The sequence below is a fragment of the Zhongshania borealis genome (genome assembly GCF_039539625.1).
In the GTDB taxonomy this organism is placed as follows: Bacteria; Pseudomonadota; Gammaproteobacteria; order Pseudomonadales; family Spongiibacteraceae; genus Spongiibacter; species Spongiibacter borealis.
The window spans coordinates 1-229675 of record NZ_BAABDM010000004.1; the positions used below are offsets into that span (position 1 = coordinate 1).

212 protein-coding genes, 1 tRNA gene, 1 rRNA gene and 1 riboswitch (1 of these 215 cut by a window edge) are annotated in these 229675 nt (G+C 50.6%); of the genes, 133 read left to right on the forward strand and 81 right to left on the reverse strand.

Annotated features, from left to right (window positions below):
* Positions 1 to 9 precede the first annotated feature (9 nt).
* Positions 10 to 125 (forward strand): 5S ribosomal RNA (gene rrf / locus ABD836_RS11390).
* A gap of 333 nt (positions 126 to 458) precedes the next feature.
* Here the strand turns inward: rrf and ABD836_RS11395 are convergent.
* Entirely contained in the window at positions 459 to 1922 is a 1464-nt protein-coding gene (locus ABD836_RS11395; protein WP_344935931.1) for an NAD-dependent succinate-semialdehyde dehydrogenase, read from the reverse strand.
* A gap of 282 nt (positions 1923 to 2204) precedes the next feature.
* On the opposite strand from ABD836_RS11395, the gene ABD836_RS11400 reads away from it, so the two are divergent.
* Positions 2205 to 3881: a serine/threonine protein kinase gene (locus ABD836_RS11400; RefSeq protein WP_344935933.1), complete on the forward strand. Its 1677-nt coding sequence runs from the start codon at positions 2205 to 2207 to the stop codon at positions 3879 to 3881.
* Between the two features lie 98 nt (positions 3882 to 3979).
* Positions 3980 to 6694, forward strand: a complete 2715-nt coding sequence (locus ABD836_RS11405) for a TonB-dependent receptor domain-containing protein (protein WP_344935935.1) — start codon at positions 3980 to 3982, stop codon at positions 6692 to 6694.
* A gap of 49 nt (positions 6695 to 6743) precedes the next feature.
* Here the strand turns inward: ABD836_RS11405 and ABD836_RS11410 are convergent, their stop codons facing one another.
* Positions 6744 to 7883: a tetratricopeptide repeat protein gene (locus ABD836_RS11410; RefSeq protein ID WP_344935936.1), complete on the reverse strand. Its 1140-nt coding sequence runs from the start codon at positions 7881 to 7883 to the stop codon at positions 6744 to 6746.
* An 83-nt stretch (positions 7884 to 7966) separates the two neighbouring features.
* Here ABD836_RS11410 and ABD836_RS11415 point away from each other — a divergent pair, with 83 nt between their 5' ends.
* A complete protein-coding gene (locus ABD836_RS11415) occupies positions 7967 to 8401 on the forward strand; it encodes an OsmC family protein (RefSeq protein ID WP_344935938.1) in 435 nt (144 codons plus the stop codon).
* A 20-nt stretch (positions 8402 to 8421) separates the two neighbouring features.
* Positions 8422 to 8811: a hypothetical protein gene (locus tag ABD836_RS11420; protein WP_344935941.1), complete on the forward strand. Its 390-nt coding sequence runs from the start codon at positions 8422 to 8424 to the stop codon at positions 8809 to 8811.
* Between the two features lie 177 nt (positions 8812 to 8988).
* On the opposite strand, the gene ABD836_RS11425 is transcribed toward ABD836_RS11420, so the two are convergent.
* On the reverse strand, positions 8989 to 9411 hold the full coding sequence (locus ABD836_RS11425) for a cupredoxin domain-containing protein (protein ID WP_344935943.1): 423 nt from the start codon (positions 9409 to 9411) through the stop codon (positions 8989 to 8991).
* 209 nt (positions 9412 to 9620) lie between these two features.
* A complete protein-coding gene (locus ABD836_RS11430) occupies positions 9621 to 9758 on the reverse strand; it encodes a hypothetical protein (RefSeq protein ID WP_344935946.1) in 138 nt (45 codons plus the stop codon).
* Positions 9759 to 9828: 70 nt separating this feature from the next.
* Here ABD836_RS11430 and ABD836_RS11435 point away from each other — a divergent pair, with 70 nt between their 5' ends.
* The 9 genes from ABD836_RS11435 to ABD836_RS11475 all read left to right on the forward strand — a co-directional run bounded on the left by ABD836_RS11435 (position 9829) and on the right by ABD836_RS11475 (position 27410).
* On the forward strand, positions 9829 to 10665 hold the full coding sequence (locus ABD836_RS11435) for a helix-turn-helix domain-containing protein (protein WP_344935949.1): 837 nt from the start codon (positions 9829 to 9831) through the stop codon (positions 10663 to 10665).
* 131 nt (positions 10666 to 10796) lie between these two features.
* The gene (locus ABD836_RS11440) at positions 10797 to 13331 is read left to right on the forward strand and encodes a TonB-dependent receptor (protein WP_344935951.1); all 2535 of its coding nucleotides are present in this window, start codon (positions 10797 to 10799) and stop codon (positions 13329 to 13331) included.
* An 11-nt stretch (positions 13332 to 13342) separates the two neighbouring features.
* Positions 13343 to 14800 carry a M20 family peptidase gene (locus ABD836_RS11445; RefSeq protein ID WP_344935952.1) on the forward strand — a complete coding sequence of 486 codons (1458 nt, stop codon included), beginning with the start codon at positions 13343 to 13345 and terminating at the stop codon, positions 14798 to 14800.
* A gap of 277 nt (positions 14801 to 15077) precedes the next feature.
* Positions 15078 to 16205, forward strand: coding sequence for a thiolase family protein (locus tag ABD836_RS11450; RefSeq protein WP_344935954.1), 1128 nt, complete (start codon positions 15078 to 15080; stop codon positions 16203 to 16205).
* 544 nt (positions 16206 to 16749) lie between these two features.
* Positions 16750 to 19194: a penicillin acylase family protein gene (locus ABD836_RS11455; protein ID WP_344935957.1), complete on the forward strand. Its 2445-nt coding sequence runs from the start codon at positions 16750 to 16752 to the stop codon at positions 19192 to 19194.
* Positions 19195 to 19272: 78 nt separating this feature from the next.
* Entirely contained in the window at positions 19273 to 21219 is a 1947-nt protein-coding gene (locus ABD836_RS11460; protein WP_344935960.1) for an outer membrane protein assembly factor BamB family protein, read from the forward strand.
* A 39-nt stretch (positions 21220 to 21258) separates the two neighbouring features.
* Positions 21259 to 23616 (forward strand): TonB-dependent receptor, encoded by a 2358-nt coding sequence (locus tag ABD836_RS11465; RefSeq protein ID WP_344935962.1) that lies wholly within the window; start codon positions 21259 to 21261, stop codon positions 23614 to 23616.
* Positions 23617 to 23748: 132 nt separating this feature from the next.
* On the forward strand, positions 23749 to 25461 hold the full coding sequence (locus ABD836_RS11470) for a lyase (RefSeq protein WP_344935964.1): 1713 nt from the start codon (positions 23749 to 23751) through the stop codon (positions 25459 to 25461).
* The gene (locus ABD836_RS11475) at positions 25458 to 27410 is read left to right on the forward strand and encodes a pyrroloquinoline quinone-dependent dehydrogenase (RefSeq protein ID WP_344935966.1); all 1953 of its coding nucleotides are present in this window, start codon (positions 25458 to 25460) and stop codon (positions 27408 to 27410) included. Before ABD836_RS11470 ends, ABD836_RS11475 begins: the two co-directional genes overlap by 4 nt.
* A 77-nt stretch (positions 27411 to 27487) precedes the next feature.
* On the opposite strand, the gene ABD836_RS11480 is transcribed toward ABD836_RS11475, so the two are convergent.
* Entirely contained in the window at positions 27488 to 28399 is a 912-nt protein-coding gene (locus ABD836_RS11480) for a pirin family protein (RefSeq protein ID WP_344935969.1), read from the reverse strand.
* 412 nt (positions 28400 to 28811) lie between these two features.
* Here ABD836_RS11480 and ABD836_RS11485 point away from each other — a divergent pair, with 412 nt between their 5' ends.
* Complete coding sequence (locus tag ABD836_RS11485; protein ID WP_344935971.1) at positions 28812 to 30614, forward strand: arylsulfatase; 1803 nt, start codon at positions 28812 to 28814, stop codon at positions 30612 to 30614.
* A gap of 1 nt (position 30615) precedes the next feature.
* A complete protein-coding gene (locus ABD836_RS11490) occupies positions 30616 to 31935 on the forward strand; it encodes a hypothetical protein (RefSeq protein ID WP_344935973.1) in 1320 nt (439 codons plus the stop codon).
* A 271-nt stretch (positions 31936 to 32206) separates the two neighbouring features.
* Here ABD836_RS11490 and ABD836_RS19500 read toward each other — a convergent pair whose 3' ends face one another.
* Both ABD836_RS19500 and ABD836_RS11495 read right to left on the reverse strand, forming a co-directional pair.
* A complete protein-coding gene (locus tag ABD836_RS19500; RefSeq protein ID WP_425583037.1) occupies positions 32207 to 32383 on the reverse strand; it encodes a hypothetical protein in 177 nt (58 codons plus the stop codon).
* A 150-nt stretch (positions 32384 to 32533) separates the two neighbouring features.
* Positions 32534 to 32620: transfer RNA gene (locus tag ABD836_RS11495), tRNA-Leu, on the reverse strand.
* Between the two features lie 122 nt (positions 32621 to 32742).
* Here ABD836_RS11495 and rnr point away from each other — a divergent pair.
* The 7 genes from rnr to dnaB all read left to right on the forward strand — a co-directional run bounded on the left by rnr (position 32743) and on the right by dnaB (position 39992).
* Entirely contained in the window at positions 32743 to 35439 is a 2697-nt protein-coding gene (gene rnr, locus ABD836_RS11500; RefSeq protein WP_344935975.1) for a ribonuclease R, read from the forward strand.
* Positions 35440 to 35451: 12 nt separating this feature from the next.
* Positions 35452 to 36189: a 23S rRNA (guanosine(2251)-2'-O)-methyltransferase RlmB gene (rlmB, locus tag ABD836_RS11505; RefSeq protein ID WP_344935977.1), complete on the forward strand. Its 738-nt coding sequence runs from the start codon at positions 35452 to 35454 to the stop codon at positions 36187 to 36189.
* A gap of 151 nt (positions 36190 to 36340) precedes the next feature.
* On the forward strand, positions 36341 to 36784 hold the full coding sequence (gene rpsF, locus ABD836_RS11510) for a 30S ribosomal protein S6 (RefSeq protein ID WP_344935979.1): 444 nt from the start codon (positions 36341 to 36343) through the stop codon (positions 36782 to 36784).
* Positions 36785 to 36810: 26 nt separating this feature from the next.
* A complete protein-coding gene (rpsR, locus tag ABD836_RS11515; protein WP_008246166.1) occupies positions 36811 to 37038 on the forward strand; it encodes a 30S ribosomal protein S18 in 228 nt (75 codons plus the stop codon).
* Between the two features lie 17 nt (positions 37039 to 37055).
* The gene (locus ABD836_RS11520; protein ID WP_344935984.1) at positions 37056 to 37904 is read left to right on the forward strand and encodes a YybS family protein; all 849 of its coding nucleotides are present in this window, start codon (positions 37056 to 37058) and stop codon (positions 37902 to 37904) included.
* A gap of 39 nt (positions 37905 to 37943) precedes the next feature.
* The gene (rplI, locus tag ABD836_RS11525; protein ID WP_344935986.1) at positions 37944 to 38390 is read left to right on the forward strand and encodes a 50S ribosomal protein L9; all 447 of its coding nucleotides are present in this window, start codon (positions 37944 to 37946) and stop codon (positions 38388 to 38390) included.
* A 192-nt stretch (positions 38391 to 38582) separates the two neighbouring features.
* A complete protein-coding gene (dnaB, locus tag ABD836_RS11530; protein WP_344935988.1) occupies positions 38583 to 39992 on the forward strand; it encodes a replicative DNA helicase in 1410 nt (469 codons plus the stop codon).
* A gap of 117 nt (positions 39993 to 40109) precedes the next feature.
* Here dnaB and tatC read toward each other — a convergent pair whose 3' ends face one another.
* The 10 genes from tatC to ABD836_RS11580 all read right to left on the reverse strand — a co-directional run bounded on the left by tatC (position 40110) and on the right by ABD836_RS11580 (position 47257).
* Complete coding sequence (gene tatC, locus ABD836_RS11535) at positions 40110 to 40856, reverse strand: twin-arginine translocase subunit TatC (protein WP_344935990.1); 747 nt, start codon at positions 40854 to 40856, stop codon at positions 40110 to 40112.
* Positions 40853 to 41248, reverse strand: coding sequence for a Sec-independent protein translocase protein TatB (gene tatB / locus ABD836_RS11540; RefSeq protein ID WP_344935992.1), 396 nt, complete (start codon positions 41246 to 41248; stop codon positions 40853 to 40855). The genes tatC and tatB overlap by 4 nt, the downstream gene beginning before the upstream one ends.
* A complete protein-coding gene (gene tatA, locus ABD836_RS11545; protein ID WP_344935994.1) occupies positions 41249 to 41482 on the reverse strand; it encodes a Sec-independent protein translocase subunit TatA in 234 nt (77 codons plus the stop codon).
* Between the two features lie 32 nt (positions 41483 to 41514).
* Positions 41515 to 41847, reverse strand: a complete 333-nt coding sequence (locus tag ABD836_RS11550) for a phosphoribosyl-ATP diphosphatase (protein ID WP_344935996.1) — start codon at positions 41845 to 41847, stop codon at positions 41515 to 41517.
* A 1-nt stretch (position 41848) separates the two neighbouring features.
* Positions 41849 to 42262, reverse strand: coding sequence for a phosphoribosyl-AMP cyclohydrolase (hisI, locus tag ABD836_RS11555; RefSeq protein WP_344935998.1), 414 nt, complete (start codon positions 42260 to 42262; stop codon positions 41849 to 41851).
* Positions 42263 to 42326: 64 nt separating this feature from the next.
* Complete coding sequence (ubiB, locus tag ABD836_RS11560; protein ID WP_344936000.1) at positions 42327 to 43967, reverse strand: ubiquinone biosynthesis regulatory protein kinase UbiB; 1641 nt, start codon at positions 43965 to 43967, stop codon at positions 42327 to 42329.
* Between the two features lie 9 nt (positions 43968 to 43976).
* Positions 43977 to 44615, reverse strand: coding sequence for a ubiquinone biosynthesis accessory factor UbiJ (locus ABD836_RS11565; RefSeq protein ID WP_344936002.1), 639 nt, complete (start codon positions 44613 to 44615; stop codon positions 43977 to 43979).
* Positions 44612 to 45361, reverse strand: a complete 750-nt coding sequence (gene ubiE / locus ABD836_RS11570) for a bifunctional demethylmenaquinone methyltransferase/2-methoxy-6-polyprenyl-1,4-benzoquinol methylase UbiE (RefSeq protein WP_344936005.1) — start codon at positions 45359 to 45361, stop codon at positions 44612 to 44614. The genes ABD836_RS11565 and ubiE overlap by 4 nt, the downstream gene beginning before the upstream one ends.
* A 104-nt stretch (positions 45362 to 45465) precedes the next feature.
* Entirely contained in the window at positions 45466 to 46134 is a 669-nt protein-coding gene (locus ABD836_RS11575) for a replication protein P (protein ID WP_344936007.1), read from the reverse strand.
* A complete protein-coding gene (locus ABD836_RS11580) occupies positions 46043 to 47257 on the reverse strand; it encodes a DnaT-like ssDNA-binding domain-containing protein (RefSeq protein ID WP_344936009.1) in 1215 nt (404 codons plus the stop codon). Before ABD836_RS11580 ends, ABD836_RS11575 begins: the two co-directional genes overlap by 92 nt.
* Before the next feature lie 132 nt (positions 47258 to 47389).
* Here ABD836_RS11580 and radA point away from each other — a divergent pair, with 132 nt between their 5' ends.
* Positions 47390 to 48757 carry a DNA repair protein RadA gene (radA, locus tag ABD836_RS11585; protein ID WP_344936011.1) on the forward strand — a complete coding sequence of 456 codons (1368 nt, stop codon included), beginning with the start codon at positions 47390 to 47392 and terminating at the stop codon, positions 48755 to 48757.
* Positions 48758 to 48777: 20 nt separating this feature from the next.
* On the opposite strand, the gene ABD836_RS11590 is transcribed toward radA, so the two are convergent.
* Positions 48778 to 51246: a penicillin-binding protein 1A gene (locus ABD836_RS11590; RefSeq protein ID WP_344936013.1), complete on the reverse strand. Its 2469-nt coding sequence runs from the start codon at positions 51244 to 51246 to the stop codon at positions 48778 to 48780.
* Positions 51247 to 51415: 169 nt separating this feature from the next.
* Here ABD836_RS11590 and ABD836_RS11595 point away from each other — a divergent pair, with 169 nt between their 5' ends.
* The 10 genes from ABD836_RS11595 (at position 51416) to hemE (ending at position 65335) form a co-directional block, all read left to right on the forward strand.
* Positions 51416 to 52483 carry a pilus assembly protein PilM gene (locus ABD836_RS11595; RefSeq protein WP_344936015.1) on the forward strand — a complete coding sequence of 356 codons (1068 nt, stop codon included), beginning with the start codon at positions 51416 to 51418 and terminating at the stop codon, positions 52481 to 52483.
* Complete coding sequence (locus tag ABD836_RS11600; protein WP_344936018.1) at positions 52483 to 53043, forward strand: PilN domain-containing protein; 561 nt, start codon at positions 52483 to 52485, stop codon at positions 53041 to 53043. Before ABD836_RS11595 ends, ABD836_RS11600 begins: the two co-directional genes overlap by 1 nt.
* Before the next feature lie 12 nt (positions 53044 to 53055).
* Positions 53056 to 53676 carry a type IV pilus inner membrane component PilO gene (locus ABD836_RS11605; protein ID WP_344936020.1) on the forward strand — a complete coding sequence of 207 codons (621 nt, stop codon included), beginning with the start codon at positions 53056 to 53058 and terminating at the stop codon, positions 53674 to 53676.
* Entirely contained in the window at positions 53673 to 54206 is a 534-nt protein-coding gene (locus tag ABD836_RS11610; protein ID WP_344936022.1) for a pilus assembly protein PilP, read from the forward strand. The genes ABD836_RS11605 and ABD836_RS11610 overlap by 4 nt, the downstream gene beginning before the upstream one ends.
* Positions 54207 to 54229: 23 nt before the next feature.
* Positions 54230 to 56419, forward strand: coding sequence for a type IV pilus secretin PilQ (locus ABD836_RS11615; protein WP_344936024.1), 2190 nt, complete (start codon positions 54230 to 54232; stop codon positions 56417 to 56419).
* Between the two features lie 6 nt (positions 56420 to 56425).
* A complete protein-coding gene (gene aroK, locus ABD836_RS11620) occupies positions 56426 to 56962 on the forward strand; it encodes a shikimate kinase AroK (protein ID WP_344936026.1) in 537 nt (178 codons plus the stop codon).
* A gap of 54 nt (positions 56963 to 57016) precedes the next feature.
* Entirely contained in the window at positions 57017 to 58102 is a 1086-nt protein-coding gene (gene aroB, locus ABD836_RS11625) for a 3-dehydroquinate synthase (RefSeq protein ID WP_344936027.1), read from the forward strand.
* A 175-nt stretch (positions 58103 to 58277) separates the two neighbouring features.
* Positions 58278 to 62723, forward strand: coding sequence for a glutamate synthase large subunit (gene gltB / locus ABD836_RS11630; protein ID WP_344936029.1), 4446 nt, complete (start codon positions 58278 to 58280; stop codon positions 62721 to 62723).
* 31 nt (positions 62724 to 62754) lie between these two features.
* Positions 62755 to 64173: an FAD-dependent oxidoreductase gene (locus tag ABD836_RS11635; protein WP_344936032.1), complete on the forward strand. Its 1419-nt coding sequence runs from the start codon at positions 62755 to 62757 to the stop codon at positions 64171 to 64173.
* Positions 64174 to 64267: 94 nt separating this feature from the next.
* Positions 64268 to 65335: a uroporphyrinogen decarboxylase gene (gene hemE, locus ABD836_RS11640; protein WP_344936035.1), complete on the forward strand. Its 1068-nt coding sequence runs from the start codon at positions 64268 to 64270 to the stop codon at positions 65333 to 65335.
* Between the two features lie 56 nt (positions 65336 to 65391).
* On the opposite strand, the gene ABD836_RS11645 is transcribed toward hemE, so the two are convergent.
* Positions 65392 to 65949: an NAD/FAD-utilizing enzyme gene (locus ABD836_RS11645; RefSeq protein ID WP_344936038.1), complete on the reverse strand. Its 558-nt coding sequence runs from the start codon at positions 65947 to 65949 to the stop codon at positions 65392 to 65394.
* 206 nt (positions 65950 to 66155) lie between these two features.
* On the opposite strand from ABD836_RS11645, the gene ABD836_RS11650 reads away from it, so the two are divergent.
* Complete coding sequence (locus ABD836_RS11650; protein ID WP_344936041.1) at positions 66156 to 66731, forward strand: DUF1415 domain-containing protein; 576 nt, start codon at positions 66156 to 66158, stop codon at positions 66729 to 66731.
* Between the two features lie 3 nt (positions 66732 to 66734).
* Here ABD836_RS11650 and ABD836_RS11655 read toward each other — a convergent pair whose 3' ends face one another.
* On the reverse strand, positions 66735 to 67289 hold the full coding sequence (locus ABD836_RS11655) for a DUF4136 domain-containing protein (RefSeq protein WP_344936044.1): 555 nt from the start codon (positions 67287 to 67289) through the stop codon (positions 66735 to 66737).
* Complete coding sequence (locus ABD836_RS11660; protein WP_344936047.1) at positions 67289 to 67900, reverse strand: DNA-3-methyladenine glycosylase I; 612 nt, start codon at positions 67898 to 67900, stop codon at positions 67289 to 67291. Before ABD836_RS11660 ends, ABD836_RS11655 begins: the two co-directional genes overlap by 1 nt.
* A 110-nt stretch (positions 67901 to 68010) precedes the next feature.
* Between ABD836_RS11660 and ABD836_RS11665 the strand changes: the two genes are divergently transcribed.
* Positions 68011 to 68805, forward strand: a complete 795-nt coding sequence (locus ABD836_RS11665; protein WP_344936049.1) for a M48 family metallopeptidase — start codon at positions 68011 to 68013, stop codon at positions 68803 to 68805.
* A 62-nt stretch (positions 68806 to 68867) separates the two neighbouring features.
* Here the strand turns inward: ABD836_RS11665 and cysE are convergent, their stop codons facing one another.
* Positions 68868 to 69680 carry a serine O-acetyltransferase gene (cysE, locus tag ABD836_RS11670; RefSeq protein WP_344936052.1) on the reverse strand — a complete coding sequence of 271 codons (813 nt, stop codon included), beginning with the start codon at positions 69678 to 69680 and terminating at the stop codon, positions 68868 to 68870.
* A gap of 172 nt (positions 69681 to 69852) precedes the next feature.
* Here cysE and ABD836_RS11675 point away from each other — a divergent pair, with 172 nt between their 5' ends.
* A complete protein-coding gene (locus ABD836_RS11675) occupies positions 69853 to 70575 on the forward strand; it encodes an acyltransferase (RefSeq protein WP_344936055.1) in 723 nt (240 codons plus the stop codon).
* A 32-nt stretch (positions 70576 to 70607) separates the two neighbouring features.
* Here ABD836_RS11675 and ABD836_RS11680 read toward each other — a convergent pair whose 3' ends face one another.
* Positions 70608 to 71531 (reverse strand): hypothetical protein, encoded by a 924-nt coding sequence (locus ABD836_RS11680; RefSeq protein ID WP_344936058.1) that lies wholly within the window; start codon positions 71529 to 71531, stop codon positions 70608 to 70610.
* A 208-nt stretch (positions 71532 to 71739) separates the two neighbouring features.
* On the opposite strand from ABD836_RS11680, the gene ABD836_RS11685 reads away from it, so the two are divergent.
* The 4 genes from ABD836_RS11685 (at position 71740) to ABD836_RS11700 (ending at position 74970) form a co-directional block, all read left to right on the forward strand.
* A complete protein-coding gene (locus ABD836_RS11685) occupies positions 71740 to 72408 on the forward strand; it encodes a TetR/AcrR family transcriptional regulator (RefSeq protein ID WP_344936060.1) in 669 nt (222 codons plus the stop codon).
* A gap of 90 nt (positions 72409 to 72498) precedes the next feature.
* Positions 72499 to 73461 (forward strand): ABC transporter ATP-binding protein, encoded by a 963-nt coding sequence (locus tag ABD836_RS11690; RefSeq protein WP_344936062.1) that lies wholly within the window; start codon positions 72499 to 72501, stop codon positions 73459 to 73461.
* Positions 73458 to 74219 carry an ABC transporter permease gene (locus ABD836_RS11695; RefSeq protein ID WP_344936064.1) on the forward strand — a complete coding sequence of 254 codons (762 nt, stop codon included), beginning with the start codon at positions 73458 to 73460 and terminating at the stop codon, positions 74217 to 74219. The genes ABD836_RS11690 and ABD836_RS11695 overlap by 4 nt, the downstream gene beginning before the upstream one ends.
* Before the next feature lie 340 nt (positions 74220 to 74559).
* The gene (locus ABD836_RS11700; protein WP_344936066.1) at positions 74560 to 74970 is read left to right on the forward strand and encodes a GreA/GreB family elongation factor; all 411 of its coding nucleotides are present in this window, start codon (positions 74560 to 74562) and stop codon (positions 74968 to 74970) included.
* 29 nt (positions 74971 to 74999) lie between these two features.
* Here the strand turns inward: ABD836_RS11700 and ABD836_RS11705 are convergent, their stop codons facing one another.
* The 7 genes from ABD836_RS11705 to ABD836_RS11735 all read right to left on the reverse strand — a co-directional run bounded on the left by ABD836_RS11705 (position 75000) and on the right by ABD836_RS11735 (position 82036).
* Positions 75000 to 75551 (reverse strand): hypothetical protein, encoded by a 552-nt coding sequence (locus tag ABD836_RS11705; protein WP_344936068.1) that lies wholly within the window; start codon positions 75549 to 75551, stop codon positions 75000 to 75002.
* Positions 75552 to 75565: 14 nt separating this feature from the next.
* Complete coding sequence (locus ABD836_RS11710; protein WP_344936070.1) at positions 75566 to 77770, reverse strand: xanthine dehydrogenase family protein molybdopterin-binding subunit; 2205 nt, start codon at positions 77768 to 77770, stop codon at positions 75566 to 75568.
* A 9-nt stretch (positions 77771 to 77779) separates the two neighbouring features.
* Complete coding sequence (locus ABD836_RS11715; RefSeq protein ID WP_344936072.1) at positions 77780 to 78238, reverse strand: (2Fe-2S)-binding protein; 459 nt, start codon at positions 78236 to 78238, stop codon at positions 77780 to 77782.
* Between the two features lie 222 nt (positions 78239 to 78460).
* On the reverse strand, positions 78461 to 79450 hold the full coding sequence (locus ABD836_RS11720; RefSeq protein ID WP_344936075.1) for a serine/threonine protein kinase: 990 nt from the start codon (positions 79448 to 79450) through the stop codon (positions 78461 to 78463).
* Positions 79447 to 80550: a molybdenum ABC transporter ATP-binding protein gene (modC, locus tag ABD836_RS11725; RefSeq protein WP_344936077.1), complete on the reverse strand. Its 1104-nt coding sequence runs from the start codon at positions 80548 to 80550 to the stop codon at positions 79447 to 79449. Before modC ends, ABD836_RS11720 begins: the two co-directional genes overlap by 4 nt.
* Positions 80547 to 81251, reverse strand: coding sequence for a molybdate ABC transporter permease subunit (modB, locus tag ABD836_RS11730; RefSeq protein WP_344936079.1), 705 nt, complete (start codon positions 81249 to 81251; stop codon positions 80547 to 80549). The genes modC and modB overlap by 4 nt, the downstream gene beginning before the upstream one ends.
* Positions 81252 to 81328: 77 nt before the next feature.
* Entirely contained in the window at positions 81329 to 82036 is a 708-nt protein-coding gene (locus tag ABD836_RS11735; protein ID WP_344936081.1) for a double zinc ribbon domain-containing protein, read from the reverse strand.
* 80 nt (positions 82037 to 82116) lie between these two features.
* Between ABD836_RS11735 and bioB the strand changes: the two genes are divergently transcribed.
* The 9 genes from bioB to ABD836_RS11780 all read left to right on the forward strand — a co-directional run bounded on the left by bioB (position 82117) and on the right by ABD836_RS11780 (position 94671).
* Complete coding sequence (gene bioB, locus ABD836_RS11740; protein WP_344936083.1) at positions 82117 to 83175, forward strand: biotin synthase BioB; 1059 nt, start codon at positions 82117 to 82119, stop codon at positions 83173 to 83175.
* 24 nt (positions 83176 to 83199) lie between these two features.
* Positions 83200 to 84360 carry an 8-amino-7-oxononanoate synthase gene (gene bioF, locus ABD836_RS11745; RefSeq protein ID WP_344936085.1) on the forward strand — a complete coding sequence of 387 codons (1161 nt, stop codon included), beginning with the start codon at positions 83200 to 83202 and terminating at the stop codon, positions 84358 to 84360.
* Positions 84321 to 85937 carry a malonyl-ACP O-methyltransferase BioC gene (bioC, locus tag ABD836_RS11750; RefSeq protein ID WP_344936087.1) on the forward strand — a complete coding sequence of 539 codons (1617 nt, stop codon included), beginning with the start codon at positions 84321 to 84323 and terminating at the stop codon, positions 85935 to 85937. Before bioF ends, bioC begins: the two co-directional genes overlap by 40 nt.
* 542 nt (positions 85938 to 86479) lie before the next feature.
* The gene (locus ABD836_RS11755; RefSeq protein WP_344936089.1) at positions 86480 to 87400 is read left to right on the forward strand and encodes a hypothetical protein; all 921 of its coding nucleotides are present in this window, start codon (positions 86480 to 86482) and stop codon (positions 87398 to 87400) included.
* A gap of 167 nt (positions 87401 to 87567) precedes the next feature.
* Positions 87568 to 89616: a YjbH domain-containing protein gene (locus ABD836_RS11760; protein WP_344936091.1), complete on the forward strand. Its 2049-nt coding sequence runs from the start codon at positions 87568 to 87570 to the stop codon at positions 89614 to 89616.
* A gap of 33 nt (positions 89617 to 89649) precedes the next feature.
* Complete coding sequence (gene bioD, locus ABD836_RS11765; RefSeq protein ID WP_344936093.1) at positions 89650 to 90333, forward strand: dethiobiotin synthase; 684 nt, start codon at positions 89650 to 89652, stop codon at positions 90331 to 90333.
* A gap of 289 nt (positions 90334 to 90622) precedes the next feature.
* A complete protein-coding gene (locus ABD836_RS11770) occupies positions 90623 to 92410 on the forward strand; it encodes an acyl-CoA dehydrogenase C-terminal domain-containing protein (RefSeq protein WP_344936095.1) in 1788 nt (595 codons plus the stop codon).
* 68 nt (positions 92411 to 92478) lie between these two features.
* Complete coding sequence (locus ABD836_RS11775; protein WP_344936097.1) at positions 92479 to 94269, forward strand: acyl-CoA dehydrogenase C-terminal domain-containing protein; 1791 nt, start codon at positions 92479 to 92481, stop codon at positions 94267 to 94269.
* Positions 94270 to 94482: 213 nt separating this feature from the next.
* Complete coding sequence (locus tag ABD836_RS11780; protein ID WP_344936099.1) at positions 94483 to 94671, forward strand: DUF3094 family protein; 189 nt, start codon at positions 94483 to 94485, stop codon at positions 94669 to 94671.
* Between the two features lie 49 nt (positions 94672 to 94720).
* On the opposite strand, the gene ABD836_RS11785 is transcribed toward ABD836_RS11780, so the two are convergent.
* Entirely contained in the window at positions 94721 to 95584 is an 864-nt protein-coding gene (locus tag ABD836_RS11785; protein ID WP_344936101.1) for a sterol desaturase family protein, read from the reverse strand.
* A 114-nt stretch (positions 95585 to 95698) separates the two neighbouring features.
* Here ABD836_RS11785 and ABD836_RS11790 point away from each other — a divergent pair, with 114 nt between their 5' ends.
* From ABD836_RS11790 to cobB, 4 genes are all read left to right on the forward strand, one after another.
* Positions 95699 to 96631, forward strand: coding sequence for a LysR substrate-binding domain-containing protein (locus tag ABD836_RS11790; protein WP_344936103.1), 933 nt, complete (start codon positions 95699 to 95701; stop codon positions 96629 to 96631).
* Positions 96632 to 96664: 33 nt separating this feature from the next.
* A complete protein-coding gene (locus tag ABD836_RS11795; RefSeq protein WP_344936105.1) occupies positions 96665 to 97162 on the forward strand; it encodes a GNAT family N-acetyltransferase in 498 nt (165 codons plus the stop codon).
* 101 nt (positions 97163 to 97263) lie between these two features.
* Positions 97264 to 97707, forward strand: coding sequence for a TM2 domain-containing protein (locus ABD836_RS11800; protein ID WP_344936107.1), 444 nt, complete (start codon positions 97264 to 97266; stop codon positions 97705 to 97707).
* Positions 97708 to 97715: 8 nt separating this feature from the next.
* Positions 97716 to 98423: a Sir2 family NAD+-dependent deacetylase gene (cobB, locus tag ABD836_RS11805; RefSeq protein WP_344936108.1), complete on the forward strand. Its 708-nt coding sequence runs from the start codon at positions 97716 to 97718 to the stop codon at positions 98421 to 98423.
* A 5-nt stretch (positions 98424 to 98428) separates the two neighbouring features.
* Here the strand turns inward: cobB and ABD836_RS11810 are convergent, their stop codons facing one another.
* On the reverse strand, positions 98429 to 99850 hold the full coding sequence (locus tag ABD836_RS11810) for an aminotransferase-like domain-containing protein (protein WP_344936110.1): 1422 nt from the start codon (positions 99848 to 99850) through the stop codon (positions 98429 to 98431).
* A gap of 168 nt (positions 99851 to 100018) precedes the next feature.
* On the opposite strand from ABD836_RS11810, the gene ABD836_RS11815 reads away from it, so the two are divergent.
* Together ABD836_RS11815 and ABD836_RS11820 are read left to right on the forward strand one after the other, a co-directional pair.
* The gene (locus ABD836_RS11815; protein WP_344936112.1) at positions 100019 to 100183 is read left to right on the forward strand and encodes a hypothetical protein; all 165 of its coding nucleotides are present in this window, start codon (positions 100019 to 100021) and stop codon (positions 100181 to 100183) included.
* Between the two features lie 20 nt (positions 100184 to 100203).
* On the forward strand, positions 100204 to 100992 hold the full coding sequence (locus tag ABD836_RS11820; protein WP_344936114.1) for a PhzF family phenazine biosynthesis protein: 789 nt from the start codon (positions 100204 to 100206) through the stop codon (positions 100990 to 100992).
* Between the two features lie 4 nt (positions 100993 to 100996).
* On the opposite strand, the gene ABD836_RS11825 is transcribed toward ABD836_RS11820, so the two are convergent.
* Positions 100997 to 101872 carry an AraC family transcriptional regulator gene (locus tag ABD836_RS11825; protein ID WP_344936117.1) on the reverse strand — a complete coding sequence of 292 codons (876 nt, stop codon included), beginning with the start codon at positions 101870 to 101872 and terminating at the stop codon, positions 100997 to 100999.
* 205 nt (positions 101873 to 102077) lie between these two features.
* Between ABD836_RS11825 and ABD836_RS11830 the strand changes: the two genes are divergently transcribed.
* The 11 genes from ABD836_RS11830 to ABD836_RS11880 all read left to right on the forward strand — a co-directional run bounded on the left by ABD836_RS11830 (position 102078) and on the right by ABD836_RS11880 (position 114913).
* The gene (locus ABD836_RS11830; RefSeq protein WP_344936120.1) at positions 102078 to 103496 is read left to right on the forward strand and encodes an aldehyde dehydrogenase family protein; all 1419 of its coding nucleotides are present in this window, start codon (positions 102078 to 102080) and stop codon (positions 103494 to 103496) included.
* A gap of 64 nt (positions 103497 to 103560) precedes the next feature.
* Positions 103561 to 104721 carry an acyl-CoA dehydrogenase family protein gene (locus tag ABD836_RS11835; RefSeq protein ID WP_344936122.1) on the forward strand — a complete coding sequence of 387 codons (1161 nt, stop codon included), beginning with the start codon at positions 103561 to 103563 and terminating at the stop codon, positions 104719 to 104721.
* Positions 104718 to 105509, forward strand: coding sequence for an enoyl-CoA hydratase (locus tag ABD836_RS11840; RefSeq protein ID WP_344936125.1), 792 nt, complete (start codon positions 104718 to 104720; stop codon positions 105507 to 105509). Before ABD836_RS11835 ends, ABD836_RS11840 begins: the two co-directional genes overlap by 4 nt.
* Positions 105494 to 106630, forward strand: a complete 1137-nt coding sequence (locus ABD836_RS11845) for an enoyl-CoA hydratase/isomerase family protein (RefSeq protein ID WP_344936127.1) — start codon at positions 105494 to 105496, stop codon at positions 106628 to 106630. The genes ABD836_RS11840 and ABD836_RS11845 overlap by 16 nt, the downstream gene beginning before the upstream one ends.
* A 101-nt stretch (positions 106631 to 106731) precedes the next feature.
* Positions 106732 to 107616, forward strand: coding sequence for a 3-hydroxyisobutyrate dehydrogenase (gene mmsB / locus ABD836_RS11850; RefSeq protein ID WP_344936130.1), 885 nt, complete (start codon positions 106732 to 106734; stop codon positions 107614 to 107616).
* 136 nt (positions 107617 to 107752) lie between these two features.
* Complete coding sequence (locus ABD836_RS11855) at positions 107753 to 108268, forward strand: shikimate kinase (RefSeq protein ID WP_344936132.1); 516 nt, start codon at positions 107753 to 107755, stop codon at positions 108266 to 108268.
* Positions 108269 to 108357: 89 nt separating this feature from the next.
* A complete protein-coding gene (locus ABD836_RS11860; protein ID WP_344936133.1) occupies positions 108358 to 108855 on the forward strand; it encodes a 6-pyruvoyl trahydropterin synthase family protein in 498 nt (165 codons plus the stop codon).
* Between the two features lie 83 nt (positions 108856 to 108938).
* Complete coding sequence (locus tag ABD836_RS11865; protein ID WP_344936135.1) at positions 108939 to 109643, forward strand: SDR family NAD(P)-dependent oxidoreductase; 705 nt, start codon at positions 108939 to 108941, stop codon at positions 109641 to 109643.
* 590 nt (positions 109644 to 110233) lie between these two features.
* Positions 110234 to 112156: a PrkA family serine protein kinase gene (locus ABD836_RS11870; RefSeq protein ID WP_344936138.1), complete on the forward strand. Its 1923-nt coding sequence runs from the start codon at positions 110234 to 110236 to the stop codon at positions 112154 to 112156.
* 25 nt (positions 112157 to 112181) lie between these two features.
* Positions 112182 to 113405: a YeaH/YhbH family protein gene (locus tag ABD836_RS11875; RefSeq protein ID WP_344936140.1), complete on the forward strand. Its 1224-nt coding sequence runs from the start codon at positions 112182 to 112184 to the stop codon at positions 113403 to 113405.
* Positions 113402 to 114913, forward strand: a complete 1512-nt coding sequence (locus tag ABD836_RS11880; RefSeq protein WP_344936143.1) for a SpoVR family protein — start codon at positions 113402 to 113404, stop codon at positions 114911 to 114913. Before ABD836_RS11875 ends, ABD836_RS11880 begins: the two co-directional genes overlap by 4 nt.
* A gap of 34 nt (positions 114914 to 114947) precedes the next feature.
* Here the strand turns inward: ABD836_RS11880 and ABD836_RS11885 are convergent, their stop codons facing one another.
* Entirely contained in the window at positions 114948 to 115763 is an 816-nt protein-coding gene (locus ABD836_RS11885; RefSeq protein WP_344936146.1) for an enoyl-CoA hydratase-related protein, read from the reverse strand.
* A 282-nt stretch (positions 115764 to 116045) separates the two neighbouring features.
* Between ABD836_RS11885 and ABD836_RS11890 the strand changes: the two genes are divergently transcribed.
* From ABD836_RS11890 to ABD836_RS11900, 3 genes are all read left to right on the forward strand, one after another.
* Positions 116046 to 116333, forward strand: a complete 288-nt coding sequence (locus tag ABD836_RS11890; RefSeq protein WP_344936149.1) for a hypothetical protein — start codon at positions 116046 to 116048, stop codon at positions 116331 to 116333.
* Positions 116334 to 116837: 504 nt separating this feature from the next.
* Positions 116838 to 120995: a response regulator gene (locus ABD836_RS11895; protein ID WP_344936151.1), complete on the forward strand. Its 4158-nt coding sequence runs from the start codon at positions 116838 to 116840 to the stop codon at positions 120993 to 120995.
* A 57-nt stretch (positions 120996 to 121052) separates the two neighbouring features.
* Entirely contained in the window at positions 121053 to 122009 is a 957-nt protein-coding gene (locus tag ABD836_RS11900) for a diguanylate cyclase (RefSeq protein WP_344936154.1), read from the forward strand.
* A gap of 23 nt (positions 122010 to 122032) precedes the next feature.
* Here ABD836_RS11900 and ABD836_RS11905 read toward each other — a convergent pair whose 3' ends face one another.
* On the reverse strand, positions 122033 to 123118 hold the full coding sequence (locus ABD836_RS11905; RefSeq protein WP_344936158.1) for an EAL domain-containing protein: 1086 nt from the start codon (positions 123116 to 123118) through the stop codon (positions 122033 to 122035).
* A 118-nt stretch (positions 123119 to 123236) separates the two neighbouring features.
* Complete coding sequence (locus ABD836_RS11910; protein WP_344936160.1) at positions 123237 to 123920, reverse strand: RluA family pseudouridine synthase; 684 nt, start codon at positions 123918 to 123920, stop codon at positions 123237 to 123239.
* Positions 123921 to 124214: 294 nt separating this feature from the next.
* Here ABD836_RS11910 and ABD836_RS11915 point away from each other — a divergent pair, with 294 nt between their 5' ends.
* Positions 124215 to 124748, forward strand: coding sequence for an outer membrane beta-barrel protein (locus ABD836_RS11915; RefSeq protein ID WP_344936162.1), 534 nt, complete (start codon positions 124215 to 124217; stop codon positions 124746 to 124748).
* A 58-nt stretch (positions 124749 to 124806) separates the two neighbouring features.
* Here the strand turns inward: ABD836_RS11915 and ABD836_RS11920 are convergent, their stop codons facing one another.
* A complete protein-coding gene (locus ABD836_RS11920; protein ID WP_344936165.1) occupies positions 124807 to 126051 on the reverse strand; it encodes a cytochrome P450 in 1245 nt (414 codons plus the stop codon).
* A 323-nt stretch (positions 126052 to 126374) separates the two neighbouring features.
* Between ABD836_RS11920 and ABD836_RS11925 the strand changes: the two genes are divergently transcribed.
* The 7 genes from ABD836_RS11925 to ABD836_RS11955 all read left to right on the forward strand — a co-directional run bounded on the left by ABD836_RS11925 (position 126375) and on the right by ABD836_RS11955 (position 131962).
* Complete coding sequence (locus ABD836_RS11925; RefSeq protein WP_344936167.1) at positions 126375 to 127901, forward strand: PAS domain-containing sensor histidine kinase; 1527 nt, start codon at positions 126375 to 126377, stop codon at positions 127899 to 127901.
* Complete coding sequence (locus ABD836_RS11930; protein WP_344936169.1) at positions 127898 to 128293, forward strand: response regulator; 396 nt, start codon at positions 127898 to 127900, stop codon at positions 128291 to 128293. The genes ABD836_RS11925 and ABD836_RS11930 overlap by 4 nt, the downstream gene beginning before the upstream one ends.
* On the forward strand, positions 128286 to 128666 hold the full coding sequence (locus ABD836_RS11935; RefSeq protein ID WP_344936171.1) for a hypothetical protein: 381 nt from the start codon (positions 128286 to 128288) through the stop codon (positions 128664 to 128666). Before ABD836_RS11930 ends, ABD836_RS11935 begins: the two co-directional genes overlap by 8 nt.
* Before the next feature lie 113 nt (positions 128667 to 128779).
* Entirely contained in the window at positions 128780 to 129121 is a 342-nt protein-coding gene (locus ABD836_RS11940) for a BON domain-containing protein (RefSeq protein WP_344936173.1), read from the forward strand.
* A 147-nt stretch (positions 129122 to 129268) separates the two neighbouring features.
* Entirely contained in the window at positions 129269 to 129865 is a 597-nt protein-coding gene (locus ABD836_RS11945) for a TetR/AcrR family transcriptional regulator (RefSeq protein ID WP_344936175.1), read from the forward strand.
* Between the two features lie 302 nt (positions 129866 to 130167).
* On the forward strand, positions 130168 to 131142 hold the full coding sequence (locus tag ABD836_RS11950) for a Rieske 2Fe-2S domain-containing protein (protein ID WP_344936177.1): 975 nt from the start codon (positions 130168 to 130170) through the stop codon (positions 131140 to 131142).
* A gap of 49 nt (positions 131143 to 131191) precedes the next feature.
* Positions 131192 to 131962, forward strand: coding sequence for an acetoacetate decarboxylase family protein (locus ABD836_RS11955; RefSeq protein WP_344936180.1), 771 nt, complete (start codon positions 131192 to 131194; stop codon positions 131960 to 131962).
* A 78-nt stretch (positions 131963 to 132040) separates the two neighbouring features.
* On the opposite strand, the gene ABD836_RS11960 is transcribed toward ABD836_RS11955, so the two are convergent.
* The 4 genes from ABD836_RS11960 to ABD836_RS11975 all read right to left on the reverse strand — a co-directional run bounded on the left by ABD836_RS11960 (position 132041) and on the right by ABD836_RS11975 (position 135323).
* Positions 132041 to 132361: a 2Fe-2S iron-sulfur cluster-binding family protein gene (locus ABD836_RS11960; protein WP_344936183.1), complete on the reverse strand. Its 321-nt coding sequence runs from the start codon at positions 132359 to 132361 to the stop codon at positions 132041 to 132043.
* Between the two features lie 18 nt (positions 132362 to 132379).
* On the reverse strand, positions 132380 to 133606 hold the full coding sequence (locus tag ABD836_RS11965; RefSeq protein ID WP_344936186.1) for an NAD(P)/FAD-dependent oxidoreductase: 1227 nt from the start codon (positions 133604 to 133606) through the stop codon (positions 132380 to 132382).
* A gap of 74 nt (positions 133607 to 133680) precedes the next feature.
* Complete coding sequence (locus ABD836_RS11970) at positions 133681 to 134478, reverse strand: enoyl-CoA hydratase-related protein (RefSeq protein ID WP_344936188.1); 798 nt, start codon at positions 134476 to 134478, stop codon at positions 133681 to 133683.
* A gap of 251 nt (positions 134479 to 134729) precedes the next feature.
* Complete coding sequence (locus ABD836_RS11975; protein WP_344936190.1) at positions 134730 to 135323, reverse strand: TetR/AcrR family transcriptional regulator; 594 nt, start codon at positions 135321 to 135323, stop codon at positions 134730 to 134732.
* Positions 135324 to 135543: 220 nt separating this feature from the next.
* Between ABD836_RS11975 and ABD836_RS11980 the strand changes: the two genes are divergently transcribed.
* Positions 135544 to 137955 carry an ATP-dependent helicase gene (locus ABD836_RS11980; protein WP_344936192.1) on the forward strand — a complete coding sequence of 804 codons (2412 nt, stop codon included), beginning with the start codon at positions 135544 to 135546 and terminating at the stop codon, positions 137953 to 137955.
* A 108-nt stretch (positions 137956 to 138063) separates the two neighbouring features.
* Positions 138064 to 138450, forward strand: a complete 387-nt coding sequence (locus tag ABD836_RS11985) for a DUF6491 family protein (RefSeq protein ID WP_344936194.1) — start codon at positions 138064 to 138066, stop codon at positions 138448 to 138450.
* On the opposite strand, the gene mtnC is transcribed toward ABD836_RS11985, so the two are convergent.
* Genes mtnC through mtnA form a run of 4 tightly spaced genes read right to left on the reverse strand, consistent with a single transcriptional unit; the run spans position 138428 to position 141396 of the window.
* Positions 138428 to 139126: an acireductone synthase gene (mtnC, locus tag ABD836_RS11990; protein WP_344936195.1), complete on the reverse strand. Its 699-nt coding sequence runs from the start codon at positions 139124 to 139126 to the stop codon at positions 138428 to 138430. The genes ABD836_RS11985 and mtnC overlap by 23 nt on opposite strands.
* Before the next feature lie 17 nt (positions 139127 to 139143).
* Positions 139144 to 139698 (reverse strand): 1,2-dihydroxy-3-keto-5-methylthiopentene dioxygenase, encoded by a 555-nt coding sequence (locus ABD836_RS11995; RefSeq protein WP_344936198.1) that lies wholly within the window; start codon positions 139696 to 139698, stop codon positions 139144 to 139146.
* Between the two features lie 8 nt (positions 139699 to 139706).
* Entirely contained in the window at positions 139707 to 140330 is a 624-nt protein-coding gene (locus tag ABD836_RS12000; protein WP_344936201.1) for a methylthioribulose 1-phosphate dehydratase, read from the reverse strand.
* 13 nt (positions 140331 to 140343) lie between these two features.
* Positions 140344 to 141396 (reverse strand): S-methyl-5-thioribose-1-phosphate isomerase, encoded by a 1053-nt coding sequence (gene mtnA, locus ABD836_RS12005; RefSeq protein WP_344936204.1) that lies wholly within the window; start codon positions 141394 to 141396, stop codon positions 140344 to 140346.
* Between the two features lie 106 nt (positions 141397 to 141502).
* Between mtnA and ABD836_RS12010 the strand changes: the two genes are divergently transcribed.
* The gene (locus ABD836_RS12010) at positions 141503 to 141961 is read left to right on the forward strand and encodes a DUF2489 domain-containing protein (protein ID WP_344936206.1); all 459 of its coding nucleotides are present in this window, start codon (positions 141503 to 141505) and stop codon (positions 141959 to 141961) included.
* A gap of 23 nt (positions 141962 to 141984) precedes the next feature.
* Here the strand turns inward: ABD836_RS12010 and ABD836_RS12015 are convergent, their stop codons facing one another.
* The 5 genes from ABD836_RS12015 to ABD836_RS12035 all read right to left on the reverse strand — a co-directional run bounded on the left by ABD836_RS12015 (position 141985) and on the right by ABD836_RS12035 (position 146429).
* Positions 141985 to 142587: a TetR/AcrR family transcriptional regulator gene (locus ABD836_RS12015; protein WP_344936207.1), complete on the reverse strand. Its 603-nt coding sequence runs from the start codon at positions 142585 to 142587 to the stop codon at positions 141985 to 141987.
* A 39-nt stretch (positions 142588 to 142626) separates the two neighbouring features.
* Positions 142627 to 143493, reverse strand: coding sequence for a GIDE domain-containing protein (locus tag ABD836_RS12020; protein ID WP_344936209.1), 867 nt, complete (start codon positions 143491 to 143493; stop codon positions 142627 to 142629).
* Positions 143493 to 144065: a LemA family protein gene (locus ABD836_RS12025; protein ID WP_344936211.1), complete on the reverse strand. Its 573-nt coding sequence runs from the start codon at positions 144063 to 144065 to the stop codon at positions 143493 to 143495. Before ABD836_RS12025 ends, ABD836_RS12020 begins: the two co-directional genes overlap by 1 nt.
* 40 nt (positions 144066 to 144105) lie before the next feature.
* Positions 144106 to 145344 (reverse strand): cytochrome P450, encoded by a 1239-nt coding sequence (locus ABD836_RS12030; protein ID WP_344936213.1) that lies wholly within the window; start codon positions 145342 to 145344, stop codon positions 144106 to 144108.
* A gap of 74 nt (positions 145345 to 145418) precedes the next feature.
* Positions 145419 to 146429: a cysteine synthase A gene (locus ABD836_RS12035; protein ID WP_344936215.1), complete on the reverse strand. Its 1011-nt coding sequence runs from the start codon at positions 146427 to 146429 to the stop codon at positions 145419 to 145421.
* Between the two features lie 130 nt (positions 146430 to 146559).
* On the opposite strand from ABD836_RS12035, the gene ABD836_RS12040 reads away from it, so the two are divergent.
* The 3 genes from ABD836_RS12040 to ABD836_RS12050 are packed head-to-tail and all read left to right on the forward strand — an operon-like array spanning position 146560 to position 148239.
* Positions 146560 to 146964, forward strand: a complete 405-nt coding sequence (locus tag ABD836_RS12040; protein WP_344936217.1) for a DoxX family protein — start codon at positions 146560 to 146562, stop codon at positions 146962 to 146964.
* Between the two features lie 22 nt (positions 146965 to 146986).
* A complete protein-coding gene (locus ABD836_RS12045; protein ID WP_344936219.1) occupies positions 146987 to 147550 on the forward strand; it encodes a sigma-70 family RNA polymerase sigma factor in 564 nt (187 codons plus the stop codon).
* Entirely contained in the window at positions 147547 to 148239 is a 693-nt protein-coding gene (locus tag ABD836_RS12050; RefSeq protein ID WP_344936221.1) for a ChrR family anti-sigma-E factor, read from the forward strand. The genes ABD836_RS12045 and ABD836_RS12050 overlap by 4 nt, the downstream gene beginning before the upstream one ends.
* A 66-nt stretch (positions 148240 to 148305) precedes the next feature.
* On the opposite strand, the gene ABD836_RS12055 is transcribed toward ABD836_RS12050, so the two are convergent.
* The 5 genes from ABD836_RS12055 to ABD836_RS12075 all read right to left on the reverse strand — a co-directional run bounded on the left by ABD836_RS12055 (position 148306) and on the right by ABD836_RS12075 (position 153628).
* Entirely contained in the window at positions 148306 to 150840 is a 2535-nt protein-coding gene (locus tag ABD836_RS12055) for a TonB-dependent receptor (protein ID WP_344936223.1), read from the reverse strand.
* 347 nt (positions 150841 to 151187) lie between these two features.
* A complete protein-coding gene (locus tag ABD836_RS12060; protein ID WP_344936225.1) occupies positions 151188 to 151997 on the reverse strand; it encodes an esterase/lipase family protein in 810 nt (269 codons plus the stop codon).
* Positions 151998 to 152045: 48 nt separating this feature from the next.
* Positions 152046 to 152936 (reverse strand): diguanylate cyclase, encoded by an 891-nt coding sequence (locus ABD836_RS12065; protein WP_344936227.1) that lies wholly within the window; start codon positions 152934 to 152936, stop codon positions 152046 to 152048.
* 6 nt (positions 152937 to 152942) lie between these two features.
* Entirely contained in the window at positions 152943 to 153278 is a 336-nt protein-coding gene (locus tag ABD836_RS12070; protein WP_344936229.1) for an Hpt domain-containing protein, read from the reverse strand.
* 200 nt (positions 153279 to 153478) lie between these two features.
* Complete coding sequence (locus tag ABD836_RS12075; protein ID WP_344936231.1) at positions 153479 to 153628, reverse strand: hypothetical protein; 150 nt, start codon at positions 153626 to 153628, stop codon at positions 153479 to 153481.
* Between the two features lie 197 nt (positions 153629 to 153825).
* On the opposite strand from ABD836_RS12075, the gene ABD836_RS12080 reads away from it, so the two are divergent.
* Positions 153826 to 154605: a sulfite exporter TauE/SafE family protein gene (locus tag ABD836_RS12080; RefSeq protein WP_344936233.1), complete on the forward strand. Its 780-nt coding sequence runs from the start codon at positions 153826 to 153828 to the stop codon at positions 154603 to 154605.
* Here the strand turns inward: ABD836_RS12080 and arfB are convergent.
* Positions 154602 to 155015 (reverse strand): alternative ribosome rescue aminoacyl-tRNA hydrolase ArfB, encoded by a 414-nt coding sequence (gene arfB / locus ABD836_RS12085; RefSeq protein ID WP_344936235.1) that lies wholly within the window; start codon positions 155013 to 155015, stop codon positions 154602 to 154604. The two genes, ABD836_RS12080 and arfB, sit on opposite strands and share 4 nt — an antisense overlap.
* A 270-nt stretch (positions 155016 to 155285) precedes the next feature.
* Between arfB and trpE the strand changes: the two genes are divergently transcribed.
* Genes trpE through trpC form a run of 4 tightly spaced genes read left to right on the forward strand, consistent with a single transcriptional unit; the run spans position 155286 to position 159221 of the window.
* The gene (trpE, locus tag ABD836_RS12090; protein WP_344936237.1) at positions 155286 to 156782 is read left to right on the forward strand and encodes an anthranilate synthase component I; all 1497 of its coding nucleotides are present in this window, start codon (positions 155286 to 155288) and stop codon (positions 156780 to 156782) included.
* Positions 156782 to 157366 (forward strand): aminodeoxychorismate/anthranilate synthase component II, encoded by a 585-nt coding sequence (locus ABD836_RS12095; protein WP_344936239.1) that lies wholly within the window; start codon positions 156782 to 156784, stop codon positions 157364 to 157366. Before trpE ends, ABD836_RS12095 begins: the two co-directional genes overlap by 1 nt.
* 2 nt (positions 157367 to 157368) lie before the next feature.
* Positions 157369 to 158418, forward strand: a complete 1050-nt coding sequence (gene trpD / locus ABD836_RS12100; RefSeq protein WP_344936650.1) for an anthranilate phosphoribosyltransferase — start codon at positions 157369 to 157371, stop codon at positions 158416 to 158418.
* Complete coding sequence (trpC, locus tag ABD836_RS12105) at positions 158415 to 159221, forward strand: indole-3-glycerol phosphate synthase TrpC (protein ID WP_344936240.1); 807 nt, start codon at positions 158415 to 158417, stop codon at positions 159219 to 159221. The genes trpD and trpC overlap by 4 nt, the downstream gene beginning before the upstream one ends.
* Positions 159222 to 159294: 73 nt before the next feature.
* Here trpC and crp read toward each other — a convergent pair whose 3' ends face one another.
* Positions 159295 to 159933 (reverse strand): cAMP-activated global transcriptional regulator CRP, encoded by a 639-nt coding sequence (gene crp / locus ABD836_RS12110; RefSeq protein ID WP_344936243.1) that lies wholly within the window; start codon positions 159931 to 159933, stop codon positions 159295 to 159297.
* A gap of 145 nt (positions 159934 to 160078) precedes the next feature.
* Between crp and ABD836_RS12115 the strand changes: the two genes are divergently transcribed.
* Both ABD836_RS12115 and ABD836_RS12120 read left to right on the forward strand, forming a co-directional pair.
* Positions 160079 to 160501 (forward strand): OsmC family protein, encoded by a 423-nt coding sequence (locus ABD836_RS12115; RefSeq protein WP_344936245.1) that lies wholly within the window; start codon positions 160079 to 160081, stop codon positions 160499 to 160501.
* Positions 160502 to 160504: 3 nt separating this feature from the next.
* Complete coding sequence (locus ABD836_RS12120; protein WP_344936247.1) at positions 160505 to 160909, forward strand: VOC family protein; 405 nt, start codon at positions 160505 to 160507, stop codon at positions 160907 to 160909.
* A 63-nt stretch (positions 160910 to 160972) separates the two neighbouring features.
* On the opposite strand, the gene ABD836_RS12125 is transcribed toward ABD836_RS12120, so the two are convergent.
* The 6 genes from ABD836_RS12125 to ABD836_RS12150 are packed head-to-tail and all read right to left on the reverse strand — an operon-like array spanning position 160973 to position 167653.
* The gene (locus ABD836_RS12125; RefSeq protein WP_344936248.1) at positions 160973 to 161779 is read right to left on the reverse strand and encodes a symmetrical bis(5'-nucleosyl)-tetraphosphatase; all 807 of its coding nucleotides are present in this window, start codon (positions 161777 to 161779) and stop codon (positions 160973 to 160975) included.
* A gap of 40 nt (positions 161780 to 161819) precedes the next feature.
* Complete coding sequence (gene apaG / locus ABD836_RS12130) at positions 161820 to 162197, reverse strand: Co2+/Mg2+ efflux protein ApaG (RefSeq protein WP_344936250.1); 378 nt, start codon at positions 162195 to 162197, stop codon at positions 161820 to 161822.
* 3 nt (positions 162198 to 162200) lie between these two features.
* Positions 162201 to 163013, reverse strand: a complete 813-nt coding sequence (rsmA, locus tag ABD836_RS12135) for a 16S rRNA (adenine(1518)-N(6)/adenine(1519)-N(6))-dimethyltransferase RsmA (protein WP_344936251.1) — start codon at positions 163011 to 163013, stop codon at positions 162201 to 162203.
* Positions 163013 to 164005 carry a 4-hydroxythreonine-4-phosphate dehydrogenase PdxA gene (gene pdxA, locus ABD836_RS12140; RefSeq protein WP_344936253.1) on the reverse strand — a complete coding sequence of 331 codons (993 nt, stop codon included), beginning with the start codon at positions 164003 to 164005 and terminating at the stop codon, positions 163013 to 163015. Before pdxA ends, rsmA begins: the two co-directional genes overlap by 1 nt.
* Positions 164005 to 165285 (reverse strand): peptidylprolyl isomerase, encoded by a 1281-nt coding sequence (locus ABD836_RS12145; protein WP_344936254.1) that lies wholly within the window; start codon positions 165283 to 165285, stop codon positions 164005 to 164007. The genes pdxA and ABD836_RS12145 overlap by 1 nt, the downstream gene beginning before the upstream one ends.
* On the reverse strand, positions 165263 to 167653 hold the full coding sequence (locus ABD836_RS12150) for an LPS-assembly protein LptD (RefSeq protein WP_344936256.1): 2391 nt from the start codon (positions 167651 to 167653) through the stop codon (positions 165263 to 165265). Before ABD836_RS12150 ends, ABD836_RS12145 begins: the two co-directional genes overlap by 23 nt.
* 125 nt (positions 167654 to 167778) lie before the next feature.
* On the opposite strand from ABD836_RS12150, the gene ABD836_RS12155 reads away from it, so the two are divergent.
* The 5 genes from ABD836_RS12155 (at position 167779) to ABD836_RS12175 (ending at position 171622) form a co-directional block, all read left to right on the forward strand.
* On the forward strand, positions 167779 to 168810 hold the full coding sequence (locus tag ABD836_RS12155) for an aminoglycoside phosphotransferase family protein (RefSeq protein WP_344936258.1): 1032 nt from the start codon (positions 167779 to 167781) through the stop codon (positions 168808 to 168810).
* Positions 168811 to 168815: 5 nt separating this feature from the next.
* A complete protein-coding gene (gene murU, locus ABD836_RS12160; protein WP_344936652.1) occupies positions 168816 to 169493 on the forward strand; it encodes an N-acetylmuramate alpha-1-phosphate uridylyltransferase MurU in 678 nt (225 codons plus the stop codon).
* A 95-nt stretch (positions 169494 to 169588) separates the two neighbouring features.
* On the forward strand, positions 169589 to 170257 hold the full coding sequence (rpe, locus tag ABD836_RS12165) for a ribulose-phosphate 3-epimerase (RefSeq protein ID WP_344936260.1): 669 nt from the start codon (positions 169589 to 169591) through the stop codon (positions 170255 to 170257).
* A complete protein-coding gene (locus ABD836_RS12170) occupies positions 170254 to 170943 on the forward strand; it encodes a phosphoglycolate phosphatase (RefSeq protein ID WP_344936262.1) in 690 nt (229 codons plus the stop codon). The genes rpe and ABD836_RS12170 overlap by 4 nt, the downstream gene beginning before the upstream one ends.
* A gap of 361 nt (positions 170944 to 171304) precedes the next feature.
* Positions 171305 to 171622, forward strand: coding sequence for a hypothetical protein (locus tag ABD836_RS12175; protein WP_344936264.1), 318 nt, complete (start codon positions 171305 to 171307; stop codon positions 171620 to 171622).
* Between the two features lie 80 nt (positions 171623 to 171702).
* Here the strand turns inward: ABD836_RS12175 and ABD836_RS12180 are convergent, their stop codons facing one another.
* The 4 genes from ABD836_RS12180 to ABD836_RS12195 all read right to left on the reverse strand — a co-directional run bounded on the left by ABD836_RS12180 (position 171703) and on the right by ABD836_RS12195 (position 177554).
* Complete coding sequence (locus tag ABD836_RS12180; protein ID WP_344936266.1) at positions 171703 to 172122, reverse strand: BLUF domain-containing protein; 420 nt, start codon at positions 172120 to 172122, stop codon at positions 171703 to 171705.
* 66 nt (positions 172123 to 172188) lie between these two features.
* Entirely contained in the window at positions 172189 to 173856 is a 1668-nt protein-coding gene (locus ABD836_RS12185; RefSeq protein WP_344936268.1) for an alkaline phosphatase family protein, read from the reverse strand.
* A gap of 73 nt (positions 173857 to 173929) precedes the next feature.
* Positions 173930 to 175636: a hypothetical protein gene (locus tag ABD836_RS12190; protein WP_344936269.1), complete on the reverse strand. Its 1707-nt coding sequence runs from the start codon at positions 175634 to 175636 to the stop codon at positions 173930 to 173932.
* Positions 175637 to 175703: 67 nt separating this feature from the next.
* The gene (locus tag ABD836_RS12195) at positions 175704 to 177554 is read right to left on the reverse strand and encodes an alkaline phosphatase PhoX (protein WP_344936272.1); all 1851 of its coding nucleotides are present in this window, start codon (positions 177552 to 177554) and stop codon (positions 175704 to 175706) included.
* 305 nt (positions 177555 to 177859) lie between these two features.
* Positions 177860 to 177996, forward strand: a riboswitch (guanidine-I (ykkC/yxkD leader).
* Between the two features lie 61 nt (positions 177997 to 178057).
* Here ABD836_RS12195 and ABD836_RS12200 point away from each other — a divergent pair.
* From ABD836_RS12200 to ABD836_RS12235, 8 genes are all read left to right on the forward strand, one after another.
* Positions 178058 to 179101: a putative urea ABC transporter substrate-binding protein gene (locus ABD836_RS12200; RefSeq protein ID WP_344936274.1), complete on the forward strand. Its 1044-nt coding sequence runs from the start codon at positions 178058 to 178060 to the stop codon at positions 179099 to 179101.
* 153 nt (positions 179102 to 179254) lie between these two features.
* Entirely contained in the window at positions 179255 to 180079 is an 825-nt protein-coding gene (locus ABD836_RS12205; protein WP_344936277.1) for an ABC transporter permease, read from the forward strand.
* Positions 180076 to 180852 carry an ATP-binding cassette domain-containing protein gene (locus ABD836_RS12210; RefSeq protein ID WP_344936280.1) on the forward strand — a complete coding sequence of 259 codons (777 nt, stop codon included), beginning with the start codon at positions 180076 to 180078 and terminating at the stop codon, positions 180850 to 180852. The genes ABD836_RS12205 and ABD836_RS12210 overlap by 4 nt, the downstream gene beginning before the upstream one ends.
* A 1-nt stretch (position 180853) precedes the next feature.
* Positions 180854 to 181564, forward strand: a complete 711-nt coding sequence (locus ABD836_RS12215; protein WP_344936282.1) for an urea amidolyase associated protein UAAP1 — start codon at positions 180854 to 180856, stop codon at positions 181562 to 181564.
* Between the two features lie 15 nt (positions 181565 to 181579).
* Positions 181580 to 182221, forward strand: a complete 642-nt coding sequence (locus tag ABD836_RS12220) for an urea amidolyase associated protein UAAP2 (protein ID WP_344936285.1) — start codon at positions 181580 to 181582, stop codon at positions 182219 to 182221.
* A 106-nt stretch (positions 182222 to 182327) separates the two neighbouring features.
* Complete coding sequence (uca, locus tag ABD836_RS12225) at positions 182328 to 185993, forward strand: urea carboxylase (protein ID WP_344936287.1); 3666 nt, start codon at positions 182328 to 182330, stop codon at positions 185991 to 185993.
* Positions 185990 to 187801, forward strand: coding sequence for an allophanate hydrolase (gene atzF, locus ABD836_RS12230; protein WP_344936290.1), 1812 nt, complete (start codon positions 185990 to 185992; stop codon positions 187799 to 187801). Before uca ends, atzF begins: the two co-directional genes overlap by 4 nt.
* Before the next feature lie 107 nt (positions 187802 to 187908).
* Complete coding sequence (locus ABD836_RS12235) at positions 187909 to 188106, forward strand: CPXCG motif-containing cysteine-rich protein (RefSeq protein ID WP_344936293.1); 198 nt, start codon at positions 187909 to 187911, stop codon at positions 188104 to 188106.
* 83 nt (positions 188107 to 188189) lie between these two features.
* On the opposite strand, the gene ABD836_RS12240 is transcribed toward ABD836_RS12235, so the two are convergent.
* Positions 188190 to 189182, reverse strand: coding sequence for an LLM class flavin-dependent oxidoreductase (locus ABD836_RS12240; protein WP_344936296.1), 993 nt, complete (start codon positions 189180 to 189182; stop codon positions 188190 to 188192).
* Between the two features lie 218 nt (positions 189183 to 189400).
* Between ABD836_RS12240 and ABD836_RS12245 the strand changes: the two genes are divergently transcribed.
* Positions 189401 to 190357, forward strand: a complete 957-nt coding sequence (locus ABD836_RS12245) for a hypothetical protein (protein ID WP_344936298.1) — start codon at positions 189401 to 189403, stop codon at positions 190355 to 190357.
* Positions 190358 to 190368: 11 nt separating this feature from the next.
* Here the strand turns inward: ABD836_RS12245 and ABD836_RS12250 are convergent, their stop codons facing one another.
* The gene (locus ABD836_RS12250; protein WP_344936301.1) at positions 190369 to 191367 is read right to left on the reverse strand and encodes a metal-dependent hydrolase; all 999 of its coding nucleotides are present in this window, start codon (positions 191365 to 191367) and stop codon (positions 190369 to 190371) included.
* A 401-nt stretch (positions 191368 to 191768) separates the two neighbouring features.
* Between ABD836_RS12250 and ABD836_RS12255 the strand changes: the two genes are divergently transcribed.
* Together ABD836_RS12255 and ABD836_RS12260 are read left to right on the forward strand one after the other, a co-directional pair.
* Positions 191769 to 192884 (forward strand): esterase/lipase family protein, encoded by a 1116-nt coding sequence (locus ABD836_RS12255; RefSeq protein WP_344936303.1) that lies wholly within the window; start codon positions 191769 to 191771, stop codon positions 192882 to 192884.
* 21 nt (positions 192885 to 192905) lie between these two features.
* Positions 192906 to 193961, forward strand: coding sequence for a hypothetical protein (locus ABD836_RS12260; protein ID WP_344936305.1), 1056 nt, complete (start codon positions 192906 to 192908; stop codon positions 193959 to 193961).
* Between the two features lie 61 nt (positions 193962 to 194022).
* Here the strand turns inward: ABD836_RS12260 and ABD836_RS12265 are convergent, their stop codons facing one another.
* Positions 194023 to 194274: a TIGR02647 family protein gene (locus tag ABD836_RS12265; protein ID WP_344936307.1), complete on the reverse strand. Its 252-nt coding sequence runs from the start codon at positions 194272 to 194274 to the stop codon at positions 194023 to 194025.
* 183 nt (positions 194275 to 194457) lie between these two features.
* Here ABD836_RS12265 and ABD836_RS12270 point away from each other — a divergent pair, with 183 nt between their 5' ends.
* Positions 194458 to 195927: an amidase gene (locus tag ABD836_RS12270; protein WP_344936311.1), complete on the forward strand. Its 1470-nt coding sequence runs from the start codon at positions 194458 to 194460 to the stop codon at positions 195925 to 195927.
* A 215-nt stretch (positions 195928 to 196142) separates the two neighbouring features.
* Here the strand turns inward: ABD836_RS12270 and ABD836_RS12275 are convergent, their stop codons facing one another.
* Both ABD836_RS12275 and ABD836_RS12280 read right to left on the reverse strand, forming a co-directional pair.
* Entirely contained in the window at positions 196143 to 196415 is a 273-nt protein-coding gene (locus ABD836_RS12275) for a Txe/YoeB family addiction module toxin (protein ID WP_344936314.1), read from the reverse strand.
* A complete protein-coding gene (locus ABD836_RS12280) occupies positions 196396 to 196668 on the reverse strand; it encodes a type II toxin-antitoxin system Phd/YefM family antitoxin (protein ID WP_344936317.1) in 273 nt (90 codons plus the stop codon). Before ABD836_RS12280 ends, ABD836_RS12275 begins: the two co-directional genes overlap by 20 nt.
* A gap of 157 nt (positions 196669 to 196825) precedes the next feature.
* On the opposite strand from ABD836_RS12280, the gene ABD836_RS12285 reads away from it, so the two are divergent.
* Positions 196826 to 197185, forward strand: coding sequence for a YybH family protein (locus ABD836_RS12285; RefSeq protein ID WP_344936320.1), 360 nt, complete (start codon positions 196826 to 196828; stop codon positions 197183 to 197185).
* Between the two features lie 111 nt (positions 197186 to 197296).
* Entirely contained in the window at positions 197297 to 197515 is a 219-nt protein-coding gene (locus ABD836_RS12290) for a DUF6500 family protein (protein ID WP_344936323.1), read from the forward strand.
* A 160-nt stretch (positions 197516 to 197675) separates the two neighbouring features.
* Here the strand turns inward: ABD836_RS12290 and ABD836_RS12295 are convergent, their stop codons facing one another.
* On the reverse strand, positions 197676 to 199121 hold the full coding sequence (locus ABD836_RS12295) for a succinylglutamate desuccinylase/aspartoacylase family protein (protein ID WP_344936326.1): 1446 nt from the start codon (positions 199119 to 199121) through the stop codon (positions 197676 to 197678).
* 392 nt (positions 199122 to 199513) lie between these two features.
* Here ABD836_RS12295 and ABD836_RS12300 point away from each other — a divergent pair, with 392 nt between their 5' ends.
* The 6 genes from ABD836_RS12300 to ABD836_RS12325 all read left to right on the forward strand — a co-directional run bounded on the left by ABD836_RS12300 (position 199514) and on the right by ABD836_RS12325 (position 204374).
* Positions 199514 to 201061, forward strand: coding sequence for a 2-isopropylmalate synthase (locus ABD836_RS12300; protein WP_344936328.1), 1548 nt, complete (start codon positions 199514 to 199516; stop codon positions 201059 to 201061).
* Between the two features lie 19 nt (positions 201062 to 201080).
* Positions 201081 to 201854, forward strand: coding sequence for a hypothetical protein (locus tag ABD836_RS12305; RefSeq protein WP_344936330.1), 774 nt, complete (start codon positions 201081 to 201083; stop codon positions 201852 to 201854).
* Positions 201851 to 202300: a GNAT family N-acetyltransferase gene (locus ABD836_RS12310; protein WP_344936333.1), complete on the forward strand. Its 450-nt coding sequence runs from the start codon at positions 201851 to 201853 to the stop codon at positions 202298 to 202300. The genes ABD836_RS12305 and ABD836_RS12310 overlap by 4 nt, the downstream gene beginning before the upstream one ends.
* A 40-nt stretch (positions 202301 to 202340) precedes the next feature.
* Entirely contained in the window at positions 202341 to 202763 is a 423-nt protein-coding gene (locus ABD836_RS12315) for a hypothetical protein (RefSeq protein ID WP_344936336.1), read from the forward strand.
* Positions 202764 to 202887: 124 nt separating this feature from the next.
* Positions 202888 to 203802, forward strand: a complete 915-nt coding sequence (pbpG, locus tag ABD836_RS12320; RefSeq protein ID WP_344936339.1) for a D-alanyl-D-alanine endopeptidase — start codon at positions 202888 to 202890, stop codon at positions 203800 to 203802.
* An 89-nt stretch (positions 203803 to 203891) separates the two neighbouring features.
* Entirely contained in the window at positions 203892 to 204374 is a 483-nt protein-coding gene (locus ABD836_RS12325) for a hypothetical protein (protein ID WP_344936342.1), read from the forward strand.
* A 108-nt stretch (positions 204375 to 204482) separates the two neighbouring features.
* Here ABD836_RS12325 and ABD836_RS12330 read toward each other — a convergent pair whose 3' ends face one another.
* The 4 genes from ABD836_RS12330 to ABD836_RS12345 form a co-directional block, all read right to left on the reverse strand.
* The gene (locus tag ABD836_RS12330) at positions 204483 to 206042 is read right to left on the reverse strand and encodes an FG-GAP repeat domain-containing protein (RefSeq protein WP_344936344.1); all 1560 of its coding nucleotides are present in this window, start codon (positions 206040 to 206042) and stop codon (positions 204483 to 204485) included.
* A 99-nt stretch (positions 206043 to 206141) separates the two neighbouring features.
* A complete protein-coding gene (locus ABD836_RS12335; protein ID WP_344936347.1) occupies positions 206142 to 207032 on the reverse strand; it encodes a DUF4437 domain-containing protein in 891 nt (296 codons plus the stop codon).
* Positions 207033 to 207143: 111 nt separating this feature from the next.
* Positions 207144 to 207794, reverse strand: coding sequence for a 3-isopropylmalate dehydratase small subunit (leuD, locus tag ABD836_RS12340; RefSeq protein ID WP_344936349.1), 651 nt, complete (start codon positions 207792 to 207794; stop codon positions 207144 to 207146).
* Entirely contained in the window at positions 207794 to 209209 is a 1416-nt protein-coding gene (locus ABD836_RS12345) for a 3-isopropylmalate dehydratase large subunit (protein WP_344936351.1), read from the reverse strand. Before ABD836_RS12345 ends, leuD begins: the two co-directional genes overlap by 1 nt.
* A 169-nt stretch (positions 209210 to 209378) precedes the next feature.
* On the opposite strand from ABD836_RS12345, the gene ABD836_RS12350 reads away from it, so the two are divergent.
* From ABD836_RS12350 to ABD836_RS12385, 8 genes are all read left to right on the forward strand, one after another.
* Positions 209379 to 210578, forward strand: a complete 1200-nt coding sequence (locus ABD836_RS12350; protein ID WP_344936352.1) for a CaiB/BaiF CoA transferase family protein — start codon at positions 209379 to 209381, stop codon at positions 210576 to 210578.
* Positions 210578 to 211486 carry a hydroxymethylglutaryl-CoA lyase gene (locus ABD836_RS12355; RefSeq protein ID WP_344936354.1) on the forward strand — a complete coding sequence of 303 codons (909 nt, stop codon included), beginning with the start codon at positions 210578 to 210580 and terminating at the stop codon, positions 211484 to 211486. The genes ABD836_RS12350 and ABD836_RS12355 overlap by 1 nt, the downstream gene beginning before the upstream one ends.
* 66 nt (positions 211487 to 211552) lie before the next feature.
* Positions 211553 to 212224, forward strand: coding sequence for an isochorismatase family protein (locus tag ABD836_RS12360; RefSeq protein ID WP_344936356.1), 672 nt, complete (start codon positions 211553 to 211555; stop codon positions 212222 to 212224).
* 29 nt (positions 212225 to 212253) lie between these two features.
* Complete coding sequence (locus ABD836_RS12365; protein WP_344936358.1) at positions 212254 to 213195, forward strand: polysaccharide deacetylase family protein; 942 nt, start codon at positions 212254 to 212256, stop codon at positions 213193 to 213195.
* A 2-nt stretch (positions 213196 to 213197) separates the two neighbouring features.
* Entirely contained in the window at positions 213198 to 214121 is a 924-nt protein-coding gene (locus ABD836_RS12370) for a polysaccharide deacetylase family protein (RefSeq protein WP_344936360.1), read from the forward strand.
* Positions 214122 to 214652: 531 nt separating this feature from the next.
* Entirely contained in the window at positions 214653 to 215327 is a 675-nt protein-coding gene (locus ABD836_RS12375) for a DUF6998 domain-containing protein (protein WP_344936362.1), read from the forward strand.
* A gap of 100 nt (positions 215328 to 215427) precedes the next feature.
* On the forward strand, positions 215428 to 215814 hold the full coding sequence (locus tag ABD836_RS12380; protein ID WP_344936364.1) for a hypothetical protein: 387 nt from the start codon (positions 215428 to 215430) through the stop codon (positions 215812 to 215814).
* A gap of 369 nt (positions 215815 to 216183) precedes the next feature.
* Positions 216184 to 217434, forward strand: a complete 1251-nt coding sequence (locus ABD836_RS12385) for a virginiamycin B lyase family protein (protein ID WP_344936365.1) — start codon at positions 216184 to 216186, stop codon at positions 217432 to 217434.
* A 108-nt stretch (positions 217435 to 217542) separates the two neighbouring features.
* On the opposite strand, the gene ABD836_RS12390 is transcribed toward ABD836_RS12385, so the two are convergent.
* Entirely contained in the window at positions 217543 to 220665 is a 3123-nt protein-coding gene (locus ABD836_RS12390) for an efflux RND transporter permease subunit (RefSeq protein ID WP_344936367.1), read from the reverse strand.
* A gap of 1 nt (position 220666) precedes the next feature.
* The gene (locus ABD836_RS12395; protein ID WP_344936369.1) at positions 220667 to 221932 is read right to left on the reverse strand and encodes an efflux RND transporter periplasmic adaptor subunit; all 1266 of its coding nucleotides are present in this window, start codon (positions 221930 to 221932) and stop codon (positions 220667 to 220669) included.
* Positions 221933 to 222108: 176 nt separating this feature from the next.
* Here ABD836_RS12395 and ABD836_RS12400 point away from each other — a divergent pair, with 176 nt between their 5' ends.
* The 5 genes from ABD836_RS12400 to ABD836_RS12420 all read left to right on the forward strand — a co-directional run bounded on the left by ABD836_RS12400 (position 222109) and on the right by ABD836_RS12420 (position 225896).
* Entirely contained in the window at positions 222109 to 222768 is a 660-nt protein-coding gene (locus ABD836_RS12400) for a hypothetical protein (RefSeq protein ID WP_344936371.1), read from the forward strand.
* A 79-nt stretch (positions 222769 to 222847) separates the two neighbouring features.
* Complete coding sequence (locus ABD836_RS12405; protein ID WP_344936374.1) at positions 222848 to 223495, forward strand: glutathione S-transferase family protein; 648 nt, start codon at positions 222848 to 222850, stop codon at positions 223493 to 223495.
* Positions 223496 to 223504: 9 nt separating this feature from the next.
* The gene (locus ABD836_RS12410; protein ID WP_344936376.1) at positions 223505 to 224458 is read left to right on the forward strand and encodes an alpha/beta fold hydrolase; all 954 of its coding nucleotides are present in this window, start codon (positions 223505 to 223507) and stop codon (positions 224456 to 224458) included.
* On the forward strand, positions 224455 to 225480 hold the full coding sequence (locus tag ABD836_RS12415; protein ID WP_344936378.1) for an alpha/beta hydrolase family protein: 1026 nt from the start codon (positions 224455 to 224457) through the stop codon (positions 225478 to 225480). The genes ABD836_RS12410 and ABD836_RS12415 overlap by 4 nt, the downstream gene beginning before the upstream one ends.
* A 101-nt stretch (positions 225481 to 225581) precedes the next feature.
* The gene (locus ABD836_RS12420) at positions 225582 to 225896 is read left to right on the forward strand and encodes a hypothetical protein (RefSeq protein WP_344936380.1); all 315 of its coding nucleotides are present in this window, start codon (positions 225582 to 225584) and stop codon (positions 225894 to 225896) included.
* Between the two features lie 49 nt (positions 225897 to 225945).
* On the opposite strand, the gene ABD836_RS12425 is transcribed toward ABD836_RS12420, so the two are convergent.
* Positions 225946 to 226704, reverse strand: a complete 759-nt coding sequence (locus tag ABD836_RS12425; protein WP_344936383.1) for a maleate cis-trans isomerase family protein — start codon at positions 226702 to 226704, stop codon at positions 225946 to 225948.
* Between the two features lie 90 nt (positions 226705 to 226794).
* Here ABD836_RS12425 and ABD836_RS12430 point away from each other — a divergent pair, with 90 nt between their 5' ends.
* Positions 226795 to 227502: an SDR family NAD(P)-dependent oxidoreductase gene (locus tag ABD836_RS12430; protein WP_344936385.1), complete on the forward strand. Its 708-nt coding sequence runs from the start codon at positions 226795 to 226797 to the stop codon at positions 227500 to 227502.
* A gap of 3 nt (positions 227503 to 227505) precedes the next feature.
* On the opposite strand, the gene ABD836_RS12435 is transcribed toward ABD836_RS12430, so the two are convergent.
* Positions 227506 to 227910: a carboxymuconolactone decarboxylase family protein gene (locus tag ABD836_RS12435; RefSeq protein ID WP_344936387.1), complete on the reverse strand. Its 405-nt coding sequence runs from the start codon at positions 227908 to 227910 to the stop codon at positions 227506 to 227508.
* Between the two features lie 127 nt (positions 227911 to 228037).
* Between ABD836_RS12435 and ABD836_RS12440 the strand changes: the two genes are divergently transcribed.
* The 3 genes from ABD836_RS12440 to ABD836_RS12450 all read left to right on the forward strand — a co-directional run.
* A complete protein-coding gene (locus tag ABD836_RS12440; protein WP_344936390.1) occupies positions 228038 to 228817 on the forward strand; it encodes a hypothetical protein in 780 nt (259 codons plus the stop codon).
* Positions 228818 to 228864: 47 nt separating this feature from the next.
* Complete coding sequence (locus tag ABD836_RS12445) at positions 228865 to 229140, forward strand: TehB family protein (protein ID WP_344936392.1); 276 nt, start codon at positions 228865 to 228867, stop codon at positions 229138 to 229140.
* A gap of 100 nt (positions 229141 to 229240) precedes the next feature.
* Positions 229241 to 229675 carry the 5' portion of a YceI family protein gene (locus tag ABD836_RS12450; protein ID WP_344936395.1) on the forward strand. 246 nt of this gene lie beyond the right edge of the window, so the window shows 435 of its 681 coding nt (coding positions 1–435); it begins with the start codon at positions 229241 to 229243; its stop codon lies off the right edge, out of view.

Below are 229675 nucleotides of genomic sequence, written 5' to 3' on the forward strand. Positions count from 1 at the left end.
GCCAGTTTGCCTGGCGACCATAGAGACATGGTACCACCTGATCCCATCCCGAACTCAGAAGTGAAACGTGTCATCGCCGATGGTAGTTTGGGGTTTCCCCATGCGAGAGTAGGTCATCGCCAGGCTTTAATTTAAAACCCGAGATTCAATAGAGTCTCGGGTTTTTTTATGGGTTACTGGAAGTGGGCTCCACCAGGCGATGGCCTGCGTAGGTCACAGCCAGAGCACTCGCCACGCACAATAAAGAATTGCAGGCTGTTTTGTTTTAGTTTTTAGATAGCCCGCGCTACCCCCAGCAGCCCTACGCTAGACGGGAGATGGAAGACGCAAAAAATAGAATCAACACCAAGTCTCCGATTCCCCGTCTCACGCAATATCCACTAAAAAGCCCCAGCAGGAGGACCTGCTGGGGCTTTTTAGCGTTTTCCGTCCCCCCGGCAAACGTCTCCCGGTAAAGATCAAATCCCACCAAGACACATGTATTTAATTTCCATATAGTCTTCTATGCCGTATTTAGAACCTTCGCGACCAAAACCTGACTCTTTTATACCGCCGAAAGGTGCCATCTCATTTGAAATTAGGCCTTCGTTAATACCGACGATGCCGTATTCGAGCGCTTCTCCAAACCGCCATACTCGACTGATGTCATTGGTATAGAAATAGGACGCGAGTCCAAATTCAGTGTTGTTAGCTGCAGCGAGTACTTCTTCCTCGGTATCAAAAATCGATACGGCAGCGACAGGGCCGAATATCTCGTCTTTGCTTATTTGCATATGCTTGTTAACACCGCTTATCAACGTCGGCGGGTAAAAACGGGTGTTATCACCAGCTGTAATGTCCATCTTGGCTAGGTATTCTAACTTTGCACCGTGTTCTAGGGCGTCATTTACTAATTCGGTGACTTTGGCGGCGGCTTTATTCGTTATCAACGGGCCGATGTTCACGCCGTCATCGCGGCCATTACCGGTATTAAGTGTTTCCATCGCGGAGACCAATTTCTCAATAAAAACATCATGGATATCGCGTTGTACATAGATTCGATTTGTACAAACACAGGTTTGTCCCGCATTACGGAATTTCGAACTCATTACACCTTTAATGGCCAATTCTAGATTGGCATCGTTAAATACAATAAAGGGTGCATTGCCGCCTAGCTCCATTGAAGTTTTTTTTACGCTTGTTGCGCATTGCGCTAATAGGACCTTACCTACTTGGGTCGAGCCTGTGAAACTCAGCTTGCTGACGAGTGGGCTACTTGTCAGCACGTGGCCTATCGCCGGCGCGTCGCTGCTGCAGACAACATTAAACACGCCGGCGGGAATGCCTGCTTCCTCGGCGAGTACCGCTAAGGCCAATGCGGATAAGGGGGTCTCTTGGGCGGGTTTGGCGACAAAAGTGCAGCCTGCTGCAAGCGCGGGCGCTGCCTTTCGGGCCAACATAGCATTGGGGAAGTTCCAAGGGGTAATCGATGCGACGACACCTATGGCTTGTTTTATTACGAATAGGCGCTGGGTGTTGTTGGGTGGCGCAATGATATCGCCGTAAACCCGTTTGGCCTCTTCGGCAAACCATTCTATGTAATTTGCGCCATAGGCAATTTCGCCTTTTGCTTCAGCGAGCGGCTTACCTTGCTCGGTGGTTAAGATTGTGGCGAGATCATCTTGATTTGCCATAATAAGGTCGAACCATCGGCGGAGGTATGCTGATCGTTCTTTAACCGTCAGTGCGGCCCAATCAGCTTGAGCAAGGTGAGCGGCCTTAATCGCTTCGGCAGCATTGATACTATTCAAGTCGGCTACGTCAATAATAGCCTCGCCTGTGGCGGGGTTGCCAACGCTGAAGGTGCGACCATCCGCAGCCGAATGCCATTCTCCACCAAAATAGGATTCACTTCTAAGTAGTTTGGGATTGCGAAGCTGCATAGCTTTTACCTTTGGTGTCGATTTACAAACAGTGCCACATCGTACTGCCCGCCAGTCACATATTCAATGTTGACGCTGAATGCCTCTTTCTCGTGGCATTGCTTATCATTATTATGAGGAAACTGAAAGCGCGAAATTCTTTAACTCACTGCAAATACCGAACTTCCTAATTTGTCACATAACTGAAATACATCTTTCATATATCTGTCACGGTATCTCCCTAACATACGCCTCATTACTAAAATCCTAGAAAACCTTAGAGTCTGTACCGGAGATAGTTTTATGAAAAAGATATTTGCATTAAGCACGATAGCTGCTGCCATGGTCCTGGCGGGCTGCGGTGGTGGTGATATTAATATCAACGCTCAAAATAACAGCACTACTACTGGTAGCGGTGGTGATACAGGTACTTCAAATAACTGCGCAAGTTACAGCAAATCTGGTACCACCTATCAGGGGACAGCTAGTGGTGTAAATTGCGTATATGGCACTGAATTTGTGAGCTTGGTTAACCCAATTGATATTGGCCCATCCAGCACAGTGGTTTTTGTTGATTTAGCCAACGACGGTGTGCATATATTCAACGACAGTTTGGTAGTTGGCCGTAACTACAGCAACGATACAGATCTTGCTGATGCGGGTATTACAGAAGGTGGTGATGGTTCAAAAATTCAAATTGAAGCCGGTGCGATTCTGGCCTTCAAATCTCAAGATGACTACATGGTAATCAACCGCGGTTCACAGGTTTTTGCTGAAGGTACCGCTTCCGCTCCGATTACAATTACTTCCGTGTCTGACGCTGTTGACAATACTGTTGGTGCTGAAGAAGTTCAGGCTTGGGGCGGCATGATCATCAATGGTTTTGGTCTGACTAATAAGTGCGAATATACCGGTAGTCCAGCGACTAATGATTTGGCGACAACAGCCTCAGGATGTCATGTTGCAGCGGAAGGCAAGGCTGGTGCCGGTCAGAGCCATTACGGCGGTGCTAACAACGCGGATAACTCCGGTAGCCTGAAGTACTTCATCGTTAAGCACACTGGTGCCCAAGTTGAAGAAGGTAATGAACTTAATGGTATTTCTTTTGATGCCGTAGGTTCCGGAACATCTGTTGATTTCCTGCAAGCCTATTCAACTTATGATGATGGAATTGAAATGTTTGGTGGTGCGGTAAATATTAGCCACTATATTGCAATGTATGTTCGTGATGATTCTATCGATATTGATGAAGGCTACAGCGGCACAGTTGACTACGCTTTGGTCATCCAATCTGAAACTGACGGTAACCACTGTGTGGAATCAGACGGTATTGGTAGTTATAGCAGTAAAGATCAAGCGACGATTGATGATTTTGTTGCTCGAGGCTTGAACTCGCGTGCGACAATCAAAAACCTGACTTGCATTATTTCATCTAACGATGGTCCAGCCGAAGCGATGGGTTTAGGTACTCATGATCCAGGCGCTGGCATGCGTATTCGTGAGGCACACTTCCCTATTATTCAAAATGCACTGATTACTACTGCATATCAGGGTGATGTGAAGTTAAACGATACCGATCACAACTACTGTGTACGTATTGAAAGTGACGAAGGTTTGCAAGCCGCTGTTGACGGTGATCTCGTTATTGAGAGCTCAATTATCGCCTGTTCAGATTTAACTAAAGGTGCTGATCTGCCAAACGGAAAAACTGAATTAGAGTTCTTAAATGAATCTAACCAGACGCTTGCTACTTTGGAAGCGGGTGAAGATCCTACTGCTGCGAGCAATGCGAATTTAGATATCCTTGATAGCTTTTACTCTTTACCAGTCTCGGAAATGAAAATTGGTGGTGCGGCACCAACAGTAGCGCCTATCGGTCGCGCGTTCTTCGGTGCTGTAGTGAAAGATGATGATTGGACTGCTGGCTGGGCGTACGGATTTGACCCCGCAAATCGCGGCCAGGCACTTTGGTTCGATTAAACGACACTACAGTTTCAGCTTAAGCCGTAAAACAGAGGGCGCCTTACGGCGCCCTTTCTGTTCAAACTCGATCAATTTATGCACGTGGGTCTTTTCTCATGAAAAAGAATGTAATTAAAAAAGGTGTGCTGCCCGCATTCACAGTTAGTGCACTTAGCCTTGCAATAAGTGCGGTGGCTCAAGAAGCGGGGTCTGATGGCTTTGCTCTGAGTAAGCCGATAGAAGAGGTTGTCGTTGTCGGACGCCTTAAAAGTAGCGCCGAAAATATTGTAATTGAACGACTAGAGCAAGAAGTTGCAATTGATTTTTTGAGTTCGGAAGCTATTGGCCGAGTTGGGGACTCAACCGTTGCTGCAGCACTGAGACGTGTGCCCGGTGTCACCTTGGTGGATGATAAATATGTGTTTGTTCGCGGTCTTGGCGAGCGTTATTCAAGCACACTGCTAAATGGTGCAGTGGTGCCATCGCCAGATCTATCGCGCAGTGTCATTCCTCTAGATATTTTTCCAACTTCAATTGTGGAATCTCTCGCAGTTCAGAAAGTACATTCAGCAAACATGCCTGCCGCTTTTGGTGGTGGTAGTGTTGATATTCGAACCAAAGGTATTCCAACCGACTTAGTGTTTAATATTGAAGTCGGAACAGGATTAAACACTGAATCCGACGGTGATTTTTTGAGTTACCAAGGCGGCGGTGATGATGCCTGGGGTACGGATGACGGAACCCGTAGCATGTCATCTGCTCTTGCCAAAGCGCTAAGCACTTACGGTGGTAGTTTAGACCGCAATGATATCTTGACCGAAATGCGCAAAACTAATGCTAATGCAACGATTGCTGATGCCGAAGCGGTAAACCGTCAGCTTGCAACTGAGCTTTATCGTAATATTGATATATATGAAGAGAGTGGTGATCCTGATGCTTCAGTAGAAGCGAATTTAGGGAATCGTTTTTATCTTGGTGATAACGAAGAGACTGAATTTGGATTTCTTGCCGGTGTAGCGTACGACTCTCAATGGCGTAGTAAGAAGAGTACTAGCCGCTCAGTTACTGAGTCGGAGGAGGTAGAAGTAAAAAATGAGACCACGCAAAATGTCTCATTAACCGCAAACCTTGGCTTTGGCCTGCGTTTAAACGAAGATCATTATATTGAAACCACGAGCTTATTTTTACGCAACACTGACGACAAAATATCAATAACAGATCAATACGATTTGGATAAACCTTTTTCTGTTGGTTCTGATTCGGATCGTGTATTTAAAATTCGCTATGAGCAGCGAGAGCTTGAAATCCATCAAATCCGTGGCGAACATAAATTAGGCGAAGCGAGCCGTGATTTATTTGGTGGTGAGTCATTAGAGTTTCTGGATGGGCTGGCATTCAACTGGTTTTATTCTGACAGTGAGTCGAGCACAGACATCCCCAACGAAATCTCTGTGCAAACAAACTATAGAGTTGGACCACCTGCGGTAACTACAGTGGTTCGAGATAGCTCCGCTGCAGATTATCGGTTTACGGAGCTGGACGATAAAGTAGATAGCTATGGCTGGGAATTAAAAATGCCTGTCACAACACGTGATTGGGCCTTTGAGGTATCCGGTGGTGGTGAATATTGGCAAAAAGCGCGCACATACCGGCAAATACAGTTCGGCCTTGGCAGTGTTGATGCGTCCAATGATGCTTTAACTGGCTCCTTGGGTACCGTATACAGCGATCAAAATATTTTAGATGACAGCTTAGGTTATCAAATAGCGCTAGCGGGTAGTAACTCAGAGAGCTATATCGCGGCTAACAAGGTTGATGCTTACTACGGTAAATTTGATGTTACTTGGCAGGACACTTGGCGCGTTGTGGCTGGCTTGCGTTATGAAGATTATCAACAAGTAGGCCTGACTTGGGATCCCCTCGATTTCACGGGTATCCCAGTTGTGACCTCGGAATCTGGTGGTCAAGAGGCTATTGCTCAAGAGTTACAAGACGCGGTGTTCACCAATGATGATACCTTTAAATCATTGGCGGCAACATATATGCGGCCGGGTTTCTTTGCAGAGGATTTCCAGCTTAGATTCGGTTATAGCGAGACAACCGTTAGGCCCGATTTGCGTGAGATATCCAAAGCCAGTTACTTTGACCCGATTACAGGTGCCCTGGTTTTTGGTAACCCTGATGTAACTCCTGCACAGTTTAAAAACTACGATCTTCGTGCGGAATGGTTTTTCAGCAATGGTGATAATTTAACTGCTTCGTTGTTCTATAAAGATATTACCGATCCCATTGAACAATTTCAGGCGGCTGCAGGCGACACTAATACTGCTGTTGAAATTATCAATGCAGAAAGCGCAACGATCACCGGTGTTGAATTTGAGTTTATGAAAGATCTTGGCGATCTCTCTACTCAACTAATGCCGTTCTTCTTGCAGGGTAACGTAACCATGCTGGATACAGAGCTGGTTGCCGGCTCAAAGGCCGACGCTCCAACGAATCCGACACGTGATTTAGTAGGTGCTTCAAAGTATTCTGCAAACCTGATCCTAGGCTACGATGCGCCAAATGAGCAACACTCTGCGACCTTGTCGTATAACGTGTTTGGCGAGCGTCTTTACTTCGCTGGTCGTAACGGTGAACCTGACGCTTACGAACAGCCATTTAACTCACTTGACGCGACCTATTCTTATTACCCAACTGAAGCGATTATCGTTAAATTGAAATTGAAAAATATTCTTGATGAAAGTCTGGAAATAGAACGCGATAACGTTGTGACGTATTCCGAAGAGGTTGGTCAGTCATTTAGTGCTAGTGTTCAATATCAATTTTAAGTTTAGCTTAGCTACTTCTAGGCGCCTTCGGGCGCCTTTTTTTTGCGCTTTAATCCGCATTGAGTTTTAATCTAGCTGCCTTTATCGCTTGTTTTCTCGCTCGGTTATCGTCGCCAAGGCGATGTAAAACCAGCGCAGAGAATTGATAAAAGCGATATTCATTCCGATCGAGTGAGATTGCTTGATTTATCGATTTTAAGGAATTTGAAAAATCACCTTGTTCAAATTCTGCCTTAGCTTTACTGTAATGCCAGAAGGGGTTTTTCTTCCTAAAACTATCGGCAGCTTTTTTGAGTAGGCGGGCTTGCTCAGAGTTCCCCATCTCGCTATATAAACGGCTTAAATTACTAATAGCAACCTGGTCATTTTTGTTCAGGTGTAAAGCTTGGCGGTAGGCAAGTTCAGCGTTTTCTTGTTGTCCTAAGCGACGAAAAAGCGTCCCTAAATTCCCCCAAATATGGCCAGCTTGTGGGTCCAGGTAGAGTGCCCTGCGGAAATAACGCATGGCTTGATCGGTTTTTCCTTGATTGAGGAATTCAGCGCCACGATTATTGTAGTGTTGGGCAGCTGCCTCCTGTTCACTAAGGCGATGCTGTTGATGGTGATACTCGTAGTTATCAACACTGAGGTCGACAACTTCTTGGCCATCGTTACCAAAGTCGACCACAATGTTTATGTGTTTATAAAACACCATGCTATTGTCGCTGATCATATCCCAGCTAGGTGGAATACTTACTTCATTGTAGTAAGCGTCTAAATTGGCTTCTCGCGCCAGTGCAATAAATAGCGAACTGAGTGACAGGCAATTGCCTTTGCGGGCATAAAACGTCTCAGTTGCGTTAAGGGTAATACCGGGATCGTATGTTAAGCCTAGTTGAGATGGTCTTATTAGGCTGTCTAATAAGTAGCTCAGTCGCGCTCTAGGACTCAGGGCCGCGGGTACGTTCTCTTGAACGAAATAGCGCATATCAGGATCTATAGCGAGTATATTTTCTTCTGGTGAGAATTCGAATCTCGCTTCCGCACCGCCGCTATCTAACAGAGCCTTAACAGCTTGAGCTGAAGGCGGAATTATTTGCACGCTGTTTGTTGCCTGGGTGTTTGCACAGCCGGTGCTCAGGATTAATAGGCCGCTGCTTATAATGGCAAATGCAATGGCAGGTTTAGGGTGTTTTATTCGCATGAACATATTTCACATCTGTTTATTATTCCGCGCTACAAGAGTAATTTAACACGGTGTTCAGTTAAATACCGCGATAATGAGGAAAAGCCATGAATCAATTACCACATCTTTATTCAGTCAGTGTAGCAGCAAGTCCTGAAGGCTCACTTCGTGCATTCGCCGATCATTTGCCAGAAATTAAAGTGAATGCCCCTGTGCAGTTTGATGGCCCTGGCGATCAATGGTCTCCAGAAGAGCTCTTGATGGCTGCAGCCGCAAATTGCTTTGTGCTGTCTTTTCGTACGGTCGCGGGTATCGCTAAGTTGGACTGGGTATCAATTGAGTGTAGTAGTAGCGGTGAGTTGGATAAAGTCGAGCGGAGTATGGTGTTTACCAAAATGACTAATAAGGTCAGATTGGTTGTTGCAGATCCAGTCAGCAAGTCAAAGGCTGAAACGTTGCTGCGTAAGGCGGAGGCAATATGTATTGTGAGTAATTCGCTTTCTGCAGATAAATTCCTCGAACTAGAAGTGCTTAGCAAGTAAGCAGCCGACGGGCCTATGGTATGAGAGCAATAGCACAATATTTAGCCACAATGCAGAGCGGTAAAATAGTATTGTGGTGTTATTTGATTTGGTATTTAACTACGGTGTATTTCCATTTTGATCCGGCACCGCAAATCTGGATAAATGCTTTGGGCATTAGCGCCATTATTGGCTTTGCACTCATGCTTAGCGTGAGCGCTGGTGGTGGATTCTGGCAGAATTTCCGTTTGTTTATGATGCCATTCGGCGTTTCAAGTTTTTCGGCTTTAATCAAGGGGAAAAGCTTCGTGTTTATCTTTTCGCCTGTGCTGAATGAGTTGTTTGTGTCGGCTTCCTTATGTGTAGGCTTTGTGGCGATAGTGTTGCTATTTCGACACAAGTACCGCGCTGTTAACGTAGGAATGAAATAAGCTCTGGTGTTATGCGAAATTTCCTAGAATCTCGTTCGCAAAGCAAGCAATCTACGGTCTGTTTTCGGCGTGGCGGTGATTGTTGCCTTCGATGAAAGCATGAGTGCCGGAGCACCGATGATTATAGCCTCGATTTGTTCGAGGCCGGCTTGGTTCGTGACATCGCTTGGTCAAGGCCTAGGGTCGTGGGCTAACTTCCAGTACTGCCAGCTCGCCATGGGCATGGTGTAGCTCTAAGCCAAAGCGGCCTGAGTGGCTTGCGGTAAAGAGCAATTTAGCGGGTTCGCCGGGAATAAGCTGTAATGTGTGGTCGTAGCCGTGAAGATGGAGTTCATCGCGTTGGTCGGAGGTTACGGTGATTATGATTTCGCTGCCTTGGCTAAGTTGAATACGCTTGGGCCCAGAGGTCAGTACGCCGCTCTCAATAATTAGCTCAATGGCTATTGGCTTATTTGCGGGGAGTGATTCTGTGTTTGCTGCATCGTTCTCTGCCGAAATGCCCTGAACGATCGACGGTTGTGGGGTAGGCTTCAGTACGATGAAAAGCAGTGCTAGCGCGCCGGCGGAAATAAGGATAAAAAGGATTGCCCGAAAATTCATGCATAGCTCCGTAGTATGGGGTTGCGGCAATTATTGATTTTTGAAATCGCGATTGTGATTATACGACGTTCACTAACGCCGCAATCGTAATATTGACTAATTTCGGGCATTTTGGCTATGGTCACGGGCTAGTCATTATGGGGCGGCGGCGCTGAGGTGTTATTGTAGACTCGTAGCTCCTATATCGTTTCCCTGCTGATTGGCGCCTATTAATCCTGTGGACTCGGCAGTGCGCCGCCCGTTTTTTCGGTGGCTTCGTAACGCGGGGGTGCAATGGTGGTTAAACTGCGGCGCTGCGCAGAGGTTGGGGTATCAAGGTAAGCGGTTCCAACTGCTAAAATACTCAACTGGAACTATCTCTATTCTTGGTCATTTTAATACACGAATTTATGGGTCAAAACGCGGGCATGATTTTAAATGCAGAGTAAGAGTACAAAATCAGTCTTTGGCCGATTCTTAAAATTTTGGCGCGGCGTACACAGTGTCAGTCAAGAAGAGTTGGCAGGGCGCTTAGGCAGTTCGCCGCGCCATATCAGTAGATTGGAAAACGGCAGTAGTCGGGCGAGCGAAAACTTGGTGCTGGATATTGCTCGGGTACTAAACTTGGGTAAACGCGATTTAAATCACCTGCTAATCGCGGCGGGCTTTGCGCCCAACGAGCAGCGTGTTGACTTTAACGCGCCTGAAATGAAGTGGTTGCGCAAAGCAATGACAATGCACCTACGTACACTTGACCCCTATCCGGCGGCGGTGGTAGACGGCTCTGTTAATATTCTTATGGTTAATCGTGGCTGGGTAAAGTTTTATGGAGACCTTGTCGACTCTAGGGAATTAGCATCGGCGAGCAATTTTTACGACTTTATCTTTGCGCAAGGTGGCGGCGAGAGCGCCGTTGGTAATTGGGCGGATACGCTCTCGGCTATTTTAATGTCGATTCAGCAGTCTGCGTTGCTTACTGGTGATGAAGGCGCTGATAGGGCTTTAACACGCTTGCAATCCTATCCTTGTGTGCCAGCAGATTGGCGTCAGCGCGCCGCGCATACCGAACCGATGGCCAGTTTTAGAGTGCAAATTAATATTGCAGGAGAGTTAAAACGATTCTTCAGTGTTGGCACCATGGCCGGCGCATTGGGGCCTAGCGCGTTTGCCTCCCAGCCGCAGCTTAGCATTATCACCCTCTACCCTGAGGACGAAGAACATGATTTTGCGTTGCAAACCGACGAGCCCCTGAGCCACCCGCTGCTGTTTTCTTAATCGAGCGATGTACTTCCGAATTGGGCGCAGTTGCCTTTAGAGTTCGAATGTAATCCATGAGAACATTGGTTAATTCTTCGTAACACGCTAGGATAAGCCCTGCTAATAATAATTCCGTAGAGGGACTTTCCATGTCACTGTCTATACAGCGTTGCTTGCTGGGTTTATCGGCGTTATCGCCATTGCTGCTTGGATCCCCGGTACTGCACGCCGAGCCTCAGGGGGCGCCCCGCGTAAAAGGCGTGCTCGAAGAAGTCGTTGTCACGGCCCGGCGCCGCGAAGAGAGCCTGCAAGAAACGCCATTGGCAGTCACTGCCCTAGGCTCAGATTATTTGGACGCCATGGGTGTTAACTCCATTGCCGATGTCGAAACACTAAGCCCTAGCTTGCAGTTTTCACAAACTAATTATAAAGCGCCCGCTATCTTTATTCGGGGCATTGGTCAGCGCTCGGGGAACCCGGTGTTGGATCCCGGCGTGGGTATTTATTTAAATGGCGTTTATGTACCGCGCTCTGATGCCCAGCTTCTCGATGCCGTGGATGTCGCCAATATCCAAGTGCTGCGCGGGCCACAGGGAACGCTGTTCGGCAAGAATAATATTGGCGGCGCGCTGCTGGTGGATTCTAAACGACCGCATATCGACGCGCTGGAATTATCGGGGCGGTTTTCCCTTGGTAGCTATGGCCGTAAAGACGCTAAATTGAACGCCAATGTGCCATGGGCGGGCGATGCGATAAGCACGCGCTTGGCCCTGAGCTCTAAGCGCAGCGACGGCTATATTGATAATGTAAGCTCGAGCCACAACTTATTTGACGAAGACCGGCTTGCATTTTCACAGCGCACTATTTGGGATGTTAACGATAGTCTTGAGGTCGACTTTTTTAGTTTTTTTAGCCGTATAGACGAGCGGGGCACGCCCTATAACTGTCAGTTCCAGAACAGCGGCGCTATATTGACTCAGGGTGTATACCGGGGCGACGGTGGCGAGAATTTACAGTCTGCATGTGATGCGAGTACCGCGCTGGCAGATCAGTTTGCGGTAAGTCAGAACGACGATGATGCGGTCTACGCCATCGACAATCAAATGCATGCGCTAACTCTACGCTTACCGGTTTTTGGCTTTGATCTTGAAAGCATCAGTAGTTTTGCTTTCCAAGATAATATTCGCATCAGTGGCGACTCCGACGGCACCGCGGTGCGCAGTGTAGGTGTTGGTGCTAACGCTGGAATCATCGTGTTTGAGGGCGGTGGAATGACCGCGCCGGAAGCTGAACGTAATCAATTTACTCAAGAATTGAAGTTCAATGGCAGCTTGTTTGACGACGCTTTAAATCTTACCTTTGGGGTGTTTTACGCGCGGGAAGAATTGACGAACACATTGGATGGCACCGACGTTGGCGATAATGGCTTGGTGGGTATTCCTGGCAGTGCGGTCGCTGATTTACCGGTACCAGTGCCCTCGGATTTATTGCTACCCGTGCAGGCAAATACCGCCTCGGTAGCTGATTATGAAAATGAAACTAAGGCCGTTTTTGCCCAGGCGACGTGGGACGCCAACGACTGGCTACAGCTTACCTTGGGGTTGCGCTATACCGAGGAAGAGCGCAGTAGTGTGCACACCATGGTCGTGCCAGATTACGATGAATACGCGAATCGCCTCAATGCACAGATTGGTAGTGATCTGGCCATTCTTGCGCCGGTTGTTCACCTTATGGACGGCATTTATAGCCCGGTCAGCCGTGCACAGTATTTGGCTTATCAAGCGCCCGAAGTGCCTTTAGTCTTCTTACCATCGATTTCTGGCAGCACGACATTCTCGGAATTTACGCCGTTATTCACCGTTAATATGATCGCACCGGATGAGTTTGCCAATCGTTTAAACCTGGACAGTCTAATTGCCTATGTTACGGTGAGTGACGGTTTTAAATCGGGTGGTCTCGATGTGCGTTCGACCCAAACTGGCTCAAATATCCAGCAATTTGAACCAGAGCAAGTGCGTAATACTGAACTTGGGGTGAAAATTGATGCCCTTGATCAACGTCTGCGATTCAATATGGCGGTCTACCAGCTGGACTATACCGATCTGCAAGTAGCACTCTACGAGCGCGGTAATACCAATACCGAGGTGGTGCAGTTTACCGGCAATGCGGGTAAAGCCGTGGTCGACGGTTTTGAAGTTGAGTTAACGGCATTGTTGGGTAACTGGACGGTGAATGCCAATGCCGGCTACACCGACGGTGATTTTATTGAATACGATTTGGGAACCAATACGGCCGATGGTTTCGCGATCGTTGACCGCAGCGATGAAGCTTTCCCTCAAGTTCCGCAGAATGTTCGCGGCATGGTCGTGCAGTATGACTGGCCGACCGAGTTCGGTTTATTGGTGCCAAGCCTGCAGTACTACTATTCCGACGAAATATTTATTGGCACAGACTATCTTAGCGGAAATTACGAAAGTTCGTTTATTGATCAGTACGAAACCTACAATGCCCGCTTGATGTGGGATGTTAGTGAACAGCTTAATATCAGTGCTTATATCAATAACCTAAAAGACACGCCGTATTTTGTTGGTGGTATTGCGGTGACGAGTGTCATTGGCGTGGCCAATCGTGTGCCGGGCGCACCGCGTCACCTTGGTGTTGAAGTGAGCTATCAATTTAAGTAAGGGAATACGGTATGAAAAAGCTATTGGGCTGGATGCTGCTGCTAGTATTGCTATTGTGCGCGGTATTAGTCGTGCGGGGCATACAATTTGGGGGCGATTTGCCGCAGGCTGAATCGGTGGCCAGTATCGACTGGGATGAGGCGCGCGCGCTTGAAAGTATAAGTGCCGCGCTGCAAATACCGACTATTTCGCGAGGAAAGCATATCGCCGTCGACACTGAGGCATTTGCTGCTTTTCATGCCTTTTTAAGGCAGCGTTATCCCCTTGTTTTTTCGCAGTTAGAGGTCGAGGTCCTTGCTGGTCAGTCGTTGCTGCTGCATTGGCAGGGCAGTGGTAAGCAGTTGCCGGTGATGTTTCTAGCGCATCAAGATGTGGTGCCGGTATTAGCCGGAAGTGAAAGTGAATGGAGCCACCCACCTTTTGCTGGGGTTGTTGCCGACGGTTATATTTGGGGTCGCGGCGCGCTTGACGACAAGGGCAGTTTAATCAGTTTGTTAGAAGCCGCTGAGCGCTTATTGGCCGAAGGCTTTGTGCCGGAGCGCTCAATTTATTTTGGTTTTGGTCACGACGAAGAAGACGGCGGTGACGGCGCTAAGGCAATGGCTAAGGCGCTGGCTGATCGCGGTGTGCGCTTGGATTTTTTATTGGACGAAGGCGGCTTTGTTACCAAGGGCTTGGTACCGGGCGTGGACGGTCGGGTAGCGCTTATTGGACCGGCAGAAAAAGGTTATACCAGTTTAAAAATTAGCGCCCAGGGCATAGGCGGGCACGCTTCGATGCCACCTAGGCATACGGCCTTGGGCTTGGTCGCACGGGCGATTAATCGCCTAGAAAATAACCCCTTTCCGGCAGACCTCAGTTTTACAAAAGACACCATTATGGGCTTAGGTTCAGCCGCGCCCTTTGTACAAAGAGTGGTCTTTGCAAATTTGTGGTTATTCGGTCCCTTAGCAGAGAAGATGTTGGCGGCGATGCCAACGACGGATGCGGCAATTCGCACCACTACGGCGGCGACCATGATGAGTGCCGGAGAGAAAGACAATGTGCTGCCACAGAGCGCCGAGGCCGTGGTTAATTTCAGAATATTACCCGGCGACACGGTGGAGTCTGTGCTCCAGCGCGTACGTGATGTTATCGATGACCCTCTGGTCTCGGTATCCTTATACAGTGATTTTTCAAATAACCCCTCTAAAGTTGCGTCGCTTGATTCGCCGGGGTTTAGTGTACTTAGTCAGATTATTCGGCAGCTGCGTCCAGATACACTCGTTGCCCCACGCTTAGTGGTTGGTGCAACCGACGCCCGCCATTATGAGGCGATTAGCAATGCCAGTTATCGCTTTCTTGGCCTAGAAGTGGGACCTGATGAGCTGGCGGGTATGCACGGAACAAATGAGCGCGTGTCCATCGAAAGCTTTATCGATTCGGCGCACATGTATTATTTGTTATTGCGGCGCTCTGCAGACTTATAGCTGTATTGATCCTGTGTCGGCGGCGGCAGGCGCGATCCTGCAGGCCACCGGCTTATTCTTGCTGGGTCATGGTTCGTAATGAACCTGCCCCGGGCTATTTCGGCGCCATGGCCACCACTCTCTTCCTCTGTCGGTCCTATGGTATTATTGCCTCCTACAGTAACTATATTCCTCCGCTTGGGCGAGACTCGAGAGATGATGGGAATAAGATTACTCGATATTGACCACTAAATTATCGCTAGCCAAATTTATTAAATCCAAGAGACAGGACGTAGTCATGACATTTATCTATTCAGCTAAACGGACAGCGCTGGGCGGCTTAAACGGCCAGTTTGTGAAATCGAGCGCGCCAGAATTGGGTGCCACGGCCATTAAAGCGGCCTGCGAAGGCTTTGATGTCGCGGAGCGAATTGATGAAGTGCTCATGGGCAACGTTATATCGGCAGGAATTGGTCAAGCCCCGGCCCGTCAAGCTGCGCTAAAAGCCGGTTTGAGTGAAGCGACTCCCAGTGTCACGGTAAGCAAGGTTTGTGGTTCCGGCATGCAGGCCATTATGAGCGGTATGGATCAAATCAAGGCGGGTAGTAGCAAGCTGGTGATCGCCGGCGGTATGGAGAGTATGAGTTTGGCGCCTTACCTTATGGATCGCGCTCGGCAAGGTTATCGCCTAGGTCACGGCCAGCTTCGCGACGCCATGTTTGTCGACGGTCTTGAAGACGCCTACTCTGGCAAGCTTATGGGGTTGGTTGCTGAACAGGTAGCCGCTGAACACAGTTTTAGTCGAGAAGAGCTAGATGACTATGCGTTGTTGTCTTTAGAGCGCGCGCTCGCAGCGCAAAAGTCGGGTGCTTTTGTCAACGAAATAGCGGCGCACGACGGTCAGGCCGATGACGAACAACCCGGTAATGCTCGCCCAGATAAAATTCGCCAGCTGCGTCCGGCTTTCTCTAAAGAAGGCGTGATCACTGCCGCTAATGCGAGCTCAATTTCTGACGGTGCCGCGGCGCTGCTCATTGGCACTGGCTTAGACGCCGAGCCAATGGCAAAAATTGTTGCCTATTCACGTCACGCCGGCGCCCCGGAGCAATTCCCCATTGCACCGGTGTATGCCGTTGAAAAATTGATGAAGAGCATCGGTTGGAGTGTCGCGGATGTCGACTTGTTTGAGTTGAACGAGGCCTTTGCCATGGTTGCCCTGTTGCCCCATAAATTATTGGGCGTGCCCTTAGATAAAATTAATGTAAATGGCGGCGCCTGCGCCTTAGGCCACCCGCTGGGCTGCTCCGGCGCGCGTATTGTTGTTACCTTAATTCATGCACTACGTAATCGCGGTTTGAAACGAGGCATTGCCAGCCTGTGTATTGGTGGCGGTGAAGCCACTGCGCTTGCCATCGAATTGGTCTAATCTTCAGGGCGGTGCCGCTCGGTGCCGCTCGGTGCCGCCGGTTTTATGTCTGCTTTCGGCATGTGTTAATACCAACACCCCAGTCAATCCTGACAATTTTACGCTAGGGGTTACTCTGCGCCTACATAGATGCATCGTGCGCAGAGAGCTTCTAATTGAGCGCTTGTGAAACTGTTGTAAGTCGCGGCTAAGCGTATGGGGTAGATTAATGGGGCTTAACTCATGAACTTGAAAGTGAATACATTGATTTTTCCTATCGGCCAACGGAAAGTCTCAGGCTGAATGTCGATTCGATTCGATTCTTGGTATTAGGTTACTTTATCGTTATCATGTGCAATTGCGGGCCTCATCTTGCCGGTACACTAACGCATGTGTATTGAGCTGATGAGCGTAAATCATTTTTAATAATAGATTCCGCGACTGATTTTAGCGCTCATACTGTGGCGACGACGTGACTCTTGAGTGTTGTAGCAAACTCAAGGGCGGCCAAGTCGAACAAATAATGTATCCGTCGCAGCCTTAAAAAAATTAGATGGATGTTCAAATGATAAATCGCAGTGTATACATTGTTGCCGCGGGCCTATTCTTGTCGGCGTGTGGCGGAAGCAGTTCAACGTCGTCTGCCGCGCCGGATACAATCTCTGATGGTAGTGTTTACCAGGCAACAATACGGCGCGGCGAGCTCGGTATGGTGCACGTTACCGCCAGCGACTATACCGGTATTGGCTACGGCTATAGCTATGCCTTTGCTGAGGACAATATCTGCACAATTGCCGATGTCTATGTAACGGTATCGGGCGAACGCTCTAAATATTTCGGCCCCGATGCCAGCTGGGATATGGTCGGCAATGGCACTACCAATAACAATTTAAATTCAGATTTCTTTTTTAAGCTAATTAATGCCGAACAGCGGGTCGAGAAGCTAATGGCGCAGGCGCCGCCACTGGGGCCACTGCCCGAGGCGAGGGACTTGGTAAAGGGCTATGTTGCCGGTTATAACCGTTATCTGCGAGATGTTGGTGTAGCAAATTTACCAGATCCGGCGTGCCGTGGCGCAGAGTGGGTAAGGCCGATTACCGAACTAGACGTTTATCGTCGCTTCTATCAGCTCGCGCTACTAGGCAGCTCAGCGGTGGCCATAGACGGTATTGGCAGCGCGCAACCGCCGGGGCCAGACTCATTGACTGCAAGTATGGCTAGCCCAGCCTTGATTGCCGAGCAGCTGGGTCAAGCGTGGGAGGGCATTCAGATTGGCAGTAACGCCATTGCGCTCGGCTCTGAGGCGACTGCAAATGGTAAGGGTATGCTGCTGGGTAATCCCCATTTCCCGTGGGATGGTGCAGAGCGTTTCCACCAGGCTCATATGACCATTCCGGGCACTTTGGATACCACTGGCTCGGCCTTGTTTGGGGTGCCGATGATACTCATTGGCCATACCGAGAATATGGCGTGGAGCCACACGGTCTCGTCGGCATGGCGCTTCACGCCCTATCAGTTGACTCTAGTGCCGGGTGATCCGACCTCGTATTTGGTGGATGGCCAGCCCGAGGCGATGGTCGCTCAACCCTTAAATGTTGAATTGCCTGACGGCTCCTTGGCATCCCGCACACTTTATTCAACACGCTGGGGCCCAATGTTAAACGAGATATTGGGTTTGCCCGTATTCCCGTGGACACCCGCAGTGGCGTTTGCGCTGGGCGACGCCAATGCACTTAATTTTCGCTACTTAAACCATTTTGTTGAAACCAATCGCGCCCAAAGTGTTCGGGAATTGTTGGCGATTATGGAGCGCAATCAAGGCATTCCTTGGGTCAATACGATTGCTGCTGACAGCAGTGGTGAAGCCTTGTATGCCGATATTTCAGTGACGCCAAATGTGTCCAATGAAAAAGCGCTGGAGTGCGCTTCACCGCTAGGTTTGGTGACGGCGAATACCTTGGGCCTGCCGGTGCTTGACGGCTCCCGCGCGGCCTGTGCCTGGGACGATGACGCAGATGCGGTGCAGCCCGGTATTATTGGCCCCGACAATATGCCGTCGCTAATTCGCCGTGATTATGTCACAAACTCAAATGACAGCTATTGGTTGGCGAACCCAGATGAGCCACTAGAAGGTTTCTTTCGCATCATTGGTGACGAACGCACTGAGCGCCGGATGCGAACTCGGATTGGTTTATTGATGACAAAACAGCGGATCGACGGCAGTGACGGCTTGTCGGGAGCGAAGTTCAGCCGCCAGCAGTTGCAAGAACTGCTTTTTAATAATCGTCATATGGCGGCGGAATTGTGGCTGGATGATTTACTGCAGTTGTGTGCGGTGACGCCCGGTATGATTGGTGCTGGAGGCCCGGTACAAACTACTGAAGCCTGTGCTGTCCTGGCGAATTGGACGCGTCGTGACGATCTCGATGCGCCCGGCGCGCTATTATTTAGGCGCTTTGTTGCCAATCTGTTTATTAGCGATGTGCCTACGGGTACTGCTGCGAGTAGCTTCGGGTTTGCAGACGTTTGGACAACGCCTTTTGACGTTAACGATCCAGTAAACACGCCTAGCGGATTGAATATCGCAAACCCGCATGTGCAGTACGCACTGGCGTCGGCGATCAGTGATTTACAAGGTAATAATATCCCCTTGGATGCAAGCTTGCGCCAATATGTTACGGAGTCGCGCGGTGAGGTGAAAATCCCAATTCATGGCGGTCCGGGCAGCTACGGCTTATTCAATGCTATGAGCAGTACCTGGAGTAATTCAGAGGAAGGCTATAACGACGTGGTTCACGGCGCGAGCTTTGTGCAGGTAGTCTCTTTTGATAACGATGACTGCCCAGACACGCAAACTATTTTGACTTACTCTCAGTCGGCCAATAGCGAATCACCGTATTTTGCCGATCAAACTCAAATGTACTCGCGCAAGGAGTGGGTGGCGGGGCGCTTCTGCGAAGCAGCTGTTGTTGCCGATGCGTCATTGTCGACGATTGAAATTAGTGAGTAAGCGCTAAAACGACGCTGTGGTTTAATCGCTGCAGCGTCGCGTACAAGCGCGCTCACATACAATAATAACGAGGCGACTATGAGTCGGCGCATTTTTTTATTTCTCATCGTTATCATCGGCATTGCTGTTGGTGCAACGCGTCCCAGTGTGCAGGCGTGGCTTATGCAGAGCGGTGAGGCATGGGTATTGCGCAATGCCGATCACTTGCCCTTGGCGCGGGCGGGTGAATACCTCTTTGATCAAAACTGTGCCAGCTGCCATGACGACCCCGCAATGCATGCCCCGACGCGCGAGTCGCTGGCGATGCTAGCCAAAGAAGATCTCATGATTGCCATGGAATTTGGCAAAATGCAGCCGATGGCCGCGCATTTAAGCAAACAAAAGCGGGGTTTGATCGCCCACTATCTGGCAGGCAGTGCAACTAATCAGTACGACTGGATTGCCGCTGCGATGTGTGAATCCAATCAGACTTATGGCGACAGGCCCGCAGTGTCAAACTGGGGCTTGGGATTAGAAAATCGCCGTTATGTGTCGCCTCAGCAAAGCAATATTGACGCGAGCAGTGTTGCTAGCCTTGATCTGGAGTGGAGCTTTGGCTTTCCGCGGGTCAGTGATATGCGTTCGCAAATTGCTGTTATTGGCGACCGCCTATTTGTTGGCGATAAGGCGGGAAAACTTTTTGTTTTAAATCGCCACAGTGGCTGCGTTATTGCTCACACTAAAATGATCAGCGGTATTCGTTCGGCAATCACCGTGGCAACCTTGAGTGATTCGCGAAAATTGCTGATTTTTGCTGATTCACTGGCGACGGTTTACGCCCTTGATCCCGATACGTTGGCGATCGTCTGGCAGCGTTCTGCGCGCCTAAATGATTACTCGGTGATTTCGGGATCGATTAGTTTTTATGACGACCGTGTGTTTGTGCCGATCTCCTTATTTGAAGTTGCCGCCGCCGGCAGTCCCGCGCATATTTGTTGTACTTCGCACGGCGGTGTTATGGCGCTGGCGGCAGACAGCGGTAAAAAGCTGTGGACGTGGCATGCCACCCCAGAGGCAATTTTGCAGGGGGTAAATAGGGCAGGGCAAGATCGCTTCGGGCCTTCGGGTGCTGCAGTTTGGTCAACGCCCACCATTGATGTACAGCGTAATCGCTTATATGTAGGTACCGGTGAGAACCTCAGTGCACCGGCAACCGATACCAGTGACGCGGTTGTTGCGCTGGATTTAGACAGTGGCGATTTGCTGTGGAAGTTTCAGGCTACCGCCGGTGATATTTGGAATGCCGCGTGTTTGAACGGTGGTGCTAACTGCCCAGATAATCCGGGGCAAGACTTCGATTTTGGTGCCTCTATCATTCTCGCGGATGTCGGTAGCAAGCAACTGCTGTTGGCAGGTCAAAAATCAGGCGAAGTGTTTGCGCTAGATCCCGATGGCACTGATCAGGAACGGGTGGTGTGGCGTAAGCGCCTTAGCCAAGGTACGAGTAATGGCGGCATTCACTGGGGTATGGCGCTGGCCGGTGAAGCACTTTATGTGCCCATTGCTGATCCAGAGCGTGAGTTAGCGGCTTATACACCCAAGCCGGGCCTGCATGCACTGGATGTGAAAAATGGTGAGACACTTTGGCAATATTCGGCGAAGCGCAATTGCGAATTTGATTACAGTAAACGTCCCTTGGTTGGTTTAGAAAATAATCGTTCCGCGACAAAAACAGATCCTGCCGAGCTCTATAAATGCAGTTTTTACTATGGCCTGTCAGCGGCTGTAACGGCTACTGAAGAGCTGGTGTTTAGCGGCGGTTTGGATGGCACCATTCGCGCGTTTGATCGCGCCACTGGTGAAATATTGTGGTCAGACAACACTGCGGTGCCGATTGATAGCTCAAACGGCCTTGCCGCGCACGGCGGCGCCATCGATGTGGCCGGACAGGTGGTGGCGGGCGAATGGCTTTACGTGCTTTCAGGCTACAGTATGTTTGGACAGCTGCCAGGCAATGTCTTGTTGGCCTATAAAATTAAAAAATAATAATTATTGCGGTCACCGCAAACAACGTAGGAGCACACAATGAAAATAAGATCTGCTATCAATGGCTTACGCCTAAGTCCGATGATCATGGCAATGGGCTTAGCCAATTCCGCTATTGCCGCACCGGTGCTCGAAGAGGTGGTGGTGACCGCCCAGAAGCGAACAGAAAGCTTGCAAGATGTGCCTGTTGCGGTATCGGCGTTGTCGGCTGATGATCTGCAGGAATCAGGTTTCCGCGATATTAGCGATGTCTCTGCGATGGTGCCGTCGCTGTATATTTTGACCACTGAGCAGCCAATGAGTACTGCTGTGCGTATTCGCGGTATTGGTAATGCTGCCAATGTGCCGACCTTTGAGCCAGCGGTGGCGCTGTATATTGATGGCGCGTTTCGGTCGCGCTCGGGGGTGGGCTTAGGGGATATTGTCGATGTGCAAGCCATCGAAGTCTTAAAAGGACCCCAAAGTACCTTGTACGGTAAAAATGCGTCGGCGGGCTTAATCGCGGTGTCGTCTGCGCCGCCGGGGCGAGAGCTCGAAACCATGGCAGAGTTCACATACGCCAGCGATAACTTACATCAACTCAAGGCTTATATCAGCGGCCCATTGACTGACAAGCTCGCGGGGCGCTTAAGTGCCAGTACCACGCGGCGTGGCAACTTGACTGAAAACCTCAGTGGCCCAGATAGCGGTAATCTGAATGACATTGCACTGCGCGGCCAGCTGCAATATGACTTCTCTGAACGCTGGTCTGCGCGCCTGATCGCGGGGTGGTTGGAGCGGGATATGAACGCCATGGCTGCCGATGTTTACTACAGTGCCAAGACGCGGGAGATGATCAGTGAAGCTGGTTACGATATTCGCAATAATGATCCCTTAGATCATATTGTTGAACACAATGAAAAGCCGCTTATTAAGCAGGATTCCAGCGACATTATTCTCAATGTGCAATACGGTGGCGAGGGTTACAGTTTTACCTCGATATCCAGTTTCGACACTTACGATTCTGAAAAATACATGTATAACGTCGAACTTATGCCGATCAATATCGCCAGTAATTTTGACAAACACGCTGGCGACTCCCTCTCACAAGAGTTTCGTATTGCCTCTGAGGGTAGCGACAGTCTGCGTTGGATGACTGGCGTTTATTACTATTACAATGATTTTCAGCGTGGCGACTGGGACGGGCCCTTTCTGCGAATGGAAGATCAGGTCGAAGAATACGGCACGATAGTGGCCAAATATTTTGCCGTGGCGCCGCTGCCGGTGCCCCTGCCAATTCCCGTCGGTGGACTGGGCTTGGTGCCGATTCTGGGCGTGGAGGGCGATGAAGCTTTTTATCGTGCCGAGCAACAAACCACAAGCTATGGCGCGTTTGCCCAAGCCGATTTTGATCTCAGCGAAAAGTGGAATCTGAGTCTCGGTCTACGTTATTCCGATGAAGAAAAAGACGGTTATATTGCGACCTCTAATACCGCGGCAAATGGCTGTTCTGCGCCCTTTGATACCAACCCGGTGTGTTCAGTTGCCCCCAATGTTGACCCCTATGGTGCATCGCTAAGTTGGTCTGCGACGACCGGTAAGGCGAGTCTTAGTTATTTTGCCACGCCGGATGTGATGCTATATCTAAGTTATTCAACTGGCTTTAAGGCGGGTGGTTTTAACTTGGAGTCGGGAACCGTGCCGCCAGAGTTACGCGATTTTGATTCAGAAGAAGTCGAGAATTTTGAGTTTGGTTGGAAGGCTGAATTCTGGGATCAACGCGCGCGGGTGAATGGCGCGGTCTTTCATACCATATACGATGGCCAGCAAAATGCGTCGTTTGTAGGATTAAGCTTTGTGGTGAATAGCGCTGATCAAGTTGTTATGGACGGTGCCGAAGTAGAGGGCTTATTGCTGTTGTCGGACCGTTTTACCCTGAGCGTGAGTGCTACAGCACTCGACGTTATTTACAAGCGCTACGATGGCGGTCAGTGCTATTACGGCCGTGAGCCAGATAATGAATACGCGCAGTGCGATCTCAGCGGCGATAACTTGCCCTTTACGCCAAGCCTGGCGGCGAACGCGGCGCTGCGCTATACCCAGCCACTATTTAATGGTGATCTCTATAGTCGTTTAGCCTACCGCTATCAAGGTTCAAGCTACTATATTCCCGATCTTGATCCCCGCCATGAAGAGCCTGCTTACGGTGTTGTTGATGCCCGGCTTGGCTGGCGCAGCGCCAACGTTGATATCGCCTTTTGGGTTAAAAATTTGCTGGATGAACAGTACGCATCGGCCATAGGTCCCGCGACGTTTCACGCCGTGCTCGACGCGAGTGTTGGCTCGCCTGAGGGTTCTTATCAGACGTTTCTGGGTGATCCCCGTAGCGTGGGTATGACCCTGCGTTTAAATTATTAGCGGGTAATATAAGGTTTTTATATTTTGTGTTAGCTGAACAGGCTAAGAGAACAATAATAGGACAAGAAAATGGCTTCGGTGATAAATAAACTTATATTGACGTGCGTCGGTATGGCTCTGGCGGGGCACGCAATGGCTGCGCAATTTTCGCTTACTGACAGCGCTGGACAGCCTTTGAGCACCGTAATGGTTACTCGGGTATTAGCGCAAAAGCCCGTGCTGAGCTTGAGCGATGACGGATATCCTGCACATGGCGTGAGTAATCAGGCCGCGGTTGAAAATACCCGATTCAGCGACGCTAGCGGCAAGCTTGCTTTCCCTGAAACAGACGCAGTTTATGATTATCGCTTTCGTAAGCCCGGCTTTAAGGACCAGCACTTAAGAAGCGTGGATTTGACTGACAATACCGAAGTGACGATGGTGCGCGAGTTGGACCCGCGCATGCTCGCCGAACAAAAACCATCGAACGTCTGGTTGTCGCAGCTGGATATTGGCGGTGGTAAAAAACTGCGTGAGCATTTCGCCTTAAATTGTGCGTTTTGTCATCAGCAGGCCTCGCCATTTATGCGGGTTGAGCGCAGCGCCGATGAGTGGTTGACGGTCATTGATCGTATGGGCGGCTATGGTGCGCGCATTGCGGGCGACCTAGGTGAGCCTCTGGCTGAGGGTTTGGCTGCGGGCTACCAGCGCTTAAATGCAAACTTTACAACGTTGCCGGAGCCGCGCTCCTGGGACGCGGAGCTGTCTGGCGCGCAGTATACCGAGTGGCCGATCGGTGATGGATTCTCGCAGATGCACGATTTTATTTTGCATCCCAATGGCATGGTCTATGTGGGCGATAATCTGCAGGACCGGATTTATGAAGTGAACCCAGATACTGGCGTCTATACAGTGTACAAAGTCCCTCATGAGGCCGAGGATAAGTTGGGTGGATTCTTGGGGAATCGCTTTAAGGCTTACGGAAAAATAAATAATTATCTCGGCGTACATTCATTTGCAGTATCGCCGAAGGACGGTCATATTTTTTCAACGCCGTCGATGCAGCGCGCTTTGCTGGAATTTGATCCAGTGACTAAAACCTTTACGCGCCATGAAATGAAGCGAGGCTTTTATCCCCACACTATTCGTACGGACGACCAGGACCGCGTGTGGTTTACCCTCGCCCTGTCGTCGCAAGTGGCAATGTGGGATCGTCAAAAAAAGGTCTTCACGTATTTCGATATTCCCGCGCGCAATGTTAAAGAGTGGCTTACGATCAAACTTTTGCCACTGATCTTTTGGCTTGATCCGGAAACTCGGCCTATGCCCTCGGTCGATCGCGAATCCAGCGGCTTACCCATGCCCTATGGTATTGATGTGGCACCCGACGGTCGGGTTTGGTTTGCACGCCTTTACGCTAATGATTTTGGTTATATTGATCCCGAGACAGGTGATGTGACGGTAGTCGATGCCGAGGTAACCGGTCCGCGTCGTTTGCGCGTCGATGCGAACAACAGAGTGTGGATGGTGTCATTTCAAACCGGCTTATTGGTGATGTATGACCCCGCAAGTAAGGAATTAACGGAATATGCATTGCCAGTTCTGAGCGAATTTCCCTATGCTTTAAATGTTGATCGGGCACGCGGTGCCGTGTGGGTTAATGGCAATCAGTCCGATACAATCATGCGCTTTGATATGGCCGCTGAGACCTGGCAGGTATACCCCATGCCGCGCCGCCGCACGTTTACACGCGACATAGAAATTGCGGAAGACGGTTCGGTCTATACCACTAACTCTCATTTCCCAAGCTGGCAAATAGAAGATGCGCAGCCGACCTTGATTCATATTCAGCCCTACTCGCAATGATGATTCAGCGCGTTATTCTGCTGCTGACGGGCTGCGCGCTATTGCTGCCCGCGGCAGCGCAAGATTGGAATTACTATCGCGGCGATCAGGGCGGCTCTGGTTTTTCGCCACACCAGCAAATCACCAGTGATAATGTCAGTACTCTGCAAGTGGCCTGGCAGTATCGCAGTGGTGAGGCCCAGCAATTTGCCGAAGAGCTACCCCGCAGCGCGCTAGAGACTACGCCGATATTATTGCCCGAGGCCGCTGGCGGCCATTTGGTGTTTTGCACTGCTTTTAATCAGGTAATTGCGCTTGATCCGGAAACTGGTGCGGAGCGCTGGCGATATGACCCGGAAATTTCCCTTGCCGGCGATCGGCCCTTTAAATGCCGAGGGGTGAGCTGGTGGACAGACCCTGATGGACTTGCTGGTCAGCAGTGTCGGCAGCGCATATTCACCGCAACGCATGATCGCCGTTTGATTGCCCTCGATGCCCGCAATGGAAAACTGTGCGAGGGTTTTGGAAATAAAGGTACTGTAAAACTGTATAGCGACGCCGAGGGTTTTATTCCCGGTGACATTGGCAGTGTGTCTCCGCCGGTCGTGGTGAACGGTACGATCGTCATCGGTTCGGCGGTGGTGGACTTTGTTCGCGCTCACACTCCGCGCGGCACGGTTAAAGCCTTTGACGCTCGCAGTGGCGCAGCGCGTTGGCAGTTTGAGCCGATACCGCTAGATGCCAAAGCTCCAAATGCTAAACAATGGCCAGTGGATGCGGTGGCGGTGTCAGGCGGCGCCAATGCTTGGGCGCCGCTGTCGGTTGACGAAGTGCGGGATCTGGTTTTTATTCCCACCGGCGCGCCTTCACCAGATTATTATGGCGCTCTGCGTCCTGGCGATAATCGCTACGCGAATTCACTGGTGGTTTTGCGCGGCAGTACTGGCGAAGTGGTTTGGAGTTTTCAGTTTGTTCATCACGACGTGTGGGATTACGACACACCTGCGCAACCGATGCTGGTTGAGTTGCAGCGCGATGGCAAAGCTATTCCTGCCGTTGTGCAATTGACCAAGCAAGGTTTTGTGTTTGTATTTCATCGCGAAACCGGCGAGCCATTATTTCCTATTATTGAAAAGGCGGTGCCGCAGTCAGCGGTGGCGGGGGAGCTGTTATCGCCTACCCAGCCCACATCTCCTGAACTGCCCTTATTATTGAGTCACGATTTAAATGCCGAAAACGCTTGGGGATTAACGGCCTGGGATCGTGGCGCCTGCGCCAAAAAAATTACCAGTTTGAACAATCAGGGGTTGTTCACTGCCTTAGCCGAAACCCCAACCTTGATGTTGCCGGGTAGCCTTGGCGGTGCAAATTGGGGTGGTGGTGTATTTTGGCCGGCGCGCCAACAATTAGTCGTTAATGTTAATACCGCACCCTTTGTCGGGCATTTAAAGCCAATAAGCGTTACTGAAGCGGGCGAACACCTGCCGCCAGCCGGTAAAACCATGCGTATTACCATGGCGGGTACGCCGTATACGGTGGTGGTCGAGAGTCTGCTGTCGCCATTGGGCATCCCCTGCAGTGAACCGCCTTGGGGAAAATTAATGGCCATTGATTTGGCCAAGGGCGAGGTCCTGTGGCAAACGCCATTGGGCTCGGTGCACGAAATGGCGCCCTTTCCGCTGCCCTTTGATATTAATTGGGGAACACCTAATTTAGGTGGCGCGCTAATGACTGCCGGCAATCTAGTGTTTATTGGCGCGACCATGGACAGGCGTTTTCGCGCTTTTTCTGCCGATAGTGGCGAGATGCTTTGGCAGCACACCTTGCCGGTCGATGCGCCGGCATCGCCAATGACTTACCAGCGCGGTGGGCGGCAGTTCGTCGTTATTGCCGCCGGTGGGCATCATATGTACCAACGCAAGATGGGGGACTATATCGTTGCGTTTGCATTGCCTAAATCGCGAAAGTAAGGCGTCACCGTCGTGACGACGATGAAAAGCGTCGGGTGAACGCGCTATTACGGAGCCAAGATCAAGTACTTGCCACGTTATTTAGGTAGGGGAATGAACTCATCTTCGTCACCGCAGACCAAGGGAAAATTGCCGTTTTCCCAATCGACTTTGGCTTGCTCAACGCGCGTCTTTCGGCTGGAGATGAAGTTCCATTCCATATAGCGTTTGCCAAGGGGTTTACCGCCGATTAGCGACAACAGGCAATCCTCCTCAGCAGTCACTTTAATGCCGGTTTCTGCAGTAAATACTGCCATTGTGTATTGGCTTAGCAGCGTGCCGCGGGCATTGAGACTGCCTTCAATAACATACAGCGCGCGCTCATCGGCATCGGGAAGCATTAGCGATTGACCGGCCTTGAGGCGCGCTTCGATATAGATTGTTTCGGAATGGGTTTTGACTGGGGAGCGAGCGCCGTAGGCGTGGCCCATGATCACCCGTACCGGAACACCATCTACTTCAACCATTGGAATTTCTGCTGAGGGATAGTGGTGAAAGGACGGGGCAATTTCCTCGTCGGTAGTCGGCAGCGCCAACCACAGCTGTAGACCATGTAGGCGATGATGGCTCGCGGTGACTTCTGGCCGCTCTCGCTCTGAATGCACAATGCCTTTGCCCGCCACCATGAGATTAACGTCGCCGGGCCGAATCGCCTGGAGACTGCCGAGGGAATCTCGATGCAGTATTTCGCCCTCAAAAAGGTAAGTGACAGTGGCTAAATTGATGTGAGGGTGGGGGCGAACATTAATGCCGCTGCCAGGCGCAAACTCCGCGGGGCCCATATGATCAAAGAATACCCAGGGGCCCACCATTTTCAACTGGCGGGTGGGCAGGGTGCGGCGCACGGTGAACTCACCAAGATCTTTGTCGCGTGGCTTAATGAGCAAACGAATTGCACCACAACCCTCATTAACATCGCATTCTTGTTCAATTTCATGCTCGTTACTCATGCTCTCTCTCCTTTGTTTTTCGATTAACATTCCATGGCACAATAGATGGTGGCGAAAATGAATATAGCGGTGCGCCGCCAGCGCCTTATTTTGTGAACTAATAATCTACCGAATAGACAATGTCTGTCTACCTCTGACCTTCTCGCACGACAGCAGCTAGTTTTATATTTATTGAAGTCCAGCTTGGATTTATACAAACAGCTAGGCGAGCCATTTGTGCGCAATTTAATTTAATGCGCCGGCTGAGAGCGGCCGGGTGAGAAGATATTCGTGACTGACTGATGTCTATTCGGTGAACAGAAGGGCGAGCTGGAGTCAGTTCGCCCTTTTTCTTTAATGGCCGGGCTATCAATCAGCTAAGGGATTGAATATATTGGCATACGCTAGGACAATTCTTTTGGTGAGAGTCGCAATGAGTATCCACGCTAAAAATAATAAGATAAATAACAGGCTGTATTTTCCGGTATTTGCCATCACGCTGCTTGGCCTGTTGCTAGCGACTACCCCGGTACTAGCGCAGCCCTCACCAAATATTGTTGTGATTCTTGTTGATGATGCCGGTTTAATGGACTTTGAGCCCTACGGCGGTGAGGCGCGTATGCCTAGCATTCAACGCCTAGCAGACCAGGGGGTTCGTTTCAGTAATTACCGCACATCGCCGCTTTGCGCACCTTCGCGCGCCATGTTGCTAACGGGTGTTGATAATCATCTCACCGGTGTGGCGACAATCCCTGAAGTAATACCCGCAGAACATGAAGGTAAACCCGGTTACTCGCTAGCCCTTGAACCGGGTGTGAAAACCATTGCGGATCATTTGCGAACGGCGGGTTACCGAACGTATATGACGGGTAAATGGCATTTGGGACGGCGAGTTCAAGACTTGCCGGTCAGTCACGGCTTTGACCGCTCCTTTATTTTAGATGCCTCAGGTGCAGATAACTGGGAACAAAAGCCGTATATGCCTTATTACACCACGGCGCCCTGGTATGAAGATGATCAGCCGGCCACCTTGCCCGAAGATTTTTATTCCTCTGCTTTTATAGTCGATAAAATGATCGACTATATTGATGCCGATAACAAAACTGCAGATAAAAGCGCGCAACCTTTTTTTGCCTATTTAGCCTTCCAGGCCATTCATATTCCTATTCAAGCGCCAAGAGAATTCACCGAGCACTACGACGGTGTTTACGATCGAGGCTGGCATGTATTGCGCGAGCAGCGTTGGCAAAAAGCTAAACAGCTTGGCCTCATTCCCCCAAATGCCGCCTTGGCCGCGATGCCAGAAGGGCTGCGCGATTGGCAAAAGCTAAGTGATGAAGAGCGGCGTTTTTATGCCAAAGCTATGGAAGTTAATGCCGGTATGCTAGAGGCCATGGATCATCATATCGGACGCCTTATCAGCTGGCTTGAACAGAGCGGCCAATTGGAAAATACCCTGTTCGTGATAACGTCCGATAACGGCCCCGAATTTAACGATATTGTTAATACCGCCGGTATTGGATTGTGGAAAGCAGTCAGTGGTTACAATAGTGATATTGATACCCTGGGTGAAAAGGGCAGCTTAGTTTCGATAGGCCCAGAGTGGGCATCTGCGGCGGCATCGCCTAATAAAATGTTTAAGTTTTATAGCAGTGATGGTGGTATTCGTGTTCCGCTGATTATTGCCGGGCCGATGATACCCCAAGGTACGATGCAATCGTCGCTGGCTATGGTCACCGATATCACTCCGACCATACTAGACTATCTCGGTGTGTCTGCATCGCTAAGCAAAAACGATATCGGCATCACCGGTCGCAGCTTAAAGGCGGTGCTAAACGGTAGTCGCGAGCAGACCTATGGCCCCAGTGAATCAGTCGGTCTGGAGGTGGCGGGTAATGCCGCGCTCTTGAAAGGCCAGTATAAATTGGCGCGTAATTTACCTCCCTACGGAGACGGTATTTGGCGCTTGTATAATCTGCACAAAGACCCTGGTGAGACGAGTGATCTAGCCGAAGGCGAACCTGTCGTATTCAGCACCTTGCTCGCCGACTACCAGCAGTACGCAGCGACGCACGGCGTGCAGACCATGCCCGAAGGCTACGACGCCGTTGAACAAATTAAGCGCAACACCTATAAAAAACTCTTTAGCGTGTATTACTTCTATTTAATCGCGCCATCGCTCCTATTGCTGGCAGTGTTGGTTTGGTTTGTCAGGCGTCGGTGGGGAGGACAATAACGTGAGTGCATATATCTCCAATCGCAATGCGGTTGCCAGCGGATACTACAATAGTCCCTGGTCTTGTGAAGATGGAGGCCCTGAGCGATTGCAAATGCCAACCTCTATTAGCGGCTTAAATATTCTGGCGACTGATCGGGTGAAACTAGTGAGCCGGCGGCTGCTCATAGGTAATATGGTGCTGTTACGGGACCCTGGTGAAGTGTATCTCATGCACCACGATACTCTGCGAAGAGGCCTGGGGTTTGACTGCCACTCTTACATTGAAAAAATTGACCCACAAACATTAGCACCTCTTAAAAAGTCGCCCAAGCTTGTTGGCGGTCCATTTTGGCCAGGTGGCTTTGCCATTCATCGCAACGGTGATCTTTATGTGACATTTGGTCGTTACTTGCATCGCTTGAACCCAGACTGCGAATGTATCAACAGCTTGAAACTGCCGCAAAACTTACCTTATAACTCCCACGTGATTTTGGATAGCGGCTATCTCGTTACCAAACCGATTGCTGAGGATGGCCAAACACAATTACTGCTCATTGATCCCGATACCCTGACCATAAGTCACGCAATTGAGATGCCAGAGCCGTCAATCTCGAGGTTAAGCGCGGTGGGGAACACCGTGTATGTCACGGGTGTTACCGCCATTCACCGTTATCACTTTGATACTGCCGGCAAAACATTAGAGCGCGATTGCGACTGGGCGCTTAACTATATCGACAACGCCCTTCAAAATCCGGGACAAAGCTACGGCTGGGACCCCGTCATTGATCAGCACAATATTTGGTTTATGGATAACGGCAAGCATACCGCCAATAAAGCACTATCGATGCTCAATGAGGGGGTGGCGTTAAGCCCCAATAATATTATTCGTGTCAGTGTTAGTGACAGTCGTGATTTTAGTATTACGCCAATTAGCGGCATAAGTGGTGGAAGCATTAGCAATCCGCCACTGTACTGTAGTCAGCGGCGTATTTTAGTGGCCTACGATTCAGCTAATGCATTTATAAAGGCGTGGCGGCATGATCTAGAAACTAATCAGCTGACTGCCTTGTGGCAACGTGACGACTTCGGTATGGCAGGTCATGGGCTCTATTTTGCAGATACTGGTGAATTGGTAACAGAAGACTACCGCAGTCTGAAAACCTGGCGAGGTCTGAAAAATGGCGAAGAGAACGTCATTCTCGATATTGAAACTGGTGAGGAGAAAGCCCGTTTTGCGATGAATAACTATGTGCAGTCTTATTGTTTCCCTGCGCCTGGTTTTGCTCGTGACTATTACTGGCTTGGTTTAGACAAGCTGACGCATGTGACTTTTGAGTAAGTTCTAGTGTCGTCGATAATAACAAAAACCTAAACATTCCCTGTTGACTGTCGTTGCTTTGCCACACAGTAGTGGTTTTCAAACCGTTTGCAGGCAGGGTCCTTCAATTGGCACGTGACGATAAGGTGATTTGGCTATTGGCGCTGTGTTTGGGGTCGGCTGCCGCCGAGATCGGTGTCTCAGGGTGTTGATTTGCATCCCCTGTGTTCGATGGCGCTCACTATGGCGTCAAAGACGGACTGTGATGCCTCTTTGGTTGCGGCCAATTCCTTTATTTGATCGTTGCTTTCCGTGATTGCAAACGTAATCTGGTCAAGTTTTCGAATATTTCATCCGTGGCCATAGCATACCGCCTTGCTCGCACGATCGCGGTCGGTCGATGGAATGTCTGAAGTGACCGGCGAAGCTCGCGCGTATTACTGAAGAATAGTCTGTGTTTTATGGGTATAACGCGGCTAAAATTTAGCCGCCGTGTCTATCCTTGCAAATATATGATGAACTCATGTGGAGGCCCAACGCCCCGTCGGAGTGTCATGTCTAGATTGGAGTCCGCCGATAAGGCGCTAGAATGGTTGCGTGAGAGGCTTTTGGGATATAATGGTGCCCAGGAGAGGACTTGAACCTCCACCCCCTTGCGAGGACTAGCACCTGAAGCTAGCGTGTCTACCAATTTCACCACCTGGGCGGGGGATGATCAGCATTAATACTGAGCCGCGCAATTTACTGATAGAAAGTATTTTTGTCAACGGTTGCGTTACACTACACCTATATTTTTAAATTTTCATTGTATAAAGGAAGTCTGACTGAATGGCTAAACGCCGAAATATCCCCGATCCCCACGCTGAACGTGAGGCGTCGAACTACGAAAACCCGGTTCCCAGCCGTGAATATATTCTAGAACAATTAAAAGAAAGCGAAAAAGGCATTAGCCAAGCGCAGCTGCGCCGTCAGCTCGAAATTGAGGGCGAAGAGCAGGAAGAGGGGCTGCGCCGTCGAATTAAGGCAATGTTACGCGATGGTCAAATAATTGAAGGTCGTCGTGGCCAGTTGCGCGCGATTAGTGGCGGCGACAGCATGGTCGGCAAGGTGATTGGCCATCGTGACGGTTTTGGTTTTGTCAGTATTGAAGGTGAGTCTGAAGACGTGTATCTGGCCAATCGCCAGATGCAGCAGGTTTTTGATGGTGACACGGTTAAAGTTGAAGTTACTGGTGTTGATCAGCGCGGTCGCCGTGAAGGTGTGATCGTTGAGGTGGTTGAGCACAATACCCAGCAATTAGTTGGCAAGCTGATGATGCACCGTGGTCTGCCTCAGGTAGTTCCCGAGAATACTCGCATCCAAAATTGGCTGGCCCTAGAAGATAACGACGTTGCGACCGCCAAAGAAGGCGATTACGTGATGGTTGAGCTTACCCAGCAGCCTGGGCAGCGTCAGCAGGCACGAGGTCGTATTACCGAGGTATTGGGTGATCGGCGTACGGTTGGTGTTGCTACCGAATTGGCGATTCGCAGTCACGATATTCCTTTTGAATGGCCCGAGGCTGTTGAAGAAGAGGCGCGGCGTTTTGGTTCAGAGCCAGCAGAAAAGGATAAGGCGCATCGCGTAGATTTGCGGCAGTTGCCACTCGTTACGATTGATGGTGAAGACGCTCGTGATTTTGATGACGCAGTGTACTGTGAGCCTAAAAAATCGGGCGGGTATCGTTTGTGGGTGGCCATTGCTGATGTTTCGCACTATGTACAGGTTGGTTCGGCGCTAGATCAGGAGGCGCACAAGCGCGCGACTTCGGTGTATTTCCCTGATCGCGTTGTGCCGATGCTGCCCGAGGCCCTTTCTAATGGCTTGTGTTCATTAAAACCCGATGTTGATCGTTTGACGATGGTCTGTGAAATGACCATTAGTGCTAGCGGTAAGCTGAGTGGTTATGTTTTTTATGAAGGCTTAATTCGCTCGCATGCTCGCTTGACCTATAACGAAGTAGGTGCACTATTAGAGCTTGAGGGCGTAGACCCTAAGTACAACACGGGCCGTAATGCCCATTTACTGCCGCAGCTGCGTTATTTGCAAGACCTCTATAAAGTGTTGCGTAAGGCGCGCTCTGAGCGTGGCGCCATCGACTTTGAAACCGTGGAAACGCGGATTGTGTTTGATGATGAAAAACGCATAGAAGCGATTGTGCCGATTCGTCGTCACGACGCCCACAAACTAATAGAAGAGTGTATGTTGTGCGCCAACGTTGCTACGGCGCGAGCTTTAGACCGTTCCGGGCTAGAGGCGTTGTATCGGGTGCACAGCGGTCCATCAGAACAGAAGCTCACTAATTTACGTGAGTTTCTTGGCGAAATTGGTTTGAGCTTGCAGGGTGGTGAAGAGCCTAGCCCGAAAGATTATCAAATGCTGCTATCGAATTTGGGTGAGCGCCCAGATGCCGCAGTTATTCAGACGATGATGCTGCGTTCATTAAGTCAGGCGGTCTATCACCCTGAAAATGAAGGCCATTTTGGTTTGCACTATGCTGGCTATACGCACTTCACTTCGCCAATTCGTCGCTACCCAGATTTACTTGTGCATCGCGCGCTGCGGTATTTGGTGCGCAGTGGCGGCGGTGAAGCGGCGGCTTGCTTCCACAAGATCGGTGATGCGCCGAATCTTGATCGTAAAAACATTTATCCCTACGATTTTGATGCGCTTGTTGCGCAGGGTGCCAATTCGTCGATGGCCGAGCGCCGTGCCGATGAGGCCAGTCGTGATGTAATGGCTTTTCTTAAATGTGAGTTCTTGCAGGACCACGTTGGTAGTGAGCACGAAGGTATTATTGCTGCGGTGACGGGCTTTGGTATGTTCGTCGAATTGCAGGATTTATATATAGAAGGCTTGGTGCATATCACTGCCTTGCCGCAAGACTTTTACCAATTTGATCAAGCTCATCAGCGTTTAATTGGCGAACGCACTCGTCGAGTGTTCCAGCTCGGTGATTCCTTGCGGGTTCAAGTTTTGGCGGTAAACCTCGATCAGCGCAAAATTGACCTTGGCGTTGTGGCCGGGGACGACGTTGGTAAAAAAGTTGCCTTTGATACGGCCAAGCCAGCTAGTGATGCGCCTAAGCGCCAGCGTCGCAAACCAGGGCAAAGTCGTGGTCGCAGTGCGGAACCCAAAACGGCTTCGGCTTCCCCGCGCCGCCGAAAACCTGAGCCTGCCGCACCGGCAGCCAAATCCGCGCCGCGGAAAAAACGTAAGGCAGTTGTGCCGGTCGTTGCTGAGGTGCCTGTTGCAGCACCCAAAAAGACTTCGGTTCGCGAGGCCTTGGCTAAGGGCTTAAAAGGCTTAATGCCGACTAAGCCCAAAACAGCGGCAAAATCTAAGGCTGGCTCGACGACCGCGGAATCTAAAGCGGGCGCGACTGCAAAGCCGCGTCGTAGCCGGTCTGCCGCGGCAAGTGAGGCGCCCAAAAAATCGGGTGGCAAAGCGAAGTCGGGCGCACCAAGAACGCGTCGTAGTCGATAGAGAGTTTATTCCGTGGCAGAAAAGATTTTTGGCATACATGCGGTGCAGAGTGTGCTGGCTCGCAGCCCTGAACGTGTTCAGGAGCTCTATGTGCAAACCGGGCGGCTTGATAAGCGTCTGCAGGTAGTGCTCGACCTTGCTAAATTGGCGAATGTTCGTGTTGTTCAGCGTGCGCGTCCTGAATTGGATGCCATGGTCGAGGGGCGCCATCAGGGTCTTGTTGCTCTTGTAGAGGCTGCGGCCCAATTTCAGGAGAGCGATCTTCTTGATTTGGTGGCGGCCGCGGGAAGCTCTGCGCTGGTCTTGGTGCTGGATGGTGTTACCGATCCACATAACCTGGGCGCTTGTTTGCGCAGTGCCGATGCAGCTGGGGTTACTGTTGTAGTAGCGCCGCGCGACAACTCGGTCGGTTTGAGTGCTACGGTATTGAAGGTCGCCTGCGGTGCTGCAGAGGTTGTGCCCTTTGTGCAAGTTACTAATCTCGCCCGCAGCTTGCAGCAAATGCAGCAAGCGGGGGTGTGGGTGATGGGCATGGCCGGTGAGGCGGATTTGTCGCTTTATGAGCAAGACTTATCTGGGCCGTTGGCCTTGGTGCTGGGCGCCGAGGGCAGTGGTATGCGGCGCTTGACTCGTGAGAACTGCGATTACCTTGCAAAACTACCCATGGCGGGTTCGGTGAGCAGCTTGAATGTGTCAGTGGCGACCGGTATTTGTCTGTTCGAGGCGGTGCGTCAACGCTTAAAAGCCTGAATTGGTTAATATGTGTGCGAATCACTTGCATATCACCTCCGATATACCTAAAATCCGCGCTCTTGATTTATTGGTAGTTCCGACTGTTTTGGTCGGGGCTGTCCTCCTTGTCACACCGTAAAGGGTGGCTTAACCCGTAAGGAGCTGAAAAATGCGTCACTACGAGATAGTGTTCTTGGTCCATCCAGACCAGAGCGAACAAGTACCAGGTATGGTTGAGCGTTATACTCAAGCCATCGAAAAAGACGGCGGTAAAGTTCACCGTCTAGAAGATTGGGGCCGTCGTCAGCTGGCATACCCAATCAACAAAATCCACAAAGCACACTATGTGCTGATCAATGCTGAAGCGTCTGCTGAAGCTGTGGAAGAGTTGACTACTAACTTCCGTTATAACGACGCCGTTCTGCGTAACCTTATTATTCGCTGCGATGAAGCTGTGACTGAAGAGTCGCCAATCATGAAAGCAGAGAATGAGAGCCGCGAGCGTCGTAGCCGCAGCGAACAGCGTGTTGAGCGCAGCCGTGACGAATCTGAGTCAACGACTGATGACAATAGTGAATCTGAAGCCAGTACGGCTGAAGACGACGCTGAATAATTGCGCACTGAGTTAGGAGAGTAGTTATGGCACGTTTTTTCCGTCGTCGTAAATTTTGCCGCTTCACCGCGGAAGGCGTCAGCCAGATCGATTATAAAGATCTGGAAACCCTGAAAGCATATGTTTCAGAAACAGGTAAAATTGTACCTAGCCGTATCACTGGTACAAATGCTAGATACCAGCGCCAATTGTCTACCGCAATTAAGCGCGCACGTTTCCTTGCTTTGCTGCCTTACACAGACAGCCATAAGTAATCAAACGACGTAAAATTATGCGCGCCTTAGCTGAATTCATTATGAAAGGGCGCTTGCAGGCGGTAGCCGTTGCAGGCTTGGGTGTTGGTACGCTCATGTTTGCTTGGGTTGGCGTTGCAGCCGCAACATTGGTGATGTTGCGTAAAGGCTTGAGTGAAGGTGCCTACGTTGTTTTTTGGGCACTGTTACCAGCAATCGCGGTGGCCGCTATAGGGGCAGACGTTGGTCCTTTGACCATGTTGCTTGGCGCGGCTGCGACAGCGGCGGTGTTGCGGAGTACCCAGCAATGGGGGTACGCAATGTTGGCTGCGGTTGGTGCTGGCGTGCTAACTGCACTAATTTTGATGCACATGGCTGGCGATTATCTGGCCTCGATTCTGGCAATGGTACAACCCATGCTAGAGCGGATGCAGGTTTCTGCGTCGGGGCGTTTGCCAGAAATTGGCAGCGGCGATATTGCTGCAGTGATCGGTGTTAGCACAGTGTTATGGAGTACGCTGGCAGTGATGCTAGCGAGATGGTGGCAGTCGATATTGTACAATCCCGGCGGGTTTCGCCAGGAAATGTGGCAGTTTCGTTTGCCTCCAAGCATAACAGTGACCTTGGTTGCCCTGATGTTGCTGGTAAGCAATGTTGGCGGGGATTATCGTTTTTGGGGAGTAATGTGTGTGCTACCCATTGTGATATCTGGCATTGCCTTGGTCCATGGTGCAGCGGGACGCTTGGGTTTAGGCCGCGCATGGTTAATAGTTTTTTATGTAGCGCTGTTGTTGTTAGGGCCGCTGTGGGCGGGTTTGATTTTAATAGCGATTGTGGATAGTTGGATTGATATTAGGCGGCGTTTGCCGAATCGCTCTCAACCATAGAGCGGCGCAAACGCAGGCGAATTTAAGAGGGTGAGAACCATGCAAGTGATTCTGCTGGAGAAAATTGGCAAGCTTGGCAACTTGGGTGATCAGGTTAATGTAAAAGGCGGTTACGGCCGTAATTTCCTGATTCCATTTGGCAAGGCAGTACCTGCCACCAAAACAAATGTTGCTGAATTTGAAGCGCGTCGCGCTGATTTAGAAGCGACCGCTGCTGAAAAGCGCAGTGTTGCTGATGCCCGCGCTGAGAAGCTGGCGGCGTTGTCTGTGACTATTGAAGCGAATTCAGGCGACGGCGGCAAACTGTTCGGCTCTATCGGTACTCGCGATATTGCTGATGCAGTAACTGCAGCTGGTGTTGAATTGAACAAAAGCGAAGTACGTATGCCAGAAGGTCCGATTCGTGACCTGGGCACTTACGACGTTGCAATTCAATTGCACAGCGATGTTGTTCAAACAGTTAGCATTGCGGTTGTTGCCGAGTAAATTTGCTAATCTGTTTCTGATCTGACCCATAGCGTGCGGAGCGGTTAAGGCTGTCTTTGCGAGCGTGGCGGTGAATAATCACCGCTGCAGTAAGGTGTCGGTGAGGTATTAAAAAAGCACGGCCGTTCTTTGTAGCGGCGGTGCTTTTTTTTTGCCACAATGCCCGATCTATAAATTTCCAGTGATGGTTCTGTGTACCCCGAAGCTTATTCTGAATCTCCACCGCCCTTTGAAGAAGAGAGCGATTTTGCGCAACTGAAACTACCTCCGCATTCTGTGGAGGCTGAACAGTCTGTGCTCGGTGGTCTGATGATCGCCAACGAAAGCTGGGATTCGGTTGCCGACGTGGTAAGCGAAGGCGATTTTTTCCGGCCAGAACATCGCAAGATCTTCGCGCAGATGGCGCGTTTAATTACCCTTGAACTGCCGATAGACGTTGTGACCCTCGCTGAGGAGTTGGCCAAGGCCGGGCAGCTTGAGCAGGTGGGCGGCGCCGCGTATTTGGCTGAGATCGCCAGTAATACCCCTTCAGTCGTTAATATTCGCGCCTACGCGCAAGCTGTGCGCGAGCGAGCCACTTTTCGCTCCCTAATTAGTGCGGCAAATGCGATAGCTGACAGCAGTTTTAACCCGGAAGGGCGCAATAGCGACGAGATTCTGGATGAGGCCGAGCGGGCTATCATGCAGATTTCTGAGGAGCGGCCCAAAACGGGCGGCCTAACGCCAATCAACCCGTTATTGAAATCGGCGGTTGATAAGATTGACGAGCTGTTCAGTAACGAAGACGCGGTGACCGGTTTAACTACCGGTTTTGAAAAACTCGACGAAATGACCTCGGGCCTGCAAAACTCCGATCTCATCATCGTCGCGGCTCGACCCTCAATGGGTAAAACCACGTTTGCGATGAACCTCGTCGAAAATGCGCTGATGAATAGCGACCAGCCAATTCTCGTTTTTAGTATGGAAATGCCCGCGAACCAGCTGATGATGAGGATGTTGTCGTCGGTTGGCCGTATAGATCAGACCAGAATTCGAACCGGGCGCCTCGAAGAAGAGGATTGGCCTAAGTTGAGTTCTGCGGTCACCAAGCTCAAAGATAAGCCTCTATTTATAGACGATACGCCGGCGCTGACGCCGACTGAAGTCCGGTCGCGAGCCCGAAAGATCGTACGTGAGCACGGCAGTGTTGGCATGATCATGCTCGATTATCTTCAGTTAATGAAGGTGGCTGGCGACAATAGTGAAGGTCGTACTGCCGAGATTTCAGAAATTTCTCGATCTTTGAAGGGAATTGCCAAGGAATTTGAATGCCCCGTGGTGGCGCTATCACAGCTAAACCGCGCCTTGGAGCAACGTCCTAACAAGCGGCCTATAAACTCAGATTTACGTGAATCAGGCGCTATCGAGCAAGACGCCGACGTGATTATGTTTATATACCGCGACGAGGTTTATAACGAGGAGTCGGCCGATAAAGGCATGGCAGAAATCATCATCGGCAAGCAGCGTAACGGCCCGATTGGTACTGCGAGATTAAGCTTTGTGGGTAAGCATACCCGCTTCGAGAATTTGGCGTTTGGCTATGACCAGGCAGATGAGTACTAATTGCTCGGGCGTCTGAGGCTTAAAGGCATTCGCTGCGCTCACTAAATGCTCGCTTTTAATTTTAGCGTCTTCCGTCTCCCATCAAGTGTACAGCAAGCCCACGTCCGACACCCGGCCTCAGACGTCAGACTCCGTTTGTTTTTTCTTCACCAAGCGGCCAAACACTATCCCCACTTCAAACAAAAACCACATTGGTACCGCGAGTAAGGCCTGCGAGATAATGTCTGGTGGGGTGAGTAGCATGCCAAAAACAAAGCAGCCAATGATGACATAGGGGCGTTTAGCTGCCAGGTCGTCTGCGGTCGTTACGCCGGACGCGATGAGGAGTACCGTGGCGATTGGAATCTCGAAGGCGATGCCAAAGGCGAGGAAGAGTTTAAGCGCGGTGTCGAGGAAACGCGCAATATCGGGGGTGTAGTTAACGCCCTCGGGGGTGATGCCGCTAAAAAAGCCGAACACGAGAGGGAATACCACGTAGTAGGCGAAGGCCAGCCCGGCGTAGAACAACACAACGCTTGATGCGAGTAAGGGCGCGGCGATGCGTTTTTCGTGGCGATACATGCCCGGGGCAATAAACTGCCATATCTGGTGTAAAATAATGGGCATTGCTAAACAAAATGCCGAGACTAGCACCAATTTAAACGGGGTTAAAAAGGTGGAGGCTATTTCGGTGGCGATCATGCTAGTGCCTTCCGGCAGATAGCGGCGCAGTGGTTCGGCGACAAAGCTGTATATCGTGTTGGCAAACGGCATTAGCCCGACCGCGCAAACCAGTACCGCAAGCACTACGCGCAGTAGCCGGTCGCGTAATTCAGTGAGGTGGGCGACCAGCGGTTGGCCTTGGTCCTGCTCGGTGTCTGTCATGATGCTGGGTCTTTTTTGCTTGTTTCTTGAAGACTTGCCGTTTGTTCGTTTGATTCGGGCAATTCAGAATCGGCTATAGTGTTAGGCGTTTCTTTGGCGGCAATGCTGTTTTCGATCTTATTCAGTTCGCTGCCAGCCTTATTCATTTCGTTGTTAAATGTATTTTTGGTTTCTTTAAGCGAGGCCAAAATAGATTCGTTGTGTAGCTGTCGACGAATTTCATCGGCGCCAACTTCGCGCTCTATTTCGCTGCGAATATCACTAAAGCTTCGGCGTAGGCGACCTACCCATAGCGCGACGGTGCGCACTGTACCGGGCAGTCGCTCAGGGCCGATTACGAGTAGGCTGAGTACCCCGATTACGAGCAGTTCTGCAAAACCAATATCGAACATTTACAGTTTAGACTCGTCTTTTGTCTCAGTTTTAGTGGCGCTATTGTCTTCTTCAGCTTTGCGTTCAAGGTTTTTTGCTTCCTCGTCTTCGTCGCCCTTCATGCTGTCTTTAAAGCCTTTCAGTGCGCCACCTAAGTCGCTGCCCATGCCTTTTAGTTTTTTGGTGCCAAATAATAAAACCACGATGGCAAGTATGATAAGTAGTTGCCAAATGCTGATGCCGCCTAATCCCATGATTATTGTCCCCTGTTAGTTATAAAAATTGTTCATTTTTCACGCGCGGCTTTTTCATCTAGACCGGAAAGGCCAAAACGCCGGGCGAGTTCGTCAAGAACGGGTTGGTGACTTTCGCCAAGTTGCGAGAGCATGACCAAGCTGTGAAACCACAAGTCGGCGGTTTCGTAAATTAACTTACTATTGTCGCCACTGATTTCGGCGTCTTTAGCGGCGAGTACGGTTTCAAAGGCCTCTTCGCCGACTTTCTCTAGTATTTTATTCAAGCCCTTGTGGTGAAGACTAGCAACGTAGGAGCTGTCTGGGCTTGCGCTTTTTCGCGCAGTGAGTACTTGGTCAAGCTGCTCTAAAATCGATTCTGCCATTTTATTGGTCCACGCTTTTATACATTGTTGCGGGATCTTTTAATACCGCTTCCATACTCTGCCATTCATCGCCTTGAAGTTGGCGATAGAAACAACTTTGGCGGCCTGTATGGCAGGCAATACCGCCAATTTGTTCAACCTGCATAAGTAGGGCGTCGCCGTCGCAATCTAGGGAGATGGACTGAATTTTTTGAACATTTCCCGAACTTTCACCTTTGCGCCATAATTTGCTACGCGAGCGTGACCAGTAAATCGCGTCGCCGCTGCTGATGCTGAGCTGCAGAGATTCTTTATTCATCCATGCCATCATTAGTACGCGACCGCTGAGTGCGTCCTGCGCGATGGCGGCAACGAGGCCGTCGTCATTCCACTTTACTTGATCTAGCCAAGCGTGGGTGTTGGGTGTACTGATCATACTGTTTCCATTGGGCTTTTGAGTTTACTTGGGCTGCCCGTATTTATGTGGCCCATACTTTAACTCAGCGGCTACGTATAAAGAAATACAAAGCGACAGCAAATAAGCCAATACTCATGCTTGGCAGCGACTGTAAGCCCGTGCGAATTCCGGGGTCGCTGAGTAACGCGGCACTTAGTGCTGCGACGATCGCTATGCGTTGATTGCGACCGCGTGTTGCCTGTTGCTTAAGCATTGCTGCGAAATCTTGCTGGAGCTGACGTTCCGCCTTAATCGTTGCGGAAACCTGTTCTTTGTTTGCGCCGCCGCGCTCAAGTAGTGCTTCAGGTAAATTAGGTAGCTGTTCTAACCAGCCGGGAATGCGGTGACTTACTTTTTTCAACACGCTTTGTGGTGAGTAACGATCGCGCACCCAGCGTTCTAAAAAGGGCATGGCGGTGGACCATAAATCAAGTTGGGGATAGAGCTGCCGACCTAATCCCTCGATATTTAGGAGGGTTTTTTGTAGAAGAACGAGAGATGGCTGCACTTCCATTTCAAAGCGGCGAGCGGTCTGGAACAGTTGTAGTAATAGCAGGCCGAAGGAAATCTCTGAAAGCGGTTTCTCAAATATCGGTTCACTCACGGTACGAATGGCCGCCTCGAATTCGTGCACGCGGGTTTCTGGCGGCACCCAACCGCATTCAACATGAAGCTCCGCGACTTCGCGGTAATTGCGTTGAAATATTGCCAGCAAATTACGCGCTAAATAATACTGGTCGAAATCGCTGAGACTACCGATGATGGCGCAATCGATGGCGATATACTGCGGGGAGTTGGGGCGATTGTGGGCAATAAAGATATTGCCGGGGTGCATGTCTGCATGGAAAAAACTGTCACGAAATACTTGAGTAAAGAAAATTTCGACACCGCGTTCGGCAAGTTTTTTCATGTCGGTACCCTGCTTGCGCAGCGTATCGATGTCGGTAACTGGGATGCCGTGAATTCGCTCCATAACTAAGATATTGCGCCGCGTGTAATCCCAATAAACCTCGGGCACATAAAGTACTTCGGAATCGTTGAAATTACGACGCAACTGAGAGGTGTTTGCGCCTTCACGCTGAAGGTCTAGCTCGTCGAGTATGGTGTGGCGGTAGTCTTCAACTACTTCTTCTGGACGTAGGCGCCGCCCGTCCGGGATATACCGTGCTATGAGGACGGCGATCGTTTGGAGCAACGTTAAATCGGCTTTGATGGTGTGTTCGATACCGGGACGGACGACTTTAACAACCACATCGATATTGCCTTCGAGCGTGGCGGTATGCACTTGGGCAATCGATGCCGAGGCGAGTGGTTGGCGGTCAAATGCAGTGAATAACTGGTCAATGGGTTTGCCGAGCGCGGCCTCAATGACGGAGACGGCTTGTTCGCTACCAAAGGGCGGTACTTGGTCTTGTAGTTTGGCCAGTTCCATGGCGACATCGTCGGCCAGGAGGTCACGGCGGGTAGATAGAATTTGGCCAAATTTTATAAATATTGGCCCGAGCTTTTCCAGTCCTAAGCGTAAGCGCTCACCGCGGCTGTATTTGCCCGCGGAGAATAAACGCCACGGGCCGCAGCGTAATAAGATTCGGGCGCGCAAGGGTAGATGCTCAGTGGGGATGAGGGTGTCTAGGCGGTAAACACAAATAATCCAGCAAATTGCGAGCAGACGGCGCAGCCCCATAGTGTTTCCTTAGTTCTTATTAGTTTGCGGTGTTAGCCGCGATTGCAGGCGGCGCAATTTGGCTTCGAGACGTTCGCTGCGGGCTTTAACATCATCTATTTGTCGGTAGAGGTCGTCGGCCTGGCAAGGGTGGGGAACGAGATTGCTTTCTTCCACCAAGTACTCTTCAAACTGGCGATGTAGATTTTGTCGGGTGGAATTCAGCCAGCGTTGCCCTGCTCGCAAGCCCGTGCCAATTTGGTGTGCGGCGACATCGCCAAAGGAGTCGGCTAGCGGCTGCTCCCAGTCGATGTCGAGCTCAGTGAGAATTTTACGCAACTCTAAGAGCGGAGCAGTATCGCCGCTAATGCGAATATTGCCATTGATGAGTGCGGCCGCGGGGTCGGGGGCGGACGCCACTGCGGCGAATTCGCTCCAGCGGCCACTCAGACGTGTGCTAATGCCGTCATTTATGCTGCCCAATAAGCGGAGACGACTGCCGCTGACACCAATACCTAAGTTGAGGTCTGGCTCTTTTAGTTCCAGAGCAAAACGTTGGCCATCAAGCGCGAGTAATTTTGCGCGGGCGGCCGGGTCCAGGTGCAGGGCTTTATTAATGAGGTTCTCTAGCCCGGAAATCGCGGCACCTTGCAGTACCGGCGGAATCACGGTTTTACACCCCGGTGCACAGCAACTACGCCTGCGGTCATATTGTGGTAGCGCACATCGACAAAGCCCGCATCGCTCATCATCCCTTTTAGCGTGTCTTGATCAGGATGCATGCGGATACTTTCTGCCAGATAGCGATAACTGTCCGCGTCGTTGGTTACCATTTGGCCCATCTTGGGCAGAATATCGAAGGAGTAGCGGTCGTAAAGCTTGGCGATGACCGGGTTGACCGGTTTAGAAAACTCCAGCACCAGCAAGCGCCCACCCGGCTTGAGGACGCGGTTCATTGAGCGTAATGCGGCGTCTTTGTCAGTGACATTGCGCAGACCAAAGGCGATGGTGATGCAGTCAAAATAATTGTCAGGGAAGGGTAGGCACTCAGCATTGGCTTGCACATACTCGATATTGCCGACGATGCCTTTGTTGGTTAGTTTTTCCCGGCCAACGGTGAGCATTGAGTCATTGATATCGGCCAGTACTACTTTGCCGTTGTCGCCAACTAAACGACTGAATTTTGCGGCGAGATCGCCGGTGCCGCCAGCAATATCGAGGACTTTATTACCGGGACGCACGCCTGACAGTTCTATAGTAAAGCGCTTCCAAAGGCGATGGACGCCACCGGACATAAGGTCGTTCATGATGTCGTATTTGGCTGCAACAGAGTGAAAGACCCCAGCGACCATTTTAACTTTGTCTTTGCTGTCGACGGTCTTGTAACCGAAGTGGGTGGTATTGTCGTCTGCCATAATTTCTGCCTACTTGGTATGGTCTTGGCGGGACGGCCCGCTGCATTAGGCCGCTATTGTAGCGTTTGCGTGGGCGTCCTGCACGATTGGATTTTGGCTGTGCGCTATATGTCGAGATCGTCTCTAAGCTGCTGCATGCGCTGGCGTTGCTCATCTGGGCTCAGCGGCTTGCTAATTGTTTCTGGCAGGGCGATATGTGCGGGTAGGCTCAGGGTTTCACCATTGATTACGCGCTGACAGATCTCTTCGTAATGGCGCTTAAATATAGGGTAGGCGGTGTACTCAGTGCTGCCCGCTAGATAGAACCAATCGCAGGCTCGTCCGGCGTGGTAAACCGCCGGGTGAGACCAGTTGAACTCGGCCTTGGGCTGCGGCGCGCGACATGCTTCCAAGTATGCACTGTGGCTGTCGGGTAGGCCTAATTCGCGAAAATCGGGTTCGCAATATTTTAAAATTCCTTTAACCGTGGGCAGGAACTCAGATTCACGAATGGCGCGGTGAGTCGCGGCGGTAATGCGCTCAGGACTGATGTGACGAAGATTGCTAAACCAGATTTTTTTGGCGTAAGAGAGCTTTTCGGCGCTTGAAAATGCCTTGTTATATTGGTTGTGGTAGACCAGTTCAAACTCGGCGAACATGCGATTTAATGCGTCGATGACCGCGTCTTTATCTGGCGGTGGCTCAGAGTTCGTCTGCCCAGCTGCGGTCGGTGTGTTTGGCGATGAAGCCAGTTGCCGGTTTGCTTGCTCCAGGAGCTTGTTGCTGTCGTGCATCGCTCTGTCCCAGTTGGTGATTGTTTGCCCAGCGGTATTTTACATGCTGGAGAAATTTTGTGTTCCATGAGCGGTGTGCTTGACCGCTGTCTTGCCAAAATAAAATAAATTCGGCAATTTGTGCTTTGGCAAATTCGGGGTCGATTCGTGCCATACGCAAAATATCGAAGACCGAATCACTCGGTTGCCAGTTACTAGGAATGGGTGCAACGACGTTTTCATTGCTGACGGCGTTGGTATAACGTGCCCACTGTAGGCGAATATGCTGTATAAAGCGCGAATTCCAATTGCTATCAGCGGTGCCGCGCTCCCGCCAAAATAACGTGAATTCGGGGATGGCGTCTTCAATGAAGTTGTGGCTAATGCCGTCGCGTTCCAGAATTTCAAGCGCGTCGAGGCTGGGTTTCCAGTTGTCGTTGATTGGCAAATTGCGGGATTCTTCAATTTTTTGGTATTGCTGTTTTTTCCAGCGTCGACTGACGTATTGGCTAAAAGCGCTGCTCCAAGAGCTGCGGGTTTCGCCGGTCTCGCGGTAATGGGCTATAAACTCTGGCAGCACGGCATTGATAAATGCGGGGTCGACCTGATTGAATCGAGTCAGGTAGTCGATACTTGCTTGGTCCGGCAGCCAGTCAGCCGCAATAATATTGTTACCCGGCACTGGGTGCCGTGGGTTGGCGGTATTCGTGTGAGGGTTTACTCGGGTGCTATTGGCGACTAGTGTGCCTCTGCGCTCGGGTGTTCGGGTTATTGTCTTTTGGGGCGTGAGCTCTGCTGGTGCTTGGGCGGGGCTTGATTGCACTGTCGGTACTGTCGTTTTGGCCTGGGTAAAGGCAATGCGAATATTTTGCGCATTGCTCATTAAAGCAGCGCCGATAATAATGAGCCCTTGATCATTCAAGGTGCGTAGTACTTCTTCAATTTTGCTCATCTCCCAAAATGGGAGCTGTTTATTGAGGCGCTGTTTGTCAATGATATACCAGTGAATTCCTTGGCTTTCGCGGCTGTCGAGCAGCGGTAACCATTCTGCCAATAGTTGATACAGCAGGGCTGCCTCTAGGCCGAGTGTTGCGGCGAGGGAGGGGGATACCAGTAGTTGGCGTTCTACAAAAGCGGCCGACATGCTATTTACTCTGTGGATAGCGGGCCATTGTACGGCCTTGCATGGGCTGCTGTCAGCCCTATCGTCAACAGCAAATTTTGGATTTTGATTGTCCATTCATTATCAGTGAGAGGGAGCGATTGCTTCAGTATTATGGCAAAACAAAAAACCGCGTATGTGTGTGTTGACTGTGGTTCTGATCACAACAAATGGCAGGGTCAGTGTCAGGATTGCGGGGCCTGGAATACCTTGTCGGAATTGCGTTTAGGGCCTGCCGGCAGTGCCAAGCCGGCGCCGGTGCGCCAAGGTTATGCGGGCGAGGTTGGCGGTGAGGTACAAATGCTGGCCAACGTTAGTATAGAAGCGCTACCGAGGCGCTCTACCGGCTTTGATGAGTTTGACCGTGTGTTAGGCGGCGGTTTGGTTGCGGGTTCGGCGGTATTGATCGGTGGGCACCCTGGTGCGGGTAAGAGCACCTTGCTTCTGCAAGTTTTGTGTCGCTTGGCGAATGATTGCGAGTGTCTTTATGTGACTGGCGAAGAGTCGCTGCCGCAGATTGCCATGCGGGCCCAGCGTCTAAATTTACGTGCGGATACCTTAAAACTTTGCTCAGAAACCAGCTTGGAGTTGATTTTGGCTCAAGCGATGGCAAATAAGCCCGCGGTGTTGGTGGTGGACTCGATTCAGGTTTTGCACAGCGAACAAGTTAGTTCGGCGCCGGGCAGCGTGTCGCAAGTGCGGGAATGCGCCGCGGCGCTCACGCGATTCGCCAAGCAAACTGGCACGGTATTGCTTATGGTCGGACACGTTACTAAAGATGGCGGTCTCGCCGGTCCTAAGGTGTTAGAGCATATTATTGATTGCTCGATCATGCTTGAGGGCAGCAGTGATAGCCGTTATCGCACGCTACGCGGCAGTAAAAATCGTTTTGGCGCAGTGAATGAGCTGGGCGTGTTCGCCATGACGGAATTGGGGCTTAAGGAAGTTAAGAACCCGTCCGCTATCTTTCTGAATCGCGGCGACGTGGTGTCTTCGGGCAGTACGGTGATGGTGGTTTGGGAGGGTACGCGGCCGTTATTGGTTGAAATTCAAGCGCTGGTCGATAGTTCAGGCTTTGGCAATCCTCGGCGAGTTGCTGTGGGTTTGGAGCAAAATCGCTTGGCAATGCTACTGGCGGTATTGCATCGCCACGGCGGTTTACAGGTTGGTGATCAAGACGTGTTCGTCAATGTGGTGGGCGGGGTTAAAGTTTTGGAGACTGGCTCTGACTTGGCTTTGTTGTTTGCCATTGTATCGAGCTTTCGGGACAGACCGTTGCCTGAGGATATGGTGGTGTTTGGTGAGGTGGGTTTATCTGGTGAGATTCGCCCCGTGCCCAGCGGTCAGGAGCGGTTGCAAGAGGCCCGTAAACACGGCTTTCGCCGCGCAATTGTGCCCCACGGCAACGCCCCAAGAGGGACGCTGGCGGGGATGGAAGTGGTGGGTGTAAAAACGCTTGCTGAAGCGCTGGAGGCTATTTAAGCCTCCAGATTTATTTGGACTTAGAATATTTCTATCGGGTCGTCGCCGCTATTGCCGCCATAGGGGCTTTGCGATTGGTTATAGCCTTCACTGGGCGCATTGTCGCTGCGGAAGAATTCAAATATGGCATTGCTTTGCCCAGGCTGGGCGAGATTGCCGGTGTCCGGGTCGATCCGTACTGAAATAACACTGTCAGGTTGTTTTAGGTGGCGCTCTGGTTTGTTTTTAAGTGCTTCCTTCATGTAGTCAATCCAGATCGGTAGTGCGACTGAGCCGCCATATTCCCGACGACCAAGGTTGTGATTTTGGTCAAAGCCGACCCATGTTGATGTCACAATACCGCCACTGTAGCCGGAGAACCAAGCGTCGGTGGGGCCGTTAGTGGTTCCGGTTTTGCCTGCCGCGTCACTGCGTTCGAGCACGAGTGCTTTTCTACCGGTGCCGCGGGTAATAACGTCTTGTAAGATACTGTCGATCAGGAAGGCAACTTCTTCATTGAGTACACGCTTGGCATATTTGACTTGGGCAGTCTCAATATTTTCATTCAGCATGTCGTCTAGGGTGTCGGCTTCGATGGTGTGGCGAGGGTCGAGCATGTCGCCGTCCTCATCGGTGCGACAGTCGCGACAGACGGTTTCTGGCTCGGCTCGGTATAAGGTGTTGCCGTCACGATCAATGATGCGCTCAATAATATAGGGTTTGACTTTATAGCCACCGTTGGCGAACACCGCGTAACCACTGACGATATCAAGTGGTGTTAATGAATGGCTGCCCAATGCGAGAGAAAGGTCGTGGGGCAGCTTGTTGGGGTCAAAGCCAAATCGAGCGACATAGTCAATCGCTTTACCTATGCCAAGATCTCTAAGTACCCGTATTGATACTAAATTGCGGGACATGTAGAGGGCTTTGCGTAAACGCATGGGGCCGTTGAACGTGCCGTTGTCGTTGCTGGGGCGCCAAGTATTGCCTAGGCCGGCATCCTCAAACACGATAGGGGCGTCGTTTATGATGGTGGCGGGGGTGAATCCATTGTCTAGCGCAGCGGTGTAGATAAAGGGCTTAAAGTTCGACCCTGGCTGCCGCGTTGCTTGGGTGACCCGGTTGAATGCACTCTTTTGGTAATTGTAGCCACCGACAAGGCTAATTATTGCGCCGTTATCCGCGTTCAAGGAAACCAGTGCGCCCTGAATCTTTGGTAGCTGCGAGAGTTCCCAGTGGCGAGGTTCTTTTGCGCTCATGCGTACGCGTATTACATCCCCTTCTGCCAATAAGTCGCTCGCGGTTTCGGCAGCGTAGCTGACTCTGTCTTCGCTAATATAACGAATAGTGCCTTCTAGGCCGTGTTGCCACTCCAGCGTTGTTTGGTCGCCAGTAGCCAGCAGCAGGGTCGCGCTCTTTTCAGCAACACTTAAGACTAGCGCCGGGTGCCATGGGCCAATGCTGCCAATCTCTTCTAATTTTTGACTTAGGCGCAGACGCTGCTCTTCATCTGTGCCTTTGCTCAAGCTCCAGTGACGCTCAGCGCCGCGGTAGCCATGGCGTGTATCGTATTCTATGACGCCATCGAGGAGGGCGTGATTCGCGGTCTCTTGGAGTCCGCTGTCGACGGTGGTGATTACGGTGAACCCATCTTCGTAAGCGGTCCGGCCGTAGCGGTCGAGCATGTGCAGGCGAACCATCTCGGATACGTAGGGGGCGTCGATATCAAGCTGGGTGCCGTAGGCTTTGGCGCTGATGGGTTCGATAATGGCCGCTTGGTAGTCGCTTTGCGTGATATAGCCCAGGCTGAGCATTCGGCCTAAAATCCAGTTGCGCCGCACTTTGGCGCGACTGGGATTGGCAACGGGGTTGTAGGCAGAGGGCGCCTTAGGTAGGCCAGCAATCATCGCCATTTGCGCTAGGTTAAGTTCTTTTATCGATTTCCCGTAATAGACTTGACCGGCGGCTTCGATACCGTAGGCGTGGTTGCCGAGGAATATTTTGTTTAAGTAAAGCTCAAGAATATCGCCTTTGCTTAGTACTCGCTCAATTTCAATGGCCAGAAAGATCTCGGTAAATTTTCGAGTAAAAGTGCGTTCCTGGCTGAGGAAATAGTTTTTTGCAACCTGCATGGTGATTGTCGAGCCGCCAGACTGAATGCTGCCGCTGGTGATTAGCTGTGAGGCTGCGCGTAGCAAACTCGTGACATCGACGCCATGGTGGACATAAAAACGATCGTCCTCTGCAGCGAGAAAGGCCTTGATGAAAAGCTCAGGTACTTCTTGGAAACTGATGGGGGAGCGGCGTTTCTCGCCGAATTCCCCTAATAATTTGCCGTCGGCACTGTATATCCGCAACGGGGTTTGTAGCTGAATGTCTCGTAACGCCTCGACTGATGGCAATTTGGGGCTAATATAAAGGAAGGCCGCGGCGAAAATCATCACAGCGCCGCAGCTGGCAAGAATGCCTAGGCCGATGAAAAGACGGAGAATACGGGTCTTGCTAGGCATATTTTTCCTGAAAATTGATATGTTGGTAAAAATCGAAGACTAGGATAACTAAAACTGTGACATTATCGGCGTCTTTTTTTCATAACTATTTGCGCATTGGTATACACTGGTATTTAATCTTGTATATAAAAGTGCGTCCTAAGTCCACGATGTAAATAGGAAAACTACAGTGCTAGATGGCTTGTTTGGCGGTCAGGGTTCCCGGAGTCTGCTCGGTATCGACATCAGTTCCAGTGCGGTTAAGTTACTGGAGTTGAGCCGCAGTGGCGAGAAATATCGCGTTGAAAGCTACGCTGTTATGTCTCTGCCTTCGCAGGCTGTGGTCGAAAAAAATATTGCTGATGTTGAGCAGGTTGGCGAGATTGTGCGCGCAGTGCATGCGCGATCTCGTTCCAAACTGAAGCGGGCTGCGGTCGCAGTGCCTGGCTCAGCAATTATTACTAAAGTTCTGCATATGCCTGCAGGGCTTCATGAAAATGCCATGGAAACTCAGATTTCCCTAGAGGCTGACCAGTATATTCCTTACCCGCTTGATGAGGTTTCTCTGGATTTTGAAGTTTTAGGCGAGTCTGAAGACAATCCCGAGTCGGTCGACGTTATGTTAGTGGCTTGCCGTCGCGACAACGTGGACACGCGGGTTGAATCGCTCGAAATTGCTGGCATCACACCTAAGGTGGTTGATGTTGAAGCTTACGCTGTTGAGCGAAGTTTTGAGCTAATTGCTACGCAATTGGGCTGCGACGAAAATACAGTTGTCGCTATTGTTGATGTTGGCGCCAGTATGACGTCGCTCAGTGTGGTAGTTGATGGCGAAACGGTGTACACCCGTGACCAGTTGTTTGGCGGCCGTCAGCTGACAGAAGAGATTCAGCGTCGCTACGGTTTAACCGTGGAAGAAGCGGGCTTGGCCAAAAAACAGGGCGGACTATCCGATGACTATGACAGCGAAGTCTTGGCTCCGTTCCGAGAGGCTGTGATTCAACAGGTATCGCGCTCATTGCAATTCTTTTACTCGGCCAGCCAATACAATGGTGTCGATATTATCGTGCTTGCCGGTGGTGTTGCTGCCATGCAGGGCCTCGTTGAATTAGTACAGGAGCGTGTTGGTATCAATACGGTTGTTGCTAATCCTTTTGCGGCTATGTCGGTCGCCTCTGGCGTTGATGCCACCAAATTGACCAGTGATGCCCCCGCCATGCTGATAGCCTGTGGTTTGGCACTGAGGAGTTTTGATTAATGGCAACGATTAACTTATTGCCGTGGCGAGAAGAGCGCCGTGAGCTAATCAAACAGCAATTTCTCGTGATTTTAGGTGGGGTTGCGGTCATTGGCGCCCTGCTGATTTTGCTGGCAATGTCGATAGTGAATGGTGCTATTAGTAGCCAAGAGGCCCGCAATAATTATATGAAGGGCCAGATAACTAAAATAAACAAAGAAGTGAAGGAAATTAGCAACTTAGAAAAGCGTCGTCAGCAGTTGCTAGATAGAATGACCATAATCCAAGACTTGCAGGGTACGCGGCCTTTAATTGTTCGGGTATTTGACGAAATGGTGCGGACACTGCCGGATGGCTTGTTTTATACCTCGGTGGTTCGGCGCGGCAAGGTTATCAATGTGGAAGGTATTGCCGAGTCGAATAATCGGGTGTCGAGTTTGATGCGTAAGCTCGACGGCTCGCCTTGGTTTGCCGATCCAAATTTAACGGCAGTGAGTGCGGCCTCGGCCTACGGCGAGCAGGCTAGTAGTTTTAAATTGTCTTTCCAAATCAGTGCGCCAGCACCTGATGACGAGAAGTAGGGAGCGATCGCTGTGGCGGAGTGGCAGGAATTAGTAGAAGAGCTAAAGAGCTTTGATATTGGCGAGCTGAATGTCGAGAATATCGGCGCTTGGCCCTTATTGGTGCGTGTTGCAGTATGGGTTGCCGTTTTTGTGCTGTGCTTGGCAGGCGGATATTTTTATGTGATAGCCGATTTGCGTGTTGAATTAGCAGGAGTTGAGGCTAAGGAAGTTCAATTAAAACAAGAGTTTGAAAAGAAGGCATTTAAAGCCGCAAAGCTCATACCCTTGAAGAAGCAAATGGCCGAAATGGAAGAATCATTCGGGATTTTGTTAAGCCAATTGCCAGTTGATACGGAGGTTCCTGGTCTCCTAGAGGATATGACCGAGAAGGCAGTGTCCAACGGTTTGGAAATTAGCAGCATCCAATTGCAACGTGAGCGGATTCAAGAGTTTTATGTTGAGCTGCCTATCGCGATTAAAGTCAGTGGCAGTTACCATGATTTGGCTGCTTTTGTCAGCGGAATTGCCGGACTGCCACGGATTGTGACCTTGCATGATTACAATATTAGTTCGAATAAAAACCAAAGCCAGCAATCTATGTCGATTACCGCTAAAACCTATCGTTACAAAGATACGGAGGCGGGTTCATGATTAAACAGGGTTTTGTTCTAGTTGGCGTGAGCTGTGTATTTTTGCTAACTGCTTGCGGGGGTGGAGACCAATTTGCAGATCTTGATGCCTTTGTAGCCGAGAAGCGTGCAGCGCCCTCCGGTCAAATTCCACCAATTCCGGCCTTGAAAGCGTATCGAGCATTTAGCTATTCGGCTTCAGGTTTGCGTGGGCCGTTTAATCGGCCAGTGGATGTTAAAGAGATCGCGCGTCTAGAAGCGGCAAGCAGTGTTAAGCCAGATACCAAGCGTGAAAAAGAATACCTCGAGCAATACTCACTTGATTCGTTGACAGTGGTGGGTACGGTGCGGCTAAGTGGTAAATTATGGGCATTGGTGAAAGACTCTGACGGCGGAGTGCATCGCGTTCGTGAGAAGAATTACCTAGGCCGGAATTATGGCAAAATTATAGAGGTTGCGGAGAATTACCTGACGGTTATCGAGATTGTATCGACCGGCGGGGATGGCTGGGTTGAACGGCCGCGCTCCCTTGAACTTAAAGTCCGTAACTAAGAATTCGATTGGCGGAGAAGTAGATGAATACCCGAAAACAAATGCAAAGCGCGGTGCAAGGCAAGCGCTCTGGTGGCGCGACCACGAACATGGGGCGACAGTTCCTCGGCGGCGTGTGTTTGTTGTTGGCGTCGATTGCCGCCGCAGCATCCAATCTAACTGATGTGCAATTTAATTCGCTTCAGGGTGGCAGCTTTGAAGCGCGGCTAACCTTTGATGGTCCTGCCCCCGAAGTAAAGGGCTACACCATTGAAAAGCCGGCAAGGATCGCATTGGACTTGGTGGCCACGGGTAATAACTTATCTCAGAAAAAATTTCCCCTTTCCTACGATAACGCCAGTAGTGCGGTGGTATTGGAAGGGCGTGACCGAACTCGGGTTGTATTGAATCTCGTAAAGCTCGCGTCATACCAGACCCGTGTTGATGGCAATATGCTGATCGTTGAGGTCGGTAGTGGCGGCGGTCAGGCCTACCTTAAAGAAAAATACAACAGCCCGTTGGTCGCCACTACGAAAACCATGGCGCCCGCACAAAATAATATAACAGACCTCGATTTTCGTCGCGGCGATAAAGGCGAAGGTCGTTTAGTAGTGCAACTCGCCGATGCCAAGGCTGATATTAATGTCTACGTAGAAGGCTCTAAGATCAAAGTCGATTTTGGCGGGGTTGGTCTGCCTGCTAGTTTGCAGCGTCGCTTTGATGTCGTCGATTTTGCCACACCGGTTAAATCCGTTGAGGCGCGTATGGGCGAAAAAGGCGCGAAGCTGGCGATTGAGGCGCAGGGTGAATATGACTACCTCGCGTATCAAACCGACACTGAATATGTGGTGAGTGTTAAGCCCTTAACTAAAAAAGAGGTGGCAGATCGCCGTCGCGAGTTCGCCTACGTTGGCGAAAAATTATCGCTGAACTTCCAAGATATTGAAGTGCGCTCAGTTCTCCAGCTTATCGCTGATTTTACCGAATTAAACCTGGTAGCCAGTGATACCGTTAAAGGCAATATTACCTTGCGCTTGCAGAATGTGCCTTGGGATCAGGCACTTGAGTTGGTGTTAAAAACCAAGGGCTTAGATAAGCGTCAAGTCGGTAATGTATTAATGGTTGCGCCTGCTGCTGAAATTTCTGAGCGTGAGCGCCAAGAAATTGAAGCGCAGAAACAAGTAGAAGAGCTTGCGCCCTTGCAGAGTGAATTCATTAGGGTGCGTTATGCAGATGCAGCGGAATTATTCAAGCTGTTCGACCGCAATGAGAATGATAACAATGGTAATGACAATGGGCCGTCGACCGGCAGCATATTGTCGCCGCGTGGCTCGGTTATCGTTGACGAGCGCACAAACTCCCTACTGATTACTGAAACAGCCGAGCGCTTAGATGAATTTCGTCGCTTGATCGCGCTAATTGATGTGCCTGTGCGTCAAGTGCAAATTGAGGCGCGTATTGTTCGGGCAAGTTCTGACTTTGACCGCTCCCTCGGTGTTAAGTGGGGCGGTGCGTATGTTAAGCAGGATGGCGATAAGGTGTATTCAGCCAACGGCGATATCGCTAGCGACCAGTCTACTCAGACGAATTATTTGAGCGCCCTAGCTGCCGGGTCGTCGACTTATACCGCAGTGCCCGGCTTGGTTACCGACCTTGGTGTTTCTGGGGCGGCAGGTTCGTTTGCATTGGGGTTCATTAGCCCTGATGTATTGTTGAACTTGGAGTTGTCGGCGCTAGAGTCAAAGGGCCGTGGTGAAATTGTATCGCAGCCACGAGTGGTGACGGGTGATAAAGAGCCCGCTGTTATTAAGTCAGGTACTGAAATTCCCTACCCGCAATCTTCTGCGAACGGTGAAACTACGATTGCCTTTAAAGAGGCGGTATTGAAGCTGGATGTAACGCCAATTATCACGCCAGACGATCGCATTATAATGGATCTCACTATCAATCAGGACACTATTGGTTCCTTGGTTATTTCGACTGGCTTGGGCGGGCAAGTGCCCACTATCGATACCACCGAATTGAAAACCCGCGTGTTGGTTAGCAATGGCGAAACTGTGGTGCTCGGCGGCGTTTACGATCAAATTGATGTGCAGTCAGAGACCAAAGTGCCATTGCTAGGAGATATCCCATTCTTTGGCCACTTGTTTAAAACAACCACCGTGACCCGTGAAAAGCAGGAGACCTTGATCTTTATTACGCCGCGGATTCTTGCCGACAGTTTGGTAGATTAATTGCTAATGATGAAGTCTGGTGCGGTATTTTTGATTGGGCCAATGGGGGCGGGTAAAAGCACTATTGGTCGGTTGTTGGCAGAAACCTTGCGCTACGGGTTTTGCGATGTTGATCGTGAAATTGAAGAGCGCAGTGGTGTCGATATTCCCTGGATCTTTGATATGGAGGGTGAAGAAGGGTTTCGTGACCGGGAGGAAAGTATGCTTGCCGAGCTAAGTGATGATTCCTTGGTGGTAATATCGACAGGCGGTGGTGCGGTGCTGCGTAGTGTTAGTCGTAAATTAATGGTCGCTCGAGGGACGGTTATTTACCTTAAAACCTCCGTTGAAGAGCAAATTCGACGTACTGCGCGAGACCGCAAGCGACCGCTATTGCAGAATGGCGATCCGGGAACGACGCTGCGCAATTTAATGGCGCAGCGCGAACCGCTTTATGAAGAGATAGCCGATTACACTGTATTAACCGATAATCGCACCCCTAAGTCAGTTGTTCAGGAATTGTGCGAACAGCTTGGCGCCAGCGACCTCAGCGCGCAATATTGATATACTAGGGGCCTTTTTTAGCGGCCCTTAATCTTTTCCCGGACTAACACATTGATGAAACATCTCGAACTCGACTTGGGAGAGCGTAGCTATCCCATCTTTATTGCGCCCGGTATATTGGCTGACGGCGGAATGTGGCAGAAATACATTGCGGGCAGTCAGGTCTGTATTGTCAGTAATGACACTATTGCGCCGCTCTATTTAGCGCGTTTGAAGCAGCAATTATCCGGTAAAAAGGTTTGTGAAGTGATATTGCCAGATGGGGAAGCTTTCAAAACCCTCACTGTCCTTGAAAAGATATTTGATACTTTACTGCAAGAAAATCACAATCGTAGTACCACGCTGATCGCACTTGGTGGCGGGGTTGTTGGCGATATGTGCGGATTTGCTGCTGCGTGTTATCAGCGAGGTGTTCAATTTATTCAGATTCCGACCACCTTACTGTCGATGGTAGATTCCTCTGTAGGTGGAAAGACCGGCGTAAATCACCCCTTAGGTAAGAATATGATTGGCGCTTTCCATCAGCCTAATTGCGTGCTGGCTGACTTGGATCTGTTGAAAACCTTACCGGATCGCGAGTTTTCAGCAGGAATGGCTGAAGTTATAAAGTACGGTTTGATCTGCGACGCGCAATTTTTCAGCTGGCTAGAGCAACATATTGGTGCTTTGATGGCCCGCGATGTGGAGTTGTTGAGCGAGGCGGTTTATCGCAGCTGTGTCAATAAGGCGGCAGTGGTTGCAGAAGATGAGCGCGAGGGCGGTCGCCGCGCAATTTTGAATTTGGGACATACATTTGGCCATGCCATTGAAACCGCCGAAGGCTATGGCAATTGGTTGCACGGTGAAGCTGTTGGCGCTGGCACGGCGCTCGCGTTAGCGCTGTCGGTAAAATTGGGTTGGCTGTCCGCAGATGTTGAAGCCCGAGGCATAACACTGCTTACTCAGGCAGGTTTGCCTATTGCGCCCCCTTCGAATATGAATGTGGATCAATTTTTGCTACTCATGGGGCGTGACAAGAAAGTGCTCGATGGGCAGTTGCGCTTAATATTGTTGACGGGTTTGGGCGAGGCTGTTGTCAGTTCCGAGGCCAGCGTAGAATTGATTACTGAAGTCTTGCTTGCGGCCGGCGTTGGTGCTTAGCTGTTGTTAATTTGTAGGTGATTGATTAAAAATTGATCGCTGGAGCGGGCGTGATTTGTCGCTGCTGTCTCGTCCGTGTAGAATGTCACTCCTTTTTTCGGGTATGTGTAAAAATCCGAAACATTCTTTCCGACTATCTTTTTGTTTTTCTTAGTAATTTTGCGAGAGTCGTTTTATGAGTACAGGCCTGTACAGACCTGATGATGTGCGCGATAACTGTGGCTTTGGCCTGATTGCCCATATGCAGGGCACCGCCAGTCACAAATTATTGCAGACAGCCATCGAATCATTGACGTGTATGACCCATCGCGGTGGTATCGCTGCAGATGGTAAAACCGGTGATGGCTGCGGCTTATTGCTTAAAAAGCCAGATGGGTTTATGCGCTCTGTTGCCCTCAAGGATTGTGGTGCCGAGTTAACCGCGACCTACGGTGTCGGCCAAATATTCCTGAGTCGTGATCCGCTGCGCGCTAAAGCGTCGCGCGCGGCGTTTGAAACGGTGTTGATTAACAATGGCCTAACGCCGGCTGGCTGGCGCGAAGTGCCCGTCGATCCGTCGGTATGTGGCGAAATCGCTTTAGCCAGCTTACCCCGAATTGAGCAGGTGTTTATCAATGTTGAGGGTATGGATGCTCAGCAATTGCGAACTTGTTTGTTTGTGGTTCGTCGCCATGCCGAGAATGCAATAGACGACCCTGATTTTTATATCAGCAGCTTGTCTAGCGATGTTATCGCCTACAAAGGCTTGGTAATGCCTGTGGATTTGCCGAAGTTTTATCTCGACCTAGCAAATCCTGAGTTAGAAACTGCGATCTGTGTTTTTCACCAGCGCTTTTCGACTAATACCAGTCCCCGTTGGCCATTAGCTCAACCCTTCAGAATGTTGGCCCACAATGGTGAGATTAATACCATTGAAGGTAACCGCAACTGGGCAGAGGCGCGCTCCAGTAATTTCAGTAGCCCGCTATTGCCAGATGTGAATGAATTAATGCCACTGGTAAACCGCACTGGTTCCGACTCTTCAAGCCTCGACAATATGCTGGAATTGTTGGTCGCGGGCGGCATGGATTTGTTCCGTGCTGTGCGTATGCTCGTGCCACCCGCGTGGCAGAATATTGAGCATATGGATGCTGACTTAAAAGCGTTCTATGAATACAACTCCATGCACATGGAGCCCTGGGACGGTCCAGCCGGTCTCGTGCTGACAGACGGCCGTTACGCTGTGTGTATGCTAGACCGCAACGGCTTGCGCCCCTCCCGTTGGGTCATTACTAAAGACGGTTTTATCACTGTGGCGTCGGAAATCGGTACATACGGTTACCAGCCAGATGACGTTGTGGCCAAAGGTAGGGTAGGACCTGGTCAGATTCTGGTCGTCGACACTGAAACCGGTGAAGTTCTGCACACGGAAGAGGTCGATAACCGTCTGAAATCGGCGCATCCCTATAAACAGTGGTTGCGCGAAAACGGCAATCGCCTGCAAGATCAGCTTGGTCAAGGTAATCGCCCTGAATTGCCAGAGGGCGACAGTCTTGCTGCTCTACAAAAATATTTCCAAGTCAGCTTTGAAGAGCGTGAGCAGGTTTTGTCTGCGCTAGCAGACAGTGGTAACGAGGCCGTTGGCTCGATGGGCGACGACACGCCTATGGCGGTACTTAGCCGTCAAGAACGCTCGCTATACGATTACTTCCGTCAAAAATTTGCGCAGGTTACCAACCCACCAATCGATCCACTGCGTGAATCGATCGTGATGAGCTTGGAAACTTTGCTGGGCGCTGAGCAAAATGTATTTGAGCAAACCGCCGACCATGCCGATCGCTTAATTCTGACTAGCCCAGTATTATCACCCGATAAGTTTGACCGGCTTATGCATGTTGATTCGCCGCGCTACCCCTTGGCGCGAATTGATTTGGCGTATGATCCTGCACTGACATCGCTGCAAGATGCAGTAACTGCAGTGGCAGAAGCTGCGGAAGCCGCAGTACGTAACGGTAAGGTTATTCTGCTTCTGAGTGATCGTGCTGTGGAACCGGGCATGCTGGTAGTTCACAGCCTTCTTGCCACTGGCGCGGTGCATCACCACTTAATTAAGCAAGGTCTGCGTTGCAACGCCAATATTGTGGTTGAAACCGGTAGTGGCCGCGACTCTCACCAAATGGCCTGTTTGTTTGGTTTTGGCGCAACGGCTATTTATCCCTATATGGCTTTCGCCGTGATCAGCGATATGTTGGCAGATGGCGAAATTCTCGGAGACGAGCAAACCGCCCACACCAATTATTGCAAAGGGATTAATAAAGGCCTGCTCAAAATTATGTCCAAAATGGGCATCTCGACGATTGCCTCCTACCGCGGCGCCCAGTTGTTTGAGGCGATAGGCCTAGCCGATGAGGTTGTCGATACCTGTTTCAAGGGTGTTGCTAGCCGGATCGCTGGTGCAGGCTTTGCGCAGTTACAGCGTGATCAAGAAGCCCTCGCGACTATTGCGTGGCTACCACGTAAACCGCTGGATCAAGGCGGCCTGCTGAAATATGTTCACGGTAAGGAATACCACGCCTTTAATCCAGATGTGGTCATGACACTTCAGGATGCTGTAAAAAGCGGTGATTACGCGGTATGGAAGAAATATTCTAACCTCGTCAACAATCGTCCAGTGGCCACCCTGCGTGATTTATTGGGTATTAAAGAGGATGTTAAAGCCATTCCCCTTGATGAAGTGGAGCCAATAGAAAGCGTGCTACGCCGCTTTGACTCGGCGGGCATGTCCTTGGGCGCATTAAGCCCTGAGGCCCACGAAGCGTTGGCGACAGCGATGAATCGCTTGGGCGGTCGCTCAAACTCTGGTGAGGGCGGGGAAGATCCCGCGCGCTATGGTACGGAGCGGGTGTCTAAAATTAAGCAGGTTGCGTCTGGTCGTTTTGGCGTTACACCGCACTATTTGGTGAATGCTGAAGTGCTCCAGATTAAAGTCGCTCAGGGTGCTAAGCCCGGTGAGGGCGGCCAGTTACCTGGCGGTAAGGTCAACGCACTGATTGCCCGTCTGCGTTACGCCGTGCCCGGTGTGACGCTAATCTCGCCTCCGCCACACCACGATATTTACTCTATCGAGGATTTGGCGCAGCTGATTTTTGATTTAAAACAGGTTAACCCCAGCGCGCTGGTGTCGGTGAAACTGGTGTCTGAACCCGGCGTTGGCACTATCGCTGCGGGTGTGGCTAAAGCCTATGCCGATTTGATTACCATCTCAGGCTACGATGGTGGTACGGCAGCAAGCCCCATAACCTCGATTCGCTATGCGGGTTCGCCATGGGAGCTCGGTTTGTCTGAAGCTCAACAAACCCTGCGTGGCAACGGTTTGCGCGGCAAAGTGCGGGTACAAACTGACGGTGGCCTGAAAACTGGCCTAGATGTGGTAAAAGCCGCGATGCTCGGCGCCGAGAGTTTCGGTTTTGGCACCACGCCAATGGTAGCGCTGGGTTGTAAATACCTGCGTATCTGCCATTTGAATAACTGTGCGACCGGTGTCGCAACCCAGGACGAGCGCCTGCGCGACGAGCACTTTATCGGTACGGTGGAAATGGTGATGAATTTCTTCACCTTTATCGCCATGGAAACTCGTGAGTGGATGGCCAGCATGGGCATTCGCACAATGGCTGAGTTAATTGGCCGCACCGATTTAATGGAACAGAAGCAGGGGCAGACCGAAAAACACGGTTTACTCGACTTGGCACCGATCTTGTACAAAGATCCAGCCATGGCCGGGCAGCCCGAATTCTGCCAGGTAGATTTAAATGCGCCCTTTGATAAAGGCGAAAAGGCCGAAGTAATGGTTGCCGCTGCCTTGGCAGCGATTGACGCAAAAGCCGGTATTGAACTGGATTTCGCCGTAAACAACTGTGATCGTTCAATCGGTGCGCGTTTATCCGGTGAGATCGCCAAGCGTTACGGCAATCTTGGTATGGAAGATGCGCCGGTTACCCTGAATTTAAAAGGCACTGCAGGTCAGAGCTTTGGGGTGTGGAATGCTGGCGGCCTGAATATGTACCTAGAAGGCGATGCCAACGACTACGTCGGTAAGGGCATGGCTGGTGGTAAACTGGTGATTTATCCGCCCAAAGGCAGTGTGTTTGCGAGCCAAGACACGTCTATTGTTGGTAACACCTGTTTGTATGGTGCTACTGGCGGTAAATTGTTTGCCGCTGGTATTGCTGGTGAGCGCTTCGGTGTGCGTAACTCCGGTGCTCATGCCGTTGTTGAAGGTGCTGGCGATCACTGCTGCGAATATATGACAGGCGGTAATGTGACCGTATTAGGGCCCACCGGGGTCAATTTTGGTGCGGGTATGACCGGTGGCTTCGCGTATGTGTTGGATGAAGCCAACCGCTTTGTCGACCGCTACAACAGTGAATTGGTTGAAATGTGCCGGATTACCTCTGAGTCTATGGAGGCCTACCGGGCACATCTGCGCGGCAATATTCAAGAGTTTGTGACTGAAACTGGTTCGGCTTGGGGACAGCATATACTTGATAATTTTGACGACTACATCGGTAAGTTCTGGATGATTAAGCCCAAGGCGGCAAGCCTCAGCCGTTTGCTTGACTCCACCAGAAGACGTCCGGAATAAGCTAGCCGAGTAGCGATGAGGTAAATCGAAAATGGCAGAACGTTTACAAAATACATTCCAGTTTCTTGATGTTGGTCGTCAGGATCCCGGTAAAAAAGACATGGTGCAGCGTAAAACTGCGTTTGTTGAAATTTACGAGCCTTATAGAGAAGAGGACGTAAAGCAGCAGTCGCATCGCTGCCTGAGCTGCGGTAATCCCTATTGTGAGTGGAAATGCCCAGTCCACAACTATATTCCAAATTGGCTAAAACTAGTCACTGAGGGCAACCTGTTCGAGGCGGCGGAATTGAGCCACCAGACCAATAGCTTGCCTGAAGTTTGTGGCCGAGTGTGTCCGCAGGATCGTCTGTGCGAAGGCGCATGTACCCTAAACGACGGTTTTGGTGCGGTGACAATTGGTTCGACTGAAAAGTACATCACAGATACGGCCCTGGCCATGGGTTGGCGCCCAGATATGTCTAAGCGGGTCTGGACTGACAAAAAAGTCGCCGTTATCGGTTCCGGCCCTGCCGGTATCGGCTGTGCCGATGTACTGGTGCGCGCAGGTGTAAAGCCAGTGGTATTTGATCGCTATCCAGAAATTGGCGGCCTGCTGACTTTTGGTATTCCTGAGTTCAAACTTGAGAAATCGGTTATTCAGCGCCGCCGCAAAGTGCTAGAAGACATGGGCGTGGAGTTCCGGGTTAACGTCGATGTTGGTGTTGATATCACTTTGGAATCGTTGCTTGAAGAATACGATGCCGTTTTCCTTGGCATGGGTACTTATAAGTACATGAAGGGCGGCTTTCCCGGTGAAGACCTACCCGGCGTTTACGATGCCTTGCCGTTCTTGGTTTCTAATGTAAATCGCAATATGGGTTGGGAAAAGAACGCAGCCGATTTTATCGACGTTAAAGGTAAGCGTGTTGTGGTCTTGGGCGGTGGTGACACGGCGATGGACTGTAACCGCACCTCGATTCGTCAGGGCGCTGAAAGCGTGGTTTGCGCTTACCGTCGCGATGAAGAAAATATGCCCGGTTCCCGTAAAGAAGTACAAAATGCCGGTGAAGAAGGCGTGCAGTTCTTCTTTAACCGTCAGCCAATCGCGATTGTTGGCGATGAGCACGTCGAAGGCATCAAGGTTGTAAGTACTCAGCTTGGTGAAGCCGACGAGAATGGCCGTCGTCGCCCCGAAGTGATTCCTGGTAGCGAAGAAGTGATTCCCGCAGATGTGGTCTTGGTTGCCTTCGGCTTCCAGCCCAATCCGCCGTCGTGGATATCTAATGCAGGTGTTACTGTAAATAGCTGGGGTGGTATCGACGCCGCGGAACAGCAAACCTATAAATTCCAAACCAGTAATCCTAAGATATTTGCTGGTGGCGATATGGTGCGCGGCTCAGATTTGGTGGTTACCGCAGTATGGGAAGGCCGCCAGGCTGCTGAAGGAATATTGGATTACTTAAAAGTTTAAATCGCAGGCCGCTAGAGGGGAGACGGAAAACGCAAAAGACCGTGTGGCGTTTCATCCTAGCGTCTCCCGTTTACCGTCTAGCATTGAGCGAATTATGACTGAATTGAAAAATGATACTTTCCTTCGCGCCTTACAGCGCGAGCCAGTAGAGTACACACCAGTATGGATGATGCGCCAAGCAGGTCGTTATCTTCCTGAATACCGTGCGACTCGTGGCAAGGCGGGTGATTTTATGTCACTTTGTATGAATCCCGAGTTGGCGTGTGAAGTGACTCTTCAGCCGTTGGAGCGCTATCCCCTCGATGCCGCTATTTTGTTTTCTGATATTTTGACTATTCCCGATGCTATGGGCTTGGGATTGTATTTTGAAACCGGCGAAGGTCCCCGTTTTAAGAAAACCGTGCGGACTATGGCTGATGTCGATGCCTTGCCGATTGTGGATGGCGAAAACGATCTCACTTATGTCTGCGACGCAGTACGTACAATTCGTCGCGAATTAAACGGTCGAGTACCGCTAATCGGATTTTCTGGCAGCCCTTGGACATTGGCTACCTATATGGTTGAGGGCGGTGGATCAAAAGACCACGCCCGTTGCAAGGCACTGGCGTTTGATCAGCCAGAACTGATGCACGCCCTATTAGATAAATTGGCTAAAAGCGTCACTGCCTATTTGAACGATCAAATTCGCGCTGGCGCTCAGGCAGTACAAATTTTTGATACCTGGGGCGGGGCCTTGAGTCACAATGCCTACCAAGAGTTCAGCCTGCGTTATATGCAGCAGATTGTTGATGGCCTGATTAAGGAAAATGATGGCCGTAAAGTGCCGGTTATATTGTTCACCAAAAATGGCGGCCAGTGGTTGGAGTCGATGGCCGCGACTGGTGCGTCAGCACTGGGTCTCGATTGGACAACTGATATTGGCGCGGCACGTGCTCGTGTTGGCGACAAAGTTGCCCTGCAGGGCAATATGGATCCTTCTATGCTTCGGGCATCACCTGCGCGGATCCGCGAAGAAGTGGCTGCAATTTTGGCTCGCTATGGTAGCGGTCCTGGCCATGTATTTAATCTGGGGCATGGTATTACGCCGGAGGTTGATCCTGCGCATGCAGGCGCGTTTATTGAGTGCGTACGTGAATTGTCGGCTCCATATCACAGTAAATAATCAAAATTAACGTATAAAAATGGCGGGTTATCCCGCCTTTTTTAGCTTTCTATTGCCTAGGGCATAACCTCAACAAAATTTCGCCATTTGTTTTGCAGGGTGACGAACCATTGCGCGGCGCCATGCCCAGTGCCAGAAAACTCAAGTTCTGGATAGTGCGCAGTGACGTTATTTAGAATGCTGTGGTCTTTTTCGTTGATATCGATAAGTAACAAATGCCGCCCGCTGGCTAAGGCCTGCTGGAATCGTTTGAACTCGTGGTGAGGCTCTTGAATACCGAATAGACCTCCCTCCCAAGTAAAAAAGCCCAGGACAACAACGGCGAGGAAGATAAATGGGGTCCAACCCGCTGCGGTGGCGGTTGCGCCGGAGTAATGACCTACTGCGATAACAACAGCCGCGGCCGCTGCGCCAATTAGTGCGCCGCGCTCCATTGAGTGGACAACATCTTTGCGTAACACTGCCTCTACATCATTGAGCTTGCGGACTGTCATGCCGCTATCATCATTGCTTAGAACATGAATTTGGGGCGCGGAAATCCCGTTTACTGCTAGGTCATGTTCAACGGCCGTGAGTTTGTCGAGATTATCCGTCAGAAAAAAATAGCGTTTCATATTATTGTGCTCCTAACCTTAGCTAGCGTATGGAGTAGCGATGGGCCTAAGAGTGTGCGGCCATTGCTGCTACAATCCTCCAATTCAGTCTATCAGTGTCAGTGCTGGCTGCCTTGTGCTAATTAGGGCTTTATTATTGTATTTTTGTCTAAGCCGCCGCACGGTGATTTCAGATAAATCTAATGGCAGTGCTGTTTGGGGGATAAATGAGCGCGAATAACAGTGAAATAACGACTATAGAGGCTATTGAAGCCACGGTGCGTCAGTGGCTTGACGAAATTGTTGTCGGCTTGGGATTGTGTCCGTTTGCGGCTAAGCCGCTGCAGGCGTCGCGCGTGCGTATTGACATTAGTTTAGCGCAAGACCCTGAGGCGCTTGCGGCTGACCTGCATCTCGCGCTATGCCGCCTTGAGGAAACGCCAGTAAGCATATTAGAAACGAGCCTACTCGTGGTGCCCGATATGTTGGCAGATTTCTACGATTACAATGATTTTCTCGATGTCGCCGACGCAATGTTGGAAGAGGGTGACTGGGACGGGGTTATCCAAATTGCGAGTTTTCACCCCGCGTATCAGTTTGCAGATACTGACCCAAGTGACGCTGAGAACTTCACTAATCGAGCGCCTTACCCGATATTTCATTTGCTGCGGGAAGCCAGCCTTGATGCGGTATTGGCGTCTTACCCTGATCCTGAGGCGATTCCCGAGCGGAATATTGCGCTTTTTAGGCAAATGAATCGTGACGCACTAAAGCGTTTATTCCCCTATTGTTTTCGCAAATAAAGGCTATTTTTGGCTTGGGGGGAACTGGGCTAAAATTTCTGTGACTGCCTGCTCAATGGTCGCGGCGTTGACTTTGGGGTCGCTGTTGTGAAGTTCGCTGACTAACGACCCGCGCCAGCTCAATTTCATGTCATTTGGATTCAGGAAATCAATAATAATTTGCACATTGCGGTTGATGGTGTCCTTGCCCAGCGGGACTCCGACTGAGGTGCTTACGCCGATATTGCTACCAAAACTGCCGAAACCTAAGCCTATGCGAGGGCTGCGATCAATCGTTTCGGCCGCTTCAGCTAAATAGTATTGAACGATAAAGTCAGCATTTTCAGGGGTTTGAGCTTGGGTGAATAAACGATTTTTGAGCTGAATTTGGAGCGCAGCCTTTACATTTTCGATAAGGAATGGCGAGATGTTTTTGTCGGCGCCACTTTGCTCCGACCAGTGATACTGCTGGTATGCACTGAAATCGCTACTCGGGTTGTAGTCTGTAATTACCTTGCTCGTGCTGCAGGCACTTAGTACGGCGCTAAGGCTTAAAATCAATACGCTGGCGAATTTCATTATGTAGATCCTTCATCTTGCCAATGAGCATGAAAATTTTTGCCTAATTCGGCACAGGCCGCATGTCTGGGGCAGCTTAGCAGGTGATCATTGACAAATCCTAATGCCTGCAAATAGGCGTAGCAGATGGTGCTGCCAAAAAAGCGGAAACCGCGCTTTTTTAGGTCCTTGCTGATTTGATCGGACTGCTCGCTAGTGGCGGGTACGTCAGCCAACGTTAGCCATTGATTTTGTATTGGCTTGTCGTCGAAGTAGGACCACATATACCGAGCGAAGCTGCCGTATTCCTTTTGAATTTCCAAAAAGAGTTTAGCATTGCTTATGGTGCTTTCTATTTTTAAGCGATTACGAACAATACCTGGGTTGGCTTTTAATATCTCGACCATATCCGCATCGAATTTAGCGACTTTATGGGGGCTGAAGTCGGCGAAGGCCATTCGATAGCCTTCGCGTTTACGTAGCACGGTCAGCCAACTTAGACCTGCTTGGGCGGCCTCTAGGATTAAAAACTCAAAATGAGTGCGGTCGTCATCACAGGGAACGCCCCATTCTTGATTGTGGTAAGCAATATATTGAGGGTCGCTTAAGCACCAGCCACAAAGCTCTGACACTGTTCACACTCCTTTTTGTATTCTGGAAGACTACACCATTCACAGTGCAGGCGGCTATGCCATAATGGTGGTCTTAATTCCGAATTACTTTAACGCTAATAAGGTGTTTTATGAAAATGTTTAAGTCGGTTTTGGCTGTGGTCATTTCGCTTGGCTTAGTTGCCTGCGCCGAATCCCCCACGGGTCGTCGCCAAGTGCTTTTATTTTCTGATGGTGAAATGTCGCAAATGGGTGGCGTAGCATTTGACGACATGAAGAAAAAAATGACCATTAATAAAGACGGCGCGACAAATCGCTATGTCAGCTGTATTGCTGATGCCATCACTGCGAGCTTGCCTACTGAATGGCGCGGTAGTTGGGAGGTGGTGGTATTTGAAGAAGCGTCGGCGAATGCTTTTGCTTTACCAGGTAAAAAAATCGGTGTGCACACAGGCATATTTGCAGTCGCTAAAACGACCGATCAGCTGGCGACGGTGATTGGCCACGAAGTAGGCCACGTTTTAGCGCATCATAGCGCAGAGCGAATGTCGGTACAGAGTGTTGCGGGCACTGGCACGCAGCTAATTGGGGTATTACTTGGTGAAGGCGCGGGTAAAGAAACGGTTATGGGTCTATTGGGTTTAGGTACCCAATTTGGCGTAGTGCTGCCCTACGGCCGCGCCCAAGAGTCTGAGGCTGACCTAGTGGGTTTAGACCTGATGGCGAAATCTGGCTTTAATCCAGAAGCCAGTATCAGTCTTTGGCAAAACATGAGCGCGGTTGGCGGCGGTCAGCCACCAGAGTTTATGTCTACCCACCCGTCACACGCTTCGCGTATTAAGGACCTACAGAAACAGCTGGCAACGGCAACGCCGCTGTATCAGCGTGCGCAGGCAAATGGTATTAAACCTGTGTGTAAGCGTTAAGGCAGAGTGTTCGCAACGTGCCATAGACGCGACGGATAAAAGGTCTTTATTTTATCCGTCGTTTACTCGTCACAGCACGCGCGATGATTCATCGACAAGGCGGGGGCGAGGCAGTCGGGTTTGCCAATAACTTTGGCAGGTACGCCGGCGACCAGCGTATGCGGTGGTACGTCACGTAGAACGACGCTGCCGGCCATGACTTGCGCGCCCTCACCAATATGAATATTACCCAGTATTTTAGCACCAGCGCTTAGTAATACGCCGTCAGCGACCTTGGGGTGGCGATCGCCTTCTTCTTTGCCAGTACCGCCTAGGGTGACTGACTGCATAATCGATACATTATTGCCGACCACAGCGGTTTCACCAATGACGATACCGGTGGCATGGTCCATTAAAATGCCCCGACCAATTTTAGCGGCGGGGTGAATGTCGACCCCGAATTCACAGGAAATTCGGTTCTGGAAAAATAGTGCTAAAGACGTTCTCCCCTGCACCCATAGTGAGTGGGCAATGCGGTAGGATTGCAGGGCATGGAAGCCTTTAAAATACAGAAAAGGTATCGATAAGCTGGCGCAGGCTGAGTCGCGCTCAAATACTGCGCAGATATCCGCGCGTATGGCGCGGCCAATTTCGGGGTCGGCGATGAACGCCTTTTCAATTACTTCTCTTACCAATAAAGCCGACGCCGCCGGACTATTGAGAATCTGCGCTAAGTGGAAGCTCAGCGCGGTTTCCAAGGTGTCGTGATTGAGAATAGTCGCGTGCAGGAAACTGGCTAGCACGGGCTCGCGTTCAACCTCGCGGGCAGTTTCCTTGCGAATGGTTTGCCAAACTGGGTCGAGTTTGTCGGTTTGCTTTGCGGCGCGAATAGTCATGATCAATGGCAAGTGCGTGTCGAGAATGTTGCCCTAGTATAGCGCTGGCAGGCGCTGCTGTAACGGGCGATTGCGATAAGGCGACGATCGTCATGGTTTGGTAATCTTTCAAGCATTGCTCCACTGCGACGCACTTGCGACACTGTTCAGCTTTTAGCGCAATGGACAAAGCATGCGACAGGATCAACGGCCCTATTGGGTTAAAAAGACCTACCTGAGCTTTCGTAGCTGGTATACCCAGCATTTTCTCAAGCCTGCCTGTGATTTTTTAGGCGATTACCCTACGTTTATGAAGCCCTGGTATATCTCTATTTCTGGGCCAAATATAGAAATAGGCCATTGCGCAACCGTCATTGGCGAGCCCGAAAATCGAGTTAAAATCGGGGTTTGGGGGAAGGACGAACACAGTGGTCGCATTAAAATCGGTGATTACGTACTTATTAGCCCCGGCACGCGGATTTCGGCGGCCAGCGAAATTGTTATTGGTGACAGTGTCATGATTGCTAACGGCGTGTACATCACTGACAGCGATTGGCACAAAATGTACGACCGCGCGAGTCGCAGTACCGATGTTACGCCAGTACATATTGGCAATAATGTTTGGCTGGGTGATCGCTGCACCGTGCTTAAGGGCGTAAGTATCGGTGACAACAGTGTTGTGGCCGCCTGTGCTGTGGTGAGCCGCGATGTTCCGCCGAATGTGGTGGTGGCGGGTAACCCGGCTGTAGTGGTGAAGGAACTGGATGTGAATCGGCCAATGCAGACCCGCGCCGATTATTTCGCCGATCCCGTGGGGCAGGCGAAATTTTTCGATGGGGTCGATAGGATGGTGCTGCAAAAAAATGGTTTTTTCCGCTGGTTGCGAATACTGTTTAAACCGAGCAACACAGACTAAGCCCTTATCATTACTCGATGAAAGCGTACGGGTTACTTTGATTTTGGTCTGGGTAAAATTTCAATCTTGGCGGGTATGCCCTCCGAGCCGATAAGTAGCTGTGCGCCATCTCGGCTAAACGTTCCAGCTTCGATTTGCGGCATGCGTTTTACCTTCACTACCATAGGTGTTTCGTTCAGCGCTTGAAGCCACGTTTGATTGGTGGCGCGCGGAAAGTAATAGGTATTGCGTAAGGTAACAATGATTGCCGCATCGCCTTCTGGACTGAATGCCATCGCGGTGGGCGAGAAATGGCTAATGCGCCCGGTGCCCTGAGCTTGATGTTTATCTACGCTCGGTATACTGCGAACTTCGCCCAGATAGTTTAACGGCACGGGCTGGCCGGGAAGCGCGTCGAGTGAAAAGCGATACAGACGGGGGTGAGTGTCGCGCTTACTTAAGATGTACACAAAGCGCGCTCGACCGTCCACAGCGAGAGCTTCGGCGTCGCGAGGGCCGTCTTCATTGTTGAGGATAAAATGGCGTAGAACTTGGCCTTCAGTTGTGGGGGACTTTAGCTCGGTAGGTTCCTTGACTAAATACACATCGGTAAATGGTCGAAACGCCATATTGTCGCCAATGTCGCCAACAAGCAGAAAGCCGTCACTGCCATCGCTAAAGCTGTCCATGTCCTCCCAATCAAACGCGCCGGCTCCTTTGATTTTGAGTTCGCTTAAAACGGTGCCGTTTCCGTCAAAGACGAATAAGCGGGCTCGGTCGCCGCTGTCATTGTGAGCCCAATAGCGGTTGTTGTGGATTGCGCTGGCGGTCATGCCGCTCATCTCAGTAAGTGCTTGGCTGCCGACCGTAGTACGGCGATTGCTGGTCGCATTTTCCTCAGCTGCGACGCTAAGTTGTGAGGTCATGAGGTATACGCATAGCAGTCCAATAACCGCGTGGGTGGTGATTTTACTCATATTGATCCTAATGGCGCTGATGCATGTGATAATGGAGTGCGCGGTTAGCGTATTGTTCCCGTGAGTTCTACGGAGATACTCGCGCCTATGTTAAGGCCGTAATGTGATGAAATGAAGACGGCGATATTACCCTTGAGGGCGGTGGTCGCTGTACACGTATAAAAAGAGCAATGTAGACAGCGTCAAGTTAGCTTGATAGATTGCGCTAATGTCAAATTCAGATATTGAAAATAGTGGTTCCAGCCATGGCTTAGGCGATCACAAACCCTATCATCACGGTGATTTGCGGCGGCAATTGCTCGATGCTGCGGCTAAGTTGATTCGTGAAGAGGGCGAGGCTGCGCTATCAATGCGTAAGCTGGCCTTAGCTGTCGGGGTGTCGCGTACCGCGCCATACCATCATTTTAGCGATAAACAGGCTTTATTGTGTGCGGTGGCGGAAGAGGGGTTTCGTCGTTTTCGAGGGATTGTTTCTGTTCGCCCTGAGTCTGGTGAAATCGGCGATCAAGCTGCCGTTGTTGATGAGGCCGCTATTCGCCTGTTTATTCGGCGTTACATCGATTTTGCGGTGAACAACGCCGAGTATTATGACCTTATGTTCGGCGGGCATTTATGGAAGTCGCAACAATTAACGGCCTCCTTAAAAGAGGTCGCTTACGCCTCCTTTAAAGTCTATATAGAGCATATTCGCCACTGGCAGAAATCGACGTTGCTTGAATCTGCTGTCGACCCATTGCGCTATGCTCAAGTCACTTGGTCAACTTTGCATGGCATGAGTCGGCTGCTGATCGACGGTATTTATCTGGACTCCGCAGCCGTGGCGGCAATGAGCGACACTGCGGCGGATATGTTTTGGCGGCAATTGCAGTCTACGTAAATCACAAATCCTCTGTAGCCCTTGCCTAGAGCGCAGACATGGTTGACACTTCTTGCGGATTATTTTCGCTGTCCTTAGCTAGGAGTCTGTGTGTCGGCCATTATTAGCGTGTCCAATCTAAATAAAGTCTATGACGGGGGCTTTCAGGCTTTAAACAACATTAGCCTCGATATTCTGCAGGGCGAAATTTTTGCGCTTCTCGGTCCCAATGGCGCGGGTAAAACCACCTTAATTAGTATTATCTGCGGAATTGTCAATCCAAGTAGTGGAACGATCAGCGCCGATGGTCACGACATTGTGCGAGATTATCGCGCTGCGCGCAGTAAAATTGGTTTGGTGCCACAGGAACTCTGCACCGATGGTTTTGAGAGTGTGCTGGCAACGGTGACCTTTAGTCGAGGCCTGTTCGGAAAGCCGCCGAACGCGGCTTATATAGAGCAAATTCTGCGGCAACTTTCGCTTTGGGATAAAAAAGACGCGCGGATTATGTCCTTATCGGGCGGAATGAAACGCCGGGTTATGATCGCCAAGGCGTTGTCTCATGAACCTGAAATTCTGTTTTTGGATGAGCCAACCGCGGGGGTAGACGTAGAGCTGCGCCGGGATATGTGGGATATGGTACGCGAACTACGTGAGCGCGGCGTCACGATTATTTTAACCACTCATTACATTGAAGAAGCCGAAGAGATGGCTGATCGCATTGGGGTAATTAACAAAGGCGAAATTGTTCTGGTTGAAGAGAAAAGTGCGCTAATGGACAAGCTTGGACAAAAGCAATTGCGACTGCAATTGCAGCGGCCGCTCGAGGTGCTGCCGCTAGAGCTGCAATCGTATCCGCTCAGTCTCGGCAACGAGGGGATGGAGTTAATTTATCACTTTGATAGCCAGGGCGAGCACACTGGGATTGCCGATCTCTTTCGCCGCCTCGACGAGCACGGCATTGACTACAAAGACTTGCAGTCGCGTCAGCGTTCCTTAGAAGAAATATTCGTTAGTTTGGTTTCCTCGCCTCAACAAGTCAGTGCTGCGCCGCAGTCGGAGGTGAATTCATGAATTTTTATGCAATTCGCGCTATTTACAAATTTGAGCTGGGCCGCACTTGGCGCACTTTGATGCAAAGTATTGCCTCCCCTGTTATTTCTACATCATTGTATTTTGTCGTATTTGGCTCGGCAATCGGCTCCAGAATGGTCGAGATAAATGGCGTTAGCTACGGCGCTTTTATTATTCCCGGACTAATTATGTTGGCGCTATTAACCGAGAGTATTTCTAACGCCTCATTTGGTATTTACTTTCCCAAGTACAATGGCACCATTTACGAGATTTTGTCGGCTCCTATCTCAATGCCCGAAATCCTCCTCGGTTATGTCGGCGCTGCGGCCACTAAATCGGTGGTTCTTGGGATTATTATTCTGATTACTGCGCGTTTATTTGTTGATTATCATATTGCTCACCCAGTATGGATGGTCACGTTTTTACTGTTAACCGCAGTTACCTTTAGCTTGTTCGGTTTTATTATTGGGATTTGGGCCGACGGTTTTGAAAAGCTGCAAATTATTCCAATGTTGATTGTGACCCCGCTGACGTTTCTGGGGGGCAGTTTTTACTCTATTACCATGCTGCCGCCACTCTGGCAGACCATTACTCTCGCGAATCCGGTGGTGTATTTGATCAGTGCGTTTCGCTGGAGTTTTTACGATGTAGCGGATGTTAATGTCGGGGTTAGTGTTGGTATGATTTTATTGTTTATGCTGGCTTGCCTGGCGCTGATCGCTTGGATATTTCGTACCGGTTATCGCTTAAAAAATTAATGTAGTCGCGCGTGTTTCTTGCCGTTTAACGCTAGTGCCTATTTGATTGAAGCGTGACATGGCATTTCAATTGCCTAAACTTTGAACAGGCGCAAGTTTGCTTGCTTGTTTTTGAACGGCGACATGCTAATGTGGCTGCCACGAATAATAAAAAAAGTGGCAAATAGAATGTTAAATACGTTGAGTGGACGGCCTGCCCGATATTTCGGTGACAGTCTTTCTCTTTCGAGGCGATCGAGTCACTCGGTCGCCTGATTAACCTCGCTATACAATTATATCAGCGCTGTGGGCAGTAATAAGCTTCGTCACGCTGTTGATATCACGCTTGGAGAGAACCGTTTTGACTAATGCAGATGACGAGTATTTGTTGATTAAAGAGTCGGATTATCGATCCTTGTCCGAGTTTATACAGCGCAATCGATCTGAGGCAACAGCAGCACTTGCAGGCGAAATTAATAAAGCAAAAGTGCTGGCGGATGAGGCCTTTCCTGACAATGTTGTGTCGTTAAATGCGACGGTAGACTTGTTTGATCCGGCGTTGAGTAAAGAGAGTAAAATAATGTTGGTATTACCGTGGCAGGCGGATTTAACCAAAAGAAAGGTTTCTATTCTTTCGCCGGTAGGCTGTGCATTAATTGGGCTGCGTGCGGGGCGGCGTTTTCATTGGCCCTTACTCAATGGTAAGGGCCGCATCTTGGAAATTATCAGGGTGGCCGAGGCACAGAGCCATAAGCGCACCTCCCGCGCGTAATCATTTTGCAACTTCCCACGGACGGGAATTTAGCAGGGCCCTCCGGCATTCACCCACGCTCGCAAAGCCTCAGCAAATTCACTCTGACTTAATGGTGGCGTACTGCGCGTCGCGCCAGGCATCCAAGCCCACAAAACGAGCGCGTCTTCAGTCATGTGATGGAATAAGTCTTCCAAGCTTCGGTTGCCATTTTTAGTGGTATCTTTTAATACGGTGCACAGCTGGCCGGCACTTAAGTCCTCCCAGGCCATGCTTAGCGGCGCCAGCCCCCAGTGTGGTGCGCCGGGCACCTCGCCATCGGCAACATTTTCATCTTGGTGACATGCAGAGCACTGTAAGGTCGGTGCGCCATGGTTGTCTTCGCCGCGAACCACGAGCTGGTCGTGGCGTCGCCGCTCGTCGCCTTGCCTTGGGAATTCGGTTTTGGTGTGGCAATTCATGCAGCGCGGGTGGCTTAGTACCTCAAACAGTGGCGCGAATAACGGCGACTGCGCGTAGGATGCCGCGCTGATTACAGTCGTAAACACGGCTAAGCTGATAACGCGCAGGCGGCCGCGGATTTTCTTAAAATACGGTGTCATGGTCGGCTCCCCGATTACGCGATGATAAAGTTTAGACGGCTCAGTGGCAGCTCGCGAATACGTTCGCCTGTGGCTGTGAATATCGCGTTTGCGAGCGCGGGACCAACGCAAGGTACTCCGATTTCGCCCACGCCGCCGACGGTATTGCCGCTGTTTACTATTACTGTCTCAATAATCGGTGTTTGATGCATACGCAAGACGGGGTAGTCGTCGAAATTGCTCTGCTGTACAACGCCATCGTCCAGCAGTATTTCGCCGAACAGCACGCTAGATAGCGCAAAAATAACCGCTGACTCCACTTGCGCGATGACAAGGTCAGGATTAACAGCGGTGCCGCAATCCACCGCGCTTACGACTCTGTGTATGGTCAGTTCACGACCCGCCGATACCGACACCTCCACCACTTGGGCGACAAAACTGTTCCAATGGCCCATAACAGCGATACCTTGCTTAACGCCGGAGGTACTTCCCCAGTTCGCTGCTTGAGCTACGGCATCGAGAACGGCTAAGTGACGAGGTTTGTCGCTTAGCAATTGCCGCCGGAAGGTGTAGGGGTTTTGGTTTACCTTAAGTGCCAATTCGTCGATAAATGTCTCTTGGGCAAAAACGTCGGTGAATTTATTGACCGAACGCATCCACAATGAGGGCATATTCGGCAGCACTGTAAGGTGTACGTCCATGGTGACGTTGTCAATTTTATAGGGCATGCCGGTTTCAAAGTCTGTCAGCTCTGCCAGTGGCGGTAGCTCCATATCGTGCAGGGCGTCTAGGGCATTTTCGACATACAGCGATGCGGTCACATCTTGGGTGACGGCTCGATGCGTCCATGCGGTGATCTCATCGGCACTGTTTAGTGAGGCGGATACTCGCACGGCAGCCGCAGGGCGATAATAACCGCCTTTCATGTCGTCTTCTCTGGTCCAAATAACTTTGACAGGTTGCTGTAGTGCTTTGGCAACAAAGCAGGCGTCCCGGACAAAGTCCGCTAGGGGGTTGCCGCGTCGGCCAAAGCCGCCGCCCGCGGGCATCATATGGAAATTTATTTGATCCGGCAGTAAACCTAAGACGACCCCTGCAAACACCTTGTCGAGGGTGGCCGACTGAGTGCCGGTCCAAATCTCGGCGCTGCTGCCGTCGTAGTCTACGACAACATTGAGGGGCTCCATGGCGGCGTGGGCCATAAACGGAAAATAGTAGTCCGCGCTCAGGGTCTCATTTGCTTGTAACTGCGCGAGGAGGGTTGAACCGTCAGAGCGAATTGGCACGCCGGGCAAGTTGAGTTTGAAGTTGTACTCTGCCCGCTGGCTTTCTGAGTCAGTGCGTCCAGCCAATAATTCGTTCCAACTAACTTGCAGGGCTTTTCGCCCTTGCTGTGCGGCCCAAAAGTCGTCGGCGACCACAGCAACACCGCCGGGAATAGTGTGCACACTTTGCACGCCGGGAACCGCCAGTGCGGCGTTGTCGTCAACGCTCAAGGCTTGGCCGTTGAAGCGTGGTGGGCGCGCAATCAGTGCGGTAAGCATACCGGGAATGTCGACATCCATTCCGTACTTAAAACTGCCGTCGGTTTTGTCGCTGGCGTCGGTGCGCTGAGGCGAGGTGCCAATAATGCGGTAGTTGGCCGGATCTTTCAGGCTAGGGCTGCTGGGAATATCCTCCTCTGCAGCGGCGCTAGAAAGCTCTCCGTAACTTGCGCTGCGTCCGCCAATGTCGTCGAAGACATAGCTAGCCTCAGTGCGCAAGCTGCTGGGGTCGACATCCCAGCGTTTTGCGGCGGCGTTTATTAGCATTTGTCTGACGGTAGCACCAATACTGCGCTGCGCGTCGAAGTAGCCGCGAATGGCCGAGCTGGCCACGGTGAATTGCAGTAAATTTTGAAAATACGGGTTATTGAAGTTTGCGGCGACTGGGGACTGTTCGGCACTGACCAAACTCCAGTCTGCATCCAGTTCTTCAGCTACTATCATTGGGATGGAGGTAAGTGCACCTTGGCCAATTTCGGTAGCGCCGACAAGAACCGTAATGCGGTTATCGGTGGCAATACGCATGAATTCGCCAATGATGTGTTCTTCGGCGACAGTTGGTGGTGTGCCGTTATTGTCATCGGGGTTGTTCGCTGTGCGGCTGCGCGACGAGCCGCCGCAAGCGACTAGCAACCCGCCACCGGCCATGACGCTGATTTTTATGAAATCGCGCCGATTTAGTCCAGAGTTTGTCATCGCTAATTCCTACAGCTGTTCGCTGGCGATTTTGTGGATCGCTTTGCGAATTCGTGGGTAGGTGCCACAGCGGCAGATATTGCCAGACATGGCGCGGTCTATGTCGGCATCGCTGGGTGCCGAATTGTTCTTTAAAAGCGCTGTGGCTGCCATGATTTGGCCAGATTGGCAGTAGCCACATTGGGGCACGTTTAGCTCCCGCCAAGCATCTTGAACGAGGCTGCCGATGTGCTCGTTGCGAATGTCTTCAACGGTGCGCACTGCTTTGTCGCCAACGGCGCCGATAGGCATTACGCAGGAACGGGTGGGCTGGCCATCGATGTGCACAGTGCACGCGCCGCATAGTGCTTGCCCGCAGCCGTATTTGCTTCCGGTTAGTTTGAGATTCTCGCGCAGGACCCAGAGAAGGGGTTTGTCTTCCGGGGCGTCGACGGTGTGGGCAATACCGTTTACTTGAATTGTTATCATGGTTTAACTCCTGACCCATTCTGCTTGGCAGATGTGGGCTTTTCTCAAAGTGCTGCACTGTCGGTTGGGCGGCACTCATTGCGGCGGTGATTGAGGCGTTGTTGTCCGATTTCTCTGCGACTGCAAGCAAACCTATTAGTATAAGCAAAAATAGCTGCCAATGTTATACGTGTAAACACGGAGTTTGGATTGCCGGAGCAGCAATTTTTTGCACTTGAGGTTTCAGTAGGGAAGTCGCAGCGGCGCTTCCTGCATTAGCGCCAGCTGTTCGCGGAGTTGCAGGATGTGCTCGCCCCAGTAGCGCTCAGTGTTGAACCAAGGAAATGCTTTGGGAAAGGCGGGGTCCTGCCAGCGTCTGGCGAGCCAAGCCGCGTGGTGCATAATGCGCAGGCTGCGCAATGCCTCGATTAAGCTCAGCTCTTTGGGGTTGAAGTCGTAAAACTCATTATAACCTTCAACTAGCTCCATAATGGCGCGCTGCTGGGCATCGGGCTCACCCGAGAGAAACATCCACAAATCCTGTATTGCCGGTGCCATGCGGCTGTCATCAAAATCGACCAGCCAAGTCTCACCGTTACGCGACAAGATGTTGCCAACGTGACCGTCGCCGTGGGTGCGAATATAGCTTGGGGCGACATCGGCAAAGCGCTGGTGGACTAATTTTAGTAGGTCGGCACTGAGGCTGGCATAGGCATCGCTTAAATTGGCTGGAATGATGCCGTCAATGATGAAACTGCGGCTTTCGTCGCCAAAACTGCGGGCGTCTAGGCTTGGCCGGAATTGAAATGGTGCACTGGCGCCAACTAAGTGGAGGCGTCCGATAAGTCGGCCTAATTGAAAAAGATTGTCCATATCATCAAGGGCTGGGGCGTGGCCGCCGCGGCGCGGATAGAGAGCAAAGCGGTAGCCTTCAAAGCTAAAAAGGCTCGTGCCGGCGTCGTCGCGCCACGGTGCGATAACCGGGATATCAGTATCAAAGAGTTGCTGCGTAAACTGATGCTCCTCTAAGATTTGGTCGTCGCTCCAGCGTTCCGGGCGATAAAACTTCACCACCAGCGGTTCTTTGTCTTCCAATCCAAACTGGTAAACACGGTTTTCATAGCTATTCAGGGCAAAGACCCGTAAATCGCTAATAAAACCGAGACTTTCGACGGCGTCGATGACCCGGTCGGGGTTGAGTTCGGCAAAATCTTGTTGTTCGGTCTCGCTCATGATGCGACTCCATATTCATTTACGAGGGCAACTGTTTTGATTTGCGCAAATACCTGTTGGCCGACTTTTAGGTTAAGGCGGTCACGGGATTTTCGGGTGATGCGGGCTAACAGATACTGTTCGCCGACACTTAGGCGCACAGTGACGTGGGGTTTCATACTTGTATTCTGGGTAGCTTCGCCATCAATCGTGTCGATGGTGCAGCTCAAAATATTCAAAATGCTACTTTGCACAGGGGCTTCTAGGCTGATGCTAATATCCCGCGCGGCGACAAAAAGCCGCAGTTGCTGGCCTGACACGGCAGAAATTTGATTGATACTAAGCTGGTGCTTAGAACTTAGTTGTAAGGTGCTTAATTGGTATTCGTTGTCGTGCCCAAACAGGGTGGCATTGAGTACTGCGCCGGCATCCTGTTGGCGACTTAGGGGCAGGTCTAAGCGGCTACTTAGCTCAACGAGCCCACCTTCGGCAATCAGCTGGCCTTTTTCGAGTAGTACAACATGGTCGGCGAGGCGACTGACCTCATGAAAGCTGTGACTGACATAAATAATCGGCAAGCTCAGGTGTTGGGGAAGGCTTTGCAGCACGTCCATCATTTCGTCCCGCGCGGCGTCGTGCAGTCCAGATAGGGGTTCATCCATCAACAGCAGTTGTGGGTGACGTAGCAAAGCGCGGGCAATAGCGATTCGCTTGCGTTCGCCACCGGAGAGTTTGTCCACACTGCGGTTTAGTAGCGGCGTAATTTGCAGCCAAGCGCAGACTTCCTTAAGGCTCGGGCCGGCCGCACGAAATTGGCGTTTTTGTGCGTAGCGTAGATTCGCCACAACGCTAAGGTGAGGAAATAACTGGGCGTCTTGAAATACCAGCCCCACGCCGCGTTTTTCGCAGCGCACAAAGTTTTTTTGAGTTTGCCAGTCGTCGCCAGCAAATTGCACCATGCCGCCGGGCGCGCAATCGAGTCCTGCTATGCATCGCAGTAAGCTGGTTTTGCCGCTGCCGCTGGGGCCGCAAATGGCGGTAATACCTGTGCTGGGAATGGCGGTATCGACGTTCAGCTGAAAGTCGCCGCGCTGTGTGTGCAGGGATAGCAGCAGGCTCATGCTTGTTCCCTTGCTGAATAGTTATTGCCAAGGTCAACACCGCGGTAGTGGTTTAAGCGGTATACCAAGCAAAGCACAATGAACGAGAACGCTATCAGGCCACCGGCTAGCCAGTGGGCAGCGCTGTATTGCAGAGATTCGACTCGGTCGTAGAGTGCGATCGACAGAACTTGGGTGCGGCCTGGAATATTGCCGCCAATCATTAGTACGACGCCAAACTCGCCGACGGTGTGGGCAAAGCCCAAGGTAATGGCCACCAAGAAATTACTGCGGCAGAGGGGTGCAGCAACACTGGCAAAGCGATCGAGGCCAGATGCACCCAAACTTGCGGCCGTTTCCAATAGTGCTTTGGGGACTTGTTGGAAGCCACTTTGCAAGGGCTGTACAACAAAGGGTAAAGAATACAATACCGAGGCAATCACCAGTGCACTAAAGCTAAACGCAAGATTACCGCCGGTTAGGCTGAGCCAAAATTGGGCAATGGGTGAGCTGGGCGCAAACGCGATCAATAAATAAAAGCCGAGCACGGTTGGCGGAAGCACCAAGGGCAGTGCGACAAGGGCTTCGACAATCGGTTTGCCGCACCATGGTGTATTCGCTAGCCACCATGCGAGTGGCGTGCCGATAACCAGCAGAATCAGCGTTGTGAGGCCCGCAAGCTTTAGGGTCAGAATAATTGCCAGCCAATCTTGATGGCTCATACTCGCTTACCTAAAAATAGCGGTAGAAGGCGTCGGTGCTGAGGGTGATGCATTTGTCGCCTCCACTTGTTTGCTGGTCACGGTGTACGGGCCAGGCACCAAATGTCGATCTGTCGGGCGCCGTTGCGCGCCAGTATAGCGGCCGCGGTATTGGCTGTCGCGGTTGTTGTCACCACGTCGTCGACAATGGCGATGTGCTTGCCTTTGATCGGGCTATCGGGGGTGAAAGTGAAGGCTTGCTGTATATTTTTTTGACGTAGCGCGGCGCTAAGGTTTTGCTGAGATGGCGTTGCGTGGGGATGGCTTAAGGCATGGCAGATGGGGATGCCGAGCGTTTGTCCCCAGTCATCTGCCAGTACGGTTGCTTGGTTGAATCCCCGTAGCCAACGTCGCCGCCAATGAATCGGTACAGGCACTAATAGCTCGGGCAATTCGTCTAGGTCGCCGCCAATAGAATTAAGCCAAACCTTAGCTAGCACGGCGCCGTAGTGAAGTTGGCCGTGGTGTTTAAAACCGGCGATAAGCCGGTCTACTGGAAAATCATAGCGCAGCGCCGTCAAACATTGGGTAAAGATGGGCGGTTTACTGAGGCAGCGACCACATTCGCTATAACTGTCGCGAGTAGAGAGAGGAAGTGCACAGCGCGCACAGTGAGTTTCTAGCCAAGGCAGATCAGCCTCACAGTCGTGGCAGAGGTCTAATTGCCGAAAGCTGGGGTAATTGCAGAGTACGCATCGGCCTTGAAAAGCCTTGTAAATCAATTTCTTATAAAACCTGTTAACCATGAGCATCCTTGCTGGTTGACAGCTTGTGTTAAGCCTTTATTATAGTAGCCTTTATAATCTTGCTCAAACCGGACTTTATAATGACAGCACTCGCGCCCACAACAATCCGCACTGACTGGACTAGCCAAGAGGTCCAGGCCTTATTTGCTCAGCCATTTAATGACTTGTTATTTCAAGCGCAAACCGTGCACCGGGCAAATTTTGACCCCAACGCTGTTCAAGTAAGCACTTTATTGTCTATAAAAACCGGCGCTTGTCCAGAAGACTGTAAATACTGTCCTCAGAGTAACCGCTACGATACCGGTCTCGAAACCGAAAAGTTGATGGAAGTAGAAAAAGTGCTGGCGGAGGCCCGCGCAGCTAAAGCTTCGGGAACAACGCGTTTCTGTATGGGTGCCGCGTGGCGCTCCCCGAAGAAAAAAGACATGCCTTATGTTACCGCTATGGTGAAGGGTGTAAAGGAAATGGGTCTGGAAACCTGCATGACTTTGGGCATGTTGACTGGTGATCAAGCCGCAGAATTGGCCGAGGCAGGTCTCGATTATTACAACCACAATCTTGATACCTCACCCGAATTCTACGGCGAAATTATTACTACCCGCACCTACCAGGATCGTCTTGGCACTTTGTCCAATGTGCGAGACGCCGGGATTAAAGTATGTAGCGGCGGTATTGTTGGTATGGGTGAGTCGATAAAAGACCGTGCTGGTTTATTGCTGCAACTGGCGAATTTACCCGTGCAGCCCGAGAGCGTGCCAATTAATATGCTGGTGAAAGTAGAAGGCACGCCGATGGCTGAATTGGCCGACCTTGATCCCTTCGATTTTATTCGTACCATTGCGGTGGCGCGGATCATAATGCCGAAGTCCCATGTTCGCTTGTCTGCTGGGCGTGAGGCCATGAACGAAGAAATGCATGCGCTAGCCTATTTTGCGGGTGCCAATTCCATTTTCTACGGCGAAAAACTGCTGACTACACCCAATCCGAAGGCAAATAAAGATCTCGAGTTGTTTGGCCGTTTAGGGATCAAGCCAGAAGAGCGTCATGTTGAGCAAGATGACGAGGCTGAAAGTGAGATGCTTCTAGGTGCAGTTCAGCAAGTTGAGAATAATCGTTATTTCTACGACGCGACTGCTTGAATCAAAATGCAGTAATTCATTGTGATGAATGAGGTTTTGCGGCGCCGTCTCGACGAGCGCCGAGCTCAATCGCGTTATCGAAGCCGTAGAGTGCTGGAGTCTGCCCAAGGGGCACGGCTTCACATGGATGGCCGCGAATTGTTGCAGTTTTGCAGTAACGATTATTTGGGCTTGGCAAATCATCCCAAACTCATAGCGGCAATGCAGGACACTGCGGCTCAGTTTGGTGTGGGTGGCGGTGCCTCGCATTTGGTTTGTGGTCACTCCAGCTATCATCACCAGCTAGAAGAGCGTCTGGCCAAAATAACTGGCCGCGATCGGGCGCTATTATTCTCTACCGGCTATATGGCGAACCTCGGTACCGTCACCGCGCTGCTTGGCAAGGGCGACCATATTCTGGAAGATCGCCTTAATCACGCCTCATTGCTCGATGCTGGTTTGCTCAGTGGCGCAAGGTTTCAGCGTTTCCAGCACAATGATATGGCTGATCTCGAACGTCGTCTCCGTAAACTTCCCGCCGATGGTAATCGCTTAATTGTCGTTGACGCGGTGTTCAGTATGGACGGTGATATGGCGCCGCTAGCTGAACTTGCCGCGCTCGCCCAAAAATACAATGCCTGGTTAATGGCCGACGATGCTCACGGTTTTGGCGTGCTTGGTGAAAGCGGCGCTGGCTGTGCTGAATTTTTTGGGTTAAGTCAGCAGGAGTTACCGGTGCTGATGGGTACCTTGGGTAAAGGCATTGGCAGTTTTGGGGCGTTTGTCGCCGGAAGTGAGGCCTTAATCGAAACGCTGATTCAATTCGCCCGCCCTTATATTTACACAACGGCAATGCCGCCCGCTGTCGCGGCGGCAACAATTGCGGGCTTGAATCTCTTAAGTGAGGAGCCTTGGCGTCGTCAGCATTTGCAGGAGTTAATTGGCTATTTTCGCGAACAGGCGCAAGCATTCGCGCTTCCCTTAATGCCGTCAAATACCGCAATACAGCCGCTGTTAATTGGTGACGAACAGGCTGCAATGGCCTTGAGTGCGGCGCTGGAACAGCGCGGCATTCTTGTGTCGGCAATACGCCCACCCACCGTGCCGGTCGGCAGTTCAAGGTTGCGAATCACTCTGTCGGCCGCACATAGCAAGGCCGATATTGATTGCTTATTAGCGGCGTTGGTCGAGGTGTTGGCGGCGTAATGGCGATTTACCGCGAACATTTAGCGTCTTATCGCAAAAATGCCCCAGAATTGGTCTTGCTCCACGGCTGGGCCAGTGACTCATCGATATGGCGACCTCAGCTGGCGACATTGCGCCGAGACTTCCATATTACCCTGATTGATCTGCCTGCTTGCGGGCGTAGCGATGCGTTAGCTGACGGCAGTGACCCAGATGCCTATGTCGATGCATTGCTGCCTTTATTGCCTGCGCAAGCAATTTACTGCGGTTGGTCCTTAGGCGGCATGCTTGCCACCCGGCTTGCAGTTCGCTTTCCAGAGCGGGTGCAAGCGCTGATTTGCCTTGCGAGCAATGCCGTGTTTGTTGCCGACGCGGATTGGTCCGCGGCCATGCCCAGCCAAGATTTTGAGCATTTTTCTCGCCTTGTCGCCAATAAGCCTCGCGCCGGTTTACGTCGTTTTGAACTATTGCAATTGCATGGAGATAGTCTGGCGCATTTGCTTAGTGTGCAGCTTGAGCAGATTTCTATCGAGCCAAGGCAGGAGCACTTGTCGTCGGGTTTGTCCTGTTTGCAGGGCATTGATAACCGGCAGGCGTTGGCGAAACTGCATTGCCCCTGTCTACATGTTTTTGGTGAGGAAGATGCGCTGGTGCCTGCGGCGGCGGCAGCTGAATTTGCGCGGCGTTACCCTGCGCATACTGAGCAAACCATAGCTGGCCGCGGGCATCTCTTCTTTTTGGCTGATGAAGGCGATTTCTGTGCTCTGTTGCTTTCTTATTGCCGTAGTTTGGGTTTTGTCGCTGACGATGTTCCAGTGGTGCTGAATAAGTCAGATATTGGCCGTTCTTTTAGCCGCGCAGCTGAAAGTTATGATGGCGCTGCGCTATTGCAGCGACGGGTTGCAGATCGCTTGGTTGAGTATTTGTCCGAAAGGTTGGGTGGGCCCGTTTTGGATCTGGGTTGTGGTACTGGTTATGGTCTGCCAGCTTTACAAAGCCGGATGCAGGGTAAGCCCCTTGTCGCGGTTGATTTGGCGCAGGGTATGTTGCGGCAAGCAGCTGATCGCTATTCAGATGTGGCGGATTACTTTGTGTGCGGAGACGCCGAAGATCTGCCCTTGGCAAATAATAGCATCGAGACGCTATTTTCAAGCCTTGCTTTGCAGTGGTGTGAGAATCTTCCGGGGCTGATGTTCGAGATTGAGCGGGTGTTGAAGCCCGGTGGTCATGCCCGAATCGCCACCCTAGGGCCAGACACGCTCCATGAGTTACGTAGCGCCTGGGCCAAGGTCGACAGCTACGTACATGTTAATCAGTTTGCTGAGCGTTCGGCCCTAGAAGAGGCGATTGAAGGCGCCGGATTGGTGCTTGAGCACTGGGATGAGGCGACCGAAGTCATGTTTTATGAGCGGCTCTCCGAGTTGACCGGGGAATTGAAAAATATTGGCGCCCACAATGTTAATGGTGGGCGGCGTGGGGGCTTAACCGGACGTCAGCGCTTACAGGCCCTTGTTAGGCATTACGAAGGCTTCCGGGACGTGAGACAAAAGCTGCCAGCGAGCTACCAGCTTTGGTATATATCCCTGGCAAAGAAGTGATAGCCCCCCCTATTTAAGGTATATTTTGGGGCAAATGGCTGAACATGGTGCAATTAATTAGGCTTTAAGCTATGTTATGCGCTGAGAATAAAGGGCTTGTCAAAGGCTTATAAGTAACTAGTGGCAATTCTAGTATTATGAATTGAGGGTGAAACAGCTTCACATCTTAGGTGTGATCTAGGCTTTACGTCGTGGCGTAGAGCTTGCATGCGTGAAATGATTGATTTTTACGCGGCAAATAGTAATTGTTTAACAAAAATGCATTTAAATTATGTTGAATTAATTGCTAGGATAAAGTGATATTGCTATAAGTACGTGCAGCTCAGGTTTGTAGCGGTTAAATGTTAAGTCGCTGCGGACTTAGTTAGAGGTTTTGGTTTAATATGGCTGTTATTCCAAGGGCGTGCATTTGGTTTCTTGCGATATAGTTTAAAAAAAAATACGTAACGCTAGGTTACTGGCTGTTATCTGGGTGGGGGTCTGGCGCGATTTGCGTCGATGCTGGCAATATTTAGTTCTAAAATGAGAAATGGAGTTTTACTATGATCAACTCGAAAAAAACGCGGCTAACTATGTTTGCTGCCAGCATGGTTGCCGCTGCGGCGTTGACTGGATGCTTTAATGATAAAAGTGCGGATGCTGCACCTGGAGTGACTAGCTTCGGTAATGGTGTGGCACAGGGCGCAGTAGTCGGCGCTGAGTGTGTTTATACTAACAATGCCGGTGCTTCGTTAACGCCAGCTAACGAGCCTGTTGTAACTGGCGAAGATGGAACAGCTCCTGTTTCTATTGTCGGTTTAAGTGCAGCAGATTTCCCTATCATCATTGCATGTACTGGCGGTAATTATTACGACGAAGCATTGGATACCTTTGTAAGCAATTCAGGTAATACAATGGAGTCAATGATTCCAAGCCTTGACGCGCTAGCTCAGGTTGGAAATAGCGTCGGTGTAAATACTCTGACTGATATGGCTACCAAACTGTTTAAGAAGGTTCCTGCTGCTGAGAGGACTGGTGCTGCATCGTTAGCTTCATTTAAAGAAATTATACGTGTTATTGCCCCCGGTCTCGGCTTAAATGGCGGCGAATTGAATCTGCTGGGTGCTTCAACTCCAATAAAGAACGGTGCGCCCGTATTAGCGGACAACGCGGCTGGCAAACTTGCTGTGTATTTGGCTGGATTAGCTAATGTTGCCGCAAGTAGACCGCAGCCATTCTCTGCAGCTGATCTAACTAAAGAGCTGTCTCTCGCTGTTACTAATGGTACAACAATTGCTCCGAGCGTAACCGCAGACATACTTCAGAAAACCAAAGCATATGCTACCGCGAAAGCGACCGCAGTTACTTCAGTGCAGTCTGATAATGCAGGTGCGGGCGGCACGGCTTCTACTCCAGATTCAACTGGCGCAACCGGTGGGACCGGCGGCACTGGCGGTACTGGCGGTAGCGGCGGTACTGTTTGATAGTTCCATCGATGTAGTAAAAGGGCGGCTTTCAGCTGCCCTTTTTTTTGCGTTAAAATAATGAACAATTAAAATTAGAGACAGAGAGGTTTCCCTTGAAAAGGAATATTGGGGCTGGGCTGCTATTGGCCGTACCATCGCTTGCATTTGCGCAAGGGAATATGAATATGCAGGGCGTTAGTGGTCTGCTTAACGTACCAGATGCGTCGGTGCTGGAGTTTGGTACGGCGACCATTGCTTGGGATAATCAAGTAGATGGTCGTTTTGCTAATCCGCGCACGCTAAATACTACGGGAAACGATTTTAATTTTGCTGCGGGTGCCTTTCCGCACTTTGAAATGGTTGGTCGTAACGTAGCGCCACAGACTACCTCAGCTAGCTCTGACTTATCTTTCAATATCAAGTTACAGCTCCCGTGGGAGTTACTGCCAGGTCTGAATTTTGCAGTAGGCGAAATAGATTTTGGTGGCTCAGTCAATGAGTACGATACCAAGTATGCCGTAGCGACCTGGCAATACGGAGCGCTTCGCACAACGATGGGTGTGGGCACATATGATGGCAGAGTTGCGGGTACCGGGCGCTTAGATGGCGTATACGGCGGTGTGGAATACGCGGCAGCAGATTGGCTAAGTGTTATTTTAGAAGATGACGCGTACTCATTGAACGCCGGTATTCGTCTATCTACGCCGGAGCAATGGTTGCCGGGTGGTTGGCAGGCTTCAATGCTGTGGATGTATTCCGCAGAAGAAGGCGAAGATGATCGCCAAGACTGGTACGGCTTTAATGTCAAAATACCTTTGGCTGCTGAGTATGCCCGAGTCGTACCGAGAAGTCGGCCGCGCGGGCCAGCCTCGCTAAGTGCCAAGTCGGTCGTTGCTGAGTCCTACGGCGACGATTCTGCATTGATCGAAAATCCCTTGCTGGTTCCGCCTTCCACTTCGCCGTCTGAGGCGATGTCGCGGTTAGATGCTGTAAATGCGGAAAAGGCGCTGCGTGACCGGTTTGTGAAAGCAAATTTTGAGCAAGTTCGGGTGCAAAAATACGGCCGGGAATGGATTATTGCCTTTGAGAACGTTCAGTATAACGCCAATGATATTGATGCAATTGGCGTTGCTGCCGGGGTTGCCGCCATGGCGCTACCAGAAGGTGACCGATTTTATTTGCAGCTAGAAAAATACGGCGTTGCGACCTTTGGTTTGGGTGGTGAAGTGGCGGCCTGGAAAACGTTTTTGGACGGCAATGGTGCAATCCCCGAATCTGAAATGATAACCGCACCGTCAAATAAACTGCGTCGGCGCAGCTCAGATGGCGGCCTTTTTGCTGCGAGTCTCAAGAACAGCATTGATTATTTGGGTTTCCGCCCTGATGTGCGTATCCGACCAATTTTGTCGTCAACAGTTGGTACGGAATACGGTGTTTTTGATTACTCGCTCGCGGCTAGGGCCGACGTGGTATTGCCCTTGTGGCCGGGTGCGGCGTTGAATGTTAGCCGCGACTGGAATGTAAACGACACCAAAGATTTTACCCGTGACGGTATTTACGGTGGTGTTTTTTACAACCAGCGCGTCACCGAAGGGGTTAAGGATCGTATTTTCAGTCAAACCTTCCGCCATGGTCAGGGTTTTACCAGTATGATTTCCTATGGCCGCTTTTATGGTGCAGTTGATGGTGGATCGATTGAAACCCGCTGGGAACCAGGCGACGGCCGTCATCGATTTAAGATTTTAGCGACTGATTTTGAAGAAAAGCACCGTCCAGAAAAGACCCATAACGCACGCCTATGGTCCTATCGTTATTTTGCACAGAGTATCAATACCGAAGTCAGTATTACCGGTGGTGATTTCTATAACGAAGATGATGGTTACAGACTTGAATTCGCCCAGCATGTTGGTGATGTCAGGCTGCACCTTTTATACAAAACCTCGGAAGATAATTCCTTTGCAACCTTGGGGATTACTATTCCGCTTACTCCGCGTAAAGGCATGACGCGAGTTGCCGGAGTTCATGTTGAAGGTCAGGCCAACTGGGCTTATGGGATAACCACCATCCTTGGTGAACAGGGCAACCGCCTTGTGTTTGGGCCGAATATTGTGCCGACCGTATATAACGATTTGCGTAATACTTACTTCAATGGCGATCGCTTAAATGGCGCCTATGTTCGCGCGAATCAGGAGCGTTTGGTCGATGCATGGCAACGTTACGGCGCCTCTAAGTAATGGGCTGGATATTAAAACGAAAGCGAGTTGAACTTGGCCGCTAAACAGTACTTTATTGCGGGTACCGACACGGACGTCGGTAAGACCTTAGTTGCTTGCGGTATTTTGCGTGCCGCCGCGGCGCGGGGCTTAAAAACCTTGGCGATTAAACCTGTTGCGGCAGGTGCGGATCTGACAGAGCAAGGCTTGCGCAATACTGATGCTTTGATGCTAATAGACGCGATGACCGAGTCATTGCCCTATGAGCAGGTCAATCCTGTGCTATTGGCGCCACCAATTGCACCTCATATTGCCGCTGAGCAGGCTGGTCGGCGTTTGAGTGTTTCTCAGTTGGCAGGCTTTTGCCGCGGCGTTATGATGCGCAAAGTGGATATGGTGTTAATTGAGGGGGCTGGCGGCTGGCGGGTGCCCTTGAGTCAGCGTGAAATGTTGTCGGGCCTGGTAGTTGAATTACAAACTCCCGTTATTTTGGTGGTGGGTATGAAATTGGGCTGTATTAGTCATGCCTTACTCACCGCAGAGGCAATTCGAGCCGATGGACTTGTATTGGCGGGCTGGGTGGCAAATCAAATAGATCCGGATATGGCGTGTTTTGATGAAAACTTGGCAACACTGCGGAATTTCTTGCCAGCGCCGTGTTTAGGGGTGCTACCGAATTTAAGTCAGCCGGATGCCAATCTGGCGGCTGAGCATCTAGATATTTCTCCGCTGCTCTAGCGGAGATTCCAAATTTGTCGGTGCTGCTTTTATTGCGCCATTCTTCTGTTTTTTCTCCCGTATAGTCAGCTATGCTGTTAATTGCCTTGTGCCGAATAAGCGGCAGTCTTGCATTGAATTTGCTGTCTAATTTTCGCGTTAATGTGTCATTGTGGCCCGGTTGCTGGCCTAAATCACCTTTATGTAGATCCAAAAACACTTGCAAGACGTAATAAAATCTTTATAGTTGTCACTGTCAACATTGCCCGGCAGGTACTGCCGTGGCTATCATGTACATGAGGTCTATACCATGCCGCAATATACTGCTCCGCTCCGCGATATTAATTTCGTGTTAAAAGATGTACTCAAGAGCGATAAACACTTCGCTAGTCTTGCTACTCGTGAAGAGGTTAGCGAAGACTTAATGGACGCTATTCTAAGTGAAGGCGCCAAATTTTCTGAAAATGTCCTTTCTCCTCTCAATCAGCCTGGCGACCAAGAAGGTTGTACTTGGTCTGAAACTGGGGTGACTACGCCTAAAGGCTTTAAAGAAGCCTATCAGCAATATGCAGAAGGTGGCTGGCCATCAATGACCGCCAACCCGCAATTTGGTGGTCAAGGTTTGCCGAATTCATTGGGTCTCGTTGTTACAGAGATGGTGAGTTCTGCTTGCTGGTCTTGGGGTATGTACACTGGTTTGTCGCAGTCTGCGGCGCGCTTGCTCGAGGTCTATGCCTGCGATGAGTTGCAGGAAACCTATTTAGCTAAAATGACCGAGGGTACCTGGGGCGGCACCATGTGCTTAACTGAGTCTCACTGTGGTTCAGATCTTGGTTTGCTGCGTACCAAGGCCGAGACTAATGCCGACGGTAGCTATAATGTAACCGGCACCAAGATTTTTATCTCGGGCGGTGAGCACGACATGATGGAAAATATTATCCATCTGGTTTTGGCACGAATAGAAGGTGCACCTGAAGGCACCAAAGGTATTTCACTGTTTGTTGTACCTAAGTTTTTGCCTGATGCAAACGGTGAAGTCGGTGAGCGCAATGGGGTCCACTGCGGCAGCATTGAGCACAAAATGGGTATTAAAGCCTCTGCAACCTGCGTGATGAATTTTGACGGCGCCAAAGGCTTTTTGGTCGGCGAAGAGAATCGCGGTTTGAATGCCATGTTCCACATGATGAACTCTGCGCGTTTGGGCACGGCTTTACAAGGTTTGTCTGCGGGTGAAGCGTCATTCCAAGGTGCACTTGCTTACGCCAAAGATCGTCTGCAAATGCGCTCTTTGAGTGGCCCGAAAAACCCGAATGGCCCCGCTGATCCATTGATTGTGCACGCCGATGTGCGTCGTATGCTGCTCACTCAAAAGGCCTTTGCTGAAGGCAGCCGCGCCTTTATTTATTGGGTTGCGCAATTGGTTGATACCTTCTATTTCTCTGGCGATGAGCAGGCGCGCAAAGATGCAGAAGAGCTTTCTGAGCTGCTGACACCAATTGCCAAGGCTTTTGTAACCGAAACCGGTCTAGAATCGGCTAACTACGGTATGCAGGTTTTTGGTGGCCACGGTTTTATTTCTGAGTGGGGCATGGAGCAGATTGTTCGCGATTTGCGGATTTCTACTCTGTATGAAGGCACCACGGGTATTCAAGCACTCGATTTACTTGGCCGTAAGGTCATGGGCAGTGGCGGCAAGCAGTTGATGGTATTTACTAAAATTATCCACAACTTCTGTAAAGAGCAGCAAGACAAGCCGGGTATGGCACCTTTTGTCACTAAGCTCGCTGAACTGAACAAAGAGTGGGGCGAAATTACCGGTAAACTTGGTGAAAAAGCCATGAACAATGCTGACGAAGTCGGCGCCGCTTCAGTTGATTATCTGATGTATGCTGGCTATATATCGTTGGCCTTTATGTGGGCGCGCATGGCTTCTATCGCGCTTGATGGCGATGCCGATGATGCGTTCTTGAAAGCGAAGGTGCAAACCGCGACTTTCTATTATCAACGTTTACTGCCGCGTACTGAAGCGCATAAAATTGCGATGTTAAATGGCGCCGATAGTTTGATGGCAATGTCGGAAGATGCATTCGCTTTCTAAGCGATTCTTTCTTTCTAATGTTTCGATTGCGGCGACCTTGAGTCGCCGTAAATTTAGAGGATTTCTAAATGCCAGAATATAAAGCTCCGCTTCGTGATATGCAGTTTGTTTTACACGACGTTTTTAAAGCAGAACAGTTGTGGGAAACCATGCCAGCGATGGAAGAAGTCAACCGCGAACTGGCCGACGCCATATTGGAAGAAAGTGCAAAAATTAATGAAAGTCTGATTGCACCTTTAAGCCAGCCAGGACATGAAGAAGGTGTGACTTGGGCTGACGGTGTTGTGACGACACCAAAAGGTTATCCCGACGCATTTAAACAGCTCGCTGACGGTGGCTGGGGCGGCCTGTCGGGTGCGCCAGAATACGGCGGTCAAACCATGCCGAAAATGCTGGTATTGTTGTTTGAAGAGATGCTGTATTCCTCAAATATTGCCATGGGTCTTTATCTAACGTTGACCTCTGGTGCGGCACTGGCCATTGCCAGTCACGCATCTGACGAGCTCAAAACCAAGTACTTGCCCAATATGTATTCAGCCAAGTGGGCTGGCGCAATGTGCTTAACCGAAAGCCATGCGGGTACCGACCTCGGTATGATTCGCAGCAAAGCGATTCCCCAGGCTGACGGTAGTTATAGCATTAGCGGTACCAAGATATTCATTACCGGTGGTGATCACGATTTAACTGAAAACGTGATTCATTTGGTTTTGGCTAAGTTGCCCGACGCCCCTGCTGGCTCTAAAGGTATTTCTTTATTCTTAGTGCCTAAGATTAAAGTGAATGATGATGGCAGCCTTGGTGAAGCCAATGGTGTGACCTGTGGCAGCATTGAGCACAAAATGGGTATCAATGCTTCTGCCACCTGCGTAATGAACTTTGACGGCGCCGAAGGCTATTTGGTTGGTGAAGTGAACCGCGGTTTGCAGGGCATGTTCACCATGATGAACTACGAGCGTTTGTCTGTGGGTATTCAAGGCCTGAGCGCCGCTGAAGCGGCGTATCAGTGGTCTTCTATCTATGCTCGCGAGCGTATCCAAAGCCGAGCGCCTTCTGGCCCAGTGAATAAAGATGCGGCAGCGGATCCAATCATCGTTCACCCAGATGTCCGCCGTATGTTGCTTACTCAAAAGGCCTATGTAGAAGCCGGTCGGGCCTTCGCGGTATACGTTGGCAAACAACTGGATTTGTCGAAATTCGCGAGCGGCGAAGACCAGCAGCGCGGCGCTGCAATGGTGGAATTGTTAACGCCAGTCGCAAAAGCGTTTCTTACCGATAAAGGCCTCGAAGGCACGGTTCTTGGCCAGCAAGTGTTTGGCGGTCACGGCTATGTGCGTGAGTGGGGCATGGAGCAACTGGTTCGCGACGTTCGTATTAGCCAAATTTACGAAGGCACCAACGGTATTCAGGCGCTCGATTTAATGGGCCGTAAGATCGCCGCAAATGGAGGTCAAACCTTGGCTTTGTTGATTGCAGAGATGCGTGACTTCAGCGCCTCGGCAACCTCGGTCAGCGGCATGGACGAGTTCTTAACCCCCCTGAATGGCGCAGTCGACAATCTAGAGTCGCTTGCTGCTTATGTGCTTGAGCAAGTGAAAGCCGGTGACGCTAATGCGATTGGTGCTGCTTCAGTCGAGTTCCTCCACGTTATGGGCTTCACGCTGTATACCTATATGTGGGCGATGATGAGCAAAGCGGTGTTGAGTGATGATTGCGCGCAGGGCGATGCATTTGCGCAAGCGAAATTGCACACTGCTCGCTTCTTTGTGCAGCGCTTATTGCCGCAAGCAAGTGGCTTGAGCGAGTCTATTCGCAATGGCAGTGCTAGTTTGATGGATATTCCAGAGGAAGCTTTTGCGTAAGGAATCTCTGAAAAACTTCGGCGCTCAGCATATGGGCCGAATGCCGCTCATAGGCTTTTGCTCGCGACAGTTGTAAGCGATCCTGTAATTGAAGTATAAGTGGTAAAGCTGGAGAAGAAGGCGGCATCTTGCGATAATGGTGGCGCCTTTTTTATTGCCTGCGATTCATGGCTATAAGCCAGCGTACGGTGATGCCTATCCTGTGGTGACTCAATGGAAAATGAACACAATAAGCTCAATCCTGACGATCAAGCCAAGGTCGACACCTTTTTAAAGCAGGGTTATAACGAGACTGAGCGCAAACCGTTCCGGCCAATGAAATTGCTGGGTATCCTATTTGTTATCGTGTCTTTTATTACCGTAGGCAGTCTGGTTCTTGCGCGGATGAGCGGGGTTCATTAAGCCGGTAGAAATTGTGTGGTGTCTGCGACACCACACAACTTTGGGGGATTTAGTAGCCAAGTTTCTTAGTGTCGATGGCAAAGTAGCGATACCAAACACTATGCTCCTCTTGAGGCGACTGCTTCCAGCCATATTGCTTCGGCCGCTCGGTTTCAATCGCGAGGGTGCCAAATAGTAACCAGTCATATAGCGCCAATAGATTGCTCATGTTTTTCACTGAGTTTTTACCTCGTGCGTGATGATGGTGATGCTGGGTCGGGAAGGTGATGACGTGGCATAGGCCGCGCATAGTTTTGCGCACCCAAGACCAGCGATGATTGAGAAAGTACAAGTCGTAATTCCAATTCACATGGTTGTGGGCTGCCCACAGACCTTTGAATACCGTCCCAATCAAAAACACTTCAGTTAGGCCTAGGTAGAGACAGATAAACTGGAACCAGAAATTGGGCATAATAAACCAGAATAACCAGTGCTCAACAAAGGTTTGCGTCACACTTAGCTCGCCGCGGCCGTCATTTTTGCCGGAAAAGTGGTGGGGCCGGTGACCAATTTTATAGAGCTGCTGAAGCACGAGTAATGGTTTCCAGCGCGGGCGGCGGGCGTGGGAAAAGAAATGCGCGCCGCTGTGCAGTAGCTCTTCAATAAAAATGTAGGCAATCAATACCGGCCAGAAGTACGCGTCTTCTAACCAGCTTAAGCTTCCTTGGAAATGCGGTGCGACTATCGCGCCTAGACCCGCAATCGCGAATATCAATGCTGGGCGTTGAATGGCGCTAAGACCAAACGCAGCAATGAAGGCCATGCCCCAGTCTTCGCGGGATTTTTTACCGTTGCTGTTGCGTCCGGCTGACCACTCCCAGGCTGACGCGAGAATAATAAACAAAATGACCGAGAGGTTGACGATATTGTCCATAGCTGATTCCTAATGCGTTTTATTGTTGTATTAGGATAACGGCTCTTAATTATTTGTAAATTTGATGTTATATATAATAATTATCTGTATTTAATATAATTAAAGCTGAGTCATATGCTCAATTTACGTGGTGTAGACCTAAATTTGCTGTCTATCTTCGATGCGTTAATGATCGAAGAAAATATGACCCGGGCGGCGGATCGCTTGGGGATGAGTCAACCAGCCATGAGCGCGGCATTGCAGCGGCTGAGGCTAACGTTTAACGATGAGTTATTTATTCGCAGTCGCTTAGGTATGACGCCCACCCCGCGGGCGCATTCAATTTACCCCCAAATTCGTGAGGCCTTGATCTTGATTCGCGGCGCGCTCGGCAAAGACCGGCACTTTGAGCCGGCAAGTGCGGAGCGTTGTTTTCGGTTACTCGGCGATAATTATTTTGAGGCTGTTGCCTTGGGGCCTTTGCTGGCGCGCTTACAGCAGGCGGGCCTAGGGCTTACGGTGGAGGCCTTGACATTTGCCGGGCCGAATCAGGATTTGGCCCTCAGTTTGCGTCGTATCGAAGTCGATGTATTAATTGATTATGTGCCCTTGCCCCAGAATTTTGTGCACACAGAGCAACTTACCAACGAGCGCTTGGTTGTTATTGCACGTGAGGGCCATCCTCGTATTCATGCCGGTCTTACGCTTGAACAGTACCTCGCTGAAGAACATGTTTTTTTACCTCAGCGCAGCCGGGAGCGCAGCCAGCTAGAACAGGCCTTGGGTGGCAATTTACTGCCGCGTAAAAAGGCGGCGCAGGTACAGAACTTCTCGAGTATGTTGCCCGTTGTGGCGGCGACTGATTACCTTGCTGTGCTACCGTCGCGCCTACCAACGATCTATGCGGGCGCTTTTGACCTGCAGTGTTTTGAATTTCCGCTGAAGATTGATCCCATTCCGATCTGGATGATGTGGCCGTCGGCCTTGGAGGCTGATCCCGCTCAGCAGTGGTTCCGCGAACAAGTGCGCTGGCTCGCACAGCGCTTTGATACAAGTGAAATTGGCTAGTCACAAGAAATGTGCTGAATATGAGTAGGACTAATGGATCACACTAAACGTATGATGATTGAAATTGCGGACTATCAGGATCCTTGCCATCGGGCGGGAATTATAAAATTGATGACCGCCTACGCACTCGATCCCATGGGTGGCGGCGAGGCGCTATCCGATGATGTCTTGAATAATTTGTGTGATGCCTTGGCTGGAGAAGCTGGCGCGGTAACCCTATTGGCTTTTGATAAGGCTAAGCCGGTGGCCCTGCTTACCGCGCTGCGCGGTTTTTCTACATTCAAGTGTCAGCCATTATTAAATATTCACGATGTAATGGTCTTGCCGGAATATCGTGGTCAGGGTTTAAGTGTACAAATGATTGCCAAGCTAGAAGACTACGCGCGTAGCAGAAATTACTGCAAGCTGACCTTAGAAGTACTTGCGAATAATGCTGTGGCTCAGCGGGTGTATCGGCATTGTGGTTTCGCGCCCTACGAACTCGATCCCCTGCAAGGCGCAGCGACGTTTTGGCAAAAGTCGCTGGCGTAAAGTGGGTTTGTAGATCGCTGGTGGTCTTGGTTTTGGTCGGTTATGCTCGAAAAAAGCACGGCATTTATTTTTTTGAACGCTCAGATACAAGGGATGGGTCTATGAAAGGGAAAATACTCGACTTTAAGGCTGACACTGGCGCTGGCGTAATTAGTGGGGAAGATGGTCAGCGGTATAGCTTTGACGCGGCGCAATGGCAGGCCGAAGGCAATATTCAAGTCGGCGCGGCGGTAGATTTTGTCGCTGCCGGCAGTCGGGCTGAGGCGATTTACATAGATAAAACATTGCCGACTGGATCTTCCCAAAAAGTTACTGCGGCATTGTTTGCGTTTTTCTTTGGGGTGTTTGGTGTGCATAAATTCTACCTTGGCTATACCAAGCAGGGTGTGATTATGCTGCTGACGTTCGTGTTCGGTTTTATTCTGCTGGGCTTGCCGTCCTTTGTGATTGCGATTATCGCGTTCATCGAATTTATTCTTTATCTCACTAAATCGGACGCTGAATTTGAGCAGACCTATGTCCTCGCTCAGCGACCTTGGTTTTAAGCTCAGCGATGACTTATAAGCGAGTAGTGGTATTGACCGGCGCCGGTATTTCGGCAGAGTCAGGTATACAAACCTTTCGGGCGGCTGATGGCCTTTGGGAGGAACATCGGGTTGAAGACGTCGCGACGCCTGAAGGCTTTGACGCTAATCCGGAGCTAGTGCAACGCTTTTACAATCAGCGTCGCCAGCAGTTATTAAGTACTGCGGTGCAAGTCAATCCCGCACATATCGCGCTCGCTGAATTTGAGCGTAATTTTCAGGGCGAGTACTTATTAGTCACCCAAAATATCGATGACCTTCATGAGCGTGCCGGCTCTAGCAAACTTATTCATATGCACGGTGAACTGCTAAAAATGCGCTGCAGCTATAGTGGGGTTGTTTATCCCATCACTGCCGACATCAATAGTGACGAGCGTTGTGTTTGCTGTGGCTTGCGTGGTGGTTTACGTCCCCATATTGTGTGGTTTGGTGAAATGCCCTTGGCGATGGATGAGATATATTGCGCACTAGAGCAATGTGATTTGTTTATTGCTGTGGGTACCTCAGGCAATGTTTATCCCGCTGCGGGTTTTGTGCAGGCGGCGGCGAGCGTCGGCGCGCATACCATTGAGGTGAACTTAGAACCATCGGCAGTGCAATCGGCATTTTCACAAACCCGCTATGGCCTCGCCAGTGTAGAGCTGCCAGTCTTACTCAATGAATTGCTCGCGGTGTAAACAGATTATTGATTGCACTGTGCCCTGGCGAGTTCACCTAATGTTGCTAGACCCTGTTCAAGTTGTAAATTCCACGGGCAGGCGCAGGAAATTCGTAGGCAGTGCCGGTATTTTTCGCTAGCGGTAAACAGTGGCCCCGCGGCGATACTGATGTTTTTTGCCAGCGCTTGTTCCGCTAATAGCAAGGTGTCGACTTGCTTGGGCAATTCTAACCACAGGGCGTAGCCGCCGCGAGGTTGCGTGATTTGTGTGCCGCTGGGCATGTGCCGAGCTAAGGCTTCCCTGATGCGCGCAGTGGATGTTGCGAGGGCGGCCCGCATGCGATGCAAGTGGCGGTCGTATTCACCGCTTTGTAATAGGCGCTCAGCCGCTAGTTGGGGGATTGTGGCGCCGGCCGCATTGAGGGTGAATTTTTGGTAGTTTAATTCCTCGCGGTATTTGCCACCGGCAATCCAGCCAATACGCAGGCCCGGCGACAAAGATTTGGACAGCGACGAGCAATACAGCACGTCACCGCTCTTGTCGTAACGCTTGGCAATACCGGGCCGTTGTCCCTCAAAGCTTAACTCACCGTAGATATCGTCTTCGATCAAGGGGATTGCTGCGGCGCTCAGCATGGCGACTAGCTCACGCTTGTGCTCGTCATTGAGGCTGGCACCGATGGGGTTACTGAAATTTGTTACTACAATACAGGCTTTGACTGGCCACTTTTCTATGGCCAGTTGCAGCGCCGAAAGTGAAATGCCCTGCTGGGGATCGGTGGGAATCTCTAAGGCTTGCAGGCCCAGTGAATCAATTATTTGCAGCAGCCCATAAAATAACGGCGATTCCAAGGCGACAATATCACCGGCTTTGCAGCTGACCTTTAGCGCTAAATAGAGCGCCTCTTGGCAACCCTGGGTGATGGTGATGTCGTCGGCATGCAATGAGCAACCGAGTTTGTTCATCCGATTGGCGAGCTGCTGGCGCAAGCCTAAATATCCCGGTGGGAATTCATAGCCATTGCCACGGCTGTGCGGGTGACGAGCGGCGCTGGCTAAGGCGCGCTCAAGCGCCGCTACGGGTAAGAAACTCGCATCGGGAACGGTAGCGCCCAAACGCAGAATACCGGGTTGATTTGCGGCGGTAATGACCTGCATAACGCGTTGCTGGTTGTTCACGAGGGCCGGGGTGGAATTGGGGCGAGATTCGCGGGGGCGGGGAATGGCGGTTTCGAACCGAGCCTTGATGTAGAAACCTGAGCGTGGTCGGGCTTCGATATACTGTTCTTGCTCAAGGTAGCGGTAGGCTGCCAGCGCGGTCGACATGCTAACCTTGTAGCGGCTGCTTGCTTGTCTTACCCCCGGTAATTTATCGCCGGAAGTCAGTCTGCCCTGCTCAATATGCGCGGCAATGTCGCTGGCGACTTGGCGGTAGCGGGGTGGCATAGAAGGCTCCTAGCGTGAACTGTTATGCAGTACAGATTTATAATTATCTTATCTGTACCTATTCAAAATTATAATATTGTATCTGTTGTGGTTTTTCCAGTCACGTTACGCTAACTCCCTCATTGTGCTCGATGTGTAAACATTACGGGCCTTAGAAAGGAGTCGGCAATGCAAATCGTTTACTGGTTTTCTACTTACGTTAAAAAACCAAAATACTTGTGTGGTGCTGCGAAGTTGCTGGTGTTTGTCGCCATGGTGTATATGGCAATTTTGGCCACGAGAAGTGAGTCGCCAGTGTCTGCAGAGCAGCACTGGTGGTGGAATATTCATTAGTTTTCATTGAGGGACTTGGGATGAAGTATTTTATTGTAGATGCCTTTTCAGCCGCCCGGTTTGGCGGCAATCCGGCGGCAGTGTGTTTGCTTGATGCCGCACTCCCGGATGTCGACATGCAGTTGATCGCCGCCGAATTTAACTTATCTGAAACTGCGTATTTGCAGCAGCTAGGCGAGGGCTATTACAGCTTGCGCTGGTTTACGCCAACGACCGAGGTGAAACTTTGCGGTCATGCGACCTTGGCGGCAGCGCATGCGCTTTGGGCGCAATGGGGCATTAAGCTTGATTCACTGCGGTTTGCTACACGCAGTGGTGAGTTGTTGGCGAATCGGGTCGCCAATGGGATTACCTTGGCGTTTCCACTAGCGCCTATCTCTTCGTGTAGTGATCAGGAGCGTGTCGCTTTGCGACACCTAGCTGGGGGTGCAAACGCTGTGTGCCGCGCAGGGGAAGATTTACTTATTGAGTTGCAAGATGAGGCAGCGGTGCAAAATTTCATCCCCAACTTCACTGCCATAGCAGCGCTGCCGGCGCGGGGTTTAATTGTCACCGCAGCGGCTAACGCCGAGACAGATGCCAATTTTGTCTCGCGTTTTTTCGGTCCTGCCGCAGGTATTGACGAGGATCCGGTTACCGGTTCTGCGCATTGCGCCTTGGCACCGTATTGGTCTAATAAGCTCGGCCTCATTGAGATGCATGGTCGGCAATTGTCTGCCCGAGGCGGTAAAGTTGGCGTGGCTATTATCGGAGACAAAGTGCTATTGTCAGGGCAGGCCGTGACCGTAATGGCGGGTGAAATACTATAAATTATTAGCTGCGCCGGTGCTGACGGTAGTCACTCGGGGCTAAACCGATCGTTTTCTTGAATAGTCGCGAAAAATAGTAGGCGTCGTCGTAGCCTACGGCTGCTGCGACGCGCTTTACTGATTGATTGCTGCTGTCGAGTAGGTAGCACGCACGCTGAATTTTCATATTAATAAAATACTGAATCGGCGATTGCCCTGTGTGGGCTTTAAATTTTTTGGTGAAATGGTACTTCGATAATTTCGCGCCAGCCGCCAAGTCATCGAGGTTGAGTTGGCCGTGAATATGTTCCTGCATGGTTGCGCGCAAACGTTCCCAGTTTAAGGCTTTGCCGCTTTGCGGACGTTGCTGACGTACTAACAAGGCAATATAGCTGAGCAATGCTTGTAGTTGATGCCCACCCTGCACGAACTCCGCGAATTGATAGGCGCTACGGCGCAACTCAGAAAGCCCATCAAAAATTCGCACCACTCGCGGCTGCACGCCAATATTAAAACAGGGACTGCTAAGCTGGATATGCTGATAAAAATCGCCCGCAAGTCGGCCTTGGAAATGCAGCCAATAAATTGTCCAAGGGTCTTTGCCGTCGGCTTTGTAGGCATGGGGATGGTCTGGCGGCAGCAAAATAATATCGCCACTGTTTATTCGATAGTGTTTGTCGTCACACATCAAGGTGCCTTTACCGGCTATGCAGTAAATGAGCAGGTGGCTGTCATGTTGCTGGCGTTGCATACGATGCCCAAACGCTGCGGGATAGTAACCCATGGCTAGGGGATAGAGGCCTTCAGTCAGGGGGTGGCCGGCAAGCTGGGTTTGTACAAATTGTGGTGTTAGGAAGCGAATACCTTGCGGAGGCAGTGGCCAGTCTGAGGTGATGGGCATGTTAAGCCTTTGTAATTAATCATTTTTATCTTGTTGTTGCGAAGTGTGTAGACCAAAGTCTATGCGCAATATAGTCCATCAAGTCGGCAATATAATCAATCCTACCTGATTCTTAACTGTGTTTATATGGGTGCCCTAATTGTGCGCAGTTGGGTGTGTCCCAGCTATGCTTATGTAAACGACAAAAATAACCCGGAGAAATACCATGGCCGCTGAAACCGCCGTAGCCACCACCGAAGAAGCAATCCTTGTGCAGTCACTCGTTGAGCGTTCACGAAAAGCGCAGGCACAAATTGCCAATTACAGCCAAGAGCAGGTGGATGAATTGATTACCGCCATGGTGTGGTCAGTTGCCCGTCAGGATGTGGCCGAGAAAATTGCTCAGTTCACTGTGGAAGAGACCCAACTTGGCAATTATGACGGCAAGTTTCTGAAGATATTTAAGAAAACTCGCGCGGCCCTATTCGATATCATTCACGACAAATCAGTGGGTGTATTGGAAGACGATAAAGAGCGCAACATTGTTAAAATCGCTAAGCCTGTTGGCGTAATTGGCGCGTTAACGCCTTGTACTAACCCAGAAGCGACGCCAGTCATCAAGGCGATCTCTGCGGTTAAGGGGCGCAATTCAATTATTATTGCGCCGCACCCTCGCTCTAAACTAACCAATAAGATGATCTGCGATTTGATGCGTGACGCACTGAAAGCCTGCGGTGCGCCAGAGGATTTGGTGATTTCCATGGATAGTCCAACTATGGAAGGGACCGCGGAATTGATGAAACAATGTGATCGTATATTAGCCACCGGCGGCGCGCCGATGGTTAAATCTGCGTATTCAAGCGGGACACCTGCCCTGGGTGTTGGTGCCGGTAACGCGGTAATCACTGTCGACGACACAGCGGATTTGGATGAGGCGGCTGAAAAAATCCGGATTTCTAAAACCTTGGATTTGGCGGCCTCTTGCTCCTCTGACAATGCGGTTATTGCTTTTGAATCGAATGTTGAAGCCCTGCTGGACAAACTCCAAGCCCAAGGTGGCTATATTTGTAACGCTGAAGAAAAGGCCAAATTGCAGAGTATTATCTGGGAAGATGGCCACATTGCTGCTCGCATTGTTGCCCAGCCTGCTAGTGTGCTGGCGGAAATGTCGGGTATTGACCTACCTGAAGGTAAGTCCTTTTTTATTGTGCCAGAAACGGGCGCTGGTCCAGACTACCCATTCTCCGGTGAAAAAATGTCGGTGGTGATGGCCTTTTACACTGTCAAAGACATTGATGGCGCTATTGCCATGACGAATGCCATTCAAGCCTATCAAGGCCAAGGCCACTCATGCGGAATTTATTCCTATAGCGATGAAAATATTATGAAGTTTGCCTACGCGACCAAAACCTCGCGGGTAATGGTTAATCAGCCCCAGGCGCCGTCGAACAGCGGTAATCTGTGGAATGGTATGCGCCAAACCTTCTCTTTGGGCTGTGGCTCTTGGGGCGGCAACAGTACGAATAATAATATTACGTGGCGCGATCTGATCAACGAAACATGGGTCTCTAAGCCGCTGGCGGTGAGCAAAGAGATTCCCTCAGATGAAGTGCTGTTTGGCAAAGTAATGGCCAAGTTTAAGTAAGATTTGCGTGTAAACGCCGCCCTAGCGGCGTTTTGCTTTATTTCTGCCTTGAAAAGAGAACAACATGGACTTTAACCTTTCCGACGATCAAAAAGCGTTCGCCGAAAGTGCGCGGTCGTTTGCTGACGGTGTGTTCAAACCGAATGCCGCGCAGTGGGATGCAGAGCATATCTTCCCAAAAGATGCTTTAAAGCAGGCGGGTGAATTAGGCTTTATGGGGATGTATACCCCTGAAGGTGCAGGCGGTTTGGGTATGAGTCGCCTTGATACCAGCGTAATTGTTGAAGAGCTTGCGCGAGGTTGCACCTCAACCGCTGCTTTTTTGACTATCCATAATATGGCTACCAGCATGTTGGGTACCTACGGCAAACCGGCTTTGATCGAAGCGTGGTGCGCCGATCTGGTGATGGGTGAAAAGCTGGCATCCTACTGTTTAACTGAGCCTAATGCGGGATCGGACGCTGGGAATTTGCGCAGCACTGCTCGTGCCGACGGCGATAACTATATTGTTAACGGCAGTAAAATGTTTATCTCTGGCGCGGGTTCAACTGACATTTTGGTGGCAATGCTGCGCACTGGCGGTGATGGGCCTAAGGGCATTAGCGCATTTGCAATTCCAGCGGATGCGCCGGGCATAAGCTACGGTAAGAAAGAAGAGAAAATGGGTTGGAATAGCCAGCCAACGCGCACTGTAACGTTTGAAGATGTAGTGGTGCCGGCCGCTAATATTTTGGGTAAAGAAGGCGAAGGTTTTAAAATCGCCATGAAAGGCTTAGACGGGGGGCGAATTAATATAGCCACTTGTTCGATTGGCACTGCACAGGCGGCGCTGGAAACCACCATTGAATACGTAAAAGAGCGCAAGCAGTTTGGTCAGGCAATTGCTGACTTTCAGAACACCCAGTTTAAATTGGCCGATATGACCACGGACTTGGTGGCGGCGCGGCAAATGGTGCGTTTGGCAGCCTTCAAATTGGACAGCGGTGATTCTGAAGCCAGCATCTATTGCGCGATGGCAAAACGTTTTGCCACCGATGTGTGTTTCAATATTTGTAATGACGCGCTGCAGTTGCATGGTGGCTATGGCTATATTAAAGAATACCCACTAGAACGGCATGTTCGCGACAGCCGCGTACATCAAATTTTGGAAGGTACAAATGAAATTATGCGGGTCATTATTGGCCGACGTTTATTAATAGATGGCGCCTTGGAGGTTATAAAGTGAGCAACTACAGTCCCACAGAAAAACTAAAAGTAGAAATCATTGACCATACGGCCTTGATCACTATCGACAATCCCGGTGCAAATACTTGGGATGCTGAATCGCTGAGCGGTATGCGCGAATTAGTCGCGAACTTGAACGCTGATAAAAACGTTTACAGCCTCGTTATTACGGGGGCTGGTGAGAAGTTTTTCTCTGCGGGTGCCGACCTAAAAATGTTCGCGAGTGGCGATAAAGCAGTAGCCCAAGATATTGGCTTGAAGTTTGGTCAGGCATTTGAGGCCTTGGCGGATTTTCGCGGCGTGTCGATTGCTGCCATAAATGGCTTTGCCATGGGCGGCGGTCTGGAGTGTGCCTTAGCTTGTGATATTCGCATCGCAGAGTCCCATGCCCAGTTGGCGCTGCCAGAGGCAAAAGTGGGTTTACTGCCTTGCGCGGGTGGTACTCAGCGTTTGACGGCTTTAGTTGGTCCGGGTTGGGCTAAGCGCATTATTCTATGCGGCGAACGCATAAAAGCTGACAAAGCTTTGAGTTTGGGGCTGGTTGAAGAAGTCGTTGATTCTGGTACTGTGAAAACCGCCGCACTGGCCTTGGCTGCGCAGGTTGCCCAGCAGAGTCCGGTTTCAGTGACCTTCTGTAAGGAATTGATCCACAAACCCCGTGAAGCGGTTATGCCCCAGGGCTTACTGCTGGAGCGGGAACGTTTCATTCAGTTATTCGACACCCTTGATCAGAAGGAGGGCGTGAATGCCTTTTTTGAGAAGCGCAGCCCAGAATGGAAGAACGCGTAATGGAGGCGCATGTAGAAGAAGTTTTATTTGAAGAGCGTAAATCGGCGAGTGGCCCCGCGGTTGGTGTTATTACATTGAATGTAGAAAAAACACTGAACTCGCTTACCTTAAACATGGTTAAGTTGATGCTGGTAAAGCTCCGCGAATGGCGTGAGCGCAGCGACATCGCTTGTGTCTTCATCCATGGTTCAGGCCAAAAAGCCCTGTGTGCTGGTGGCGATGTTCATGCCTTATACAAGTCATCTGTTGAGCAGCCTAGTGGTCCCTGTGAATACGCCGAAGCGTTTTTTGAGCAGGAATACCGCGTTGATTACTTACTGCATAAATTCGACAAGCCAGTCATCGTTTGGGGACACGGCATTGTCATGGGCGGCGGGATGGGCGTGTTCGCGGCGGGCAGCTATCGCGTTGTCACCGAAAAAACACGCCTTGCCATGCCGGAGATCACCATCGGTTTGTACCCTGATGTTGGTGGCAGCTACTTTTTGAATCGAATGCCCTGTCACACCGGCTTATTTTTAGCCTTAACGGGCGCGTCGTTTAATGCTGCGGACGCGCGTTACCTCGGTTTGGCCGAGGGTTTTGTCGAACACCAATATGCCGGTGAGGTGTTGAACGCCCTAACCGACGTTGCATGGTCTACCGGAGTGGCAGATAACCACGAGCGGGTGTTTGATCTAATGGCCACTTATGTCGCTCGTTCGGCGGCCGCGATGCCAGTAGGGAACGTGGAAGCGGCGGCGGCCGAAATCGAGCAGCTCTGCGCTGGCGAAGATGACCTTGCGGTGATCGATAATATTATCGCCGCGCAGTCAGATAATCCTTGGATTCAAAAGGCATCGGCTACATTGGCGTCAGGCTCACCGCTGAGTGCCCGCTTGATTGCCGAGCAATTGCGCCGTTGTAAAGGGCTTAGCTTAAAGGCTGCTTTCCAGGCCGAGGTTCTGCTATCCACTGCAATTATTCGCCAGCCGGAGTTTGCCGAAGGCGTGCGGGCCCTGTTAATTGATAAGGACAAAAGCCCGGCGTGGCAGCACACGGCACCGGCCGCAGTGCCGCAAACTTTGATCGAACAACATTTCAGCGCGCCGTGGGACCAAAATCCCTTACACGATTTATAAGGGGCGTTTAGCGACAGGTTTTGAGGCGGCTTAGGTCGTCTCATTTTTTATATAAAAGGTGTTCAGGTGAACGCCAAAAGTCTAATAAACAGGTGAGCAATATGGCTAAGATAGCGTTTATTGGTTTGGGTAATATGGGCGGCCCGATGGCGGCCAACCTTGTTAAATCTGGCCACCAAGTAACCGTGTTTGATTTGGTAGACGCCGCTATGGATGCGGTTGTAGCGCAGGGGGCGAACAAGGCTGCTACGGCGTTGGAAGCCCTTGCTGGCGCGGATACGGTTATCACGATGTTACCGGCTGGTAAGCACGTGGCAGGTTTATACCTCGGCGACGGAGGCTTGATCGCCAAAGCGAGTACCGGCACTTTGTTTATGGATTGCAGCACGATAGATGCTGATACCGCAAAACGGGTAGGGGAGGCTGCAGCCGCGAAGGGCTTGCAAATGCTTGATGCGCCGGTATCCGGCGGGGTTAAAGCGGCTCAGGCAGGAACCCTCGCCTTTATGTGTGGCGGTGACGCCGTGGCTTTTGCACGTGGCAAGCTTGTACTGGAGGGGATGGGTAAGAATATTTTTCATGCCGGTGACCACGGCGCCGGGCAGATCGCGAAAATCTGCAATAATATGCTGCTCGCCGTCCATATGATTGGCACCGCAGAGGCGCTACAGTTGGGTGCGAATAATGGGCTCGATCCTAGGGTACTGTCAGAGATCATGCTCAATAGCTCTGGTAAAAATTGGTCGCTGGAAAATTACAATCCCTACCCAGATGTCATGCCAACCGCGCCCGCCTCGAACGAATATAAGCCCGGCTTTATGGTCCAACTCATGCTCAAGGACTTGGGGTTGGCAATGGAAAACAGTCTCGTAACGCAGAGTTCTGTCCCGATGGGCTCACTCGCGCGTAGCTTGTACGCGTCGTTCTCGCAAAAAGGCAATGCGCAGCGGGATTTCTCGGCTATTCTGGAAATGTTTCAATCATAGCCAGCTTTACAATGCCTGAACCCAACAGAAGCAGCTAGCGCAAAAGCCTTAGCTGCTTTTTTGTTGCTAAGGCGCTCACTTTCTGTATTTTTTGTGGCAAGGTGGCGCATTAGACGTCGCCAGAGTAAAGAGAACTATGCCAGTGGAGGGAATACCCGGGATTGTATTAATCGGAATGCCTGGGGCGGGTAAGTCGACTATTGGCGGCCTTCTGGCGGCGCGGCGGGGTATGCCATTGGTAGATACCGATCACTTGATTGAACTGCGCGAAGGTGAAAGCTTACAGTCGATCCTTGATCAGCGTGGCTACCTTGCCTTGCGAGCTATCGAAGAGCAAGTGTTGCTGGCCAATGACTTTACTGGCCAGATCGTTGCCACCGGCGGCAGCGCGGTTTATAGCGCGGCCGCGATGGCACATTTAAAACGCTTTGGCCTCTGCGTATTTCTGGATATCCCCCTCGATGAAATCACCATGCGGGTGCAAAATCTTGAAAGTCGTGGTATTGCTGGGCCGCCGGGCTTGGGGCTGGCGCAGGTATACGCGGAACGTTTACCCCTGTATCGCCGCTACGCGGATATGATTATCGACGGTGCTGGACTAGACGAGTCGGGCTTACTCGCCGAACTTGAAACGGCGTTAACGTCTGTCTGAAGGTGTAAAGGCCGGTCCGAAGAGGTAAGCTAGGGGAATAGTTTTAACGCTATTTGTCGCGAATATAACGATAAGGAACAACATTCCTAATGCCTGTAAAAGCTTACACTTGCATCGAGATTAGCAAAGAAGATCTGAAATTTTCCGGTGCACACTTCACTATATTTTCCGCCACTGAGCGGGAGCGCTTGCACGGCCATAATTTCAAGGTCAGCTTGCTGTTAACCGCGGACGTTGGCGACAATGGTATGTGTTTTAGTTACGTGGAAATTAAGACCCGTTTGCGCAAGTTATGTGCTCAGCTCGATGAATACACTCTGCTACCTGCGGACTCGCCGTTTATGCAGATTCGTAGCGAAGGCGCGCAGTATATTGCCGAGTTTAACGGTGAGCAGATTCCCTTTCTCGTATCTGACACCTTAGTACTGCCGGTACGTAATACCACGGTTGAAGAGTTTGCCCGCTATTTATTAGAGCAATTGCTTCGGGACGCGCCTTTTATTGAAGGGAATGAAATACGCGAATTGATAATGAAGGTGTCATCAGGGCCTGGGCAGTGGGGTTCGGCGAGTTGGAGCCGCGATTGATCTCCCGGTCTCTTCGGCTTGGTAGACCGGTTGCGCGCTAGACGTGCCTGGCAATATATATGTGCAGTAAAAGCGAGACGCAAATGAGTAAAGTGTTAATTGTAAGTGGCGGTAGTCAGGGTATTGGCTATGCGACGGCTCAGCGATTCCAGGCTGAGGGTTATCGCATCGTTAATTTGTCGCGCCGAGGTATCGCGATGGAAGGCGCAGAGCAGATCTGCGTTGATATGCAGCAATTGGACTGGCTGCAGAGCTGTGCTGAGGAGTTGACTGCAATTGCCGAGAACGCGGACGAGCTTGTGCTGCTCCATAACGCCGCTCGTCACGATGGCGATAGCGTCGCTAATCTGGAGGCCGAAGCTTTCCGTCAGGTTCTACAGATCAACCTAGTGGCGCCGCAGCAGTTAAATCAGCTTTTGATCCCAATGATGAAGCCAGGCTCGGCTATTTTGTATATGGGGTCTACACTTAGCGAAAAAGCGGTGTCGGGCTGCGCGTCTTATATTGCCAGTAAGCACGGTATTATTGGTTTGATGCGGGCAACCACGCAAGACTTAGTGGGTAAAGGTATTCACAGTGCCTGTATTTGCCCAGGTTTTACCGATACGGGAATGTTGCGGGGCATGCTTGGCGATGACCCTGCGGTGATGGCTAGTATCACGGGTATAGTCAGCTTTGGACGATTGATCGACCCTGCAGAGATTGCTGCAACTATCTGGTTTTGTGCGGCGAATCCGGTGATGAATGGCAGCGTTATCCATGCAAATCTAGGGCAAATAGAGCGTTAAAGCTTGGTTTTGTTTCCACTTGCTCCCGTATATTGACGCGCCATTGCGGTGCGTCATGTTTGTTTTCCCGTCTCAATATACGTTGCAGCCCCTGCCTAGAACTGCGGTAGTGAGGCCTTGCTAACGACCATATCTAGCCACAGATTCCGCCTTGCGATGGCCCCTGGCGCGGCTGTTGCGTGAGTTGCGCGGGGTAAGAATTTTCGATTTAGATTCATTTCTTAAAATATTTTTAGACTGGCAATAATCTTGCTTAGCATCCCTATGCGACGTCGCTTAAAACCCTTGATAGCGTAAGTCTGGGCTTTTCTGCGCAGCGAGTTAGGCACAAACCCGTGTTACATAGGTAGTATCCAAGATGGAGGATTGCGTTAAATCGCAGCATTATTTTAGCGTTACTGGCGGCCTTAAACGTTCAATGCGGGACTATATTTATATTTATATTTATTCCTTAAATTATTGATAATCCAACTGGATGGCCAACTCGTAACGGAGTACAGTAAAGATGCTTGCACACATAAATGGCGATTAGAATTTTCATTATGTGAGGGTTTTAGCGCCGCAGCACAGCACAGAAGGAGATTGCAAAGATGGGCATATTAGACAATGTTCGTGAGCAATACCTGAAGGGACGTGAAGAAGAAATGTCTCTTGAGGCCTACTTAGACCTCTGTCGTCAGGATCCCCTTGCTTACGCAACCCCCGCCGAGCGCATGCTGGCCGCGATCGGTGAGCCTGAGCTGATCGATACCCGCAAAGATCCGCGCTTATCTCGCATCTTTTCAAACCGTCTTATTCCCCGTTATCCGGCCTTCGAAGAATTTTATGGGCTTGAGGACGTTATCGCGCAAATTGTTGCGTTTTTTAAGCACGCTGCGCAGGGTTTGGAAGAGCGTAAGCAGGTTTTGTACTTGCTCGGTCCCGTTGGCGGTGGTAAATCATCGATCGCGGAAAGGCTGAAAAAGCTAATGGAAGCCGCGCCTATTTATGCGCTTAAGGGCTCGCCAATTAATGAGTCACCGTTGGGCCTTTTTGATCCGATGCGCGATGGTGCGCAACTCGAGAAAGAGTATGGTATTCCAACGCGCTACCTCACCGGCCTGTCTTCACCTTGGGCGATCAAACGCCTCGACGAGTTTGAAGGCGATCTAAGTAAGTTCCGGGTGGTGCGCATTCAGCCTTCGGTGTTGAAACAAATTGCTGTTACCAAAACCGAACCCGGTGACGAGAACAATCAAGATATATCCACGCTGGTAGGCAAGGTGGATATCCGTAAACTTGAAGCCTACGCACAAGATGACCCCGACGCATACTCTTACTCGGGCGGCCTATGCTTAGCCAATCAGGGTTTGCTTGAATTTGTTGAGATGTTTAAAGCGCCGATTAAAATGCTGCACCCGCTGTTGACGGCTACTCAGGAAGGAAACTACAAAGGTACAGAAGGCTTCTCAGCGATCCCTTTTCAGGGGGTAATCTTAGCTCACTCGAATGAATCCGAGTGGCTGACATTTAGGAATGACAAGCACAACGAAGCCTTCCTTGATCGCGTATACATCGTTAAGGTTCCCTACTGCTTACAGGTGTCAGAAGAAGTTAAAATCTATGAAAAATTAATGCGCCACAGCTCGTTGTCGAAGGCGCCCTGCGCGCCGGGTACGCTCGAAATGTTGGCGCAGTTTACGGTTCTTTCACGGCTGAAAGAGCCAGAGAACTCCAGTATCTATTCGAAAATGCGGGTCTATGACGGCGAGTCATTGAAAGACACCGATCCTGCGGCCAAGTCTTTTCAAGAGTACCGGGATTACGCTGGTATTGATGAAGGCATGACCGGTATGTCGACTCGCTTTGCCTTTAAAGTTTTGTCGGCGGTATTTAATTACGACAATGCCGAGATTGCCGCTAACCCCGTTCACTTAATGTATGTGCTAGAGCAGCGTATTCTTCGCGAGCAATTACCGGAAGACACCCAGCGTGTTTATCTTGAATTTATCAAAGGTTGGCTGGCAGTGCGCTACGCTGAGTATGTGGGTAAGGAGATTCAAACCGCGTATTTGGAATCGTACTCTGAGTACGGCCAGAATATTTTTGACCGCTACGTTACTTTTGCGGATTACTGGATTCAGGATGAAGATTATCGCGATCCAGAGACGGGCGCGATATTTGATCGCGGTACCTTGAATAGCGAACTTGAAAAAATTGAGAAGCCCGCAGGGATCGCCAACCCGAAAGATTTCCGTAACGAGATCGTCAATTTTGTATTGCGGGCACGGGCGCAGAATGAAGGGCGAAACCCCAGTTGGACTAGCTACGAAAAATTGCGCGAGGTCATTGAGAAGAAAATGTTCTCAAGTACCGAGGAGTTGTTGCCAGTTATTTCTTTCAACGCTAAGGCGTCGGTAGAAGACAAGCAAAAGCACGAGAATTTTGTAACCCGTATGGTTGAGAAAGGCTATACCCCGAAACAGGTCAGGCTGTTGTCCGAGTGGTATTTACGGGTTAGAAAATCGGGTTAAACCCAGTCAATGAAAGGGGCGTAATATGTCAATGATCATTGACCGCCGCCTGAATGATCGCAATAAAAACGCGGGTAATCGCCAGCGTTTTATCAGGCGTTACAAGGCGCAGCTGCGCAGATCGGTTGCGGATATCGTGGCGGACCGATCTATCACCGACATGTCGCGGGGCGGCGAAGTTGGCATTCCGGTAAAAGATATATCTGAACCTAAATTTCGTATCGGTCGCGGTGGCGACCGCGAAATGGTGCATCCTGGCAACAAAGAATTTACTACCGGCGACCGCATTGCTAAGCCGCCCGCTGGCGGGGGTGGCAGCGGCTCTGGTGGTGGCGAGGGGCAGGGCGAAGAAGGTCAAGATAACTTTATGTTCACGCTCTCGAAAGAAGAGTTTATGAACCTGTTTTTTGATGACTTAGAGCTGCCGCGCTTAGCCCGTAATGTGCTGGGCGATTCCAAACAATTTACCTACCGTCGCGCCGGCTACACACCCAGTGGCGTGCCCGCGAATTTATCGGTGCCGCGCTCGCTGCAGAACGCCATGGCAAGACGAATTGCGCTGCGAGCGCCATTGCAACGCGAATTAGCAGAATTAAAAGCGTGCGCTGGCTCCGCTGAGGATATTGCCTCACTGGAAAAACGGATCGAAAGAATTCCATTTCTGGACGAATACGATTTGCGGTTCAGGCATCGAGTAAAGGAACCGAAGCCGATTAGTCGAGCGGTGATGTTTTGTTTGATGGATGTGTCGGCGTCGATGTCTGAGGAGAAGAAAGACCTGGCTAAGCGATTCTTTACCTTGCTGTATTTATTTCTGAGTCGCAAATACGAACACGTTGAGCTGGTGTTCATTCGCCATACCTCTGATGCGCAAGAGGTCGATGAACATGCCTTTTTTTACGACCCGCAAACCGGCGGCACAGTAGTGATGTCGGCGCTAAATTTGATGGTCGAAATACTCGAGGAGCGTTACTCACCAAGCCAGTGGAATATATATGGCGCACAAGTTTCTGATGGCGATGCGTTTGGTAGTGACCCGCAACGCAGTGCGGCGCGCCTAGCTAAGGATATTCTGCCCCTGTGTCGACACTTCGCCTACGTTGAAATTCCCGATAGTAGCAGCATGATTACGCCACTGGCGGCCGCGTATAGTCAAATTCGCGATACGGCGTTTGCCATGAGTACCGTAATGGATCGTGGCGACGTGTATCCCGTTTTGCGGGAGCTGTTTCAGAGGGAAACTGCATGAGACCATTGAAAGACACGGTGTTATCGCGTGGTGGTGATTGGGACTTTGAATTATTGCAGCGTTATGACAAAGAGATTGCTGTGATCGCCAAAGAGTTCGGTTTGGATACCTATCCCAATCAGATTGAAGTTATTGCCTCCGAGCAAATGCTAGATGCCTATGCCTCAGTGGGCTTGCCAATCAGCTATGCGCACTGGAGTTATGGTAAGGAATTTATACAAAACGAAGAGGCTTATCGTCGCGGCCAGCGGGGTTTGGCTTATGAGTTGGTGATTAACTCCGACCCCTGCATTGCCTATTTAATGGAAGATAATAGTATGCCCATGCAGGCGCTGGTAATTGCTCATGCCTGCTACGGCCACAACTCCTTTTTCAAAGGTAATTATCTGTTCAAGCAGTGGACAAGTGCCGACGCAATCGTCGACTACATGGTATTTGCGCGTAAATATATCTTTGAGTGTGAGCAGCGCTATGGCGAGGATAGAGTTGAGGAGACCTTGGACGCCTGCCATGCGTTGATGGATCACGGTGTAGACCGTTTCCATCGCCCATCTCCTTTGTCTGCTGAAGATGAGCTTCAGCGCCAGCATGAGCGTGAAGAGCATGCTTGGAAGCAATACGACGATATCTGGCGTACCTTGCCGCAAAAGCCGGATGATGGCGCCAGTGTTAAAAAGAAGAAGCGCGTGTTTCCACCCGAGCCACAAGAAAACCTTCTGTATTTTATTGAGAAGTATTCTCCCACGCTTGAGCCGTGGCAGCGTGAGATTGTTCGGATTGTTCGCAAGCTCGCCCAGTATTTTTATCCTCAGGGCTTAACCAAGGTCATGAACGAAGGGTGGGCGACCTTTTGGCACTATACCTTGTTAAACAGTATGTACGATCGCGGTTTGGTTGATGACGGTTTTATGTTTGAAATATTGCAGTCCCACACCAATGTGGTGATGCAGCCCGGCTTTGATCATCCAGGTTATTCGGGTATTAATCCTTACGCATTGGGGTTTGCGATGATGCGGGATATTCGCCGGATCTGCGAAGAGCCTGATGACGAAGATCGCGAGTGGTTTCCTGATATTGTTGGTAAAGATTGGCGTCAGGTGTTGGACTTTGCCATGCGCAATTACAAGGATGAATCCTTTATTGCCCAGTATTTGTCGCCGAAGCTGATACGGGAGTTTCATTTATTTGCGATTGCCGATGAGCAAAACGCTGATCATTTGCGTGTCGACGCTATTCATAACGAGGCTGGCTATCGCGAAGTCAGGCGCCTGTTGTCAAAGCAATATAATCGTGACGTCCTGGTGCCAGATATTCAGATCGTGCGCTATGAGCATATGGGGGATCGTTCTCTGATTCTGCGCTATAACCGTTTGCGCGATCGCCCACTAACCGACGACGCGAGTGAAGTGCTTAAGCATTTAAGTCGCTTGTGGGGTTTTACTGTCACCATGGAGGTCTTTGAAGAAGGTCGGGGCGTTGTTGATAAAATTGAAGTTGCGTCACACTGAAGGCTAGTTCCGTGGGACTAGCCTTCACCTTAGATTAATTGCCTTCAAATTTTGGTGCGGTTTTATTTATAAACGCGTCAACGGCGCGGTGGTGGTCTGCGGTGTGATGGCATTGGGCTTGGACATCCGCACAGACGTCCAGAAAGTCGCTTAGCTCCTGTCGTTGAGCCACCTTCATCAAGCGCTTGGTTTGGCGTAGTGCCAGCGGTGGCTTGCTAGCGTAGTCTTGGGCGTAGCGTTCTGCAGTGCTCAATAAATCAGCGGTGGCGACGCATTCGAGTAATATTCCTAGCTGTAGTGCTTCGTCGCTATCGATGATTCGACCGCTAAAGCTCATTTCTGCGGCGCGCTGATAGCCTACTAAGCGCTGTAAAAACCACGCGCCACCGTCTCCGGGAATAATGCCTAGATTGATAAAAGTCTCGCCGAAGCGCGCGTGCTCGCAGCCAATTCGTAAATCAGCCATGCTGCACAAGTCGAAGCCAGCGCCAACGGCTGCGCCATTGACGGCTGCTATGGTGACAATCTCCGCGTTGTGCATTGCTCTTGAGATACGCTGAATACCATTTCGGTAGCTATCGCTGATTTCTGACTGGCTGCCGCCAAACATGCCTTGCTTATCACGCATTTCCTTTACATTGCCGCCGGAACTGAAGGCTTTACCTGCACCGGTAATAATCAACGTTGAGATAGCCGTATTGTTATTGGCCCAGGCGATGGTGTCGCACAAGTCATTGATGAGATTGGTGCCGGTTAAGGCGTTGCGAACGTCGTCACGTTCAAAGCGGAGGATGGCGTAACCAGTTTTTAGGGTCAGCGAGGCATCTATCAGTTTGGGGGCTGGCTTCATATTGGCGTCCAAAATAGCGTGTTATTGGGGCAGACTCGAGTTAGTCCTGCCGCGCAGTATAACAAAGCCTGAGCTGAAATTAGCGGTTTGCTTATTCTCTGAGTGGTGATGCCTCACTGTTGGCCTTGTTTTTGCTTTATTCGATATAACCATGCTTATAAGCACGAGGATTGTGGCTTGGTGAATTTTTTCTGTGCATCTTTTTTTGGGTTTTTTACGTAACAGCTAACTCGGGTGTTACCAAAAGTGTCTTGTGTGGTTTTAAGAATAAAAGGCGGAACTATGACCAATGTATATACAGACCAGCTTGCAGCCCTGCCATTATCGGAGGTGTATATTCGCTTCTCGGCAAACGGGCTGTATGTCGCGGCGATTGGTTTAGAGGGGCGTGTTTTAAACGTCTATGAAAATGAGGGTATGCCGCTGGAAAGGCCGAGCTTAAGCGCAATACGGCAGTATCTACTCTCTTGTGGCTGCCCTCAGAGCGCTTTTGTCATTGACGCGCAGTGTGTTGAACCGCAGCCGCGGGCTTTGCTGCCATCGCACGCTTTTGCACTAGCGGCGGTGTGAATTTTGGTGACATCTTATTGTGCTGGTCTAAATTGGCGTGCCTTGCGCCTTGCTGGGGCAATGTTCCAGTGAGGTGGATGAAGCTAGGGTGACGGCGATTAAAACAGTGTCGCAGAGCTATAACCTAAAAATAAAGGCGCGCCCACGGAGTCGCCATAAGTATTTCCCGATCTTCTCTAGAGTTATATTTTCATGGAAAATAATCATATTTTATAAGTAAATGCGATGGCGTTGTAAAATAATATAATTTCATTGGCGTTTGGTTTACCGCAGGCTAATGCAAACCTTGATTAATCGCGAAATACCAGAAATGACGACTGTTGTAGGTTCGCTCAGCTGAAAATCCGCTATGCTATGATAAGCTACTGATTTAGCGCTATTTTGTGAAGTATCTGTGCCGCCAAAAATCCTTGCGTACATGGACGGTGGCTCCGGTAGTGAACTGAGCGTGTATATCGTATGTCTATATCCCGCTTTGGTCCTATATATTTAAGAGGCAGTTGAGTGTTTGACGCGTTGAAGTTGATTGTTACAACATTCAAGATGAGGTTCCTCTCGCTTGCCCTGCTGTTAGTTGTTGCGCTTACCGTGTTAATGATCCCTGTGGCGGATCAAAATGTGCGCGTGAATGAAGAGCGGCAATTGCAGATGCACTTGCGCGATGTTGTTGATGAGCGTGGCAAAGCCATTGCGGCGAGTATTGATCGCCTTAAACACGACACCATTTTCCTTGCGGGAACACCGCCAGTACAGGGCATTATTCGCGCGACCCAAAATGGCGGGGTAGATCCAAGCGTGCTTAATTCCACAGACGTTTGGAAGTCCCGATTACAAGAAATATTCCTTGCTTACGTAGACACGCAGCCTGCGGTTCAGCAACTTCGCTATATTGGCGTGGCGAATGAGGGGCGTGAGCTGGTACGTGTTGATAGAAAAGGCGAACAGGTCGTTGTAATTGACGAGTCGAGATTGCAGGGAAAGGCCGATCGCGACTATTTTTTAGAGGTGTTAGGGCGGCGGCCTGGTGAAGTCTATGCTTCTAAGATAAATCTAAACCGTGAATTTGGTAAAATTGAAGTACCCCATATACCAACCCTCAGGCTGGCGACGGCGGTTGTTGATTCCGGCGGAGAGATTTTTGGCATACTCGTTATAAATGTTAACTTGCAGAAAATTTTTGCAGATGTCAGTGCTGATTTTTCATCTGGTGAAAAAGTCTATATTGTAAATTCCGAAGGGGACTTTTTGTTACATCCTGAGCCGGGTAAAGCGTTTGGCTTTGAATTCGGTAAGCGTCATAGATGGCAGGATGAATTTGGGGACCTTTTTAATAAAAATAGCACTGAGGTAAGTCGCGTTGTAGACGACTCTTTAATGTACGTCGCAGCGCAGCAGAATTTTTATGACCGTGACCGCTTTATCGGCCTAGCAGTTACTTCGGAAGAAAAAATTGTCGACGACGTTGTTCGCGCATCGCGTGTCTATAATTTCGTCATATTGCTCGCATTAATTTTAGTTGCTCTCGTATTTTTGTACCTCGTTGCCTTGAATATACGGCGCCGTGAAGAAGCTGAACGGCAGAACTCATCAATGGCCGCTATTGTTGCTGGTTCGAACGACGCCATCATTAGTGAAACCCGCAACGGCGTTATTTATAGTTGGAACGAAGCTGCAGAAGCAATGTTTGGCTATCGGGCAGAGGACGCTATTGGTAAGACCATGAATAGCTTGCTCGTCCCTGAAAATTCTGAAGATGAGGCGACTACGCTTCGGAATCGCGTGCTTGACGGCGAAACTATTCCAAACTTCGAAACTTATCGTCAGGGTCAGAATGGCCAAGTCATCACCGTCTCCCTGACAGTGTCCCCAGTGCGGGGAACAAATGGCAAAATTTTCGCGGCTGCGAATATTATTCGTGATATTAGCGAAATGAAAGTAGCCCAAGCTCAGTTATTGGATGTGAACCAGCGATTAGAGGAGCAGGTTGCTGAGCGAACCCGGGCGCTGGAAGCTGCAGGGGTCTTACAAGACGCGATTTTAGAGAATGCTGGCTATGCGATCTTCGCGAATAGGCCTGATGGAATAATTACGCTTTTTAATCCTGCGGCAGAGGCGATGCTTGGCTACAGTGCTGAGGAGATGGTCAATAAAAAAACCATGCAAGACATGTTTGTGAAGGAGGAGATAGAAGCCGAGTTAGCATTACTTGCGCGTCAGGAAAAGAATCGCAATAGTGAGGGTAAAGTACTTACCTTAGATGTAAATTACGAGAAAGAGTGGACGTTTGTCCGTAAGGATGGCTCGCATTTACCTGTATTGCTTAAGAGTAATACATTGTATGACAAGGAAAATAAAGTAAGCGGCTATATTGGTATTGCTCGGGACCTAACTCTGCAGAAAAAACAGCAAGCAGAATTAGAACAAGCAAAAGCGGCTGCTGAAGAGGCGAGTAAGACCAAAGGCGAATTCTTGGCTAATATGAGTCATGAAATTCGTACCCCAATGAATGCTGTATTGGGTATGTTGAATCTATTGAAATACACCGACATGACCAGTCGGCAAACCGACTATGTGACTAAGGCTAGTGGTGCTGCTGAGGCATTGCTGGGAATTATTAATGATATTCTCGATTTTTCAAAAATCGAAGCTGGAAAACTGCTTCTCGAAAACAGGCCTTTTTCAATAGACGAAATTTTGAAAGATATTGCTGTTATCTTGAGTATGAATATCAGCGATAAAAATGTTGAAGTACTTTTTAATATTGATCCGGCTGTACCGAAAACGGTACTCGGTGATTCTCTGAGAATAAAACAAATCCTGATTAACTTGGCCGGAAATGCCGTTAAGTTTACGTCGGTAGGTGAAGTGATGTTATCGGTTTTTGTGCAGCATAAGCGCAAGAATCGTATGGTATTGGGCTTTAAAGTTAGCGATACCGGTATTGGGATGTCGGCGGAACAACAAAAACGCGTGTTTGAATCCTTTACCCAGGCTGAAGCGGCAACAACACGGCGTTTTGGTGGTACAGGCCTCGGATTGGTTATTTGCCAACGGCTCATTCGTATGATGGGTGGCGAGCTAGAGGTCGAGAGTGAAGAGGGCAAGGGTAGTGCCTTTTCATTTTCACTGATTGCAGACGCGGTTGAAGGCGAGGGCCAGTTAGAGCGCAAGCAGCGTCAACTTCCGGCGGAGTACGAGAATCTTCGATTATTAGTCATGGACGATAACGCTAATGCTCGCCAAATAATTTCTGGAATCTGTCAGAATCTAGGCTGGGAAGTAGAAGAGGCGGAGAGCGGTGATATTGGCTTGGAGCTGATTAAGCAAAGCCTTGTTGACGATAAACCCTATGATATTGCGTTCATCGATTGGATGATGCCTGGTATGGACGGCTGGCAGACTGCAAATGCGATCCAAGAATTATGTGCGAATACACGCGCGCCACGCTTGGTTATGGTCACAGCACACGCGAAAGAGGTCTTTGAGCAGCGGGGGAGTGCAGTTAGTAATGCGCTGGACGGTTTTTTGATGAAACCGGTCACCGCCTCAGATATTTACAATACCATCATCGAAGCCTTAGCTGAAAAATCACCGGGAGTACAAACGGGCGTCCAACAGTCCCAATCGAGTAATGATGGACTTGTAGGGATGCGCATATTATTAGTGGAAGATAATATTACCAATCAGCAGGTAGCGCGGGAATTGCTCGCAATAGAGGGGGCCGAAATTTCGGTCGCTGATAATGGCCAAATTGCCTTGGATATTATTTGCGAAGAGAGTGTGCCATTTGATGCCGTGTTAATGGATCTTCAAATGCCGGTGATGGACGGTTATACCGCGACGCGAGAAATTCGCGAAACCTTGAAATTAAGCTATTTACCGATTGTAGCTATGACTGCAAATGCGATGCCTGCAGATCGCGCTGCCTGCTTGGCGGCGGGTATGAACGATCATATTGGTAAGCCTTTTGATTTGGCTGAGTTAGTGGCGGTCTTGCAGAAAGTCAGTGGCCGCGAGCCTTCCAGTGGTAAGGGGGAGGTCAAGTCTGTAAGCGAGGATGACCTCTCTTTGCCTGTAGCGCCTGTCGGATTTGCTTTTAAAGAAGCCTTGTTGCGCTTGGGGAATAATCGCGGACTTTATGCGAGCCAGGCGCGCATGTTTGCAACGCGGCATTGTGATGATCTTCAGAAAGTACTGAGTTTACTTAAGAAGGGCGAAAGGCCGGGCGCTGTTCGTGAGTTACATACCTTGCGCGGAGTCGCTGGTACATTGGGCGCGCAGGCATTAGCCAGTAGCCTTTCTGAACTCGAAATATCGGCAAAAGGCTTGGTCGAGATTCCCGTTATTGAGGCAATGCTAAACGCCGCAGAGGTTCAGCTCAATGAAGCATGTAAAGTGATGCTAGACCTTGCCGAGTCGCTGACGCCTGCGGTGAGTGATGTTGCTGCTTCTCCCCCTTTAATTGATGACGGGGTGAATCAAAAGCTTGATGAGCTAGAATCTTTACTGCAAGACAGCAATATGCAGGCCTTGGAATGTTTTGAGGATTTACGTGCTATATTTGCCGTCGACAGCGATGCCGCAGCTAAAGTGCGGGATGCAATGGCAGGGCTTGATTTTGCTGAGGCGCTGGCTGCATTAAAAGAGATGAGGAATAACTAGGTTGCTTAGTCACGAGTTATTTAAACGCTATGCTTTACCGAATGTCAGGTTATGGATATGAGTGAAATTAGTACATATAAGTCAGAGTGGAATCCGGAATTAGTTCTTACCGCTCGGCCTCGACTGCTGGTTGTTGACGATCAAGCTGTGAATATCCAGGCTTTATATCAAGTTTTTGCTAAAGATAGTGAAGTATTTATGGCAACGAGTGGTAAGCAAGCCATTGAGGTATGCCGGCAAAAAATGCCCGACTTAATACTGCTCGATGTCTTAATGCCTGATATGGACGGTATTGAAGTTTGCCAAATCCTTAAGGACGATGCCGAAACTCAAAATATTCCCATCATATTTGTGACTTCTCAAGATAGCCCCGAGGAAGAGACTCGAGGCTTGGAAGTGGGTGCGGTTGATTTTATTACCAAGCCGGTGAATCCTGCTGTGGTGCGTGCTCGGGTGAAAACGCATTTGACCCTGAAAATGCAATCTGATGCGCTACGTGCTTTGGCTTCAATTGATGGCCTAACTCACCTGCCTAATCGGCGTCTGTTTGATGAGCGCCTAGAAGCTGAATGGCGTGCGTGCCGCAGGGCAGGTGTGTCGATAGCTTTAATTATGATAGATGTTGATCATTTCAAAAAATACAATGATCACTATGGTCATTTGGAAGGTGACAATTGCTTGAAGCAAGTGGCCAATTCCCTTATGGAAAATAATTGGCGTGGCCGGGATTTGGCGGCGCGGTACGGTGGTGAAGAATTTGTATGTTTAATGCCGGAAACTGACTTGGCCGGCGCCATGAGCAAGGCTGAATCACTACGCGCTAAGGTCGAGGCTTTGGCGATACCTCATGAGTTATCGGCTAATGCTGATTTCGTTACGATAAGTGTTGGCGTTGCGACCACAGTCCCTAATGACGAGAAAATGGCAGAAGTTTTGTTGGGCATAGCCGATGAACAGCTCTATAAGGCAAAACAGGCGGGGCGAAATGGTATTGCGGGTGTCGAGCTACCGTAGCCCGATTATACCTTGAATGAATTTTAGCAAGGTATCTCTACGGGCCGTCTGTAGTAAAAACCTTGGAAGTAATTGATACCAATACTTTGGCAGGCGTCTGCGACGGCTTGATCCTCCACGCCCTCTGCCAACGTTTCCACTCCCATGTTTTGTACCATTGCGTTCAACGAAGACAATAATTTGTAATGCGTCGAGCTGGGGTCACCGACACCTCGTACTAAGCTAATATCGAATTTGAGTATGTCAGGGGGCGCCTCAGCGAGTTCTAGTAGCCGCGCTTGGCCGGCCCCAAAATCATCATAGGCTAGACCAATATCTAGATCTCTAAGGCCTGCGCGTATGCGTTGCATTACGTTTAAATCAGTGATGGCGCTTTCGTGTACTTCAAACACCAATTGTAAAGCTGAGTATTGCTTACGTAGTTGGTAGATTCCACTGAGTAATTTGTCAGGTTCACGGCACTCTAGTGGGTGGCAATTAAAGAACAGTGATTTATCGCTATGTGTTTTTTGGGCGAGTGCGAAGCTACGTTGGCGAAAGAGCTCGCTGAGTTCAATTTCCTTGCCCATTTGCGCTGCAATCAAAAACAATTCATAAGGGTTTTCATTCAGTGCAGGGTGGCGGCCGCGACCTAGTAGTTCATAGCCGTAAACGCTGCCGCTGCAATCCATTATGGCTTGTTTGTAGCTAGTCACCATGCCGTTCGTAAGTAATTCTGTGAATTCTCTGGCGCGGATCGGGAAGTTACTAGGTAGAGTACGATAGTTAATACGAGTGTGGTCGTCGCTATCATTTTTAGTTGTTAAATATTTCTGCTTTAGACAGTATTCAACACCGGCAAAGTGAACGACATCGCCAGGGCTTAAGGCCGTTGTTGTGGTAATACGCTGGCGATTGACAAAACTGCCGTTGGTGCTGCCGAGATCAGTTATTGCCGGTGCGTTGTGTATCCATTCTAGACGAGCGTGGCGGCGAGAGAGTGCGGCATTGTGAATGATGACATCGCTGTCGGCGCTGCGACCAACAGTGACGGCTTGCGTGGTCAGTGCAATCTGTTGTGGGAAATCCATACTTCTACTAAAGCTTTCTAAATAATAACTGCTTTCCATAGTCAGCATATTTCCATGTTTACATCTAAAGGCCTTTTGCAGCGATTTTAAAAGGCAGTCTTAATTAAATATAACTGATGTGGCGACCCAGGTCATTCTCGAAAATTTAGCTGCGGGACTAGAGCGGGCCTGGGCAATTTACAGTTAGGCGCTCGTTGCTGATGGGGTGATGGAAACTTAGGCTGTTGGCATGGAGGAGTAGGCGTGGCGCCATTGCTAGGGTCTGTGCTGTTCCATAAAGGTCACAGCCAAGTATCGGGTGACCAAACTCCCTGCTGTGAATACGCAGTTGGTGAGTGCGTCCAGTAAGCGGCGTGAAAATGACACGGCTTCGAGGCGGGTTTGTGAGGCGTTCCAATACTCGGTAGTGGCTTTGTGCTGGCTTGCCGCGAGTATGGCAAACCTTTTGAAAAGGGAAATTACTTAGGTCTTTGGTAATGGGAATGTCTATCAAGCCTTCGTCCTGCTGGACATGGCCGGCCAAAATACTGATATAAGTTTTCTCAACGGTGCGACGTTGAAATTGTTGGTTTAGAGATGCGTTCACGGCTTTGCTTAATGCAATAATCATTAGCCCAGACGTGCCTAGATCGAGTCGGTGGGCCAGTCTTGCTTCGGGGAACTGCTGAACTAAGCGGTGGTGTACAGAGTCTATGTTCAGCGGGTTTTTACCTGAGAGGCTAAGCAGACCACTGGGCTTGTTGATAAGGAGTATGTGTTGATCTTGGGCCAAGATGCTGATTTGTTCGGCACAGTGCGGCGCAACAAAGTTGTCGGCTGGTGTGGCTAGGGATTTAGACATAAGCGAATTACAAACGGCAGGCGATTTGGTTATTGCGGGTGAATTTAGTGCTTAGTATACGCGACCGGTTCCTGGATTACTTGGCGGAACGCGACAAGCCGTAGCGAGGGGAATGATGGGCGCCCGTAGGGATTTTAGTTGGAATACCTAGCAGAGTAAGCGGCGCTCTTGCTATGATCGGCGCAGTACAAGGTACTTAGTTCTCATTGGCTATATATTGGTATTACTATGAGTTTAAGTCTTTGAACTACCTGTATTTTCTGGTTTTAATAATACTAAGGCGGGGAGAACGTAATGAATAAGAACTTGGGTTTGGCGTCAGTGCTTATGGCAGCGGTACTACCTGTGTCGGCATTGGCCGAAACAGCGACTATCTATATCACCGGTCAGTTTGGTAAAACCAGTTACGATATAGATAGCGGTGTTAACGTCGATGACGAGGATAATGGCTATACCATGGGGGTTGGTGCGCGCATGGGGCCGAATGTTGCAATAGAAGGCGGCTTTGTTGATCTCGGCGAGGTGTCCGATAGTACTGCGTCGATAGAAACATCGGGTGCATTTGCCGGTTTGGGGCTGTTTGTGCCACTTCAGCCAGGCTTTGAATTGACAGGCCGTGTCGGACTTATCGCTTGGGATGCCGATATGAAAGCAAGTGTCGGACCAGCGTCTTCAAGTGAAGACGGTACGGATATTTATTACGGTATTGGCGCTGCTTTTCAGGTGAGTCGTGAGCTTCATCTAACGGTTGGCTTTGACCGTTATGATATCGATGACACCGACGTTGATATGTTGTCGCTGGGCGCTAAGTTCTATTTCGCGCTGTAATGCTAATTTAGTGCGTGAAACATAAAAGCAGGCGCCAAGGCGCCTGCTTTTATGTGTTTTATCCGCAATTGGTATTCAGTGTTAGTTTTTTGAATACCACGGAATTATGATCTTCCAAACTCTTCTCCGGTTCCTCAGCAAGGCTGAGATTAGGGAAGCGTTTGAATAATTCACTTAAGGTCAAATACAGCTGGCGTTTAGCCAGTGCGGCACCAATGCAGAATCGAGGGCCGTAGCCAAACAGTACGTCCGGCTCGAAGACGCGGCGTACATCGAGTTTCGCCGGGTTGTCATAGTATTTGGGGTCGTGGTCTTTGAGGTGGGGCATCATTAACACCATTTGCCCTTTGCGAAGTTCTTGGCCAAGCAGGGACATATCTTCTGGTACATAGCGGGCAAAGCCCATTTTGGAGTTGCCAGACCAGCGCATAATTTCACTAAACGCATTAGAAAATGCATCGGCAGACTCTAGAGCGTGCTTAATTTGGTCTGGGTTTTTTAGCAAGGCATAGACAGACCATTGCTGGGCCACCAGTGTGGTATCTGCTCCGGCGCCGATTAACGCCAAGATTAAGGTAATAATATCCCATTCATTAAACTTCTCGTTTTCGGCTTCTATTTTCAGCAAGGCGCTGAGGAAGTCGCCTTCAACAGGGTGGTTGCGGCGCTCTGCAATAACCTCCTGGAGGATATCAATCGCCTTATTACTGTCGTCTTGGGCGCGAAGGCGACGTTCTTCTGAAATTGTTGGGTTCCATGTTTCAGTGAAAGTCATGGTAACGCGCTTCATTGCGGACCAGTATTTTTCAGGCACGCCGATCATTGCCGTTATAGAAATAAAGGGGATATGCCGAGCCACTTCCTCTATATAGTCAAAACTCTCCGGCTCACCAATTTCATCGAACAGCTTTTTAACATGGGGCTCTAAGCGGCGTTGAATATTCTCAACGACATTGCGGGAAAACGCCGGGGCGGTAATGCGTCGCACAAGGCGGTGATGGATCGGATCGGCCAATAGGCTGTGGCCAACGAGGGCTTTCTCGAAGTTGTTCCAGTTCTCTTCGGTGGGGCGCGGGGGCGCGAATTCCCAATCATAAAAGTCTGAGGAGAGGTATTCTCGTTTCCAGCAATCCATAATGTCTGGCATTTGCGTCATAATCCACGCCTGCCACGGTGCGTACCATACCAGCGGGCCGCGCTCTGCTATCGCGAGGCATTGGGGGCCGGGGTTCTCGCTGTATGCCTTTGATGTTGGGTCGAAGAGCTCTTCGATTGGCGCTAACTCTGGCAACGATTGGGACATGCTGACTATCCTCGTATTATATTTTGGTTTCTCAGACGTGTTTCAAGCCAAAGCGTCGTTAAAGATACTTAGGCTGATGATCGAAAAAATATACTATAGTGTAATTATGCACACAAGTTAATTTGTTGCCATAATTTTTCTTGGTAGTGTGCACAACGTTAGGATTTTTGTTTTAACCCTTTTATATCAGTAGTTTATGGTCTTTGCGCACAGCGTAATTGTGCGCACTTTCTCCGGTAAGTATATTTCCCAGTTACTGGGGTGGTTTTCAGCGCTACACTCATTATTCGGTCAGAAGTCTGTGCGGGAACTCAGGGGAAAGAATGAACGACCAAGAAGCCGTCAATGATTTATTGTCGCGGACGAAAGCGATAGTAGAAACGATTGTCGATGGGGTGATAACCATAAGTGATCGCGGCTTGATTGAGACCGTTAATCCCGCAGTAGAAAAAATATTTGGTTACCGTTTAGACGAACTCAGCGGCAATAATGTCTCCATGCTGATGCCAAACCCCTATCAGCGAGAGCACGATAGCTACCTTGGCAACTACCTTGGTACTGGTGAAAAGAAAATTATAGGCATTGGTCGCGAAGTTACCGGCCGCCGAAAAGATGGCAGTACTTTTCCCCTTGAACTGGCGATCAGCGAAATGGAGGTCAATGGTCAACGGATGTTTACCGGTATTGTCCGGGATATCTCCCAGCGCAAGGCTACGGAAGAAAAATTGCGCGAATTTTTAGCGCGCACCAAGGCAATACTCGACACTATTGTTGACGGCGTGATTACGATTAGTGATCGCGGTTGTATTGAAACGGTTAATCCTGCCGCCGAAAATATTTTTGGTTATCGATTGGATGAGATAAGCGGTAAAAATGTTTCGATGCTAATGCCTGAACCGTATCGCGCGGAGCACGACCAGTACTTGGCTAACTATTTGCACACCGGTGAGAAGAAGATCATTGGTATTGGTCGTGAGGTTACTGGTAAGCGCAAGGACGGCACTACTTTTCCATTGGAATTGGCTATTAGCGAAATGGAGGTAAGCGGCCAGCGCATGTTTACAGGCATTGTTCGCGATATCTCTGAGCGCAAGGAAACCGAGGAAAAGCTAAGGGAGGCGATGCAGAGGGTGCATGAGCAGCGTATTAAAGATGAGTTTATTGCGACTGTGAGTCATGAGTTGCGAACACCGCTAACGTCGATTAAAGCGTCCTTAGAATTGATTATTGGTAAAGCAGTCGTTGAAGGCTCTGATCAAGAAAAACTGCTGATAAATATCGCCCATAAAAACAGTGACCGCTTATTGCTGTTGATAAATGACATTTTAGATATTTCGAAAATAGAATCAGAAAAAGTGAAGTTAAATTTTAAACGGATATTGCTTAGTAAATTTTTAGATACGGCAATATCGGATAATCAAGCCTATGCTGAAAAACACCATGTGAAGTTTGTTTTGTTAAGTTGCCCTAAAAATTTATATATTAACGTCGATCCTGATCGGCTGATGCAGGTAATGAGTAATTTGATGTCGAATGCCGCAAAATTCTCAAATGAGAATTCAGAAATCGAAATTCAAGCAAGTAAATCGCGTGGTAATGTTCGAATTACTGTGCGCGATCGGGGGCCAGGAATTCCGCTCGATTTCCAAAGTCGGGTGTTTGAAAAATTCACTCAGGCAGATACCTCTGATAAACGTCAGATGAGTGGCACTGGCTTGGGTTTGCATATTTCTAAGGCGATTGTTGAGCGCCACCATGGCGAACTTTCATTTGAGTCGGTCATTGGCCAGGGTACTGAGTTTCATATAGATTTAAAGCAACAATTTCAGCGCGAAGGGACGCAGCTATGACAGCATTGATTGAGCTTGAGCGCGTTTTGTATATTGAAGATGAGCCGGATATTCGCTTAGTTGCTGAAATAGCTCTGCGTCAGGTCGGCGGTTTGAATGTTGTTACTTGTGCAGGCGGCGAAGAGGGCTTGGGTTTGATCTGTGATTTTATGCCGCAATTGGTGATTTTAGATGTAATGATGCCGGGCATGGATGGGCCGCAAATACTGTTAAAGCTTAGGGATATGCCAGAATTTAGGGAAACGCCGGTGGTATTCATTACGGCAAAGGTTCAGCCCGATGAGGTCGAGCAGTTTAAGCGTCTTGGCGCCGCAGATGTTATTAGTAAGCCGTTTAATCCGATGACCCTTGCGAATGATGTGCGGGCAATATGGGCTAAAAGCCATGACTAGTCATGAAGATGATACAAATAAGAGCGTGGACGCACAGCTCGCTGAGTTGCAAGGCGAATATATAGCTAATTTATATGAGCGTGTAGCGCCAGTGCTTGTCTCATGGCAGGCGTATATCGATGGTAGGTATGCGCCTGACCTATTGAAGGAAGTGTACCGAGGTGTACATGCTATTGCTGGAACAGCTAGTATTCTTAATGTTAGGCCTGTCGATACTTTGAGCCAAACGGCTCAAGCTCAAATTCAAGGAATGCTGGAAGCGTCAGAAGTCGATGCCTCCGTAGTTACACAGATTGATGAGACCTTAAACGAAATGCTACTCGTGGCGAAGTCGGGTGATGTCGAGGCCGCTCCCATTAATTTAAATGGCTAGTCTATTTGCGTAGCGCGAGCACTTAAAATCTGATTTACTTTTCTCTACGTATAAATACTTAGCTGGGCACAGTCGCTAGCTGTTATTTTATACTGCAATTACGGGGAAGAATAATGAAATTATTTAAAATCAATAGCTTAGTAATGTTTGTCATCGCAATAATGCTTAGCTGCACGTCAGTTTTCGCCGCAGACCAATACTCGAATAAAAATTTGTATATTGAGCTAAGTGAGCCGCGCGATGCCACAGAGGCAGATCGTCAACTCAGTGAAGCGCTGCGTACAACGTTGCTTGCTGATTCTAAACTCGTCGGCGTATTAAACATCCGACACTATCAGGGTAAAGTGGCGATTTCGGGATCGGTAACGTCGGTGGGAATGATCTATCGGGTTGTCGAGCTAACGAAGGATTTGCCTGGTGTGCATAGCGTCAATGTCACAAATTTAGATACCTAGATAATTAATTTTCGGCCGCTGATGTGAATGCGTCGGCGGCTTGATTCATCACTGTAGCAATTCGCATAATAAGGGCTGTCTTGGCCTAAGTGACATGCTTACGTTACTATCCCTGCTTTGATTGATCATTGAGGTGGGCAATTGCCAGTGACGCAGCTTGGGCGCAGAGAGCGCAAGAAGAAAGCCGTTCGTGAAAATATTACCGAGCAAACCCTGCTGCTTATCGCCCGTTACGGCGTTGAGGGTATTACGATTGACGCGATTTGTGACTGTGTTGATATCGCGAAGAAGACCTTTTACAACTACTACAGCTCGAAACATGAGCTAATGGTGGATATCTGCCAATCGGAATTATTACAGCGTACTGCGGATTTAGTGGCCGAGGCCATCGCCGGCGATGATGATCTCGCCGCGCAATTGGATTATATATTAGGGTTTTTGGCAGCTCGTAATAGTACCGTTAGTAAATTGGAGCGTGAACTGATCAGCTATCTGGTCGGCTCCCTGTCGACAAATCTTAGTCAGGGCGCAGGCCAAATCGCATTTATGAACAACTGTTTTTACAGCTTATACAGTAATAGCCAATCGCAGCTAAAAGCCGGCCTGAGCCCTGAGTTTTGCGCGGAAATGACTGTCGGTATGGCCAATGCTATTACCTTAAACTGGCTGCACAGCGACGATTATAATACTGAGGAGCGCTTTGCGCAGTTGCGCAGCTTTATTGTGAATAGCATGCTTGCTTAAGGTTTAGACGCGTCGAAGCAGAGTGAGAGGTACATTCACACTGCTTTGTTTTAACCTTGGATGTCGCTATTTAGTGGTGTGATTTACTGCTAGTTCTGCTACTGAGCCGTTTAAAGATACGTATTTTTTGCTGTGTTTGTTGCTCAGTCGCCTCTTTCCTTTTCTTCCGCATTAATGATCCTTAATTCAAATTCTGCAAACCCTGCTTGACCCGAAAAGAGAAACCGTATACTTTTTTTATACTATGGTTACCTTTTTGGCGCGCCGGTGTTCCGGAGTCTTTGTAAAGCTGGAGAATTAGTATGAGTAAGCGTTATGACAAGCCTATCCCATTAGGCTGGTTTGCCGTTGGGTATTCCGCGGAGCTCGCGGTTGGTGATGTAAAGCCACTGCGTTATTTTGGTCGAGATTTGGTGCTGTTTCGCACGGAATCTGGTGAAGCGACGCTGTTAAATGCCCACTGTCCGCACCTTGGTGCCCACTTGGGGCATGGCGGTATCGTTAAAGGCGAGAGTATCAGCTGCCCATTTCACGCCTGGGAATTTAACGGTGAAGGCTATTGCACCAAAGTGCCTTATGCTAAGAATATGCCACCTAAGGTGGACGGCAAGCAGGCCATTGGCCGCTATCCGGTAGCGGAACGCAATCAAATGATTTGGGCTTGGTACCACCCCGAAGGTGCGGAGCCAAGCTTTGATGTACACACCATCGAAGAGCTGCATTCTCCAGACTGGCGGGAAGTTGATACCTTTGAGTGGGAAATTAATTCCATTATTCAGGAAACTGGCGAAAATGCGGCAGATATCGCGCATTTTGTTACTGTGCACAGCTCCCCCGAGATGCCTCAGGGTGTAGTGACAATGGACGGCCACACGCGTTGTACGCTAATGGACAGCAAGCAGGAAGCCATGGACGAGTTTGGCAATATTGACCGCAGTGGTGAAAGCTTTGATGAGGGGCGCTTGGAGGCATGGTCCTATGGTCCCGGTTTAACTTACCAGAAGTTTTCGCGGCTGTTTGATATTGTCATGATGGGTACAATCACGCCTATTGACGACCAAAATATCCACATGCGTTTTTGTTTTACGCTACCTAAAAAACAAAGCGAAGAGCACACCCTTTACGCTAACGCCTTCCGAGACGAAATTGTGCACCAGGTTAATCAAGATATTCCCATTTGGGAAAACAAGGTCTACCTCGAAGCGCCCACCCTGTGTGATGGCGATGGCCCAATTGCGAAGTACCGCAAGTGGTTCAAGCAATTTTACGTTGCTTAACAACGCTTTGGTTCAAATACCGAAACATCAATAATAATGAGGAAATAGTATGACAACGCCTGTATCACCCATGACGGTCCCCGGTGAAATAATCAACTGGCCAATGCTGAAAATTAGCTACTTAACTGACCCTGCGAGTATTGCCGCGCTATTACCACCGGGCATTGAGCCGGGAAAAACACCAAAGGTAACCATTACCATCTATAACTTTCCGGTTTTGAATGAGCCGGAATATGGTTGCGTGGTGAATGTCGACGCGATATACAACGGCATTGAAGGTGAGTACACCCTTGGCATCGCTATTGATCAGGAGGCCGCAATTTACGGCAGCCACGAGCGTTGGGGGCAGCCTAAATACTTCGGCGAGACCAAGTATTTCCGTTTAATGGACACGATCACTGCCAGCGTTACGCACCGTGGTTACACCTTCTTGGAATTCCATGGCAAAGTGAGTGGTGTAGGTGAAATTCCCCCTGAGTTCGAAACCAATGAGTGGTGGATCAAGTCCTTACGCGGCGTTGATATGATGTCGGCCGATTATGATTTTCCGCCGCATGTGGTCCGCGTTTATAGCAAGTATGGCACCGCCTTTATTGAGAAACTTGAGGGTGAGCTGCGCTTAAATGACAGCCCTTGGGATCCTGTTGCGAGCCGTTTGCCACCGCGCAGTGAGCCGCAAGCGCATTTGTGGACGCCCGTGTTTTTGGATCGCCGGATCACCCTAGAAGGTCCCTTAGATATAGAGGGGTTCCATCCCTTTGCGGATACGATTGGCGGGTCGCGTTGGCCGGGTGAAAATGGCGGGCCTAAAAAGAGTTAGTGTCTTTGAGGGGCAGAACTCTGTTTGAATTTCGCCAAGAGGCGCAATGTTCTAACAGAGTTCTGTATTACTGCAGTTTTAGTACTGTGACTCTGGCATGGCAACGACAATGCCGTCCATTTCTTCGGTCAGGAATACTTGGCAGCTAAGACGGCTCGTTTCTTGGGGCTCGAGAACGCAATCCAGCATTTCGGTTTCTGTGCTGTCTGGTTCGTCAACTTTGGCAACCCAGGCAGGATCAATATAGCAGTGGCAGGTTGCACAGCTACAGCAGCCGCCGCACTCGCCAAGAATACCGTCTATGCCATTGTCGACAGCAGCTTGCATGATGCTGGTGCCAACTTCAGCGTGAACTTCTTGGATCTCACCGCCGTGGGATTTGAAAAAAATTAAAGGCATGGTTTTCTCTCTTACTTCCTATTGATTGGTGAAGGCGTCTTTGATGTCGGTGGTATCGTCGGCAAGTTTCTTTGGGTCGACGATTTGACCGGTGGTCAAGGCGCGTTTGCTGGTCATAAATTCCTTGGGACGATTCACTGCATCGACGGCAATGAAGCGGCCTTCACAGAAATAGAACGCGGCAAAGCTACGGCTGTTTTCGCTGTCGCCACGAATAATGACTTCGTCAAAGCCTTGGGATAAACCGGCAATTTGGAGTTTTAGGTCATACTGATCAGACCAAAACCACGGCAGGGCGTTGTAGGCTTCGAGTTTTCCGCAGACAGTTTTAGCGGCAATCTTGGCTTGATCGGTGGCATTCTGTACTGATTCCAAACGCAGTTTACGCTGATAAATGGGGTTGAAGTGGTTGGTGCAGTCGCCAGCGGCAACAATATTGTGATCATTGGTGCGGGCGAACTCGTCGACGGCAATGCCATTGTCGATGGTCAGGCCAGCGGCTTCAGCAATTTCAATATTGGGTATAACACCAACGCCAATAATAACGAGGTCGGCGGGGATGGTTGTGCCGTCGCTCAGGCGAACGCCTTCAACGTGCTGCTCGCCGGTAATAGCGTCAACACCGGCTTCGGTACGAATATCGACACCTTCTTCGGTGTGCACGCGGGTATAGAACGCAGAGACTTCTGGTGCAGTGACGCGCTGTAGCACGCGGCTCATGGCCTCAATAACCGTGACCGACATGCCGATTTTGCGCAGTGACGCGGCTGTTTCTAAGCCGATATAACCGCCGCCGATAATGACTGCAGATTTACCCGTGCCAGTAAACTTATGGGTTTGCTTAACATCGTTAAGGTCGCGCATATAAAAAACGCCGGCGAGCTCGCTGCCGGTGAAGGGAATTTTGCGCACCCGTGCGCCGGTGGTGATCGCCAATTTGGTGTAAGCAATTTCGGCATCATCTTGCAAAATAACTTTCTTGGCATCGCGATCAATACGGCTTACGCGGCAGCCTAGCAGGAGGTCGATATTGTTTTTTTCGTAGAAATTGGCAGCGCGAATTAATAGTTCGTCTTCCGATTTTTCACCGACAAAGAAGGCTTTTGATAATGGTGGGCGGTGATACGGCATATAGGGCTCGTCGCCGACGATTGAAATTTTGCCTTCCCAGCCTTCTTGGCGCAGGCTGGATGCCAGCTGTGCGGCCGCGTGACTAGCGCCAATGATTATACAATGTTCACTCATAAACCCATCCTCGCTTGGTTTTGTTTATTGCGGTGCGGCGGCGCCACACTGCCAAATTTTTCTATTTGTCGAGATTATTTGCCGGTAAATACCGCTGCGCGTTTCTCTGTAAAAGCCGCTATACCCTCGGCAAAGTCTTGAGTTTGACCGGCGATTTTTTGGAGTTCGCGCTCATTTTGTAAGCTGGCTTCCCAGCTGTTGTCAGTGGCCGCCCAGATTGCCTTTCGGGTCATGCCCAATGCTTGGCTGGGGCCGTTGGCGAGACTGCTGGCAATTTCAAAGGCCTGCGCCTCTAGCTGGCTATCCTCAGTGACACGATTAATAAGGCCCCATTCGAGGGCGCGTTCTGCACTGAGGCGATTACCGGTGAGCATGAGTTCCATGGTACGCACGCGACCAAGGGTACGGCTCAATAAATGAGTGGCGCCACCGTCGGGTACCAGGCCAATACGTGAGAAAATTTGGGCAAAGTAAGCAGTTTCACTGGCCACAACCATGTCGGCAGCTAAAGCCAGCGATGCACCAAATCCGGCGGCAGCGCCGCGAACCGCACTAATCCAGGGGATGTCTAAGTTTTTGAGCTTAAGCATTAAGGGGTTGAGTTGGTGTTCTAATACGAAGCCGAGGTCTCGTGTGGCAGGTTCATTGTCGAGCGGGCTAAGGGGGTTGCTGGGGTCTAGCGATGCGCCCGAGCAGAAGGCGCGCCCGGCGCCAGTAATAATCATGGCCCGGCAGCGACTGGCAATATCCTCGACTGCTTGGCTTATTTCAGTGACCATGAGTGGCGTCAGCGCATTCAATTTGTCGGGCGCATTTAAGGTTAAAATGCCAACCGAGTCGCGTATCTCTAGCTGAATTTGCTGAAATTCCATCACTGATCCCTATCTAAATTGCCGCAGCTATTGGCCGCTCGTTGCTATTATGTGGTCGCCGTTTACATTCACTGTGCCTAAACGAGCCCCGTATTCTGCATGTCTTGGCGTCGATGTTCCATTGCAATCGCAAACTAATTCCGGATTTTTCGCCCTTGCCATGCTGATTTTTAGGCTGCTTGGCCCGTTGATTTTTACTATTTTACATAGCGGTACAACACCGCTCGCACTGCTAAATCGCGGCTGATTTTTCAAAATGAGTTCAGGAAGGCTTTCAGTGTGGCGACAAAAAGATCGGTTTCATTCAGATTGTTGGCCGTGGTTGCTGCGTGCAGATGCGGAAATTGTTCTGGCGCAAAAGACGGCATGGGGTCGTTGCCGTTAGCGCGGCTCATTGCGCCCAGCATGGCGGAGCCAAAGGTGAGTTTTTCGACACCGTCGACAATCAGCATACGTTTTTCCATGGGCAGATCGACTTTATCTATCCAGTATTGATAGGTTTGCAGCATGAGGTGCCGAGGGAAAAACTCTAATAACAAGGGGGCTGCGCGTGGGTGCTCGAAGATAGATTTGCGAATGGAGAGAGCGAGAACAATCAGGGCCTCGCGCCAATCTCCAAAATGTTGGTCTTCTGAAATTCCGGCCTCTAAGAGCACGTAGCGCGCGACGTCTCTGAGTAATTCTGCTTTATTTTCAAAGTGGTAGTAGAGCGAGGGGGCTTTAACGCCGAGACGTTGGGCAACCAATTGTAAGCTCATACCGGAAATCCCGTGGCTGTCGATTACCGATAGCGCGGCTTTTGCGGCCAGCTCCTTCGATATAATTGGTTTTGATGGTCGTCCCAAGATAGTGTCCTTACATTAGTCCCACTGTATCCACTTACAAGTAGAAAGCCCACGTGGTATCGCCAGTACGTGGTGATATTTCTGCGACTGAATTATACCAGAAGGTATGTTAATGCCGAAGTTTGCTCGTTGCCCATCGTTAACGTGTAAAAAACTGGGGTGAAGCTGAACCGCAAGCTTGTTATTCTGCACTCCCTTTTCTAGGTGTCCTACGCCCTCGATGCTCACAGAAGAACAACTAGGTATTACTCGTCACCGCAGCGGTCATGCCCGCGTGATGGCGGTGGCCGGTGCCGGCAAAACCACGACTATGGTGGCTTTCGTTTTGGCGCGTTTGCGTGCAGGTATGGATCCACGGTTAATCCGCGTAGTTATGTTTAATAAGGCGGCGCAGCAGGACTTTAGCGCTAAATTACGCGCCGCAGCAGGGCCGGGTGCGTCGCTACCGCCGGTGCGGACCTTTCATGCCATGGGCCGTAATCTGGCTCTATCCTTGGCTAAAGAGGGGTATTTGCCGACTTTTGACCCGTCGCCCTTGGGCGATGTGCAAGCGGGGCTGGAAATGCTCAAAGCCCTACAGGCGGCCGCCGGAACATCTGCGTTGCGGGCGGCGATTCGGGATGATCAACAGCAATGGTTGGACGCGTTTTCGGGCTTTGTCGATCTCGCTAAGTCGACCTTGGCGACGCCGGAAGTCAGTTTTGCTGCGGGTGGCTACCCCGAGCAGTACCAATTATTCATTGAGGCCTTTGCACGCTTTGAACAATGGCGTAAAGCGGCGGCGCGGGTAAGCTTTGCTGACTTTCTCTACGATCCCTGTCGAGTTATTGCCAAGGACCCCGCATTGGCAGATTTCTTAGCTAACCGAGTCGAATTGTTTGTTGTCGATGAGTTTCAGGATATTAACGACATCCAATTTTTTATGCTTAAAACGCTTGTTGGCGAACGCGCCCAGCTGCAGGTTGTCGGCGATGCCGATCAGTGTATTTATGAGTTTCGGGGCGCCAAGCCTGAATACATGCTTCGTTATTTTGGTGACACTTATTCTCATCAGTCTTACCAGTTATCCCGAACTTTTCGCTACGGCCATCAGTTGGCGCTGGCGGCAGCGCAATTAATTAGTCATAACCAGCATCGCGATCCCATAATCTGTATTAGCGCTGCGACGGCCGAGTCAACCCACGTCGAGCTCTGTTTGCAAAGCCCAGATGGCGCGGTCTTCGCGCAAGCCTGCGAGGCTCAGCATAAGGAGGGTCGGGGCTACCATGAAATGGCCTTTTTATGCCGTACCTGGGCGCAAGCTGCACCGGTGGAATTGGCCTTGCTTAAGCGTGGGATTCCCAATCAGGTGATGGGGGGCAGCCGCGTGCTCGAACGTGGCGAGATTAAGGTGCTGTTGAGTTTAATACGCTTAATGGCTGGCGACTTTGCAACCTTAGATTCAGGTGAACAGACGCAGCAGTTGTTTGATATTTTGAGGTTTTGTGAGTTAAAAATTCGCCATGAGGTTTTGCGTGGCTACGCGTCGCGTATAGCGGTTCCCGATTTCAGCGCCTTGCACCGCTCCGAAGACAGCTTGTCGATCTACCAAGAAAAACGTTTGCAGGGCCTTGCTGGGGTGTTAGACCAGTTGCTTGTAGAGAAGTCAGTGGGGCGAGGTTTGCGCCGTTTTGTCAGTGAGCTCGATCTACTGACGGCAATGCGTGATAACGCCCTTAATCGTGAAGACGGCGAAAACCGAGCCGCCACTGTTACTGCGTTTATTGAGTTTGTTACTCTGCAGCAGGACCAGCAACCCGCGGCGATTTTGGCCCTCTTGGCGGGGCTTGCCGAGCAAGGCGGTAGCGATAGTGGCGCTGCCGATGCAGTCACAATCACAACCATGCATCGCAGCAAGGGCTTGGAGTGGCCGGTCGTGCTGCTGCCGAGTTTGAGTGCGCATTATATGCCTTATCAAGCCGGCAATCGGCGGCGGCAGGAGCAGGATCACCAAGAAGCGGAGCGGCGCCTGATGTACGTTGCCATGACCCGAGCGATTAAGGTTTTGTATCTGTTTGCGCCGGGCTTAGATGCTAAAAATGGCTGGTCTGTTGATCAGCGCCCCGATCTACACCTGTTACCAAGTCCATTTTTGGCGGAGATGAACTTAAGTTTGGCACGTGAAATCAGCACCCAAATCGATGCTGGTGCACGCCAGTTTGATCTGCCACGCACGCGCAGTGCAGCAGTCGCGCAGCGCTATTTGGATGCAGTTGTTCCCGACTGGACTGCCACTGACACGGAAGTCGCTGGGGTCCCCGCTCTGGGGACGCATCTGAGGCATGAAACATATGGCGCTGGTCGCGTAAGCGATATTGATGAGCAGGGTGTGCTTGTTAATTTCGCTGGCCAAAAACGGTTTTTCCCGCATTTATTGGCACCCCAGGTTTTGCATGCCCAGCCGCCATCGGCAGGTGACGAGACCCTGGAAACAAGCCCCGCGTCGGGTTTCTGTGTTGGTGATATTCTCAGCCATGAAAAGTTTGGCCGGGGCGCAGTACTTGCCGTTGACCAACACACTATCGCAGTTAAATTTAGTGCGGGCCAAAAAACCTTCCGGATCGACTTGTTTCAGGCTCGTAAAATTGCTTGAACACGGGTCGAGGAAATGGCGAAGAATCCCTGCTAATAGAACCTCCCTGCTGGACTGTTGTCTGATAGCTGTGCGTTAAATTGCGGGAACCCATTCTCGGAGGCAAAAATGAAATTAAGGATGATTAAGGCGTGCTTTGTCCAGCTAGCGGTACTGTCACTTTTTGCCTGCGCGGTGGTGAATGATGAGCCAGCGCTAGATGAGCGTTTAGCGGAATACGGATATCGCCCTGGCGAGAATGTCGAGAAGGTCGATTCCTATCAAGTTGGCGATTGGCAGTATTTGGACGAGCGTCATTTGATCTTTGGCAATGGCGAGGATCATTATTTGCTGAGTTTAAACGCAAACTGTCCCGCGCTCCAAAGTGCTGAGCACTTGGCGTTCAAACCTCGGAGTGCCGCACTACGCCGCCTAGACGACGCCATTTTCTCTAATGCGACGACGCTCGCACATTGCGAGATTGAGGCTATTTCTAAAGTGTATCCCAGCGAGTAAGCTCTATCTCGGTAAATGAGCGAACACAGAGGTGGCGTGCGTGCGGTGTCATCTCTCCTTGTTCGCGCTGTAGCCAGGCTGTGTGCATACCAATGTCGGCAGCGGCATCCAGTTCTTCAACAATGTCGGATAAAAACAAAATTTCATTGGCTGGCTTGGCGATGGCTTGCTGTATTTTCTGGTAGGACTGGGCTTCGCGCTTGGGGCCGGTGACGGTGTCGAAATAGCCTTTAAAGAAGCCAGTTAAATCGCCGCCCTCATTAAAACCAAAAAACAGTTTTTGCGCGTAAATTGACCCTGACGAGTAAACATAGAGCTCGATGTTTTGCTGATGCCAATGTTGTAGTGCGCTTAATGCGTCATCGTAAATATGGGCTTTATAGTCGCCATTGCGGTAGCCGTATTCCCACACCAAGCCTTGTAGCTGCTTTAGCGGTGTTACTTTTTGGTCGTCTGCAATCCAGCTTAGTAATTGCGTGATCAGGGCTTCGATGTCATTGCTGGCAATGTCAGTGAGTGCAGTGACTTCCTGCAGGGCACTCTTCACAGGTGAAGAGGCATGATTAGCGAGAATAAAGGCAGGAAGGTTTTTGGCCGCATAGGGGAAAAGTACCTGATGCACAAAATCAATGGAGCTCGTGGTGCCTTCAATGTCGGTGACGATGGTCTTGATCACAATAGAGTTCCCCGAGCTTATTGGCCCGCCGGGCAAATGCGTGAATATTGATCGGCAATATTGTTGCCGCTGTAGTTCGCGACCCAGCCATCGGGATTGTTAAAAAAGCGAATCGCGACTAAATCGGGTTCTGGCCCTAAATCGAACCAGTGCAAGGTATTCGCCGGCACGCTCAATAAATCGCCTTTTTCGCAGAGGATTTCAAAAACCTGGTCGCCGAGATGAAGGGCAAATAGGCCCTGACCTTCTACGAAAAAGCGCACCTCATCTTCACTGTGAGTATGTTCGGCCAGAAATTTCTGCCGCAGGGCGTCTTTCTGTGGGTTGTCGCTCGCGATGCTGATCACGTCAACGGTTTGGTAGCCTTGTTCGCGTATTAAACGACTGACATCATCTGCGTAGGCTGTTAACACGGCTTCTTGGCTATCGCCTGCACGAACGTCGTCGCGGGTTTGCCACTGCTCAAAGCGGATTCCCTCGGCGCTAAGTCGTGAACTAATTTCAATTGGATCTGTGCTGTAAGTCAGTGTTTTCGTGCTATCGGTATCGGCAAATATAGTCAGTGTGCTCATGGTGGCTCCTAGCGGCAAAGGCGCATTTTTTCGAGTTCACAATGTAAGAGAAAATCAAGGGCTTCGAGATTGCGCATGCAACTGTCCAAATCTTTAGCCCAACAATATACGCCGTGGCCTCGAATTAAATAGGCCGGGCAGAGTGGATGCGCGGCGAGATATTGGTCAGCCTCTAGGGCGAGGGCATTAATATCTTGCGTATTGGCAAAGATAGGGATGCGCACGCGCGCGGCGTGGGTGTCGACGCCATCAAAGGCTTTGAGCAGTTCGTAGTTTTCGAGCGTCAGTTCGTTGTGCTCGGCCAGCGCCATCGATAATACAGTTGCCGCTGGCGAATGGCAGTGCAGCACCGCGCCAATAGCGCTGAAACGGGCGTATAGCTGGGTATGCAAGGCCGTTTCCGCCGAGGGTTTGCCGCTGCTAATAGCGTTGGCTTTTAAGTCAACGGCAATAAAGTCACTTGGGTTTAAACGGCCCTTGTGCTTGCCCGACGCCGTGACAATAGCGGAGTCGGCATTGAGGCGGCAGGAGAAATTGCCACTGGTGGCCGGTACCCACCCGCGTTGGTACAACTCGTCGCCGGCGGCGGCCAGTGCAATGGCCTGTTGGTAAAAATATTTACTGTCGATCATGGCAGCTTACCTATTACTTGTTGGCGGCGGCGCGAAGATGTGCCAGTACTTTGTCGCGGTCCGGTGCGTGGATAATACCGTGCTCCGTAACAATAGCGTCGATTAGCGCTGCTGGTGTTACATCAAAAGCCGGGTTGGCGATGTTGATGTTTTCGGGAGCGATGCGTTGACCAAAGCTGTGGCTGATTTCTTCGCCTGGGCGCTGCTCAATTGGAATTTGTGGGCCGTCGATATTTGCGTCAAAGGTGCTCGTGGGCGCGGCAACCATTACTTTGACACCATGGTACTTGGCGATAATGGCGAGATTATAGGTGCCTATTTTATTGGCCGCGTCGCCGTTAGCGGCGACGCGGTCGGCGCCAACAATAATCCAGCTCGGCTGTTGCTCGCGCATCAAATGGGCCGCCGCGCCCTCAATAGCCAGGGTTACCGGAATGCTGTCTTGCATCAGCTCCCAGCTGGTGAGTCTTGCGCCTTGCAGCCATGGCCGAGTTTCGCCAGCGATAACGCCGCGAATGTTGCCATCCCGATAGGCTGAACGAATAACGCCCAGAGCGGTACCGTAGCCACCGGTTGCTAATGCGCCGGCATTGCAGTGGGTGTACACCACGCTTTCGGCGGGAATGAGGCTGGCACCGAAATCGCCGATTCGCTTATTGAGTTCGATGTCTTCGGCGTGAATGCTCTTCGCGAGCGCGGTGAGTGCCGCGGCCACGTCGCCGCCGTTACCCTGTTCTTCAATAATGCGATCACAGCGCTCTAGTGCCCAAAATAAATTGACGGCTGTGGGGCGCGAGTTGGCCAGTATCGAGCGTGCGGGGCTGAGTGCCTCGCACCAGGCCGCCACGCTGGGCGGCCGAGACGTTAGCTGTTGGGCTGCCAGCGCCATGCCGTAGGCGGCCGTAATGCCAATAGCCGGGGCGCCGCGTACGACCATATTGCGAATGGCCTCGGCTACTGCGGCGGGATCGCTATAGCTGAGGTACTCAATGCGTGCGGGAAGAATGCGTTGGTCAAGCAGTTGCAAGCAGTGTGCTGACCATTTAATAGCGCTGGGGCTGGTCACTGGCGGCCTCCGTGTTTTCGGGGCGGCAATTATAAGCTTGCTCCTAGGTGTTTGGCCATGTCGATGTCAGAATGGCGTTTTGTCACTAAGTGCAGCGGAGTAGTGGATGGCTGAGTACAGAGTGTGGCTGATTGCCGCGAGTGTAATTATTGTGGTTTTGGCCGTGATTGCGGGGCGCCTGTTATGGCAGTTGCGCGCTCAACAGCGGCGTGAAGAAGCAGAGCGCTTAGGCTACGAAAGCGAGTCGGCAGTGCAGCGTAAAGCGGCACGTGAGGGTATTTCAATACTGGTTCGCAGTTATATAGCAGGACAGGTGGGTGGGAGTGAGTGCGCTTTACGCGTAGCGGTCTTGTCGGAAACAGCGGCAATGGATGCGGCTTGCAGTGATGACATTGGGGTGTTTCGAGATATGGCGGCGGCGCTAGCGCATATTCCAACACATGCCGGATGGAAAGCCTTGAGTTCTGCACAGCGGGCGGCTTACACCACGGAAATGGCAGATATAGAAGCGCAATATAGTGACAGCTTGCAATTAGCTTCTGAACGCTTGAGCCGTGTCGCTTGAAGCCCTGGTGTGTAAATGCCGGTCTAGGTTTCGGTTTGGCGCTGCATTAGGTGGTGTAGGCCGTTGACCATATTCTGCTGGAATTTCAATTGTGCTTCGAGCTGTTCGGGCTGCAATGGATCAACGCCAAAGATTGAGTGGTGTAGGGGTGCCAGCGTTACGTAGCCAAGAATCATACAATGAAATGCCATGGCAGTCGGTACGTTGATCCAATCTTTATCGGGGTTTTTAGCGGGGTCACTGATTGATGAAAAAAACTTACGGTACCAGCGGTCACTCAGTAAATCTAAGGTTTCATCGCGCGCGAGGGTGGCATGCTGAACAATACGGGCGGTATTTGGCGTAGTGGCGAGGAGCGACAGAACTTGGTAAATCTGCTGGCTCGTGTCAGCAAAGTCTGCATCGGCCGCCATGCCGCGAGTGGCATCGGCTAGCGGCGTGAACAGGCGATGGCAAACCTGTTCATAAATAGCGAATTTATTACTAAAGTGCTTGTAAATACCGGGGCTGCTAATTCCGACCTGAGCGGCAATTTCGCTGACTGACGTTGCCGCAAATCCTTGCTGAGCAAATAGGTTTTCGGCGATATCGAGTATGCGTTCCTTGGTATTGCGGCGGATCGCCATTTCATTGTCCTTTTTTCTTTATGTTCAATATATCGTTTGTTATTGGGCGAGCAACCACACAAAGGCGGCGGTGCCGCCGAGGCTGGCGAGTAGCATGAAAAATGCCTGCCAGCGAAATCGTTTGCTGAGCGAATTCGGCTCGGAACTGGCAATCATATAGGGTTGTCGGCGGCTGGGCGAGTAACTGATGGTATGTATTGCACTTGGCGGCGTTTGTTTGTGGTATTGGCGCTGGGCTTTGCGCAGCGCTTCTGCTCGGACTAGATCCCATTCCTTGAGGTCAATTTCTCCGTCGCCATTGCGATCAAAGCGCGTCACGAGCTGATCGTAGTCCTGTTTCCAGTCGTTGAGAATATCCGTCATGGCCTTACTCTGTAATTCACTGGCGCTGGGTGGGTGGCGAGTTTGAAATTGACCAATGATGTACAGCAGGTCGTCGGCGCAGAGGATTTCTTCAGTGTAGCGGTAGCGGCTGCCAAACAGTCTGTGACTATTCGTGCTGCCACGAGGGTGGCGTTCGCTGCCCTTCCATACTTTTTTGCGGAGAGTGCTTACCTCGGCGCGGGCAGGGTAAACAAAGCAATCGCCGGTACCATCGTTTAGGACGAAGGTTTGCTCGCTGGTTTTGCGCTCAATGCTGCGCCAGCTGCTGTTCTTGCCAGATGATTCATAGCGTTCAATATTGTAGCGGTACCACAGGCAGGGAGTGTTGCTTAAACCGCTGAACAGTGGCTGTTCGCTTCCCGCTTTGGCATAGCCAATGAGTTCGACATAGCCTTGGTGTGCGGAGCGAATTTTTGAGGTTGGCGTATCTTCAATAATTCGCGCTGAGCGCAGGCTGGTGAGACTGCCATAGGCGCAGCCTAGCGCGATACCGCCGCTTATCGCTATGCCGAGGTAGTCCATTAATTAAATAAGGACTTCACATCAATGTCGCTTAGCTCCGCTTTGGCAAACTTCAATAGCTCAAAGGCTTTGAAGTGAAACCAGCGCGCGATGATGACATCGGGAAATTGTTCTATGCGAACATTATTGTTATTCACGGCTTCGTTATAGACTTCGCGTCGGTCGGCAATCGCGTTTTCTAGGTCAGAAATACGGCTTTGCAAGGCCGCAAAGCTGCTGTCGGCTTTGAGGTCGGGGTAATTCTCGGCCAGCGCGAATAATTGACCAGTGGACGCACGTAGTTTGGTTTCAGCTTGGCCCAGAGCGATCATGTCGTGATTGGATTGGGCGGTTGAAACCTGCTGGCGGGCGGCAATGACCTTGCTCAGGGTTTCCTGCTCGTGTTTCATATATTGTTTGCAGGTTTCAATGAGCTTTGGAAGTTCGTCGTGGCGCTGCTTAAGCAACACGTCAATATTGGCGAGGTGCTTGCTCACGCTGTGCTTAAGGCTGACCAGCCCGTTGTAGAGCATCACAAGATAGAAAATACTAAAAATGACGATGGCGAGGCAAATAATGAGACCAATTTCCATGTCTTTATCCCTTAGTCGATAAATGTAAGTTCCGCCGCACTCAATTTCCACTGTTAAAGCGAATCGGCATTTGCTTTATGCTGTTCACAAAGTAGGAGCGGACATATTTTAGTTCGCCATTGATTTGTGGATTGCGTAGCCGAGGAATAATTTCCTCGAACATGACCAGTAGTTCTAAACGAGCGAGGTGAGAACCAATGCAGAAGTGCTGACCGATACCAAATGAACGTATTTGCTGGGCCAGTTTTGGCATGCGTTCTGCTCGCCGAACATCAAATTGCATGGCATCGTCACCAAAAACGGCTTCGTCGTGGTTGACTGCATGATAGTGCAGAATGACCTTGTCGCCAGCTTTGATGTCTTGTCCGCCCAGTGTAATGTCTTGGGTGGCGGTGCGACGCATTTGCGTAAATGCGGTGTTGAAACGGAGTATCTCGTCGATGGCCGCAGGGATTTTATCGGGGTTGTCTACTAAATACTGGAGCTGATCTGGATGTTCCATTAGTAAGCGCATACCTTGAGAAATAACGGTACGCGTAGACTCATTGCCGCCGACAAGGATAAGAATAAACATCCAAGCGAAATCTTCCTCTGAAATCCCGACGCCGTCGACTTCGCCGTCAAGTAGTGCGCCGGTGATATTATTCATTGGCTGGCCGCGATGTTGTTCCGCGAGCTTTAGGGCGTAATTTATACAGTCCCCAGCGGCAATTTGGCCGTCTTCTTCACTGGTCGCCATATCAGGGTCGTCGGCGAAGATCATGGTATTGGTCCAGTCGAAAAACTGTTTGCGATCACTGATTGGTACGCCGAGGAGTTCAAGTATTGCGACAAGAGGGAGCTCAGCAGCCACTTCCTCAACAAACTCGCATTCGCCGCGCTGAACAACATTATCTAAAATTCGTTTTGCATGAGCCCTAAAAGCGGGCTCATAAGAATCTACTCGCTTTGGCGTAAATGCCTCACGAACAATGCGGCGCACTTTTTGATGGCGGGGTGGATCCATATTGATAATGGTATGGCTGAAAATAAAATCGACCATTTCTTGCGGATGCTCCATGGGAAAGGAGCTGCGTAAAGCCGATGAAAACAACGCGGGATTCTTTGAGACGTAGTCCAGTTCTTGTTGACCCACCACCGCCCAATAAGGGACGCCGGTCAGCGGGTCATCCATTTTAACAACAGGCCCCGCGACGCGGAATTTACGCAAAAGTTCGTAGGGCATGCCCTGCGCGTATGTATCGGGGTCTAGTAAGTTGGCAAAAGGGCATTCCGACATAGTGTGGCTCTCGCTATTAATTGTTATTACGTAGTGCTTTCGCGATAGTAAGGTATTGGTTTTCAGCAATACCCTCAGTTTCGGGTCCAATCTGGTGCAGGTAGGCCCATGTTTTCTAAAAATACTGGGTTAAATAATTTGCTCTTATAGCGGTCGCCGTAGTCGCACAGTATGGTCACGATGGTATGGCCAGGGCCGAGTACCCGTGCGAGTTGCACTGCGCCGGCAATATTAATGGCGGACGAGCCGCCTAGGCAGAGGCCTTCATGGCGAAGTATCTCAAAAATATAGGGCAGAGCTTCAGCGTCGCTGACCTCAAAGGCTTGATCGACACTGGCCATACGTAGATTGTCCGTGACTAAACTAATGCCAATGCCCTCAGTGATTGAGCGGCCGTCACCGCGTAGCTCGCCATTGGTAAAATAATTGTACAATGAGGAACCCTTGGGGTCGGCCAAGCCAATAGTGATGTCGGGTTTGTGGGCCTTGAGGGCGCGGCTGACACCTGCCAGGGTGCCACCGGTACCGACCGCGCAAATGAAACCGTCGATGTTGCCGCCAGTTTGTTGCCAAATTTCTTGTCCGGTGGTGCGCTCATGGATATCGGTGTTGGCGGTATTGTCGAATTGGCGCGCCCAAACAGCGCCGTTTGGTTCGGTTTCATTCAGGCTTTCGGCGAGGCGCCGCGCGGTGTGGATATAGTGATTGGGGTCGCTGTAGCTAGTGGCAGCGACAAGTCGCAGGTCCGCGCCATAAAGATCTAGAAGCTCAATTTTTTCCCGACTTTGACTGTGGGGCATTACTACCACGCTGCGGTAGCCAAGGGCGTTGGCGATCAGGGTAAGGCCGATACCGGTGTTGCCCGCTGTGCCTTCGACGATAGTGCCGCCGGGGCGCAATGTGCCCTTGGCTTCGGCGTCACGAATAATGCCCAGCGCTGTGCGATCTTTCACCGAACCGCCGGGGTTGAGGAATTCTGCTTTGCCTAAAATAGTACAGCCAGTAAGCTCGGATACCTGCTTGAGATGGATTAGGGGGGTGTTACCAATAAGGTCGGGCATTGACTTAAACGTGGGCAAAGACATGTTCTACTCCATAATTCACTATCCTAATGGTATAGGGGGCGGACGGTAGCGGCAATGCTAATTATAAAATGGCGCTATGCTAAGATAATGAGTCATTATTGTTAATGATAAGCGGTACTTAGGAAACCGGATGTTGAAAAGTATATTGCGACTATTAGTTTGCCTGGTGTTCTTCATCGGTGGGATTGGCCATTTTCTCTTGGCCGAGGATTTTGCCGGAATTGTGCCGCCGATATTGCCCTGGCCTATGCTAATTGTGTGGCTTACGGGTTTGTTAGAGCTCCTGCTTGTGGTCGGTATACTTTGGCCTGCGCAGCGCCGTCTGGCAGGAAAGCTTGCCGCAGTTTATTGTCTGTTGGTTCTACCAGCGAATATTTATCAGGCGCTTAGCGATGTGCCTATTTTTGGTGGGCCGGTGGCGCCCGAGTTATTGTGGTTGCGCATTCCGCTGCAGTTTGTTTTGATCGCCGCAATTTTGTGGTCGACGAATGATAATCCAAAGGCATTGATCCAGTCGCCCAGCGGTGACGTATAAAAGCATAACAAGGGGTTCATAAATGGCAGAACTTGCCGAGGAGCAAGCGCGAACAGGTGCATTTTGGGCCGACTGTGTAGAGTGTATTGCCGAAAAGCGGGATAAACACAGTTTTATGCTGTTGTTTGATCATTTTTCACCGCGAGTAAATGCCTATTTACTGGGGCAAGGTGCGGAATCATCGATGGCGGAAGATTTAAGCCAAGAGGCTTTGCTCGCCCTTTGGAATAAGGCCCATTTATATTCTCGCGACAAGGCTGCGGTGAGTACCTGGTTGTTTCGCGTCGCCAGAAATTTGTGGATTGATCGCCTGCGTAAGCAGCGCGGTATTGCCTACGAGTCAGATGAGAATCTTGCCGAGACAGTTGACGATGACGCGCGCCTAAATGCCGATGGTGAACGTTTAAAAGCGGTATTAGATACCTTGCCTCAGAACCAGGCTCAAGTTGTCTACAAATCGTATTATGAGGGCAAGAGCCACAGTGAAATTGCTGAGGAGACCGGCATGCCCCTAGGTAGCGTTAAATCAAGCTTGCGGTTGGCAATGAAGGCCTTTCGTCAGCATTTTGGAGAAGGCGGCTTATGAGCCAAATTGAGCATCACCCAAATCAAGAAACTATATTGAGCTATGCAGCCGGTTCACTACCGGCAGCCTTAGCCATTGTAGTGGGCTGTCACTTACAGTATTGCCCCGCCTGTCGCGTTAGCGTCAATGCCGGAGAGGCGTTGGGTGCCGATTTAATGATGGAGTTGTCGCCGCAGACACTTTCAACACGTGCGCGGGAAAGCGTGCTTGCGCAACTGGATATGGACTTACGTGAAGTCGCGGAAGTAAGTCAATCGAGAGTGTTGGAAGCTGCCGAAAACGCTTCAGTGAATGTGGGTGCACCGGAAGCAATCCCACGGTTATTACATCAGTTTTTGCAAGAAGACAGCTTCGATGCTCTGCCATGGAAAAAGACCTTAGCACCGGGACTTAAGCAGATAATCATAAATTGCGATGAAGGGGATGTGCGTTTGTTGCGTATCGCGGCAGGTAAGAAAATGCCGGTACACAGTCACCGTGGTAGTGAAATCACCATGATTTTACGCGGTGGTTATAGCGACAGTTTGGGCAAGTTTAACGCCGGCGATGTTGCTGATCTGGATAGCGCGACGGAGCATCAACCTGTTGCCGATAGTGATGAGGATTGCATCTGCCTTGCGGGGATGGATGCGCCGCTGGCATTTCGCGGTTGGTTAGCACGTTTAATGCAGCCAATTGTTGGTATGTAATTCCGGTACTCACGGTATGAAAAACGGCAGCCTAGGCTGCCGTTTTCGCGTAGAACACGTCGATAATTAATACTCGAAGATCAAGTCTATACCGTAGCTAAGTGGGTCGCCCCAGATGACGCTGCGGTCACTGTGGGGAAGGTTGTCAATGGCAGTGATCTCAAACTCTTCGTCAGTTAAGTTTTTACCCCAGATTCCAATATTCAGTCTGCTGCGCTTGCCTAGTGGTATTTCGTTTAAACTAAGCCGCCCATTCACTAAGCTGTAGTCGCTAATATAGGTATTTGGCGTGTTGAATGAGCGTGAACCACCATTGCGATTGTCCATGAAATTATAACTTAGGTTCATCGACAAATTTCCCCAATCCATACTCGCTATCGTCCAGTCTGCGGCCGCGGTATAGGAGTTTTTGGGCGCTGAGAAAAACACAAAACTATCGGTAAGATCATTGCCAAATTCGTCCTCTGCCTTGGTAACCTCCGCATCTAAGTAGGCATAATTAAACATCAGCATAACGTTCTGGCTTGGTAAAAAGGTGATGTCGGCTTCAAATCCTTGCATGGTTGCTTCACCTGCATTGGTAACCTTGGTGTCGGCAATCGTGCCTGACAAAATAAAGTTCAGCTGCATTTCGGTGTATTCGCTGGAAAAGACGTTGGCGTTAATCCGCAGGCGGCGATCGAGCAATTCACTTTTGATACCTAGCTCGATAGATGCAACATGCTCCTCATCAAAGCCATCGGCGAAACCGAAACCGTAGACGTTGCCGTCAGGCGCTTCGGTGGCCGTGTCGTCGCCTTTACCTGGGGTGCCGGGCGCTTCGCCAGTGCTGCCGCGTTGAGGGTCGCGGGTGTTGAAACCACCAGATTTGTAGGCTTGAACAAACTTGCCGTAGACATTGATGTCGTCGGTGATGTCAAACTCAGCGATAAAACTAAACGAGGAATCGTCAAAGTCTTTCTGGGCGTGCACATTGTCAAAGGCGCGGTCACCTGGAACCAGAAATCCACCCTGCGCCAGAATTGGCGATAAGGTTCCGAGGTTTTCCATGTCGATGGCCATGTCTAACTCACGGATTTCGAGGTAGGTTTTATCCGTTTGGTTTTTCAGCGCCTCGCGTTCATCTTGGGAGTAACGTGCGCCAAAGGTGAGATGCATGCGCTCATCAAAAAACTTAGGTGTCCAAGTGAACTGACCATAAGCGGCTATTGCAGTATTTTTGATGTCGTAGCGCTGGGACACCATATTCACTAAGTGAACATCGCCTGCGTCCAGTAAAACGGAGCCCAGGGCGGCACCTAAGACCGGGACAGGGATAACACCATCGCTAATTTCTGAACTGAACTGGTGGTGCAGTGGACTGTTGTTTTCGGTTGCCTCTTCCTCGAAGTAATAAGCGCCAGTGATGTAGTCGATACTGCCATTGAGTAAGGTGCCGCTAAACTGAAACTCGTGTGAGAACTGCTCTTGGTTTATTTGCGGTACCACAAGTGGGAGGCAGTCTTCGCCAGTTTGCTCGCGCACTGACACGCCGCAGTACTCGTGGGAGTCAGTGCGGTAGTTTTCTGAACCGAGGCCGCCGCCAAGATCGGCGTAAGCGGCGTCATAGAGTTCGCGGTAGGCGCCAATATACTTGAACTGGGCATTTTCAAAGGACTTGGTCAAAATCAGTGAGTGGCCCTCGATTTGGGTTGCTGAGGCCTCCATCGGTCTCGCTGTGGCCATTTCGTCGAAGCGATCTTCACTGTGTTTGGATTGGCTAACAGAATATTCCCGTACCGGCTCCGCTTGGCCTTTATTTTGGACGCCGGGGCGAATCGACTGGTACATATAATTGTAATATTCGTAGTCGGAATTATCGTAGGCATAATCGAGGGTGAGCGAGTCACTGATGTCCCAGCGCAGATCGATTCGATAGCCCGACACGTCCTTGTCGCCGAAATCGCCACCGGGTCCGGTGTTTTCAATGAAACCGTCCATTTTAGTGCTTAAATAGGCGACCTTGGCGGCGAGGGTGTCACCTAAGGGAATGTTGGCCGAGGTTTTTGATGTGAATAAATTGCGGTTACCCACTGTAAACTTTTGCTTTAACTCAAACTCCTCAACTGTTGGCCGCTTGGTGATCAAATTAATTGCGCCGCCTGTCGTGTTGCGGCCATAGAGTGTGCCTTGGGGGCCCCGCAGTACTTCTATACGCTGTAATTCCGCGACATCTAATGCCGTGCCGGTTGAGCGCGCAATATAAACACCATCGACGTAAATACCGACCGGGGGGTCTTGGGTGACCTGAACGTCGGAAATGCCTACACCACGAATGAATATACGCAAGGTCGCATTGTTAATGGGGAAGGGTTCTATGGTGAGGCTAGGTACCTTCGACCCGATATCGCCTAAGCTACTGATACCGTCAATTTCTAAGCGTTCTTCACCAAAAGCGGTGAGTGATATAGGCGTATCTTGCAGTGATTCGGCTTTTTTCTGCGCCGTGACGATCACTTCTTCTAGGGCGTAGCCTGATTTTTTGGCTTCGGCGAAGCTGTTACAGCTAATTACGGTTGTTAGGGCGCAAAGCCCTGCAGTATAGGGGGAAATTTTCTTCACGTAGTCGCTCCGTTTCGGATCGTTATTGTTATTCAAGCTTGCTAAGTTAAAACATATTAACTTTAAAATTACAATTATCCATATTCTGTATAGTAGGTGTAGCGAGTAATAGCAGGGCTATGTGGTCGTGTTTCTTGTGATTTTTGTTGGAAGTGAATTTATTAATTATTTGTAATGTTTTGGCTTGTGGTGGAAATGTTTGTTCTGAATTCCGCATTGATTAAGTGTTTGTGGGATCTTTTTGTTGCTACACGTAAAAATTGTCTTTAATTATTCGTGTTTTCTGCTTTGGGTATTCCGGTTTGTAGTGGAGAATTACCCGGTCGATATTTTGATGTTGAGCGATATCAGAGCCACCAAGGTTTGCTTAGGTGCGAAATGGGACGCTCATTGCCTTCCGTTTGGGAAAGCCTATTTGCAAGTAGCCAGTAGACGCGCGGGTTTATTGTCAGGCCGCAATGGCTTCCATTGATTTTAATGTGGTTCGCCCCGGCACTGCCGGGCAGTGTAGCTTCAGCTGGGGCAACAAGTCCGTCTGACGCACTGTAAATTATGGTGGTGGGGACAGTGCGGGGCTTTTCGCTGTTTGGGTTTTTCCATGCTTGTAAGCCGGCCTCTAAATTTGGGTCGGCATTATCGCCGCGATAAGCTCTTTGCATTAAAGACCACGCGGCAGTGCCCCGTGGATCGCCATGTGGAGTGCCAAGGGTAATGGCTTGGCGAATTAAGTCAGGAAATTGTTGTGCGAGGTGGTCTACGTAAAGCCCGCCGAGACTCCAGCCCACTAGACTGAGTTTGCGGCCGTGTTCAGTATAAATTTGCTCAATTCTGCCTTGTAATTTGTCGAGCTTTTCTTGGCGAAATGCCAAGGCGTCAGCGATGTTGTGCAGGCGCCTATTCGCGATGTTTCTGCCACAATCCCATGTTTTGCCTGAGAAGTTCTGGCCACTTAGCCATCGCCTAAGCATTGCGGTGCTACCGTCACCACCGCCAAAGCCGGGAACAATGAGCACGGGGTGGCCGTCACCTTTTGCCGCTCGGCGCAGTAGCGGCAGGGTCAGCAGTAAGGCCTGCCCTTCTAGCGCTGCGCGCGGCAGATCACTTAGGGTATGCTTAAGTTTGGGAGGCTTTGGTGGCGCCTTTTGGTATGACTTCATTAAATATGCTCAATTGAATGGCAACATTATTATTGGATTTAATGATGGTCAGTCGGCGCAAATAATACGGTTGCGGCCAGATTGCTTAGCGGTATACAGCGCCTTGTCAGCGCGCTCAAAGAAGGCGTTTTGGTTGATGTCGCGACTGCGATTAAATTGCGCTATGCCAATACTGACCGTCATGTCGACCTTTGTATCATCGTTGAGTACGGTGGGTTGAAATTGTATAGCTGATCTGACGCGTTCAGCGACGCCCCATGCTTCGTTGACATCGGTAGAGGGCAGTAAAATGACAAACTCTTCACCGCCGTAGCGGCCAACTTGATCATATTCGCGCAGATTGGTATTTAAAATATTGACTACATGTTTTAGTGCAACATCGCCGGCGGCGTGACCGTAGGTATCATTTACCGCTTTAAAGTGATCGATATCGAGCACCATGATGGAAAACGCGCTGCGCTTGCGGGTTGATTCGGCGATGCTATTGGTAAATAGCTCGTCGATCATTCTGCGATTCCAGCATTGGGTGAGGGCATCGCGCGAGGCGAGCTGATTGAGTGTCTGTTCAAGGCGTACAATTCGGCTGCCAGCGGCAATTCGCACTTTGAGTACGCGATGGTCAAAGGGTTTGCTCAAAAAATCGTCGGCACCGGCTTCCATCGCTTCTATGATGGCTTCATTACCTTCTTTGCCGGTAAGCATTAAGATGTAAAAAAATTGGCCATCTTCGCGTTTGCGTATGGTTTTGCACAGTTCGGGGCCACTCATTCCGGGCATTGACCAATCAATAACCAGTAGGTGGGGGGCGTTATCAGCTTCAAGTTTTTTGAGTGCCTGATCGCCGTTTTCGGCAAGGATGGGCACAAAGCTCCACTCTTCTAGTGCGGCGCTCAAGGCGAGTCGGGTTACTGCGTCATCGTCGACTATCAGCACATCCATAGAGAGTTATAGTCCTGCCATCTGTTTTAATTCTATGATTAGCGTGTTTAGCTTTTCTTTTGCAGTGAGCCAGTCTTGTTGCCACTGCGCTGCATCATGTTCTAGGGCGTTGCGTTCTAGGGCGCCAACCTCTTGATAATAGCTTGAATTGGCGAAATTACCGAGCGCACTTTTTAGTCGGTGCACATTATCAGACAATGCCTTTTTGTCGCCTTGCTTAAACGCGTGCTCAACGGCGTTGATCATATCAGGAAGTTCACTGAGAAACAGTTGCGCTAGCGCCGTGATCAGTTTTGTTTTGTTCTGGGTAATATCCTGAACGCGGAGAGGATCCAGTATCATATCGTCCCTAGCTTACAACAGAGTTTTTTGCATGATGCCCGAATTTCACCGCTTTTTCACTGCTTTTAAAATACTGGGCGGCTTAAGCAAATATTGGTTTGGAGCGTGGTGTGCTGTGGGGTGTCGGCTGGTGAGTGCAGGTATAGGTCTGAGCGACGGATAAGCCTGGCTATGATTGGTTCAGGCTCAGGGTGCCATCGCTAGTGGCTTAAAGCCGTCGCACTGAGTACCAAGGCAACGCAAAGTGCAACCGTGGGTAGTGTGCCCAAGCCTGAGGCGCTGGTTAATACGACCAAGGCGATATTACCAATCAAAGGTATGCTGAGGTTAATACTCTCTGACTTTGCCATATCACTGCTCCTTGGATTCTTTGAGGTTTCTGTAAATAAGTAACTGATGGACGTAGTATAGGCGCCTGTTTTCAAGGATATGAGTGGAGTTTATACCTACTCAATTGCCTCATGTGCCTATGTTTCCAGATGATCCTCGTTTTTTTGGGCGTGTCTTTTAGGTAGTGAAGCGTGTTGCCGCCATTGGAGTGATATACGTGATTGAAATAAATGGACTGTCAGCGATTGATCCTTGGTTGATATTGCTATTGTTGGTTGTTGGTCTTGTTGCTGGGGTGATTAATACCTTGGCGGGCGGCGGCTCTAATCTCACCCTGCCTGCATTAATGGTTATGGGTTTACCTGCTGACGTTGCAAATGCAACCAACCGGGTTGGCGTTCTATTGCAGTCATTGACCGGCGTACGGGACTTTGATCAGCATGGGCAGTTGCCACGCGCTGACCTCTGGTCGGTGTTGAGGCCGACGTTGATGGGTTCTGCTTTTGGCGCTGTCGGAGCAGCATTTGCGCCGGTCGCCTATCTGAAGCCTGTATTGCTTATGGTGATGGTGGGCATGGCGCTGATTATTTTAATAAGTCCGTCGGTGATTGCGCCACCGCCCGGAACTGCTGTTCGGCATGTAAACGACAGTCCCAAAGCGTTCTGGGGCTTGTTCGCTGCAGGTGTCTATGGCGGTTTCGTGCAGGCGGGGGTCGGCTTCGTATTAATTGCTACGTTGGCGGGTACATTGCGTTATGACTTGGTGAAGACGAATGCGTTAAAGATGCTGTGTGGTGCAGCCCTGACTATTGTCGCCTTGGCGGTCTTTATCTGGCAGGGCCTAGTTGCCTGGGTGCCGGGTCTTATTCTTGGCGTCGGCTCTATAATTGGGGCGAAAGTTGGGGTTCGTTTGGCGCTCAAGGCCAGTCAGCGTGGATTGAAATGGTTTTTATTTGTGATGACGGTCGTTGCCAGTATTTCTGCCATGCTGAGTTAATCGTCGATGCGGCCACGTAGAGATTTAATTTTCCCGCGCTGTGTTTTGCTGTCCATACGCCGCCGTTGCGAGCCTTTAGTGGGTTTGGTCGGTCTGCGCGATGGCAGGACTTTGGTGGCCTCAATAATCAGCTCGCGCAGGCGTTGGAGTGCGTCGTCGCGATTTTTTTCCTGGGTTCGGTATTGCTGGGCCTTAATAATGATTACGCCGTCCTTGTTAATGCGTTGATCGTTCCGGCTAAGTAGGCGTTGCTTGTGGAACTCAGGTAGGGATGAGGCCTTAATATCAAAGCGCAAGTGGATGGCCGAGGAGACCTTGTTGACGTTCTGGCCACCCGCACCTTGTGCTCGAATAGCGGTGAGCTCGATTTCATCGTCGGAGAGGCTGAGGCCAGTGGATATTTCAAACACAGTGAAAATTCTCAATCTAAAGAGTGCCAGTCTAGCAGCTTGGCTACGAGACTGGAAAAGCCCATATTCAGCGCTAAGTAAGCCTGCTTTTTGAGGTTCCCCCGCGGGCCAGCCTCAGTTACAATGTTTTTAATTCTAATTTTGAGTGATGAGTTTACGAAAATGGTGCATAAGGCCCGCATAACACTGCTGTGTGATTGCCGTCGATGGCGATGGTAGCTATTGCAAAAGCAAACTGGCAAACCAACCCACCATTTTTAAGGATTTATCATGCAAGCCCAGCGATATAATGAACTGGCGCAGCAAAGCTATAACCGTATACCGGTTTATCGCGACGTGCTAGCCGACCTCGATACCCCTCTCAGTGCCTATCTGAAACTCGCCGCCGAGCCGTACAGCTTTTTGTTTGAATCGGTTCACGGTGGAGAAAAATGGGGCCGGTACTCCATAATTGGCCTTGGCGCGCGCACGGTATTGCGAGCGGAAGGCCTGAACGTCACCATTCACCGCGATGGTAAGTTAATCGAATCGGCGCACTGCGAAGACCCGCTCACTTTTGTGGAGGCATTTCAGGCTCGTTTTAAAGTGCCGGATATCGACGAGCTACCTGCCTTTTATGGCGGCTTGGTTGGCTATTTTGCCTACGACTGCGTGCGCTATATTGAGCCCAAATTAATGGCCACCACGCCGCCAGACGTACTCGGCACACCCGATATTTTGTTGATGGTGTCTGAAGAACTGCTGGTTTTCGATAATCTCTCGGGCATTGTTAAAATCATCACCCACGCTGACCCAGCAGATAGTATGGCCTACGGTAAGGCGCAGGAACGTCTTGATTCCTATGAACAGATGCTGCGTGGATTGTCGCCTATGTTACCGGCGTTGAATTTGAATGCTGATGGCGTTGCAGAAACGGATTTCGTGTCGAGCTTTGGCGAGGATAATTTCAAAGAGGTTGTCGAAAAAGTTCGGGACTACGTTTTGGCCGGGGATACCATGCAGGTGGTTCTGTCTCAGCGTTTGAGTATTCCGTTTAGCGCCTCACCACTGAATTTCTACCGCGCTCTGCGCCACCTTAATCCCTCGCCGTATATGTACTATCTCAATTTGGGCGATTTCCATATTGTCGGCTCTTCTCCAGAAATTCTAGCGCGCTTAGAACACGGCGAAGTGACAGTAAGGCCGATAGCGGGGACCCGTCGACGCGGTCATAACGACGCGGAAGATTTGGCTTTGGAAAAAGAGCTATTGGCTGATCCCAAGGAAATAGCCGAGCATCTCATGTTGATTGACCTCGGTCGCAATGATGCCGGCCGGGTTGCTAAGACCGGCACGGTAGAGCTCAGCGACAAAATGGTGGTTGAGCGGTATTCCCACGTGATGCATATTGTGTCCAATGTGCGCGCACAGGTACGGGATGGCATTACCGCTATGGATGTCCTCCGCGCGACACTGCCAGCTGGCACTCTGAGCGGTGCACCTAAAGTGCGGGCGATGGAAATCATCGACGAACTCGAACCCGTTAAACGCGGTGTATACGGTGGTGCCGTGGGCTATTTGAGTTGGAATGGCAATATGGATACTGCCATCGCGATACGTACCGCGGTGATTAAGGACGGTCAGCTGCATATTCAGGCCGGTGCGGGTATTGTTGCCGACTCCCAGCCGCGACTGGAGTGGAAAGAAACCATGAACAAGGCGCGAGCGGTTTTTAAAGCGGCGTCAATGGTGCAGAGCGGTGTGGCTAACAAAAAGGAGGCGTCATAATGTTATTAATGATCGATAATTACGACTCCTTTACCTATAACGTGGTGCAATATTTCGCTGAACTGGGCGCTGACGTTAAAGTCGTGCGCAACGACGAACTCAGCATTGCCGAGATCCAAGCCTTGGCGCCCAGCCATCTCGTTATCTCACCCGGCCCATGTACTCCGAATGAAGCAGGAATATCCATGGCCGCGATTGAAGCCTTCGCCGGCAAGATACCGGTGCTGGGTGTCTGCCTAGGTCACCAGAGTATTGGCCAGGTGTTTGGTGGAAAAATAGTTCGGGCGCGGCAAGTAATGCACGGTAAAACCTCACCGATGCATCATCACAGTAGTGGTGTGTTCAGTGGTTTGAATAACCCCTTGGTGGCAACCCGTTACCATTCGCTTGTTATTGAAAAAGCCACATTGCCGGACTGTTTGGAAATAACCTCCTGGACTCAGCTTGAGGATGGCAGCGTCGATGAAATTATGGGCGTGCGCCACAAAACGCTCGACGTTGAGGGTGTGCAATTTCACCCTGAATCGATTTTATCTGAGCAGGGCCATGAATTGTTTAAGAACTTCTTGGAGCGCGGCGCATGAGTATGACGATAAAAGAAGCACTGGGTCGAGTTGTCCAGCACCTCAGTTTAACGACTGAAGAAATGGCGGCAGTCATGCGCGAAATCATGACGGGCCAGTGCAGCGACGCTCAAATAGCCGCTTTTTTGATTGCGCTGCGCATGAAGAGCGAAACCATTGATGAGATTGAAGGTGCCGCAAAAGTAATGCGAGAACTGGCGACGCCAGTCGATATTAGCGGTCTAGATCATGTGGTCGATATTGTCGGCACCGGTGGTGATGGCGCGAATTTATTTAACGTTTCATCGGCAAGTACCTTTGTGATCGCCGCGGCGGGCGCGAAGGTGGCCAAGCACGGTAATCGCTCGGTCTCGTCCAAAAGCGGCAGCGCGGATTTGTTAGAGGCGGCGGGTATTCAGCTCGATCTCGACGCTGAGCAAGTGGGTCGCTGTATACGCGAAGTCGGTGTTGGCTTTATGTTTGCTGTTAATCACCATAAAGCGATGAAATTTGCGATTGGTGTACGCCGCGAAATTGCCCAGCGAACGATCTTTAATATCCTTGGCCCGCTGACAAATCCGGCGGGTGTGAAGCGCTTGGTGTTGGGCGTGTTTAGTTCTGAGTTGTGCCGCCCGTTGGCTGAGGTGCTTAAGCGTCTCGGCGCTGAGCATGTGATGGTTGTTCATGCCAAAGATGGTTTGGATGAGATTAGCCTGGCCAGCGCAACCGAGGTCGCCGAGCTTAAAAATGGCGTAATTACTGAGTACTTGCTAACGCCGGAAGATGTTGGGATTGAGAGTCAGAGTTTACTGGGTTTGGCTGTGGCCGATAGCGCCGAGTCGCTGGCCTTAATCCGTGATGCATTAGGTAAGCGCAGCACTGCAGCAGGGAAGAAAGCCGCCGATATAATTGCCCTTAATGCGGGTGCCGCGCTGTATGTTGCCGGCGTAGTAAATTCTCTGAAAAATGGCGTGGCATTGGCGGAAGACACAATACATGGTGGCCAGGCATTGGAAAAAATGGGTGAATTAGCGGCGTTTAGTCAGGGCTTGGTTGGTGGAGCCAGCGCATGAGTTCAATATTAAACACGCCAACTATCTTAAAGAAGATCATTGACCGTAAGCGCGAAGAAGTTGCCGAGCGTAGTGCTAGTATCACTATCGCCATGCTTAAAGAGCACATTAAAACAGCTTCCGCGCCCCGTGGATTTGTCCGGGCCATGGAAGCTAAATTGGCGGCGGGTCAGTCGGCGGTGATCGCCGAAATCAAAAAAGCGTCGCCCTCCAAAGGTGTGATTCGTGAAGACTTTCGTCCAGCTGATATAGCGGCAAGCTATGAGCGTGGTGGTGCTGCTTGTTTGTCAGTGCTTACCGATGCTGATTTTTTTCAGGGTTCAGAAGCCTGCCTGCAGCAAGCGCGAGCGGCCTGCTCGTTGCCGGTGATTCGTAAGGATTTTATTGTTGATCCTTATCAAGTATACGAAGCCCGAGCGATTGGCGCCGATTGCATCTTACTTATTGCTGCGGCGCTTAACGATGCCGATATGGCGAGTTTGAATGACTTGGCCGCTAGCTTGGGTTTGGATGTTTTAATTGAAGTGCATAACGCAGAAGAGTTACTGAGGACCTTGCCGTTAGGTAATCGCCTTGTCGGCATAAACAATCGCAATTTGCATAATTTTGAAACCACTTTGCAAACAACCTTTGATTTGCTGCCCGAAATTGGTAGTGAGTTTTTGGTGGTGACTGAGAGCAGTATTCATACCGCGGCAGATGTTGCGGCAATGCGCGCACAAGGTGTAAATGCATTTTTGGTGGGTGAAGCGTTTATGCGCGCGGATGAGCCTGGTGATAAATTGGCGGAGTTGTTTAGCTGAGAGGCCGCTGAACGCTGGATGGGAGACGGCAAACGCTAAGACTGGTGCTTTGCCGCCGAGCATTAGGCGAAACCTAGCGTGTACCAAACACGACCATGGTCTTACCTTTTACGTTGACCAAGCCCTGTTCTTCTAGGGTTTTCAAAACCCGGCCAACCATTTCTCGTGAACAACCGACAATTCGGCCAATTTCTTGGCGAGTGATTTTAATTTGCATGCCGTCCGGGTGAGTCATTGCGTCGGGTTGTTTGCAGAGATCCAGCAGGGTGCGAGCTACGCGGCCGGTAACGTCTAAAAAGGCGAGATCGCCGACTTTACGCGTGGTTAAGCGCAGGCGTTTAGCCATTTGTCGGCCCAACGCCAGTAATATATCGGGATATTGTTCGCTGAGCTCGCGAAACTTGGCATAACTAATTTCAGCTATCTCGCACTCTGTGCGGCTTTTGACGAGTGCGCTGCGGGTACTTGGGCTGTCTTCATCGAATACACCCATTTCGCCAAAAAAATCGCCTTTATTTAAGTAAGCGACAATCATCTCGCGACCTTCGTCGTCTTCAATGATAACGGTGACTGAACCTTCGGTAATATAGAACAGCGCGTCGCTGTCATCTCCGGCATAAATCAGGGTGCTTTTGCTCGGATATCTGCGCCGGTGACAGTGCGCGAGGAAGCCTTCTATATTTGCAATTTCTGGTTTTATTGGGTTTAACACGGTTGTAAGGTCTCTTGATCTAGCAGAATGTCCAATGCCTTTGTTCCAAGTCTAAGTATGACCTGCTTTGACGTTGATGGCGAGGCCGTTGGCCTAAGCTTATGATAAGCTTAGGCCAAATTATGAGAGTCGCAAAGAGGACACAATGAAAGCAACGGTAAAGTGGGTTGATGGTGCAATGTTCCTAGCTGAGTCTGGCAGTGGCCACTCGGTTGTCATGGATGGGCCAGAAGACCATGGCGGTCGTAATATGGGCGTTCGGCCCATGGAAATGTTGTTGCTTGGTATGGGTGGCTGTGCGTCCTTTGATGTAATGAGCATGCTTAAAAAATCGCGGCAAGATGTCGCTGACTGCCGCTGCGAATTACAAGCTGAGCGCGCCGACGCGGTGCCTGCCGTTTTTACCAAAATACATCTGCACTTTGTGGTGAGCGGTAAAGGCTTAAAAGAAGCGCACGTAAAACGCGCTGTTGAGCTGTCTGCCGAAAAATACTGTTCTGCATCTATTATGATGGAAGCGGCCGGTGTTGATGTGAGCCACAGCTATGAGATCGCAGGCGAGGAGTAAACGATGTTAAGCCGGCCCAAAGCCCATGGCGGTTTGCGACACCTTGCGCTGTTCGTCGCAAATTTTGATGAGACCCTGCAATTTTATACCGATTTGCTCGGTATGGTCGTGGAGTGGCAGCCAGACCCCGATAATATTTACCTGTGCTCGGGCTGTGACAACCTCGCGCTGCACCGCTATCTAGGCGGTGAGCGACCGGTGGCCGGGCAGCGTCTTGATCACTTGGGCTTTATTATTAACGACATCGATGATGTTGATGCATGGCATGCTTTTCTGCAGGAAAACGGTGTACCTATTAAAGCTGCGCCTCGCACGCATCGCGACGGGGCGCGCAGTTTTTACTGTTTGGACCCCGACGGTAATTTGGTGCAGATGATTTATCATCCGCCGATCGCCGGTAAATGCTGAGGATTTATTTACGCTAACATTGGGCGTCGCAACGGTGGCTTAAGCTTAGCGTTTATTTTGTGATCAACACGAACAGCGATGCAGTTTCCCGCTATCCATATTGAGCATGGTCATTTCCCGTCCCCATACACAGCCGCTATCCAATGCGATAATGTCGCTGCGGCCGGTCTGGCATTCGAGCGCAGCCCAGTGGCCAAAGATGAGTGTTTCACTTCGGCTACTTGGTTCTTGCAATTCGAACCATGGTCGGTAGCCGTCAGGAATGTCGGCGAGTGCACCTTTAAACCCTAATTCTAGTTTACCTTCAGCAGTGCAGATACGCATACGGGTGAGGTGGTTGGTGATGGCGCGCAGCCGGGGCAGCCCTGTTAGGCTGTCGTTCCAGTATAGGGGGTCGTCACCATACATCTCATTAAAAAACTCATCGGCATTTGGGCTTTGCAATACGGCCTCTAGTTCGTGACTCAAGCTGAGGGCTTGTTCACTGCTCCAGTTTGGCGGTATTCCCGCGTGGCTCATGAGATAGCGACCATCGTCTGAGCGAATTACTAGCGCTTGTTGCAGGAGCCAATCCATAAGTTGCGGGCAGTCTGGCGCGCTGAGTAAAGACTTGAGGCTGGGATGACGTCCGCGGTCAGTTGCGCCTCTGGCGAGCGCGATACAGTGGAGGTCGTGGTTGCCCAGGGTGATTTTTAGGCTGTCACGAATTGCGTAGAGGTAGCGTAGGGTTTCTAGGGAATCTGGGCCTCGATTAACGAGGTCTCCGACCAGCCATAGCTCGTCATTTTGGGGGTTAAAGCCAACGTCTGAGAGTAGGCATTGCAGGGGTTTTAAACAGCCTTGTAAATCCCCCACGGCGTATCTGCTCACGATGTTGGCCTCCTTGATTTGTCGGCTTTTCGCTTAAGTATCAGTGCAAGGCCGAGGGCCGAACAAGCGAGAATATCCCAATGGGCGCAATAAATGGTCGGCCGGAGGCGCTGATCATTTCATAGCTGCCTTCCATGGTGCCGACTGCTGTGTCTATTACTGCACCAGAGGTATAGCTGAATGATTTTCCGGGTTCAATTAATGGTTGCTTGCCGATGACCCCTTCGCCTTGAACCTCTTGAACGTGGTTGTCACCGTCAGTAATAATCCAGTGACGATTGATTAGGCGGACCGCTTCGTCGCCGGTATTACGAATGGTGATGGTGTAGGCAAAGGCAAAACGCTGTTCTTCCGGCACCGATTGATCAGGCAGAAACTGGCTTTCGACCTGAATTTCGACTGGGGCTGATTCTGGCATTTATTACTCCGCAGTATTGTTGTCATGCGCGTCACCAACGGCGTTGGCGATCGTCACATAGCTTTCTAGGCTGACGTTTTCTGGTCTAACACCGGGGTCGATGCCCAGCGCTTCTAATTCGTCGCTGCTGATTAAACCTTTAAGCGTATTGCGCAAGGTTTTGCGTCGCTGATTAAACGCGTCGCGAACCACTCTTTGCAATAGCTTGACGTCTTTAGCCGGGAAGGGAAGCTGGGCATAGGGCGTTAGCCGGACAATAGCGGATTGTACCTTAGGTTGGGGTGAAAATGCTTCGGGAGGCACATCGAATAGCGACTCAATCGCGCAATAATACTGTGCCATGATGCTGAGGCGGCCATAGGTTTTGCTGCCTGGGCCAGCAGCGAGGCGCTCGACGACTTCCTTTTGCAGCATAAAATGCATATCGCTAATGCAGTCGTGGGCGCTGAGTAGGTGGAATATTAATGGCGTGGAAATATTGTAGGGAAGATTGCCTACAACCCGCAGCTTTTCTGTGCCCGCTAGCGCGCCGATATCAAACTTCAGCGCATCGCCTTGATGTATTTGGAAATTATTGCGCCCCGAAAATTTGTCTTCCAATATTACGACCAGATCACGGTCGATTTCGATTACGTCTAAGTGGCAGTCGGTATCGAGAATTGAGGCGGTAATTGCGCCCTGACCAGGGCCGATTTCTAGCAAGCGTTGACCGGCTAGGGGGCTTATGGCACGAACAATACCGCGGATAATACCTTGGTCGGTTAAAAAGTTTTGCCCGAAGCGTTTACGCGCGCGGTGTGGAGCTGGGGATTGCATTACAGGTGTTTCCTACTGTGCCGAGTCATTTCAATTGCACTGGTGAGTGCGGCGGTAAAACTACCGCAGTCGGCAGTGCCGCTTCCGGCTAAATCAAGTGCGGTACCGTGGTCTACTGAGGTTCTAATAATGGGCAGGCCGAGCGTGATATTCACTGCGCGGCCAAAGCCTTGGTATTTTAACACCGGTAGGCCTTGGTCGTGGTACATCGCTAATACCGCGTCGCACTGGGCTAAGTGGCGGGGTGTGAAGGCGGTATCGGCGGGCAGGGGGCCATCGAGGTGCCAGCCGCGTGCGCGCAACGTCTCAAGGCAGGGAATAATTGTGTCGATTTCTTCGCGGCCCATATGACCACCTTCGCCGGCATGGGGGTTGAGGCCCAATACCAAGATACGAGGTTGCTCGTAGCCAAACTGCGTTTGCAGGCTGTGGTGAAGAATCTCGGTGACACGTTGCAATGTGGCGGTGGTAATTGCCGCGGGTACCGCGCTCAAGGGTAGGTGAGTGGTAACCAAGGCAACCCGCAGTTGCTTTGTGGCTAGCATCATCACTACCTTGTCGGCAGCGCAGCGCTCTTCTAAGAATTCGGTGTGGCCGCTGAAGGGGATACCGGCATCATTAATGACTGATTTTTGTACTGGCCCGGTGACGAGTGCTTGGCAGTGATTGGCTAAGCAGGCATCGGTCGCCTCGCGCAGAGTAGCCAGCACATAAGCGGCATTGGCGGTGTTTAATTGCCCGGCTAGCGCAGCTTCGTGCAATGTAATGTCGACGACACGTAACTGACCGCTGCGATGAGGCTGGGCGGGCTTTGTGAAGTCACAGGGCAGGCATTGCAGAGGTAGGTTTATGGCGGCGGCGCGCTGCATTAACAGCGTGGGGTCGGCAAAAGCAACAAGCTCAACGTCGTAGTTATCTTGGGCGAGCTTTACAAGGAGTTCTGGACCAACCCCGGCAGGTTCACCGGGGGTAATGGCAATTCGCACGGGCATCAAATTTTAATATCGACAAAGGCCTCGCTGCGGATTTTGCGCAGCCAGATGTCCAATTCGTCGGCATATTTGCGTTCGTGGATAATATTGCGCGCAATTTGCTTGCGCATATCGGCGGTTACATCTTGATTGCGGCGCTCGACAACTTTAATAACATGCCAGCCATAATTAGAGACGATCGGCTCATGAATGTCGCCTGGATTGGTTTCATCCATCGCTTTTTGGAATTCAGGTACGAGTTGGCCAGGGGTCGTCCAGCCGAGATCACCGCCTTCTTGGGCAGAACCGATGTCTTCAGAATATTCCTTTGCTAGGTCGCGGAAGGACTCACCATTGAGGATGCGCTGGCGCAAGTCTTTCGCGAGGGCAATGGTTTGCGCTTCGCTGCGGATGGCAGAGGGCTTAAGTAGGATATGGCTGGCGCGAGTCTGCTTAACCATTTGTTTTACGCCGCGACTTTCTAATAGCTGGATGATGTGGAAGCCGCTGGCACTTTTGATGGGCTCAGAGACATCGTTGTCATTCATCGTTGCTGCGACGTCGGTGAATAAGGACGGGAGCTCAGTACTCTTACGCCAGCCTAAATCGCTAATGTTAAATGCATTGTTAGCGTTGTCGATGTTTTTACCCGTCCGCATTTTAGTGCTTAAGGATGTTGCTAAAGACTCTGCTTTCTGGCGCTCAGCGCTGCTTGCATCAGATGCGACCGGAATTAAGATGTGCGAGAAATGGTATTCTGGCGCTGTGCGCTGGCGACCTTCTTCGGATTTTAAAAAACTTTGAATTTCTTGGTCGCTGATTTGAATGCGTTGATTAACATTGCCCATTTGAACGCGCTGAAGAATCATTTCCTTAGAAATTTGCTCGCGTACGGCAAGATATGATGCGCCGCTTGCAGTCAGAGCTTGTTGAAACTGCGCTAACGTCAGGTTGTTGCTGGCGGCAATTCGCGCTACAGCGGCATTAAGCTCTTCGTCTTCTATTCTCAGGCCGTAGCGATTGGCAAGCTGTAGCTGAATGTTTTCTAAAATCAATAAGTCGAGAACTTCTTTGCGCAGTTGTTCAGGCGGCGGCCCCTCTTTTCCGGAGCGCTGGATATTGGCCTGGATACTTTCGATACGGGTATCGAGTTCGCTGGCTAGAATGATGTCGTCATCGACTATGGCAACAATTTTATCCAGCCATTTGGTTTCAGCCTGAGTCAGTGGTGCCAAAACCATGAGGAGCGTGGCGGTTAGGAGTTTGAGTAAACGCATATTATTCATCAGATAGGTAGCCAAAAATACTTTCCTTAAGAACACTGGTTACTGCGGTGCCAAGTCCACCCAGCCCTTTTAATTGAAATTCAATAAGTACCGCCGAGTTGTTGTCGGTACCGTTAGTGTTAGACCCACTATTGTCGTCGGGTTCCAACGCGCGCTGATAAACTACGCGACTGAGCCAGCAGCAATTTTGATATTCGGCGCCGATCAGGTTTTCTACTGGACGGTTATTCTCAAAATCGTATTGGGTCTTGGCGAACAACTTCCACTGACTATTAATTGGTAGACTCAGTGATGCGTCACCTTGCTTAATATTGTTTTCCAGTCCACCAAACTCATTGCCCTCGCGGCGAAAGGTATAGCCAATATTAAACAGTGCGCCATTGTCGCTGCGCTGATGGTAGCCCAGATTGCTCTGATTAAGCACCCCTTGCCGTGCATCATACAGAAGATCTACGCTGAACCAACGATTGTCGTCGGGTAATAGACGAAATTGTCCGGCAAAATCCGAGCTGCTGCTTTTGCGCACTTCGTCGCCGGGCAGCTGAACTTGGCCGTCGTCAAAATAATGCAGTTGGCCAATGCTGGCCGTAAGTACTTCGCGCCCAGCGGCATTGTTTATAAAGCGACTACTGACCCCGATGGCGACTTGATTCGCGTCGTCTAGCCGGTCATGACCGGTGAAGCGAGTGTCGCGGAATAACTGCTGATAGGTAAAGGTCAGTGCTGCGCTGTCAAAGTCGGGCTGATTGCTTTGCTCCTCGTACTCTGAATAGCGGTAAAACAATCGTGGTTCTAGTGTTTGTGTCCAATCTTGCTCGTTGATAGTGAGTCCACGTTCAAAATACAGGCCGCTGTCTACGGTCAGTTGACCGCTACTGGCGTTCGGATTGTCGTCGATACCGACTAAGTCCGCATCCTTTAGTTCGTAACTGACAACTCGACTTTTCATTGCAGGTTCTACAAACCCCCAGCGCCAGCGCATAGGGAAACTGGCTCCTGCGGTGGCGTAGATCCGTTGCCCCGTAACATTGGTACCGCCACGACTTAGGTTGTCTCGGTGATCAAAGTAGGTATATTCAATCTCCATGTTGGGTTCGAGCTGGAAGTTTTTTGCTGGCGACTGATAGTTTAGACTCAGTTGTGGCATTTTTTGATAGGGGTCATCAACGTCGGCAATTGTTTGATATTGCTGAACCTCTACGCGAGCAGTCCAGTAGTCTGAGCTGTAGTTCACCGCTGCTTGTTGGTTGAGGTGAGTGCTGCGCTTCACTGATAAATTAGCAAGGCCGAGATCGCTGAAATAGTCGTCGTCACTGACTTTGGTGTAGTCAATCTCGGTGCTCCAACTATCATTTATAAAGCCTTCTTCATTGATTCCGAGGAGCCAGCGGTTAATGTTTTCTTTATCATCATCTGGTAGGTAGCTGGTGTTGATAGCCCATTCGCTAAAGGAATTTAAATAGCGCAGTTCCGCTTCCAGTGCTTCACCGCGGTTTTCAATAAACCGCGGGGCAATGATTGCATCGTAATTCGGGGCCAGATTCAGATAGTAAGGTGTCGAGATATCCAAACTATTACTGGCGAGACCGATCGACGGGAATAGAAAGCCGGTGGCGCGGCGTTCATCAACTGGAAAGTTAAGGTAGGGGCTATAGAATACAGGGACATCATATACGCGAATGCTGGTGCCGCGCGCTACGCCGCGACCGGTATCGTAATCTAAAACAATACTGTCGGCATGAAGTGACCAGGTCTCATTGTCTGGGGTGCACTGTGTATAGCTGGCGCCTTCCATCTCAAAGCGACTGTAGTCTGGCCTGCCAATTCGTTCTGCAGTGCCGCGAGCGCCGGTCTGAAAGCTCAATATTTCGGCCTGCTGGAGTTCACCTAAACCGCGGTTGGTGTCGATTTGTGCAAATTGGCCGCGGAGTAGAATGCCGGGTTGCCGTAAGATGACATTGTCGCGGAGTAGTACCGTGCTATTGCTGCGATTGTATTGTGCATATCCGGCATCCAAACTGAGGTCGCCTTTGCGCAGTTGCACGTCGCCGGTCATGGTCGCTTTGCTGCCAAGCGATTCAATCGTGTCGGCGGAGACGTTTAGCGGTGCGCGAAGCGGGTCGCTACCAGCGCCCTCCCAATCTCGAGCTGGCTCGATAAAGCGGCCTTGGCAACCCGGTGTGAGACCGCAGCGCGCGGATTTACTTAGGTGGCTATTGGGCACCCAATGCCAATGCTGGTAGTAGGCGGGTAAATCGCTGATGTCGCCGCTGAGTGCCGTATTGCTGGTGTCACCACAGTTTTCCGGCAGCGTATTTTGCGCCAAACCGGCGCTGCAGGCGGTGGCGATAAAGAATAAAGTGGCTAGGCGAAACACTGACATTAGCTAATGATTTTATTCTGGCGGTGGAGCCCGGATTGGCGAAGGTGGATAATAAAGCATTCTCTGCTAGGATGCCCGCCTGAGCGCATAAAAGGCCGAAAATCTGGCTTTTGACGGAAACAAAAATGAATTATCCATTAAAAGAACTTCACACTTGGTGTTTGCAACAGCTCTCACTGGAGCCTGCCGACGCAGCAGCTGAGCTGGCGGTGGTGTCTGGCGACGCGAGCTTTCGCTGTTATTACCGCTTGTCTTTGGCCGCGGGGGGCAGTGTTATTGCGGTGCACGCGCCGCCGGACAAAGAAGACAATTTAGCCTTCGCTACGGTGCAGGCGCTACTGCACAGCAACGGCGCGAGAGTGCCGGCGCTGCTGGGTTGGGATAAGCCTAGGGGCTTTTTATTGCAGGAAGATTTTGGCGACCAATTGCTCTGGCCCTTATTAGTGAACAGTGCGGCGGCCGATCACTACTACCGGCAAGCGTTTAGCGCTTTGTTGGTCATGCAGCGTATTCCGGCGGATCAGCACAGTCTGCCTGAATATGACGAACTGCGGCTAACCGCCGAAATGACATTGTTTTCAGAGTGGTTTGTGGCTGGTTTGCTCGGCTATCAGCTCGATAGCGATGAGCTTGCAATGCTGCGGGAGGTCTTTTCACTACTGTGTCGTCGCGCGCTTGCACAGCCCCAAGTCTTGGTGCACCGCGATTTTCATAGCCGAAATATAATGGTACTGGCCGACGAACGGCTGGGGATAATCGATTTTCAAGACGCGGTGCAGGGGCCAATTAGCTATGATTTGGTGTCCTTGGTTCGTGATTGCTATATCCGTTGGCCAGATGAAATGGTCGATGAATGGATCGGCGTGTATCGGCAGATGGCGATACGGGCAGGCCTGCTAAAGGGAGTTGATGAGGCGGAATTCAGGCAAGATGTCGATTGGATGGGCTTGCAGCGTCATATTAAGGTGTTAGGTATATTTGCGCGCTTAAATTTGCGTGACGGCAAATCAGGCTATATGGCTGATCTGCCGTTGGTGTTGGAATACACCCTGAATATTGCCAGTCGCTACTCCGAGTTTGACCAATTCTTGCAGTGGTTTGAGCTTAAATTAATGCCGCTGATTTGCCAGCAAAGCTGGTTTAAGGACGCTGAGTGAAAGCCATGATATTGGCCGCCGGCTTGGGCACCCGCATGCGACCGCTGACTGATCGCTGCCCAAAACCCTTGCTGCGGGCTGGCGGCCGTGCGCTGATTGACTTCCACTTAGCCAAGCTCGCCGGGGTTGGCATTAGCGATGTCGTGGTCAACTGCTCGTGGTTGGCGGATCAATTACAAGATTATTTTAGGTCGGCGAATTGTCATGGCGTAGATGTTCAGCTTTCACGCGAAGCGCAGCCCCTAGAGACGGCCGGAGGCATTGTTCAAGCGCTACCTTTTTTAGACAGTGATGACGATACGCCATTTTTGTTGATCAATGGCGATGTTTGGACCGATTTTGACTTTAGCCAGCTGCTGGATTGCCATCCGGCGGCCGCACATCTTATTTTAATTGAGAACCCACCACACAATCCCGCGGGCGATTTCAGCCTGGCGCCTGATGGCTTGGTGTCAGAAAATTCTGGCGAAAAGTGCTACACCTTTTCGGGTATAAGTGTTTGGCGCCCCTCAATGTTTCGGAATTTAACGCCGGGTAAGCGCGCTTTAAAGCCGCTTATGCGGGCAGCAATAGCGCAAGGCAGCCTAAGCGCAGAAGTTTTCAGCGGCCACTGGTGGGATATTGGTACCCCGCAACGCTTGGCGGATCTGGATGAATTCCTCTCTAACGGCGGGGCTGGCTGATATAGTGCCTCGAATCCTGAAAATAACGACTTACAACTATACTCACCCTCAGCTTTAGGCTTTAAAATAGCGCCTCAATTTTACAGGACAGCAAAATGACAGATTACTGGATAGCCCCATCGATTTTATCGGCGAACTTTGCCTGTCTGGGTGCGGAAGTTGACGCCGTGCTAGAAGCCGGGGCGGATATTGTGCATTTTGACGTGATGGATAATCACTATGTTCCCAATCTGACTATTGGGCCAATGGTCTGTAAAGCCCTGCGCAAGCACGGGGTAAAAGCACCGATTGATGTGCATTTAATGGTTTCGCCGGTGGATCGAATGATCGCCGACTTTGCCGATGCCGGCGCTAGTATTATCACTTTTCACCCAGACGCGACCACCCACATCGATCGCTCGCTGCAGATGATTCGCGATGCCGGTTGCAAGGCAGGGCTGGTGTTGAATCCCGCTGTTGGTCCTGAGGTCCTAAAGTACGTAATGGACAAACTCGATATGATTCTGCTGATGTCGGTCAATCCCGGTTTTGGTGGGCAGAGCTTTATTCCATCGACCATAGACAAGATCAAAGAAGTTCGCGCCTTAATTGATGCTTCCGGCCGGGATATTCGCTTGGAAGTTGACGGTGGTATTTCGGCTAAAAATATCGCTGAAATTGCAGCAGCGGGCGCAGATACTTTCGTGGCTGGCTCAGCGATATTTAATGGCGGGGATTACACTGACACCATCGACAAAATGCGCAGTGAATTAGCGAGCATATGAAAGGCTTGCGCAGCTTATTAGATGGCCGCGAGCTACAGGCTATTTTGTTTGACCTAGACGGTACGCTTATTGATAGCGTACCGGATCTGGCGGCTGCGCTAGACGCTAGTCTGGAACAGCTCAATTATACCCCGGCCGGCATTGATCGGGTGCGCGGCTGGGTGGGTAACGGAGCACGTAAGCTGGTACAAAGGGCCTTGGCATTTGCTCTTGAAGTACCGGAGAACGGGCTGAATAACACATTAGTTGATCAGTTGTTGGCGGTGTTTTTCGAGTATTACGGTGAGCAATGCTGCGAGCAAACCATCCTTTATCCCGGTGTGCAAGAAGCGCTAAGTAATTGGCATGCGCAGGGCATTAAAATGGCCTGTGTGACGAATAAGCCGGCTAGATTTAGTCAGCCAATACTCGCGCATTTTGACTTACAGGAATTGATGCCAGTTTTAGTGGGCGGCGATACGCTCGCGGTGCGCAAACCAGATCCTGCGCCATTGCTGTTAGCCTGTGAACAGCTGGGCGTGGCGATCGCCAACACCGTGATGGTGGGTGATTCCGTAAACGATGTGGAAGCGGCTAGAGCTGCAGGTATGCCCGTTGCCTGTGTTAGCTATGGTTATAATCACGGTGCGCCGGTGGCAACTGCCAGACCAGATATATTGGTCGACAACTTTATTGAGCTGCTTTAGTGCCGCTTGAGTTGAACCTATAATTTCCCTCTGCGAGCAGTATTGTCTGCTTGCATCTTAATTTGACTCTCTTTTTTTGCCGAGTAAGGTCGCATCGCGTCAGGGTGAGCTTACTCCGGTTAAATGTGTGTTAATGCTCAAAATTCAGGTATGTTACTGCTGTTACTATGTTGCACAAGTTGCGTTGTGTGACGTAGGTGGCGATAGTGTCCTTTATTTTTTAATATTTTAATTATATTAAATACAATGACTTACATATTTTTCATGATGGTCTTCACAAAAATTTGTATTTTTAGCTATCTAAATGTGGGTATTTTGGTATCATGATTTACACATGTAAAGATGCTGTTGGATACCTTAGATGAAAAACTTAATGTTAGTTGGCGTGTTTTCAGCTTTAACGCTGACGTCGCTCACAAGTTATGCAAATTGCGCATTGGCTGCGGTAATGAACCCCCCTAAATTGCCTGCGCTGGAAGCAAGTCGAACTGAAGATATGCCTGCGCTTAAATTTCAAGTAGAGACGTACTTGAATCGTGCCAGTAATGGTTTGGCAGTCTGTGAAGGCTATTCTGATGATTTTGTTTATAACGCAGCGGTAGCGCGTTTGGAGAAAACGGCAGATCATTACAATGCCTTAGTTCGTCAGCACAGACAGTTACAACTTTCTGCGAAGTAAATTTTTACCCACCCTGTAGGTCTTTTTTGGGCGTGTTGCTGTAATGGCAATGCGCCTTTTTTTCCGCTGTAATATGTGGATCAGAGTAGTGGAATCGCTGTGCGCATAGCCCGCAAATATTGCTCTGCACTGGCGCCGCTCATCTCATAGGGAGCGAATTGGCCCGAGGCGGTGTAGAGTAAGTTCAATGAGTGAGTGAGGGCTTCCTGCGGGACGAGTCCCATTTCCCATTGCGAGTAACTGCGTTTATCGATCGGGCCGTATGTTAATAACTCTGCGTCTTGGTGCCGCTCATCAGCGAGGATGTTGGCGTAAATGGTGTTGACCTGCCGACGGCCGCCCTCTAGGCATTGCATAAAATTTTTGCCATTAAAGCACAGTATGCCGGTAACGCTTTCGGCGTTATTTCTTTGCTTCGCACTGCCTAAAATCACACTTAAATCAGACTCTTTAAATTGCTCCGATACCGTGCTTGCGTAAATCAGCTGGACGAGATCCATGGGCGAACGCTCTGATGACTGGATTTAAAACATAAGTGCTGAGTACGAGCTCGCCAATAAGTAATATTACTTAGAGAGGCTGATTTCTGATATCGGCTCAAGCAGATTTAGCGCGTAATTTATGACGTGGAAAATGAGGTTCTGCTCATTGTTGCCACTGATCAAGGCTGCGCCTGGCCCCAGCGCATAGATGCTTACGTCCTCACCTGAATGGGTTTCGGCACTAAGCGGAATAAGCGCTTCTTGATGAAAGCCGCTGGCCTGGGTGTCGATTTTTTCGAGGTCACTGCGGCCAGCATGAATTTCTTGGAGGTAGCCATTATCGGCGTTTTTATCCTCGCCGAGGTTTTGAAAGCCTCGTCCGTTGCGGTAGCCTACCGTTGTGTAGGGCATACCGTCGGCGGCTAGCGCGGGGGAATCATTGCCCAGAGTGACTACTTTGCCCAAAATAGGATTGCCGCGCTTGGGGTAGCCACTCATGCCGAAGGCGTGACCGTGGTCTGCGGTAACGATTATTAACGTGTCGTCATGCTGACTCAGCGTCACAGCGGTGGCGATTGCATCGGCAAAGGCGATGGTTTCATTTAAGGCATTAAACGCATTGCCGGCATGGTGGGCGTGATCAATGCGGCCACCCTCAACCATTAGGAAGTAACCCTCGGGGTTTTGGCTGAGGCGTTTAATGGCGATTGCGGTCATTTCGCGTAGAGAAGGTTCGCCCGCGGCGCTGCTATCACGGTCTGCGTCGTAGTTCATGTGCGAGGGGTTAAACAGGCCGAGTATCGGAGCGCTAGATTCCGGGCCGAGGGCTTGCAGGTCGCCGCTATTCACTAGGTAATGGCCATTGGGGTATTGTTGTTGCCACTGACTAATCAGGTTTTGACCGTCTTTGCGGCGTCCGTTGCCACTGGGGTCGGTTTTACTGATAAACCCCCGTCGTCCACCCCCTAAAACCACCTCGATGCCATCGGTTTTTGCGCCGGGAACTCGTGCTGCTAAGTTCTTTTCAAAGTGAATTAATTGACTGGCAATATCTTCGCAGCCACCGGCTTTTGCAGAGTCAGGAAGATCGCTATCGTCCTCCCAGTCACGATCGGCTGATTTAGCATAGTTTGCGGCAGGTGTCGCATGGGTGATTCGCGCCGTGGACACAATTCCGGTTGCTTTGCCAGCCAATTCAGCGAGCTCCAGAGCGCTGAAAATCTCATTGCCAGCCAAACTCTGACAATCGCCGGCAATGACATTTTCGTCGGCGCCGAGCAAACCAGCATTGGTTTTGATCCCTGAGACAATGGCGGTCATTGTGCCGGCGGAGTCAGGTGTTTGCGAGTCGACATTATAAGTTTTTGCAAGTCCTAAGTAGGGGAAGCGTTCAAAACTGAGGACGTGTTCCTCGCCTGCTAGTCCGGCGCGCTGGCCCGCGAGGATGCGCGCGGCGGTAACGGTAGCGATGCTCATGCCGTCGCCTAAAAACAAGATAACATTGCGGGCTTTGCCGCGCTCGGCTGTGCCAAGGCGCTTTTGCCGCACTGTGTTTGCGGCATCACGGTACCACTGATTATTTAGTGTGTTAGCAAACAATGGGGTGTCTTGGAATTTGTCGAGTGGCGCTTCGTGCTGGCTCGTGTCTGGCGTTGCAAGTTCAGGGGTACTTGTTTGATTGCAGCCAGCGATCGAAAGCGCGCTCAGTCCAGCCGCTAAGCATAAGGTGAGCGAGATTTTTTTGCGCGCCATCATCATTCCTAAATTATATTTTGTATCACGCCACTATCCAATTAATTTGAACTTAACGGAAGTGGCGTGGCGTTTATTTTCCTTGAGTAGGCCATTGCAGACGGATATCCCATTGCACTGTCTTGTCACTAGGGAGTACTGGTGTGGATTCTGGGTCAATGTCCTGGTGCACATTACTTACGGGCTTTAGATTGGCGTCGCGACCATGGATAAAGTCTTGGTCGGCGACAATCGTCATATAGGCTTTATTTAAATCTAGTGCACGGCGCAGCGAGGGTGTGATGAGCTGATACACATCCAGCCCTTGTATGGCTTGTGTGTTTAGACTGCCGTCGGTATGAAAGAAACGTTGCCGAATTTCCTCATTTTCTCGGAATTCATTGCCGCCGCCAACCGTGCGTAAATAATGGCTGATTTCCCCTTCACTGTTGGTATTGCCAGCTGCATTGACATTGGGTGCGTCGGTCATGCCGATGAGATCGATATACGACCAACCCGCGGCGCCGGTTACTTTGCGAGCAAAGGCAAAGGTTTGATCAATAGTCGAGCCGATAGTGGTATGGCAGCCCATGCAAAATAATTGTTCTTCATCGCTTTGCTTGCGCAGCTGGCCTTGTTTATTTTCGATAAAGCCGAGCAACATCCAGCCAAAGCTATTGTCGGTGCCCTGATCACCGCGATGAATGAATTGTGGGAGTAGACCTTCGACTTTTTCTTGGTACTCATTCCCGTATTTAGAGACTAAATTATTGGGGTCGTAATAGCTGAATTTTCGCATATAGCGCAATTCTTTCATCCGTGGGGGCAGGCCGATGGTGCCAGCTTTATCCATGCCGACATAGCGCACCGAATGTAAAAATTCGCTGCCAAGTGGATATAGCATCGGATTAACGGTTTCGTCAGCCGCGCCGCCGATATAGTGGCTCGGGCGGGTAATCGTTTGAATTACTGTCATTTGGCCGTCTTGGTTAAGGTCTTGGCAGAGCGTGTTCTCGTCAATATCCGGCACTGAAATCTCACTGAGATCCTTAATTGCCATCTCGAGAATCGAGAGATTTGTGAGGTAGGCGGCGCGAGATACCGGCGAGCTTTCGCAAGCGGATTGCTGGAATTTTGTGGGTAGCCTGACCATAACGTCGTCAGTAGAGCCATTGGTGGGCCAGAAGGTGCTGGGCAGCGGTTTATAGTTAAACGCGACCCACTGGCTGCCGTCTTTAGCAATTCCCTGCTCGTCAAAAGCGGCGGCACCGAGGTGTAGGTTTTTAATTTCTGGGATTGGCCCCTGCCAATCGGGCGTGTCTTTGAGTTGCTGTATTAAAGGGCTGTAATTGTCCGTGTAAATATAATCAATAACTTGCTGGTCGCTTATTTCAGCCATTTTGGGCCGGCGGTCTTCAAATAAATTCTGCCAATGGTTGTTTAGACCTAGATCAGAGAAAGCGTACACGCTTTGCAGATTACTGTCGTTCATGGTGTTGGCGCGACTGCGATACGGATAACTCTGGTGGCAGGTCATGCAGGGATTGTATTGGCCTTCGTGCTTGGTATAACACTGCGGCGGAATGACGGCTTCGGCGTTGTAGAGCTCGTCACTCTGCGGCGGCCGTAAAATTCCAGGCGTTACAGTAGCAATAGTTTTTGGAAACGAGAGTTGTTTAAGCACGCTTGTATCGGTCGAGCTTGATAAAGATTGTTCTTGGCGAGTGGGGATCGCATTGTCTTGAGTATGTGAATCGCAGGCCGCCAGAACGAAAAGGATTAGTAGACTAATGTGTTTCATTAATTTTTTACCGTTAAAAAAAGAGGGCGGAATAATCCGCCCTCTAAACTGCTATAACACGCGGGTTTTACAGAGCGGGATCTTCAAACAACCAAATGATATTGTTTTGGTGATTGCCGGTATCTTCGCCGATCATTACTCGGCCATCGTCTAGTATCACCAGATTATCAGGGTTGGATATGTTATTTATGTTACAGCGGTTGGTGCTGCGGCTGCCGTCGTATGGGCCGCCAACAACAGCGGGTGACATAGTCTTAATATCAACCAAGCCATCGCTGTTTTTGATAAGCTTCATACGGTAGACCGCGCCACATTTACCGTGGGTGCCATCGAGTTGAATGTCGCCGCTTGCATCAGACATGGCGACAGTCGTATCTGACATTGCCATATACATATAAGCCTGCGCGCCATCAGCGCTACCATCGTTCCACCAGCTGTCGGCAAGACCGAAGTTGATATTTACGCCTTCCATTTTATTGAACTCGGCAGTTGCACCCAATGCATCTGCGGCTTTGCGGCTTTCCAAGAAGCCTACACGATCATCTCCAAAGGGGTTGCTGGCAACTGTACCGCTAAGGTCAAGGTCTTCACCGAGTTTTGATTCAGCATAATCATTAATTTGCTGATCGCTTATATGCTTGGCTTCGGCCAGCGTTCCTTGGAAGCTAGCAATTGCCGCTTCTATTGCGGCTTCGGTGCTTGTGCCTAGTTTTACCCACTCGATGGCGAAGGCCGCTTCAGCAGGGTCGGTTACGCCCGCAGATTGCGTTGCTTTGGCCGCGTAAAGTGAACCGGAGCTCATGTCACCGGCAGTGTCAGCAATAAATTTAAAAAAGACAGTGCTGGAGCCGTCATCGCTTAAAAACACAGTGCGCAGGTCTGGCATTACTACTGCGTTCTCGTGAGAAAAACGACCCATCAATTCGAGTTTATTTACTGCTACGTCAGCAACATTAGCTGCGGCTACGGTGCCGTTGGTACCGATTTCCATGATGTAGCCGTAGTCATAGGGGTTGCCCCAGCTACCACTACCATCAGTGGGGAAGCCCAGGTACTCTGCAATTGACTGTGCATTGCCATTATTCGCGTCGAACCAGTCAGCGGTATTGTCAAAATACAATTCTTCTGCGCTCAGTGGTGTACCCCAAGGGCTAAGCGTGCCGAAGCAGTTTACCCACGTGCCGTTCACCGAAGAAAAATCGAGCATGCCTTCTTGGGTTACCGCGTAGCTGCTGCTCAGGGCAATACGGCTCATACTACCTGGGCGGTCTTCCCAGTTAGAGTACAAAAAGTAACCTGTGCCACCGTCGGACACTGCGGCGTTAAAATCAGGGTCATTCGAGCTTTTTAATACGGTGGTGCCATCTGCGGCAACGATGTCGCCCATCATTTTACCGCTGGCCAGTAGATCGCCCTGTTGGGCAAGGGCCATATAGTTACCTGCGGCGCTTAGCACGCGTTCTTTGTCTGCAGTGGTAATGGGGAAATCCATGGCCGCGACGTTGCCAAGATTGTTAGCGTCAATATTCATAAAGGCGCCAATGGTGCCTACATTAATGGTTTTGCCGTCAACGTCCGTAGTAGTGTTTGAGCCACTTGGGTGTTGAATATTACTGAACAAAACGCCATCGGTATTGACGAAAAGACCTGTAAATTCTGCGCCCAGTGGCGCGGACGCAAAGCGTTTGAGCGCCGCGCCTTCGATGCCATCCTGACCATCGGCACCATCGGCACCATCGGCACCATCAGTACCGTTCGTTCCATCAGTACCGTTCGTTCCATCAGTACCATTCGTGCCGTTTGTTCCATTACTGCCGTCTGCGCCAGCTGGGCCGCGGTCGCCGTCATCGCCACCGCAGGCGGTCAGACCTGCCGCCAAGATGGCTGCTATCGAAAGATGTAACAGTGTTTGTTTCATAAATATTCCCGTTGTTGGTGGGTGGTAGATGATTAAAACCGCATCAGTGTAGGTGGGCGCTGTTACAGCTTGGGGACAATAAAATGTCGGAATTAGGGCATTTTTATGACAATGGATTACCCTGCAATGCAGTGCGTTAAAATGGTGCTAGTGTTCTTATTTGGTGCGCATACATGCACTCTTGGAAGGCTTGTTTACAGCCGATATTGCGATGAAAACGCCGCAAACTAGGGAATCTCGGTTTTGGCATGCTATGTGTATAGTGTCTTGTGTCCGCACTCTTGGTGGTATTGGACATAATATTCAAAATGGAAGGCTAGGGTTCCGGTTGCCACTACTTATTTGTAGTAAAAGCAACGACTGGTCCGAGAGCTTTCGACCTTCGGGGTATCTGAGTAGATCAGGTCACAAGGTTACACGGCGGGACAAAAGCCCGGGAGACGAACGGCGATATGCGCCAGGAGTGCTCTATGCAACTGTGTAAAACCTCTGGAGGTTCAACCATGAAGCGACTTTCCGCTTTACTGCTTACACTTACTTTCTCTTCGTTTTCTGCTGCCGCGACTGACAGCTTTAAAGTCTGCTGGTCAATTTATGTTGGCTGGATGCCTTGGGGCTATGCCGCCGAGCAGAAGGTCGTGGATAAGTGGGCAAAAAAATACGACCTCGATATTGAGGTTGTACAAATCAATGACTACATCGAGTCGATTAACCAATACACAACCGGTGAATTTGCTGCTTGTGCTATGACGAATATGGATGCCTTGACGATTCCTGCTGCTGGCGGGGTTGATAGCACGGCATTGATTGTTGGTGATTTTTCCAACGGTAACGACGGTGTGGTATTAAAAGGCTATGACAAACTCAAAGACATTAAAGGTCAGCGTGTAAATTTAGTGGAATTAAGTGTCTCTCATTACTTGCTTGCTCGGGGCTTAGAAAGTGTCGGTTTGAGTGAATCCGATGTCACTGTCGTTAATACCTCCGATGCCGATATGGTCGCGGTTTACCCCACAGCCGGTATTAGTTCAGTGGCAACCTGGAATCCGCTATTAAGCGAAATCATGACGATGCCCGGCGCCAACAAGGTTTTTGATTCCTCCCAAATCCCAGGTGAAATTATCGACTTATTGGTCATCAATACTGAGGTATTGAAGGCGAATCCTAAGCTTGGCAAGGCGCTTACCGGCGCTTGGTACGAAATCATGGCCATGATGAGCGCCAAAGATAAAGGTGGCGTAGAGGTTCGCACCGCAATGGGCGTGGCATCAGGCACCGATCTAGCTGGTTACGAAGCGCAATTGGCGAGTACCGAAATGTTTTACACCCCCGCAGCAGCGGTGGCCTTTACCAATAGTGCGGCCTTGAAAACAACAATGAAGAATGTTGCTGAGTTTTCGTTTGCGCATGGCTTACTTGGTGATGGTGCTCCCGACGCTGGCTTTATTGGTATTGAAACACCCTCCGGTGTATTCGGTAACAAAGCCAATATCAAATTCCGTTTCGACCCAAGCTATATGCAAATGGCGGCAGACGGCAAACTGTAAATCTCGCGTATGACGAGATCACCCTCCGACGAATGGGAGGGAGACTACGCCCATAGCAATATGGGCAATACTATCTGGCGCAGGGATGCGCCTATCCACTCGCTACCGCTTCGCTTACTTTGATAAGTGTATGTACAAGGGTTTGGCAACTATATGAAACGACTGATAAACCTACGACCCAGTCGAGTATGGCGGGTGGCCCTCGCGCTACTGCCCTTTGCAATAATTTTACTGTTGTATATTTCGGCGTCGGATGCCCGTCTTGCTGACAACCCACAGGACAAATTATTGCCCAGTTTTACGCAAATGGGTGATGCTATTCAGCGTTTGGCTTTTGAGCCCAGTAAACGCAGTGGTGACTATTTATTTTGGCAAGACACCATGAGTAGCCTGCGTCGTCTCGGAATCGGCATGGCCATCGCGGCGTCGTTGGGCATGTTGTTCGGTTTGTTGACTGGCGCTTTACCTACAATCAACGCCAGTTTTGCACCGCTGCTCACCGTGGTGTCGCTGGTACCGCCAATGGCCTTGTTGCCAGTGCTGTTTATTGTATTTGGTTTGGGCGAAGTGTCGAAGGTCGCACTAATTGCCATCGGTATTACACCTTTTATAGCCAGAGATATTCAAAAACGCAGTTTAGAGATTCCCCGCGAACAACTCGTTAAAGCCCAGACTTTGGGTGCAAATAGTTGGCAAATAATTGTAAGGGTGTTGATTCCCCAATTAATGCCCCGCTTGATTGATGCTGTGCGTTTGTCTCTAGGGTCCGCGTGGCTGTTTTTGATTGCCGCCGAGGCTATTGCCTCGACGGATGGCCTCGGCTACCGCGTGTTCTTAGTGCGGCGTTATTTGTCTATGGACGTAATACTCCCGTATGTGGCGTGGATCGCGCTGTTGGCATTCATCATTGATTACGCGCTTGCCAAACTCAGTGCTGCCGCCTTTCCGTGGCACGCACAGCAGGAGGGTAAGTCATGATAGAAATCCAGAATGTTTGGAAACGTTTTGATGACAACGTCATCTTGGAAAATATTTCTGCCACGGTCAAAGAGGGGGAGTTCATTACCTTGGTAGGCGCCTCGGGCTGCGGCAAAAGTACCTTTTTGCGCATGTTACTCGGGACCGATACCCCGTCACAGGGCAGTATTTTACTTGATGGCAAAATCATCGCGGATGAACCTGATGCTGAGCGTGGCGTGGTATTTCAACAGTATTCAGTTTTCCCACATTTGAGTGTGTTAGAAAACGTGGTAATTGCCCGCGCGTTTGAAGGTAGTAAGTTCGGCTTTTTGTGGGGGGCAGCGAAAAAGGCGGCCCGTGCCGAGGCAGCGGAGCTACTTGATATTGTTGGTTTAAGTCACATGTTGCATCGCTACCCAGACGAACTCTCTGGCGGTATGCGGCAACGTCTAGCCATTGCTCAGGCCTTAATTTTGAAACCCCGAATTTTATTATTAGATGAGCCTTTTGGCGCACTCGATCCAGGCATTCGCGCCGATATGCACGAGTTAGTTTTAAATCTGTGGCGCAAACACAAACTCACGGTATTTATGGTTACCCACGATTTAAAAGAGGGGTTTCACTTAGGCACGCGTTTGTGGGTTTTTGACAAACTAAGAGTCGACGCACAGGCGCCTAATGCCTATGGAGCAGGTATTACCTACGACCTGCCGGTTGGCGTGTGTGAGCCGGAATTGCTTGAAGAAATAGATGGGAGTCTGTCTGCCAATAATGTGGCGGAGGAAATATAAAATGCAAAATTACAAAACGGAAATTGCACCGGGGGGACACTGGTCGCTGGAACTGCGTCGGGGTACACAAATGACCTTGCGAGATTTAAGTGGCGGCAGCAATGTTGGTATGTTGTTTTACAATCCGCGAAATTTACTCGAGCGCTATAACGCGCCGGACACCTTGAAGTGTCAGCACACCTTTAAATTGAGTCAAGGGCATTGTTTGTACTCAGACATGGGGCGAATTTTTGCATCAATTACCGCAGACAGCTTCGGTTGGCATGACACCGTGTGCGGTAATAGTCACGCGTCACACGTGGTCGATAAATGGGGTGCGCGGGATTACCAAACAGACCGAAACGACTGGCACCAAAATGGCAATGATGCATTCTTGGTGGAACTTGCAAAATACGGCTTAGCGGCCGCTGACATGGCGGCGAACATTAATTGGTTTAGCAAAGTGGTGACGGATGCTGAGGGCAATATGTCCTTAGCCGCTTCGCCTAGTCAATGCGGCGACAGCGTTACGTTGCGTTTTGAGATGGACACCCTGGTTGTTTTGCACAGCTGCCCGCATCCCTACAGCAAGGCCACGAGCTACCCGCAGCACCTTGTTGGCATTGAACTCGCCATCGCGCCGCCGGTTGCCGACGATGATGAGTGTTTAAATCATTGTCCGGAAAATCGTCGGGGTTTTGCTAACAACGCCTTGTATTACTTGGGCGCTTAAGGCGGAGGATTGAAGATGATTAAAGTAAGTCAATTACAGGCCGATGCTGCTGATTTTTCGATGACAGTTGGCGCTGGCGATTATTATCTTGGCAAAGTCAGTGCCGGACAAACCTTTCGGATTTTAGACCTAGAGGGGAATCAGGCCGCAGACACATTGTTTTACAGCGCAGAAAATCCCAGTGAGCGTTATAGCGCGACCGACACCATTCGCGAACAAGGCAATGTTTACCTTACTGCGGGCTCGATCTTACGGAGCAATCACAACTGCGCAATGCTGGAAATTGTCGCCGACACCTGTGGCCGGCACGACACCTTGGGTGGCGCTTGCGCCACAGAGAGTAATACCGTTCGCTACGATTTAGAGAAGCGCTGCATGCACGCCTGCCGCGATAGCTGGATGTTGGCGATAGCCGAAAAGCCCGAGTACGGCTTAAGCAAACGCGATATCAGTCACAATATTAATTTTTTCATGAACGTGCCGGTGACTGAAGAGGGCGGGCTTAGCTTTGCTGACGGTATTTCAGCGCCCGGAAAATACGTCGAGCTAAAAGCACTTATGGATATTTATGTACTGATCTCTAATTGTCCGCAATTAAACAACCCCTGCAACGCCTACAACCCGACACCAATTGAATACTTGGTTTGGAATACTTAAGCAAAAGGTCAGAGGCCTGCTCTCAGGCGTTTGATTTGTTATAAATCATCTTCAGTGGACGGCCACTGTCGTAAAACGTCACGGGACGGCCCGTTACTGGACTACTATGTTCACTAAAGTTTTGATTGCGAATCGCGGCGCTATTGCCACACGGATTATTCGTAGCCTAAAAGAACTCGACGTTATTGCGGTTGCTGTTTACGCTGAAGCCGACGCGCGCAGCTTGCATGTGCGTCATGCCGATGAAGCCTACAGTCTTGGCGAGGGTGGCGCTGCCGATACCTACCTTGATGCGGAAAAGATACTAGCAATTGCTAAGTCCTGTGGTGCAGAGGCAATCCATCCCGGCTATGGTTTCCTGAGTGAAAATGCTGGTTTTGTAGCGGCGTGCGAAGCAGCCAATATTGCTTTTATTGGTCCAACTGCAGAGCAGATGCAGAGTTTTGGATTAAAACATCGCGCGCGGGATATCGCAGAAAGTGTAGGCGTGCCACTGCCACCGGGCACTGGTCTGCTGGCTGACCTCGATAGCGCACTTAGCCACGCAAGCGTGATCGGCTACCCCATTATACTCAAGAGCACAGCGGGTGGCGGCGGCATAGGCATGCAGGTCTGCCACAGTGAAGCGGAGTTGCGCGGCGGTTTTGAAAAAGTAAAAAAACTTGGCAGTAATAATTTTGCCGATGACGGTGTTTTTCTAGAGAAATTTATAGCGCGGGCACGCCACATAGAAGTACAGGTGTTTGGCGACGGTGCCGGCCAAGTTGTGGCAATCGGAGAGCGTGATTGCTCAGCCCAGCGTCGAAATCAAAAAGTGGTGGAAGAGTGCCCCGCGCCCAATTTGCCAGAGAGCGTACGTCAGGCTTTGTATACACTCTCTGAACAATTACTCGCGGCGGTTAATTACCGAAACGCCGGCACTGTTGAATTTATTTACGATCCCGATACCACCCAATTCTATTTTCTGGAAGTGAATACCCGCTTACAAGTAGAGCACGGCGTGACAGAGGCCGTGTGGGGTGTCGACCTCGTTAAGTGGATGTTGATGCTGGCCTGTGGCGATTTGCCGGAGTTGGAGCAGTTACGCGGGGGACTAGTTGCGAAAGGTCATGCCGTTCAGGTGCGGGTGTATGCCGAAGACCCCTACAAGCAATTTCAACCCTGCGCTGGTCTGCTTAGTAAAGTTGCGTTCCCTGCGGCGATGGGTTTGCGCATAGATCACTGGCTAGACAGTGGTTTAGAGGTATCGCCGTATTTTGACCCCATGTTGGCAAAAATTATTTTTCACGGTGACAATCGTGACGCTGCGCTGGCAGGGCTGCGCACGGCGCTGGCTGACACTGAACTGTACGGGATTGTTACCAACCGCGATTACTTGCGGGCACTGTTAAATGATGACGTTCTCAAAAGCGGACAACTTACCACACGATATTTAAACGATTTCCAGTGGCAGCCGCGGCGCATAGATGTTCTGCAAGCGGGTACTCAGACCACGGTACAAGATTACCCGGCGAGGTTGGGTTACTGGAATGTAGGTGTACCACCGTCTGGCCCCTTCGACAGTTATTCCTTTCGCTTGGCCAATCGCCTATTGGGCAATGATGCTCGAGCGGCCGGTTTGGAAATTACCTTGCAGGGGCCAAGCTTGTTGTTCAGCGCGGATACCCAAGTGGTGATCGGTGGTGCCGAAATTCCGGTGACGATCAATGGTCAGCCCCTGTCATTGCAAAATTTCAATACTAGTTCAGTCGCCAGTGACGACGAACCCAATTTGGATTCGGCGCTGTGGCAAGTGATCGATATTAAGGCCGGGCAAACTCTGGCTTTGGGTCGGATTAGCGAAGGCGCGCGGTCGTATTTAGCGGTGGCGGGCGGTGTTCAATGCCCCGAATATTTGGGGTCGCGCTCGACCTTTACCTTGGGTCAATTTGGTGGTCACAGCGGCCGGGCGTTGATGGTCGGCGACGTATTGTCACTCTGCGAAGGTGAGCCCGGCAATCTGCTTCCCGCGCGACCTGTACAAGATATTTTGAAACCCGCCATTGGCAACGACTGGGAATTGCGCGTGATATACGGCCCCCATGGCGCACCGGATTTTTTTACCGACGATGACATCGCGGAATTTTTTGCGGCGAGCTGGGAGGTGCACTACAACTCCAGTCGCACCGGGGTGCGTTTGATCGGACCAAAGCCAACGTGGGCAAGGCGTAGCGGCGGCGAGGCGGGGATGCACCCGTCTAATATTCACGACAATGCCTACGCCTTTGGCACTGTCGATTTTACCGGAGATATGCCGGTTATTCTCGGGCCGGATGGCCCATCACTGGGTGGTTTTGTCTGCCCGGCCACGGTGATCACAGCAGACCTTTGGAAGTTGGGGCAACTCCGCGCCGGCGATAAAATTCACTTTGTTGCGGTGAGCGTAAGCGACGCAGTGGCCGCTGAGAAATTTCAGCGCTTGAGTTTAAGCGAGTTAGCGCCGCCGGGGCCGGAGGCTTATTCTCTAGCGACCCTGCCATCGCCCATTGTTCGTCGTTTGAGTGCGGAGGAGTTTGGCGACGAAGTCCTCTACCGCGTCGCGGGTGATCATTTCTTATTGGTGGAGTACGGCCCGCAAGAACTGGATATTCGCCTGCGCTTTCGTGCTCATGCCCTGATGCAATATTTACAGCAACATCCTATCGCCGGTGTAATTGAACTCACGCCGGGGATTCGCTCGCTGCAACTACACTATGACTCAATGCAGATCTCCCTCGCCGTGCTTTTGGATAAATTAGTGGCCGCCGAAAGCTATCTGTCTAAGCAGCTTGAGCATCTCAATGTGCCATCGCGGACAGTATACTTGCCCCTGAGCTGGGACGACGCAGCCTGCCAGTTGGCGATTGAAAAATACCAGCAATCGGTGCGCGCGAATGCGCCGTGGTGTCCAAGCAACTTAGAGTTTATTCGTCGTATTAATGGTCTGGACGATATCGCGGCGGTCAAAGAAATTGTTTTCAACGCAGCTTACTTGGTCATGGGTTTGGGCGATGTATACCTAGGGGCACCGGTTGCAACGCCTGTTGACCCCCGGCATCGTTTGGTCACCACTAAGTACAATCCCGCCCGTACATGGACTGCTGAAAACTCAGTGGGCATTGGCGGCTCATATCTATGCGTATACGGTATGGAAGGCCCAGGGGGCTACCAATTTATAGGTCGTACCCTGCAAATGTGGAATCGCTACCGGCGCACTGCGGAATTTACCGAACCGTATTTACTGCGTTTCTTTGATCAAATTCGTTTCTACGAAGTTGAACACGATGAACTACTGCAAATTCGCGAGGATTTCCCCTTAGGAAAATACCCGTTACGAATAGAAGAGGGCGAGTTCTCTCTGTCTGACTATCAAGCTATGTTGCTAGAAAACGATGCGGAGATTAGTAGCCACACCGCTAAGCGCGAGCAGGCGTTTGCTGAGGAATTGGCGCGTTGGCACGCTGACGGTCAGTTTCATTACCAGGCACCAGAAGTTATCGACGAAGTTGATATTGTCGCCTTGGCCGAGGGCGAAATTCCCGTCGACAGTTCTGTGGCAGGTAGCGTTTGGCAATTACTGGTTGCCGAAGGCGATGTGGTGAAAGAAGGGCAGCCGCTGCTACTTCTGGAGTCAATGAAAATGGAAATCGCGGTTTTAGCGCCAGAGGCAGGTCGCGTGAAAAAACAATTATTACGCGAAGGTGCGCGTGTTAGCGCTGGGCAGTCGCTGCTGATTTTGGAGAAAGTACTATGAGCATGGATCATTCTTTAAGTCTGGTAGATTTGCGCAAACGCTATCTGGACGGCAGCCTCACTCCTCGGGCGGTGTTTGAAACGATCGCCGAGCGTATTGCCGAGTACGCTGATCACAATATATGGATTCACACCTTAAGCCAGGCAGAACTCGAACCGTATTTTATGCGCCTAGCGCAGGTGGATATTGCCGCCTTGCCGTTGTACGGAATTCCCTTCGCCATAAAGGATAATATCGATTTAGCGGGTGTGCCGACCACAGCGGCATGCGCCGAGTTTAGCTACACGCCAGAGCGATCAGCGTTTGTGGTGCAACGCTTGATTGACGCCGGTGCGATCCCAGTCGGCAAAAGTAATCTGGATCAATTTGCGACGGGTTTGGTTGGTACGCGCTCGCCTTGGGGTGCCTGCAAAAATAGTTTTGATCCCGCTATGGTGAGCGGTGGCTCCAGCGCCGGTTCGGCGGTGTCAGTGGCACTCGGTATGGCGAGTTTTTCGCTGGGCACGGATACCGCCGGCTCTGGGCGAGTGCCTGCGTGTTTTAATAATTTAGTCGGTGTTAAACCCAGTATTGGCCTACTGTCGGCCAGCGGCATGTTACCGGCCTGCCGCTCATTGGATTGCATTACCATTTTTGCGCTGCACTGCGACGACGCCAATGCGCTGTTGGCCGTGGCCGAGGGCGAGGACGACAGCGATGCTTATAGTCGCGTAAACCCCTTTGCAAACCAAAGTCGTCATTACGGCGCTTGGCAGGGGCCGCTTAAAATAGGTGTGTTAGCTGCTGAGCAACTTCGCTTCTATGATCACGATGCTTATGGCGATGCCTATCAGCTAACCATTGCGCGCTTGGCGGCGACTGGCGTTGAATTTGTCGAACTCGATTTTTCGCCCTTTATCGAAGCTGCACGTTTGCTTTACGAAGGGCCATGGGTCGCGGAACGCTATATTGCAACATCGCCGCTCATTCAGGAAAACCCCGAGGCAATGCTGGCGGTGACTCGCAAAATTATAAGCCAGGGTGAAACGGCCACAGCAGTACAGGGCTTTTTAGCCCAATATCGTTTAAAAGAGCTGCGTAAGGCGGCGGAGTCGGTGATGGCGGGTGTTGATTGTTTGCTTACGCCCACCGCAGGCCGGCCCTATAGCATTGAGGCGGTGAATGCAGATCCAATTACCCTCAATAGCAATCTCGGCTTTTATACCAATTACATGAATCTGTTTGATATGGCTGGGGTGGCCGTGCCGACCGGTTTTACTGACAGTGGCTTTCCATTTGGGGTGACCTTGATTGGCAAGGCGTTTACCGACCGGCGTTTATTGTCGATAGCCAATCGTATGCAGCAGTGTTTCCAATTGCCGTTGGGTAAAGGGCAAGGTTGTTTTCAGCAGACCGGCGCCGCGGCTGTTGGCGATCAGCAACGTATATCTGTTGCGGTGTGTGGCGCACATTTGGAAGGCCAACCGCTGAATTGGCAGCTGAGTGAGCGGGGCGGTTATCTTCTCCAAAAGACTCAGTCTGCGGCTAACTATAAACTCTATGCGTTGGCCGGTGGGCCGCCGCTGCGCCCTGGTATGGTCGTCGCGCCGACGGGCGAGGGGCGAGCTATCGAGGTGGAAGTGTGGTCGCTGCCGACCAGCGAGTTTGGTAGCTTTGTGGCAGGTATTCCCGCGCCCTTAGGGATCGGCAAGGTAAGTCTGCAAGATGGCAGTCAGGTCAGCGGTTTTATCTGCGAAGCTTCGGGGCTAGCCGGTGCTGAGGACATTACCGACTTGGGCAGCTGGCGCTCGTACTTGGCTCGCAAGTAAATTCGCGTTTTCTTGATTTAAACGCAGGCCACGTTGACAAGAGTTTCTCTTGGCGTGGCCTGCTTGAAGGTGTAGCGTTTACACCTTAATCAAAGGATAGGTGCGACATGAATGCACTAGAAAGCGTAGTTGCGCGCTGCCCATATTGCGGCGAACGCGTGGAATTACTTATAGATAGCTCCGAGGGTGAACAGCAATATACCGAAGATTGCCAGGTGTGCTGTCAGCCGATGGTGGTTAGCGTTGCGATTGGTGACGACGATCTGCCAAGCGTGCAGCTGTTTAGTGAAAACGACGCTTTTTAGAACCGTTGTTTTTTTACCTGCCATTGCCGGATCCGGTAATTTCATGCGCGCGCACTAAATCTAAGTTTATGCCTGACCGCGTGTTACGCTAATTGCTCACGCATTGCGCCGACTATTTCGTAGGAGCGCAGTCGTGCCTGGTGTGAATAAATCTGGGAAGTAATCATAAGCTCATCGGCGCCGGTTTTGGCGATGAACGCCTGGGTTTTTGCCAATACGGTTTTTGGATCGCCGATCGCCGAACAGGACATAATATTTTGCAACAGACTTTGCTCGCTCAATGATAATTCCTGAAGGTAGTTATCAACGGGTGGCTGCAATTTGCCCGGGTTGCCGCGGCGTAAATTCACAAAGGCGCGTTGCATCGAGCTGGCCAGGTAATTGGCTTGGGCGTCGGTGTCGGCGGCAAATATATTAAACCCCAACATTACATAAGGGCTGCTAAGTTGCGCTGACGGCCGAAAACGTGCCCGGTATAGCTCGATCGCGGCCAACATTTGTTCCGGTGCAAAATGTGAAGCAAAGGCGTAGGGCAGACCAAGGGAGGCGGCTAATTGCGCGCCAAATAAACTGGAACCCAAAATCCAGATTGGCACATTGAGGCCACGACCGGGAAACGCATGAATACGTTGTTCGGGGGCAGCTTCACCAAAATAGCTCATCAGCTCGACAACATCTTGGGGAAACTGATCGACATCTGCATGTAGGTTGCGGCGTAGGGCATAGGCCGTCGCCTGGTCGCTGCCAGGTGCGCGGCCCAAACCAAGGTCGATACGTCCCGGGAAAAGAGCTTCTAAAGTACCGAATTGCTCCGCAATGACCAGTGGTGCGTGATTGGGCAGCATTACCCCACCGGCACCTACTCGGATCGTTTTTGTGCCTGCAGCAACATGCCCAATGACCACAGCGGTCGCCGCGCTCGCGATACCTGCCATATTGTGGTGTTCGGCTAACCAATAGCGCTGATAACCCCATTGTTCCGCATGCTGGGCTAGATCAAGCGTATTGCGCAGGGAATCACCGGCACAGCCGTCTACCGTGATAGGTGAGAGATCAAGTACGGATAGCTGGGTCATAAGGGTTCCAAGGTCAAGGCGTTCAACTGAGTTTGGGGCAAAACAAGGGAATTCAATAGACCAAAGCTTTGATCACTTGCCGTGCTGCCAAGGAATACTCGCCAATTATTCAATTCTGAACTATATAAAGTGATCGTGGTGAGAATTAGGCGGGCAACGATCGTTCCGGCAATTGGCCGGTGCGAGCGTGGTTCCGAGGCTAAATTTAGGAGCGCGTGATGGGCTTGCGAAAGCGCTTGGCCGTGGGGCTATGCCTTGCGGTGTTGGAGCTAAAGTCCTTTGCAGTGGCGCCAGAGCCGGTTTTGGCGGTGCTTGATGCGGAGCTGCAGCTCGTGCTCGATATCGGTGAATCTCTCGTTGGCGGTGCGTCCAGTCTGCTGGCGGGAAATCCGGCATCCCTACAAACCCAAGCTGTTGAGAATGCTTTCGCGACCGTGCTTGGTGACACCCTCGGTGCTGTCGATATGGTCTTAGATGAGTTAGGAGGGGTGTCTAATTTATTCGGGCTTAGCTTTACGGTTGGTGAATTTGAAGCCAATGGAGTTAAAACTAGCTATGTAACCTTGCCGCTATCGTACACCTTTCGGTCAGAGAAAATTTTTGGTCGGCAGTGGATTGTGAGCCTGCCGCTTTCTCAGGGTGAAGTGAATGGCGCGAAGACCTATTCGGTCCAACCCGGTTTGGCGCTGCGCTTACCGATAACCGCGAATTGGGCACTTACACCGGGATTAAATGTCGGCTATGTTAAATCGGACGACCTCGATCAAGAGGCTGAGCAAGCCGGGGTGTCGATGTCGAGCGCCTATCGCATTGGACTGGGTGCGTCGTCGAACTCCATATACATCGGTAATCTGATTGGTTATTACAAAACACTGAAAGTAAATTTGGCGGGTAGGGAGTTTGATCCTAATATTGCCAATACCATCTTGCGAAATGGCATTTTGTATTCCATCCCCTTGGCGCGAGCGAATGAAATTCTGAGCATTGAATTCAGCCTTGTGAACACCTTATTTAAAGGGACCGAAACCTATACGCGCAGCCAAAATGAATTGGCAGTGAGTGTCGGCAGCACTCGTCGGCACATGGCGCAATTAAGCTTTTTACGACTGGGATTAAGTGTCGTTCAAGCCGAAGATATTCGCGGGCTGCGCCTTAATTTTGGGTACTATTTTTAGCACTAATCACGTCAGTGCAGCAGCATTTCCCAGAACTTGGCCGTTTTGGTCTTGGTGTCGCGGCGCTGGGTAAAATACTGCACATGTTGTTCGCTGTGCTGAGGTGACAATTCAATTCCCCATAAAGCTTCAGTCTCATTGGGGAGTAATGAATAGCGCAGGTCGATAACCTGTAGGGGATTGTTGGCCGAGAGTGCGATGTAGTCCTGTGAGAACCAGCGAAAGCGCTCTAGATCTGCTGCTTGTTGCGAGTCTTGTTGTAGCCAAGGTAGGTCGCGTTCTATATCAAGTGGCGCAATTGCCGTGCCTTCGATGATTTTTGGCCTAATTCCCATGCGTACTGCATCCACATAAAAATACTCTGGCGTGCGGTAAACCACCTTCCATAATAATAAATTGGCGAAAGAGGGCTTTGCACTCAGGCTCACTACCTGATGTTGGCGGCTTGCGGCTAATTGATAGCCAAGGTCTTCGGCCCGCTCGCGTTGGTACCAGCCCAATGCCGGATAGGCAAATACCCAAGCTAAGGCAATGCGCGCCAGCCACTGTCGTTTAGCGCCGAGGCTAAGCGCGAGCAGTGCAGCAATCGGCAGTGTGTAAAGTGGGTCGATAATTGAAATAACATTCCATGAAATCCGCTCGTTGCTAAACGGCCAGAACAGCTGGGTGCCATAGGTCGTACACGCGTCGAGCAGGGCGTGGGTGGCGTAGCCAAGGGTGCAAAATAGAATGCTTTGCCAGCGACTAATGCCTTTGCGCTTGGCAAATAGCGCGTGTAGCACCAAACCGCAGAGTAAGCCGCCAAAGGGAATAAAGATGAGTGAATGCGTAAACTGGCGGTGAAATTCCAAAAACAGCAATGGATCGCTGCTAGAGCGAATGAGTACGTCGAGGTCCGCAGCCATCCCACCCAAAAAACCGAGGCCCAGCGCTGCGCCTCGTGGCGCGTTTGCCATACGAGTATTGGCTACAGCGCTGGCGCCGAGTAGGCCTTGGGTAAGAGGGTCCATATGGCTTCTTCCATTGCGAAATACGGGTTTGAATTGTGCTTAGCTTAACAAAACTAGCGAGGCGTTACGTCTCGCAATTTAGACCTGCGATTTATTAATGCAAAGTGCTCACGGGACGTGCGTTGGCGCACGTTTTTCTTGCCTGCATATTTTCTTGTCTGTTAAAAAGATGTAATGTTGTCATTGATCACTTGGATAAATCTTCACAGGACGTGCTGACAACTGTTGCTGCAACGATCAGTGCAATGACGGCTTAAAAAAATAATATCAAGCCTGACGTTAGTTCTAAATGTGAGTTCCTTCATTGTTAGTCGCGCTTACTAGGCCATTAATTTTGGAGTGCCACAATTTTTGTTCTAAGGCTCCTAAGTAAATTAAAAATAATACTGGAGAAGCGTTCTATGAAATTCAGCCAATTATTAAGTATTGGATTGCTAATACTAGTGAGTAGTCTGTCGTCGCCTGCGTTTGCACGAGACGCAAACAAAACGCAATATCCCATTGTGTTTGCCCACGGCATGGCCGGCTTTGATGATATTTTAGGTTACGATTATTGGGGGGATGACTACGGTGTATACGTCTTGGATACCTGCCAGTGGGGTGAGTATTACTGTAACCCCGACATCAATTCTGGTCAGGAGTCTTTTGTTGCGTCGGTGACACCATTTGCTGGCTCGGAACAGCGTGGTTACGAGTTGTACCAAGATATTGAAGGGTATTTAGCCAGCTCCGGCCATAGCTATGTCAATATTATTGGTCATTCACAGGGTGGCTTGGATCTGCGTAAAGCCGCTAAATTACTACAAGATAATCGCGGTTATCGGGTCGTTAAATACGGCATTAGTATCTCCTCTCCACACCGTGGCTCACCGATCGCGCAATATGTTCTAAATTTACAGCCGGGTGTGCAATCAGTGTTGGCGACTTTGGCGGACTACTTTGGTAATACCATTTACAGCGGTGGCAACGACGCTATTGCCGCATTAAAACAGTTGGTGAACCATGACTTTGATCCCAATGATGGCATCACTACTGGGACTTATGCCTTTAATCAGAACTATCCCGCTGGTCCTGCCAATATTGAACGCTCGCGGAGTTTTTTGACCGGCCAAGACAATGGCAATATGAACCCCGCATTGTATTTGCTGAAAGAGCTGTGGACCGAAATTGATGGCGACGGCTATGCCAGTTACGACGCCAATGGTGACGGTGCTTTAGGTGCAGGCGATGGCGACGCCAGCGACAATGACGATGACGGCCTTGTTGGCATCAATTCCCAGCAAATGGGTTACCGTTTGGAATATTGGGAATGCTACGGTTGTCTAGATTACGTGTGGGCGCAGAGCAATACAGGTTATGTGGGTGATCTTAATGCGCCTGACCAAACACAAATGACCTCCCATGCCTGGAAAATAAACCAAGATCACTTGGACGTGATTGGTGTTCCGCCAGATACCTTTGATGAGATGGAATTTTACGCCGCAATCACCGACTTCATTGCCGACAATGGCTTTTAAGAAAGCGGGTGGTGATACCTTATGATCAAGAAAATGATTGCTAAGCTTTTTACGGTGAGAAGGCTGCTTCTCATCGTGGCGCCGCTTGTGATTGTTGTGTGTTTTTGGCTGAGCTCGCCCTGGCAACTGCCAGAGCGAGCTGTTGCAGGCCAAAAACAGGCGCAGTTCAATGGTTTTCGGGGGCAGGAAGCTAGGGAAAGTACTGTTGGGGCTGAAAAGCCCCAATTAGCAGAGTTCGATGAGGCTGAATTCTTATCAAAACTAGAACAAAAATTTGCGGGTGTCATTGAGGTAAAACACGCCCAAATCCGCATGCTTGAGCAACTTATTTCATACCTCAAGTCTCGGTACCCCGATGATTGGGAGAGCAGAGTTGAGGCAATGTTATTACAAATGTACCCCGAGTTGGCGGGCGAGCTATTAGCGAAATATCAGGCGTGGTCTAACTATAATGCATGGCTGATAACCGAGCGTGATACCTTGCGTGCCATGTCGCCAACAGAACGTCGCGATGCACTCTGGGCTAAACGTTTTGATGCGTTTGGCGGTGATGCCGAGTTAATTTGGGCTGCCGAGCTACGCAATCGAAAAATCGAGGATGCCTTAATCGCGGTCGAAGAAATGGCAGGGAGTCGCCCAGAAGAAAAGCTAACGTATTTTGTTGAATCGGTGCGTGGCGCCTTGGGCGATAAGGCTGAGCCGCGGCTTACGGCGCGGCGTACGGAGTTGATGGATCGTTTTTTAAGGCTAGACTCGGTGCAGCAAGCGCTAAGAGGCATGCCAGAATCTGCGCGCCTAACGTCGTTGCGGGAGATTCGCAGTGGTTTGGGCATGGATGCAGAAGCGATTGAGCGTTGGACAGCGCTGGATCAACGCCGTGATCGCGTGTGGGCTGCGGGAAGTGAATATATGCAGCAGCGCCAAAGTATTTTGGCCGAATACAGCGGTAGCGAACAAGTCCGGCTGATGGCGTCGTTGAGAGCGGCGTTGTTTCCGGAGCAAAGCGCAGTGATTCAGCGCGAAGAAGAGTCTGGATTCTTTAGATTCGCAGGTGAGCGGCGTATCGGCCGAGAGTAATTGGAATACTTCACTCCAGCAGTGTTAGCGGGGGCCTAGGTCCCCGCTTTTTTATTGGGTATTAGGCTGTTTCGTTTTCTTTGCAGTTCAATACAGTCATTAGGCTGTCTAGATGGCGAATGACTTCTAGGCCACTATTGGTTAAATAACCGCCGTCCGCCTGGGTGATAAGCTCTTTGGCGAATAGGCGCTCGGTAGCCGCAATGGTAGTTGGATCAGCGGTGTGGTGAACTTTGATGCCTTCCAGTGCAGACGCTGGGTTGAACTGAGTTAATACGCGAATTTCATCAAGAATGTCTTTCGATAATGGCATATTTGCAACCTTATATTGTTATGAAATGGAGACGCTGCCAGCTAACAGAGCGTTAGCGTTTGTAAGATACTGTAGCGCGTATTCGCTCGAGCTGCCAAAGGCAATTACGGATATCAGTAAATCCCTTGGCTTAGGTAACAGCTCTGTTACTATTTGCGATCTGGATTTGATGGGAGCGACGCAATGTTTAAAGAGTATGGCAACTACGATGCAATGGGCTTAGCTGAGCTAGTACGTAACGGCGAAGTCAGTGCAAAAGAATTGCTCGATGCGGCGCTGAACGTGGCGAATGAACGCAATCCTCAAATTAATGCGCTAATTCACCGCTTTGATGAGCGCGCCTACCGTCAAATTGAGCAAGGTCTGCCAGATGGCCCTTTCAAAGGCGTGCCCTTTGTTTTAAAGGACCTCCTGGCCTGCTTTGCCGGTGAGCCGCTGCGCATGGGCAGCCGTGGTATCTGCGTTGTACCTGACTACGACAGTGAATTGGTGCGGCGCTACAAAGCCAGCGGCGTGAATATTTTTGCCAAAACCAATACCCCTGAATTTGGCCTAATCATTACCACAGAACCCAAATCCTTTGGTCCTAGCCACAATCCTCATAAACAAGGGTATAGCACCGGTGGCTCCTCGGGCGGCAGTGCGGCTGCCGTCGCGGCGGGTATTGTGCCAATGGCCCACGGCGGCGATGGCGGCGGCTCCATTCGTTTTCCGTCGTCGTGGTGCGGCGTGTTTGGCTTAAAGCCATCACGCGGTCGCAACCCCCTTGGCCCTGACAATGGCGAAGACTGGCAAGGCGCCGTGGCCGAGCACGTTCTCACCCGCAGTGTGCGCGATAGCGCCGGAATGTTGGATTGCAGCAGCGGAGTTGAGGTGGGCGCGCCCTATAATATCGCTCCGCCGAAAGACAGCTTTCTCGCGGCGACGCAGCGAGACACCCCACCTTTGCGAATTGCGCTGAGCAGAAAACCGTTGGTGAATACCGTGGTCGATGCCGAAGTTTTGGCTGCGCTCGATAACACCGCCCAATCCCTCGCGAAATTAGGCCACCATGTGGAAGAGGTCGAACCTCAAATAAATATTGAACAATTTTGGCGAGACTTTTTTGTGGTGGTCTGCGCTGAGGTTGCCAATATGGTTGCGATGTATCGCCGTCAGTTCGGCGCGGCCTGTGTTGCTAAATTTGAACCCGCTACTAAGAATATGGCGATGTTGGGGCGATCTTTCAGCGCCGCAGATCTAGTGAGCGCAAAACGCGGTTGGCACGATGTACAGTTGGCAATGGGCCGCTTACTCACCGACTTTGATCTTATGCTGAGCCCAACCGTATCAACACCCGCCGAGCCACACGGCGTACTTCCCAATACGCGTACTGAAGAGTTGCTAATGCTGGCAAGTCATCGCGTAAATATTGGTAAATTGTTATTTCGCGGGGGGTTGGTCGAGGAAATGGCAGGGCCAATTTTAGGGAAAATGGCATTTACCATCATGGGCAACGTCACCGGTTTACCGGGCATGTCGGTGCCTTTGCATATGAGTGAAAACGGCTTGCCTATTGGTATGCAGTTTACCGGCCGCATGGGCGACGAAGAAACCTTGTTCAATTTAGCTGCGCAGTTGGAGCGGGAACTGGGATTTAGCGGTAAAGCCTAAGTCGTGCCAAATCCTCTAGCAGCGGAAGCGAGGGGTCAGATTAACGCCCGGATTTATCCGTTAGTTTGGCTAGGCTGTTAATGCTGCAATGGCGTACTCACAAAACATGGCGCTAAAGAACTACTCAGAACCGAAATGAATAAGGTGTTCACGGAAGCGAATAGCTATCTCAAGGTGTTTGCTTTGGGCTAAAGCTTGCCACGTTTAACAAAACCTTAGGTTTGGTCGTAGTGTCCACCAATAGCGAAGATATAAATGGATTTTTCATCGAAGCGATATATCAATCGATCTTTCTGCGAAATCCGTTTTGACCAGAGACCAGAAAGATTATGCTTCAGTGGCTCAGGTTTTCCCAGACCAGAAGAGGGATCGTCGGATCGGAGCATTTCTTTGAGCAATTTGCATAAGCTTTTGTGGAGTCGCTTGTCTTTTTCGCGCACAGTCTCATATGCTTCCCACGTGCTTCCCTCAAATACCAGTGATCTCATTCATTTGCTCGTCTGTCGGTTTATGGCCTTGGCCACTGGTATGTGTTTCAAGGGAGTCGGCGATCTGTTGCATCAGATTCTTGTTTTGGAGCACATAAAGAGTTTCTTGCTCTCGCTCCCAGTCATCGGCACTAATAACCACAAACGCCTCGCCAGCCCGTCTCGTTACCTTGAGGGGTTCATGTCGACTAACTACTTGCTCTACAACACTTTTCAGGTTGTCTCTAAACTTGTTTACGCTAATTGTGTCCATGCGGGCACCCTCTTGTACGGAAATACCGTACAACTATATACTACAAGCCCTAATAAGGCCAAGTACCGCTACGGCTTTTAGTGCCGTCCGTGGCGCCACTACAACACCGCGCGTGTTGGCGACTTTATAAGTGTATCGTTCAAAAGGCAGGTATAAAGTGATCGAAGAGAATTTCGCAAAAGTGTTCGTGGCAAGTTGGCTGGCGGCGTGGAATGCTCATGACATTGAGCAGATTTTTGCGCACTACGAAGATGACTTTGAGATGAATTCGCCCTTAATTGTTGATCGCATGAATCTGGAGGGCGGTACGTTAAAAGGTATAGATCAAATTCGTCCGTATTGGGAAATCGGCCTTAGTGCGACGCCACCATTAAAGTTTGAATTGGTGTCGTATTTCACCGGCGTTAATAGCATCGTTATTCAATACAATAGCGTATCTCGAAAAATGGTCAGTGAACTGCTCATTTTTTCTGACCGTGGTTTGGTGTGCAAGGGTGTATCTCATCACGCCGGTTGAGCTTGGAAGAAAAATAAAGTGCTTGAGCCTTGTATGCCTTGAGGTTAATTTTGCGGCCTAAGTTTTATCGAGGGCTGGTGTGCTCAGTGGAGTGGATGTAGAGGTGTCTAGTTGAGAGAGTCACTCAGAGGAAAAATTATTGAAGTGTGTGATAAAAAAATTGCACTGAAAGGCGATAATGTCGGTTTATCTTTTTATGCCTTCTTTGCCAATAAAAATGATGATCCGGACTTGCTCATGGAAGCCGCAACATGGTGGATTGAGACTCATAAGTTAGATCATTTTGAAAAAGCATTGAAAATAAAAGCCATGATGCTAAACGGCGACTAATTAACGCAGTTAAAATTACATGTTCGGCAGCAACCAGGCTTTTACTAGAATAAACGATTTTATCGGCCGCAGCTTCCCTAAAAGTGAGCTTCGTTAATACCTGACTAGATCTTTGCTCTAAAGCGCAGCACTGTAATATACAGTGCTGCGCTTGGGCGTGTTACTCCGGATGTTCGTCCATTTCGTCGTTGGGCCGAACGGATGTATTCGTGCTTGATGACTCCTCTGAGTGGGGTTCGCTGCCGATTTTTTCACGCGGCGGTTCGTCGACAATTTGCGAGGTGTTTTTGGCATTGTCCTTAATCGCTTTACGTACGGCGGCGTCGACGGCAGAAGGATCATTGCTGGTTTTAGCTGCTTTTTGAGCGGCTTCCCGCGCGACTTCCTTCATGTTCTCAGCAACCGGCTCTAGGGTTTCTGCTACCACGCTATCGGCCACTTTATCGGCAGCGACTTTCTTCACGTCAGCGGCAATACCAACGTGGTAGGCTGCAAAACCGGGCATTACCATTTGGTTTAGTGCAAGGCCAATAATTTGGCCGTCGACGCTGGAGCGAATAACCGAACCCCGGTTGGTGATGGGGTCGGTAACGGTGCCGAGAATATCGCCTTTTTTCACGTTTTGACCGAGCTTGGCTTCGCTGAGAAAAACCCCGCTTTGGTCGGCGCGCAGCCAGGTCGACTTGTAAAACACATTCTGTTTTGGCGCGCGCTCGGGCTTATCGTCAATCATGTTTAAGTGATGCATCACGGCTTTTATACCGTTAACACACTGCTTCACTTCTTTGAGCTGAAGGCGCAATGGCTCGCCAGCTTCAAGGATAACGGCGGGAATGCCCGCATCCACTGCGGCGCGGCGTAATGTGCCGGGGGCGCCAGTGCCGTCGAGCACGGTTACATCGTGAAACATGCGGCTAAATTGCGCGACACTTTCTTTGCCTAAATTACCGCGTAACTGGGTCAGGTTGGTGCGGTGAAATGAGCCCGTGTGGATGTCGATGAGGCGGTCGCAGTGGGAAATTACCTCGTTAAAGAAGCTGTGGGCGATACGTCCTGCTGAGCTACCTTTGGGGTCGCCGGGAAAATAGCGGTTCAAGTCGCGGCGGTCGGGTAAATAGCGCGATGAGCGACGAAAGCCATGCATGTTTACAATGGGCACGCCGATGACAACGCCGTTGAGTTTGTCGCTCTCAAGGCTGAACATCACGCGACGAATGGTTTCTACTCCGTTGAGTTCATCGCCGTGTACCGCTGCTGTTAGACATAGTGTTGGTCCGGGTTTACTGCCAGCGGCGACCAGTACAGGGGTGGGCATCGCCAAGCCTGCTACGGCTTGCCCTGCAGTCCAGTACAGACGTTCGAAGCTGCCGCGTATAATGTCGTGGCCAAGTAGTGTGAGCGCGACCTCGGTATTGCCTGCGGCACTGCCGTTTTTGTCGAAGTCGATATTTAGACTTGGATTTTGACGACGGTTGGGCGTAAACACTGGGTCGGCGGCGGGGACCGCGGTGTTATTAATAGATTCCGGGTCTTGCTCGTCGGCTACGGCAGAACCAATGAGTAACTGCAGGCTGAGTGCTACGCAAAAAACTAATGTGCTTCGCATGATTAAGCGGCTTGCTCCCGTGATGATGGCTAAAAATTGTGCAGCTAAGGCTGAGCAAATTGTTGCAAAGTGGCAAATTGTATACAAATTCACCAATATAAACGCCTGAAACTTAGTGAATGCGCCAAATTTCTTGGTGCTGCGCTGGGGACTTTGACGGTTTACGACAGTGAAGTTCAGTATATGCCATTGGCATTTTTGCCAATGGCATATACTGGCAAGGCTATTTTCTTGTAAAAACAGCATCTTCGGTGGCAAAAGAGCGAAGAAGTCTGGGCCGTGTCGGACTATAATTGCGCACAGAGTTTTGCAGTGCACCAAATTGTTGTAACGCGCCAGGGTGTCGCGGTGCATTGGGCTTGCCCAAATAATGAAAATCCAGGAGTTAGATAATGGCCAAAGATCGCCTGATTATATTTGATACGACCTTGCGCGATGGCGAACAGAGTCCCGGCGCGTCGATGACCCGTGACGAAAAAGTGCGCATTGCCAAAATGCTAGAGAAAATGGGCGTCGATGTTATCGAAGCCGGTTTCGCCATTGCCAGTGTCGGTGACTTTGAATCGGTACGCGCCGTTGCCGAGACAGTGCAAAACAGCATTGTCTGCAGTTTGGCGCGCACCGGCGCTGAAGATATTGACCGCGCCGCTGAAGCGCTCAAGCCTGCCGCCGCCGGTCGTATTCACACGTTTATTGCGACTTCGCCAATCCACATGGAATACAAGTTGCGCATGGCACCAGACAACGTGCTGGAGCGCGCTGTGGCCGCCGTTAAACATGCTCGCAACTTGGTGGGCGATGTTGAATTCTCTTGTGAAGATGCCTCTCGTTCTGAGTATGACTTTATGTGTCGTATTATCGAACAGGTTATCAACGCTGGCGCCCGCACCATTAACCTGCCCGATACCGTGGGCTATGGTGAGCCAGGCGAATATGGCGCCATGGTGGCGCGCATCATGAATGGCGTGCCAAATGCCGACAAGGCGATATTCTCGGTTCACTGCCACAATGACCTCGGCTTAGCGGTCGCCAACTCCCTGTCGGCGGTAATGCACGGCGCTCGCCAAGTAGAGTGCACGATCAATGGTCTGGGCGAACGGGCGGGCAACGCCTCGCTTGAAGAGCTGGTAATGGCGATTCGCACGCGCGGGGATATTTTCCCCGTTGAAGTGAGCGTTGATGCCACACAAATAGTGCCTACTTCGCGGCTCGTGTCATCTATTACTGGCTTTCCGGTGCAGCCTAACAAAGCCATTGTTGGCGCCAATGCCTTTGCGCATGAGTCCGGCATACATCAGGACGGCGTACTGAAATACCGTGAAACCTACGAAATTATGCGTGCCGAAGACGTGGGCTGGAACGCCAATAAATTGGTGTTAGGTAAGCACTCGGGTCGCGCGGCGTTTAAAGCGCGCCTCGCGGATTTGGGCATAAGCCTAGATAACCAAGCGGCGTTGAATCTGGCTTTTACTCGCTTTAAAGAACTGGCAGATAAAAAGCACGAGATCTTTGACGAAGATTTACAGGCCCTAATGAGTGATGTGCAGCCAGACGATCTTAAGCTGCGTTACAGCTATGTGGCGTTGGAGGCGGTATCGCGTAGCGGATTTAAACCTCGCGCAGATATTCAGCTTTTAATTGATGGTGAAGCGCAACAGGCCGCGGCCGAAGGTGACGGCCCTGTGGATGCGGCATTTAAAGCAGTAGAACAATTGGTTAATAGTGGTGCAAATTTACAGCTCTATTCAGTCAATGCGATCACCAAGGGCACAGACTCCCAAGGCGAAGTGCAGGTGAGGCTTGAGAAAGACGGGACGATTGTAAATGGCAATGGCGCCGACACCGATATTATTGTCGCCTCCGTGAAGGCGTATCTCGACGCGCTCAATCTCTTAGATGCTGGGGTGCTTAAAGCGCATCCACAGCACGAGGGCATATAAGGTGAACGAGGCGCTGCGATTGGATTACTTGCAAGCTATGGGCGTGGACACGTATGTGCCGCGCTTTGTGCTTGATGGCGCAGCGCCGTCACCGATTTTTGATTTTGAAGATTTCACCGAGGACGCGCTTAGCGAAGATGATTCTGCTGCGGCAGTTGCCATTGATGCAGACGCAGAATATCAGCAAATGGCGGAAGCTGACGAGCGCAAGGAACAGGTGCCAGTCAGTGAGTCGCCGCGTCCTGGGTCGCGCATAGCCTCAGCATTGCAGGAATTAGGCTTTGAAACGGCCAAGCCGGAATCGCTATCCGCTGTGGCAGCCAACGGTGAGGGCGCAGACGCAGCAAGCCCCGAGTTTACTGTGGAGCTGGTTGCGACGGGTATTGGCCTAGTGATGATAGTAGACACCACCGCAGGCGCGCCAAGCCCCGCTGAAAAGCGCTTAATGGCAAATATCGCGATGGCGGTAAGCCGCTATCATAAACTGCCCAAAGTGCCGCAATTTGCGACATCCGGCTTTCAGTGGCCGGTAATGAAAACCCCTGGTATTACCCTCGGCAAAGATGCCGCTAAAGAGGCTTTGCAAGCCAATATCATGGCACAGGCAGAGCGCCAACAGGCACACTGCGCCATTTTGTTTGGCAGTACCTTGCAGCCATATATTGACGCGGCCACTCTGCAAACGGCTGGCATACAACTGCTCTATGCGGCCGAGCCAGCGGCTATGCTCGCCGACGGTAATTTAAAAGCACCGCTATGGCAGAATTTGCGTAAGGTCTTATTTAGCGTATGAGCCGTGTTGCAATGTTAGGCATGGGGCACTTAGAACAGTGTCTTCTCATCGAAAATCGATCTGATCCTCACCCTTGGGGCAAAATGAATTGGTTGCGTAGTTTGCGTGACGATCATTGCCTTGGCTGGTGGGAGGGCGACGAGTTACTCGCGATTAGCTGCTACACCTTGGTGCTCGACGACGTTAGCCTACTGAACATTGTGGTCGACAAAAGTAGTCGAGGGCAGGGCGTGGGGCGGCGGTTATTGTGCGAGGGCCTAGAGTGGATGCAGCAATTTGGCGGCGCCCGATGTTTGCTTGAAGTGCGGCTATCTAATACAGTAGCGCGCAATTTATATACCCAGCTGGGTTTTGCCGAAGACGGCATACGCAAAAATTATTACCCCTTAGGTGACGGCTTTGAAAACGCCGTGCTCATGTCAGCAGACTTACCTTTGGCGGAATAGGTACGAATCATGCTTATACAAATAATACAGGTAGCAGCCAATGTCAGATACTGAGATGCAAGAAGTTGAATCGGATTGGTGGTTTATCGGTTTGCCTGAAGAGTGGTGCACTGAGCAGGATGAGGACAGCATCCTGATTTTTGACCAAGACGAATTAGGTTGCATTAGCTTGAGTAGCTTGCAGGCGCAGCATGGAAAACCGGCCACGGCCAGCGATGTTCGCGAGTTGATTCAGGAAGTGGGAATGCGTCTTGAAGACGGCCGGGCTTGCAAAGTCGGCGACGACTATCAGGGCTGGGAGTTTGAAACCGTCGAAGAGGGTGACTATATCCGCGAATGGTTTTTGCACGCAGGCGGCCATCTGCTGCTGGTTAGCTATGCCTGTGCTGAAGACGATCGTGATATGGATCGCGCGGCTGTAGACCAGATTTTAGACAGTTTGCGACTAAAAACAGAAAATTAAGTATATAAGTATATTTACTAGCGTATTTGTACGAAAATTGAACAGAGTCGACATTTTGGTTTAGGGCCCTGTGATAATCTCACCTAAATCGTAGTGTTAGTTAACTTTGCTAATTGGTGTCATGATGACAAAAATAATATTTTCCCTCGTTATTGCCTTATTTTTATCGCCGGTTATGGCTGCCGACAATGCGGGCCGCAACCCAGCTAACCTGCAACTAGCCTCGGTTAGCGCGGTTGTTGTAGACGCCAATAGTGGCGAAGTGCTGTATAAAAAATACGACAATATGGTTAAGCCAATGGCTTCGTTAACCAAGGTGATGACCGCCATGGTGGTATTGGATGCCAAGCTGCCATTGAACGAGAAAATTCGCTTTACCAAGGATGACCGCAAAGCGATTAATTATTACCACTCACGGATTCGCGTTGACTCTGAGCTACCACGTGGCGAAGTGCTGCGCTTGGCACTGATGTCTTCGGAGAACCTTGCCGCTGCAGCGCTGGGTCGCAATTATCCAGGTGGTTTGCCCGCTTTTGTTGCGCAAATGAACTCCAAAGCACGTGCTTTAGGCATGAAAAATACCCGCTACGTCGATACCAGTGGTTTGTCGCACGACAATGTTTCAACCGCGGCAGATCTGGCTAAATTAGTCGCTGCAGCGTCAAAATACCGCGAGATTGCGACTTACTCCACAACGTCTATTTATACGGCTAATTTTAGTCGCCCGCGTTATCGTTTGGATTACGTGAATACCAATCCACTGGTGCGTTATAACCGCTGGGATGTGGCGATGAGCAAAACTGGTTACTTGGATGAAGCTGGGCGTTGTCTGGTGATGAAAGCAAATGTCGACGGCAAAGACCTGCTGATTGTAATGCTAGACTCTTTCGGTAAAACCAGCCCGATGGGCGATGCCGGCCGCATAAAACGTTGGTTGGCTTCGGGTAATGGCGGCTCTGTTGCGAGCGCAGCGAAGGATTACCAAAAGCGTAAAATTGCCAGTCATTTGGCGAGTCGCGCTACTGCCAGTATTCGTTAAGCGTTTTATTGACGAAGTAACACCAAGACGCAAATTACACTCGGGCTGCTCCGCATAGCGAAGCAGCCCTTTTTATTTTAGGAGCTAAAGTGGTTAATCAACAGCAATACGGCGGGCAATCATTGCCTTGGTCAGAGACTGTGATGGCGGAGCAAAATGAAGAATATATTCTTCACCACGTGGCAGTTGATACCCCGGAAAACTGGACAATAGAAGCAATATTGGCGAGCTGTGTTGAACGCGCAGTGGGCTTGCTCGATATGAATATCGACGACGACTCGCTCTACCTGATGTTCGAGTGGAATAACGAGAACTCAAGCCTCGCCATCGTGGTATGCGATGACACTAAATCTCGGGATGCTCAGCATCGTGTGCTGTGTGATATGCCGGCGATGAATGAGAAAATCAAGCAGCTTACCGAGTCAGATCAGTGGAAGTACCAAGGTGAATCCTTCGCCGATATAGTCAAGCACGCACTGCATGATTACCTCACAACGTGTACCGGTTTTATGCGCTATTCCTTGGTCGCGGTGTTTCATCAGGGTTCGCGCCAGCAGACCGAATTACTTTAAAATTTCGTATCTGTAATCGGGCTCAGTGATTTTTCCTGAGCCCGTAAACTGGTGTCACCGCTTTAACAAGATCGATAGACGCCCAGCGTTATTGCGGATGCGTGCTTGTCACTCGGGGTAGCGAAAAATCGACAGGCGACCGGGCGGCAGTGTGAGGTCATCAAGGCTATCGGTTTCTGCTGGGTCCATATCCAGTGAATTGTGTTGCGCGGCAATAATTTCGTTTTTGCCATCACCGTCGATGTCCGCGACCATTGCCATGCCAAACATTTTACCGGTGGCGACAATATCCTCTCTGAAGCTGCCGTCGCTCTGTTGTATAAACGCGTAGAGTTTATCATTGCCGTCGCCGGGCACTGCAACGTCGGGTAGGCCGTCGTTGTTGATATCGCCGACATTAAAGATCCCCGGCACCCCCTGGCTTGCTGGGCTACTGTAATACAAGGTCACGCGAAAGCTGGTAGAGATAACGTGCTTTTCCCAATGTGCGTCGCTGTGCGTGTCGGTGGGGATTTCAAACCAATACAGGCCGGGGGGCACGATGAGGTTACCGTCTTCGTCTTGAAAGCGCGGGTCGCCATCATTGTTGTGCGCGCCAACCACCAGCTCGTCCATGCCGTCGCCGTCGATGTCGGCAAATTCCATGTGGTAGCCAAGACCAATGCTATTGTCGATGATGCGGTAGATCCATTTGCCACTGCCGGCCAGGTCATTTTCTAGCCAGACCACTGATGGCGCGGGTACGTCTGGTGTTGGCGTGGGGTGGCCAAAAAACTGGCTTAAGGCGATGTCTTGGTCGCCGTCGTTGTCGATATCGTGGAGTTTGATAAATACCCCACCCATGCTGCTGATTACATTGCCGCTGGTGTCTTCGGCACTAATTTCACTGTAGTCAAACATGCTGTCAGCGTTTGTACCGCCATTGTTGCGGTAGAGCTGTACCTTCATTTCCTCGTTGCCATTAGGCGAGCCGAGAGGGTTGGTTAGGCCTTGGGTTTTTGCCGAGGTGGTGATCATATCGAGCAGGCCGTCACCGTCGATATCACCTTGGTCGGTCTCGTGCCAAAAAAACTGCTGATTGGTGAGCAGAGTGGTATTGGCGAAAGAAAAGAAGTGTTGGCTTGGTGGCAAGGGGCCGTCGAGGTCATTGCCGTCTAGCCAGAAATGGGCGCCGCCAAGAGTAGAGAGAAAACCGGTTTGTACCACAATATCTAATTGACCGTCGCTGTTCACATCAAAAATTTGCGGGGTATTTATAAACGGGTAGCCCTGCAGAGCGGTGGTGCTAATAAGGGTTTTCTCGGTCCAAGGGCCGTCTAGGCAGCTGGCGTCTTTGCTGTCGCAGCCACTGGTATTGAATACGCGCAGTGCACCGCGCGACAACGCCGTTGGCGGCCCAGGTGGCGTTTGTTCAACGAGGGTAGACAGTAGAATTTCCAGACCATTGTCGCTGTTGCCATCGAGATCACCAATACCGATAAACCCGGCAGATTGTTGCTCAGCTTTAATGGGGTGTTCAGTGTAAATTACGGGGTCACTGCTGGGGGCTGGATCGTCGGGCGTATTACTGCTGCTATTACTACTGCTATTGCATGACGCAATGCAGCAACTGAGCAGGGCGAGTGACAAAATGGGGGAAATACGTGTGCGTTGGGGGGTATCACTCATGCGTATGGCGCCTCGTGTTGTTTGCCAGATAACTCTATTGCGGTTTTGCAAATACCCAGCAGTGCAAGCCTGCCGGGTGAACTGGTGACGAGTGTGAGCTTACTGGTAGCTGGGGTCGTCCATGGCGCCAATAGAGCGTGAGCGCACTGGCTGGAGCAGTACAGGTTCTAAAGTGTGCGGGTAATCGGGTCCCCAGTTTACTGGATCGCCGTGCATTTCTACTTTGGCGTTGTCCGTATACCAGTCAACTAAATCGCCATCGCAGCGCAGCAGCCATACCGTGCCTTCGTCGCCAGCGGTAAAGTCGCCGTGGCGAACCAGTGCCGGACGGAAGAAATAGGTGCCGGGCCACATTTTGCCGTAGTTGTAATCGAAGCTGCCTTCTAGGCAATAGGCTTCTTCAAACACGGGGTGGTGAGCGAGGGGGTGTTCGCGCCAACCTGGCTTGGCTTTAATTAAGCGAGTGTAGAAACCGGTTTTCTTGTCGCGGTAGAGCATTTTGATATACAGACCGGGAACTGGGGTGCCGCCGAGGTCAAAGCGCATTGGGCTACCGCTTTCCACGTCGATCCAATCCATTTTGCTGCTGTGGGCTACGACCAGTTTTTGATCTTCGCGGACAAAGTCTTTGTCGACACTGCTGGGTTCAAATTGCCAGTCGCCGTATTCGCGGAACAGTAAGATAAGGGTATCTTTTTTCACGCTAATGGCAGGTGCGCATACACCTTTAGGTGCTGCCCAGTAATCACCGGCAACCAGAGTTTGATCGCCAAGGGTGACTTCGCCTTCAAGGATATACCACTCGGTGAGGGCGTTGTGGGTGCCGGAGGGGCGTTGCCAGTCAGAGGTGAATTTCACTCGTGCAGAGACGGAGCCGTCTTCTTCGTCGTAGCATAAATTTTGCTGCTGGGCCGAGCCAGTGGCATGCTCAAACTCAGCAATATGCCAGATCAGATCTTCTGCATCGATTAGTTCTACATGTGGGCGCATGGTGTCTCCTGGACGTTTTCCGAGTAAGAGTACAAATATGAGTAAGTGATAGTAAGTTGCATTTTACATAAATAAAAATAGTAGTTTCTTATCACTATCATCAGTAAAAGCCTATGCTTTTTCTGTGATTAGCTGTTGCTGCGCAGCTAAATAGGCCCACGGCCTAAGCGTGCGGTCACGGTTCTCAAACTGGTCTATGGTGGCGGTGCGCGTCAGGGTGATGTCGATGCGGTCAAGGCCACCCAATAACATCGCGCGGGCATCGCTGTTTAAACTAAATTCTAGGCGCTGATCTGCCCATATCAGACTGTTGTCACTGAGCTTGATGTTAATCTGGTTGTGTTGAGGGTCTTGTTCTACCCATTGGGCTATGGCGCTGATGGTCTCTTCGGGCAATACAATCGGCAGCAGGCCATTGGCGATGCAGTTATTAAAGAAAATGCTGCCATAGCTTGGCGCAATCATGGCGCGAATACCATATTCAGCCAGCGCCCACACCGCGTGTTCACGCGAGGAGCCGCAACCAAAATTGCTGCCGGCAAGCAGAATGGTGCAGCCTTGGTAAGCGGCTTGGTTGAGTAAAAAACTGTCGTTGGGTTCGCGTCCGCCGGGCAGGGTGTAGCGCCAGCTGGCAAACAAGCCTTCGCCTAAACCTTTTTTGGACACCAGCTTCATTTCACGACTGGGAATAATCGCGTCGGTGTCAATATTGGGTCTAAGCAAGGGGGCGGCGATACCGCGGTGCTGGATGAATTCCTGCATTAGCTCAGCTCCTCTGCACTGCCTATTCGACCCAGTACGGCGGAGGCCGCAACGGTCACCGGGCTGGCAATATGGGTTTTAACGGCGGGACCTTGGCGGCCTTCAAAATTGCGATTGGTACTGGAGATTACACGCTTCCCGGCGCCAAAGGTTTCGCCACCGGCATAAAAGCACATAGAACAACCGGGTTCACGCCACTGGAAACCGGCAGCTTCAAAGACTTTATCTAAGCCCTCAGCCTCAGCTTGTCGTTTTACGCGGCCCGAGCCCGGTACGCAGACAGCGCGCATATGGGGCGCGATGTGCCTGCCTTCCAATACCTTGGCAGCGGCGCGTAAATCTTCTATGCGACTGTTGGTGCACGAGCCGATAAAGGCCGCATTGAGCCTGATGCTGGTCATTGCCTGATTGGGGCTGAGCGCCATATATTTCAGGGCCTTGCTCATGCCGTCACGCTGTTGGGCGTCGTCACACTGTGCTGGATTGGGCACGCGGCTATTCACCGCCACGCTGTGCTGTGGATTGGTGCCCCAGCTTACAGTGGGGTAGATGTCATCGGCATGCAGCTGTATTTCGGTATCAAACTGGGCGTTCTCGTCACTGCTTAGGCTTAACCAGTAAGTTTCTGCGTCATTTGCGGCGGCACCTTTGGGGGCGTAATCTCGGCCGCGAACCCAGGCGATGGTCTTGTCATCTGGGGCGACAAAACCGGTAAAGGCAGAAAATTCCACAGCCATATTACACAGGGTAAAGCGTTGTTCCACGGGCATTGCGCGAATGGCTGAACCGGCAAATTCCACGGCGTAGCCGTTGCCGCCGCGGGCGCCGAACTTGGCGATAATATGCAGAATGACATCTTTGGCGCTGACACCCGTGCGCAACTCGCCGTCTACCGTTATACGCATGGATTTTGGTTTCTCTAAATCCAAGGTGCGGGTAGCCATCGCATGCTCGGCTTGGGTAGAGCCAATTCCCCACGCCAATGCGCCAATACCACCAAGGGTGCAGGTGTGGCTGTCGGGGCAGACCAGTGTGGAGCCGGGCAGAGCAATACCGAGTTCCGCTGAAATTACGTGGGCGATACCCTGATCGGGGTTGTTGAGGTCGAATAGGGTAATACCGGCGTTGGTGGCTTCTTTGCGGGTGGCCTGAATAAACTGGCGACCGGAGGGCATTAAGGTGTCGTCGTTGCGACCGGGGGTGGTATCAACAATATGGTCCATTGTGCAGAACACATGCTCGGGGCGTGCAATGCTGCGCTTGCGCTCAGCCAGACTTTGTAGGGCGATACTACCAGTGCGCTCGTGTAGAAAAACGCGGTCTATATAAAGCAGGCTGCGCTGGCCACCCAAGGACATGACCTCGTGGCTCTGCCAGAGTTTGTCGAATAAGGATTGCGATGTAGCGCTATTCATCAGTCTCATAATTCATTATCAGCGGCCATACGTGCGTTGTGCTTAATAGATTAACATTATATCATTATATCTAATTCTGTGTGAGAATCTACTCTAGTCATCCAAAATTGCGCAGCGCCGGTGAATAACATCTCCTCTGAGCGGCTCGCAGGTAAAATTAGGAAACCTTATGAACAAGCCATTAGCGGGAATTCGAGTGTTGGACCTGACCCATATGCTGTCAGGCCCCTTCTGTACCATGACACTGGCCGATCTTGGCGCCGATATGATCAAGGTCGAGCCACTGGCCGGTGAGGGTACGCGCAAGTTGCTGGCCACCGATCCTAAAAACTCCATCGACGGCATGGGGGCTTACTTTATTACCCTGAACCGCAACAAACGCACCATGAGTATTGACCTTAAATCTGAGCGCGGACTTGAGCTGTTTTATGAGCTGGTGAAAGAATCAGACGTGGTGATTAATAATTTTGCGGCCGGCGTGCCAAGCAAATTGAAGATTGATTACGATCATTTGGCTAAAGTGAACCCCCGCATTATCACTTGCTCCATTACCGGCTTTGGCGAGCAGGGTCCCGGTGCCAAACGCCCAGCGTTTGATCAGGTGGCGCAAGCCTACGGTGGCGGTATGTCAATTACCGGTAGCAATGCCAATGATCCAATGCGGGCCGGTATTCCCATCGGTGATTTGGGCGGCGGCATGTTCGGCATAATGGGCGTTATGGCGGCGATTATTGAGCGCAATGTTTCTGGTGTTGGCCAGCACGTGGATATTTCTATGCTCGACGTGCAAGTCTCGCTGCTCAATTACATGGCGACCATGTATTTTATGTCGGGCGAAGATCCGCATCCCATCGGCAACGCGCATTTTGTGCATGTGCCTTACAATAGCTACCCGACGGCAGATGGCCACTTGGTGATTGCCATCATTACCGATAACTTTTGGCAGAATTTAAAAGAAGTGGTGAATTGCCCGGCCTTTGACGACGCCAAATACGATGTTCAGCCAGGCCGCCTTGCCGACAAAGACTTTATCGACGGCACTTTGACCGCTATTTTCTCTCAAGACACTACGGCGAATTGGTTAGAAAAACTCAATGCCAAACGTATTCCCGTCGCGCCGGTCAATAAATTCAGCCAGGCCTTGGCCGACGAACAAGTGCAATACCGTAATATGGTGGTTGAGTGCGAACACCCCAACGGTAAAAAAACCAAAGCGCCCGGCTGCCCTATTAAGCTGTCGCGAAATAATGAAGAGTCGTTTACGCCAGCACCATTGCTCGGTCAGCACACCGACGAACTTATGTGTGATGTACTAGGCTATCAGTTGGCCGATGTGGCGAATCTGAAAGAGCAGGGAGTAATCGGCTAATGGCGGAGAACATTATTATTAATGATGTAGGTCCGCGGGACGGCCTGCAAAATCAGGCGCGGGTATTAACACCGGCACAGCGTATCCAACTTATTAATAGTCTGATTGCCGCTGGCATGCGCAATATTGAAGTGGGCGCGTTTGTGTCGCCTAAAGCGGTTCCTGCAATGGCTGGCACTGACGAAGTGGTTGCCGGACTACCGCGTGGCGACTACGAATTTTCAACGCTTATTCCCAATCGTCGCGGCTATGATATGGCTATGGCCTGTGGCGTGGGCACGGTTGGATTGGTGGTAGCCAGCAGCGAAACCATGAACCAGAAAAACATCAATATGAGTACTGCACAGGCGGTGGACGTGTCGCGTGGTGTGCTGGACCAAAGCCGCGTCGACGGCATTCGTACTCAAGTGTATTTGGCAACGGCGTGGGAGTGTCCATTTGAGGGCGCAATTGCGACCGATCAAGTGGTTCAACTCGCCGTGCAATTGTTCGAGGCTGGCGCAAATGAAGTGGTGTTGGCTGACACCATCGGTGCAGCCTCGCCTGCTGATGTAAAGCAGTTGCTTAAAGCGCTAGACGCAGCGGTAGATTTACGCGCGGTGAGCTGTCATTTTCACGACACCCGCGCCATGGGCGTGGCCAATGTGTTTGCGGCGGTGGAAAGCGGTATTCGCAAATTCGATGCCTCTATTGGCGGTCTTGGCGGTTGCCCTTTTGCGCCCGGTGCCACCGGCAATGTCGCCACTGAAGACGTGGTGGTTATGCTACATCAGATGGGTTTTGAAACGGGTGTAAATCTCCGTGGCCTTGTTGCTGCTGCGGATCTCGCCTCAGAGTTAACGGGTAATTGCGACGGCGGCCATTCAATTCGCTGGATAAAGCGACAGATCGAAATGGATCGGATATAAAACACATATAGACGTTGGCTTGAGAATTAAGCATAAAGTGTACAAAGCCTTTGCTGAGGAGAAACCATGGAAACCAGTGATAAAACCGCGCGACAGCTCTACGCTGAAGTAAAGGCCAACCCAGCGCGCAAGCGTTTTGGCTTTGGCAAAAAGGCGATTCTGGTCAATATCGACCCCCAGAAAGCCTATACCCGCACTGATTTGTATAAAACCGCGTACGAAACTGATACTCGTCAGCTTGAATATGTAAACGAACTGGCCAAGACCTTTCGTGCTCTTGGCTGGCCGGTGGTGTGGACCCATGTTGCGTACATGGAGTCTGCCGAAGACGCAGGTATTTGGGGCACGCGTACCGATACTCCAGACAGTTTGCAAAATATTAAATTCGACAGCGACCGCTCGCAGTTCGATGAGCGGGTAGAAATCGATGCCGTTAAAGACGTTATTTATTTAAAGAAAATGCCCTCGGCATTTTTTGAAACCCAATTGCAGTCGCTGTGTGTTTGGCATCAGGTAGATACCGTGATTCTGACAGGCGGTTCAACTTCAGGCTGTATTCGCGCCACGGCGGTTGATTCACTGTCTCGCGGTTACCGCACCGTTGTCCCCGAAGAATGCGTTGCCGATAAGCACGAGAGTTACCACTTTGCGAATTTAACAGACCTGTCGTTAAAGTACGCCGATGTGATGGACGTGCAAGAGGTCTTTGACTGGTTGGCAAAACAAGACAAGGCGTGATGTAACGGCCGAGAAGTGAGGGCGGAGAAGTGAAAGAAGATCCCGGATACTACGACTACTGGCCTTATGAAAACCGGCCTAAAATCACCTGGCCTAACGGCGCAAAAATGGCGTTTTGGGTGGCTCCCAATATTGAATTTTACGAGCTGAATCCGCCGCCAAATCCACAGCGCAAGCCCTGGCCGCAAGCTGCCCCCGCTGTGGCCGGCTACAGTATTCGCGACTACGGTAACCGCGTTGGCCATCGCCGCCAAATGGATTTGCTCGAAAAATACGGCGTGCGCGGCTCTATTTCATTATCCACCGCCCTATGTGATCACCACCCTGAAATTATTGCTCAGTGTGCCGAGCGCAACTGGGAATTTTTTAGTCACGGTATCTACAACACCCGCTATACCTATGGCATGAGCGAGGCCCAAGAGCGCGAGATGATTCGCGATTCCATGGAGTCTATTTACAAGCACACCGGGCAAAAGTGTGCGGGTTACTTAGCGCCAGCCTTGTCGCACTCTGACTACACCATCGATACTTTTGCCGAGGTCGGCAGTGAATTATTCGGTGACGATGGTGGTTTTTACACCTGTGATTTATTTCACGACGATCAGCCCACCCCCATTCACACCCGCTCTGGTAAGCGTTTTGTGTCGATTCCCTATTCATTAGAAATGAATGACACTATCGCCTATGTCGTTAATAAAATTGAACCGCGCCGCTACGGTCAGCAGTTAAAAGACTGTTTTGATCGGCTTTATGCCGAGGGTGGCGACAGCGGTACGGTTATGTGTATACCTACGCATAATTATCAGGTCAGCTGCCCACACCGCATGAAGGCGTTTGAAGAAGCCTTGGAATACATTACCGGGCACAGCGATGTGTGGGTCACGACTGGACGCGAAATCGCCGAGTACTACCGCGAGCACTACTACGATAGCAGCAAAGCTGTGATAGCCGATTTGCAGGGAGGTGTCTGAACATGAGTTTGCCTGATGACTATTTACAGTACCCCCAGCGCAGCTATGGAATGGATCACAACCGCTACAGCTGGTCGATGCTGGCAGATCGCAAACCGGTGCAATGGCCCGGTGGCAAACAACTCGCCCTGTGGGTGAATGTCAATTTACAGTTTTACCCCATGAACCAGCGCGGCGTTCCTTTTGCGGTGCCGGGTGGCATGACCATGCCATACCCCGATTTGCGTCATTACTCCCTGCGCGACTACGGCAACCGGATCGGCTTATTCCGCATTTTAAAGGCTCTTGACCACTACGGCTTAACGCCAAGCTTTGCGGTGAACTCGCGCTTATTAGAGCGCACGCCTTATTTGGTGAGTTTGTTACGTGAGCGCGGTAATGAAATTCTCGGTCACGGTCTGCACATGGATGCGCTGCATTATGGCGGCCAAGACGAGAACGAAGAGCGCGGTCAAATTAAAGAATCCTTAGATTGCCTGCGCGAACTGACCCAGCAAACGGTACAAGGCTGGTTGTCACCGGTGCGCAGTGAATCAGGAAATACCCCAGACCTATTAGCAGAGCAAGGTATTCGCTACTTCGCTGACTGGGTGAACGACGATATGCCCTATGAGTTTAAAACTCGAAGCAAATCACTAATTGCTATGCCGCTAAGCAATGAAGTGGAAGACCGCTTTGTGATTGTTAGCAATCAACACTCAGAACAGAGTTGGGCCGAGCAAGTTGAAGACGCCGCAAATTATTTGCTGGCAGAGGCGCAGGCCTCCGGTGGCCGTATGCTGGGTTTGAATATTCATCCCTGGTTACTGGGCCACGCCCATCGCATTAAATTCTTTGAAGCCGTTTTGGCAAAACTGTCGGCGAACCCAGCGGTGTGGAGTGCTGCGCCAAGTGCCATTCTTGAGGCGTGGTCACAGCAACAATAAGCATGGGCCTTTCTATAAAGCTAAGGCCTTGGCGGGCTGATGACAGCCCGCCAAACGCACTGCGTTTTGTATTCGCTTGGATAACGTAGATGGCAAATACTGTCGTCGCAGAAAGCCAGAACTTAGATCTTTATTTCCCCTCCCTCCGCAAGTACTTCGCCTCAAGGCCTTAGCTGGCCAAGTGGGCCCTAGTCGTATCTGCAGCCATAGGCTATCTTGGCTAGGCTTATGGTCGCTTTACTTATATAGGTAGCCTTGCATAAATGCTTTTCATCACACAATGCACCACCTTATTGTGATGGTGCGTGGATATTCACCGGAATAATGCTTAAATAGGGCTTGAAACTGCACTGAAATAGCCGGTGACTTCGGTATTGGCGACTATGGAATTTTCGGTTTTTTTTGATCGTTACGGTCTTATAGCTAGTGCAAGTTGAATCAACTGCTATGTTATAAAATATTCAAACTGAAACATCGGGGTTGGCCAAATTTTAATCCCTCCGTCCCATTTAATGAACTTCGAGAAATAAAGTGGCTTTAACTCAAATGCAAATAATTCAATCCTTGGGCGAGGCAATGTCTTGGTTTGAGAGAGAACTGAACTGGGGTGTCCCAGCAACTGAATTAAGACATCTAAGTGGACGTATTGGTGAACTTTATTCCGCCCTGATTACTAATGGTCAAATGGCAACTGAAGTTAATCAGCAGGGGTATGATGTGGTTAGTTCTACTGGCGATAGAGTTTCAGTTAAAACTACAGCAATGATGGGATCATCTGGCCATATCTCATTTAATCCGAACACGCTAGAAAAAGTTGATCGTATTATCATACTCCGTATAAATACGGATGAAATGCAAATTGAAACACTTCTCAATGAAACCACGGATAAAGCACGAGAATTAATGAGCGATATTAATTCCAATGGCAAGGTATCAATAACTCTTTCAAAGTTGCTAAGCGTGCCTAGGAACCGTACCGATATACGTATTATAAAATCCGTTACTAGTGATTCTTATAAAGTTCAGGAGCTGGAAAATGGAACTATAGAAGTTTTCTTAAACAACGAGTTTGTTTCGCCAGTAAAACCAGCATTACGAGAGCTGGCCGCAAAACTTAATATTAGCATCTTAAATGGTAACGGCAATCAATTGAACACTAGGCAATTAGGCAGCTTGATTATTTTGGCTATTCAAAAACATGCTTAACAAAACGGCCGATGATGCAGACCTTGGGTCATTATAAACGGTGCTTTGCCACAAAGTTGTCTATTACCTAGGCCTTATAAATAAATACGGAGCATTGTCATTGAAAGTAGTACTTGAAGGCGGTTTAACCATTCATATCGAGCGGCTAGAGCTATCAAAGACGTATGCGAGATTTATAGAGGGCTCAGCCGAAATAATATCGGAGCACTTGAGGGAAAGTTTGGAAAGAACAATGAACGAAAAGTTTCTCACAAATGAAGCTTTTCATTTTATTGATGACGACAAATCTAAACCATTGCCGGAATATCGATGTGCGGCAACACTTAAATCGTATTCTGGCATAAGGGGAAGCGGAGACTATTCCAGTGTAAATATATGTTGGTTCCTCCCTGAAATTGATAAACGACCGGTCGAATTGGTAAGAGAGCTATTTGAAAATAGAGATTGGGACGACCTTGCAAAAGTTGGGAGTTGGGATGATTTATAACAAACGTTTCCTATTTGATAGTCAATAATTTAATTCCTTAGTTCTCTTTAATATTTCATTATCGATGAGGTTAGATTTATCCCTAATAAGGCCGTCGGAGGGCTCTGCCGCCATTGCTTTTTGGCATTAACTGTCACGGAAGTCATAAGTGGAATTTGAAGTGTCGAACAGTCTAAATATCAGTCCTGAAGATGTCGATAGAGTCTCTAACAAGACCTAGTACAATCGCGTGATTTGAGTTGAACACGTTTGAAGCAGCGTTCCCTCATTCAAGCAATCGGCTTGCCCGCAGAGCCGTTGACGTGCGTGACCGACTAGCAGAGTATAAAGCCAAACACTTGGTACGCGCGGCGCGCTTGGAGGTGGCCTATGATCAGACACTTGAATGCTGCAATTTTTCGACTCGCGATTTGTTTTGCCGTCGTCTCGACCACGGCTTATGGCGAGAGCCTGCGGGATGGCGAAGGCCGCAAGCTTGTTGAGGCGCAATGCTCGGCTTGCCACTCTGTCAATCGGCTTACCCAGAGTCTGGGGTATAGTCGTGAGGGCTGGCTGGAACTGATTGCTACCATGGTCGACTTGTCGACAGATCCCGCGCGGCGGGAGGTTATTGTAGAATACCTCGCCGAACATTTTCCTCCGAACGATCGCCGCGCGCCGAATATCGTGGAGGGTGATACTCGCATTGCTTTTAAAGAATGGCTGGTGCCGACCCTCGGTCAACGCTCGCGCGACCCCGCTGAGGCGCCAGATGGCAACATTTGGTGGGCAGGGCAGTGGCGCAATCTGATAGGGCGGATTGATCCGAAAACGGGAAAGATGCGCGAATACTTGCTCCCGGCAGGGGCAATGCCGCATTCGGTAACGCTGGATCGCGATGGCGGCGTTTGGTACACCGGAAATAAGAACGGAACCATCGGTCGGCTTAACCCCGCTAGCGGGGAAATCACAGTCTATGATATGCCTGACCCAGCGGCGCGCGATCCACACACTGCAGTTTTCGATTCTGCCGGTATCCTCTGGTTCACCGTTCAGCACGCCAACCGCATTGGTCGTCTCAACCCGCGAAGCGGTAAGATCAAACTGGTAACCATGCCCACCGCCGGTTCACGTCCCTACGGGATCAAGATTGATGCTTCGGGTACGCCCTGGGTTGCGTGTAACGGGAGCAACTGCTTGGTGAAGGTCAACCCTAAGACGATGGCCCTGACTGAAGTTAAGCTTCCCCATGAGGCAACTACAGTGCGACGGCTTGATATCGCCGCCGACGGGATGATCTGGTACGTGAACTCCGGTCGCGGCCGCCTGGGGCGCTTTGATCCGCGCAGTGGGGAGGTCCGGGAGTGGCCTTCGCCGAGTGGTCCGCACTCTCATCCCTATGCGATAGCGGTGGTTGACGGGGCAGTCTGGTACAACGAGTCCGGGATGCGCCCAGACCCCTTGGTGCGTTTCGACCTGAAAACGGAGACCTTTCAGAGCTGGCCGATCCCATCAGGTGGAATTTACGCCGGCATCGTGCGTCACATGCGGCCCACCCATGATGGCGATCTGTTGATTCATCAAAGCGCTACCAACCGCATCATTCGGGTCGAAATTGGTGAGGGATCGACGTCGCAATAGTTGAACGCCGAACCATGAATGTTGGGAAGTGTGTAGGCTAACTTTGCAGGGCGATTCTTGTCTTGAGGTTTTGTATCAGATCGCCCACGTTTAAATAAAATCTTGCCCTTAGGCCGTTCTTGATTTTGTTTCAAGCGCAGTGTCATCGTTAGGCTGCCTTAGTTCTGCAGCCCGCTGGTGTATGCCGAATAATATCGAGGTTAGCGCGGGTACAAACAACAGCGTTACTGTGGTGGCAAACAGCACGCCAAAGGCCAGTGATAACACCATTGGGATCAGGAAGCGCGCCTGAATACTGTCTTCTAACATTATGGGCATCATGCCGGTGAAGGTGGTGAGTGAGGTGAGTAGAATTGGCCGGAAGCGATCACTCGCGCCTTGTAAAATCGCATCACGTATCGCCAAGCCTTCAGTGCGCAGTGCATTAATTCGGTCTAGCATGACCAAGTTGTCGTTAACCACAACGCCAGCGACAGCGACCACGCCCAATATTGAAAACATGCTGATTTCGCGGTTAAAAACAATGTGACCAATAATGGCGCCCATTAAGCCAAAGGGGATGGCTGACAATACCAGTATGGGTTGGCTGTAGGAGCGGAAGACGACGGCAAATAAACCGTAGATTAGAATCAAGGACAGTAGGCTCATTTGCGCGAGCTGGGTCACAAAGGTTTGCTGTTGCTCCTGCTCTCCTTCGCGACGAATTTTACTGCCGGGATAGGCGCGTTCCCATTGGGGCACTTCGGCTTGTTCAATGCTGCGCAACACTTGTCCGGCGCTAAAGCCGTCCTTCATCTCCGTGGTAATAGTGGTTGCCACGCGGCCGTCGATGTGGCGAATTTCTTTTAGTGCACGCACAAATTCCAATTCGGCGACGGTCTCCAGTGGTAGCTCCTTGCCATTGGCGCTGCGAATTTTGTGCTGCATCAGTTGGTCGAGCTGTTGGCGCTCATTGCGCGGGTAGCGCAGCATGACTTTGACGTCTTCTTGGGCGCGGGGAATACGTTGAACTTCTTCGCCGTAATAGCCTTGGCGCAATTGCCCGATGACGTCCTCGGCGGTAATACCGAGAGTCTCTGCGGCGGGTTTTAAACGCACTCTAAATTCCGGCAGTGCGTCATTTAGTTTATCGCGAATGTCGTAAACACCGGGATACTCGGCGAGACGTTGCTGAATGACCGTAGACAGTGCGCGCAGCTGATCGGTATCGATGGCGCTGACCTCTAACTCGATTGGCTTGGCGACTGGGGCGAGAGTTGATTGAATTAAATAGTCGCGCACCAACGCCATGGAGCCGATCTGGGTTTGCCAATCGTGTTTTAGCGATTCAATATCAAAGGGATGTTGCTCTACGTTCAGTAGCTCCATAGAGACTTTAATACTTTCACCGTAAATCGCGCTTTCTAAATGGCCGATGTAGGGAAGTGCTGAGTCTGCGTTGATTTCATCTTTTAACTGCTGGGCTGCGTTTTCTACCCGTAGACCAAATTCCTTGGCTTGGTGAAAGGGGGTGCCGTCTTTTAGGGTAAAGCTGGCTTCTATCAGGTCCAGTGGTACATTCGGGAAAAAGCTGGTGCGTAGCCAGCCGCCGACAAGCAGGGAGCTGACAATAAAAAATAGCGCTAAAAAAGACGCGACGGTCATGCCGCGATTATCAAGACAGCGCTTGAGTATCGGTTGATACGTATTTTGAATGAAGTGGCTCAAACCCCTTGCAACTATGTGCCGCGCTTGTTCCAGCCATTTCAGGTAAAAACGGGTCGCTGGTTTCTCTGGCTTCATGTGGGCGAGGTGAGCGGGCAATATCAGTAGGGAATCGACGAGCGAAAAACTCAGGGCGACCAAGACCACTGCGCCAAGGTTATAGGGCTCGGCCATCTCTGGCGGCAGGTTTAAAAAGGGCACGAAAAAAATCATGGTGGTAATTACCGCGAACATCACCGGCTTGCTGACAAGCGCCGTGCCACGGTAGGTGATCTCGGTGCCTGGGCCCAGGCGGCTTTGTTCGCTATACACAGATTCGCCAACAATAATGGCATCGTCTACCACAATGCCAAGAATAAGAATAAAGGCGAAGAGCGACACCATGTTCATGCTAATACCTACCGCCGGCAGCAGCCAAATGGTGCCGAGCAGGGAGATCGCTATACCGGAGCATACCCAAAATGCGAGTAGCGGCCGGAGGAATAGCAGCAGAATGATGAAAATTAGAATTAGTCCGCCAAAACCGTTGTTGAGCAGGGTATTTAAGCGGCCGCGAAATTCCCGTGACTGATCCCGCCACAAACTGAGGGTGACGCCCTCAGGAAGTGTGCTGCTCATTTCCTTGACAAAGGCTGCCGATGCGGCGCTGGTTTTTAATATGTCGGCATTTTCGTTTACGTAAATATCTAACGACAAGGTAGGCTTACCGTCGAAGCGACTATAGAGTTCATCTTCAACAAAGCCATCAGTGATGGTGGCGATATCGCCAAGTAAGATTTGGCCGCCGGTAGGGCTAGTCACAACGGGTATTTTGGCAAAATCCTCGCCAGTATACGATTGCATGCGTGCCTGAATTTGCATGTCGCCACTGCTGCTGCGCAGTTCACCCGCCGATACATTTAAGGAACTACCGCGCACGACGCGAGCGACATCGGCAAAGCTAAGTTCGTATTCGTCTAAAGTTTGTGCGGAAACTTCGATGCTAACTTCGTAGTCCCGAGGTGTGCGCAAATCAACGGTGGGTATCCAGGCTTTTTCTGCGAGCTGTTGTTGCAGGTGGCGGCCAAGTTCCTTCAGTTCGACTTCACTAATATCACCGGCGAGGGCGAGGCTAAGAACCCGGCTACGAAATTGTAATTCGTAAATTTGTGGCCGTTCAGCGCCGCTGGGTAGACCGGGCAGGGCATCGACTTTGGATTTGATGTCATTGAGTAAACGCTGGGTGTCGTAGTTGGCAATAGCGTCGACAGTGATGGCGACGCCATTTTCCAGCGCTAGTGATTCGATTTTTTCAATGCCATTAAGATCGCGAATAGCCTCTTCAATTCTATTGAGCAGCTGTTCCTCTGCCTGGCTTGGCGAGGCGCCGGGGTAAACCACATCGATCTGCACGCGATTGATTACGCGTTCCGGAAAAAAGCGCTTATCAACATGGCTAAACGTCGACACCCCGCCAATAAAAATCAACACCATTAATAAATTGGCGGCAATTGGGTTGCGGATAAACCAATGAATTATCGAGTTCATGCTAGTGCTCCGCTACGCCGTTGAGCGTGGTACTCGCACTTGCTGAGGGTGGCGGTGCTGGTGCTAATACTGGTTTTGGCATCTGTGTGGCAGCGGAATCCATAGTGCTGTCTGCGATTGGCAGTAGCGGCGTACCGGGCGCACTCACTGCCAGGCCACTGACAATAACGCGCAGCGGCTCTGCGAGTGCAGCGGTTTTTGATTTTACATACACGGCGGATTCGTCTGAGTGACTGATCTCAATTGGCAGCATGGCCAAAGTGTTGTCGGCGTTTATAAGGCGTATAAAGCGCTGCTCGTAAATGGCTTCTGGTGGCACCGCTAGCATAGCTTGGCTGCGGGTGCCGGGAATGTCGGCGCGCAAAAACTCGCCGATTCGCCAGCCCTTGGTATTGGCCGCAGGGTCGATGGTGGCAATTGCGGTATATAAACGGGTGTCGCTGTCGACGACGGCGGCAGTGCGGTAAATTTTTGCTGCTAGGCTGTCTTGCTCGCGGTGCAGCATGACGGGGACACCTTGGGCGAAATCCTCTGGGCTAAAGTTAAGGCTTCGGTATTGTTTGGGGCTAAGCGGCAGGTGAACTTCAAGGGTGCTGGTGTCGAGTAGAGAGGCAACAACCGTTGCTTTGTTTACGTAGTCGCCCAAATCGGCACTAATGCTTTTAATCACAGCATTGAAGGGCGCGCGAATTTGCAGGCGCTCAATATTGCGTTGCGCCAAGCGCAGCTCTGCTTTGGCCGCCGCGACCGCAAGCTCAACGCGGTGGGATTGCGGTTCACGTAGGAATAGGGCGTTGGCCTCATCTGAACCGAGGTCGCGCCACTCGCGCTTGGCTTGACGGCCTCGGCCGCGTTCATTGGCAAGTTGCTCCTCGGCCTCGGCGAGGCGTGCTTGAGCGCGGGCTAATTCGGTTTTGGCATCGATATCGTCGATGCTCAGTAAAAGCTGATTGGCGGCAACGGTATTGCCGACCATATAGGCATCGCTGGTGGCGATAATTTTGCCACTGACTTCGGCGGCGAGTTCAAGTGTGCGGCGGGTGTCTAATTTGCCGTAGGTCGATACGACCGTGGGTAGTTGCTGGGGACTAATTAGGCGATATACCGCATGCTGGGCCGGGGTCGCGGGGGCGGTCTCGGCTTTGGGGGTTGGCGGTCCTCCTGCGAGGATTCGAGCAATAACAATGCCGGCAATCAGTACAGCGAGTGGCACCAAGCGGCGGGCCAGTGTTTTTTTCTGCTTATTTCCGTCTGACAACGTTGTCACCTCTGATCTTTGGCTCTTTTTCGGCCGACGGCGCACTGCGCGGCAGCCGGTCATTAATTTGGTGCTGATATTGCAAAAGATATAATGTTATTATATTAATACATTTGGTCTTGTGTCGACCCGCTCTGTTATAAATACCCAAGCGGCTCACCTGTTTTTCTGTATTGGACGGTGTAATGGAATATCTTTTACTTAAATATCTACACATTCTTGGTTTTGTTTACTGGCTAGGCGGCGACTTAGGTACATTCTTGTCTAGCCGATATCTTGTTAATCGCACTATTGGTAACGAAGCACGCTTGGTTGCCACCAAAATCATGTTGGCCTGCGATCAGGGGCCTAAATTGGCCATGCCGATGATGTTTGCCATCGGTGTGCATCTGGCGTCTCTGCTTGGTGTTCTGCCGCTGAATGCCTTGGGCTTGAGTATAAGCTGGTTAATTGCCACGGTGTGGCTCGTTAATGTCCTTGTGCTGTATAGCTATGAAGGCAAGCCATTTACCGCCGCCTTATCCCGTTTTGATTTCTTTTTCCGCATTGCCGTTGTTGTGGCGATCGTCGCTTTTTTACTGGCCTCACTCTTTAAACCCGGATTAATCAACGCCGACTGGGTCGCCTGGAAATTGCTGATATTTGCAACATTGGTGAGCTGCGGTATTGGTATCCGTATTCAATTAAAACCCTTTGTGCCTGCGTTTACCCGGCTAATGCAAGACGGGCCAAGTGACGAGGTCAACGACATTCTGGAAACGTCTGTGCAGCGCAGTCGGCCCTATGTGGCCGTTATTTGGCTGGGCCTTTTTGTGAGTGCTGCGCTGGGTGTGCACTTGCTTTAAACAGTTTTACATTTATTCGCGGTGCTTAAGCAAGTGAAAGCGACGCCAGTAAAAGTCATTATTTTCAAAAGGTATTGTTATGGAACTCTACGATCTGCCGCATTCCCCTTACGCTGCGCGGGTTCGCATGTACATATACGCGCGGAATCTTGCGGTAGATATTAGTGCGCCGCCGGGCGGCTTGGGCTCGGATACTTATAAGGCCCTAACCGTGAGCAACAAAGTGCCGATCCTGAATAATGATGGTGCTTATTTAGCTGAATCCTCGGCGATTATTGAATACCTAGAAGCGCAATTTACTGACGGCGCACTCGGGCCTGCTGATCCTTGGGCGCGGGCTCAGCAAAGCGCAATGACGCGCTATATTGATTTGTATTTTGCACAAGCGTTGTTTCCGCTGTTTCAACAATTACGCGCTGCGCCGCGTGACAAGGCGGTGGTCGCATCGGCATTGGCGAAACTGCTAGAGGAATTGCTCACCTTGCAGCGCTGGTACCAACTTTCCGAATTGCAGCCAACCTCGGCGCTAACGACAGTGGATTGCGCGGTGATTCCGGTCTTGTTTTACGTGCGCACATTAGCGCCCTTGTTTGGCGTAAGTGAACCGCTGGCGGCTACACCGCTGTTAACTGAACGCTGGACATGGGCTGAACAACACGCAGTTGCCAGCCGCGTAATTGAAGAAATGGCCGCGGGCTTGAAAGCGGTCATGTCGGGCGCTAAATAGGGTTTAGCAATGCGTAAACTTGCCAAAGTGCTGATGTGGTTATTGATTACTATTTTACTGGGTATTGGGCTTTATACCCTCTGGTGCTTAGTCGCCTATCGCGATATTGATACCGCCGACTTACTTGAACACTATGGCGACGGGGTGCAGTTTGCGGAGATTGGCGGCACCACTTTGGCGTATCGCATTGACGGTGATTTGCAAAGTGGCCCGCCCTGGGTGCTAGTGCATTCCCACTATTTTGACTCCCTAATGTGGCAAGACATGCTCGATGAGCTGGGCACGGACGCACCGGTAATTCGCTACGATATGACAAGTCATGGTCTCAGTGGACCGGACAAAAAGGCCGATTACAGTATGTCGCGAGACGTCGACTTACTCGCCGGATTGCTCGACCAACTTGCTGTGAATTCGGCGTTGGTGGTTGGCTCCTCGCTTGGCGGCAATATCGCCTTTAATTTCGCTGCGGCCTACCCTGAGCGAACACGCGCCTTGGTGTTGATCAATTCTGGGGGCATGAAGCGGCAACAGAGCAGCCGTCGCAATGCGTCGGGCATCGCGCCATGGTTCTATCGCGTATTCTATTTTGTGCCTACTGCAGCCTATCGCGCATTTATTGAATGGATGGTCGTTGATGATGCCGTCGCAACTGACGCGCTGGTGCAACGTTTCCATCGTATGTTTCGGCATAGCGGTAATCGCCAAGCCGAAATGCAGCGCATGGCGAGTTTTGACACGGGTGAACCCGCGCCCGTCTTGGCCAAGGTGACAGCGCCAAGTCTCATTCTGTGGGGTAAAAAAAACCCGCAGCTGCCGTTTGAATTAGCTGACGAATTTGTCAGTTTGCTGGGCAATGCCGCGTCTGTTGAAAAGATTGTTGTCGACGGCGCGGGTCATTTACTGCCTGTTGAAAAGCCCGCCGAAACCGCGGCCTTATTGAATCAATTTAGGAGTGGTTTATGAGGGCATTGATCCTGGGTGCTTGCGTTCGGTTACTGCTCCTCGCGGTGCTTGTGAATCTGAGCGCATGCAGCAAAGCCCTTGAACTGGAGGCGGCCGAACCGCTGGCGAAGGCGGCGCGCAGCGTGCTGGAAAGGATGCCGGGCTACTCGGCGGGGCCCTACGAGGCGGTGCTGCTGGAAGGTATTATGCTTAGCGGCGCTGATGATCGCGCGGATATGGACCTTCGAGTGTGGTATCCCCGTCGCGACGACCCCGCGCCCGTTGTGATTTTTTCCCACGGTAACTGGTCCGACAAAGACCGCTACGATGCGGTGATAAAACACTGGGCTAGCTATGGCTTTGTAGTGATTGCCACCACCCATCTCGATGGTGTGAACATGGCGCGGGGCATCTTTAATGCGTTGCGCTATGGCAACGACGGTTTAATCGGCGGTCGTGTGGCGGATATCCGTTATTTGATTGACCACCTGGCTCGCGTGCAGGCGTTGTTGCCGGTCAGCATCGACCCTGAGCGCTTGGCGGTAAGCGGCCATAGCTTTGGCGCCTTTTCGGCTCAGCAGTTTGCGGGCGCAAGGGCGATTACTGAAGATGGTGAAATTGGCGCCAAGGATAGCCGGGTCGATGCTGTGGTGGCCTTGTCGCCACCCGGTCCCATGTTCGATGAGATTACCTCGCAAAGTTGGACCGAAATGCAGGGTCCGGTGTTAATGACTACTGGCACCCACGATGTGAACCCCCAGTTTTTCCCCGACTGGCGTTTGCACAAAATGAGTTTTGATACCGCACCGGCAGGCGAGCAATACGCGGTGGTGGTGGCCGGTGCCGACCATTATCTCGGTAATCTAATATGCCGCCCAGAGCGCGAGGGGCCGCCGCAGCGTGACGCCTTAAATATTGTGAATGCAATTTCGACTGTGTTTTTATTGGCTCACCTCAATGGCGACGCGGTAATGGCGCAGTGGCTGGCATCGGCAGATGTGGCGAATATGAGTGGCGGGTTCGCGGAATTAACAAAAAAGTAACTGCGCAGGGGTATTTGCGTAATTATTATCAGAACGCCGTGCTCCAATTTTAATCATTTTGCGTATACTCCCCAACGATTTTAAATCTGGGAGTAAACCGCATGAAAAAAATGATTGCCTTAGCACTAATAGCCTTAAGTGGGTCGATGACCGCAGGCGCAGAGGCCTTCAATAGCCCAGTAAAACTGAGCTATATTCCCGGCCAAGACGTGCGTCACTACGAAGTAAGCTGTGCCGATGGCGTTAATTACGAGATATTGCGTAGCGCTAATCAGTGGTGCATTAATGGCGCCGACGCCTCACAGTGCGAAAGCAAAAAAATGCAGGCCGCCAGTAAAGCATGCCGCTCAGGCAAGTTCATTGTGGACGCCACTAAGCTTTCTGACCCTGCCACCAGCGTCGCGGTAGTTCGCTAGTCAATGTAAAAATGGCCGCGTTCTAGCGGCCATTCCTTCGCTTTAACGTTTAATGTTCCGCCAGTAATGAGCCAAAGCCGCGAATACGGTCAGGAATTCCGTTGTTGCGCAGGGCATGCCAAAAGGTAATTGCATTAATAGCGAGTACCGGCTTACCCAGCTCCTGTTCTAGCTGCGCGGCCAATTCGACAAAATGCAGATTGGTGCCCGCTTGTAAGATTAGATCAACATCATCGCCATTCACTTTCTTGACCAGCGCGCGCGTTTTGCCAGCGCTCTCGTAGGCAATGCTCACTGGGCTGTCGGAACGATGACCTTCAATCCGTACAACTTCATAGCCAATGTCAGATAAAAATTTAACGACCATGCTGTCGCCTACTGGCATATACGGTGTGATCACCCCAATTTTTTTAACGCCAGGGTAGCATTGCAGGGCATCCATAATGGCTTGTGCGCCAAAGGTAATATTGCAATTACCCGCCTCTTGGGCAATGTCGTTGTACTTTTTAAACTCGCGATCTGAGCGCTCTTTGCCGTCCCAGAAGGTCTCGGCTGAATAACCAAAAATGACGTGATCTGGCAATACCGTTAGGGCGTCGCGTAAACCTTGTTCGGTGGCATTGCCAATAGCGTGAACCAAGGCGACAAAGCTGTCTTCGTCGGTCACTGGCAGGGGCGGAATGACGCAGGCCCGCGTTGCGAGTACCACGCCCTCTGGGCACATCTTGTGGTATTCGCTTTCAACGGCGGTGTTGGTAGACGGAACCAGAACCGCAAACTTTTTACGGTAGCCATAATAATCTTGCATCGTGCTCTCCGGATTGCTTTAAAGTCATAAAGATATAACAATAGGATATTATCAATATATTCACGGCGTGACGAGCAAAAGGCAAGCGAAATGAGTGAAATAAAAACAGCGATCGTAACCGGGGCCAATCGGGGTATTGGCATAGAAACAGTGCGTCAATTAGCGGCGCGGGGAATCCAAGTAATCGCGACGGCGCGCTCGTTTGAGCAAACCGCGGCCTTACAGGCAATGGCTAAGGAGGGTTTGCCGGTATTGGTAGAGCTTGTCGATATCAGCTCTAGTGCAAGTGTTGCTGCCTTCGCAGAGCGAGTACTTCAGGAGTTTAGCGCCGTGGATATCCTCATTAACAACGCGGGTGTTGCGCTCGACAAATGGGTGCCGGCACTGGGCTTAGACATTGATGTGTGGCGGCAAACCATGGAGGTAAACCTCTACGGCACTTTGCGCATGTGTCAGGCGTTTGTGCCGAGCATGCAAGCAGCAGGCTATGGCCGAATTGTGAATGTGTCGAGTGAGCTAGGTTCGCTAACTGACATACAAATGGGTAGCAGCTTGGCTTACCGCTCCTCGAAAACCGCCCTTAACTCGCTTACTGCGCTACTCGCTTGCGAGTTGAAGAACTATCCCGATATTCTCGTTAATGCCAGTTGTCCCGGTTGGGTAAAAACTGAGCTGGGTGGTGAAGACGCGCCCCTAACTCCTGCCCAGGGCGCAGATACCACCGTGTGGCTGGCAACATTGCCGTCGGGCAGTGCCAGTGGTGGTTTGTATCGGGAACGTGCAGTGTGGCCCTGGTAAGGTTTAGTCTGGGCCGCTTTGATCCAGAGGCCACAAGCTGTTTTCTTCCAGCACGCTGCGCAGGGTTAGTAGCGCGCTATTCATGGCGGGGAAACCGGCATATACACCGATTTGAAAAATAGCTTCAGCGATTTCCCTTGGCGCGCAGCCCACATTCAGGGCCGCATGAATATGCAGTTTTAATTCATCTTGCTTGCCAAGGGCGCTTAGCGCCGAGATCGCGACTAACTGCCGGGTAGTGCGGGGCAGCACATCATGCGCATACATATCGCCAACCACAAAACGCGACATACGCTTGGCCAAGTCACTGTCAAAACTTAGCCACAAGTCATAGGGCTTTTCCTCGGTAAAACCGTCAAAAAGTGCGGCTGCTGTGTCTTTTATTTTCTGAGTTTTGTCCTCTGACATGGATAGTTTCCTTGGAGTGTAGAATACGATGTTGCCATTAGGCCAAGTCTCGCGGCGAGTGTTATCCTCCAAGGAAGAAAACACACGCAATAGTCTGTGATATTAACGAAAGAGGGTAAGTACTGCCATGAGCGAACAAATTATAAAAATAGCAGACGACTTTTGGAATATTCGTGGTGAGTTCAAAATTGCCGGGGTATTGAATATTGGTACTCATGCCTCTTTGGTGCGTCGTGCGAATGGCAAATATGTGTTGTTAGATGCTTATACGCTGAATAGCGCACTCAAGGCTGAGGTAGACGCTTTGACTAATAATGGCGCTGATATTGAAGCCATTATTAATTTACATCCCTTTCATACCATTCATGTTGAGGCGATGCACAAGCAGTATCCTGATGCGCGGCTTTATGGCACTCGGCGTCACCATCAGAAATTTCCGGGGCTACCGTGGCAGGCTGACCTGACGGAATCGGCTGAATGCGCAGCTTTGTTTGCAGATGATCTAGAGTTTTCAATCCCCGCCGGTGTCGATTTTATCTCAGCAAATGAGAACCTACATTTCTCGTCAGTGCTTGCTTACCACCAGACCTCAAAAACAATTCATTCTGACGACACCCTAATGTATCTGCCGTTGCCGGGCCTGCTGGGTAAGCTGAAAAAGCCCGCTGTTAGCTTTCATATGACGCTGGCAAAAACGCTAGAGAAACGCGCTGGCGCTGCCCAAGAGTTTCGCGACTGGGCAATACAGCTCAGCGAACAATGGCGCGCAGCCGAGAACCTCTGCGCGGCACATTCTGCGAGCTTGCTTGGGGCGAATAATTCGGCTGATTCAATTGCCAAGAGAATACGTAGTGCTTTACAAAAAGTGGAGAAGACCCTAAACGCTCATGAGAAACGTTATGCTTAAGGTATTCACAGTATAAAACTGTGTGTCTGCGATAGAAGGTATACGGTATGAAACAGCTCCCTGCACATGTCATTCCCTATAAAAAAACGCCTGAATTTACTGAGGACACCGTTCCCAAAGGTTTGCTGCACGAACACAGCACTAAGGAGTCAGTGTGGGGGAAAATAGTGGTGCTCGAAGGTCAGCTGCAATACACCATAAATGAGCCCGACAAAGAACTCATTGCTCTCAATATACATCGCCATGGCGTGGTTGAACCTACAGTGCTACACGAGGTTATGCCCTTAGGTAAAGTTCGATTTTATGTTGAGTTCTACAAATAACTAGCAGCCATTTGTGCCTCTGGACACTCGGTTCTATGAGGCTCCGCTTGTTGATATCGACAGCTAAGTATTCCAATAATAATCGCGATGGAGGCGGACAATGAAGCCCTGCACCGTAAAGCATTTACTTTGGTTTGTGACAGCGATTGTGCTTGCTGCATGCTCGCCAAAGGCGAGTCAGCATCAACACAGTGAACCCGCTGTAGCATTTGTTACTGAGGCGCCTGCAGGGAGCTATAACATTGACGCAGCTCACGCCGATTTGTCATTTCGAGTTAGCCATTTGGGCTTTTCCTGGTATACAGCGCGGTTCACAAAATTCACTGCGCTGTTAAATTTTGATCCCCTCAAACCAAGGTCAATGGCTGTGACGGTAGAGATCGACCCTCACTCATTGGTATTGCCTTCACCCCCAGAGGGTTTCCTCGGTACGCTGTTGGGGCCTGAATGGTTGGATGCGGCCCAGTTTCCTCGCATTGAATTTCGTTCTACTGAACTTGAAACAACCGGAGGCAGCTCAATGCGAATCAAGGGG

Excerpts from the sequence above, each read along its gene's own strand:
- ABD836_RS11395 (WP_344935931.1), bottom strand. The coding sequence starts at position 1,922 with ATGCAGCTTCGCAATCCCAAACTACTTAGAAGTGAATCCTATTTTGGT.
- ABD836_RS11400 (WP_344935933.1), top strand. The coding sequence starts at position 2,205 with ATGAAAAAGATATTTGCATTAAGCACGATAGCTGCTGCCATGGTCCTG.
- ABD836_RS11405 (WP_344935935.1), top strand. The coding sequence starts at position 3,980 with ATGAAAAAGAATGTAATTAAAAAAGGTGTGCTGCCCGCATTCACAGTT.
- ABD836_RS11410 (WP_344935936.1), bottom strand. The coding sequence starts at position 7,883 with ATGTTCATGCGAATAAAACACCCTAAACCTGCCATTGCATTTGCCATT.
- ABD836_RS11415 (WP_344935938.1), top strand. The coding sequence starts at position 7,967 with ATGAATCAATTACCACATCTTTATTCAGTCAGTGTAGCAGCAAGTCCT.
- ABD836_RS11420 (WP_344935941.1), top strand. The coding sequence starts at position 8,422 with ATGAGAGCAATAGCACAATATTTAGCCACAATGCAGAGCGGTAAAATA.
- ABD836_RS11425 (WP_344935943.1), bottom strand. The coding sequence starts at position 9,411 with ATGAATTTTCGGGCAATCCTTTTTATCCTTATTTCCGCCGGCGCGCTA.
- ABD836_RS11435 (WP_344935949.1), top strand. The coding sequence starts at position 9,829 with ATGCAGAGTAAGAGTACAAAATCAGTCTTTGGCCGATTCTTAAAATTT.
- ABD836_RS11440 (WP_344935951.1), top strand. The coding sequence starts at position 10,797 with ATGTCACTGTCTATACAGCGTTGCTTGCTGGGTTTATCGGCGTTATCG.
- ABD836_RS11445 (WP_344935952.1), top strand. The coding sequence starts at position 13,343 with ATGAAAAAGCTATTGGGCTGGATGCTGCTGCTAGTATTGCTATTGTGC.
- ABD836_RS11450 (WP_344935954.1), top strand. The coding sequence starts at position 15,078 with ATGACATTTATCTATTCAGCTAAACGGACAGCGCTGGGCGGCTTAAAC.
- ABD836_RS11455 (WP_344935957.1), top strand. The coding sequence starts at position 16,750 with ATGATAAATCGCAGTGTATACATTGTTGCCGCGGGCCTATTCTTGTCG.
- ABD836_RS11460 (WP_344935960.1), top strand. The coding sequence starts at position 19,273 with ATGAGTCGGCGCATTTTTTTATTTCTCATCGTTATCATCGGCATTGCT.
- ABD836_RS11465 (WP_344935962.1), top strand. The coding sequence starts at position 21,259 with ATGAAAATAAGATCTGCTATCAATGGCTTACGCCTAAGTCCGATGATC.
- ABD836_RS11470 (WP_344935964.1), top strand. The coding sequence starts at position 23,749 with ATGGCTGCGCAATTTTCGCTTACTGACAGCGCTGGACAGCCTTTGAGC.
- ABD836_RS11475 (WP_344935966.1), top strand. The coding sequence starts at position 25,458 with ATGATGATTCAGCGCGTTATTCTGCTGCTGACGGGCTGCGCGCTATTG.
- ABD836_RS11480 (WP_344935969.1), bottom strand. The coding sequence starts at position 28,399 with ATGAGTAACGAGCATGAAATTGAACAAGAATGCGATGTTAATGAGGGT.
- ABD836_RS11485 (WP_344935971.1), top strand. The coding sequence starts at position 28,812 with ATGAGTATCCACGCTAAAAATAATAAGATAAATAACAGGCTGTATTTT.
- rnr (WP_344935975.1), top strand. The coding sequence starts at position 32,743 with ATGGCTAAACGCCGAAATATCCCCGATCCCCACGCTGAACGTGAGGCG.
- rpsF (WP_344935979.1), top strand. The coding sequence starts at position 36,341 with ATGCGTCACTACGAGATAGTGTTCTTGGTCCATCCAGACCAGAGCGAA.
- rpsR (WP_008246166.1), top strand. The coding sequence starts at position 36,811 with ATGGCACGTTTTTTCCGTCGTCGTAAATTTTGCCGCTTCACCGCGGAA.
- ABD836_RS11520 (WP_344935984.1), top strand. The coding sequence starts at position 37,056 with ATGCGCGCCTTAGCTGAATTCATTATGAAAGGGCGCTTGCAGGCGGTA.
- rplI (WP_344935986.1), top strand. The coding sequence starts at position 37,944 with ATGCAAGTGATTCTGCTGGAGAAAATTGGCAAGCTTGGCAACTTGGGT.
- tatC (WP_344935990.1), bottom strand. The coding sequence starts at position 40,856 with ATGACAGACACCGAGCAGGACCAAGGCCAACCGCTGGTCGCCCACCTC.
- tatB (WP_344935992.1), bottom strand. The coding sequence starts at position 41,248 with ATGTTCGATATTGGTTTTGCAGAACTGCTCGTAATCGGGGTACTCAGC.
- tatA (WP_344935994.1), bottom strand. The coding sequence starts at position 41,482 with ATGGGATTAGGCGGCATCAGCATTTGGCAACTACTTATCATACTTGCC.
- ABD836_RS11550 (WP_344935996.1), bottom strand. The coding sequence starts at position 41,847 with ATGGCAGAATCGATTTTAGAGCAGCTTGACCAAGTACTCACTGCGCGA.
- hisI (WP_344935998.1), bottom strand. The coding sequence starts at position 42,262 with ATGATCAGTACACCCAACACCCACGCTTGGCTAGATCAAGTAAAGTGG.
- ubiB (WP_344936000.1), bottom strand. The coding sequence starts at position 43,967 with ATGGGGCTGCGCCGTCTGCTCGCAATTTGCTGGATTATTTGTGTTTAC.
- ubiE (WP_344936005.1), bottom strand. The coding sequence starts at position 45,361 with ATGGCAGACGACAATACCACCCACTTCGGTTACAAGACCGTCGACAGC.
- ABD836_RS11575 (WP_344936007.1), bottom strand. The coding sequence starts at position 46,134 with ATGCACGACAGCAACAAGCTCCTGGAGCAAGCAAACCGGCAACTGGCT.
- ABD836_RS11580 (WP_344936009.1), bottom strand. The coding sequence starts at position 47,257 with ATGTCGGCCGCTTTTGTAGAACGCCAACTACTGGTATCCCCCTCCCTC.
- radA (WP_344936011.1), top strand. The coding sequence starts at position 47,390 with ATGGCAAAACAAAAAACCGCGTATGTGTGTGTTGACTGTGGTTCTGAT.
- ABD836_RS11590 (WP_344936013.1), bottom strand. The coding sequence starts at position 51,246 with ATGCCTAGCAAGACCCGTATTCTCCGTCTTTTCATCGGCCTAGGCATT.
- ABD836_RS11600 (WP_344936018.1), top strand. The coding sequence starts at position 52,483 with ATGGCAACGATTAACTTATTGCCGTGGCGAGAAGAGCGCCGTGAGCTA.
- ABD836_RS11610 (WP_344936022.1), top strand. The coding sequence starts at position 53,673 with ATGATTAAACAGGGTTTTGTTCTAGTTGGCGTGAGCTGTGTATTTTTG.
- ABD836_RS11615 (WP_344936024.1), top strand. The coding sequence starts at position 54,230 with ATGAATACCCGAAAACAAATGCAAAGCGCGGTGCAAGGCAAGCGCTCT.
- aroK (WP_344936026.1), top strand. The coding sequence starts at position 56,426 with ATGATGAAGTCTGGTGCGGTATTTTTGATTGGGCCAATGGGGGCGGGT.
- aroB (WP_344936027.1), top strand. The coding sequence starts at position 57,017 with ATGAAACATCTCGAACTCGACTTGGGAGAGCGTAGCTATCCCATCTTT.
- gltB (WP_344936029.1), top strand. The coding sequence starts at position 58,278 with ATGAGTACAGGCCTGTACAGACCTGATGATGTGCGCGATAACTGTGGC.
- ABD836_RS11635 (WP_344936032.1), top strand. The coding sequence starts at position 62,755 with ATGGCAGAACGTTTACAAAATACATTCCAGTTTCTTGATGTTGGTCGT.
- hemE (WP_344936035.1), top strand. The coding sequence starts at position 64,268 with ATGACTGAATTGAAAAATGATACTTTCCTTCGCGCCTTACAGCGCGAG.
- ABD836_RS11645 (WP_344936038.1), bottom strand. The coding sequence starts at position 65,949 with ATGAAACGCTATTTTTTTCTGACGGATAATCTCGACAAACTCACGGCC.
- ABD836_RS11650 (WP_344936041.1), top strand. The coding sequence starts at position 66,156 with ATGAGCGCGAATAACAGTGAAATAACGACTATAGAGGCTATTGAAGCC.
- ABD836_RS11655 (WP_344936044.1), bottom strand. The coding sequence starts at position 67,289 with ATGAAATTCGCCAGCGTATTGATTTTAAGCCTTAGCGCCGTACTAAGT.
- ABD836_RS11665 (WP_344936049.1), top strand. The coding sequence starts at position 68,011 with ATGAAAATGTTTAAGTCGGTTTTGGCTGTGGTCATTTCGCTTGGCTTA.
- cysE (WP_344936052.1), bottom strand. The coding sequence starts at position 69,680 with ATGACTATTCGCGCCGCAAAGCAAACCGACAAACTCGACCCAGTTTGG.
- ABD836_RS11675 (WP_344936055.1), top strand. The coding sequence starts at position 69,853 with ATGCGACAGGATCAACGGCCCTATTGGGTTAAAAAGACCTACCTGAGC.
- ABD836_RS11680 (WP_344936058.1), bottom strand. The coding sequence starts at position 71,531 with ATGAGTAAAATCACCACCCACGCGGTTATTGGACTGCTATGCGTATAC.
- ABD836_RS11685 (WP_344936060.1), top strand. The coding sequence starts at position 71,740 with ATGTCAAATTCAGATATTGAAAATAGTGGTTCCAGCCATGGCTTAGGC.
- ABD836_RS11695 (WP_344936064.1), top strand. The coding sequence starts at position 73,458 with ATGAATTTTTATGCAATTCGCGCTATTTACAAATTTGAGCTGGGCCGC.
- ABD836_RS11705 (WP_344936068.1), bottom strand. The coding sequence starts at position 75,551 with ATGACACCGTATTTTAAGAAAATCCGCGGCCGCCTGCGCGTTATCAGC.
- ABD836_RS11710 (WP_344936070.1), bottom strand. The coding sequence starts at position 77,770 with ATGACAAACTCTGGACTAAATCGGCGCGATTTCATAAAAATCAGCGTC.
- ABD836_RS11715 (WP_344936072.1), bottom strand. The coding sequence starts at position 78,238 with ATGATAACAATTCAAGTAAACGGTATTGCCCACACCGTCGACGCCCCG.
- ABD836_RS11720 (WP_344936075.1), bottom strand. The coding sequence starts at position 79,450 with ATGAGCGAGACCGAACAACAAGATTTTGCCGAACTCAACCCCGACCGG.
- modC (WP_344936077.1), bottom strand. The coding sequence starts at position 80,550 with ATGAGCCTGCTGCTATCCCTGCACACACAGCGCGGCGACTTTCAGCTG.
- modB (WP_344936079.1), bottom strand. The coding sequence starts at position 81,251 with ATGAGCCATCAAGATTGGCTGGCAATTATTCTGACCCTAAAGCTTGCG.
- ABD836_RS11735 (WP_344936081.1), bottom strand. The coding sequence starts at position 82,036 with ATGGTTAACAGGTTTTATAAGAAATTGATTTACAAGGCTTTTCAAGGC.
- bioB (WP_344936083.1), top strand. The coding sequence starts at position 82,117 with ATGACAGCACTCGCGCCCACAACAATCCGCACTGACTGGACTAGCCAA.
- bioF (WP_344936085.1), top strand. The coding sequence starts at position 83,200 with ATGAATGAGGTTTTGCGGCGCCGTCTCGACGAGCGCCGAGCTCAATCG.
- ABD836_RS11755 (WP_344936089.1), top strand. The coding sequence starts at position 86,480 with ATGATCAACTCGAAAAAAACGCGGCTAACTATGTTTGCTGCCAGCATG.
- ABD836_RS11760 (WP_344936091.1), top strand. The coding sequence starts at position 87,568 with ATGCAGGGCGTTAGTGGTCTGCTTAACGTACCAGATGCGTCGGTGCTG.
- ABD836_RS11770 (WP_344936095.1), top strand. The coding sequence starts at position 90,623 with ATGCCGCAATATACTGCTCCGCTCCGCGATATTAATTTCGTGTTAAAA.
- ABD836_RS11775 (WP_344936097.1), top strand. The coding sequence starts at position 92,479 with ATGCCAGAATATAAAGCTCCGCTTCGTGATATGCAGTTTGTTTTACAC.
- ABD836_RS11780 (WP_344936099.1), top strand. The coding sequence starts at position 94,483 with ATGGAAAATGAACACAATAAGCTCAATCCTGACGATCAAGCCAAGGTC.
- ABD836_RS11785 (WP_344936101.1), bottom strand. The coding sequence starts at position 95,584 with ATGGACAATATCGTCAACCTCTCGGTCATTTTGTTTATTATTCTCGCG.
- ABD836_RS11790 (WP_344936103.1), top strand. The coding sequence starts at position 95,699 with ATGCTCAATTTACGTGGTGTAGACCTAAATTTGCTGTCTATCTTCGAT.
- ABD836_RS11795 (WP_344936105.1), top strand. The coding sequence starts at position 96,665 with ATGGATCACACTAAACGTATGATGATTGAAATTGCGGACTATCAGGAT.
- ABD836_RS11800 (WP_344936107.1), top strand. The coding sequence starts at position 97,264 with ATGAAAGGGAAAATACTCGACTTTAAGGCTGACACTGGCGCTGGCGTA.
- cobB (WP_344936108.1), top strand. The coding sequence starts at position 97,716 with ATGACTTATAAGCGAGTAGTGGTATTGACCGGCGCCGGTATTTCGGCA.
- ABD836_RS11810 (WP_344936110.1), bottom strand. The coding sequence starts at position 99,850 with ATGCCACCCCGCTACCGCCAAGTCGCCAGCGACATTGCCGCGCATATT.
- ABD836_RS11815 (WP_344936112.1), top strand. The coding sequence starts at position 100,019 with ATGCAAATCGTTTACTGGTTTTCTACTTACGTTAAAAAACCAAAATAC.
- ABD836_RS11820 (WP_344936114.1), top strand. The coding sequence starts at position 100,204 with ATGAAGTATTTTATTGTAGATGCCTTTTCAGCCGCCCGGTTTGGCGGC.
- ABD836_RS11825 (WP_344936117.1), bottom strand. The coding sequence starts at position 101,872 with ATGCCCATCACCTCAGACTGGCCACTGCCTCCGCAAGGTATTCGCTTC.
- ABD836_RS11830 (WP_344936120.1), top strand. The coding sequence starts at position 102,078 with ATGGCCGCTGAAACCGCCGTAGCCACCACCGAAGAAGCAATCCTTGTG.
- ABD836_RS11835 (WP_344936122.1), top strand. The coding sequence starts at position 103,561 with ATGGACTTTAACCTTTCCGACGATCAAAAAGCGTTCGCCGAAAGTGCG.
- ABD836_RS11845 (WP_344936127.1), top strand. The coding sequence starts at position 105,494 with ATGGAAGAACGCGTAATGGAGGCGCATGTAGAAGAAGTTTTATTTGAA.
- mmsB (WP_344936130.1), top strand. The coding sequence starts at position 106,732 with ATGGCTAAGATAGCGTTTATTGGTTTGGGTAATATGGGCGGCCCGATG.
- ABD836_RS11855 (WP_344936132.1), top strand. The coding sequence starts at position 107,753 with ATGCCAGTGGAGGGAATACCCGGGATTGTATTAATCGGAATGCCTGGG.
- ABD836_RS11860 (WP_344936133.1), top strand. The coding sequence starts at position 108,358 with ATGCCTGTAAAAGCTTACACTTGCATCGAGATTAGCAAAGAAGATCTG.
- ABD836_RS11865 (WP_344936135.1), top strand. The coding sequence starts at position 108,939 with ATGAGTAAAGTGTTAATTGTAAGTGGCGGTAGTCAGGGTATTGGCTAT.
- ABD836_RS11870 (WP_344936138.1), top strand. The coding sequence starts at position 110,234 with ATGGGCATATTAGACAATGTTCGTGAGCAATACCTGAAGGGACGTGAA.
- ABD836_RS11875 (WP_344936140.1), top strand. The coding sequence starts at position 112,182 with ATGTCAATGATCATTGACCGCCGCCTGAATGATCGCAATAAAAACGCG.
- ABD836_RS11880 (WP_344936143.1), top strand. The coding sequence starts at position 113,402 with ATGAGACCATTGAAAGACACGGTGTTATCGCGTGGTGGTGATTGGGAC.
- ABD836_RS11885 (WP_344936146.1), bottom strand. The coding sequence starts at position 115,763 with ATGAAGCCAGCCCCCAAACTGATAGATGCCTCGCTGACCCTAAAAACT.
- ABD836_RS11890 (WP_344936149.1), top strand. The coding sequence starts at position 116,046 with ATGACCAATGTATATACAGACCAGCTTGCAGCCCTGCCATTATCGGAG.
- ABD836_RS11900 (WP_344936154.1), top strand. The coding sequence starts at position 121,053 with ATGAGTGAAATTAGTACATATAAGTCAGAGTGGAATCCGGAATTAGTT.
- ABD836_RS11905 (WP_344936158.1), bottom strand. The coding sequence starts at position 123,118 with ATGGAAAGCAGTTATTATTTAGAAAGCTTTAGTAGAAGTATGGATTTC.
- ABD836_RS11910 (WP_344936160.1), bottom strand. The coding sequence starts at position 123,920 with ATGTCTAAATCCCTAGCCACACCAGCCGACAACTTTGTTGCGCCGCAC.
- ABD836_RS11915 (WP_344936162.1), top strand. The coding sequence starts at position 124,215 with ATGAATAAGAACTTGGGTTTGGCGTCAGTGCTTATGGCAGCGGTACTA.
- ABD836_RS11920 (WP_344936165.1), bottom strand. The coding sequence starts at position 126,051 with ATGTCCCAATCGTTGCCAGAGTTAGCGCCAATCGAAGAGCTCTTCGAC.
- ABD836_RS11925 (WP_344936167.1), top strand. The coding sequence starts at position 126,375 with ATGAACGACCAAGAAGCCGTCAATGATTTATTGTCGCGGACGAAAGCG.
- ABD836_RS11930 (WP_344936169.1), top strand. The coding sequence starts at position 127,898 with ATGACAGCATTGATTGAGCTTGAGCGCGTTTTGTATATTGAAGATGAG.
- ABD836_RS11935 (WP_344936171.1), top strand. The coding sequence starts at position 128,286 with ATGACTAGTCATGAAGATGATACAAATAAGAGCGTGGACGCACAGCTC.
- ABD836_RS11940 (WP_344936173.1), top strand. The coding sequence starts at position 128,780 with ATGAAATTATTTAAAATCAATAGCTTAGTAATGTTTGTCATCGCAATA.
- ABD836_RS11950 (WP_344936177.1), top strand. The coding sequence starts at position 130,168 with ATGAGTAAGCGTTATGACAAGCCTATCCCATTAGGCTGGTTTGCCGTT.
- ABD836_RS11955 (WP_344936180.1), top strand. The coding sequence starts at position 131,192 with ATGACAACGCCTGTATCACCCATGACGGTCCCCGGTGAAATAATCAAC.
- ABD836_RS11960 (WP_344936183.1), bottom strand. The coding sequence starts at position 132,361 with ATGCCTTTAATTTTTTTCAAATCCCACGGCGGTGAGATCCAAGAAGTT.
- ABD836_RS11965 (WP_344936186.1), bottom strand. The coding sequence starts at position 133,606 with ATGAGTGAACATTGTATAATCATTGGCGCTAGTCACGCGGCCGCACAG.
- ABD836_RS11970 (WP_344936188.1), bottom strand. The coding sequence starts at position 134,478 with ATGGAATTTCAGCAAATTCAGCTAGAGATACGCGACTCGGTTGGCATT.
- ABD836_RS11980 (WP_344936192.1), top strand. The coding sequence starts at position 135,544 with ATGCTCACAGAAGAACAACTAGGTATTACTCGTCACCGCAGCGGTCAT.
- ABD836_RS11985 (WP_344936194.1), top strand. The coding sequence starts at position 138,064 with ATGAAATTAAGGATGATTAAGGCGTGCTTTGTCCAGCTAGCGGTACTG.
- ABD836_RS11995 (WP_344936198.1), bottom strand. The coding sequence starts at position 139,698 with ATGAGCACACTGACTATATTTGCCGATACCGATAGCACGAAAACACTG.
- ABD836_RS12000 (WP_344936201.1), bottom strand. The coding sequence starts at position 140,330 with ATGATCGACAGTAAATATTTTTACCAACAGGCCATTGCACTGGCCGCC.
- ABD836_RS12010 (WP_344936206.1), top strand. The coding sequence starts at position 141,503 with ATGGCTGAGTACAGAGTGTGGCTGATTGCCGCGAGTGTAATTATTGTG.
- ABD836_RS12015 (WP_344936207.1), bottom strand. The coding sequence starts at position 142,587 with ATGGCGATCCGCCGCAATACCAAGGAACGCATACTCGATATCGCCGAA.
- ABD836_RS12020 (WP_344936209.1), bottom strand. The coding sequence starts at position 143,493 with ATGGACTACCTCGGCATAGCGATAAGCGGCGGTATCGCGCTAGGCTGC.
- ABD836_RS12025 (WP_344936211.1), bottom strand. The coding sequence starts at position 144,065 with ATGGAAATTGGTCTCATTATTTGCCTCGCCATCGTCATTTTTAGTATT.
- ABD836_RS12030 (WP_344936213.1), bottom strand. The coding sequence starts at position 145,344 with ATGTCGGAATGCCCTTTTGCCAACTTACTAGACCCCGATACATACGCG.
- ABD836_RS12035 (WP_344936215.1), bottom strand. The coding sequence starts at position 146,429 with ATGTCTTTGCCCACGTTTAAGTCAATGCCCGACCTTATTGGTAACACC.
- ABD836_RS12040 (WP_344936217.1), top strand. The coding sequence starts at position 146,560 with ATGTTGAAAAGTATATTGCGACTATTAGTTTGCCTGGTGTTCTTCATC.
- ABD836_RS12045 (WP_344936219.1), top strand. The coding sequence starts at position 146,987 with ATGGCAGAACTTGCCGAGGAGCAAGCGCGAACAGGTGCATTTTGGGCC.
- ABD836_RS12050 (WP_344936221.1), top strand. The coding sequence starts at position 147,547 with ATGAGCCAAATTGAGCATCACCCAAATCAAGAAACTATATTGAGCTAT.
- ABD836_RS12060 (WP_344936225.1), bottom strand. The coding sequence starts at position 151,997 with ATGAAGTCATACCAAAAGGCGCCACCAAAGCCTCCCAAACTTAAGCAT.
- ABD836_RS12065 (WP_344936227.1), bottom strand. The coding sequence starts at position 152,936 with ATGGATGTGCTGATAGTCGACGATGACGCAGTAACCCGACTCGCCTTG.
- ABD836_RS12070 (WP_344936229.1), bottom strand. The coding sequence starts at position 153,278 with ATGATACTGGATCCTCTCCGCGTTCAGGATATTACCCAGAACAAAACA.
- ABD836_RS12075 (WP_344936231.1), bottom strand. The coding sequence starts at position 153,628 with ATGGCAAAGTCAGAGAGTATTAACCTCAGCATACCTTTGATTGGTAAT.
- trpE (WP_344936237.1), top strand. The coding sequence starts at position 155,286 with ATGCAAGCCCAGCGATATAATGAACTGGCGCAGCAAAGCTATAACCGT.
- ABD836_RS12095 (WP_344936239.1), top strand. The coding sequence starts at position 156,782 with ATGTTATTAATGATCGATAATTACGACTCCTTTACCTATAACGTGGTG.
- trpD (WP_344936650.1), top strand. The coding sequence starts at position 157,369 with ATGACGATAAAAGAAGCACTGGGTCGAGTTGTCCAGCACCTCAGTTTA.
- trpC (WP_344936240.1), top strand. The coding sequence starts at position 158,415 with ATGAGTTCAATATTAAACACGCCAACTATCTTAAAGAAGATCATTGAC.
- ABD836_RS12115 (WP_344936245.1), top strand. The coding sequence starts at position 160,079 with ATGAAAGCAACGGTAAAGTGGGTTGATGGTGCAATGTTCCTAGCTGAG.
- ABD836_RS12120 (WP_344936247.1), top strand. The coding sequence starts at position 160,505 with ATGTTAAGCCGGCCCAAAGCCCATGGCGGTTTGCGACACCTTGCGCTG.
- apaG (WP_344936250.1), bottom strand. The coding sequence starts at position 162,197 with ATGCCAGAATCAGCCCCAGTCGAAATTCAGGTCGAAAGCCAGTTTCTG.
- rsmA (WP_344936251.1), bottom strand. The coding sequence starts at position 163,013 with ATGCAATCCCCAGCTCCACACCGCGCGCGTAAACGCTTCGGGCAAAAC.
- pdxA (WP_344936253.1), bottom strand. The coding sequence starts at position 164,005 with ATGCCCGTGCGAATTGCCATTACCCCCGGTGAACCTGCCGGGGTTGGT.
- ABD836_RS12150 (WP_344936256.1), bottom strand. The coding sequence starts at position 167,653 with ATGTCAGTGTTTCGCCTAGCCACTTTATTCTTTATCGCCACCGCCTGC.
- ABD836_RS12155 (WP_344936258.1), top strand. The coding sequence starts at position 167,779 with ATGAATTATCCATTAAAAGAACTTCACACTTGGTGTTTGCAACAGCTC.
- murU (WP_344936652.1), top strand. The coding sequence starts at position 168,816 with ATGATATTGGCCGCCGGCTTGGGCACCCGCATGCGACCGCTGACTGAT.
- rpe (WP_344936260.1), top strand. The coding sequence starts at position 169,589 with ATGACAGATTACTGGATAGCCCCATCGATTTTATCGGCGAACTTTGCC.
- ABD836_RS12170 (WP_344936262.1), top strand. The coding sequence starts at position 170,254 with ATGAAAGGCTTGCGCAGCTTATTAGATGGCCGCGAGCTACAGGCTATT.
- ABD836_RS12175 (WP_344936264.1), top strand. The coding sequence starts at position 171,305 with ATGAAAAACTTAATGTTAGTTGGCGTGTTTTCAGCTTTAACGCTGACG.
- ABD836_RS12180 (WP_344936266.1), bottom strand. The coding sequence starts at position 172,122 with ATGGATCTCGTCCAGCTGATTTACGCAAGCACGGTATCGGAGCAATTT.
- ABD836_RS12185 (WP_344936268.1), bottom strand. The coding sequence starts at position 173,856 with ATGGCGCGCAAAAAAATCTCGCTCACCTTATGCTTAGCGGCTGGACTG.
- ABD836_RS12190 (WP_344936269.1), bottom strand. The coding sequence starts at position 175,636 with ATGAAACACATTAGTCTACTAATCCTTTTCGTTCTGGCGGCCTGCGAT.
- ABD836_RS12195 (WP_344936272.1), bottom strand. The coding sequence starts at position 177,554 with ATGAAACAAACACTGTTACATCTTTCGATAGCAGCCATCTTGGCGGCA.
- ABD836_RS12200 (WP_344936274.1), top strand. The coding sequence starts at position 178,058 with ATGAAGCGACTTTCCGCTTTACTGCTTACACTTACTTTCTCTTCGTTT.
- ABD836_RS12205 (WP_344936277.1), top strand. The coding sequence starts at position 179,255 with ATGAAACGACTGATAAACCTACGACCCAGTCGAGTATGGCGGGTGGCC.
- ABD836_RS12210 (WP_344936280.1), top strand. The coding sequence starts at position 180,076 with ATGATAGAAATCCAGAATGTTTGGAAACGTTTTGATGACAACGTCATC.
- ABD836_RS12215 (WP_344936282.1), top strand. The coding sequence starts at position 180,854 with ATGCAAAATTACAAAACGGAAATTGCACCGGGGGGACACTGGTCGCTG.
- ABD836_RS12220 (WP_344936285.1), top strand. The coding sequence starts at position 181,580 with ATGATTAAAGTAAGTCAATTACAGGCCGATGCTGCTGATTTTTCGATG.
- uca (WP_344936287.1), top strand. The coding sequence starts at position 182,328 with ATGTTCACTAAAGTTTTGATTGCGAATCGCGGCGCTATTGCCACACGG.
- atzF (WP_344936290.1), top strand. The coding sequence starts at position 185,990 with ATGAGCATGGATCATTCTTTAAGTCTGGTAGATTTGCGCAAACGCTAT.
- ABD836_RS12235 (WP_344936293.1), top strand. The coding sequence starts at position 187,909 with ATGAATGCACTAGAAAGCGTAGTTGCGCGCTGCCCATATTGCGGCGAA.
- ABD836_RS12240 (WP_344936296.1), bottom strand. The coding sequence starts at position 189,182 with ATGACCCAGCTATCCGTACTTGATCTCTCACCTATCACGGTAGACGGC.
- ABD836_RS12245 (WP_344936298.1), top strand. The coding sequence starts at position 189,401 with ATGGGCTTGCGAAAGCGCTTGGCCGTGGGGCTATGCCTTGCGGTGTTG.
- ABD836_RS12250 (WP_344936301.1), bottom strand. The coding sequence starts at position 191,367 with ATGGACCCTCTTACCCAAGGCCTACTCGGCGCCAGCGCTGTAGCCAAT.
- ABD836_RS12255 (WP_344936303.1), top strand. The coding sequence starts at position 191,769 with ATGAAATTCAGCCAATTATTAAGTATTGGATTGCTAATACTAGTGAGT.
- ABD836_RS12260 (WP_344936305.1), top strand. The coding sequence starts at position 192,906 with ATGATCAAGAAAATGATTGCTAAGCTTTTTACGGTGAGAAGGCTGCTT.
- ABD836_RS12265 (WP_344936307.1), bottom strand. The coding sequence starts at position 194,274 with ATGCCATTATCGAAAGACATTCTTGATGAAATTCGCGTATTAACTCAG.
- ABD836_RS12270 (WP_344936311.1), top strand. The coding sequence starts at position 194,458 with ATGTTTAAAGAGTATGGCAACTACGATGCAATGGGCTTAGCTGAGCTA.
- ABD836_RS12275 (WP_344936314.1), bottom strand. The coding sequence starts at position 196,415 with ATGAGATCACTGGTATTTGAGGGAAGCACGTGGGAAGCATATGAGACT.
- ABD836_RS12280 (WP_344936317.1), bottom strand. The coding sequence starts at position 196,668 with ATGGACACAATTAGCGTAAACAAGTTTAGAGACAACCTGAAAAGTGTT.
- ABD836_RS12295 (WP_344936326.1), bottom strand. The coding sequence starts at position 199,121 with ATGCGAAGCACATTAGTTTTTTGCGTAGCACTCAGCCTGCAGTTACTC.
- ABD836_RS12300 (WP_344936328.1), top strand. The coding sequence starts at position 199,514 with ATGGCCAAAGATCGCCTGATTATATTTGATACGACCTTGCGCGATGGC.
- ABD836_RS12310 (WP_344936333.1), top strand. The coding sequence starts at position 201,851 with ATGAGCCGTGTTGCAATGTTAGGCATGGGGCACTTAGAACAGTGTCTT.
- ABD836_RS12315 (WP_344936336.1), top strand. The coding sequence starts at position 202,341 with ATGTCAGATACTGAGATGCAAGAAGTTGAATCGGATTGGTGGTTTATC.
- pbpG (WP_344936339.1), top strand. The coding sequence starts at position 202,888 with ATGACAAAAATAATATTTTCCCTCGTTATTGCCTTATTTTTATCGCCG.
- ABD836_RS12330 (WP_344936344.1), bottom strand. The coding sequence starts at position 206,042 with ATGAGTGATACCCCCCAACGCACACGTATTTCCCCCATTTTGTCACTC.
- ABD836_RS12335 (WP_344936347.1), bottom strand. The coding sequence starts at position 207,032 with ATGCGCCCACATGTAGAACTAATCGATGCAGAAGATCTGATCTGGCAT.
- leuD (WP_344936349.1), bottom strand. The coding sequence starts at position 207,794 with ATGCAGGAATTCATCCAGCACCGCGGTATCGCCGCCCCCTTGCTTAGA.
- ABD836_RS12345 (WP_344936351.1), bottom strand. The coding sequence starts at position 209,209 with ATGAATAGCGCTACATCGCAATCCTTATTCGACAAACTCTGGCAGAGC.
- ABD836_RS12350 (WP_344936352.1), top strand. The coding sequence starts at position 209,379 with ATGAACAAGCCATTAGCGGGAATTCGAGTGTTGGACCTGACCCATATG.
- ABD836_RS12355 (WP_344936354.1), top strand. The coding sequence starts at position 210,578 with ATGGCGGAGAACATTATTATTAATGATGTAGGTCCGCGGGACGGCCTG.
- ABD836_RS12360 (WP_344936356.1), top strand. The coding sequence starts at position 211,553 with ATGGAAACCAGTGATAAAACCGCGCGACAGCTCTACGCTGAAGTAAAG.
- ABD836_RS12370 (WP_344936360.1), top strand. The coding sequence starts at position 213,198 with ATGAGTTTGCCTGATGACTATTTACAGTACCCCCAGCGCAGCTATGGA.
- ABD836_RS12385 (WP_344936365.1), top strand. The coding sequence starts at position 216,184 with ATGATCAGACACTTGAATGCTGCAATTTTTCGACTCGCGATTTGTTTT.
- ABD836_RS12390 (WP_344936367.1), bottom strand. The coding sequence starts at position 220,665 with ATGAACTCGATAATTCATTGGTTTATCCGCAACCCAATTGCCGCCAAT.
- ABD836_RS12400 (WP_344936371.1), top strand. The coding sequence starts at position 222,109 with ATGGAATATCTTTTACTTAAATATCTACACATTCTTGGTTTTGTTTAC.
- ABD836_RS12405 (WP_344936374.1), top strand. The coding sequence starts at position 222,848 with ATGGAACTCTACGATCTGCCGCATTCCCCTTACGCTGCGCGGGTTCGC.
- ABD836_RS12410 (WP_344936376.1), top strand. The coding sequence starts at position 223,505 with ATGCGTAAACTTGCCAAAGTGCTGATGTGGTTATTGATTACTATTTTA.
- ABD836_RS12415 (WP_344936378.1), top strand. The coding sequence starts at position 224,455 with ATGAGGGCATTGATCCTGGGTGCTTGCGTTCGGTTACTGCTCCTCGCG.
- ABD836_RS12420 (WP_344936380.1), top strand. The coding sequence starts at position 225,582 with ATGAAAAAAATGATTGCCTTAGCACTAATAGCCTTAAGTGGGTCGATG.
- ABD836_RS12425 (WP_344936383.1), bottom strand. The coding sequence starts at position 226,704 with ATGCAAGATTATTATGGCTACCGTAAAAAGTTTGCGGTTCTGGTTCCG.
- ABD836_RS12430 (WP_344936385.1), top strand. The coding sequence starts at position 226,795 with ATGAGTGAAATAAAAACAGCGATCGTAACCGGGGCCAATCGGGGTATT.
- ABD836_RS12435 (WP_344936387.1), bottom strand. The coding sequence starts at position 227,910 with ATGTCAGAGGACAAAACTCAGAAAATAAAAGACACAGCAGCCGCACTT.
- ABD836_RS12440 (WP_344936390.1), top strand. The coding sequence starts at position 228,038 with ATGAGCGAACAAATTATAAAAATAGCAGACGACTTTTGGAATATTCGT.
- ABD836_RS12445 (WP_344936392.1), top strand. The coding sequence starts at position 228,865 with ATGAAACAGCTCCCTGCACATGTCATTCCCTATAAAAAAACGCCTGAA.